The sequence below is a fragment of the Heyndrickxia sporothermodurans genome (assembly GCF_003055045.1).
In the GTDB taxonomy this organism is placed as follows: Bacteria; Bacillota; Bacilli; order Bacillales; family Bacillaceae_C; genus Heyndrickxia; species Heyndrickxia sporothermodurans.
The window spans coordinates 57,672-249,232 of record NZ_NAZB01000011.1 but is presented as its reverse complement, the minus strand read 5'-3'; the positions used below and the strand labels follow the sequence as shown (position 1 = coordinate 249,232).

Annotated in this window: 194 protein-coding genes and 1 other annotated feature (1 of these 195 only partly in view); of the genes, 183 read left to right on the top strand and 11 right to left on the bottom strand. The window is 35.5% G+C overall.

The genetic code is table 11. The features are described 5' to 3' along the window. Positions 1-36: 36 nt before the first annotated feature. Complete coding sequence (locus tag B5V89_RS05080) at positions 37-972, bottom strand: COX15/CtaA family protein (RefSeq protein ID WP_066232099.1); 936 nt, start codon at positions 970-972, stop codon at positions 37-39. A gap of 526 nt (positions 973-1,498) precedes the next feature. On the opposite strand from B5V89_RS05080, the gene cyoE reads away from it, so the two are divergent. The 7 genes from cyoE (at position 1,499) to B5V89_RS05045 (ending at position 8,112) form a co-directional block, all read left to right on the top strand. Further along, a complete protein-coding gene (gene cyoE, locus B5V89_RS05075; protein ID WP_066232096.1) occupies positions 1,499-2,410 on the top strand; it encodes a heme o synthase in 912 nt (303 codons plus the stop codon). A gap of 90 nt (positions 2,411-2,500) precedes the next feature. Next, complete coding sequence (coxB, locus tag B5V89_RS05070; protein WP_066232093.1) at positions 2,501-3,598, top strand: cytochrome c oxidase subunit II; 1,098 nt, start codon at positions 2,501-2,503, stop codon at positions 3,596-3,598. A gap of 32 nt (positions 3,599-3,630) precedes the next feature. After that, positions 3,631-5,508 (top strand): cytochrome c oxidase subunit I, encoded by a 1,878-nt coding sequence (gene ctaD / locus B5V89_RS05065; RefSeq protein WP_108070727.1) that lies wholly within the window; start codon positions 3,631-3,633, stop codon positions 5,506-5,508. Further along, a complete protein-coding gene (locus tag B5V89_RS05060) occupies positions 5,508-6,137 on the top strand; it encodes a cytochrome (ubi)quinol oxidase subunit III (protein ID WP_066232086.1) in 630 nt (209 codons plus the stop codon). Before ctaD ends, B5V89_RS05060 begins: the two co-directional genes overlap by 1 nt. A gap of 4 nt (positions 6,138-6,141) precedes the next feature. Continuing rightward, positions 6,142-6,474, top strand: coding sequence for a cytochrome c oxidase subunit IVB (ctaF, locus tag B5V89_RS05055; RefSeq protein WP_066232083.1), 333 nt, complete (start codon positions 6,142-6,144; stop codon positions 6,472-6,474). A gap of 191 nt (positions 6,475-6,665) precedes the next feature. Then, entirely contained in the window at positions 6,666-7,577 is a 912-nt protein-coding gene (gene ctaG, locus B5V89_RS05050) for a cytochrome c oxidase assembly factor CtaG (protein WP_066232080.1), read from the top strand. 73 nt (positions 7,578-7,650) lie between these two features. Beyond that, entirely contained in the window at positions 7,651-8,112 is a 462-nt protein-coding gene (locus B5V89_RS05045; RefSeq protein ID WP_108070725.1) for a DUF420 domain-containing protein, read from the top strand. A gap of 41 nt (positions 8,113-8,153) precedes the next feature. Here the strand turns inward: B5V89_RS05045 and B5V89_RS05040 are convergent, their stop codons facing one another. Continuing rightward, entirely contained in the window at positions 8,154-8,513 is a 360-nt protein-coding gene (locus B5V89_RS05040) for a YugN family protein (RefSeq protein WP_066232072.1), read from the bottom strand. Between the two features lie 365 nt (positions 8,514-8,878). On the opposite strand from B5V89_RS05040, the gene B5V89_RS05035 reads away from it, so the two are divergent. The 6 genes from B5V89_RS05035 to B5V89_RS05010 all read left to right on the top strand — a co-directional run bounded on the left by B5V89_RS05035 (position 8,879) and on the right by B5V89_RS05010 (position 12,226). After that, positions 8,879-9,949, top strand: a complete 1,071-nt coding sequence (locus tag B5V89_RS05035; RefSeq protein WP_376063508.1) for a CAP domain-containing protein — start codon at positions 8,879-8,881, stop codon at positions 9,947-9,949. Positions 9,950-10,143: 194 nt separating this feature from the next. After that, positions 10,144-10,557 carry a YlbD family protein gene (locus tag B5V89_RS05030; protein WP_066232069.1) on the top strand — a complete coding sequence of 138 codons (414 nt, stop codon included), beginning with the start codon at positions 10,144-10,146 and terminating at the stop codon, positions 10,555-10,557. 15 nt (positions 10,558-10,572) lie between these two features. After that, on the top strand, positions 10,573-10,809 hold the full coding sequence (locus B5V89_RS05025) for a YlbE-like family protein (protein ID WP_066232066.1): 237 nt from the start codon (positions 10,573-10,575) through the stop codon (positions 10,807-10,809). A 93-nt stretch (positions 10,810-10,902) separates the two neighbouring features. Next, the gene (locus tag B5V89_RS05020; RefSeq protein WP_066232064.1) at positions 10,903-11,301 is read left to right on the top strand and encodes a hypothetical protein; all 399 of its coding nucleotides are present in this window, start codon (positions 10,903-10,905) and stop codon (positions 11,299-11,301) included. Positions 11,302-11,359: 58 nt separating this feature from the next. Then, positions 11,360-11,806, top strand: coding sequence for a YlbF/YmcA family competence regulator (locus B5V89_RS05015; RefSeq protein WP_066232062.1), 447 nt, complete (start codon positions 11,360-11,362; stop codon positions 11,804-11,806). 144 nt (positions 11,807-11,950) lie between these two features. Further along, positions 11,951-12,226 carry a YlbG family protein gene (locus tag B5V89_RS05010; RefSeq protein ID WP_108070723.1) on the top strand — a complete coding sequence of 92 codons (276 nt, stop codon included), beginning with the start codon at positions 11,951-11,953 and terminating at the stop codon, positions 12,224-12,226. A 45-nt stretch (positions 12,227-12,271) separates the two neighbouring features. Here the strand turns inward: B5V89_RS05010 and B5V89_RS05005 are convergent, their stop codons facing one another. Beyond that, complete coding sequence (locus B5V89_RS05005) at positions 12,272-12,661, bottom strand: DUF7147 family protein (protein WP_108070721.1); 390 nt, start codon at positions 12,659-12,661, stop codon at positions 12,272-12,274. Positions 12,662-12,787: 126 nt separating this feature from the next. On the opposite strand from B5V89_RS05005, the gene B5V89_RS05000 reads away from it, so the two are divergent. The 3 genes from B5V89_RS05000 (at position 12,788) to coaD (ending at position 15,528) form a co-directional block, all read left to right on the top strand. Beyond that, positions 12,788-14,194, top strand: a complete 1,407-nt coding sequence (locus B5V89_RS05000) for a stalk domain-containing protein (RefSeq protein WP_108070719.1) — start codon at positions 12,788-12,790, stop codon at positions 14,192-14,194. A 278-nt stretch (positions 14,195-14,472) separates the two neighbouring features. After that, positions 14,473-15,027, top strand: a complete 555-nt coding sequence (gene rsmD / locus B5V89_RS04995) for a 16S rRNA (guanine(966)-N(2))-methyltransferase RsmD (protein WP_066230003.1) — start codon at positions 14,473-14,475, stop codon at positions 15,025-15,027. 12 nt (positions 15,028-15,039) lie between these two features. Continuing rightward, a complete protein-coding gene (gene coaD, locus B5V89_RS04990) occupies positions 15,040-15,528 on the top strand; it encodes a pantetheine-phosphate adenylyltransferase (RefSeq protein WP_066230006.1) in 489 nt (162 codons plus the stop codon). Positions 15,529-15,549: 21 nt separating this feature from the next. Here coaD and ylbJ read toward each other — a convergent pair whose 3' ends face one another. Further along, complete coding sequence (gene ylbJ, locus B5V89_RS04985) at positions 15,550-16,767, bottom strand: sporulation integral membrane protein YlbJ (RefSeq protein ID WP_108070717.1); 1,218 nt, start codon at positions 16,765-16,767, stop codon at positions 15,550-15,552. 146 nt (positions 16,768-16,913) lie between these two features. On the opposite strand from ylbJ, the gene B5V89_RS04980 reads away from it, so the two are divergent. Beyond that, on the top strand, positions 16,914-17,711 hold the full coding sequence (locus tag B5V89_RS04980) for a patatin-like phospholipase family protein (RefSeq protein WP_108070715.1): 798 nt from the start codon (positions 16,914-16,916) through the stop codon (positions 17,709-17,711). Continuing rightward, a complete protein-coding gene (locus B5V89_RS04975; protein ID WP_108070713.1) occupies positions 17,701-18,741 on the top strand; it encodes a SepM family pheromone-processing serine protease in 1,041 nt (346 codons plus the stop codon). Before B5V89_RS04980 ends, B5V89_RS04975 begins: the two co-directional genes overlap by 11 nt. Before the next feature lie 53 nt (positions 18,742-18,794). Here the strand turns inward: B5V89_RS04975 and B5V89_RS04970 are convergent, their stop codons facing one another. Next, entirely contained in the window at positions 18,795-20,018 is a 1,224-nt protein-coding gene (locus B5V89_RS04970; protein ID WP_108070711.1) for a nucleotidyltransferase, read from the bottom strand. A 250-nt stretch (positions 20,019-20,268) separates the two neighbouring features. On the opposite strand from B5V89_RS04970, the gene B5V89_RS04965 reads away from it, so the two are divergent. From B5V89_RS04965 to B5V89_RS04955, 3 genes are all read left to right on the top strand, one after another. Next, entirely contained in the window at positions 20,269-20,820 is a 552-nt protein-coding gene (locus tag B5V89_RS04965; RefSeq protein WP_341117925.1) for a YceD family protein, read from the top strand. 65 nt (positions 20,821-20,885) lie between these two features. Next, complete coding sequence (rpmF, locus tag B5V89_RS04960) at positions 20,886-21,059, top strand: 50S ribosomal protein L32 (RefSeq protein ID WP_003348855.1); 174 nt, start codon at positions 20,886-20,888, stop codon at positions 21,057-21,059. A 188-nt stretch (positions 21,060-21,247) separates the two neighbouring features. Then, positions 21,248-21,814, top strand: a complete 567-nt coding sequence (locus tag B5V89_RS04955; RefSeq protein WP_108070707.1) for an RsfA family transcriptional regulator — start codon at positions 21,248-21,250, stop codon at positions 21,812-21,814. 35 nt (positions 21,815-21,849) lie between these two features. Here the strand turns inward: B5V89_RS04955 and B5V89_RS04950 are convergent, their stop codons facing one another. After that, entirely contained in the window at positions 21,850-22,332 is a 483-nt protein-coding gene (locus B5V89_RS04950) for an N-acetyltransferase (protein WP_066230022.1), read from the bottom strand. Positions 22,333-22,652: 320 nt separating this feature from the next. On the opposite strand from B5V89_RS04950, the gene B5V89_RS04945 reads away from it, so the two are divergent. From B5V89_RS04945 to pyrE, 46 genes are all read left to right on the top strand, one after another. After that, a complete protein-coding gene (locus tag B5V89_RS04945) occupies positions 22,653-23,993 on the top strand; it encodes an acetyl-CoA carboxylase biotin carboxylase subunit (RefSeq protein ID WP_108070705.1) in 1,341 nt (446 codons plus the stop codon). A 222-nt stretch (positions 23,994-24,215) separates the two neighbouring features. Further along, a complete protein-coding gene (locus tag B5V89_RS04940; protein WP_066230027.1) occupies positions 24,216-24,428 on the top strand; it encodes an acetyl-CoA carboxylase biotin carboxyl carrier protein subunit in 213 nt (70 codons plus the stop codon). A gap of 28 nt (positions 24,429-24,456) precedes the next feature. Then, complete coding sequence (locus B5V89_RS04935) at positions 24,457-25,995, top strand: acyl-CoA carboxylase subunit beta (protein ID WP_108070704.1); 1,539 nt, start codon at positions 24,457-24,459, stop codon at positions 25,993-25,995. An 89-nt stretch (positions 25,996-26,084) separates the two neighbouring features. Next, the gene (locus B5V89_RS04930; protein ID WP_108070702.1) at positions 26,085-26,978 is read left to right on the top strand and encodes a 2-dehydropantoate 2-reductase; all 894 of its coding nucleotides are present in this window, start codon (positions 26,085-26,087) and stop codon (positions 26,976-26,978) included. Further along, positions 26,975-27,370: a DUF3397 family protein gene (locus tag B5V89_RS04925; protein WP_066230037.1), complete on the top strand. Its 396-nt coding sequence runs from the start codon at positions 26,975-26,977 to the stop codon at positions 27,368-27,370. The genes B5V89_RS04930 and B5V89_RS04925 overlap by 4 nt, the downstream gene beginning before the upstream one ends. A 125-nt stretch (positions 27,371-27,495) precedes the next feature. Next, entirely contained in the window at positions 27,496-29,115 is a 1,620-nt protein-coding gene (bshC, locus tag B5V89_RS04920) for a bacillithiol biosynthesis cysteine-adding enzyme BshC (protein WP_108070700.1), read from the top strand. Positions 29,116-29,262: 147 nt separating this feature from the next. Next, complete coding sequence (gene mraZ, locus B5V89_RS04915) at positions 29,263-29,694, top strand: division/cell wall cluster transcriptional repressor MraZ (RefSeq protein ID WP_066230044.1); 432 nt, start codon at positions 29,263-29,265, stop codon at positions 29,692-29,694. Between the two features lie 57 nt (positions 29,695-29,751). Further along, complete coding sequence (rsmH, locus tag B5V89_RS04910; protein WP_108070698.1) at positions 29,752-30,684, top strand: 16S rRNA (cytosine(1402)-N(4))-methyltransferase RsmH; 933 nt, start codon at positions 29,752-29,754, stop codon at positions 30,682-30,684. A 25-nt stretch (positions 30,685-30,709) separates the two neighbouring features. After that, complete coding sequence (gene ftsL, locus B5V89_RS04905) at positions 30,710-31,072, top strand: cell division protein FtsL (protein ID WP_108070696.1); 363 nt, start codon at positions 30,710-30,712, stop codon at positions 31,070-31,072. Continuing rightward, complete coding sequence (locus tag B5V89_RS04900) at positions 31,069-33,294, top strand: penicillin-binding protein (RefSeq protein WP_066230053.1); 2,226 nt, start codon at positions 31,069-31,071, stop codon at positions 33,292-33,294. Before ftsL ends, B5V89_RS04900 begins: the two co-directional genes overlap by 4 nt. Before the next feature lie 125 nt (positions 33,295-33,419). Continuing rightward, a complete protein-coding gene (locus B5V89_RS04895) occupies positions 33,420-35,339 on the top strand; it encodes a stage V sporulation protein D (RefSeq protein ID WP_066230056.1) in 1,920 nt (639 codons plus the stop codon). A 172-nt stretch (positions 35,340-35,511) separates the two neighbouring features. After that, positions 35,512-36,972: a UDP-N-acetylmuramoyl-L-alanyl-D-glutamate--2,6-diaminopimelate ligase gene (locus tag B5V89_RS04890; protein WP_066230059.1), complete on the top strand. Its 1,461-nt coding sequence runs from the start codon at positions 35,512-35,514 to the stop codon at positions 36,970-36,972. Beyond that, on the top strand, positions 36,973-37,416 hold the full coding sequence (locus B5V89_RS04885) for a hypothetical protein (protein ID WP_066230062.1): 444 nt from the start codon (positions 36,973-36,975) through the stop codon (positions 37,414-37,416). A 1-nt stretch (position 37,417) separates the two neighbouring features. Then, entirely contained in the window at positions 37,418-38,392 is a 975-nt protein-coding gene (mraY, locus tag B5V89_RS04880) for a phospho-N-acetylmuramoyl-pentapeptide-transferase (RefSeq protein WP_108070694.1), read from the top strand. Beyond that, complete coding sequence (gene murD / locus B5V89_RS04875; RefSeq protein WP_108070692.1) at positions 38,393-39,748, top strand: UDP-N-acetylmuramoyl-L-alanine--D-glutamate ligase; 1,356 nt, start codon at positions 38,393-38,395, stop codon at positions 39,746-39,748. Between the two features lie 112 nt (positions 39,749-39,860). Beyond that, entirely contained in the window at positions 39,861-40,931 is a 1,071-nt protein-coding gene (gene spoVE, locus B5V89_RS04870; RefSeq protein WP_373454647.1) for a stage V sporulation protein E, read from the top strand. Positions 40,932-41,111: 180 nt separating this feature from the next. Next, positions 41,112-41,882, top strand: coding sequence for a cell division protein FtsQ/DivIB (locus B5V89_RS04865; protein ID WP_066230071.1), 771 nt, complete (start codon positions 41,112-41,114; stop codon positions 41,880-41,882). After that, positions 41,872-42,582 carry a DUF881 domain-containing protein gene (locus tag B5V89_RS04860; protein ID WP_066230074.1) on the top strand — a complete coding sequence of 237 codons (711 nt, stop codon included), beginning with the start codon at positions 41,872-41,874 and terminating at the stop codon, positions 42,580-42,582. Before B5V89_RS04865 ends, B5V89_RS04860 begins: the two co-directional genes overlap by 11 nt. Positions 42,583-42,603: 21 nt before the next feature. Further along, entirely contained in the window at positions 42,604-43,314 is a 711-nt protein-coding gene (locus tag B5V89_RS04855; RefSeq protein WP_373454646.1) for a DUF881 domain-containing protein, read from the top strand. Between the two features lie 64 nt (positions 43,315-43,378). Next, complete coding sequence (locus B5V89_RS04850; RefSeq protein ID WP_066230077.1) at positions 43,379-43,741, top strand: small basic family protein; 363 nt, start codon at positions 43,379-43,381, stop codon at positions 43,739-43,741. A gap of 138 nt (positions 43,742-43,879) precedes the next feature. Next, positions 43,880-45,163: a cell division protein FtsA gene (gene ftsA, locus B5V89_RS04845; RefSeq protein WP_066230079.1), complete on the top strand. Its 1,284-nt coding sequence runs from the start codon at positions 43,880-43,882 to the stop codon at positions 45,161-45,163. Positions 45,164-45,286: 123 nt separating this feature from the next. Further along, positions 45,287-46,429 carry a cell division protein FtsZ gene (ftsZ, locus tag B5V89_RS04840; protein ID WP_108070690.1) on the top strand — a complete coding sequence of 381 codons (1,143 nt, stop codon included), beginning with the start codon at positions 45,287-45,289 and terminating at the stop codon, positions 46,427-46,429. 288 nt (positions 46,430-46,717) lie between these two features. Continuing rightward, the gene (gene spoIIGA, locus B5V89_RS04835) at positions 46,718-47,644 is read left to right on the top strand and encodes a sigma-E processing peptidase SpoIIGA (RefSeq protein WP_108070688.1); all 927 of its coding nucleotides are present in this window, start codon (positions 46,718-46,720) and stop codon (positions 47,642-47,644) included. A gap of 66 nt (positions 47,645-47,710) precedes the next feature. After that, positions 47,711-48,430 carry an RNA polymerase sporulation sigma factor SigE gene (gene sigE, locus B5V89_RS04830; RefSeq protein WP_066230086.1) on the top strand — a complete coding sequence of 240 codons (720 nt, stop codon included), beginning with the start codon at positions 47,711-47,713 and terminating at the stop codon, positions 48,428-48,430. A 141-nt stretch (positions 48,431-48,571) separates the two neighbouring features. Further along, positions 48,572-49,348 (top strand): RNA polymerase sporulation sigma factor SigG, encoded by a 777-nt coding sequence (gene sigG / locus B5V89_RS04825; protein WP_066230088.1) that lies wholly within the window; start codon positions 48,572-48,574, stop codon positions 49,346-49,348. A gap of 157 nt (positions 49,349-49,505) precedes the next feature. After that, positions 49,506-49,781 carry a YlmC/YmxH family sporulation protein gene (locus B5V89_RS04820; protein ID WP_066230090.1) on the top strand — a complete coding sequence of 92 codons (276 nt, stop codon included), beginning with the start codon at positions 49,506-49,508 and terminating at the stop codon, positions 49,779-49,781. Between the two features lie 159 nt (positions 49,782-49,940). Further along, entirely contained in the window at positions 49,941-50,768 is an 828-nt protein-coding gene (pgeF, locus tag B5V89_RS04815) for a peptidoglycan editing factor PgeF (RefSeq protein WP_107920581.1), read from the top strand. Beyond that, complete coding sequence (locus tag B5V89_RS04810; RefSeq protein ID WP_066230096.1) at positions 50,765-51,433, top strand: YggS family pyridoxal phosphate-dependent enzyme; 669 nt, start codon at positions 50,765-50,767, stop codon at positions 51,431-51,433. Before pgeF ends, B5V89_RS04810 begins: the two co-directional genes overlap by 4 nt. A 15-nt stretch (positions 51,434-51,448) precedes the next feature. Then, a complete protein-coding gene (locus tag B5V89_RS04805; RefSeq protein WP_066230099.1) occupies positions 51,449-51,886 on the top strand; it encodes a cell division protein SepF in 438 nt (145 codons plus the stop codon). Positions 51,887-51,891: 5 nt separating this feature from the next. Further along, a complete protein-coding gene (locus B5V89_RS04800) occupies positions 51,892-52,152 on the top strand; it encodes a YggT family protein (protein WP_066230101.1) in 261 nt (86 codons plus the stop codon). 54 nt (positions 52,153-52,206) lie between these two features. Then, the gene (locus B5V89_RS04795; protein WP_107920582.1) at positions 52,207-52,983 is read left to right on the top strand and encodes a YlmH family RNA-binding protein; all 777 of its coding nucleotides are present in this window, start codon (positions 52,207-52,209) and stop codon (positions 52,981-52,983) included. A gap of 218 nt (positions 52,984-53,201) precedes the next feature. After that, positions 53,202-53,708, top strand: coding sequence for a DivIVA domain-containing protein (locus B5V89_RS04790; protein WP_066230106.1), 507 nt, complete (start codon positions 53,202-53,204; stop codon positions 53,706-53,708). Positions 53,709-53,762: 54 nt separating this feature from the next. After that, positions 53,763-53,998: a binding site (T-box leader), on the top strand. A 110-nt stretch (positions 53,999-54,108) separates the two neighbouring features. Further along, complete coding sequence (gene ileS / locus B5V89_RS04785; protein ID WP_108070686.1) at positions 54,109-56,877, top strand: isoleucine--tRNA ligase; 2,769 nt, start codon at positions 54,109-54,111, stop codon at positions 56,875-56,877. A 126-nt stretch (positions 56,878-57,003) separates the two neighbouring features. Then, positions 57,004-57,291 carry a TraR/DksA family transcriptional regulator gene (locus B5V89_RS04780; RefSeq protein WP_107920584.1) on the top strand — a complete coding sequence of 96 codons (288 nt, stop codon included), beginning with the start codon at positions 57,004-57,006 and terminating at the stop codon, positions 57,289-57,291. Between the two features lie 91 nt (positions 57,292-57,382). Continuing rightward, on the top strand, positions 57,383-57,868 hold the full coding sequence (gene lspA / locus B5V89_RS04775; RefSeq protein ID WP_066230114.1) for a signal peptidase II: 486 nt from the start codon (positions 57,383-57,385) through the stop codon (positions 57,866-57,868). Continuing rightward, a complete protein-coding gene (locus B5V89_RS04770) occupies positions 57,840-58,745 on the top strand; it encodes an RluA family pseudouridine synthase (protein ID WP_107920585.1) in 906 nt (301 codons plus the stop codon). The genes lspA and B5V89_RS04770 overlap by 29 nt, the downstream gene beginning before the upstream one ends. Before the next feature lie 178 nt (positions 58,746-58,923). Then, positions 58,924-59,466 (top strand): bifunctional pyr operon transcriptional regulator/uracil phosphoribosyltransferase PyrR, encoded by a 543-nt coding sequence (gene pyrR / locus B5V89_RS04765; RefSeq protein ID WP_107920586.1) that lies wholly within the window; start codon positions 58,924-58,926, stop codon positions 59,464-59,466. A 168-nt stretch (positions 59,467-59,634) separates the two neighbouring features. After that, entirely contained in the window at positions 59,635-60,960 is a 1,326-nt protein-coding gene (locus tag B5V89_RS04760; RefSeq protein WP_108070684.1) for a solute carrier family 23 protein, read from the top strand. A gap of 129 nt (positions 60,961-61,089) precedes the next feature. Further along, positions 61,090-62,004 carry an aspartate carbamoyltransferase catalytic subunit gene (locus B5V89_RS04755; RefSeq protein WP_066230123.1) on the top strand — a complete coding sequence of 305 codons (915 nt, stop codon included), beginning with the start codon at positions 61,090-61,092 and terminating at the stop codon, positions 62,002-62,004. Next, positions 61,988-63,274, top strand: coding sequence for a dihydroorotase (locus B5V89_RS04750; protein ID WP_107920588.1), 1,287 nt, complete (start codon positions 61,988-61,990; stop codon positions 63,272-63,274). The genes B5V89_RS04755 and B5V89_RS04750 overlap by 17 nt, the downstream gene beginning before the upstream one ends. Continuing rightward, positions 63,271-64,362, top strand: a complete 1,092-nt coding sequence (locus tag B5V89_RS04745) for a carbamoyl phosphate synthase small subunit (RefSeq protein WP_066230127.1) — start codon at positions 63,271-63,273, stop codon at positions 64,360-64,362. The genes B5V89_RS04750 and B5V89_RS04745 overlap by 4 nt, the downstream gene beginning before the upstream one ends. Continuing rightward, positions 64,355-67,567 (top strand): carbamoyl-phosphate synthase large subunit, encoded by a 3,213-nt coding sequence (gene carB, locus B5V89_RS04740; protein ID WP_108070682.1) that lies wholly within the window; start codon positions 64,355-64,357, stop codon positions 67,565-67,567. Before B5V89_RS04745 ends, carB begins: the two co-directional genes overlap by 8 nt. Then, positions 67,564-68,340, top strand: a complete 777-nt coding sequence (locus tag B5V89_RS04735) for a dihydroorotate dehydrogenase electron transfer subunit (RefSeq protein WP_107920589.1) — start codon at positions 67,564-67,566, stop codon at positions 68,338-68,340. Before carB ends, B5V89_RS04735 begins: the two co-directional genes overlap by 4 nt. Beyond that, on the top strand, positions 68,337-69,257 hold the full coding sequence (locus tag B5V89_RS04730; RefSeq protein WP_107920590.1) for a dihydroorotate dehydrogenase: 921 nt from the start codon (positions 68,337-68,339) through the stop codon (positions 69,255-69,257). The genes B5V89_RS04735 and B5V89_RS04730 overlap by 4 nt, the downstream gene beginning before the upstream one ends. Then, positions 69,250-69,969 (top strand): orotidine-5'-phosphate decarboxylase, encoded by a 720-nt coding sequence (pyrF, locus tag B5V89_RS04725; protein ID WP_066230139.1) that lies wholly within the window; start codon positions 69,250-69,252, stop codon positions 69,967-69,969. The genes B5V89_RS04730 and pyrF overlap by 8 nt, the downstream gene beginning before the upstream one ends. Continuing rightward, positions 69,962-70,591 (top strand): orotate phosphoribosyltransferase, encoded by a 630-nt coding sequence (gene pyrE, locus B5V89_RS04720; RefSeq protein WP_244913440.1) that lies wholly within the window; start codon positions 69,962-69,964, stop codon positions 70,589-70,591. The genes pyrF and pyrE overlap by 8 nt, the downstream gene beginning before the upstream one ends. Positions 70,592-70,670: 79 nt before the next feature. Here the strand turns inward: pyrE and B5V89_RS04715 are convergent, their stop codons facing one another. Together B5V89_RS04715 and B5V89_RS04710 are read right to left on the bottom strand one after the other, a co-directional pair. Continuing rightward, a complete protein-coding gene (locus B5V89_RS04715) occupies positions 70,671-71,054 on the bottom strand; it encodes a VOC family protein (protein ID WP_108070679.1) in 384 nt (127 codons plus the stop codon). 90 nt (positions 71,055-71,144) lie between these two features. Then, positions 71,145-71,423, bottom strand: coding sequence for an ArsR/SmtB family transcription factor (locus B5V89_RS04710; RefSeq protein ID WP_108070736.1), 279 nt, complete (start codon positions 71,421-71,423; stop codon positions 71,145-71,147). Positions 71,424-71,687: 264 nt separating this feature from the next. Between B5V89_RS04710 and B5V89_RS04705 the strand changes: the two genes are divergently transcribed. The 5 genes from B5V89_RS04705 (at position 71,688) to B5V89_RS04685 (ending at position 77,694) form a co-directional block, all read left to right on the top strand. Then, complete coding sequence (locus B5V89_RS04705) at positions 71,688-73,058, top strand: amino acid permease (protein WP_108070677.1); 1,371 nt, start codon at positions 71,688-71,690, stop codon at positions 73,056-73,058. Positions 73,059-73,262: 204 nt separating this feature from the next. Continuing rightward, a complete protein-coding gene (locus B5V89_RS04700; RefSeq protein WP_244913439.1) occupies positions 73,263-73,517 on the top strand; it encodes a hypothetical protein in 255 nt (84 codons plus the stop codon). A 98-nt stretch (positions 73,518-73,615) separates the two neighbouring features. Next, positions 73,616-74,893: a bacillibactin exporter BcbE gene (bcbE, locus tag B5V89_RS04695; RefSeq protein WP_066230154.1), complete on the top strand. Its 1,278-nt coding sequence runs from the start codon at positions 73,616-73,618 to the stop codon at positions 74,891-74,893. Between the two features lie 344 nt (positions 74,894-75,237). Next, positions 75,238-76,446 carry a hypothetical protein gene (locus B5V89_RS04690; RefSeq protein ID WP_066230157.1) on the top strand — a complete coding sequence of 403 codons (1,209 nt, stop codon included), beginning with the start codon at positions 75,238-75,240 and terminating at the stop codon, positions 76,444-76,446. Between the two features lie 18 nt (positions 76,447-76,464). Continuing rightward, positions 76,465-77,694 carry a Zn-dependent hydrolase gene (locus tag B5V89_RS04685; RefSeq protein WP_066230159.1) on the top strand — a complete coding sequence of 410 codons (1,230 nt, stop codon included), beginning with the start codon at positions 76,465-76,467 and terminating at the stop codon, positions 77,692-77,694. 143 nt (positions 77,695-77,837) lie between these two features. Here B5V89_RS04685 and B5V89_RS04680 read toward each other — a convergent pair whose 3' ends face one another. Next, complete coding sequence (locus B5V89_RS04680; RefSeq protein ID WP_108070675.1) at positions 77,838-79,544, bottom strand: Rqc2 family fibronectin-binding protein; 1,707 nt, start codon at positions 79,542-79,544, stop codon at positions 77,838-77,840. Between the two features lie 117 nt (positions 79,545-79,661). On the opposite strand from B5V89_RS04680, the gene B5V89_RS04675 reads away from it, so the two are divergent. The 16 genes from B5V89_RS04675 to spoVM all read left to right on the top strand — a co-directional run bounded on the left by B5V89_RS04675 (position 79,662) and on the right by spoVM (position 96,470). After that, the gene (locus tag B5V89_RS04675) at positions 79,662-82,340 is read left to right on the top strand and encodes a calcium-translocating P-type ATPase, SERCA-type (protein ID WP_066230170.1); all 2,679 of its coding nucleotides are present in this window, start codon (positions 79,662-79,664) and stop codon (positions 82,338-82,340) included. A 115-nt stretch (positions 82,341-82,455) separates the two neighbouring features. Further along, entirely contained in the window at positions 82,456-83,334 is an 879-nt protein-coding gene (locus B5V89_RS04670; protein ID WP_066230173.1) for a YicC/YloC family endoribonuclease, read from the top strand. A 60-nt stretch (positions 83,335-83,394) separates the two neighbouring features. After that, the gene (gene remA / locus B5V89_RS04665) at positions 83,395-83,658 is read left to right on the top strand and encodes an extracellular matrix/biofilm regulator RemA (protein ID WP_066230175.1); all 264 of its coding nucleotides are present in this window, start codon (positions 83,395-83,397) and stop codon (positions 83,656-83,658) included. Between the two features lie 9 nt (positions 83,659-83,667). Next, complete coding sequence (gene gmk / locus B5V89_RS04660; protein WP_066230178.1) at positions 83,668-84,282, top strand: guanylate kinase; 615 nt, start codon at positions 83,668-83,670, stop codon at positions 84,280-84,282. Between the two features lies 1 nt (position 84,283). After that, the gene (gene rpoZ / locus B5V89_RS04655) at positions 84,284-84,496 is read left to right on the top strand and encodes a DNA-directed RNA polymerase subunit omega (protein ID WP_066230181.1); all 213 of its coding nucleotides are present in this window, start codon (positions 84,284-84,286) and stop codon (positions 84,494-84,496) included. A gap of 96 nt (positions 84,497-84,592) precedes the next feature. After that, positions 84,593-85,798, top strand: coding sequence for a bifunctional phosphopantothenoylcysteine decarboxylase/phosphopantothenate--cysteine ligase CoaBC (gene coaBC, locus B5V89_RS04650; RefSeq protein ID WP_108070673.1), 1,206 nt, complete (start codon positions 84,593-84,595; stop codon positions 85,796-85,798). Further along, the gene (gene priA, locus B5V89_RS04645) at positions 85,798-88,200 is read left to right on the top strand and encodes a primosomal protein N' (RefSeq protein ID WP_108070671.1); all 2,403 of its coding nucleotides are present in this window, start codon (positions 85,798-85,800) and stop codon (positions 88,198-88,200) included. Before coaBC ends, priA begins: the two co-directional genes overlap by 1 nt. Before the next feature lie 23 nt (positions 88,201-88,223). Beyond that, positions 88,224-88,703, top strand: a complete 480-nt coding sequence (def, locus tag B5V89_RS04640) for a peptide deformylase (protein WP_425319818.1) — start codon at positions 88,224-88,226, stop codon at positions 88,701-88,703. After that, positions 88,700-89,644: a methionyl-tRNA formyltransferase gene (fmt, locus tag B5V89_RS04635; RefSeq protein ID WP_108070667.1), complete on the top strand. Its 945-nt coding sequence runs from the start codon at positions 88,700-88,702 to the stop codon at positions 89,642-89,644. The genes def and fmt overlap by 4 nt, the downstream gene beginning before the upstream one ends. Before the next feature lies 1 nt (position 89,645). Next, positions 89,646-90,989, top strand: a complete 1,344-nt coding sequence (gene rsmB / locus B5V89_RS04630) for a 16S rRNA (cytosine(967)-C(5))-methyltransferase RsmB (RefSeq protein WP_108070665.1) — start codon at positions 89,646-89,648, stop codon at positions 90,987-90,989. A gap of 170 nt (positions 90,990-91,159) precedes the next feature. After that, positions 91,160-91,918 (top strand): Stp1/IreP family PP2C-type Ser/Thr phosphatase, encoded by a 759-nt coding sequence (locus tag B5V89_RS04625; RefSeq protein ID WP_108070663.1) that lies wholly within the window; start codon positions 91,160-91,162, stop codon positions 91,916-91,918. After that, a complete protein-coding gene (pknB, locus tag B5V89_RS04620) occupies positions 91,915-93,942 on the top strand; it encodes a Stk1 family PASTA domain-containing Ser/Thr kinase (protein ID WP_108070661.1) in 2,028 nt (675 codons plus the stop codon). Before B5V89_RS04625 ends, pknB begins: the two co-directional genes overlap by 4 nt. A 19-nt stretch (positions 93,943-93,961) precedes the next feature. Further along, positions 93,962-94,846, top strand: coding sequence for a ribosome small subunit-dependent GTPase A (gene rsgA / locus B5V89_RS04615; protein WP_107920598.1), 885 nt, complete (start codon positions 93,962-93,964; stop codon positions 94,844-94,846). 3 nt (positions 94,847-94,849) lie between these two features. Beyond that, on the top strand, positions 94,850-95,503 hold the full coding sequence (rpe, locus tag B5V89_RS04610) for a ribulose-phosphate 3-epimerase (protein ID WP_107920599.1): 654 nt from the start codon (positions 94,850-94,852) through the stop codon (positions 95,501-95,503). Between the two features lie 67 nt (positions 95,504-95,570). Continuing rightward, positions 95,571-96,218, top strand: coding sequence for a thiamine diphosphokinase (locus B5V89_RS04605; protein WP_107920600.1), 648 nt, complete (start codon positions 95,571-95,573; stop codon positions 96,216-96,218). 171 nt (positions 96,219-96,389) lie between these two features. After that, positions 96,390-96,470, top strand: a complete 81-nt coding sequence (gene spoVM, locus B5V89_RS04600) for a stage V sporulation protein SpoVM (protein ID WP_017551496.1) — start codon at positions 96,390-96,392, stop codon at positions 96,468-96,470. Between the two features lie 79 nt (positions 96,471-96,549). On the opposite strand, the gene rpmB is transcribed toward spoVM, so the two are convergent. Further along, a complete protein-coding gene (gene rpmB / locus B5V89_RS04595; protein WP_066230212.1) occupies positions 96,550-96,738 on the bottom strand; it encodes a 50S ribosomal protein L28 in 189 nt (62 codons plus the stop codon). A 301-nt stretch (positions 96,739-97,039) separates the two neighbouring features. Between rpmB and B5V89_RS04590 the strand changes: the two genes are divergently transcribed. The 27 genes from B5V89_RS04590 to B5V89_RS04460 all read left to right on the top strand — a co-directional run bounded on the left by B5V89_RS04590 (position 97,040) and on the right by B5V89_RS04460 (position 123,176). Further along, positions 97,040-97,402, top strand: a complete 363-nt coding sequence (locus B5V89_RS04590) for an Asp23/Gls24 family envelope stress response protein (RefSeq protein ID WP_066230215.1) — start codon at positions 97,040-97,042, stop codon at positions 97,400-97,402. 17 nt (positions 97,403-97,419) lie between these two features. Next, complete coding sequence (locus tag B5V89_RS04585; RefSeq protein ID WP_108070659.1) at positions 97,420-99,093, top strand: DAK2 domain-containing protein; 1,674 nt, start codon at positions 97,420-97,422, stop codon at positions 99,091-99,093. A gap of 125 nt (positions 99,094-99,218) precedes the next feature. Next, positions 99,219-99,881 (top strand): L-serine ammonia-lyase, iron-sulfur-dependent subunit beta, encoded by a 663-nt coding sequence (sdaAB, locus tag B5V89_RS04580; RefSeq protein ID WP_066230221.1) that lies wholly within the window; start codon positions 99,219-99,221, stop codon positions 99,879-99,881. An 81-nt stretch (positions 99,882-99,962) separates the two neighbouring features. Continuing rightward, positions 99,963-100,850, top strand: coding sequence for an L-serine ammonia-lyase, iron-sulfur-dependent, subunit alpha (gene sdaAA, locus B5V89_RS04575; RefSeq protein WP_066230224.1), 888 nt, complete (start codon positions 99,963-99,965; stop codon positions 100,848-100,850). Then, positions 100,837-102,891: an ATP-dependent DNA helicase RecG gene (gene recG / locus B5V89_RS04570; protein ID WP_181294606.1), complete on the top strand. Its 2,055-nt coding sequence runs from the start codon at positions 100,837-100,839 to the stop codon at positions 102,889-102,891. Before sdaAA ends, recG begins: the two co-directional genes overlap by 14 nt. 103 nt (positions 102,892-102,994) lie before the next feature. Next, positions 102,995-103,558 (top strand): transcription factor FapR, encoded by a 564-nt coding sequence (gene fapR / locus B5V89_RS04565; RefSeq protein ID WP_066230226.1) that lies wholly within the window; start codon positions 102,995-102,997, stop codon positions 103,556-103,558. Positions 103,559-103,604: 46 nt separating this feature from the next. After that, positions 103,605-104,606, top strand: coding sequence for a phosphate acyltransferase PlsX (plsX, locus tag B5V89_RS04560; RefSeq protein ID WP_107921027.1), 1,002 nt, complete (start codon positions 103,605-103,607; stop codon positions 104,604-104,606). Between the two features lie 6 nt (positions 104,607-104,612). Then, positions 104,613-105,551, top strand: a complete 939-nt coding sequence (gene fabD / locus B5V89_RS04555; RefSeq protein WP_107921026.1) for an ACP S-malonyltransferase — start codon at positions 104,613-104,615, stop codon at positions 105,549-105,551. Positions 105,552-105,588: 37 nt separating this feature from the next. Further along, positions 105,589-106,332 (top strand): 3-oxoacyl-[acyl-carrier-protein] reductase, encoded by a 744-nt coding sequence (fabG, locus tag B5V89_RS04550; RefSeq protein ID WP_066230233.1) that lies wholly within the window; start codon positions 105,589-105,591, stop codon positions 106,330-106,332. Positions 106,333-106,391: 59 nt separating this feature from the next. Further along, positions 106,392-106,625, top strand: a complete 234-nt coding sequence (locus tag B5V89_RS04545; protein ID WP_066230236.1) for an acyl carrier protein — start codon at positions 106,392-106,394, stop codon at positions 106,623-106,625. Between the two features lie 185 nt (positions 106,626-106,810). After that, a complete protein-coding gene (gene rnc, locus B5V89_RS04540; RefSeq protein WP_108070657.1) occupies positions 106,811-107,560 on the top strand; it encodes a ribonuclease III in 750 nt (249 codons plus the stop codon). A gap of 62 nt (positions 107,561-107,622) precedes the next feature. After that, positions 107,623-111,189, top strand: a complete 3,567-nt coding sequence (gene smc / locus B5V89_RS04535) for a chromosome segregation protein SMC (RefSeq protein ID WP_108070655.1) — start codon at positions 107,623-107,625, stop codon at positions 111,187-111,189. Between the two features lie 34 nt (positions 111,190-111,223). Then, positions 111,224-112,213: a signal recognition particle-docking protein FtsY gene (gene ftsY, locus B5V89_RS04530; RefSeq protein ID WP_066230247.1), complete on the top strand. Its 990-nt coding sequence runs from the start codon at positions 111,224-111,226 to the stop codon at positions 112,211-112,213. An 81-nt stretch (positions 112,214-112,294) separates the two neighbouring features. After that, positions 112,295-112,621, top strand: coding sequence for a putative DNA-binding protein (locus B5V89_RS04525; RefSeq protein ID WP_066230250.1), 327 nt, complete (start codon positions 112,295-112,297; stop codon positions 112,619-112,621). 12 nt (positions 112,622-112,633) lie between these two features. Next, positions 112,634-113,977, top strand: coding sequence for a signal recognition particle protein (gene ffh / locus B5V89_RS04520; protein ID WP_066230253.1), 1,344 nt, complete (start codon positions 112,634-112,636; stop codon positions 113,975-113,977). Between the two features lie 120 nt (positions 113,978-114,097). Then, positions 114,098-114,370: a 30S ribosomal protein S16 gene (gene rpsP, locus B5V89_RS04515; RefSeq protein WP_066230256.1), complete on the top strand. Its 273-nt coding sequence runs from the start codon at positions 114,098-114,100 to the stop codon at positions 114,368-114,370. Positions 114,371-114,381: 11 nt separating this feature from the next. Then, positions 114,382-114,615, top strand: coding sequence for a KH domain-containing protein (locus B5V89_RS04510; protein WP_066230327.1), 234 nt, complete (start codon positions 114,382-114,384; stop codon positions 114,613-114,615). Positions 114,616-114,827: 212 nt separating this feature from the next. Then, on the top strand, positions 114,828-115,214 hold the full coding sequence (locus B5V89_RS04505; protein ID WP_066230258.1) for a YlqD family protein: 387 nt from the start codon (positions 114,828-114,830) through the stop codon (positions 115,212-115,214). 10 nt (positions 115,215-115,224) lie between these two features. Continuing rightward, on the top strand, positions 115,225-115,740 hold the full coding sequence (rimM, locus tag B5V89_RS04500; protein ID WP_066230261.1) for a ribosome maturation factor RimM: 516 nt from the start codon (positions 115,225-115,227) through the stop codon (positions 115,738-115,740). Continuing rightward, on the top strand, positions 115,737-116,483 hold the full coding sequence (gene trmD, locus B5V89_RS04495) for a tRNA (guanosine(37)-N1)-methyltransferase TrmD (protein WP_066230264.1): 747 nt from the start codon (positions 115,737-115,739) through the stop codon (positions 116,481-116,483). The genes rimM and trmD overlap by 4 nt, the downstream gene beginning before the upstream one ends. A 143-nt stretch (positions 116,484-116,626) precedes the next feature. Continuing rightward, positions 116,627-116,971 (top strand): 50S ribosomal protein L19, encoded by a 345-nt coding sequence (gene rplS, locus B5V89_RS04490; RefSeq protein ID WP_066230267.1) that lies wholly within the window; start codon positions 116,627-116,629, stop codon positions 116,969-116,971. 262 nt (positions 116,972-117,233) lie between these two features. After that, positions 117,234-117,776 (top strand): signal peptidase I, encoded by a 543-nt coding sequence (gene lepB / locus B5V89_RS04485; RefSeq protein WP_066230270.1) that lies wholly within the window; start codon positions 117,234-117,236, stop codon positions 117,774-117,776. 19 nt (positions 117,777-117,795) lie between these two features. Then, the gene (gene ylqF / locus B5V89_RS04480; protein WP_066230274.1) at positions 117,796-118,665 is read left to right on the top strand and encodes a ribosome biogenesis GTPase YlqF; all 870 of its coding nucleotides are present in this window, start codon (positions 117,796-117,798) and stop codon (positions 118,663-118,665) included. Between the two features lie 44 nt (positions 118,666-118,709). Then, on the top strand, positions 118,710-119,477 hold the full coding sequence (locus B5V89_RS04475) for a ribonuclease HII (protein ID WP_066230280.1): 768 nt from the start codon (positions 118,710-118,712) through the stop codon (positions 119,475-119,477). A gap of 160 nt (positions 119,478-119,637) precedes the next feature. After that, positions 119,638-120,393, top strand: a complete 756-nt coding sequence (locus tag B5V89_RS04470; RefSeq protein WP_066230283.1) for a DeoR/GlpR family DNA-binding transcription regulator — start codon at positions 119,638-119,640, stop codon at positions 120,391-120,393. Then, entirely contained in the window at positions 120,390-121,301 is a 912-nt protein-coding gene (gene pfkB / locus B5V89_RS04465) for a 1-phosphofructokinase (RefSeq protein WP_066230286.1), read from the top strand. The genes B5V89_RS04470 and pfkB overlap by 4 nt, the downstream gene beginning before the upstream one ends. Before the next feature lie 15 nt (positions 121,302-121,316). Continuing rightward, positions 121,317-123,176 (top strand): PTS fructose transporter subunit IIABC, encoded by a 1,860-nt coding sequence (locus tag B5V89_RS04460; RefSeq protein ID WP_066230290.1) that lies wholly within the window; start codon positions 121,317-121,319, stop codon positions 123,174-123,176. Positions 123,177-123,212: 36 nt separating this feature from the next. On the opposite strand, the gene B5V89_RS04455 is transcribed toward B5V89_RS04460, so the two are convergent. Beyond that, a complete protein-coding gene (locus B5V89_RS04455; protein WP_066230293.1) occupies positions 123,213-124,376 on the bottom strand; it encodes an iron-containing alcohol dehydrogenase in 1,164 nt (387 codons plus the stop codon). A 167-nt stretch (positions 124,377-124,543) separates the two neighbouring features. On the opposite strand from B5V89_RS04455, the gene B5V89_RS04450 reads away from it, so the two are divergent. From B5V89_RS04450 to dpaA, 68 genes are all read left to right on the top strand, one after another. After that, on the top strand, positions 124,544-126,412 hold the full coding sequence (locus tag B5V89_RS04450; protein ID WP_244913438.1) for a terpene cyclase/mutase family protein: 1,869 nt from the start codon (positions 124,544-124,546) through the stop codon (positions 126,410-126,412). 34 nt (positions 126,413-126,446) lie between these two features. Further along, entirely contained in the window at positions 126,447-127,712 is a 1,266-nt protein-coding gene (locus B5V89_RS04445) for a hypothetical protein (RefSeq protein WP_066230294.1), read from the top strand. Continuing rightward, entirely contained in the window at positions 127,709-127,984 is a 276-nt protein-coding gene (locus B5V89_RS04440) for an EscU/YscU/HrcU family type III secretion system export apparatus switch protein (RefSeq protein ID WP_066230297.1), read from the top strand. Before B5V89_RS04445 ends, B5V89_RS04440 begins: the two co-directional genes overlap by 4 nt. A gap of 204 nt (positions 127,985-128,188) precedes the next feature. Next, positions 128,189-129,358 (top strand): ADP-forming succinate--CoA ligase subunit beta, encoded by a 1,170-nt coding sequence (gene sucC, locus B5V89_RS04435; protein WP_108070653.1) that lies wholly within the window; start codon positions 128,189-128,191, stop codon positions 129,356-129,358. A 21-nt stretch (positions 129,359-129,379) separates the two neighbouring features. Further along, on the top strand, positions 129,380-130,282 hold the full coding sequence (gene sucD / locus B5V89_RS04430; RefSeq protein WP_066230301.1) for a succinate--CoA ligase subunit alpha: 903 nt from the start codon (positions 129,380-129,382) through the stop codon (positions 130,280-130,282). A gap of 68 nt (positions 130,283-130,350) precedes the next feature. Then, positions 130,351-131,223 (top strand): DNA-processing protein DprA, encoded by an 873-nt coding sequence (dprA, locus tag B5V89_RS04425; protein ID WP_066230304.1) that lies wholly within the window; start codon positions 130,351-130,353, stop codon positions 131,221-131,223. A gap of 386 nt (positions 131,224-131,609) precedes the next feature. Next, complete coding sequence (gene topA / locus B5V89_RS04420) at positions 131,610-133,685, top strand: type I DNA topoisomerase (RefSeq protein ID WP_108070651.1); 2,076 nt, start codon at positions 131,610-131,612, stop codon at positions 133,683-133,685. Between the two features lie 271 nt (positions 133,686-133,956). Next, the gene (gene xerC, locus B5V89_RS04415; RefSeq protein ID WP_066230311.1) at positions 133,957-134,856 is read left to right on the top strand and encodes a tyrosine recombinase XerC; all 900 of its coding nucleotides are present in this window, start codon (positions 133,957-133,959) and stop codon (positions 134,854-134,856) included. A gap of 104 nt (positions 134,857-134,960) precedes the next feature. Next, positions 134,961-135,503: an ATP-dependent protease subunit HslV gene (gene hslV / locus B5V89_RS04410; protein ID WP_066230314.1), complete on the top strand. Its 543-nt coding sequence runs from the start codon at positions 134,961-134,963 to the stop codon at positions 135,501-135,503. A gap of 77 nt (positions 135,504-135,580) precedes the next feature. After that, positions 135,581-136,984, top strand: coding sequence for an ATP-dependent protease ATPase subunit HslU (hslU, locus tag B5V89_RS04405; RefSeq protein WP_108070731.1), 1,404 nt, complete (start codon positions 135,581-135,583; stop codon positions 136,982-136,984). A 178-nt stretch (positions 136,985-137,162) separates the two neighbouring features. Next, positions 137,163-137,942, top strand: coding sequence for a GTP-sensing pleiotropic transcriptional regulator CodY (codY, locus tag B5V89_RS04400; RefSeq protein ID WP_107920826.1), 780 nt, complete (start codon positions 137,163-137,165; stop codon positions 137,940-137,942). A 396-nt stretch (positions 137,943-138,338) separates the two neighbouring features. After that, positions 138,339-138,731: a flagellar basal body rod protein FlgB gene (gene flgB / locus B5V89_RS04395; protein WP_066233026.1), complete on the top strand. Its 393-nt coding sequence runs from the start codon at positions 138,339-138,341 to the stop codon at positions 138,729-138,731. Between the two features lie 2 nt (positions 138,732-138,733). Beyond that, on the top strand, positions 138,734-139,183 hold the full coding sequence (gene flgC / locus B5V89_RS04390) for a flagellar basal body rod protein FlgC (protein WP_066233028.1): 450 nt from the start codon (positions 138,734-138,736) through the stop codon (positions 139,181-139,183). Positions 139,184-139,197: 14 nt separating this feature from the next. Then, entirely contained in the window at positions 139,198-139,506 is a 309-nt protein-coding gene (gene fliE / locus B5V89_RS04385; protein ID WP_107921073.1) for a flagellar hook-basal body complex protein FliE, read from the top strand. Between the two features lie 67 nt (positions 139,507-139,573). Next, complete coding sequence (gene fliF, locus B5V89_RS04380) at positions 139,574-141,166, top strand: flagellar basal-body MS-ring/collar protein FliF (protein WP_107921074.1); 1,593 nt, start codon at positions 139,574-139,576, stop codon at positions 141,164-141,166. Between the two features lie 12 nt (positions 141,167-141,178). Further along, complete coding sequence (gene fliG, locus B5V89_RS04375; RefSeq protein WP_066233034.1) at positions 141,179-142,192, top strand: flagellar motor switch protein FliG; 1,014 nt, start codon at positions 141,179-141,181, stop codon at positions 142,190-142,192. Beyond that, positions 142,185-142,952 (top strand): flagellar assembly protein FliH, encoded by a 768-nt coding sequence (gene fliH / locus B5V89_RS04370; RefSeq protein ID WP_066233039.1) that lies wholly within the window; start codon positions 142,185-142,187, stop codon positions 142,950-142,952. Before fliG ends, fliH begins: the two co-directional genes overlap by 8 nt. After that, positions 142,949-144,259, top strand: coding sequence for a flagellar protein export ATPase FliI (gene fliI / locus B5V89_RS04365; protein WP_066233042.1), 1,311 nt, complete (start codon positions 142,949-142,951; stop codon positions 144,257-144,259). The genes fliH and fliI overlap by 4 nt, the downstream gene beginning before the upstream one ends. Before the next feature lie 10 nt (positions 144,260-144,269). Next, positions 144,270-144,716, top strand: a complete 447-nt coding sequence (gene fliJ, locus B5V89_RS04360) for a flagellar export protein FliJ (RefSeq protein ID WP_066233045.1) — start codon at positions 144,270-144,272, stop codon at positions 144,714-144,716. A 9-nt stretch (positions 144,717-144,725) separates the two neighbouring features. Continuing rightward, positions 144,726-145,328, top strand: a complete 603-nt coding sequence (locus B5V89_RS04355) for a MotE family protein (RefSeq protein WP_066233049.1) — start codon at positions 144,726-144,728, stop codon at positions 145,326-145,328. A gap of 31 nt (positions 145,329-145,359) precedes the next feature. Beyond that, entirely contained in the window at positions 145,360-146,622 is a 1,263-nt protein-coding gene (locus B5V89_RS04350; protein WP_108070649.1) for a flagellar hook-length control protein FliK, read from the top strand. Positions 146,623-146,630: 8 nt separating this feature from the next. Next, positions 146,631-147,269, top strand: coding sequence for a flagellar hook assembly protein FlgD (flgD, locus tag B5V89_RS04345; protein ID WP_066233055.1), 639 nt, complete (start codon positions 146,631-146,633; stop codon positions 147,267-147,269). Between the two features lie 12 nt (positions 147,270-147,281). After that, positions 147,282-147,677, top strand: coding sequence for a TIGR02530 family flagellar biosynthesis protein (locus tag B5V89_RS04340; protein WP_066233060.1), 396 nt, complete (start codon positions 147,282-147,284; stop codon positions 147,675-147,677). A gap of 81 nt (positions 147,678-147,758) precedes the next feature. Next, positions 147,759-148,982 (top strand): flagellar basal-body rod protein FlgF, encoded by a 1,224-nt coding sequence (gene flgF / locus B5V89_RS04335; RefSeq protein ID WP_108070647.1) that lies wholly within the window; start codon positions 147,759-147,761, stop codon positions 148,980-148,982. A gap of 20 nt (positions 148,983-149,002) precedes the next feature. Beyond that, positions 149,003-149,251, top strand: coding sequence for a flagellar FlbD family protein (locus B5V89_RS04330; protein ID WP_373454650.1), 249 nt, complete (start codon positions 149,003-149,005; stop codon positions 149,249-149,251). Beyond that, positions 149,238-149,666, top strand: coding sequence for a flagellar basal body-associated protein FliL (gene fliL, locus B5V89_RS04325; protein WP_066233068.1), 429 nt, complete (start codon positions 149,238-149,240; stop codon positions 149,664-149,666). Before B5V89_RS04330 ends, fliL begins: the two co-directional genes overlap by 14 nt. A gap of 34 nt (positions 149,667-149,700) precedes the next feature. Further along, positions 149,701-150,699, top strand: a complete 999-nt coding sequence (fliM, locus tag B5V89_RS04320) for a flagellar motor switch protein FliM (protein WP_107921077.1) — start codon at positions 149,701-149,703, stop codon at positions 150,697-150,699. Continuing rightward, complete coding sequence (gene fliY, locus B5V89_RS04315; RefSeq protein ID WP_108070645.1) at positions 150,689-151,849, top strand: flagellar motor switch phosphatase FliY; 1,161 nt, start codon at positions 150,689-150,691, stop codon at positions 151,847-151,849. Before fliM ends, fliY begins: the two co-directional genes overlap by 11 nt. 23 nt (positions 151,850-151,872) lie before the next feature. Then, positions 151,873-152,235: a chemotaxis protein CheY gene (locus B5V89_RS04310; protein ID WP_066233078.1), complete on the top strand. Its 363-nt coding sequence runs from the start codon at positions 151,873-151,875 to the stop codon at positions 152,233-152,235. Positions 152,236-152,260: 25 nt separating this feature from the next. Then, the gene (locus B5V89_RS04305; protein ID WP_107921079.1) at positions 152,261-152,947 is read left to right on the top strand and encodes a flagellar biosynthetic protein FliO; all 687 of its coding nucleotides are present in this window, start codon (positions 152,261-152,263) and stop codon (positions 152,945-152,947) included. Then, positions 152,940-153,605 carry a flagellar type III secretion system pore protein FliP gene (gene fliP, locus B5V89_RS04300; RefSeq protein ID WP_107921080.1) on the top strand — a complete coding sequence of 222 codons (666 nt, stop codon included), beginning with the start codon at positions 152,940-152,942 and terminating at the stop codon, positions 153,603-153,605. Before B5V89_RS04305 ends, fliP begins: the two co-directional genes overlap by 8 nt. Positions 153,606-153,621: 16 nt before the next feature. Continuing rightward, complete coding sequence (gene fliQ, locus B5V89_RS04295; protein WP_066233090.1) at positions 153,622-153,891, top strand: flagellar biosynthesis protein FliQ; 270 nt, start codon at positions 153,622-153,624, stop codon at positions 153,889-153,891. 4 nt (positions 153,892-153,895) lie between these two features. Continuing rightward, on the top strand, positions 153,896-154,672 hold the full coding sequence (gene fliR, locus B5V89_RS04290; protein ID WP_066233093.1) for a flagellar biosynthetic protein FliR: 777 nt from the start codon (positions 153,896-153,898) through the stop codon (positions 154,670-154,672). Then, complete coding sequence (gene flhB, locus B5V89_RS04285) at positions 154,673-155,755, top strand: flagellar biosynthesis protein FlhB (RefSeq protein ID WP_066233096.1); 1,083 nt, start codon at positions 154,673-154,675, stop codon at positions 155,753-155,755. Positions 155,756-155,782: 27 nt separating this feature from the next. Then, positions 155,783-157,816: a flagellar biosynthesis protein FlhA gene (flhA, locus tag B5V89_RS04280; RefSeq protein ID WP_108070643.1), complete on the top strand. Its 2,034-nt coding sequence runs from the start codon at positions 155,783-155,785 to the stop codon at positions 157,814-157,816. Next, positions 157,816-158,955 (top strand): flagellar biosynthesis GTPase FlhF, encoded by a 1,140-nt coding sequence (gene flhF / locus B5V89_RS04275; protein WP_108070641.1) that lies wholly within the window; start codon positions 157,816-157,818, stop codon positions 158,953-158,955. Before flhA ends, flhF begins: the two co-directional genes overlap by 1 nt. Then, positions 158,952-159,812: a MinD/ParA family protein gene (locus B5V89_RS04270; RefSeq protein WP_108070639.1), complete on the top strand. Its 861-nt coding sequence runs from the start codon at positions 158,952-158,954 to the stop codon at positions 159,810-159,812. Before flhF ends, B5V89_RS04270 begins: the two co-directional genes overlap by 4 nt. Before the next feature lie 8 nt (positions 159,813-159,820). Then, positions 159,821-160,888, top strand: coding sequence for a protein-glutamate methylesterase/protein-glutamine glutaminase (locus B5V89_RS04265; protein ID WP_108070637.1), 1,068 nt, complete (start codon positions 159,821-159,823; stop codon positions 160,886-160,888). Positions 160,889-160,905: 17 nt separating this feature from the next. Further along, on the top strand, positions 160,906-162,957 hold the full coding sequence (locus B5V89_RS04260; protein ID WP_108070635.1) for a chemotaxis protein CheA: 2,052 nt from the start codon (positions 160,906-160,908) through the stop codon (positions 162,955-162,957). Between the two features lie 14 nt (positions 162,958-162,971). Further along, positions 162,972-163,418, top strand: coding sequence for a chemotaxis protein CheW (locus B5V89_RS04255; protein ID WP_066233112.1), 447 nt, complete (start codon positions 162,972-162,974; stop codon positions 163,416-163,418). A gap of 12 nt (positions 163,419-163,430) precedes the next feature. Continuing rightward, positions 163,431-164,051: a chemotaxis protein CheC gene (locus B5V89_RS04250; RefSeq protein ID WP_108070633.1), complete on the top strand. Its 621-nt coding sequence runs from the start codon at positions 163,431-163,433 to the stop codon at positions 164,049-164,051. Beyond that, positions 164,052-164,543 (top strand): chemotaxis protein CheD, encoded by a 492-nt coding sequence (locus B5V89_RS04245; protein WP_108070631.1) that lies wholly within the window; start codon positions 164,052-164,054, stop codon positions 164,541-164,543. A gap of 35 nt (positions 164,544-164,578) precedes the next feature. Then, positions 164,579-165,340: a FliA/WhiG family RNA polymerase sigma factor gene (locus B5V89_RS04240; RefSeq protein ID WP_108070629.1), complete on the top strand. Its 762-nt coding sequence runs from the start codon at positions 164,579-164,581 to the stop codon at positions 165,338-165,340. Between the two features lie 25 nt (positions 165,341-165,365). Continuing rightward, positions 165,366-165,899, top strand: coding sequence for a hypothetical protein (locus B5V89_RS04235; protein WP_108070627.1), 534 nt, complete (start codon positions 165,366-165,368; stop codon positions 165,897-165,899). A 140-nt stretch (positions 165,900-166,039) separates the two neighbouring features. Continuing rightward, a complete protein-coding gene (gene rpsB, locus B5V89_RS04230) occupies positions 166,040-166,759 on the top strand; it encodes a 30S ribosomal protein S2 (RefSeq protein WP_066233125.1) in 720 nt (239 codons plus the stop codon). Between the two features lie 133 nt (positions 166,760-166,892). Continuing rightward, positions 166,893-167,774: a translation elongation factor Ts gene (gene tsf / locus B5V89_RS04225; protein WP_108070625.1), complete on the top strand. Its 882-nt coding sequence runs from the start codon at positions 166,893-166,895 to the stop codon at positions 167,772-167,774. Between the two features lie 87 nt (positions 167,775-167,861). Beyond that, positions 167,862-168,587 carry a UMP kinase gene (pyrH, locus tag B5V89_RS04220; protein ID WP_066233131.1) on the top strand — a complete coding sequence of 242 codons (726 nt, stop codon included), beginning with the start codon at positions 167,862-167,864 and terminating at the stop codon, positions 168,585-168,587. Next, on the top strand, positions 168,587-169,144 hold the full coding sequence (gene frr, locus B5V89_RS04215; RefSeq protein WP_066233134.1) for a ribosome recycling factor: 558 nt from the start codon (positions 168,587-168,589) through the stop codon (positions 169,142-169,144). Before pyrH ends, frr begins: the two co-directional genes overlap by 1 nt. Before the next feature lie 208 nt (positions 169,145-169,352). Next, positions 169,353-170,150 (top strand): undecaprenyl pyrophosphate synthase, encoded by a 798-nt coding sequence (locus B5V89_RS04210; RefSeq protein ID WP_107921302.1) that lies wholly within the window; start codon positions 169,353-169,355, stop codon positions 170,148-170,150. After that, positions 170,147-170,944: a phosphatidate cytidylyltransferase gene (locus tag B5V89_RS04205; protein WP_108070623.1), complete on the top strand. Its 798-nt coding sequence runs from the start codon at positions 170,147-170,149 to the stop codon at positions 170,942-170,944. Before B5V89_RS04210 ends, B5V89_RS04205 begins: the two co-directional genes overlap by 4 nt. Positions 170,945-170,983: 39 nt before the next feature. Further along, positions 170,984-172,129, top strand: coding sequence for a 1-deoxy-D-xylulose-5-phosphate reductoisomerase (locus B5V89_RS04200; RefSeq protein WP_066233142.1), 1,146 nt, complete (start codon positions 170,984-170,986; stop codon positions 172,127-172,129). Between the two features lie 16 nt (positions 172,130-172,145). After that, entirely contained in the window at positions 172,146-173,408 is a 1,263-nt protein-coding gene (gene rseP / locus B5V89_RS04195) for an RIP metalloprotease RseP (RefSeq protein WP_066233145.1), read from the top strand. Between the two features lie 172 nt (positions 173,409-173,580). Further along, positions 173,581-177,900, top strand: coding sequence for a PolC-type DNA polymerase III (locus B5V89_RS04190; protein WP_107958341.1), 4,320 nt, complete (start codon positions 173,581-173,583; stop codon positions 177,898-177,900). A gap of 351 nt (positions 177,901-178,251) precedes the next feature. Next, the gene (gene rimP / locus B5V89_RS04185) at positions 178,252-178,719 is read left to right on the top strand and encodes a ribosome maturation factor RimP (RefSeq protein WP_066233149.1); all 468 of its coding nucleotides are present in this window, start codon (positions 178,252-178,254) and stop codon (positions 178,717-178,719) included. Between the two features lie 176 nt (positions 178,720-178,895). Beyond that, positions 178,896-180,020 (top strand): transcription termination factor NusA, encoded by a 1,125-nt coding sequence (gene nusA, locus B5V89_RS04180; protein ID WP_108070621.1) that lies wholly within the window; start codon positions 178,896-178,898, stop codon positions 180,018-180,020. A gap of 13 nt (positions 180,021-180,033) precedes the next feature. Further along, on the top strand, positions 180,034-180,309 hold the full coding sequence (rnpM, locus tag B5V89_RS04175) for an RNase P modulator RnpM (protein WP_066233155.1): 276 nt from the start codon (positions 180,034-180,036) through the stop codon (positions 180,307-180,309). A gap of 4 nt (positions 180,310-180,313) precedes the next feature. Further along, on the top strand, positions 180,314-180,622 hold the full coding sequence (locus B5V89_RS04170) for a YlxQ family RNA-binding protein (RefSeq protein WP_108070619.1): 309 nt from the start codon (positions 180,314-180,316) through the stop codon (positions 180,620-180,622). A gap of 15 nt (positions 180,623-180,637) precedes the next feature. Then, positions 180,638-182,827 (top strand): translation initiation factor IF-2, encoded by a 2,190-nt coding sequence (infB, locus tag B5V89_RS04165; protein WP_108070617.1) that lies wholly within the window; start codon positions 180,638-180,640, stop codon positions 182,825-182,827. Continuing rightward, entirely contained in the window at positions 182,824-183,102 is a 279-nt protein-coding gene (locus B5V89_RS04160) for a DUF503 domain-containing protein (protein WP_066233164.1), read from the top strand. The genes infB and B5V89_RS04160 overlap by 4 nt, the downstream gene beginning before the upstream one ends. A 15-nt stretch (positions 183,103-183,117) precedes the next feature. Further along, entirely contained in the window at positions 183,118-183,462 is a 345-nt protein-coding gene (gene rbfA / locus B5V89_RS04155) for a 30S ribosome-binding factor RbfA (RefSeq protein ID WP_066233168.1), read from the top strand. Between the two features lie 65 nt (positions 183,463-183,527). Next, positions 183,528-184,436, top strand: a complete 909-nt coding sequence (truB, locus tag B5V89_RS04150) for a tRNA pseudouridine(55) synthase TruB (protein WP_066233170.1) — start codon at positions 183,528-183,530, stop codon at positions 184,434-184,436. Between the two features lie 27 nt (positions 184,437-184,463). Beyond that, on the top strand, positions 184,464-185,426 hold the full coding sequence (ribF, locus tag B5V89_RS04145) for a bifunctional riboflavin kinase/FAD synthetase (protein WP_066233173.1): 963 nt from the start codon (positions 184,464-184,466) through the stop codon (positions 185,424-185,426). A 121-nt stretch (positions 185,427-185,547) separates the two neighbouring features. Then, complete coding sequence (gene rpsO, locus B5V89_RS04140; RefSeq protein WP_066233176.1) at positions 185,548-185,817, top strand: 30S ribosomal protein S15; 270 nt, start codon at positions 185,548-185,550, stop codon at positions 185,815-185,817. Between the two features lie 218 nt (positions 185,818-186,035). Continuing rightward, positions 186,036-188,153 (top strand): polyribonucleotide nucleotidyltransferase, encoded by a 2,118-nt coding sequence (pnp, locus tag B5V89_RS04135; protein WP_066233179.1) that lies wholly within the window; start codon positions 186,036-186,038, stop codon positions 188,151-188,153. Positions 188,154-188,279: 126 nt separating this feature from the next. Beyond that, positions 188,280-189,263, top strand: a complete 984-nt coding sequence (locus tag B5V89_RS04130; RefSeq protein WP_066233181.1) for a polysaccharide deacetylase family protein — start codon at positions 188,280-188,282, stop codon at positions 189,261-189,263. Between the two features lie 13 nt (positions 189,264-189,276). Continuing rightward, positions 189,277-190,554 carry a M16 family metallopeptidase gene (locus B5V89_RS04125; protein WP_181294259.1) on the top strand — a complete coding sequence of 426 codons (1,278 nt, stop codon included), beginning with the start codon at positions 189,277-189,279 and terminating at the stop codon, positions 190,552-190,554. Positions 190,555-190,829: 275 nt separating this feature from the next. Further along, positions 190,830-191,069: a YlmC/YmxH family sporulation protein gene (locus tag B5V89_RS04120; RefSeq protein WP_066233185.1), complete on the top strand. Its 240-nt coding sequence runs from the start codon at positions 190,830-190,832 to the stop codon at positions 191,067-191,069. Between the two features lie 129 nt (positions 191,070-191,198). Continuing rightward, positions 191,199-191,561: the 5' portion of a dipicolinic acid synthetase subunit A gene (gene dpaA / locus B5V89_RS04115; RefSeq protein ID WP_108070615.1), read on the top strand. Its footprint extends 540 nt past the window's final position; only the first 363 of its 903 coding nucleotides appear in the window; it begins with the start codon at positions 191,199-191,201; the stop codon falls past the right edge of the window.

Sequence of the window (191,561 nt, the reverse complement as noted above, 5' to 3'; positions counted from 1 at the left end):
AAAAAATAAAACACGTACAAGTTGCTTGTACGTGTTTTATTTTTTATATTGTTCTTTTTCTAGCAGTTCCATATTTTTATTACTTCTACCGATCAATAATAGGTAATAGCTTAGTAAACCAAAAAGGCAAGAAATAAACAATGCATGTGCAAGTGCAATATATATGTTTAATCTTGTTATGATTATAAGAGCTCCTGCAATGACCTGTAAGCAGACAAGAATAAATGCAATGATCCAACCTTTATAGATAACCGGCTGATTTCTGTAATTTTTAAAGCTTAAGTATGTTATATATGCGATCCAAAGAAAGATAATACCTGCTGCAAGACGGTGTCCCATTTGGACCCATTGGTACATGTTTGTTGGAAGTGAAATCGCATCGTTTAAACAAAATGGCCAATCTCTGCACGCTAAGCTTGAAACTGTATGACGGACAAGGGCCCCAGTATAAACAACAATATAACTATAAATCGTAACTCCAATAATATGAAATTTCATTCGCTTATCAAAAACTACTTTCGAGGCATCAAATTTTTGATCCACTTCAAATATTAATAATGTTAATAAGAACACTGAAGCAAATGAGATAAGAGATATGCCAAAATGTAGTGCTAACACAAAACTGGATTGTCCCCAAACAACTGCGGCTGCCCCAATAAGTGCTTGTAATATTAAAAAGAATAAAGATAAAATCACTAGAAATTTTGTTTCGCGCTTGTGGCCGATAGCCTTCCATGACCAAACCGATAAAATTAGTAACAGAATTCCGACACCACCTGATACAAAGCGATGGGCTAATTCAATTAAAGTCTTCATCGTTATGTGGCTTGGCAAGAGCTGACCATGACAAAGTGGCCAAGATCTCCCGCATCCCATACCGGAATCGGTTTTTGTAACTAATGCTCCACCGATCAAGACGAAAAGCATTCCTAGCGTCGTTAAAATTGCTAACCATTTTAATCCTCGACGCAATTTATTCACCTACTAACCTAATATTTCATATGACCAAAAGATCATAATAAAGTATGATGTCGAACCGATATGAATTAATCTAATACACTTAATGATAGTACCTAAAAGCCTGCAAAAAGACAACCGATAAAATGTTACAATTCTTTCACCAATTTAATCATGTAACAAATTTACCAAATTTTCTTTTTAAAAATTTTATAGAAAATGGGGATGTCTCTTCAATATCTGCATTTCGTGACACAAAATAGACATAAAACCTTTGAAAAATATTCACAAAAAAACATTCAAGATATGTTTTAATATGGAATTGATGCAGAAAAATAATCTCCCACCCATATTAAAAGTCTATTTTTCGGAGATTGTGGTAAACTGAAACTAGATAAATGACATATATAAAAAAAACAAGGTACATAATAAGGTCAAAAGTGAACAATTAACGAAAATTCGCTGGGTTATAGAAAAACGGTAAAATTTGTTTTATAGTAATATTATATATGTTGTTTATTACAAACGAGGGGGGGAGCGAATGTCAAATAGTCGAGTGATCGAGATTGAAAAGGCAAACATTCCGGAAACTACGGCAATTAAGGATTTTTTATCTTTAATTAAAATAGGGATTGTTAATTCAAATCTAATAACTACTTTTACTGGTCTGTGGCTGGCATTAGTATTTACTAATCAACACTTCTTAGAGTCAATACATATTGTCATTCTTACTTTACTTGGATCAGCTTTAATTATCGCAGGTTCATGCAGTATTAATAATTTCATTGACCGTGATATTGATCCTATTATGAGTAGGACAAAATCAAGACCAACGGTAACCGGCAAAATGAGTGGTGCAAAAGTATTAACGATCGGATTTTCTTTTATTATACTTGGAACAATTCTTTTATTTATGACGTCAATCACTGCAGGGATAATAGGTATTATTGGTATTTTCAGTTATGTTGTTTTATATTCTATGTGGTCTAAACGTTTATATGTAAGTAATACGATTGTTGGAAGTATATCGGGTGCAGTTCCGCCTTTAATCGGATGGGCAGCTGTAGATCCAAATTTAGATACGATTGCATGGGTACTCTTTTTGATGATGTTTATTTGGCAGCCGCCTCATTTTTATGCTTTAGCAATGAAGCGTTGTGAGGAATACCGAGCTGCAAATATACCGATGTTACCGGTAGTAAAAGGGTTTGAAGTGACTAAAATTCATATCGTAATATGGGTTGCCTGTTTACTGCCACTGCCATTTTTCCTTCTACCATTAGGCATAGCATTCTTTATTATTGCTACTCTATTTAATATAGGATGGTTAGCTATAGGGTTATATGGTTTTAAAATGAAGGATGATATAAAATGGGCTAGAATGATGTTTGTGTATTCATTAAATTACTTAACGATTTTGTTTGTTGCAATGGTAATCGTTACCCTTATTTAACTTCGGGAATTCTTTCTTTTAAAAGAAATCCATATATATTACAGTCCTTGTAACGAAAGACATAAAATGAAAGTGGGGTTTGATTAAGCTATGAAACAATGGCTGAAAAAATGGCGTCTTGTCTCAGTATTTGCTGTTTTGGCGCTAGCTCTTTCCGGCTGTGGTGGTGAACCATTCTTATCAGCACTAAAACCAGCAGGTGAAGTCGCGCAAAAGCAATATGATCTAATGTTATTGAGTACTGGCATTATGGTTATTGTAATTGCTGTAGTAGTAGTTATTTTCGTTGTTGCGATTATTCGCTTCCGTCGGACAAAAGCAAAAGAAAACATGATACCAAAACAAGTGGAAGGAAATCATGTTCTTGAAATTATTTGGACAGTTATTCCGATTATTCTATTACTTGTTCTTGCAATACCAGTAGTTGCAGCTACCTTTAATCTAGGTGATACGGCTGCAATGGAGAAAAAGGACAAAGATGGTAAGCCAAAAGAGTTGGTTGTCAATGTTCGTTCGAATCTATACTGGTGGGAATTCGAATATCCTGGCTTAGGAATTGTTACAAGTCAAGATTTAGTTGTTCCAACTGATCAAAAAGTATATTTCTCTTTAAAATCATCTGATGTTAAGCATTCATTCTGGATTCCTGCAGTTGGTGGGAAAATCGATACGAATGTGGATAATGTCAATAAATTCTGGTTGAAATTTGATAGTCAAAAAGCAAAAGAAGCCGGAGACGTATTTTACGGAAAATGTGCTGAACTTTGCGGACCGTCACATGCTTTAATGGATTTTAAAGTTAAACCGATGTCACAAGATGACTTTGCGCAATGGGTTAAGAATATGAAAAGTGTTGGAAAAGAAGGCGTACAGCCAACATCTGATCTAGCTAAACAAGGTGAAGATATTTTCAAAAGCAAAATGCCAAACTCTTGTATTGGCTGTCATGCAGTTTCACCGGACAATTCTACACCTGAAACGGCACGTAGAGCACCAAACTTAACTGATTTTGGTGAACGTGAACGTGTAGCAGGTATCTTGGATCATAATAAAGAAAATATAAAAAAATGGATTAAAGATCCACAAGCTTATAAACCAGGAAATAAAATGCCTGCATTTAAAAACTTGTCTGATCAAGATTTAGATGCATTAGCGGAATATTTAATGGGATTAAAAGTACAACAATAATTGGTTATTAAGGCATAAAGGGAGGTTTAACTGTGAGTAGTAAAGCTCAGAAAAAAGGCTTTGGTGCTGTCGTTTGGGACTATTTAACAACAGTAGACCATAAAAAGATCGCAATTCTTTATTTAATTGCAGGGGGATTGTTCTTTTTAATCGGTGGTATTGAAGCAATGATCATTCGTATCCAGCTTGCACTTCCTGATAGTAACTTTGTCAGTGCTGGTCTTTATAACGAAGTTCTCACAATGCATGGTACGACCATGATATTCTTGGCGGCAATGCCTCTTGTATTCGCATTTATGAATGCAGTCATGCCGTTACAAATTGGCGCACGTGATGTTGCGTTCCCGTTTGTTAACTCATTAGGGTTTTGGTTGTTTTTCTTTGGGGGAGTTTTCGTTAACTTATCATGGTTCTTAGGCGGTGCTCCTGATGCAGGTTGGACTTCATATGCATCATTATCATTAGCATCACCAGGACATGGTGTGGATTTCTACGCATTAGGTTTACAGATTACCGGTTTTGGTACATTAATGGGTGGTATTAACTTCTTAGTTACCATTATTAATATGCGTGCACCAGGTATGACATATATGCGTATGCCAATGTTCACTTGGACAACTTTTGTCACATCTGCATTAATTTTATTTGCATTCCCACCGCTAACAGTAGGAATGTTCATGTTAACATTTGACCGTATGTTTGGCGCTCAATTCTTTGAAGTTGCCGGCGGCGGTAATACAATTATTTGGGAACATTTATTCTGGATTTTCGGACACCCGGAAGTATATATCTTAATTTTACCTGCATTCGGTATTTTCTCAGAAATCTTTGCGGTATTCTCAAGAAAAAGATTGTTCGGTTATTCATCAATGGTGTTTGCTACAGTCTTGATCGGATTCCTTGGATTCATGGTTTGGGCTCACCATATGTTTACAGTTGGTCTAGGGAATATTGCAAATGCAATCTTTGCGGTTGCAACAATGACTATCGCCATTCCAACAGGTATGAAAATATTCAACTGGCTATTAACAATGTGGGGCGGTAATATTAAATTTACAACGCCAATGTTATGGGCAGCAGCTTTCATTCCTTCATTCTTAATGGGTGGGGTAACAGGTGTAATGCTTGCAGCTGCGCCAGCGGATTATCAATATCATGATACTTATTTCGTAGTAGCTCACTTCCACTATGTAATTGTTGGTGGTGTAGTATTTGCTCTATTAGCGGGTACACAATTCTATTGGCCAAAAATGTTTGGAACGATGCTTAATGAAACATTAGGAAAGATCACTTTCTGGACATTCTTAATCGGGTTCCATTTAACATTCTTTATCCAACATTTCTTAGGACTAATGGGTATGCCTCGTCGTATTTGGAAGTTCCTTCCGAATCAAGGTTTAGAAACTGGGAACTTAGTTAGCTCCATCGGGGCAGCTTTCATGGCCTTCGGTGTTATCGTAATGTTAATTAATATCGTTGTGACTTCAGTACGTAATAAAAGAGTGGGGAACGACCCTTGGGGAGATGGACGTACACTTGAATGGGCAATTCCATCACCACCACCTTTCTACAATTTTAAGCAACTTCCATTAGTTCGTGGTATCGATACTTGGTGGATTGAAAAAATGGAAGGTAAAAAAGAATTAACACCTGCGGAACCACTTGGTGACATCCATATGCCAAATGGATCAATTTTGCCAGTATTCATTTCTTTAGGATTATTTATTGCAGCATTTGGTGCAATGTATCACGGAGATGAAGGAAATACTTGGGGAATTCCAGTGTTAATTATTGGATTAGCGATCGCATTTGGATCAATGTTAATACGTTCTCTTAAAGATGATCATGGTTTTCATATTCATAAAGAAGAATTAATTGAAGATGATAACGATAAGGGGGTTAAGGCGTAATGCATGTTGAAGAAAAGTTTACTCCAAAAACATGGCCTGAAGCACCTGAAAAAGCAACCCTCGAAGGGAAGAACAAATTTTTAGGTTTCTGGTTATTCCTTGGCGGCGAAACGGTGTTATTCGCCTCCTTATTTGCAACATATATTGCTCTAAAAGATAAAGTGCCTGATCCATCCATGGCGCATGCAAAAGACCTATTTGAATTACCATTATCATTTATTGCTACAATGCTGTTATTGACAAGTTCAATTACCAGTGTATATGCAATGTATCATATGAAAAACTTTGCATTTAAAAAAATGCAAGCATGGTTATTAGTAACTGTACTATTAGGTGCTGCATTCTTAGGTTTAGAGATTTATGAATTTAATCATTATGTAAGTCACTTCCATCATACATTTACAAGCAGTGCATTTGGATCAGCCTTCTATACTTTAGTAGGTTTCCATGGTGCCCACGTTGCTTTTGGATTATGTTGGATCTTGTCACTAATGATTCGCAATGCAGGTCGTGGTTTGGATCTGTACAACGCACCGAAATTTTATGTTGCTAGTCTTTATTGGCATTTCATTGACGTTGTATGGGTATTCATCTTCACAGTCGTATACTTAATGGGAATGGTGGGATAAGAATATGACAAACGAACAAACAAATACCGGCAACCCAAGAGTAGACTATGAGTATCGTCGTCGTAAAAGCGCGGAGGAAATGAAATATCAAGTTGTTTCATTTGTCTTGATGATTTTATTAACTCTCATTGCTTTCGGTGCGGTTGCCGCTGACTTATCAAAATGGTTTACGATTCCGGTCATTCTTTTAATGGCAGTTGTGCAAGTAATATTCCAATTATATTATTTTATGCATATGAGCCATAAAGGACATGAGGCTCCACAGCTCTTTCTTTTCTCAGGAGCTTTTGTCGGATTTCTAACATTGTTAACATTTTTCACTATTATTTGGTGGTAAGAAAAAATCCAGTCGAAAGACTGGATTTTTTTTGAAGGAATAATTCCTTTAGGTAAACTGTCAATAGATTGTCATCATGGAAGATTGAAGATTCATTTTTACAAAAGTATAATGGAATGAGAGGAATCAACATTTACTTGTACAACTTATAGATGGTAGACTTGTACAAAATCTAAAAAGAGGTGAAGGCAATGCCTTTAAGCATATTTGGTTTCCAGGCATTATGGAGTCCGTTTTTTATCATAACGATTCTATTTATGTCGGTTTTATACTTTTTAATTACAACAAAGTGGAGAAAAGATTTTAAAAATAGTGAGCCGTTAAAGCGAAAACAAGCGATTTACTTCATTATTTCAATGCTTTTGCTTTATTTAGTAAAAGGGTCGCCAATCGATCTTTTGGCTCACATTATGTTTACTTATCACATGGTACAAATGTCTATTTTATTAATGATTATGACTCCATTGCTCATGCTAAGTATACCAAATTGGCTTTGGGAAGCATTTATACGGCTTCCGGTAGTAAAAACAATTTTTCGTTTTTTTACAAAACCAGTCTTAGCAGTGATTCTGTTTAATGTTGCTTTTTCGTTTTATCATCTTCCATTTATCTTTGATAAGATAAAAATGAGTGAGACTGCTCACAGTGCATACACTATGTCCTTGTTTTTACTTGCTATGTTTATGTGGTGGCCATTAATTAATACATTACCTGGCCAAAAGCAATTAAATGGATTGAAACGGGTTGGTTATTTATTTTCAAGCGCGATGTTACTTACCCCGGCTTGTGGAATTTTAATTTTTGCTGGAAAACCGTTATATGAAACGTATTCGAATGGAGCTCTTTGGCTTCAAGCGATGGCGTTATGTGTACCAACAGATACATTGGCTGGTCTTAACTTAAGCGGACCAGAGTTATTTTCAAAACTTCCTGTTGTTGAGGATCAACAACTAGGGGCGATTATTATGAAACTTGTTCAGGAAGTCATTTATGGAATTGTACTAGCAAGAATATTCTATAAATGGTTTAAAAAGGATCAACAAGAAGCTGAGGAAATGACAAAAAATCTAATGATGTCACAACATCCACAACCGACGGAATAAAAAGGAAATATGATAGAGGATAAATGCGCCTCTATCGACAATACATACAAAAGGAAAAACGAGAGGAGAAAATATGATGATTCCTATATTACCAACTATTAGTACATCTTGCATAGTGATCAGTGCTATTTTTGTCGCAATTGGTTGGAATTTAATTCGCAAGAAAAAAATCGACCAGCATAAAAAAATGATGACACTTGCCGCGATCTTTGCGGTAGTATTTTTTATCATTTATGCATCAAGAACGATATTTATTGGAAATACATCATTTGGTGGTCCGGATAGTATAAAGATATACTATACAGTTTTTTTAATCTTCCATATTACATTAGCAACAATTGGGGCCGTGTTTGGAATTATTTCTTTGTGGACTGGCTACAAAAACAGATTAGCACTTCACCGCAAGCTAGGTCCGATTACAAGTATTATTTGGTTCTTTACAGGGATAACTGGCGTTGTTGTGTATTTACTTCTATATGTTTTTTATCATGGAGGAGAAACAACTTCTGTCATAAAGGCTATATTAGGGACCTAAATAAAAAAACAGTGCAGAATTCCGCACTGTTTTTTTGTATATTATTCAGCAAAGGCTTCAATTTCTTTTTTCAAGTCAGTAAGAATTTGCTCACATTGTTTTACTAAATGTGTAGGATAAATTTCATCATCACCGTATTCAACTCCGTGTGGATAATAATGTTTACCCAATATAGGTGTCATTAATTGCATCAATGCATCGAAAGTATCTACGTCGCCTTCTACTGCGTAAGCTTGGACACGAAGATAATATGTACCTTCTTTAATAATAAATTTACGGTCATATGATACACGTTCGTAATCCCATTGTTCCGCACGAACCATTCCGTATTTCTTCATTACATCATCTAATCTGTTTAAATCTGCTTTAAATGCTTGAATGCCGATATTTTCAAAATTCATATCTTTATTCCCTCCTCATACTTCCAAGAACAAATTATAAGTACATACACAATTTCCCACATGTCTTATAATAGTCTAAAAAAACAATTCTTGCAATGAATACATTGTGAATAATCAGTGATATAACGACTTGAGTATCTATACTTATATTATGCGCCTATATTTGGAATATCATGAATACCATTACCATTTAATTGATTTTTCGTTCTCAAATCGTAGAGAAGTTTATGAAAAGAACCAATTGTTTTACTTCAAACACATAATGTTTAAATGATATAATATGTATAGTAATATAGAACATATTAAATTTTAAAAAAAATCTTACCTTTACGATAAAACTTAAATTTTTAGAAGGAGGGAAAGATCTGCGTACTGTTTTCAAGGTGATCATCGTATTAGTTATTATATTTATCATTAGTTTATACTTCCATCTAAAACCCGATAACGAGAATAATATTTTAAATGGGACTGGCATCAAAGAAATACCTATGACTGAAAACGATAAAACTCCAAAGAAAAAGATTGATAAGGAGCCGTATAAAAGGCCTAATAAAGGATTATCTACTTTTATTGGAGAACCGGCAAATAAAATAGTAAAAAAATATGGAAAACCGAATAGAATCGACCCCTCAGCATATGACTATGAGTGGTGGATTTATAATAAAAATGAAGAGAAATATTTTCAAGTCGGAGTGTATAAAGGAAAGGTAGTAACAATTTATGCCATTGGAAGTAAAACGAATATCACTCCATTTCAAATTAACGAAGAGATTCAAGATATCTATCAAAAGTTACTTTTAGATACTGATATTACAGTACAGTATGATAAAGGAACATATCGGTTTGAATTATCTGAAGAAGATTTAAATATGAGACCTCTCGTCCAATTAGGTTCGATATATGCACAGCTTTCATTTGATAAATTTAAAGGAACTTTATCAGGTGTACGATTTATGGATAAAGAGACGCTCATCAAGCAGCGCCCATATGAGATAAGTTATCGGGGACGATTAATTGACCCTGCACCGATCGTTGAATCCCGTTGGAGAGCAATTGAAGTAGGTAGTGAAAAACAAATATTTGACTTAACAAATATTTTACGTAGTAGGTTTGAATTAAATAAATTGCTTTGGGACCAAAAAACAGCTGAAGTAGCCTATAATCATAGTAAAGATATGGCAGTTGAAAAATATTTTTCCCATGAATCTCCGAAATTTGGCAACTTAGAAAAACGTCTTCAAGCTGCACATGTTTTTTACCAATTAGCAGGCGAAAATATCGCAGCACAGTATATGGATGCCCCTTCTGCAGTAGAAGGTTGGTTAAATTCAGAAGGGCATAGGAAAGCATTATTGGAACCTAAATTCACACATTTAGGTGTTGGCGTATATCAAAAATATTATACCCAAAATTTTATTGAGAAAACGTGGAAGTAATTAAATTTATTGCAAAGTAAAAAAGCCTTAGTTTATAGGCTTTTTTATTTACTTATAAACAATAAATATCTAAATAAACATTCTCACCTTTTTGTAATCTTTACATAAATTATTATAGGCATTGTAATGACTCCTATCTATAAATTTTTATAAAATATAGATTAAAGTTTTACACTATTATGAGGTGAATGATAATGGGGAATAAAAAACTTCACCCGACAGTTGAAAAGTTTAAAGAATTCGTCAAGGAGCATCCAAAATTAATCTCCGAAGTAAAAAATGGTTCAAATACACTTCAAGAGTTTTATGAAGATTGGTATTTACTAGGTGAAGATGACCCTTTTTGGGAAAAGTACAGAAATAACGATGATGGTACGGTAGAGACTCAGTCAGATAGCAATGAAAAGGCTGAAAGTAACGGAAAATGGATGAAACAAATCGGAAGTATTATCCAAAAAGTGGATGCCAACCAAATGCAGTACCATCTCAATAATTTAAGTCAAGTCATTGCATCTGTGCAAGGAGTACTAGCACAATTTCAAGGTGAGAAGCAATCAACTACACCAACAAATGAACAAAGGAATCCTTTTGCATTTCGAAAAGATTAAGAAGGAGGAATTAGTTTGCGGCAAGATGTAATGGAATACATTTACTCAAAAAAAGAACTGAAACAATTTTTAAGAAGACAACCGATGTGGTATCGAAAATTAAGTCGTCATCCCGAAGAAATTGAAAAATTTGAAATTGCCTCCTTACATTTTTTCGAAAAGACAATCCCGCAAAGAGTTGAGAAAATCAACAATAACATACAGATGGCTTCAATGATGATGAATATGCTTCAAGGTTTATACTCAAAATGATTTGCAATGTAAGGTACATTTAAATGAAAATGTATCTTTTTTTTGTGTAAAAACTTCTTGTTCTGTAGAAGCTAAAGACAAGGAGTGATAGTTATGAGAGGATTAATTTGTTTAACTCTTTTTTTAATAATTATGAGTGGTTGTAAACAAAATATACCAAAGCCGGAATCATTTAATGTTGAAGCATCGGAAAGCGGAAAAGCAGCTCAAAGTGATAAAACGAAAGATGCCTCTATTCGTCATATCGTTCATGGAAAGGATATATTTATCGAGTGTTTTGTACCAAATATATCTTTTTCCGGGGCAAATAAAGCGATAGAACGTGGCAAAATTGTTGTTTACGTTGATGGACAATTGAAAGGGGAGTTTCACACAGCAGCATTTGTAATGAAAAATTTATCCAAAGGTGTTCATCATGTAAAAATTGATGTAGTGAAATTAAATAATAAAAGTCACGGATTATCCAAAGAATTTTATGTAACTATCTTATAATATGTATCATTCGCATGCTAACTGAAAACATGGTAATATAATGTTGGAGGTGAGCTATTTGCTTGCAACTATTGAAAGACTGCAAATAATAACTGAAGCGGAAGATTTGGCAAAAATGATTTTGCAATCAGAAGCTGCTGATGAATATAGAAAATCATATAATAAATTATATAAAGATGCACAAACGCAAGAAAAGATTAAAGAATTTATCAAAATGAAAGACTATTACGAAGATGTCCAACGTTTTGGTAGATATCATCCAGATTACAAATCGATCAATATCCGTACACGTCAAGCAAAACGTGAAATGGACATGGATGAAAATGTTGCAAGATTTCGCAAAGCAGAAAATGCTTTACAAGATATTCTTGATCATGTCAGTATGATCGTTGGTAAATCAGTTTCCCAACATATAAAAGTTCCTACAGGAAATCCTTTTTTTGCTGAAAATAGTTCATGCTCTGGAGGATGCGGTTCCGGTGGAGGATGCAGTTGTTCTGCATAACAGAATAACACTTGACTTAAAAAGGAATACTCGTCTGTATTCCTTTTTTTAAAACCTTTAAATAAAACAATAATTTTCTGACATTGATTATCATCTAGTGAATATGCTAAAATAGTGTGAATGTAGAATTAAGGGGAAAACTATATGTTTAATGAAAGACAAAGCTTAATTATTTGGCTTTATAACTTAAAGTACGCTAAAACCTTAAGACGGTTTGGGAACGTTCATTATGTTTCAAAAAGAATGAAATACGTTGTGTTATACTGTGATCAAACTGAAATTAATGAACTGTTGGAGAAATTTTCTTCCATGCCATTCGTTCGAAAAGTTGAACAATCATGGAAACCTTTTTTGAAAACTGAATATGAAAATTCCAAGCCCGACAAAGCAAAAGAGTATGATTATAAAGTAGGATTATAAAAAAGAGATATTTCTTCAATCAAAAAACCTCCATTCGGAGGTTTTTTATCGTAATGGCGGAATATAGTGATTCAGTCTTAATATTCCAATTAAATATTGGAAATACAGTTCTTTTTCCGTAAATTCTTTTGAATGCTTTACATCAATTTCAATTATTTGTTTTTCTAAACTTTGAGCAACATGATTAAACAAGTCGAATCTTTGGTTTGGTATTGCATGGGGATTTGGTATCCCTTCACGGCAAATATAAATAGCTTGAAAATCACCGGGATCGGTTGGTTGGAGCACAACACATAGTGAGGTCAATTGTTTTTGACCATTTGTCGTATGTAACGCTATTAAATGGTGTAATCGATGTTTATTTGCTTTAGCCAACTCAATTAACTCATATATATCTGAATATCCTTCTCCAAGTTCAATGAAACGTTGCAGCATATCAAGTTCCTCACTTTTCCTAATTTCTTTTAAATTTTTTCATCTAGATAAAGCACTCCTTATTAATGTATCATTGAATTATTCAATTGAGAAGATAGAACGGTTTCGTATTCAAAGGAGAAAAAAATGCTTCGAAAAAAAAACGTAATTTATTTAACCCTTTTACTATTATTGATTATTAGTTTTTTACTGTACTTTCAATGGGACGGTTTTTCTGCAAAGTCGGACCAAAACAAGATTCATTCCATTCAACAAGATATTTTTATTGAACATCATAATAATCAATTTTATATAAAGCAAATTATACCATCGCTTAGCGGAGGTAATTATACGATTGATTGGCCACAAGCAGCCAATAATCGTGAATGTCTGAATGAGAAAAATCAATGTCAATGGACGAATGATGAAAAAACGAATGTGAAAATAAAGTCAGGAAAAATTACTTTAAAATATACAATTAATATGGAGGATGAATCTACTTTATTATTAAAAAATTGGGCAGCAAAATTTAATAATCAACAAGTAGCTGCTAGTAAAGTTCATTTAATTGAAAAACAATTTAAGCACGGAAGATGGATTGCAGCAGCAAAAACGACATCGATAAAGAAAAAAAAGTATATTAATTATTTTGTTTTTGATAACGATGGACAAGCACCCAGTCTTTTCTGGCATAAAAAAAAGTTAACAAAAAAGAACGTGAATAATTGGTTAACGATTTATTATGAAAAATCTATGAATCTCGCAGATTTAAAACTTAACACTCTAGAAAAAATAAAAGTAAATAATAAAATGGTTATTATTTTAACACATGATTATCCGCAAACATTTTCACCTTCATTATTAATTGAAAATAATGTAAAGAAAAAAGGATTTGAAGAGCAAATCATTAAGAATGCGATAAATAATCATTTCATATTTCCTAAAGAAGAAGAGTGGATGAAGGATATTATTGCCTCAATCGTTATTGATAAAGCTATAGGTACGAAAAAAGCAAAATTTATGTATTCGGAACTTAGAAGCAAGTTAAGTAAGGAACAATTTATCTCTTTTTCAAATAGTATCTTCAACATGGATCAACGAAAGTTAACCAGTAATAAACTAGATCAATTGATAATAAAGGCAACGGGATTAGGGACGAGATTTTTTTCGGAGAATAAACACTATTCAGCACCGAATAAATCATTTGTTCTGTTTGATCAGAGGAGGATTTTCGTTCGAGGAAAAGAAATAAAGAAGTTGCATGTGCATAGATCAAACGGGAAAAACTTTCTACCATTCAATGACATAGCTAAATCACTCGGCTATAAAGTTGAATTGGAAAATAGGAATCAATCCGTCCGATTAATAAATAAGAATAACCACTTTACATTTTATTTTGGTGAAAAAATATTCGATTATAATGGAGAAAAATACGGCTTACTTTCCAATCCATTTATCCAAGTAAACGGAGAGTATTATATTGATATGAAATGGCTACAGCAGCTCTTTCATGTAAAAGTGGATGAAAATGAAAAGCAAATATCAATAAGATAAAAATAAACAATAAAAAACCCTGCAAAAAATCTGCAGGGTCCTTCTATATCCTATGTAAAAGGACAGAAGGCAAAGGGAGAGGAGAAACCGGAGGAAGAACTTATGGGGAAACGTAAGTCTTCTCCGCGGTTGGCAACAACATCGTTAAATGATGTTGCTAATAAAAGTATCACCATCATCTCCAGAATTATACATTCAGTTTTTTAAATTTCGCTTTTCCCTATTCGCACAATATGGTAGGATAGTAAGGAAAATTTAAGAACTATGTGGTGAAGTAGATGAGAGTGATATCAGGTAGTAAAAAAGGAAAAATTTTAAAATCTGTACCGGGTAATCAAACTAGACCAACAACAGATAAAGTAAAAGAAGCCATCTTTAACATGATTGGTCCTTATTTTACAACAGGAATTGGTCTAGATTTATTTGCCGGCAGTGGTGGACTAGGAATTGAAGGGCTAAGTAGAGGACTCGAAAAAGTAATCTTTGTCGACCGAGACATGAATGCATTCCAAACAATTAAAGCAAACATAAGCGAATGTGGTTTTGAACAACAGAGCGAGCTTTATCGTAATGATTCTGAACGAGCTTTAAAAGCCATTATTAAACGGGATATTAAATTGGATGTCATATTCCTTGACCCGCCATATAAAAAGCAAAAACTTGTGTCACTTTTGCAATCAATCAATGATAGCAAATTATTAACTGAAAGCGGTTACGTTGTCTGCGAGTGTAGTTCAGATATACAGTTGCCAAGTGTTGTAGGTGATTTAGTGAAAACAAAAGAAGCAGTTTACGGCATGATTGGTATTTCAATTTATAGTATAGGTAAATAGGGGGATTAAAGGATGGGTAGTATTGCGGTTTGTCCGGGGAGTTTTGATCCAATTACATATGGACATTTAGATATTATAAAGAGAGCAGCAAAGGTTTTTGATAAAGTGTTTGTTGTCATATTAAATAACTCGTCAAAGAACCCATTATTTACGGTGGACGAAAGGGTTCAATTGATTGAGGAAGTAACGAAAAGCATTCCAAATGTTGCTGTCGATACGTTTCAAGGATTACTTGTCGATTATGCGAAAAGTGTTAATGCAAATGCGATTATTCGTGGATTAAGGGCCGTATCAGACTTTGAATATGAAATGCAAATTACTTCAATGAATAGAGTTCTTAACGAGGAAATTGAAACGTTTTTTATTATGACAAATAATCAGTATTCCTTTTTAAGTTCAAGTATTGTAAAGGAAGCAGCAAAATATAGCGGGTCCATATCGGAATTAGTTCCACCTCAAGTTGAAAAAGCGTTGACAATTAAATATTCTAATGACAAGTAAAAAAATAGGAGGGGCGTCCTCCTATTTTTTATAAACATATCTTCTTGAATAAATGAAAATGTATAGTAGTAAGGAACAGATAGTAATAATTGGCCCAAATTCGATTCCCCACTGATATAACTTATCAAGGAAACTATGAGAATTTTGCAGAAATACCGGTAAAGAAATTGGAAATTCATTCGATTCATATTGTTTTCCAAAAATAGGATCCCACATGAGTAAAGTGATAATGGCGGCGAACAATCCGTGAAGAATTCTTGCGATAAAGAATGGTTTAAAACGGATATCTGTTTGTGCAAGGATACTGGCTACCTGGGCCTGTATACTAAAACCGCCAAACCCTAGTATAAAACTAGTAAGGATGGATTGTTGCAGTAATGTTGATTCTTTTACTCGGCTAATTAAATCACTGCCAATTGTTATTTCAAATAATCCTGAAATAAAAGGAATTGTTAGTTGATTTGAAAAATGTAAAATAGCAAAAAACTCTTTAATTACACTTGCCAAAAGTGCTGTAATTTGTAAATGAAAAAGTAAACGGTTAATAACTGAAAATAAAATGATAAAGCCACCAATCATGAGTAATGTATGAATCGAAGAAACGACCGCGTCACCTAAAAGCTTTCCGATCGGTCTTTTATCCTCAATACGCGTTCTATGTAAAGCGCGGATAGCTTCCCAAACACGGAATTTACTATTTTTTACTTCTAATTTTTCCTTTTTAGAGTAACCGTAGAAGCGCATAATCAAGCCTACGAGAATATTCCCTAAATAATGTGCAATCGCAAAAAGGATTCCCAAACCTTTATTATGAAAAAAACCAACGGATACAGCAACAAAGATAAATAGGGGGCTTGAATAATTTGTAAATGAGACGAGCCTCTCCGCTTCAATTTTTGATATTTGTTTTTCTTCCCTCAGCCGCGCAGTAATTTTGGCACCTGCGGGATTTCCTGAAGCCATTCCCATTGCCCAGGCAAATCCGCCAACGCCAGGGACGCGAAATAATGGCCTCATCAAAGGCTCTAAAATAACCCCGATAAATTTCACGACGCCAAATCCGATTAATAATTCAGAAATAACAAAAAATGGAAAAAGGGAAGGGAAGACAGTTCCCCACCATATTGTTAAGCCTCGTTTTGATGCATCAAATGTTTCTACAGGAAGGATAATCATGGAAATAGCTATCAATGTTGCGCCTAGGGCTAAAAATATTGTTTTAAGTTTTGATTGAATCAAGTTATGTGCCTCCCTAATTAATCATATGAATCCATTAAAATATACTTGTCCCCATATAAATCAATATACTCATAGAGAAATTTTTTAGACCATATGATGTTTGTAAATATTAAATTTCCATTAAACATTGTATGAGGTGATATGTGTTGAGTAACCCAAAAATCGGAGTTGCTTTAGGATCCGGCGGTGCACGTGGATTTGCCCATTTAGGCGTATTGAAATCATTAGAGGAAAATAATATTTCAATCGATTACCTTGCCGGGTGTAGTATGGGGGCAATAGTTGCAGCATTTTATGGTGTAGAACATAATATGAATCAGCTCATTAAAATAGCGACAGCTTTTAAAAGAAAATTTTTCTTGGACTTTACGATTCCAAAGATGGGGTTTATATCTGGAAAACGTGTCAAAGAATTTTTAACACTTTTTACACATAACAAAAATTTTGAAGATTTAAAGCTTCCTGTTCAAGTGATAGCGACCGATTTAATCAAAGGTGAAAAAGTAATATTCAAAACGGGTTCAGTTGCAGAAGCTGTACGTGCCAGTATCTCAATACCGGGAATTTTTGTTCCGGAAAAAATAAACGACAGACTGCTAGTGGATGGTGGCGTAATTGATCGGGTACCAGTATCGGTTGTTAAAGATATGGGTTCCGATATTATAATTGGAGTAGATGTTTCATTCGTAAAAAGAGATGCAGAAATTACGAATATTTATGATGTCATAATGCAAAGTATTGATATACTACAAATGGAAAACACGACAAATTATGAAACAATATCTGATTTTTTCATCCAACCGGATGTTTCACTTTATAGTTCAAGAGCTTTTACAAATATTGAAGAAATCATTAAGATAGGAGAAGAGGAAACAAAAAAATATATTCCGGCAATTAAACAGTCGATTGAAGATTGGAAGGTGAGAAATCAGAATGAAACGTAAGATTTGGTCCCGTATATTAATTCTATTTTTAGTGATAATGATTGCACTCTTCTTTTATCGATTACCTTATTATGTAGAAAAGCCGGGTATGGCGCATGAATTAGATTCATATGTACATGTCGAAAACGGCTATCCTGATAAAGGGAAATTGATGTTAACAACTGTCCGTATGGGAAGAGCAAATATTTATGATTATGCATTAGCAAAAATAAAGAAATTTGAGGACATTGTCCCGCTAAATGAGGTTAGGGATGAAAAACAAACGGAAGAGGAATATAATGTTTACCAATTATATTTAATGGAATCTTCCAAAAATAATGCCATTCAGGTAGCATATAAGAAAGCGAACAAATCGTATCATTTTAATTATAAAGGTGTATACGTGCTAGATGTGTACCCGAATATGCCGGCAGCAAAAGTATTAAAAGCTGGCGACAGAATAATTAAAGTGGATGGACATACTTTTGAATCGTCTGAGAAATTTATTCAATATGTTCAGAATAAAAAGGTTGCAGATCAAATAAAAATAACATTTGTACGAGACAATAAGGAAAAAACAACCGACATCCAATTAGCAAAATTTGATGATGCTAATGGTAAAATTGGCATGGGGATTGGTTTAGTCGATGATCGTGAACTAATTGCAAATCCTGTAGTAAAAATGAATACAGAAAGTATCGGAGGTCCGTCAGCGGGGTTAATGTTCAGTTTAGAAATATATAATCAGCTGACAAAAGAAGATATAACAAAAGGCTATAGCATTGCAGGTACTGGCACAATTGAGCCCGATGGGGTAGTTGGCCGCATTGGCGGAATTGATAAAAAAGTAGTAGCTGCAGATAAAGAAGGCGCAAAAATATTTTTCGCCCCAGACGATGAAATAACACCGGAAATGAAAAAAGAATATCCAACAATTGAATCTAATTATAAGGAAGCTTTAAAGGCAGCGAAAGAAATTGGAACAAAAATGAAGATAGTGCCTGTTAAAACTTTTGATGATGCGTTAGCATACCTTGAAGCATTAAAATAACGTAAAACAAAAACCGCTTAGAGTATTTGAATAGCGGTTTTTGTAATTTCTATTTAGTTATTTTGAATATAAATAGGTGGTTGAGAATACTCGGCTTTAAATAATTTTTGTCGATATGGCTCCTGCAATCCATGTGAATATATGTTTGATGCGCGAACATCAAGTTCGATTAATTCGCTTGGAATAGAAGAAATCTTTGAAATAAGCGGAACATCCATTTCTTTTTTGATTCCGCTTAAATACGTTCTCCCTCTTTCTGTCATGCCCAATAGACGGATATATTCAATATGATCGTGATGACGTACCATTTCATTTTTCTTTGTATTGGTTAAAATATGTACACACATTCTTTGAATTCTTGTCCATGTATATCTTTTTGTCTTCACCCTCTGCATAAAATCATGAAAGCTAACGGCATCGTTTGCGAGTCTTTTTAATCGGTGTTCGATCCCTTCTTCAATTTCATATATATTTGCTAAATCGGTCTCTTCAATGGATAATAATCGATATTGAAGAAATGGCCAATACATTTCCCAATTGTGGAATGTTTGATAGTCATTATAATATTCTTGAAGAACGTTTGACGTTGTCTCGGGTACGTATTGCATAATGCCATTAATTGATTGGTTTGCATCAAAGGTCGCCTTACGAATTGATGTTGCACTAGCAATCGTTGATGATGAAAATTCTTCGTCATGATAATTTGCATTTTTTCGTTTAATCGTAAAAGCGCGCATTGGGGATTGAAGTGTATTATTTATTTGCAAATAGTGAAAGCCGAGAATATTATTTGGTTTTGCTAAATCTATGTAATTTTTAGGATCGGAATAAATTTTTTTCATGCTTTGTGAGAGAGCAGTTGGATAACTAACTCCGGTTTTCATTAATTCCTTAACAAAGGCTTCATATTCCACACGGTGATTTTCTATTAAATCGATCGCATCAGAAAATTCGTTAATATTCCCTGATTCACTACCGAAACAGAAAGAATTGCATTTTAAAGCATGTAGAATATTTATAGATCCATAAGCAAAAGTTGCAGCATGTTGTACAGCAAAGGCATAAGGAAGTTCAACAACAATATCTACGCCGGCTTGCAAAGCCATTTTTGCTCTTGCCCATTTAGAAATAATTGCCGGTTCTCCTCGCTGCAGAAAATTTCCACTCATGACAGCGATTATTACATCAGCATCTGTACGTTTTCTAGCCTCTTCTACATGAAAAAAATGCCCATTATGAAATGGATTATATTCAACGATAACTCCAGTACTGTTCATTTTATCCTCCAAATTTTTTTATTCCAAAAGTGGAAATGTTGCTGGAATAGTACTTAATTTCTTTTAATATAACATGGATTCATTTTTGGATAAAACTAAATTAAAATTTTGTATATACTAATTAACAAGGTATAGAAATTTGAAAAATTTTTAGAACAGTATACAATAGATTAAAATACGCAAATACGCGTAAAGATAAAATATTGACAAAAGGTATAATGAAAGCTATAATTACCTTTGTTGTCTTGGAGTGATTACATTGAAATGGTCAACAATTCAATTGTTAAAGTACCGTGGTAAGAGTATGGATATTAATGAAACAATCGATATTGCTGAGGACTTAAAAAAAGGAGATCCGCAAATACGTGATGTTTCACCGATTCATGTAACTGGTAATGCTGATATTACATCTGAAAAAATTGCATTTCATTTACATATAACGGGAAAATTAGTACTTCCTTGCTCGAGAACACTTGTAGATGTGGATTATCCTATTGACGTTAAATCTACCGAGATATATCTTTTAAACTCCACTACCTCATACGAAGAGGAAGAGGATGTTGAAATCCATTATCCTAATGGTGATATTGTAGATTTAGACCCCGTCATAATAGAATTACTCTTACTTGAAATTCCAATACAAGTTTTTAGTGAATCAGCTAAAAATGATGCAAATCTTCCTTCAGGTAATGAATGGGAAGTTGTAACGGAGGAACAAGTTAAACAAGATGAGGAAAGCAAAGAAAAAAAGGTTGATCCACGTTTAGCGGGATTGGCAAAATTCTTTGATGAACAATCGTAAATTTTTGAAGAACCAGCAATACTGGATCTTATAACAACAGTGATCTCTATAAGGAGGTGGGAAGAATGGCTGTACCTTTTAGAAGAACTTCCAAAACAGCGAAGAGAAAACGCCGTACACATTTCAAACTACAAGTTCCTGGCATGGTTGAGTGCCCTAACTGTGGAGAAATGAAACTTGCACACCGTGTATGTAAAGCGTGTGGAACATATAAAGGCAAAGAAGTAGTAAACAACTAGAAATTGTGACAAGAAAAACGTGAAGAGACCATGGCTCTTCACGTTTTTTTAGTTTTCAAAGAAATGTACGGCAATAGAAGATAATGAAGTAAATGACAATAGTAATAAACTATAATTCTCGGTCATAATTAGTCTATCTTTTCTACTAGTAGCATATGTATGAATAAAAAGCTATAGGAGGGATAGACATGTCATCAACACGACAAGATGCTTGGACACATGATGAGGATTTATTACTGGCTGAGGTGGTGTTACGTCACATCCGTGATGGTGGAACCCAGTTACAGGCATTTGAAGAAGTTGGAAAACAAATGAATCGAACTGCTGCAGCATGCGGATTCAGATGGAATTCATATGTTCGCAAACAATATAAATCAGGTATTGAACTAGCGAAAAAACAAAGGAAAGAACGTAAAGGAAAATCAAAATTATCAGAATCACAAACCTTTGAAACAGTTTCCGTTAGTGAGCAAAATACTAATTCTCAAAGCTTCACTGAGCAAAACATAGATCAAAGTATAAGCAATGTGATAAAGTACTTACAGCAACTTCAAAGTGAACAAGGTACAAGTGAAACTACGATACGAGAAAATGAAAAATTAAAGCAGCAAATTCAACAATTAACTGAATCATTGGAAAAACAAAAACAAAGTTATGATAGTTTAAAAAGTGAGTATCAGTCTTTAAAGGAAGAGTACTCCGCTATGGCAGCCATCTTGGAAAAAGCGAGAATATTAACATTGCAACATAAATAAAATATTTTAACAGTCTAATAAAAAAACAAACAGCTTTAGTTAGCTGTTTGTTTTTTCTCTTTTACACCTTCGGGATACCAAACAAGAGGATTTTGTCCTAAATCTCTGTCCATATCATATGTTACTGTTTGAAAGCCCATCTTTTCCCAAAACTCTTTTGATTTCATGCGAGAGTTGGTTTTTATAGGTACACCAAAGCTTTTAGCAAATTCGACGAGTTTTTTTCCGTAGCCTTTAAATTGATAGTCAGGTAGCACTTCTAGTTTCCACAATTCTAAATAGTTTTGTGGAGGATCGAAATATAAATCATATTTGGCGGAACGTTCATAAAGACTCATCCGTGCGACTAATTTATCTCCATAGTAAATACCGTAAAAAGGAGAGTCGCAATTATCTTCAATAATATTTTCTTGTAGATCCTCTAACATTGAAAGTTCTTGCACACCATATTCTTTAAACTTTTTAAACTCTTCAAGAGTTTTGTAATTGATTTTTAATCGTTCAACTTGAATAGGCAATGGAATTCCTCCTTTTAATAAAATAACAATAAACGAATATGATTAAAATAAACTTACCAATCAATCAATATTCATTTTAAATTAATGTAATTAATATAATTATATAACAAAATTATAAAAAATTCTGCTATTATGAAGGAAAACGTTTTCAAAATTTGCAGGAAAAAAACAAAATTTGTAGAAATAATAAAATTGGGGGAGAAATTTTTCATTTTTTATAGTTTGAGTGTCCTTTGATAAGATAGCATTTTCTATTAAAGGACACCAATTATTTATTAATTTTATCGTGTTTTATCCATTCTTCTTTAAGGGGGATTTTGATGAAAAAAATATTAATTGCAAATCGCGGGGAGATTGCCTTACGTATTATTCATACATGTAAGCAAATGGGCATCGAAACGGTTGCCGTTTACTCAGATGCAGATTCCTGCATGCCGTTTGTGAAAGAGGCTGATTATTCTTTCCGTATCGGAGAGTCTCCGGTAAACAAATCTTATTTAAATATGGATCAGTTGATTGAAATTGCGATAAGGGAAAAGGTCGATGGAATTCACCCAGGTTATGGTCTGTTGTCGGAAAATAGTGAATTTGCAAGAAAAGTTGTTGATAATGGAATCATTTTTATCGGTCCATCGCCTGATACAATCGAATCGATGGGCGATAAAATAAAGGCAAGAACGACGATGCATGAAGCAGGTGTACCGATCGTTCCAGGCAGTATTAGGGGGATAAAGAGTCTTGAAGAGGCACAGGATCTTGCTAATCAAATTGGGTATCCAATTATGTTAAAGGCAAGTGGTGGCGGTGGTGGAATTGGAATGGTGCGCTGTGAAAATGAACAAGCGCTCAATCAACACTACGAATCTACTAAAGCGCGGTCGAAAGCATATTTCGGTTCTGATGAAGTATTTATTGAAAAATGTATCGATAATGCCCGTCATATTGAAGTTCAAATCTTCGGTGACCAATATGGAAATATTGTTCACCTATATGAAAGAAACTGTTCGGTGCAAAGAAGAAATCAAAAGGTCATTGAAGAAGCCCAATCACCCAACATATCCAGTGAAACACGAAAAAAGATGTATACAGCCGCAATTGATGCCGCGAAAGCCGTAGGATATAAAAATGCCGGTACAGTAGAGTTTATTGTCGATGAAAATGAACATTTTTATTTTCTTGAGATGAACACGAGATTGCAAGTGGAACATCCTGTAACTGAACTGTTGACCACCCTCGATTTGGTGAAATGGCAAATTCTTGTTGCACGCGGGGAAAAGCTTCCTTTATCCCAGAACGAAATCGAAAAGAGTGGTCATGCAATAGAATTAAGAATTTATGCGGAAGATCCGAAAACCTTTTTCCCTTCTCCAGGAATGATCACTCAATTATCGTGGGGAAATATTGAAGGAGTTCGCATTGATGCAGGATATCATTCCGGATTACAAGTCACCCCTTTCTATGATCCAATGATCGCTAAATGCGTCATATTTGCATCAAATAGAACGGATTGTATACAAAAAGCCCAAGAATTTTTAGACCAAACGATAATAGAGGGCATTAAAACGAACATTCCTTTTTTGAAAAATGTATTACAATCTACAAATTTCCAAAAAGGCGATTATACAACAAATTTAGTCAACCAAATGAAAGTAAGCAATTAATTTGGGGGCTTTGTTTAAGTACTAAGTTGATTTTGCCCTTAAGTTGATTGGAGCGGAAGGTGCGAGACTCCTGCGGGAAAAACGGTTTACGTGAGACCCCGCAGAAGCGTTAGCTTCGAGGAGGCTCACGGGCCGCCCGCGGAAAGCGAGCACCTGCAGCGGAAATCAACAGCCAGGTTTAACAATACCAATTTTTCAAGAAACATATAGGAGGAATAATAAATGATTGAAGTTACAGCATCAATGGCAGGAACTGTGTTAAATGTATTAGTAAATAACGGTGAGGAAGTAGCAGCTGGGCAGGCAGTAGTCATGTTGGAATCAATGAAAATGGAAATCCCGATAGAATCACCAACCGCAGGAAAAGTAAATGAAATTCATGTAAACATCGGTGATTTTGTTAATGAAGGGGATGTGCTTCTAACTATTGAGTAATTAGATAGATAAAAAGGAGGAGTGACCAATGGTGTTTTCCAGCACTGAGCAAACATTTGAAACGAGAAAAGAACAAATAAGACGTGGCGGACCGGAAAAATATCATGAGAAGCTAAAAACACAAAATAAATTATTTGTAAGAGATCGTTTGCAGCTTTTATTTGATTTCGGTGAATACGAAGAAGATGGCATGTTTGCCAATTGTACAGCAGATGATTTACCGGCGGACGGGGTTGTTACAGCCATTGGTAAAATCGGTGGAAAAACGGTTTGTGTTATGGCAAACGATTCTACTGTTAAAGCCGGTTCATGGGGAGCGCGGACAGTAGAGAAAATTATTCGAATTCAAGAAACGGCAGAAAAGTTAAAAGTTCCATTGCTTTATTTAGTCGATTCCGCTGGAGCGCGGATTACGGATCAATTGGAAATGTTTCCGAATCGAAGAGGGGCAGGAAGAATATTTTATAATCAAGTAAAGCTTTCCGGCATGATACCGCAAATTTGCCTATTATTTGGCCCATCTGCAGCAGGTGGCGCCTACATTCCCGCTTTTTGTGATATTGTCATTATGGTTGATAAAAATGCTTCGATGTATTTAGGGTCACCAAGAATGGCCGAAAAAGTTATTGGAGAAAAGGTTTCGTTGGAAGAGATGGGTGGCGCTCGCATGCATTGCACTGTAAGCGGATGTGGGGATGTACTTGTAAATTCCGAACAAGAAGCAATTAAAGAAGCGCAAAAATATTTATCTTATTTTCCAACGAATTTTCAAGAAAAACCTAGTGTAATTGAAGGGGTTGCCCCTAAATCCGGGCGTACGTTGGAAGAAATTATCCCTAAACATCAAAATGCGCCATTTGACATGTATGAATGCATAAACCAATTAATAGATGAAGATAGTTTTTTTGAAATTAAAAAGTTATTCGCTACTGAATTAATCACTGGCTTAGCAAGAATAGATGGCAAGGTAGTTGGAATCATCGCTAATCAGCCGAAAGCAAAAGGCGGTGTGTTATTTGTTGATTCCGCTGATAAAGGTGCGAAGTTTATTCAACTTTGCGATGCGTTCCACATTCCATTGCTGTTTTTATCAGATGTACCGGGATTTATGATTGGCACAAAAGTTGAAAGAGCGGGGATTATCCGCCATGGGGCTAAATTAATTGCCGCGATGAGCTCGGCAACAGTCCCTAAGATTTCTGTCATTGTCCGAAAAGCATACGGAGCGGGATTGTATGCAATGGCAGGACCGGCATTTGAACCTGATTGCTGCATCGCATTGCCGACTGCACAAATCGCGGTTATGGGACCGGAAGCGGCGGTCAATGCAGTGTACTCGAATAAAATACAAGCGATTGAGGATCCGAAGGAAAGAATTGCTTTTATTCAAGAAAAACAAAAAGAATATCAAGAAACAATCGATATTTATAAGCTAGCATCGGAATTAATTGTTGACGAAATTGTAGAACCTAATCGGTTAAGAGCTGTATTAATTAATCGATTCAGTTTATATGAAACAAAGGAATTGCAATTTAGTACGAGAAAACATCCAGTCTATCCAGTATAATTTTTTAAGGGACAGATACTACTTCTAGTGTCTGTCCCTTAATATTTTGTTAAAATGGTAGTAGAAGTATATATAGAACGGAGGATATTATGAGGATTGGAATACTCGGAGCCGGATCAATAGGATTACTTTTTGCATCCTACCTAGGCAAGCAATTTGATGTTACGCTCTTTCCCCGTAGACATGAACAGATGGATCTAATTAACGAAAAAGGGGTAACAATTGAAACACTAGATTCAACTTTTACAACTAGAGTGAGAGCAACGCTTGATAAAAATGAGTTTAATAAGCAAGAATTAATTATTATTGCCGTTAAACAATATCATCTTGAAAACATACAAGCAGATATTACTAACATACATAATGAGATCCCGTTGTTATTTTTGCAAAATGGAAAGTCACATTTAAAACTAATCAATCATTTAGAACATGAATCAATTATTGTGGGATCGATTGAACATGGTGCATTAAAAATAAACGAAACAACAGTAGTGCATAATGGAATTGGATTAACGAAACTAGCTCCTTATCGAGGGGAGATAAATCGTATTAGCCCGCTTCTCAATTGGCATAGTGAATATTTTCAATTCAAAATTTATTTAGATTATAAAGAGATCCTTTTAAAAAAATTATTAGTAAACGCTATAATTAATCCATTAACGGCTATATTGAAGGTGAAAAATGGGGAACTAATTAAAAATACTTTCTTTATGCGAATTTTTCATGATTTATATAATGAGATTATTCCATTATTTCCGGAATTAGATTCCAAGATGGTTTTGAATGAAATCATTAGGATTTGCAGAAATACGGAAAATAACGAATCCTCAATGTTAAAGGATATTACTTTACAAAGGAAGACAGAAATTGATGCAATTGTCGGATATATATTAGAGCTAGCTAAGGAAAAAAATGTCCAATTGCCCTTAACAAATATGGTTTATGGCATGATTAAAGGGATGGAAAAGAGTGGAATTGAATGAGTACTTTTATATCTTGGATGATCGCAATATTAATAATCATTCCTTTTATTGGATATTTTCTATCGTTTGTATTGGTCAAACAAACAACGAAAAATCATCGAAAAGCGGTAACCATCTCGATTGATATTACAACCCTAATTTTAATTATTTCTGTACATTTTTTTATTAAAACAATTTGGGGACAATCTTTTCTATGGCTAATTGTTCTAGTTATGTTACTATTAGCGTTATTGTTTGCGATTGTTTATCGATATTTTCGTGATGAAATTGATTATGTAAGGATTTTTCGCGGGTATTGGCGTTTGAATTTTTTGTTATTTTTCTGCATTTATATTATTTTACTTCTATATGGATTAACCTCTAGTGTAATGGAATCTGTAATTGGTAGCTAAATTGCGCCTTCACTAAAGCAAGATTTTTTATTTTCCTTTCTAATGATGGTATACTCTTTGAAGAAAATAGTGTAGCGTGGAAAATTAGACGACAAATTGTGCTATGAGAAAGGAAGAATTACAAAATGGAACTGGAAACCATCTCGATTCCAGCAACAAATCGCTTTGCCTCGCTGTATATAGACCAAAAGCAGCCTGTTAAAAGTTTTTTTCATTATGATATAACAAATTCTCATGTTTTTGAAAAAAGGTTGGCAGATTTACATAAAAGAAACTTTGCAAGAGATGAGCTTGCTAATTGTATTGAAACATATATGGAACGTTTTCCGAAATCCGGAGAAATAAAAGAATCATTACTCAAGTTAAAACTTGAAGATTCATCTGTAGTCATTGGCGGTCAACAAGCGGGTTTATTAACGGGTCCTTTATATACAATACATAAAATTATTTCGATCATTCATCTTGCTAAACAACAAGAAGAAAAACTAGGGAAACCGGTTGTGCCAATTTTTTGGATAGCCGGAGAGGACCATGATTATTTAGAAATCAATCATGTATTTGTTGAAAGCGAAAGGTCGTTAAAAAAAATCAGCTATTCAGAAGGACCAATCGATAAAAGAATGGTTTCTGATATTGTTTATGATAAGAATCAATTAAGTAAATGGATAAAAAAGGTATTTGAGCATTTTGGCGAGACCGTTCACACTAAAAATATCATGGCCCTAATTGATGAAGCGTTAAATCAATCCAAGTCATTAGTAGATTTTTTTACGTATATCGTTGTCGATTTATTTAAAGGCTATGGACTGCTTGTCATCGACTCTGCCGATAAAAATTTACGTCAATTAGAAGTCCCATTTTTTCAAAAACTCATCGAAAACCAACAACGAATTACTGATTCTGTTATCTGTCAACAAACGTTGATTAAAGAAAATGATTTTCCAAATGCAATTGACATAAGTGAGAATGCTTTAAATTTATTTTATTATAATGGTATGGAAAGAATTTTATTAGAATATCAACAAGAAAAAGATGGATTTGTGGGGAAGAATGGGGAAGTCTTTTTTACAAAAAACGAACTTCTCGATATTTTGGAGGAAAATCCGAGTGCATTTAGTAATAATGTGGTGACTCGTCCCATTATGCAAGAATGGCTATTTCCTACATTAGCATTCATAGCAGGTCCGGGAGAAATTGCTTACTGGGGTGAGCTGAAATTAGCATTTGAAGGACTGCAATTTCAAATGCCTCCGATCATTCCAAGATTGAACATAAGCCTATTGGAACGTTCGATTGAGTCTGATATGAATGAATTGAATTTGGATGTTGAAAAAGTTATTCGTCATGGATTGCAGGATGAAAAACAAGTGTATTGGGATTCAATTAAAAATCATGATTTGGAAAGGCTGATCAGTGAATCAAAAGCTTTCTTAGAGACTCAATATAAACAAATGGAAGCGAAAGCTGATAAAGGTTTATTACCGATTGTAGAGAAAAACCTTCAATTTCATCAAAATCAATTGGACTTTCTTCAAAGAAAAGCGGATATAATGATATCCGAAAAAAACGATGTCATGCTTGAACGATATAATCGCATAGAACGACTTCTGAAACCAAACGGAGCACCACAGGAACGAATATGGAACATCTATTACTTCTTAAACAAATACGGCGAAACATTTATTGACCAAATCATGACACTTCAATATCAGTTCGATGGCAAACATAAATTAATTCGAATTTAGACTAGCATTGTAGCTAGTCTCTTTTTTTTTTTTATGAAATTTAAATAAATTAGCAGGAATTTTCCATTCTGATAGAAAATATTAAAAAGAGGTGGTGAAAGGTGGGGGAATGTGGTACATTATTTATAGAAAGTGGGGGCTTGTACTATGTTCATGGGGGAATACCAACATAACATTGACGCAAAAGGGCGTTTAATCGTTCCGGCAAAGTTTAGAGAACTCCTCGGTGATACCTTTGTGATTACGAGAGGATTGGATCGATGCTTATTTGGTTACCCACTTGAAGAATGGAAACAAGTTGAAGAGAAATTAAAAGCCCTCCCATTAACGAAAAAAGACGCTCGTGCATTTACCCGTTTTTTCTTTTCAGGTGCCTCCGAAAGTGAATTTGATAAACAAGGAAGGATTAATATTCCTTCTCCACTCGTCAGTTACGCACAATTACAAAAAGAATGTATTGTTCTAGGAGTTTCTAATCGAATTGAGATTTGGAGTAAAGAATTATGGGGAGACTACTTTGAAGAGTCTGAAGAATCATTTGCTGAAATCGCTGAAAATATGATTGGCTTTGACATATAATTCTTAACCACGATAGAGTACTCTAAAATATTAATTCGTTTAGAAAGGTGATACAACATGTTCAAACATACTACAGTGTTATTGAAAGAAACAGTCGATGGACTAAATATCAAACCGGATGGAGTGTATGTCGATTGTACACTTGGCGGAGCGGGACATAGTGAGTATTTATTATCCCAGCTATCCGCTAAAGGAAAATTATATGCCTTTGATCAGGACGAAACAGCAATCGAACATGCGAAAGAAAAGCTAAAAAAATACGAAAATCAAGTAATATTTATTAAAAGTAATTTCCGTTATATTAAACAAGAACTAAACAAGATTGGTGTTGAGAAAGTAGACGGTATTCTTTATGATCTCGGTGTTTCCTCGCCGCAATTAGATACACCGGAACGTGGTTTTAGTTACCACAATGATGCACCTCTCGACATGCGTATGGATTTACAAGGTGATGTTTCAGCATATGATGTTGTAAATGAATGGCCGTATGAAGATTTAGTTCGAATTTTTTTCAAATATGGTGAAGAGAAATTTTCAAAGCAAATTGCCAGGAAAATAGAAGCAGCAAGAGAAAATGGTCCAATTAAAACAACTGGTGAATTAGTAGAATTAATTAAAGAAGGTATACCTGCACCGGCAAGACGTAAAGGTGGTCACCCTGCGAAAAGGGTTTTCCAAGCTATAAGAATTGCTGTAAACGATGAATTAGGTGTATTCGAAGATTCATTAAAACAAGCTATTGACCTATTAAATCCAGGTGGGAGAATTAGTGTCATTACGTTTCACTCTTTAGAGGATCGAATATGTAAATCAATTTATAAAGAAGCAAGTAGTGGGCCAGAATTGCCGCCAGGATTGCCAATAATACCTGACGAATATAAGCCTAAATTAAAGATCATTACTAGAAAACCGATTGTTCCGGATGTTTCAGAACTCGAGGAGAATAATCGTGCTCGATCTGCTAAACTGCGAATTGCTGAGAAAAATTAAGAAATGATGAATGGGGGTCCATAAATTGAGTAATTTAGCAAGAAAACAACAACAACCATATATACAACCGAAGATTCATACAGAACCGAAAATTCAACCAATACATAGGCGCAGTCAAATCACATTAGGTGAAAAGCTATTAGCTGCGCTCGTTATCGCATTTGTTTGCATTATGGCTATTAAGGTTATTGCTACGCAAGCAGCAATATATAAAGTGAATAAAGAAATTCATCAGATGGAAGCCTCTGTTCAAACAAAGAAAAAGGTAAATGAAGATTTAAAAATGCAAGTTAGTGACTTAAGCAAATATGAACGTATTCGGGAAATTGCTAAAAAGCAAGGATTAAAAATGAATGACAAAAATATTAAGGTTGTTGAGGGACAATGAGAAAAAGTAAAATTAGCATGAACATCGGAGCAGCGATATTATTTCTAATATTCGGCCTGCTCTTTTTTATACTAATCGTTCGGATGTTAACGATTCAGGTATCGGGCCAGGTTCAAGGCAAACCGTTAGCTGCAATGGCAATGAAGCAACATTTAAAAAATACAGAAATTGAGTCAAAACGCGGGAATATTTATGACGTTAATGGGAAAGTCATTGCAGAGGATACAACTTCTTTTCGCCTGCAAGCGATTCTCGATAAGAAAATGACCATTGATCCAAAACATCCAAACCATGTGACGGACCCGCAAAAAACGGCGGAACAGCTTGCAAAATATATCGATATGCCGGAAAACGAAATATATAAACGTTTAACGAAAAAAGGTGCAAAGCAAGTTGAATTCGGCAAAGCAGGGGAAGATGTACCGTATAAAACGAAGGAAAAAATTGAAAAATTAAAACTTCCTGGAATAATATTCGCCCGGGAATCTAAACGATACTATCCAAATGGTGTGTTTGCATCACATGTCATTGGTTTTGCTCAAAAACCGGAGGAACTAAATAAAAAAACAGGTAAAATAGAAATAGGGGAAAAAACAAAAGGGAAAATGGGAATTGAACAATTTTATGATAAAGATCTCCAAGGGACAGACGGGAAAATCCAGTTTGAAGGAGATGCATGGAGTTATTTAATTCCCGGTTCTAAGGAAAAGGTGAAAAAGCCCAAAAACGGAAAAGATATTTATTTGACTATCGATAAAAAAATCCAAAGCTTCTTAGAAGATGCGATGACCGAGGTTGACAAAAAGTATAATCCGAAAGAAATGGTAGCTATTGTCGCAGATCCGAAAACAGGGAAAATTTTAGGAATGTCACAAAGGCCTACCTTTGACTCGATGACTCGTGAAGGCATCGAAAAGAAATGGCAAAATCTAGCGATAGAAGAACCGATTGAACCGGGATCAACGATGAAAATATTTACATTAGCAACAGCTGTCCAACAAGGTGTGTTTAATCCGAATGAAAAATATATGTCTGGAACTTTCAAAGTTAAAAATGATCCAAGACCTATTAATGATTGGAATTATGGACAAGGTTGGGGACCGATCACATATTTGGAAGGTGTTCAACGATCATCAAATGTAGCATTCGCTAAATTGCTTGATAAGATTGGAAAAGACACGTTTCGTACGTATCTAGATCGTTTTCATTTTGGTGTTCCAACAAACATCGGCTTACCGAATGAAGCGTCGGGAAAAATACTATACAACTGGCCAAAAGAAAAATATACGACGACCTATGGCCAAGGAACAACTGTTACACCTATCCAAATGGTCCAAGCGGCAACTGCGATTGCGAATGATGGCATTATGATGAAGCCATATATTGTTGATAAAGTAGTAGATCCGAATAATAATAAGGAAGAAAAAACAAAACCGGAATCAATTGGCAAGCCTATTAGTGCAGATACAGCTAAAGAAGTTAGGGATATTTTACGTACAGTTGTAACAAGTAAACACGGAACTGGTAAAGGATATGAAATTGAAGGATACTCTGTCACTGGAAAAACAGGTACTGCGCAAATTCCCAATCCTAATGGTGCCGGATATTTAAGAGGAGGAAGTGACTATATTTTTTCATTTTTAGGTATGGCACCGAAGAAAGATCCGAAATTAATTGTTTATGTAACAGTAAAACAGCCACAGACGACTTATGAAAATGGCTCCAAAGTTGTACAATCAATATTTAATCCGGTTATGAAAAATAGTTTACAATACTTAAATATTAAACCTGCAAAAATGGAAAAATCAGAAATTAAAAACATTCCAAATGTAGATAAGAAATCAGTTAGTGATGCGATAACTACATTAAAAGATTTAGGATATGAGGCGATTGCAATCGGGGATGGCAACCAAGTTATTGATCAATTGCCGAAAGCTGGTTCTACTCTGCTTCAAGGAGAAAAAGTCATTCTAAAAACGAACGGAAAACCATCCGTTCCCGATATGTTACATTGGTCAAAAAGAGATGTATTAAAAGTTGTGGAGTTACTAGATTTAAAACTTAATATGATTGGAACTGGTTATGTAACGAAGCAAAATATTAGTCCATCCTCACCGATTAAGACAGGTGACCATCTAGTAGTAAATTTTCAATCTGCAGAAAATATGGAAACACCGAAAAAAGATAAAAAGAAAAATGAAGACGATTCTCCACTTGATTAACACAAGGCTGACCTATTGAAAAGGTCAGCCTTGTTCTGTTCTATTGCTACATGTACAAGCATATATTCTAGTTGAGAAATGTGAAATGTACGAGTCATTACTAGAATAAGAGGAGGATCGTTTACGTGAAACGTGTATCCAATGTAACAGTTAGAAAACGATTAGTAATTGTTCTTTTTGTTGGGATATTAATATTTGGTATCATTGATGTCAGGCTAGGTTATGTCCAATTAGCTTTAGGAAACTGGTTAACAAGTGGTGCGAAGGAATTGTGGAGCAGGGAAATTCCGTTTGAACCTGAGAGAGGTAAGATCATTGATCGAAATGATATACCAATTGCGGAAAATAAAAGTGCGCCAACCGTATTTGTTGTCCCAAGACAAGTAGTAAACCCGGGTGAGACTGCAGAAAAGCTAGCTTCTGTATTAAATGCTTCCAAAGAGAAAATTTACAAGCAAATTACAACAAATTCACGGATGGAAAGAATTAAAGAAGGGAGAAAAATTTCTACTGATAAAGCAAATGAAGTAAGAAATTTAAAATTGAAAGGTGTTTATATTGGAGAGGATTCACAAAGATACTACCCGTACGGCAGCTATTTGTCGCATGTTTTAGGGTTTACAGGAGTAGACAATCAGGGGCTGATGGGACTAGAACTTTTTTACGATGAAGAGTTAAAAGGTGAAAAAGGTTCTGTTCAATTTTATTCCGATGCAAAAGGGAGAAGGATGCCTGATATGTCAGACGATTATAAACCGCCGAAAGATGGCCTTGATTTAAAGCTGACAATCGATACGAAGGTACAGACGATCATCGAAAGAGAGTTGGATATTGCTGAAACGAAATATACACCGGATGGTCTTATCGCAATCGCTATGAACCCGAAAACAGGTGAAATTTTAGGGATGTCGAGTCGACCGACGTTTAATCCCGCTAAATTTCAAGACGTAAAACAAGAAGTTTATAATCGGAATTTGCCTATCTGGAGTACGTATGAACCAGGTTCAACTTTTAAGGTTATTACGTTGGCCGCTGCGCTAGAAGAGGGGAAAGTTGATCTCGATAAGGACTCTTACTATGATAAAGGGAGTATTAAAGTAGCGAATGCCAATTTGAAATGCTGGAAACGAGGGGGACATGGGCAAGAGACTTTCTTAGAGGTAGTGGAAAACTCTTGTAACCCAGGTTTTGTAGAATTAGGACAACGACTTGGGAAAGAGAAATTATTTAAATATATTCGCAATTTTGGATTTGGTGACAAAACAGGGATTGATTTGGCTGGAGAATCGAAAGGAATCTTATTTAATATGAATAGAGTGGGGCCGGTAGAACAAGCTACGACCGCATTTGGACAAGGAGTGTCTGTCACACCAATTCAACAGGTAGCTGCTGTTTCTGCTGCTGTAAATGGCGGAACATTATTTGAACCATTTGTTGCAAAAGAACTCGTTGATCCGAAAACAAAGAAAACGGTTATGGAAAAAAAGCCTGTTGCAAAGCGAAAGGTCATTTCTAAGGAAACTTCAAAGGAAGTACGAAGAGCTTTGGAAAGCGTTGTCGCAAAAGGAACGGGAAAAAAAGCATTTGTAGAGGGCTACCGTGTAGGTGGAAAAACGGGTACAGCTCAAAAGCCGAAGCCGGGTGGAGGATATTTAGAAAATAACTATGTTCTTTCATTCATAGGTTTTGCACCAGCTGATGATCCGCAAATCGTTGTTTATTTAGCCGTTGATAATCCCAAAAACACTGTTCTTTTTGGAGGACAGGTGGCAGCTCCTATAGCTGGGACAATCATTGGGGATAGTCTTCGTGCAATGGGCGTTAAACCAAGAAAAAAACAAATGGAAAAAGAAATTACTCCTTATTTGGATACTCCTATGATAAAAGTGCCGGATCTAAAAGGATTAACGAAAAAAGGCCTATTAGAACAATTAGATAATCTAAAATTAGACGTATCAGGAAAAGGAGAGACAGTTATTAGACAAGACCCTCAGCCAGGAACAAAAGTGGAAGAAGGGGCTACAATACGTGTTTATATGAATTAAAATCGGACAATTACATTATTGTTGAAAGAAGCGGCATTTGTTTGCTGCTTCTTTTTGCTAAAGAAATAGCATCAATCAGTTTTTTTTAGTAAAATAGATAAGGACTGCTTTTTATCTGCCTATTTGGAAATCGTCTACTTTTCCATAGGTTGAACTATTGGAGGATTAAAAAATGAAATTACATACGTTACTTAAAGTATTGCCACTAATAAAACAACCAAATGAAAATCCGGAAGTTATCGAAATTGTTCAAGACAATCGGAAAGTAACAAAGGGATCATTATTTATTTGCATTAAAGGTCTTACAGTTGACGGACATACGTTTGCAAAAGAAGCCGAGGAAAAAGGTGCAGTAGCAATTGTCGCAGAGCATCCTGTTGATGTCACAATCCCTGTGATTATTGTGAAAAATACGAAAAGAGCTATGGCTATACTCGCAGATGCCTTTTATGAACAACCTACGAAAAAGCTACATTTAATTGGTATTACAGGAACAAATGGAAAAACAACAACAAGTCATTTAATTGACCAAATTTTTCGCGATGCGGGCAAAGTAACAGGACTGATCGGAACGATGTATATAAAAATGGCGGAGCAAATTCTGGATACAAAAAATACAACTCCTGATAGTATGACACTTCAAAAAACGTTTAAACAAATGGTTGATTTGAATGTGGATTCTGCTATTATGGAAGTTTCCTCTCATGCATTAGATCAAGGGCGAGTAATGGGGTGTGATTACGATATCGCTGTGTTCACGAATTTGACGCAAGATCATTTAGATTATCACCATACGATGGAAGAGTACCGAAGAGCAAAAAGCTTATTGTTTTCCCAACTAGGAAATACATATGATCACAATCGTCCGAAATTCGCTGTCCTAAATACGGATGACCCGGCTTCGGAAAAAATTCAAAAAGAAACGGCTGCACATATTATTAGCTATGGAATTGATCATGAAGCAGATTTTTATGCAAAAAACATTGAAATAAGTGCAAAAGGAACGACTTTTACACTGAAATCTCCAGAAGGAGAACATGTGCTGCATATTCAACTAATAGGAAAGTTTAGCATATATAATGTGTTGGCAGCTATTGCAGCTGCATATGTTTCTAATATTCCAATGGAACAAATTATCCATTCAATCGAATCAATTAAAGGGGTTGCCGGCAGATTTGAGTTAGTTCATGGTGGGCAGGATTTTCCAATTATTGTTGATTATTCACATACCCCGGACAGTCTTGAAAATGTCTTGAAAACAATTCAACATTTTGCCAAAAAACGTGTTTTTGTCATTGTTGGATGTGGTGGCGACAGGGATAAAACAAAGCGCCCTATTATGGCGCAAATCGCTTGTCAGTATGCTTCTGATCCAATCTTTACTTCCGATAATCCCCGAAGTGAAGATCCTGTCCAAATTTTAAAAGATATGGAGGCAGGTGTGACGGGAAAGAATTATCAAACGATTGTTGATCGTCGCGAAGCAATTTTTTATGGCATAAAACAAGCTAAAAGTGGGGACGTCGTTTTAATTGCTGGGAAAGGACACGAAACTTATCAACAAATTGGAGATCAAATTCTTGAGTTTGATGATCGTGTTGTAGCTTTAGAAGCGGTAAAGGAGAATGGATGAATGCTATCAATCAAAGATATTAATCATCTTTCAAATAGTATGAGGGGGATTAATCAGTCGAATATTACATTTGAACTAGTATCAATATTCTCAGACTTCCCTCAACCAAAAGGATTATTTATACCGATACATGATGCTAATTTGGATAAAGCAATTGAAAATGGAGCGATTGCGGCAATATGGAAGGAGAATGAACCACTTCCATCTTATACGCCAAACCATTTTCCAGTTTTTTTTGTCAAACAGCCTATTGCAACATTACTTACTTTATGTGAGGATTACAAGGGGAAATTAAATCAAAAAGAGTGTGAAACAATGACTAAATTTGCATTTTATTCACCTTCACTTCTGAACGGCTCGAAATACACATATGATATAGCTGTAGAAGATGAACGGTTAAAAGAAACGATAAAAAAATATATAGAAAAGAGTAGGAAGGGATAGAATGATGGAGCAAGCATTATTTTTTACAATTTTAATGGGATTCCTAATTACTGCACTACTTTCTCCTATTTTTATTCCTTTTTTAAGAAGATTAAAATTTGGGCAAAGTATTCGCGAGGAAGGGCCAAAATCGCACCAAAAGAAAACGGGAACACCTACTATGGGTGGAATAGTTATTCTTTTATCAATTATTATTACAACACTTATTATGACAGGGAAATTATCCGAACCGACGGTAAAAACTTATCTGCTTTTATTAGTTACTGTTGGCTTTGGCTTACTAGGGTTTTTAGATGATTTTATTAAAGTTGTCTTAAAAAGAAATTTAGGGCTAACTTCTAAGCAGAAGTTACTTGGACAAATTATCATATCAGTTATTTTTTATATTGTATTTCGTCAATTCAATTTTTCAACTGTGATTACAATACCTGGTATTGATTATTCATTCGATTTAGGATGGTTTTATTTAATTTTTATCATTTTTTGGCTAGTAGGATTTTCGAATGCAGTTAATTTAACAGATGGACTTGATGGTCTTGTTTCAGGTACTTGTGCGATTGCATTTGGAGCATTAGCAGTATTAGCATGGAATCAATCACAATTTGAAGTTGCTGTGTTTGCTGTTGCGGTTGTTGGTGCAGTATTAGGTTTCTTAGTGTTTAATGCACATCCAGCAAAAGTGTTTATGGGAGATACCGGATCATTGGCACTTGGAGGCGCCATTGCAACTATTGCAATTTTAACAAAGCTAGAAATTTTACTTATCATTATTGGTGGGGTTTTCGTTATTGAAACTTTATCTGTTATTTTACAAGTCATTTCTTTTAAAACAACGGGAAAAAGGATCTTTCGAATGAGTCCGTTACACCATCATTATGAATTAGGTGGTTGGTCAGAATGGAGAGTTGTTGTAACTTTTTGGACAGTAGGGTTATTATGCGCTATATTAGCGATTTATATTGAGGTGTGGTTGTAAGTGAAAAAGACGAATCAATATCAACATAAGAAAATATTAGTATTGGGACTCGCAAAGAGTGGGGTTAGTGCTGCCTCGCTTTTACATAGTTTAGGTGCTTTTGTTACCGTAAATGATTTTAAACCTCTTGATGAAAATCCGGAAGCTCAAGGGTTATTAGAGCAGGGGATAAAAGTTATTTGTGGAAGTCACCCGATCGAATTATTGGATGAGGGCTTTGAATTAATCGTAAAGAACCCGGGGATTCCCTATACGAATCCTTTAGTTGCTGGTGCAATTGATCGAGGGATTCCCGTCATAACCGAAGTGGAACTTGCTTACCAAGTTTCCGATGCACCGATCGTAGGCATTACAGGGACAAATGGGAAAACAACGACGACAACGTTAATTTTTAATATGCTACAGGCCGATAAAGAATTTCACCCGTTAATTGCAGGAAATATTGGAACGGTGGCATCAGAGGTAGCACAAAAGGCGACAGAAGATAATCAAATGGTCGTGGAATTGTCATCCTTTCAATTAATGGGAATACAATCATTTAAACCGCATATTGCAGTGATTACCAATATTTATGAAGCGCATCTAGATTATCATGGAACAAAACAAGAATATGCAAAGGCAAAAGCAAATATTACAAAAAATCAATCTGAAGAGGACTACTTAATCGTAAATGCTGATCAAGATGAATTAATTGAGCTAATTTCCTTTTCAAAAGCTAAATTAATTCCATTCTCAACAACTACAAATATTGCAAATGGTAGTTCAATTATAAACGGAATGGTTTCCTTTTTAGGCGAGGAAATCATGCCAAAGAGTGATATTACTTTACCAGGAGATCATAATTTGGAAAATATATTAGCAGCTGTAGCAGCAGCGAAGCTATTAGGTGTAAGTAATCAAGCGATTAGAAAAGTGTTAACTACCTTCAAAGGTGTGAAACATCGTACTCAATTTGTTGATGAAATTTTGGGAAGAAGATTTTTTAACGACTCTAAAGCAACAAATATTTTGGCAGCTCAAAGTGCATTAAATGCATTTAATGAACCTGTTATTTTGTTAGCGGGAGGACTTGATCGCGGGAATGGTTTTGATGAATTAATCCCAGCAATGAAAAATGTTAAAGCGATGATTACTTTTGGTCAAACTGCTAGTAAACTTGAGGAAGTTGCTCAAAAAGCGGGAATAGAAATCATTAAACGTGTCGATAATGTTGAGAAGGCAGTACCAGTAGCATTTGATTTGTCAAATCCCGGAGATGTTATTTTACTGTCACCTGCTTGTGCAAGTTGGGATCAATATAAAACTTTTGAAGTTCGCGGTGATATTTTTATTGATGCAGTGCATAAGCTAAAATAAGGGCTTGTCAAACTGCTTAAGGATGAACATCTTGAGATTGAACAAAAACGAGCTCTAATCTTTCACTCTCGAGGTGTTGACTTTGCCGGTTAAAAAATCGAATCCCGATTTTATGTTAATTATTGTTACACTCACATTGTTGACTGTTGGACTTATTATGGTTTATAGTGCTAGTGCGATTTGGGCCAATTTTAAATTTGATGACTCCTTCTTTTTTGCAAAACGACAGCTTTTATTTGCCGGGGTTGGTGTAATCGCTATGTTTTTTATTATGAATGTCGATTACTGGACATGGAGATCATGGGCAAAAGTCATTTTAATTGGCTGTTTCCTCTTATTGGTACTGGTGCTAATACCGGGGATTGGTATGGAGCGAAATGGTTCAAGGAGCTGGATTGGTGTTGGTGCCTTTTCTATTCAGCCTTCTGAATTCATAAAATTGGCAATGATTGCTTTTTTAGCCAAGTTTTTATCTGAACAACAAAAATATATAACGACAATTAAGAAAGGCTTACTTCCATCCTTATCTCTTGTATTCCTTGCATTTGGCATGATTATGTTACAACCGGATTTAGGAACGGGCACAGTAATGTTAGGAACATGTATTGTAATGATTTTTATTGCTGGTGCAAGAATATTCCATTTTGTCATTTTAGGTTTAATAGGTGTTGGTGGTTTCGTTGCCTTAATATTATCAGCTCCGTATCGTATGGCGAGAATTACCTCATTTTTAGATCCATGGCAAGACCCGCAAGGAACAGGATTTCAGATCATTCAGTCGCTTTTTGCCATTGGACCAGGTGGATTATTTGGACTAGGGTTAGGTGAAAGCAGGCAAAAATTCTTCTACTTACCTGAACCACAAACGGATTTTATTTTTGCTATATTGTCAGAAGAATTAGGGTTTATTGGCGGCACCTTTGTCCTTCTGCTGTTTTCCCTATTATTATGGAGAGGGATTCGAATCGCTCTAGGTGCACCAGATCTCTATGGCAGTTTCTTAGCAGTTGGGATCATATCGATGGTAGCCATCCAGGTTATGATAAACATTGGAGTTGTAACAGGCTTGATGCCTGTCACTGGGATTACTTTACCATTTTTAAGTTATGGTGGATCGTCCTTAACATTGATGCTAATGGCGATAGGGGTATTGCTAAATATTAGCAGATACGCACGATTATAAATAGCATAAGTCACAGTAAATACAAAACCCTTTTTTAAGGGTTTTGTTTACGTTTAGGACTTTTTATCTACAGTTATATTACAATCATATAATTATTCTTTTACTAGAGTTTAAACTGGTTTAGAATATAGTATGATAGAAACGAAAAAGATAAGAGAAATGAAAAAAGGGGGGTAAAATGTGCCAGATGGAAAAGTTGTCTCTTTAGAAGATCGAATTCCAAAACTTAAAGAACAGCGGAAAAGAAAAACAAATCGTCGTCTGATCCTTTTAATTTCTGTTTTCTTTTTGCTAATACTGTTAATTATCTACTTTCAATCCCCTCTTAGCCACGTGAATAAAATTAAAGTAGAAGGTAATAAAACAATTAGCGACGAGTCAATCATACAGAAATCGGGATTATCAAGAAGGACGAATGTATGGAAAGTGAATAAAGAGGAAACCGCTGCAAAGGTCGAATCAATTCCGGAAGTAAAGAAAGCTTCAGTTAAAATTGTTTTTCCGAATAGTATTGTTGTCAATATTACGGAACATGCTAAAATTGCCTACATATCTAACGGTAAAAAGCTTTTACCGGTTCTTGGAAATGGAAGTGTTCTAAACAAACAACAAGATGATATATTGACTAACATACCGATACTAACTAGTTTTAAAAAGGGAAAATTTTTAAACGAAATGGTAGACCAGCTTAAGCAATTACCTGATGAAATACTAAATTCAATTTCGGAAATTCACTATGATCCAAAAAAGACGGATAATTATCATATTACAATGTATATGAATGACGGCTTTGAAGTTTCAGCAACGATGAGAACATTAGCTAGCAAAATCATTTATTACCCTTCAATTGTTTCTCAACTGGATCCGAAAGAAAAAGGTATTATCGATTTGGAAGTGGGATCGGTTTTTAAATCTTTTAAAGCTAAGGGAAAAGACAAAAATGGCGAGTAGAAAATCAAAAGGAAAAAGTGTTATACTCGCTCTCGTCTGTATTGTGTTAGGTTTCATGCTTGCATTTTCCTATAAACTAGCAAACAAAGAACAATCAAGTAGTGAAAAACTAACAGATCCACAATTTGCAAGAGAAACAGAATTGAGAAAACAATTGATTAGACTAAAGCAAGATAATCGTTCATTGCAAAAGGAATTAGAAAAAAAACAAAGTACTGTTCGGACAATGGAAAAAGACTTGTCTAAGGAAGAACAAGTTTTTTTTAATCTTGCAGAAGATGCTGAGAAGTACAGAATGTATTTGGGTAAAGTCAAGGTTGCAGGAAAAGGTATAGATGTGACACTTGAAGATGGTGCATATGACCCGAAAAAGGAGAATGTCAATAGCTATATCGTGCATGATCATCATGTATTTAAAGTAATTAATGAGTTATATGTTTCCGGTGCCCAAGCAATAGCAATTAATGGCCAGAGAATTAACCATAATTCATATATCATTTGTAATGGCCCGGTAATTACCGTTGATGGTGTCCCTTTTCCGGAACCGTTTAAGATTTCGGCAATTGGCGATCCGGATGTACTGGCATCGGCATTGTCAATTACTGGTGGTATAAAGGACCAACTTGTAAACGATAATATTATCTTTACGGTAGAAAAAAAGGATCAAATACAAATCGGACCGATTTTTGGTGAATCTTAAAAGATGCAAAGGAGAAAAGGAGTGGGGTCAAAATTTACAATAAGTATGACATTGATTACTGTGATAATTGGATTCATGCTGGCCATCCAATTTCAAACAGTTAAAGAGCCGAAGGTGCGGGATACTAGAGATGTTTGGGCGTTAAGAGATGACTTAATTAAAGAACAGGAATTACAATCGAAATTACTTGAAGAGATTCGATCAAATGAAGAACGGATATCTAAGTATAAAACGAAAATAAAAGACAGCAAAGAAATGGCGTTAAAAGAGACACTCGAAGGATTAAAAAAAGAAGCGGGACAAACAGACATAAAAGGTCCAGGTCTTGTCATTACCGTTTCCATTTTAAAAGAAGCATTGTTGCTTGGGCAACCTGTCGCAGATGTTTCCCCAATGCTATTAAAACGTCTAGTAAACGATTTAAATATGTATGGTGCCGATCAAATTTCGATTGATGGAGAAAGATTGATTAATACAACAGTTATTCGTGATATAAATGGAAAAACAAAAATTAACGGTCATTCGATAAAAAAATATCCCTTTCAAATAAAAATTATTACTAAAAATATGGATGAGGCAAATAAATTGTATAACCGTATACAAGTGTCCCCGGTAATCGATGAATTTATTGTTGAAAACTTAAAAATCACGATTTCCAAGCCGAAAAAGTCACTTGTTATACCTGCTTTTGAAGATAGTATAGTAATAAAAGGGATGAAATCAATTGAATAACTTTGAAAAATGAGAAAACGATTCAACATGATCGAAAAATATTATCAAAAAGGAGAGATAAAATATGTGGCTGCCAATTTTTGGACTGATCTTGGGAGTAGTTTTAGGATTATTAACTGATATACGAATCCCTGATGAGTATGCCAATTATCTTTCCATTGCCGTTTTGGCGGCACTTGATACATTGTTTGGCGGCATCCGTGCTTACCTGCAAAATATATATGAAACCCTTGTTTTCGTTTCAGGTTTCTTTTTTAATATAATTCTTGCTGCAAGTTTAGCTTTTCTAGGAGTACATCTTGGTGTAGACTTATACTTAGCTGCAATTTTTGCATTTGGTGTAAGACTTTTTCAAAATATTGCAGTGATAAGACGAATTTTATTAGCGAAATGGACGACTAAACGTGAAAATGTGAAAAAAGTTTAAACTTTTTAAAGGGAAATCTTTTCTTATGACGAATTCTTTTATAAAATATATATCTTATAGATAGTAATTTCTGATATCCTATTAAAAAATTTAAATAATTTATTTTTTTATAATTTAGGCAAAGGGAGGTGCCAAAGTATGAACAACAATGACATATATGTAAGTCTTGACATCGGTACATCCACCGTTAAGGTAATAATTGGTGAAATGGTAGATGAATCTTTAAACATCATCGGTGTTGGGAATGTGAAATCTGAGGGAATTCGAAAAGGATCAATTGTTGACATAGATGAAACAGTTCATTCAATTAGAAAGGCTGTTGAACAGGCGGAAAGAATGATTGGCATGAATATAAATCATGTGATCGTTGGAATTGCAGGCAATCATGTAATGTTACAAAACTGTCATGGGGTTGTAGCTGTTTCAAGTGAAAATAGAGAAATATCTGATGAAGACGTGGCAAGGGTCATGGATGCCGCACAAGTCATTTCCATTCCTCCAGAACGTGAAATTATTAATGTGATCCCAAGACAATTTATCGTAGATGGTTTAGATGAAATCAATGATCCCCGTGGGATGATTGGTGTTCGTCTCGAAATGGAAGGCACCATTGTAACGGGTTCCAAAACAATTTTACATAATACATTAAGATGTGTTGAAAGAGCAGGTTTAGAAATTACCGAAATCGTCCTTCAACCACTAGCAGCCGGTGCTGTTGCACTATCGAAGGATGAAAAAAATCTTGGCACCGTTCTAGTAGATATTGGCGGTGGTTCAACTACCCTCGCTGTTTTTGAAAATGGCTATATTAAAGAAACAAGCGTTATGCCAATCGGTGGAGAACATATTACTAAAGATTTATCCATCGTGTTAAGAACCTCAACAGAAGATGCAGAACGAATTAAAGTGAAAAATGGACATGCATACAGTGTTGATGCTATGTCAGATGAGGTTTTTAGTGTGCCTATTATCGGTAGTGATCAACATCAACAATACAACCAATTAGAAATTTCTGATATTATAGAAGCTAGATTAGAAGAAATTTTTGATTTTGTTCTTCAAGAATTAAAACGTATGGGAATTATGGATTTACCTGGTGGTATCGTTTTAACTGGTGGTACCGTTAATCTTCCTGGGGTAATGGATCTTGCTACATCTGTATTCCAAAATCGCGTAAGAGTAGCGATTCCGGATTATATAGGTGTAAGGGAACCGCAATATACAACTGCAGTAGGATTAATTCAATACGCATATAAGAATGCTAGATTGCAAGGACGTAATGTCAGTGCATCATCTGTTCAACAAGAACATATTGAAAAAAAATCAGTTAAAAAACCGCAACCTAAACAAAAAAGTGAAAAACAACAAGACGAGAAAATTTCCACAAGAATGAAGAAATTCTTTGGCTACTTCTTTGAGTAATTAAAGAGGTAAGTAGAATATGTTTGATGAAAGAATAATTATTCGTTAAAAATTCTTCACAGACTTGCCGAGCCGTAGATATTAAGGTCTTGATGGAATATCGACGAATTAGGAGGATTTGTCATGCTGGAATTCGATACAAATTTAGATTCATTAGCGACGATAAAAGTAATTGGCGTAGGCGGTGGCGGTAATAATGCTGTGAACCGTATGATTGAACATGATGTTCAAGGTGTTGAATTTATAGCTGTTAATACTGATGCCCAAGCTCTAAACCTATCAAAAGCCGAAATAAAAATGCAAATTGGTGCAAAGCTTACTAGAGGTTTAGGTGCTGGTGCTAATCCGGAAGTTGGGAAAAAAGCAGCTGAAGAGAGTAAGGAACAAATTGAGGAAGCTCTTAGAGGAGCAGATATGGTATTTGTAACCGCCGGAATGGGTGGTGGAACTGGTACTGGAGCTGCACCTGTAATAGCGCAAATAGCAAAAGACTTAGGAGCATTAACTGTTGGTGTTGTTACTAGACCATTTACTTTCGAAGGTCGAAAACGTGCAACACAAGCAGCCGGTGGTATTGCTGCAATGAAAGAAGCGGTTGATACACTCATCGTAATCCCTAATGATCGCTTGTTGGAAATTGTTGACAAAAGCACACCGATGTTAGAGGCTTTCCGTGAAGCCGATAATGTATTACGTCAAGGTGTTCAAGGTATATCAGATTTAATTGCTACACCGGGACTAATCAACCTCGATTTTGCCGATGTTAAAACAATTATGACAAATAAGGGATCAGCCCTCATGGGAATTGGGATCGCTACTGGGGAAAACCGTGCGACTGAAGCAGCGAAAAAGGCAATTTCTTCTCCACTATTAGAAAAATCAATTGAAGGTGCCCAAGGCGTCTTGATGAACATTACAGGTGGGGTGAATTTAAGCTTGTATGAGGTTCAAGAGGCAGCTGATATTGTAGCATCTGCATCGGATCAGGAAGTAAATATGATATTTGGATCTGTCATTAACGATAGTTTAAAAGATGAAATTATCGTAACAGTTATTGCAACAGGCTTTAATGAGACGGCACCACAGCCTCAACAAACACGCCCTTCATTTGGAACAGGACAACCAAAACAAAATGTTGCTCAAACTGTGAAGCGCGAACCGAAACGTGAAGAAATTCAAGAGTCAGTTCGCAGCAATAATCAACATGCTGAAGATACGTTAGATATCCCAACATTTTTAAGAAATAGAAATCGCAGAAACCAATAATAATTACTAACCGGATAAGGAAACTTATCCGGTTTTATTTATTTTTGGCCACGACCCACTAAAAGCGAGTACAGGGCAGAAGAAATCAACAATCTGGTATAACCTTTTATTTTAAATAAAATTCCTCAATTTAAAAGTACAAACATTCCTTTGGTAAATCATATCTTTCATTTGACAAAATTCGTAATAAACATTGAAAACTTCTCTAATTTCACGCACAAAAAATGACACACTTTTAACGAGTATGTACGATACAATCAAACTACCACATCAAATGGGGGGATATAATTGGTTGTCTATATGGACGTTATATGGCTACTAAACTTACTTGTTGACTCGATGCTTCTGTGGTTGACAGCCATTATATTAAAACGTCGGATCTCTATATGGAGGATATTTATTGGAGGGTTTATTGGCTCATTACTCATTATTATGAGTCTTACACCATTTTCTTCTTATGCAGGTCATCCAATAGTGAAATTAGCATTTTCCATTTTAATAGTATACTCCACATTTGGGTTTAAACGTTTGAAGTATTTTTTTTCAAACCTCTTAACATTTTATTTTGTTACATTTTTGATTGGGGGATTGTTAATTGGAACCCATTATTTCATTCATTTTGACTTTCAATTAAAGAATTCGGTATTGCTTGCGAGTGTAAAAGGGTTTGGTGATCCTATTAGCTGGCTATTCGTCCTCTTTGGTTTGCCGATCGCATGGTACTTTTCAAAACAAAGAATTGAAGATTTTGAAATGGCGAATATTCAATATGATCAATTAGTTGACGTGAAAATAACAATAAACGGAATTTCTTTGCAATTAAAGGGGCTAATCGATAGTGGAAACCAATTATACGATCCGTTATCAAAACAGCCGGTAATGATTGTTTCGATACAGCATGCATTAGATCAGTTTCCGATAGAAATTAAGGAAATTACTGATCATTCAGATCGATTTCTTCAAGGAAAGACAACATTGCCTTCTGAATGGAGTGAAAAAATCCGCTTCATCCCAGCTAAAGTCGTCGGGAAAAGCAACCAATTATTATTAGCTTATAAACCAGACAATCTGATTATTGAGAAGGAATACGAAAGTTGGATCGTAAAGAAGGCGCTTATTTCTTTTACAAATCAACGTTTATCAAGTGATGACATGTTTCAATGTATTGTTCATCCAAAAATGTTAACTGGGATACCAATCCAATCCGCATCGTAACGAAAAGATTAAATAAGGTATTATTACTATACTCCTAACATCAATCATTTAGAAGGGGGACTAAACGTGAAAAATTTTCGAATAAAATTATCCTATTTTTGGTACAAAATTTTAATTAAACTGGGGATTAAAACAGATGAGATTTATTATATAGGCGGAAGTGAGGCGCTTCCTCCGCCGTTAACGAAAGAAGAAGAAGAAGTATTAATCGAGAAGCTTCCCAAAGGTGATATGGCAGCAAGATCGTTATTAATTGAGCGAAATTTACGATTAGTTGTCTATATTGCCCGAAAGTTTGAAAATACAGGCATAAATATTGAGGACCTGATCAGCATTGGAACAATTGGTCTTATCAAAGCGGTAAATACATTTAATCCTGAGAAAAAAATAAAACTGGCAACCTATGCATCCCGCTGTATTGAAAATGAAATATTAATGTATTTGCGCCGAAATAATAAAATTCGTTCGGAAGTATCTTTCGATGAACCGCTTAATATTGATTGGGACGGAAATGAATTATTACTATCCGATGTACTTGGAACAGAGGAGGATATTATCACGAAGGATCTTGAAGCAAATGTCGATAAAAAACTATTATTCAGTGCATTACATCAGTTAACACCTAGAGAGAAGCAAATAATGGAACTTCGCTTTGGCTTGCAAGGTGGAGAAGAGAAAACACAAAAGGACGTAGCTGATATGCTAGGGATTTCACAATCGTATATTTCACGACTTGAGAAAAGAATTATAAAAAGGTTAAAAAAGGAGTTTAATAAAATGGTTTAAAAAATTTTTTTTAAATAAAACCTTTTCGCATCAATAATTTTGCAAAGAAGAGGCCTTACTCAAATTTCTACCCATGCATAATTTTCCCACCCGCGGAGATACTTAATTTTGAACAGCAGCTCCTATGAGGAGGGAAATGACTTGAAGAGGAATAAAGTAGAAATTTGTGGGGTAGATACATCTAAACTTCCTGTGCTAAAAAACGAAGAGATGCGAGAATTATTGAAAAAAATGCATGAAGGTGATTTACATGCAAGAGAAAAACTTGTAAACGGCAATTTACGACTCGTATTAAGTGTAATCCAACGCTTTAATAATCGTGGTGAATATGTCGATGACCTCTTTCAGGTCGGTTGTATTGGACTTATGAAATCTATTGATAATTTTGATTTAAGTCAGAATGTAAGATTTTCAACTTATGCTGTACCGATGATTATAGGAGAAATAAGAAGATATTTGCGTGATAATAATCCAATTCGTGTCTCAAGGTCACTTCGTGATATAGCTTATAAAGCTCTCCAAGTACGTGAGAAACTAATGAGCAAAACTTCACGGGAACCTACAGCCGAAGAAATTGCTAAAGTATTGGAAGTACCCCATGAAGAAATTGTTTTTGCATTAGATGCCATCCAAGACCCTGTATCATTGTTTGAACCTATTTATAATGATGGAGGGGACCCTATTTATGTGATGGACCAACTTGGGGATGAAAAGAACCGCGATACACAATGGGTAGAAGAAATTGCTTTACAAGAGGGGTTGCGAAGATTAAATGATCGCGAAAAAATGATTATTCGTAAGCGTTTCTTTCAAGGAAAAACACAAATGGAAGTGGCGGAGGAAATTGGTATTTCCCAAGCGCAAGTATCTCGATTAGAAAAAGCGGCAATTAAACAAATGAATAAGAATATACAATAGGTGGACAAGTATCCTGGGAATTCACAGGATACTTGTCCATAATTTATTTCTATAACGAATCCAATAGTTTTCTTCTTAAAATGTCCTTCCAATGCATATACATGTATTATAATTTGTGCACTTGTTAATAAGCCATGACTTGATGGAGGGGTTATCAATGGTTCGTATTTCAGAATTTCAAGTAAAAGATGTAGTCAGTATATCGGACGGGCGGAAATTAGGAAACATCGGAGATATAGATATAAATTTGGATACCGGGAAAATTGATAGTATTATTGTAGGTGGGTCGGGAAAGGTTTTTGGCTTTTTCGGAAAAGATGAAGAATTTATTATACCTTGGAGCAATATTGTCAAAATCGGAGCGGATGTAATATTAGTTCGTTTCCGTGATCAAAACTATATGCAACAACAATTACAGGAACCTAAACAATAATAATATCTTTATTTATCAAGCTTATCTAATTGAAGGAGGGATAAGCTTCTTTTTTTTTAGTTTTTTAATTTAAGATGTAACTGAATTATAAAATGAACATAAGCTGAATTTATGATACACTATTAAAAAGAATCTTTCGGAAAATATAGGAGTAAATATATGTTTGAGCCATTTCAAAAAAAGGAAAAAGAATATTTTATTATAGAGAGCTGGAATCGACTAAATTCAAACTTAATTGCCGGATTTACAACGAAAAATGGCGGGAAGAGTAAAAATGAATTTCAAACGTTAAATTGTGGATTTCATGTTGGTGATGCATTAACTGATGTTCAGCAAAATCGTCAGTTATTATCTACAAAGCTTGATTTCGATATTAATAGCTGGGTTGGAGCGGAGCAAACGCACGGTTGTCGAATCGCGAAAGTAGGCGAATCTGAAGCAGGAAAAGGTGCTCTTGATTATGAAAGTAGTCTCCAAAATACAGATGGTCTTTATACTGAAGAAAAAAATACATTGCTAACACTGTGTTTTGCGGATTGTGTTCCTCTTTATTTTTTTGCTCCGGACTATAATATGATTGGTATTGCCCATGCAGGATGGAAAGGTACGGTTGATGGGATCGGTAAGAAAATGGTGGAAAAATGGACGAGTGAAGGAATAGCTGTACAACATATCCAAGCAGTCATTGGTCCTTCTATTTGCAAAGATTGTTATGTTGTTGATAACCGGGTAATTGCTAAAGTAAACAACTGGATGAAACCGAATATTGAAATGCCATATGAAGAAATAACTCCAGGGCAGTTTAAACTAGATTTAAAAAAATTGAATCAGTTTATCCTTGAATTATCGGGTATTCCCCCTGAAAATATTTATTTAACGAACTATTGTACAAGATGTGATCAAGATGAATTTTTTTCACATCGACGTGATTATGGAAAAACAGGAAGAATGTTAAGTTTTATTGGTTTGAAAGGAGCTTCTTCATGAAAGTGTCTGAAAATCTTTCAATTATTAAAGAAAATATTGATATCGCATGTAAAAAGTCTGGGAGAAATCCTGATGAAGTAACTATTATTGCAGTAACTAAATATGTAACGACTGAACGTGCGGAAGAAGCGGTAGAAACAGGTATTGTTAATTTAGGTGAAAATCGTGACACAGGTTTAATTGAAAAGTGGGATGCGCTTAAAGAACGTGCAATATGGCATTTTATTGGAACTCTCCAAACACGCAAAGTGAAAAATATTATTGATAAAGTAGCGTACATTCATTCTCTTGATCGACTGTCTTTAGCGGAAGAAATTAATAAAAGGGCTGAAAAGCAAATCTCCTGTTTCATTCAAGTAAATGTTTCTGGAGAAGATTCTAAACATGGTATTAATCCTGAAGATGTGATAAGTTTTATTCATAATTTAAAAAATTTAAATAAAATAAAAGTCGTTGGATTAATGACGATGGCACCTTTAACAGAGGATGAAGCAAGCATTCGTCGGTGCTTTCGTGGATTAAAAGAATTGCAAAATAAAGTCCAAGCCTTACAACTTGAGTATGCTCCATGTAATGAATTATCTATGGGAATGTCAAATGACTACACAATTGCTATTGAAGAAGGGGCGACTTTTGTAAGAATAGGTACATCATTAGTTGGATAAAATGGAGGTGTTCGTATGGGATTGAAAACGAAGTTGAAATCATTTTTTTTATTGGATGATGAATATGAATATACTGAAGACGAAAAGCTGGATAATGAAATGGAACCTGAGCAGTATCCAAAGACGCAACAACAAAAGCAAAATGTTGTCAGCTTACAAAGTGTTCAAAAATCTTCAAAAGTTATATTGGTTGAACCACGAGTTTATGCCGAGGCACAAGAAATTGCTGATCATTTAAAAAATAGACGGGCAGTAGTTGTGAATTTACAAAGGATTGATCGTGATCAAGCAAAACGAATTATCGATTTTTTAAGTGGAACTGTTTATGCTATTGGTGGAGATATTCAAAGAATTGGAACAGATATATTTTTGAGTACGCCAGATAATGTAGAAGTTTCGGGAAATATTACTGACTTAATTCAGCAAAATGATTTTGATTCGAGGTGGTCTTAAGTAGAATGGATATTTTGTTTGGAATTTTAATTAAAGCTATTGAGATTTATACATACATAATTATTATTTATATATTTATGTCATGGTTTAATGCGCAACAATCTTCAATTGGTCAAATGTTCGCACGCATATGTGAACCGTATTTAGAACAATTTCGTCGCATTATTCCACCATTTGGAATGATTGATTTTTCACCAATTATCGCTATTATTGTGTTAAATCTTGCTGGAAGAGGGGTAAGGGCACTATATTTTTGGATTATTTAGGTAGTGCCTACGAACCTTTATCTATTTTTGACTATTAACGTTTTAGGGGATTTTATGGATAATATTTATCAACATTTTAGACCGGAAGAGAAAGAATTTATTGATCAAGTTGTCAATTGGAAACAATATGTTGAAGACTGTTATGCACCAAAGCTAACCGATTTTTTAGATCCGAGACAAATTCATATTGTTCAATCGATTATTGGTATAGGACAACAGGTGAGGGTACATGTATTCGGAGGCCATGAGTTTTGTGAAAGAAAAAGGGTTCTACTCTATCCCGATTATTATACTCCCGCCGACGAAGACTTCCAAATTGCTTTATTTGAAATAAAATATCCTAGTAAATTTGTTACGATTACACACCGTCAAGTACTTGGCACCCTTATGTCTTTAGGAGTTAAAAGGGAAAAATTCGGGGACATCCTTATCGGTGGTCATCGGATCCAATTTTTCATTGTTAAAGAATTAAAAGATTATATAAAACTAGAATTTTGCCAGGTCGGGAAAATTTCGATCGAATTATTGGAAATGAATATGAATGAAATGATTTCAATAGGTGAAACATGGCATGAACAACAAACAACTGTTAGCTCTTTAAGATTAGATGCTGTTATATCATCAATTTATAACATTTCCAGACAGAAAGCCCAAACACTTATTCAACATGGACAAGTAAAAGTAAATTGGAGGATGACTGAGCAAACTTCGTTTATTTGTGATGAAGGTGATATGATCTCGGCAAGAGGTTATGGTAGAAGCAAAATTATTGTCATTGATGGCCAAACAAGAAAAGAAAAATGGCGAATACTGGTGGGCGTAATGAAATAATTTGATAAATTTGCAGGAAAATCCCCACAAACTGTCGAAAAAAAGTATAATAAGTTAAAAGCGGAAGTGCCTCTGTCAGCCCCGACAAGCAAATGTTCTAAACCAAAGGAAGTCCGCAATTTGTCTTCATTTGGTTTAGGTTATTTGACCTCGAGGGGCTAGGCACTGAAGCTGGATAAGAGAAAAGCGGAAGATTAAAACTTACTGGAGGTGGCAAGATGCCTTTAACACCATTGGATATACATAATAAGGAATTTAGTAAAGGCTTTCGCGGGTATGACGAAGATGAAGTGAACGAATTCCTTGATCAAGTCATCAAAGACTACGAGCTGATTATACGTGAAAAGAAAGAACTAGAAGAAAAGCTTTCTTCGCTAAATGAACGTCTAGGACATTTTACGAATATTGAAGAAACATTAAATAAATCTATCGTCGTTGCCCAGGAAGCAGCGGAGGAAGTCCGCGGTAATGCACAAAAAGAAGCAAAGCTGATTATTAGAGAATCTGAAAAAAATGCGGATCGTATAGTGAATGAAGCATTATCAAAAGCTCGGAAAATTGCCTTAGAAATTGAAGAGCTTAAAAAGCAATCAAAAGTATTTCGAACTCGTTTCAAAATGCTCATAGAAGCTCAATTAGATTTACTTAAGAATGATGATTGGGATAATTTAATGGAATTTGATATCGATGCTACAGAATTAAATATTGAAGAAGAAATTAAATAATCTTGAATCTTGACGAAATGAAATTGTATCACATATAATTTATATCAAATATATACACAAACGATGACAGGGACAGTACAATTGTTCAACGTCTTATTATAATAAGCGAACCAAGGATAGTGGAAGCTTGGTATAAGCGAATAATTGGAAAATCACCCTAGAGTTCTTGTATTGAACATCAAGTTGGTAAGTAGATACAAGCGATTCATTCACGATACGAATGTGTAAGTGGATATCCATTAATGATATCTATTAGGGTGGTACCGCGGGAAAGTCTTCTCGTCCCTTCCAGGGATGAGAAGGCTTTTTCTATTTATTTGTATGGCACCTTAGTTAATTGTCAATAAATAGAGGAAATCATTAAACTTGTAACGGAGTCAAATAATTAGGAGGAAAAGACATGGATTATAAAGATACGCTATTAATGCCAAAAACAGAATTTCCGATGCGTGGAAATCTCCCAAAAAGAGAACCAGAAATCCAAGCAAAATGGGAAGAAATGAATATTTATCAAAAAGTTCAAGACAAAACTAAAGGCAGACCGCTTTTTGTTCTTCACGATGGACCACCATATGCCAATGGAGATCTTCATATGGGTCATGCATTAAATAAAACATTAAAAGACTTTATCGTCCGCTACAAATCAATGACCGGCTATCAAGCTCCATATGTTCCTGGCTGGGACACACATGGTCTTCCAATTGAACAGGCGTTAACGAATAAAGGTGTAAAAAGAAAAGAAATGACAATCGCAGAATTCCGGCAATTATGTGCTGAATATGCATATCAGCAAGTAGATAATCAACGGACAGCATTTAAACGTTTAGGTGTTCGTGGTGATTGGGAAAATCCATATTTAACATTAAAACCTGAATATGAGGCACAACAAATTAAAGTTTTCGGAGAAATGGCGAAGAAAGGCTATATTTATAAAGGACTGAAACCAGTTTACTGGTCTCCGTCAAGCGAATCGGCTTTAGCGGAAGCGGAAATAGAATACCAAGATAAACGTTCAGCTTCTATTTATGTAGCATTTGAAGTAAAAGATGGAAAAGGTGTATTAGATAATGAAACAAAAATTATCATTTGGACAACAACACCTTGGACAATTCCCGCTAACCTTGGAATTACCGTTCATCCGGAACTAAAATATGTAGTTGTAAATGTAGCAAATGAAAAATATTTAGTTGCTGAAGCGCTTCTTGAAGAAGTATCCGAAGTTTTAGAATGGAATTCACCACAAATTGTTAAAACGGTTCTCGGTAAAGAATTAGAATATATTTTAGCGAAACATCCATTCTATGATCGTGATTCATTAGTTATGTTAGGCGAACATGTTACGACAGATTCCGGTACGGGTTGTGTTCATACTGCGCCCGGACATGGGGAAGATGACTTTCTTGTAGGGAAAAAATATGGTTTGGACGTTTTATGTCCTGTTGATGATAAAGGTGTCATGACGGCAGAGGCACCTGGATTTGAAGGGCTATTTTACGATAAAGCAAATAAACCAATCTCCGAAAAGTTAGAAGAAGTCGGTGCGCTATTAAAATTAAGCTTTATTACCCATTCTTATCCACATGACTGGAGAACGAAAAAACCGGTAATTTTCCGGGCAACGGCACAATGGTTTGCTTCAATTGATAAATTCCGTCCTGCATTATTGGAAGCTATCAAAGAAGTAAAATGGGTTCCATCATGGGGAGAAACCCGACTGTTTAATATGGTTCGTGATCGTGGTGATTGGTGTATTTCTAGACAGCGTGCATGGGGTGTACCAATTCCTGTATTCTATGCGGAAAATGGTGAACCAATTATTACAGACGAAACAATTGAACATGTTTCAGAACTTTTCCGTGAACATGGTTCAAATGTTTGGTTTGAAAAAGAAGTAAATGAATTATTACCTGATGGCTTCACTCACCCGGGAAGTCCAAATGGTAAATTTACGAAAGAAAATGACATTATGGATGTATGGTTTGATTCGGGATCTTCTCATCAGGCAGTATTATATGAGCGTGATGACTTACAACGCCCTGCAGATTTATATTTAGAAGGTTCCGACCAATATCGTGGCTGGTTCAACTCTTCATTAACAACTGCTGTAGCTGTGACGGGGAAAGCACCGTATAAAGGGGTGTTAAGCCACGGGTTCGCACTTGATGGTGAAGGACGTAAAATGAGTAAGTCTTTAGGAAATGTAATTTTACCAGGAAAAGTAATCAATCAATTAGGGGCAGATATTATCCGTTTATGGGTTGCTTCTGTTGATTATCAGGCGGATGTTCGTGTCTCTGATGCCATTTTGAAACAAGTATCAGAAGTTTATCGCAAAATTCGTAACACATTCCGTTTCTTATTAGGGAATTTATCCGATTTTGATCCTTCTTCAGATAAAATTGCTTACGAAGATTTACGTGAAGTTGATCAATATATGCTAGTGAAATTGAATGATTTAATTAAACATGCACATGATGCATACGAAAACTATGAATTTTCAAGTATTTATCATGCGGTCAATAACTTCTGTACATTAGATTTAAGTTCATTCTATTTAGATTTTGCAAAAGATGTTTTATATATCGAAGCAAAAGACAATTTTGAACGACGTGCAATGCAAACTGTATTATATGATTGTTTAACAGCGTTAACGAAACTCTTATCACCAATCTTGCCTCACACAGCTGATGAAGTATGGGCATATATTCCTGGTACGGCAGAAGAAAGCGTCCAATTAACAGATATGCCGGAATTCAGTGACTTACCAAATGCAAATGAGCTGAAAAGCAAATGGGGAGAATTTTTAAAACTTCGTAATGACGTTTTAAAAGCTTTAGAAGAGGCACGTAATGAAAAAGTAATTGGAAAATCATTAACTGCAAAAATTACTTTATTTGTAAATGAAAAAACAAAACAATTATTAGATTCCATTTCAGAAAACATGAACCAATTATTTATTGTTTCTGGATTTGAAATTGCCGGTTCTGTTGAAGATGCGCCAGAACAAGCACTGAAGCTTGAACATGCCGCTATTTTGGTTGAAAAAGCGGATGGTGAAACTTGCGAGCGCTGCTGGGTTGTTACCCCTGATGTTGGGAAAGTTGAAGAACATCCAACATTGTGTCCTAGATGTGCTGCTGTTGTTAAAGAATCTTATTATAACGCATAAAGATAAAACCCTCGGAGGTAATTCTTCGAGGGTTTTCTATTTTCTGTAACTTTATGAAAGAGTTACTCGATAAATAATTAAAAAATAAGGGTAAGCTAACATCAACCTATGAAGGAGGGAATATCAATGTACCTTAATGATGAACATCAACATTTATTTCATTTACTTCATGATCTAAAAGTAGAATTAAATTCTTACGAAACGAATGATGACTTAATTAAAGAGTTGATTAATGATGAATTAAAGGACATTAATACCGCCCTATCAAAATGGAATGAAGGTAATTATGGAAAATGTGAACGAAATGGCGAACCGATTCCGAAAGAATGGCTTGAAACAATACCTACATTAAAAACCTCTGACGAATGGAAACAATTATGGTCCTTTGGAAAAATTACAATCCCTTTTAGCTAATGACAAATAAGCTTTTCTAAGTCCCCCGTTTTATGCTACAATGCAAAGGAAGCAAAGCTTTTTTAACGAAAAAGATACGGGGGTTTCCTTTGTGATATATTACATAATTTCTTTATTTGTTATAGCTTTAGACCAATTAACAAAAATTCTAGTTGAGAAAAACATGGAAATTGGAGAAAGAATTCCTGTAATCGAAAATGTTTTTTCAATTACATCCCATCGGAATCAAGGTGCCGCATGGGGAATTTTACAAGGCCAGATGTGGTTATTTTATTTAATCACGATTATTGTGGTTGGGGGAATTATTTATTACATTCAAAAACATGCAAAAGGAAAACCTTTATTAGGGATTAGTTTGGCTTTTATGCTGGGCGGTGCAATTGGAAACTTTATTGATCGACTTTTCCGAAAAGAAGTTATTGACTTTCTTTATGCGGAAATTATCGATTTTCCTATTTTTAATATCGCGGATGCAGCATTAACGATCGGGGTTGTTCTGCTTCTCATACAAATGTTGAGAGAAGAACGACAATCAAAGGAGAAAACTTATGGAAAAAATGGAACACATCATTCTTGAGAGTGAAAATAATGAAAGGATCGACAAAGTTATTTCTGCTCTAAATGAAGAATGGTCCCGTTCGCAAGTACAGCAATGGCTTAAAGAAGGTCATGTAACTGTAAACGGAAAAAACGTTAAAGCAAATTATAAATGTATGATTAATGATCAACTAGTAATAGAAATCCCTGAGCCAGAAGAATTAGATGTAGAGGCTGAAGACATGAATCTTGATATTTATTATGAAGATGGAGATGTTTTAGTTGTTAATAAACCAAAAGGAATGGTAGTACATCCTGCCCCAGGTCATACATCAGGTACGTTAGTAAATGGTTTAATGGCACATTGTACTGATCTTTCCGGCATTAATGGTGTAATGAGACCTGGGATTGTCCATCGGATTGATAAAGATACTTCCGGATTATTAATGGTTGCCAAAAATGATTTCTCCCACGAGCGTCTAGTAAACCAATTGGTTGATAAATCCGTAACAAGAAAATATTTTGCAATCGTCCATGGAAATATTCCACATGATTATGGAACGATAGATGCTCCAATTGGCAGGGATCCAGTTGATCGTCAAAGAATGACAGTTGTAGATAGTGGTAAACATGCAGTAACGCATTTTCGCGTACTCGATCGTTTTAACGATTTTACATTTGTAGAATGTCAATTAGAAACAGGACGCACCCACCAAATTCGCGTCCATATGAAATATATTGGATTTCCACTTGCGGGTGATCCTAAGTACGGTCCAAGGAAAACATTGTCAATTAATGGTCAAGCACTGCATGCAGGTGTGTTGGGATTTGTCCATCCACGTACCGAAAAATACATGGAATTCGAAGCACCATTGCCTGAAGATTTTCTTCAATTGATCCAGTCCCTTAAAAAATAGTTGACAGACAGGCAAACTAATAGTATTCTAAATATAATTTAATAAGCCCCTTTAATACAGTCCTGTGAGGCTGAGAAGGAAACGGATATAGCGAATTTAAGCTATTAATAGTTAGACATGCATTCGTCAACCCTCTCTCCTCTAGGTGAGAGGGTTTTTTATCTGAGAGGTGAAAAAAATGTCTCAAAAAGCAGTTGTTCTAGATCAACAAGCTATTCGAAGAGCTCTTACCCGTATTGCTCATGAAATAATCGAGAGAAATAAAGGTATTGAAAATTGCATTCTCGTAGGAATTAAAACCCGTGGGATTCATATAGCTAAGCGATTAGCCGAAAGGATTGGGCAAATTGAAGGGGAATCGATACAAGTTGGGGTTTTGGATATTACTTTGTATCGTGATGATTTAACGGAAAAGACCGAGAATGCGGTACCAGAAGTAAAAGGTTCACATATTCCAACTGATATAAATAATAAGAAGGTTATATTAGTGGATGATGTATTATACACAGGTCGAACGGTTCGCGCAGGAATGGATGCGTTGATGGATATTGGAAGACCTTCGCAAATTCAATTAGCCGTACTAGTAGACCGGGGACATCGAGAACTGCCTATCCGTGCAGATTTTATCGGAAAAAATATTCCTACATCCAGTTCAGAGCGAATTGTTGTTGCACTTAATGAAGTGGATGAATTGGATCAAGTAAGTATTTATGAAAATTAAATACATCCTTTTAAAAGCAGTCCAGAGAGGCTGACAAAGGTGGATATCTATTATTGGATTTTGTGATATTCAATGATGGACTAACCTCTTTGTGGCTTCTTGCTATAAAGAGGTTTTTTTGTATGAGAACCGTTGTTAGGTACATCTTAAGAAAAAGGAGATTAAATAATGGGAAAAAATGCAGAAATCATACTAGACATCAATGAAAAACCAAATACATCCCAATGGATTAGCCTAAGCATCCAACATTTGTTTGCGATGTTTGGATCAACGGTTTTAGTTCCGCTACTCGTGCATTTAAGTCCTGCAGTAGCACTTGCTTCGAGTGGATTAGGAACACTTGCCTATATACTTATCACAAGAGGAAAGGTTCCTGCTTACCTAGGTTCATCTTTTGCTTTCATTGCTCCACTAATAAGTGCAAAGGCATTAGGTGGTCCGGGAGCTGCCATGCTGGGAACCTTTTTTGCCGGAATCATTTACGGACTTGTTGCTTTACTAATAAATAAACTAGGATATAGATGGTTAATGAGACTTTTGCCACCGATCGTTGTAGCACCAGTAATAATCGTTATCGGTCTAGGACTTGCTGGAACGGCAGTAGGAATGGCAATGTACGAAAATCCAGGTGCACCTCAAGCAGATCTAATTTATAGTACAAAACATATCGTTGTCGCCCTCTGCACAATTGCAATCATCATTATTAGTTCAACATTTTTTAAAGGGTTTTTTCAACTAATCCCAGTACTCATAGGAATAATTGGAGGCTATATTATCTCTGTATTTGCCGGATTAGTAGATTTTTCAGGTGTCATTGAAGCGAAGTGGTTTGCATTACCAGATTTTGTTTTCCCTTTCATATCATATGAACCGACATTCTCTTGGCAAGTTGTGATGCTAATGGTACCTGTTGCCATTGTAACTTTATCTGAACATATTGGACACCAAATCGTATTGAGTAAAGTTGTAAACCGTGACTTAGTTGCGGATCCTGGTCTAGATAGTTCCCTGTTAGGTGATGGAGTTTCAATCGTTATCGCATCGCTAATTGGTGGCCCGCCAACAACTACTTACGGAGAAAATATCGGAGTCCTGGCAATCACTCGAGCATATAGCGTATACGTAATTGGCGGTGCCGGTGTTCTTGCGTTAGCTTTCAGTTTCATTGGAAAAATTAGTGCCCTATTGAGTTCCATCCCAACAGCTGTAATGGGTGGCGTATCTATCGTATTATTTGGAATTATTGCTGCAAGCGGTCTAAGAATGCTTGTTGAGCATAAAATCGATTTTGCAGATAATCGTAATCTACTCATTTCTTCCGTCATCCTAGTTGTAGGAATAGGGGGAGCATTCATTAGATTTACTGAAGGATTTGAGCTATCAGGAATGGCATTAGCTGCAATATTAGGTGTGATTCTAAACCTTGTCTTGCCTGGCAGACCGACAGAGGATTCAGAATTGGATCTGTTTAGTGAAATTGAAAATGAGTATTAACATATCACCTTTTAAGTGAAGTCCAGAGAGACTTACAAGGGTGTTTCATTCAATGTGTACATGAAGTTACACATTAAAAAAACGCCCTAATTTAAGATAGGGCGTTTTTTTTAAAAGGAGGAATTTACTTTGTGTCATTTATTAACAATGGCGGATTTAACAAATGCAGATATTAATGAAATTTTGCTAGAAGCTCAAATGTTTAAGGACGGCAGTACATGGTCATCGCCTAAAAAAATGTATGCAGCAAATTTATTTTTTGAACCAAGCACAAGAACGAAATGCAGTTTTGAAATGGCGGAAAGAAAGTTAGGGTTAGAAGTCATTCCGTTTGAAACTAGTACGTCTAGCTTGCAAAAAGGTGAGACATTGTACGATACAGTAAAAACACTAGAATCGATTGGTGTAAACCTAGCAGTTATACGGCATAATCAGGATCATTATTATAAGGAATTAGTACCAAAAATAAATATTCCGATTATTAATGGAGGGGATGGTTGTGGTCAGCACCCAACCCAATCATTACTAGATTTATTCACCATTAAACAAGAATTCGGTGGTTTCAGTGGCTTAAATATTACGATAATAGGCGATATCTCACATAGTCGAGTAGCCCGTTCAAATATGGAAGCTTTAACAAAACTAGGGGCAAATGTAGTGTTTTCGGGCCCACCTGAATGGTTTGACCACACATTTTCACTAGGAAACTATGTACCTATTAATCAAGCGATCGAACAGGCAGATGTTGTCATGCTTCTCAGAATTCAACATGAAAGACATCAAGGACAATCTACTTATACAGCAAAACAATACCATGAACAATATGGCTTAACGGTGGAACGCGAAAGCAGAATGAAAAACGGAAGTATTATCATGCATCCTGCACCAATCAATAGAAATGTTGAGATTGCTGATGAACTAGTTGAGAGCAAAAAATCGAGAATTTTTAAGCAAATGGCAAATGGCGTTTATATTCGTATGGCTGTCATTAAACGAGCATTAGAAAATTCAGTTAGGGGTTGTTTACATGAATTACATTATTAAAAACGGAAAAATTTTAGCAGGAAATGGAAAACAAATGCAGGCTGATATTCGTATTCATAACGGTGTAATCAAAGAAATTGGAGAACAGTTAGAAATATATGATGAAACGATTTTTGATGCAAATGGCAGTTTACTAACACCAGGATTTATCGATTTACATATTCACTTAAGGGAGCCGGGTGGTGAGCATAAAGAAACGATAGAAACAGGAACAATGGCTGCGGCTAAAGGTGGGTTTACTACCGTTGCATGCATGCCTAATACGAAGCCGGTTCCGGATACACCTGAACAAATGCAATGGTTGATGAACCGGATTGAAGAAACAGCCCATGTAAAGGTATTACCATATGCAGCAATTACAAAAGGTCAGTTAGGGGAAGAACTGACAAATTTTGCAGGATTAAAGGAAAATGGTGCATTCGCTTTTACTGATGATGGCGTAGGAGTACAAACAGCAAGTACGATGTTTGAGGCAATGAAACGAGCGGCTGCACTTAATATGGCAGTTGTTGCACACTGTGAAGATAATTCACTAATTTATGGCGGAGCAGTACATGAGGGAGATTTTTCTAAAAAGCATGACATTCCAGGAATTCCTTCTGTTTGTGAGTCCGTTCATATTGCAAGAGATATTCTCCTTGCAGAAGCTGCCGGGTGTCACTATCATGTTTGCCACATAAGCACAAAAGAATCCGTTCGCCTCGTCCGCGATGCTAAAAGAGCGGGAATTCATGTCACGGCGGAAGTCACGCCACATCACTTACTCTTATGTGACGAAGATATTCCAAGTCTTGATACAAATTATAAAATGAATCCGCCATTAAGAGGAAAGGAAGACCGCGAAGCACTTCTTGAAGGGCTATTAGACGGAACAATCGATTTCATTGCGACCGACCATGCGCCACACACAAGTGAAGAAAAAAGTAAAGGAATGAGCAGCGCTCCATTTGGAATTGTCGGTTTAGAAACGGCATTTCCACTACTATACACTCATTTCGTTGAAACAGGGATATTTACTTTAAATCAATTAGTTGATTGGCTAACGATTGCTCCAGCTAAGGCTTTTCAATTGTCATCCGGACGATTGGAAGTAGGAGCAGCCGCAGACATTGCGTTAATCAATTTAGAAAAAGAGATGGCCATCAATCCTTTAGAGTTTGAATCGAAAGGAAAAAATACACCTTTTACAGGATGGCATTGTAAAGGTTGGCCTGTTGCAACATTTGTAGACGGCGAATTGAAATGGAATGAAGGAGGTGCTGGAAAATGAAACGACAATTAATTTTAGAAGATGGAACAGTCATGATTGGAAAGGCATTTGGTAGTGAGATTGAAATGGTGGGTGAAATTGTTTTTACAACAGGGATGACTGGCTATCAAGAAACAATAACAGATCCATCATTTTGCGGCCAAATCGTTACACTAACTTATCCGCTTATCGGTAACTACGGAATTAATCGTGATGATTATGAGTCCATTCAACCATCAATTAAAGGGTTAATCGTGAAGGAAGCAGCTGAGTTTCCATCAAACTGGCGGAATGATATGAGTTTATCCGAATTTTTAAAACTTAAAAATATTCCAGGTATCTCTGGAATTGACACGAGAAAATTAACCCGGATCATACGTCAATATGGAACATTAAAAGGTGCCATTTGTCATATTTCTGCTAATCCAGCTGAAGTGATAAACCAATTAAAAAATCAAGAATTCCCTACTAATCAAGTTGAACAAGTATCGACCCAAAAAGCTTATCCTAGTCCTGGGCGTGGGCATCATGTCGTGTTAGTTGACTTCGGATCAAAACATGGGATATTAAGAGAACTTAATAAACGAGATTGTGATGTAACGGTCGTACCATATAATACAAGTTCAGCTGAAATTTTAGCATTAAAGCCGGATGGTGTTATGTTGTCTAATGGACCTGGTGATCCGAAAGATGTTCCTCAGGCAATCAAGATGATAAAAGAGTTAATAGGGAAGCTACCAATCTTCGGCATTTGTTTAGGACATCAATTATTTGCATTAGCATGTGGAGCTGATACGTATAAATTAAAATTCGGTCATCGCGGGGCAAATCATCCAGTAAAAGATTTACACACTGGAAAAGTATTTTTCACATCACAAAACCATGGATATGCGGTGAACGAAGAATCAATCCAAACAACACAATTACGTGTCACTCAAATAAATTTAAATGATCAAACAATTGAAGGACTTGAGCACCAAGTTCATCCGGTGTTTACTGTACAGTATCATCCAGAAGCATCACCTGGACCTGAAGATACGAATTTCTTATTTGATCAATTTTTATCACGAATCGAAGAATGGAAAGGAACGGTGAAACAACATGCCTAAACGTAAAGACATTAAAAGTATCTTAGTAATCGGTTCAGGACCGATTATTATCGGCCAAGCGGCTGAATTTGACTATGCAGGTACACAAGCATGCTTAGCACTTAAGGAAGAAGGTTACCGTGTTATTCTTGTAAACTCTAACCCTGCAACGATTATGACAGATACTGAAATTGCAGATGTTGTATACATCGAGCCTTTAACATTAGAATTCATCAGTAGAATTATTCGTAAGGAAAAGCCTGATGCCATTTTGCCTACATTAGGTGGACAGACAGGGTTAAACATGGCAATGGAATTAGCACAAGCGGGCATACTCGAGGAATGCAATGTGGAAGTGTTAGGAACAAAATTATCTGCCATTAAGCAAGCAGAGGATCGTGATGAGTTTCGCAGCTTGATGAAAGACTTAAATGAACCTGTACCTGAAAGTGATATTATTCATTCTCTAGATGAAGCATTCGAATTTGTGAAACATATTGGCTACCCAGTAATCGTCCGACCTGCATACACATTAGGTGGTACAGGCGGAGGCATTTGTGAAAACGATGAGGAATTAAAAGAAATCGTCACAAGCGGGTTAAATAACAGTCCAGTTCACCAATGTCTCTTAGAAAAAAGCATTGCAGGTTATAAAGAAATTGAATATGAAGTGATGCGTGATACGAATGATAATGCAATTGTTGTATGTAATATGGAAAATATCGATCCAGTAGGAATCCATACAGGTGACTCAATAGTTGTCGCTCCAAGCCAAACATTAAGTGATCGAGAATACCATTTACTTAGAAATGTTTCATTAAAAATCATTCGTGCACTAGGAATCGAAGGTGGCTGCAATGTGCAGTTAGCGCTTGATCCATATAGCTTTAATTACTATATCATTGAAGTAAACCCACGAGTTAGTCGCTCATCTGCTCTCGCTTCGAAAGCAACTGGCTACCCAATTGCAAAGCTAGCCGCAAAAATTGCAGTGGGATTAACTTTAGACGAGATGATAAACCCTGTAACAGGAAAAACATATGCATGTTTTGAACCGGCATTAGATTATATTGTTACGAAAATCCCTCGCTGGCCGTTTGATAAATTCGAATCAGCTAATCGTAGACTAGGAACACAAATGAAAGCAACAGGGGAAGTAATGGCAATAGGAAGAAGCTTCGAGGAATCATTATTAAAAGCAGTTCGTTCTCTAGAAAGCAATACGTATCATCTTGAACTGGCTGATGCAGATCAAATTAGTGATGAACTGATTGAAAAGAGAATTCGAAAAGCTGGCGATGAACGAATCTTTTACTTAAGTGAAGCACTTCGCAGAGGTGTGACAATCGAAACGATTCACGAATGGAGTCAAATAGACCTATTCTTCCTATATAAAATACAAAAAATTATCCACTTTGAAAAAGAATTAATCAATAAACCATTTGACAAAGAAACAGCTAAACAAGCAAAGGAATATGGATTTTCCGATCATAAGCTTGCGAGACTTTGGAATTCAGATGAGAAAACTGTTTACGAATGGAGAAAGCAACATCATTTAATCCCTGTTTATAAAAGGGTTGATACATGTGCGGCAGAATTCGAATCGGAAACACCGTATTTTTATGGTACGTATGAAGAAGAAAATGAATCGATCGTAACAGATAAAAAAAGTGTCGTTGTCTTAGGTTCTGGTCCGATCCGCATCGGGCAAGGTGTCGAGTTTGATTATGCAACTGTCCATTCCGTTTGGGCGATTCAAGAGGCAGGGTATGAGGCAATCATTATTAATAGTAATCCAGAAACGGTTTCAACCGATTTTAGTATCTCAGATAAACTATATTTTGAACCGCTAACAATTGAAGATGTAATGCATATAATCGACCTTGAAAAGCCTGAAGGGGTAGTCGTCCAGTTTGGTGGCCAAACAGCCATTAACCTTGCATCACAACTTGTGGAAAGAGGTGTCAAAATTCTCGGAACATCGTTAGAAAGCCTTGATCGTGCCGAAAATCGCGATAAATTTGAGCAAGCGTTGGAACAATTGAATATCCGTCAACCACTTGGAAAAACAGCCTTTTCAGTTGAACAAGCGGTAACAATAGCTAATGATATCGGTTATCCTGTGCTAGTTCGCCCTTCCTATGTATTAGGAGGCAGAGCTATGGAAATCGTTTATCACGAGCAAGAATTATATCAATATATGGAAAATGCTGTTCAAGTAAATCCGAACCATCCAGTATTAATTGATCGCTATTTAATTGGAAAAGAAATCGAAGTAGATGCCATTTCTGATGGAGAAGACATATTAATTCCGGGAATTATGGAACATATTGAACGTGCGGGTGTTCACTCTGGAGATTCAATCGCCGTGTATCCAACACAAAGTATTTCAGAGAGCATGAAGGAAAAAATCGTAGAATACACAACGAAACTAGCAAAAGGACTTGATATAATTGGGTTATTAAATATCCAATACGTCATATCAAATGATCAACTATACGTGATTGAGGTAAACCCACGTTCAAGTCGAACAGTACCGTTTTTAAGTAAAATTACGAATGTTCCAATGGCGAATCTAGCAACGAAAGTGATATTAGGGCAAAGCTTAAAAGAATTAGGCTACGGAACAGGACTAGTTAAGGAGAAGAAAGGTGTGTATGTGAAAGTACCAGTTTTCTCTTTTGCTAAGCTTCGAAGAGTCGATATTACATTAGGACCAGAAATGAAATCTACTGGCGAAGTAATGGGGAAAGATATGACATTGGAAAAGGCATTGTATAAAGGCCTAGTAGCTTCAGGTATGAAAATTCAAAACTATGGAACGGTACTGTTTACTGTTGCTGATAAGGATAAAGAGGAGGCAACCCAACTTGCTAAGCGATTCGACGCAATCGGCTTTACGCTTATGGCAACAAGTGGTACTGCCGGTAGCCTTCAAGCGACAGGATTAAAAGTGGATGTTGTTGATAAAATCGGCTCAGATGGCGTTACACTGCTGGATGTTATTAAAAACGGAAAAGTTCAAATTGTCATAAATACATTGACAAAAGGAAAGCAGCCTGAGCGTGATGGATTTAGAATTCGCCGTGAAGCAGTAGAAAATAATATTCCATGTTTAACATCATTAGATACGGCTGAGGCCATCTTAAGGGTGCTTGAATCAATGACGTTCTCGTCAGAAGCGATGCCAGCAAATCAGATCAAAAAAGATGTGGTAACGATATGATTAAGCAAGAGAAGATGAAAATAAGCTCTCAGAGGGAAATTGCTTCGCAAATATTTGAATTAAGCCTTGAAGGTGAGCTTGTTAATGAAATGAAGCAGCCGGGTCAATTTGTTCACCTACGAATTTCGAAATCTATCGAACCATTATTAAGAAGACCTATCAGTATAGCTGAAATTGATCACACCAACAAAAGATTTACTATGATTTATCGGGCTGATGGGAAAGGAACACGTATACTTTCACATAAAAAAGCCGGAGAAACGATTGATGTTCTTGGACCTTTAGGAAACGGCTTTCCGATCGAAAGAAAAAAAGGTGAGAAAGCGTTGTTAGTTGGCGGGGGAATTGGCGTTCCTCCACTCTATGAATTATCCAAGCAACTTGTCAAACAAGGTGTTGAGGTTTTCCATGTATTAGGTCATGAAACGGCTAGTAAAGTATTCTATATGGACGAATTTAGTAGATTAGGAAAAACATATGTGGCAACGGTAGATGGTTCATTAGGGACAAAAGGCTTTGTTACGGATGTATTGGAGCAAGAAGATCTCTCCTTTGACTGTCTTTATTCATGTGGACCAATGCCGATGTTAAAAGCGTTGGAAAATAAGTACCCAGCAATTGAAGGATATATTTCATTAGAAAAAAGAATGGGTTGTGGAATTGGCGCATGTTTTGCATGTGTCTGTCATCTAGCAGATGATCCGTCTGGTACGAAATATCGCAAGGTTTGCAGTGATGGTCCGGTATTCAAAATTGGAGAGGTGATTATATGAGTCGCTTGAATATAGAATTACCAGGATTGTCGTTAAAAAACCCAATCATGCCCGCATCTGGATGCTTTGGCTTCGGGAAGGAATATAGTCAGTTCTACGATTTAAGTATCCTCGGTTCTATTATGATAAAGGCAACAACTTATGAGGCGAGATTTGGGAATCCTACACCACGTGTTGCCGAAACTCCTGCAGGAATGTTAAATGCGATTGGATTACAAAATCCAGGACTCCAATCAGTATTAGAAAATGAACTTCCATGGTTAGAACAATTTGATGTACCGATTATTGCGAATGTTGCTGGCTCTCAGACTGAGGATTATGTAGAAGTGGCGAAACAAATATCAAAAGCCCCAAATGTGAAAGCACTTGAGCTTAATATTTCATGTCCTAATGTGAAAACGGGTGGAATTGCTTTTGGAACAATTCCTGAAGTTGCTCATGATTTAACGAAACAAGTAAAGCAAGTTTCAGAAGTTCCTGTGTATGTGAAACTCTCCCCTAATGTTGCCAATATTGTTGATATGGCAAAAGCGGTAGAAGAAGCGGGGGCCGATGGACTAACAATGATTAATACGCTTCTCGGGATGAATATTGATATTCGCACAGGAAAGCCAATATTAGCAAACCGGACAGGTGGTCTATCTGGTCCGGCAATTAAACCGGTCGCAATCCGAATGATATATGAAGTTAGCCAACAAGTGTCAATACCAATTATCGGTATGGGCGGTATTCAATCTGTTGATGATATTATCGAATTCTTTTACGCAGGTGCTAGTGCAGTAGCAATAGGAACAGCAAACTTTATTGATCCATTTATTTGCCAAAAATTAATAAATGAATTACCAAATAAACTGGATGAATTAGGATTTTCACATATTTCGGAATTGATCGGAAGGAGCTGGGAAGATCATGATTAATACACCTATCATCGCATTAGATTTTTCTAATTATGATTCAACGATAGATTTTTTACGTGCGTTCGATTCAGAATCCCTTTATGTAAAGGTAGGAATGGAATTATTTTACCAAACAGGTCCAGAATTAATTGGAAAATTAAAGGAGTACGGTCATAAAATTTTTCTTGATCTGAAACTTCATGATATACCAAATACGGTTCATCATGCGATGAAGGGATTGGCACGTCTTGATATTGACATGGTAAATGTGCATGCAGCTGGTGGATCAAATATGATGAAAGCAGCTCTTACAGGACTCGAAGCAGGAACAGAAATTGGTAAAAAGCGTCCATTATTAATTGCTGTCACACAATTAACAAGCACTTCTGAAGAACAAATGAAAAATGAGCAGCTAATTGAACATTCAATTTTACATTCTGTTCTGCATTATGCCAAACTTACCTATCAATCAGGTTTAGATGGTGTTGTCTGTTCGGCAATTGAGGCAAGAGAAATTGAAAAGGTGACGAATAAAGAGTTTCTCCGCGTTACTCCTGGTATTCGCCTTGAGGAAGATTCTATCGATGATCAAAAACGAGTAGTTACCCCACAATCTGCTAGAAACATTGGTTCATCTGCGATTGTTGTTGGAAGAACTATCACAAAGTCGGCTGACCCACTGCAAACATATTTAAAGGTTAAACAATTATGGGAGGGAAATGGAAATGACTAATTCGAATTTAATTGCGGAACAACTTTTATCAATAGAAGCTGTATTTTTGAAACCTAACGATCCATTTACTTGGTCATCCGGAATTCTTTCACCAATTTACTGTGATAATCGACTTACCTTATCCTATCCTTCCCTTCGAAAAGAAATAGCCAAAGGATTAAGTGAATTGATTACTACTCATTTTCCAGATGTTGAAATCATCGCAGGTACGGCAACAGCAGGAATTCCTCATGCAGCATGGGTCAGTGACCAACTACAGCTTCCGATGTGTTATGTACGTTCAAAAGCGAAAGCACATGGAAAAGGAAATCAAATAGAGGGGAAAGTCTCTGAAGGTAAAAAAGTCGTCGTCGTGGAAGATTTAATCTCGACAGGTGGTAGTGTTATTACAGCTGTGGAAGCACTAAGAAGTGTCGGCTGTGAGGTATTAGGAGTCGTTTCTATTTTCACTTACGAACTTGCTAAGGGAAAAGAACAATTGAAGGAAGCGAAGATACCGGCATATTCATTAGCAACATATACAGAATTAATTGCTGTCGCACTTCAAAAAGGTGTGATAGTAGAGGAAGACCTTGAAACACTTAAAGAATGGCGGGAAAATCCAACAGATTGGAAAAAATAATCGGAAAAGACTGTCTCAACAATAAATGTACCCTTTATAGTAGGGTACATTTTCATTATGAGGACTCTTCGTCATAAAGTCACTGCTGGGCAATCTGAATAAGGTTGCCACATGTATCATCGAAGACAGCCAATGTGACGTCGCCCATTTCTGTCGGTTCAATAGTAAACTTCACTCCGTGTTTTATTAATCGGTTGTATTCTTCGCGAACATCTTCAACGCCAAACATTGTTGCTGGGATGCCTTGGGAAAATATCTTCTCTTGATATTCTTTGGCGGCCGGATTGTCATTCGGTTCGAGCAAAAGCTCGGTTCCGTCTTGACCATCGGGAGAAACAAGAGCTATCCATCTAAATTCTCCGACAGGAACGTCATGCTTTTTTATAAAGCCTAACGTTTCTGTATAAAACTTCAATGCCTTATCTTGATCTTGAACGAAGATACTGGTAACAATGATTTTCATAATGTTTGCCTCCTTTGATATTTGGTACTGTGATAATAATCTGGTTCCAAGCGGAAAAAACCATCCATTTGTCCGCACCTTTTTATAAAATTACTTTATCCATCCTTTCAGTAAATTTTTAAGTGGTTCGTTGTTGAAGATAAGTACTCGAAATTTTCCTTTTCGTTTTGATTTTACTAGACCTGCATTTTCCAATACAGAAAGATGTTTAGCAATCGCTTGTCGCGAAATAGAAAGGTCATGCTTCATAATGAGACGCGCAGTAAGTTCATACAACGTCATCTCGTTGCGTTCGGCAAGTTCGTCTAATATAATTCGCCGAGTTGAATCGCCAAGTGCTTTGAATATAGCGTCTTTGTCCCAATTCATATATTGAGTATAAGCAACTATACGGTTGCTTGTCAAGTATACGCAACTATAGAGTTGCCTGATAATAGATCCTATTATGCCAAATCAAAACGGGGAAAATCTACCCGTTATTATTTATGCACATGGTAGTGGATGGAGAGGTGGGGATAAAAAAGCGTTTCAGAGCCCCCGTTTGTTCAGCTTTTTAAGTTAATAAGGTAGGCAAGTACATAATAGAAATTTAGTCTGTTCATACTAATGTAGATTCTAAGGAGGGAATTATTAATGGAGATTCCTGAAAGTGTAGGGGGAAAAGGCGGTAAGGAGAAGGAAAAGAAATTAGCTTGGTGGCAGCTTTCCCTTATTGGGGTAGGATGTATTATTGGGACGGGATATTTCCTCGGTTCTGGAATTGGGATTAAGCTGACGGGAACCTCAATTCTTATTACCTTTTTGTTAGCTGGAGTTGGTACATATATTGTAATGGATGCCTTAACAAAAATGTCTGCTAAGGATCCTCAAAAAGGGTCGTTTCGTTCGTACGCTAAGAAAGCATTTGGTCCATGGGCGGGTTTCAGTAGCGGGTGGGTGTATTGGTTTTCGGAAATGTTAATAACCGGGAGTCAGCTAACTGCACTTTCAATTCTAACTCGTTTCTGGTTTCCTAACACTCCATTATGGTTATTTGCAACTGGATATGCGATTCTTGGAATCGTAGTGGTGATTATAGGAACAAAAGGCTTTGAACGGGCTCAAAATGTTTTTGCTATAATTAAAGTTGCTGCTATTTTTATGTTTATTATTTTAGCAATTGCTGTTCTCTTTGGATTATTTGGAGGACACCATCACGACTTTACGCTGCCGAAAACTCGAAAGGAATTCTTGCCGAATGGAATGAAGGGGTTATGGTCATCGTTGATTTTTGGATTTTATGCATTCGGTGGGATTGAAATTATGGGGATTATGGCGACAAGATTAAAGAAGAAAGAAGATGCGAAAAAGTCAGGGACCATTATGTTAATGATATTAACCCTCATATATTTCATCTCACTTATTTTAGCAACAGGTCTAGTAACCGCCAGTAAATTTAATTCAAAGGAGAGTCCCTTTGTTATTGCTCTTGATCAATACAATATTTCCTTTTTTCCACATTTATTTAATGGGGGAATTATTATCGCCGGTTTTTCAACGATGGCCGCTTCGTTATTTGCTGTGACAAGTATGGTTGTAACATTAGCAGAAGATGGTGATGCACCTAAAGTATTTGCTAAAAAGGGGAAATTAAAGGTCCCTCCATTTGCATTATGTCTCACCATTTGTGGTTTGATTGTTTCAATCATTCTTTCTCGTGTTATGCCGGATCGTGTATATGAATACATTACAACGGCTGCAGGATTAATGCTCTTATATAACTGGTTTTTTATTCTTATTTCTTTTCCAAGGCTTATTAAGGCTTCTGGTTTTGATCATGTAAAAAGATTTACAGGTATGGCTTTGATTTTGTTTGCAGTGAGCGGAACATTATTTCATAAGACAAGCAGGCTTGGATTTTTTGTCAGTCTCTTATTTGTTGCTCTTATTGTTGTAGTTGTGCTTATCATGCATTTTGTTAAGAGAAGGAAAAAAAGTGATAATTTATATCCACAAGGTATATAAAATAAGCTCCGCCTATTAATAAGGTGGAGCTCTACTTATGTACATGATATCCAAAATGAAGACCAAACCCTATTAAGGACTTATTCAACCACTTAAATAGTTCTATTCGTGAAATGAGATACCTACTTCTATTTTTTGTAAGAATAAATGAAGGTTTTAAGCGGATATTATACATACAAAAGTTCATTTTTAGGAGTGACATCAATGCCAATATATGTTTATCAAACATTTGAAATAAAGCAAGATAAATTTAAAGAAGGAATTGAAAATCTTAAAGCAATAAAAAAATTTAGGAATGAAAATTATAATCATCAGGTGGAATTATTAACTCCAATAACAGGAAATGATCATACATATGCACTTGTTTCTATTTATGATGGACTTGCCGAAATGGAATTACAAGATAAAAAGATGTTCGAGGATGAGAGCTATTTGGAGTTAATAGGTGAATTTTTTTAGAAAATATTATACAAGGGAGTATGAACACTAAGATTTACCGATCCGCACGGGAAATGAAAGAGAATAATAAATAACTATGATAAAAAGGCGTGTATCTGATGGATTATGTTGAAAATATTCAATCGATAAAATCAAAAAAAGGCTCAAAAAGTCGTTCGAAAAATAAATCGAATAATCAAAGATGGGCGGTATTATCAATATCCTCAATACCGCTTGTCATGACGCTTGGAAATTCGATGCTAATTCCGGTTCTTACGGTTATGGAGAACAAATTAGACATTTCTTCTTTTCAAAGCAGTTTTATTATTACGATTTACTCCATTGTTGCCATCATTCTTATCCCTATTGCGGGATTTTTATCAGATCATATAGGGAGAAAAAAGGTGATTATCCCAAGCTTGATCATTACAGGGATTGGAGGACTCATTGCTGCATGGGCGGGGTGGAAAATGGAGCATCCCTATTGGATGATTTTAATCGGACGTGCTTTACAAGGGGCAGGGGCTGCGGGAGCTTTCCCAATTGTGATGCCGCTTATTGGCGACATGTTTAAGACAGACGAAGAAGTAAGCAGCTCATTAGGACTAATTGAAACGTCTAATACACTTGGAAAAGTTTTGAGCCCGATTTTAGGGGCATTTTTAGCGGGATTTTATTGGTTTATTCCCTTTTTTTCAATCCCTGTTTTTTGTTTAATTTCAATTTTACTTATGTTATTTCTAGTGAAAACTCCAAATAAAAGACAAGAACCGATTCCTTTTAAGAAATTTATTGCTAGCGTAAAAGAAACATTTAAAAATAATTCAAGATGGCTGTATTCTATATTTATGATAGGGATTATCTTAATGTTTGTATTATTTTCCGTTTTATTTTACTTATCTGATACTTTGGAGAAAGTTTATCATATTAAAAATATAAAAAAGGGGCTTCTGCTTGCCATCCCATTAGCAGCTCTTTGCTTAGCTTCTTATACTACTGGGAAATTAATAAAAGAAAACAAAGTTTTAATGAAATGGGTCACGTTTATAGGGATAATTTTATTGGTTATATCGATAGCAGTGCTAGGTTTTTCGAAGACAATGTGGTTTATGTTGATGCTATTTACAATAGGCGGAATTGGTATAGGAGTAAGTTTACCGTGCCTTGATGCCTTTATAACTTCAGGAATTAAAAAACAAGAATGTGGGACGGTTTCCTCGATATATAGCTCGATGCGTTTTATCGGTGTAGCTGCAGGCCCGCCAGTTATGGCTATTTTAATGAAAAGTGCTGAAAATTCATGGTTTTACATGCTTAGTGGTTTGAGCTTAATTGCCGCGATTGCGACTTTTTTTGCGATTAAACCTGAAGCTGAACAAGGGGCTGATGGTCATTAGTCCAACAGAAAAAGAAAAGGTAATAAATTGTTATCCAACTTAAGAAGTTTTCAAAGAGAGATTATTGCTATTCCGCCCGTAAGTAGTAACAGTTAAAACCTCTATTCATTTTGAGTTTGACTAGTTTCCAGTTCTACTGAAAAACGATAAAAGGCACCTTTCCTCGGAGGAAGGTGCTTTTTACGTTAAATGAATATTTGCTGCATCTATTATTTTGAAAGCGGTTGCACGAAAATTATTAATAATTAGAATTGACGGAAAAGTATAATTATATTATTGTATTAATATTATTTATTCCTTCGTTATGCGAATAAATACAACATCATAGAAAGAAGGTAAACTTTATGCCGCAAATGCTAGCTTTAGTCATTGTCGTTTTTATTCTTTTAATTGGAGACTGGGTGGCGGTACGAACCAAAGCCTGGGTGCCATCAATCTTTATTTCAGCAATTCTATTTCTTATCGGATATTGGACATTCTTTCCAAAGGAAATCGTTTCAATTGCTGGTATACCGTCGGTAGTTGCAACGATGCTGATGTACCTCCTAATTACAAATATGGGAACATTGCTGTCCCTAGAAGAATTGAAACAACAATGGAAGACTATTATTATTGCCCTTTCAGGGATATTAGGGATTATCGTCCTGTTGTTGGGGATTGGAACCTTTATTTATGGATTTAAAACAGTTGTTGTCGGTATTCCGCCACTGGTAGGTGGTATCGTGTCCGCTTTGATCATGTCAGAAGGGGCAAAGGAAGCAGGTCTCGCTTCTCTATCGGTATTTGCTATCGTCATTTACGTTATGCAGGGATTTGCCGGATACCCTCTTACTTCAATCATGTTAAAAAAAGAAGGGAAAAAACTACTTGACCAGTATCGCAAGGGTGAAATAGCCGTGAAGGCGCAAGCTCATTCGGCGGCTGAAACTGCAGCTTCCCTAGAATCTGCAATGTCGACAGAGCTTAAACTTTTTAAAAAACTTCCGGAAAAATATAACACAGAGTACTTTAAGTTTTTTAGACTTGCTTTGGTTGCTTTACTTGCCTATATTGTTTCCACTCTATTGGCACCTGTTATATCAATTAGCCCGTTTGTTCTGTGCTTACTGTTTGGGATAATTGGAAAAAGCATTGGTTTTCTCGAGAAGCAGACGTTACAAAAAGCAAATGCGTTCGGTTTTGCCATTATGGGACTTATGTTATTTATATTCGATGGGTTAAAACAGGCGACACCAAGCATGATGTTGGAAATTATTTATCCACTCGTAGGTACAATTGTGATTGGAGTAATCGGGATGTACATTTTCTCATTTGTCGCAGGTAAGATCTTTAACGTAAGCAAGGAAATGGCATTTGCGATATCCTTAACTGCCCTATATGGGTTTCCAGCTGACTACATTATCACGAATGAAGTAATTAAATCATTAACAAAAGATGAGAAAGAAAAAGAGGTGCTGACAAGTCACATGCTACCGCCAATGCTGGTCGGCGGGTTTATCACCGTTACTATTGTATCAGTTATACTTGCAGGCATCTTTGTCAAATTCTTATAAATAAAAGAGGCGATTTAAATGAAGAATCTTCAAGCACGAATTGAAGAACATATTAACACATTAGGTCAATTTACAGCTACACCTGGAAATGGGACAACACGGCTTACTTATAGTAAAGAGGACAGGCAGGCACGGGACTATCTGATTGAAAAAATGAAGGAATACGGATTAACGGTTCATGAAGATGGATTGGGTAATATTTTCGGAAAGCTCGATGGTACACTAAAGAATGCGCCAAGTGTTCTCATTGGCTCCCATTTTGATTCTGTTCCAAATGGAGGTTCTTATGACGGACCTGCAGGTGTAGTGGCAGGTCTTGAAGTAGCTGCACTTTTTGCTGAAAATCAAATTAAACCTAAATACCCGCTAGAGGTGATTGCATTAATTGAGGAAGAAGGAGCACGATTTGGCGGAGGTTTAATGGGTTCAAGAGGGATTACCGGTTTGCTGAGTGAAGAAGATTTCAAGAAGTTAAAAGATAAAGATGGGATTACTACAATAGAAGCAATGGAAAAAATCGGATTGGATCCATTACTTCCTAAAAAAAGAGATCCTAAAACAATCAAGGCCTTCCTAGAGTTGCACATCGAACAGGGACCGATTCTTGAGGAAAAAAATATTCCGATTGGTGTAGTGGAGACAATTGTCGGTCTGACTCAATTTGAAGTCACTGTTGAAGGACAGGCCGGACATGCGGGCACCACACCGATGGATCGACGATCGGATGCACTTGTAACTGCTGCTAAAATGATTGCTCAATTTCCTGACCTCGCCATCGAAGAAGGGGAAGGAACCGTCATTACAACGGGGCAATTGAATGTTTTTCCAAACGGTGCCAACGTCATCCCGAAAAAGTGCGTTTTTACAGTTGATATACGGTCTGGTAAGGAAGAACATATCCAAAATGTCATTCGGAAACTGAACGAATTAATAGAGTCATATAACACAAATGATATTCGAGTTTTGGCAGAGCAGCAATTATATATGCGGCCGAAAGCCATGAATCAAGAGATTGTCGCTCAATTAAAAGAAATCAGCAGTAAGTTAGAGTTGCCTTACTGTTCAATTAACAGCGGTGCAGGCCATGATGCCATGGTTTTTTCTGACTTTACGGATGTCGGGATGCTATTCATTCCAAGTAAACATGGTCTGAGCCATTGTCCGGAGGAGTGGTCGGACTCCCGACATATCGCAAATGCCGTTCAAATATTTTTTGAAACAGCAAAGAAATTAACGGGAACAGAATAACCATGATTAAATGAAAAACTAACACGGTTTAACAAAATAGCGATGAATGAATAAAGATGATCTCTGTTCAAATTTAGAGATCATCTTTTAAAAATGTTTTATAAATGGTACACATTAAATAATGGTTAGAGTTTAACCATAAATTATTTTTTCATTTCTAACACTTTGTCCGCATCAGGTGTTACATATATAGTTTGCTGTTGTTCGTAAATGACAAAACCAGGTTTTGCCCCGTTCGGTTTTTTTACATATCTTACCTTCGTATAATCAACAGGAACAGAGGAGGAATCTTTTGCTTTACTATAATAGGCAGCTAGATTTGCAGCTTCTACAATCGTTTCAGTACTTGGATTTTTACTGCGAATGACTACATGTGAACCGGGAATATCTTTTGTATGCAACCAAACGTCGTCCTTACCTGCCACTTTATTTGTTAAATAATCGTTTTGTTTATTGTTTTTCCCCACTAAAATTTCTGTTCCATCTGAAGCAGTATAGGTCTCAAGGGTTATTTTTTGTACCTTTGCTTTATTTCCACGTATTTGTTTAAGACGAATATACCCTTCTTCCGCTAGCTCCATTCGTATTTCTTCAATATCCTTTGGTGATGCGGATTCCATTTGCTGCAATAAGCTATCGAAATATTTCATTTCTTCCCGAGCTTTTTCGATTTGTTCTTGTACGATAACAAGAGCAGTTTTTGCCTTTTGATACTTTGAAAAATAACTTTGTGCATTTCCTGACGGAGTTTTTCTAGGATCCAAAAGTATTTTTACCATTCTAGCATTTTCATCATAGTAATTTATCACTTCTATTTCAGACATGCCTCTTTTAACTAAATGTAGATTTGCTGTTAATAATTCACCAAATAATTGATAACGATCTGCATTTTCTGCTTCCAATAATGTCGCTTTTAATTTTTCTATTTTCGTCTCATTTTTTTCTCTTTCATTTTTAATAAATCTTTCTAAATCATGACCTTGTTGTTTAACACGATCCCTTTCTGCCTTACCAAAATAAAATCGATCAAGCATTTCACTGATTGTACGATAGGATTTAGTTTCACCATTTAAATAAGTAATTGGTATGAAATAGAAGGCCTCTTTGTTGGCTGTTTGAATGATTGTTGGACAATTATTGTAAGTAGATATGTCTTTCATGACGTCCATCATTGCTTTTGGAATCGTTGTACGATTGACTAACCCTGCACGGTGAACAATTTCTTTTGCTAGAAGTGGTGAAAGTCCTGAAAAATTTTCAACCAATTGCTTATCCATTTTACCGCTATTAAAATCAAGTTTTCGTACGATCTCATCCTCTGTCAAATGAAGAGGATTTGTTTTATCCTGTTTCGGCGGGAAAACATATTCTTGACCTGGAAGAATAGTACGGTAACTATTGATGAATGATGGCACATGTTTAATGCTATCTATGATCATGTTTTTTTCTTTATCTACCAAGATGACATTACTATGACGGCCCATGATTTCCACGAATAACTGCTTATAAGAGATGTCACCGATTTCATTACGACCTTTAATTTCAAAGATCATCACGCGATCAAGACCCGCTTGATAAATATTTTCGATAAAATATCCTTCAAGATGTTTACGTAAGAGCATACAAAACATGGAAGGATCTTGTGGATTTTCATGTTGTTCGTTCGTTAATTGGATCCTTGCATAGCTTGGATGTGCAGAGATGAGTAGTTTATGATTTTTTCCGTTTGCACGAATAACGATAATTATTTCATTTTGGTATGGCTGGTGGATTTTATTTATCCTTCCTCCAACAAGTATTTCGGCAAGTTCTTTTGTCATTGCCCTAGTTAATAAGCCGTCAAAAGACATAATTCACATTCCCTTACTACAATATTTCTAATCATTATATCATTTTTTGGGACAGGGCTGAATAACTTGATATTAGGTGGACAACTACGGTTTCGGTAAGGGGAGAGTGTATTGTGAATGATGTTCCATGAAATGAAGGAAAAAGATGTTGAAAAGGTATTAAATTCAAACATCGATCAAGGATTATCAGATAGTGAAGTCGAAAAAAAGCGAAAACAGTTTGGGTGGAACGAGTTGCAAGAAGGGGAAAAGCAATCTGCACTCATGCTTTTTATTAGTCAATTTAAAGATTTTATGGTATTGGTTCTCCTTGCAGCTACGTTAATTTCCGGTTTACTAGGAGAATATATCGATGCAATTGCGATTATTATGATTGTGTTGATTAATGGTTGTTTAGGATTCTTTCAAGAAAGAAAAGCAGAAAAATCATTAAATGCATTAAGAGAGTTATCTGCGCCACAAGTGGTGGTACTACGTAATGGTGAGTGGAGTAAAATTCCATCAAAAGAAGTAGTCGTTGGAGATATTCTGAAATTTTCAAGCGGGGATCGAATTGGAGCGGATGTTCGATTAGTTCATACGGCTAATTTAGAAATTGAAGAGTCTGCATTAACAGGTGAATCAGTGCCAGCTGTAAAAACAATTGACCCGATCACGGAGAAAAATGCCAGTTTAGGGGACTTAACTAATATGGCATTTATGGGGACGATGGTAACGAGAGGCAATGGAGTTGGAATTGTCACCGGCATTGGGATGAATACTGCGATGGGGAAAATTGCTGATATGATTCAAAATGCCGAAACAATGATGACACCGTTGCAACGAAGGTTAGAGCAACTTGGAAAAATACTAATTACTGTAGCACTTCTATTAACATTGCTAGTTGTTATAGCAGGTGTTGTTCATGGACATGATCTGTATACGATGTTTTTAGCAGGTGTTTCACTAGCTGTTGCTGCCATTCCTGAAGGTCTGCCGGCAATTGTTACCGTTGCTTTGTCACTTGGAGTACAACGGATGATTCGTAACAACGCGATTGTCCGAAAACTTCCGGCTGTTGAGACATTAGGATGTGCATCGGTTATCTGTTCCGATAAAACAGGGACGATGACCCAAAATAAGATGACGGTTACCCATTTGTGGAGTGGTGGAAATACGTGGACTGTATCAGGTACAGGCTATCATCCTAAAGGGAATTTTTATAAGGATAAGGAAGAAATTGTTCCGCATAAAGAAAAAAGTCTATATCAACTTCTAACTTTCGGTTTACTTTGTAATCATGCCGAAATCCAAATGAAGGATGATGAATTTATCATCGATGGGGATCCTACTGAAGGAGCATTGCTTGTTTCTGCTATGAAAGCGGGAATGACGAGGGAATCAATTCTTAAACAATTTACAATCGAGAAGGAATTTCCGTTCGATTCAACGAGAAAAATGATGAGTGTCGTCGTGAAAGATAAAAATGGAAAAAGGTTTGTTATTACTAAAGGTGCGCCGGATGTTTTAATTGGTTTAAGTGAATCAGTATTGTGGGACGGGAAAATGCAATCCTTATCACTAGAATTACAAAGAGGAATACAATCTTCTATTGAAAATTTAGCTTCGAAGGCATTAAGGACAATTGCGGTTGCATTTAAGCCATTACAAGAATATACAAACATAATGCATGAATCAGAAGCTGAAAAAGGGTTAACTTTTGTTGGGGTACAGGGGATGATCGATCCACCGCGCCCAGAGGTGAAACAAGCGATTAAAGAATGTCATGAGGCCGGTATTAAAACGGTAATGATTACTGGAGACCACGCTATTACAGCTAAAGCAATTGCGAAACAGCTAGGTATTTTAAAGGGAAAGTCGAAAGTAATCGAGGGTTCAGCATTAAATGAAATGTCCGTTGATGAATTAGAAAATGTTGTAGAGGAAGTATCTGTTTTTGCAAGGGTTTCTCCAGAGCATAAATTAAAAATTGTTAAAGCTTTTCAAAATCATGGTCATATTGTTGCAATGACAGGTGATGGCGTTAATGATGCACCGGCAATTAAATCCGCTGATATTGGCATTGCCATGGGGATTACGGGTACAGATGTTGCAAAAGAAGCTTCATCCTTAATATTATTAGACGATAATTTCGCCACGATAAAAGCGGCGATTAAAGAAGGTCGTAATATTTACGAAAATATTCGAAAATTTGTTCGGTATTTACTAGCATCCAACGTTGGTGAAATTTTGGTTATGTTATTTGCGATGTTAATGTCACTTCCTTTGCCACTCGTACCAATCCAAATTTTATGGGTGAATCTTGTCACAGATGGGTTACCTGCTATGGCACTTGGATTAGACAAACCTGAAGATGATGTGATGAAACGAAAACCACGTCATCCGAAAGAGGGAATATTTGCAAGGAAACTTGGCTGGAAAGTTGTATCCAGAGGTTTTCTCATAGGATTGGTCACTTTGCTTGCCTTTTTAACGATTTATCGTAAAAATCCGGATCAACTAGAATATGCTCAAACCGTTGCATTTGCGACTTTAGTATTAACTCAACTTATCCACGTTTTTGATTGTAGAAGTGAAAAATCAGTATTTAATCGAAATCCATTTGGCAATATGTACTTAGTTTGGGCGGTTATTTCTTCGATCCTACTCATGTTAATCGTCATTTATGTACCATCGTTACAACAAATTTTCCATACGCTACCGATTATACCGAAAGACTGGTTACTAATCGTTGGATTAAGCTCAGTTCCAACTTTTTTACTAGCAGGTTCACTTTTTGTAAGAAAAAAAGAGTAAATTATGATATAATGCCAAAGGTAATAGAGAAACTCTCTATTACCTTTCTATTTTTTGAAATCCGCTATACTATATACATAAATGATAAATACCAGTTAGTATAAGGGATGTGAGAATGTTAATGTTTAGCATGACTGGATATGGCAGCAGCAAAAAGGATTCTACGCGATTTGGTGTATTTGTTGAAATTAAATCAGTAAATCACCGCTTTAGTGAAATAAATATACGGATGCCGAGACAATTAATGAAAATTGATGATAAAATTAAAAAAGTAATAAATAAATTCATTAATCGCGGACGAGTAGAAGTGTTTGTTACGTTAGATGGTGATGGACTTACCCATAAAAGTTTACATATTGACTGGAATCTACTTGATGATTATTATCAGTTTATAAACACGTTAAAACAGAAATATAATTTCCCCGACGATATTCAACTGCGGGATATATTAATGAATGAAGATTTTCTAGAAATTGTTGAAAAAGAAGATGAGAATGAAGAAATATATCAGCTTGTCCTTGAGGCTGTTGAAGAAGCAGTTCAAAATCTTAAAGCGATGAGGGAAGTTGAAGGGAAAGAACTGTTTCAAGATTTATCTGATCAAATAAAACACTTTAGTCAACGCATTTTGTATATAAAAGAACTAGCACCATTAGTCGTCGAGCAATATCAAACTAAATTACAAAAACGTATGAATGACCTTTCGGATGGTATAATTGATGAAGCAAGATTGATGACCGAAATAGGCATATTTGCCGAAAAAGCAGATATTAACGAAGAAATTACAAGGTTAGAAAGTCATGTAGCCCAATTTAAAGATACAATATTACTTCAAGAACCAATTGGAAGAAAGCTTGACTTTATGATTCAAGAGATGAACCGGGAAGTAAACACGATTGGTTCAAAAGCAAATCATTCGAAAATTTCATCTTATGTTGTTGATATGAAAACGATACTAGAAAAAATAAGGGAGCAAGTACAAAATATTGAATAATCATGATTATTTACATGATTTAAGGTGTAAAATAGACTATTAGTTGTTTGGGGGATAATGATGTCTATAAAGCTAATAAACATCGGATTTGGGAATATTGTTTCGGCAAATAGGATTATTTCAATTGTAAGTCCGGAATCTGCTCCAATTAAGCGACTAGTTCAAGATGCAAGAGATCGCGGAAGCTTAATTGATGCAACTTACGGAAGGCGTACAAGGGCTGTCATTATAATGGATAATAATCATGTTATTTTATCTGCTGTTCAGCCTGAGACAGTTGCACATCGTCTAGGAAATAAGGACGATAATGGTGAAGAAGGGTAGGATTCTTGAATGAAGGAAAAAGGGTTATTAATTGTTCTTTCGGGACCATCTGGTGTTGGAAAAGGAACTGTTAGGAAAGCGATTTTCTCTAAAGGTGGAACGAAGTTTGAATATTCTATCTCTATGACGACACGGAAACCAAGAGAAGGTGAAGTCGATGGGGTTGATTATTTTTTTAAGTCAAAGGAAGAGTTTGAAGCTTTAATTAAACAAGATAAGCTTTTGGAGTATGCAGAATATGTTGGCAATTATTACGGTACTCCAATTGATTATGTAAAAGAAACATTGGATTCGGGTAAAGATGTATTTTTAGAAATTGAAGTTCAAGGTGCTAAACAAGTAAGGGAGAAATTTCCTGATGGACTGTTTATTTTTCTTGCCCCACCAAGCCTTTCAGAATTACAAACACGGATTACGACAAGAGGAACCGAATCCGATGATTTAATTAATAATCGCATGAAAGAAGCGAGAAAAGAAATCGAGCTTATGCGATTATATGATTATGTCGTCGAAAATGATCAAGTTGAGGCTGCATGTGAACGTATAAACGCCATTGTTCAAGCAGAACACTGCCGTACAGAGCGAGTTGCCCCAAGATATATAAAAATGCTGGAGGTTGAATAAAATGTTATACCCATCTATTGATAAATTGTTGAAAATAATTGATTCGAAATATTCTCTTGTTTCGGTAGCGGCAAAGCGTGCTCGTCACCTTCAGGAAGATGGTAAAGAGACATTAGATCATTTTGAATCGCAAAAGTATGTCGGCAAGGCATTAGAAGAAATTTATGCGAAAACATTAGTCGTAAAAACAGATAATAATAAAGATTTTTCATAAAAGTGGAAAAACAACCTGTTTGGGTTGTTTTTTCTTTTAACCTAGTTCAAAATCATTCATAATAAAAATAAACACTCATAAAATGGGGGATTTTTCATGATCGGAAAAAATATTTTATTATGTGTAACAGGCGGAATTGCGGTATATAAAGCAGCGGCATTAACAAGTAAATTAACCCAGGCAGGTGCAAATGTGAAGGTTATTATGAGTACATCTGCCTGTGAATTCGTGACACCCCTGACATTTCAAGTATTATCTCGGAATGATGTATATACTAATACATTTGATGAGAAAAATTCGGCAGTTATAGCACATATCGATTTAGCAGATTGGGCGGACCTTGTTTTAGTTGCACCGGCAACTGCTAATATAATTGGAAAATTAGCGAACGGTATTGCTGACGATATGATTTCGACGACTTTACTTGCTACTACATCACCAGTTTGGATTGCTCCTGCAATGAATGTACATATGTATGATCACCCGGCCGTAAAGCGAAATATACAAATATTGGCAGGTTTCGGCTATGAATTTGTTGAACCGAGTGAAGGCCATTTAGCGTGCGGTTACGTAGGCAAAGGAAGGTTAGAAGAGCCGGAAAAAATAGTATCGTTAATCTCGGAGCATTTTAATTCACACTCTACTGAGTTGACAGGGAAAACGATTTTAGTAACGGCAGGTCCTACTAAAGAAAAAATTGACCCTGTCCGCTATTTTACCAATCGCTCATCTGGGAAAATGGGATTTGCCATTGCCGAAGAGGCGGTAAAATTAGGGGCTAACGTCATACTTGTTTCCGGAGTTGAAGGTCTAAACGTTCCACACGGGGTTAAACATATTCAAATTACCAGTGCCGAGGATATGTATGAAGCAGTAATGAGCCATTATAATGAAGCGGACGTAGTCATTAAAAGTGCGGCAGTGGCTGATTACAAACCGAAACAAGTATTCGAGCAAAAAATGAAGAAAAAAGATGGGAACTTAGTTTTTGAATTAGAGAGAACGAAGGATATATTAAAAGAATTGGGCCAAAAAAAGGACAAGCCATTTTTAGTAGGATTTGCGGCTGAAACCGAAAATGTTGACGAAAATGCTTGGGGGAAGCTAGAAAGAAAAAATGCGGATATCATTGTCGCCAATGATGTAAGTAAACAAGGTGCAGGATTCGGCGGTGACACAAATATTGTAACGATTTATAAAAAGGATAGAACGAAAAAAGAGTTACCGCTTTTAAGTAAAAATGAAACAGCGCAAGAAATTCTTCGAGAAATTTCCCGTGAACTAAAAAGAGGAGAAGAATAATGCAAATAGTTAGTGTAATTGTAGATGTTCCTACAATGAATACTGATAAATTATTTGATTATCTAGTACCGGAAAAATGGATAAATTTTATTCGGCCGGGAATGAGGGTGTCTGTTCCATTTGGTCCTCGAATGATTCAAGGCTTTGTACTTGAACAAAAGGACCATAGTGATGTGGAAAAATTAAAATATATTCATGAACCTTTAGATATATCACCGGTATTAAATGAAGAATTATTAAACTTGGGTAAATGGCTATCTGAAAAAGTTTTATGTTTAAAAATATCAGCCTACCAAGCTATGCTTCCTGCCGCAATGAAGGCAAAGTATGAAAAAGTGTTTCATCGATTAGATGGAGGAACGAATCCATTTTTGGATGAATTGTTTGGAAATAAAGATGAGCTAAGATGGGATGTTGCGAAGAATAATAATAGTTTACCTGTACTGCAAGAGCAAATTAAAAATGGAACGGTCGAAATTAAGTATTTAGTAAAGAATAAAGCGAATAAAAAAACTGTCCGAATGATTACAAGTTTATTATCGAATGATGAATTGCTTACTGCCTTAAAGAATTTATCTCCGAATGCTTTAAAACAAAAATTGGTACTAGAATATTTTCTAACTACGACCAAATCTATTCCAGTTAAAAAGGTATTAGAAGATACAAATTCAACCACAGCGACGATTCGATCATTAATAAACAAAGGTTATTTAAAGGAAGAAAATAAAGAAGAATATCGTGATCCTTATGAACATCGACAATTCCAAAAAACAACTCCTTTTCAATTAACAATGGAACAACAGAAAGTAATTACCCCAATCATCAAATCGATTGAAGAAAATTATCATGAAACTTTTCTCTTAAATGGGGTTACCGGAAGTGGAAAAACAGAAATTTACTTACAATCTATTCAAAAAGTAATCAATAAAGGAAAAGAAGCCATTGTTTTAGTTCCGGAAATTGCTTTGACTCCCCAAATGGTTGAACGATTTAAAAGCCGTTTTGGAAATGATGTAGCAGTACTTCATAGTGGATTATCTATCGGAGAAAAATATGATGAATGGCGAAAAATACAAAGAAAAGAAGCAAAAGTAGTTGTTGGAGCAAGATCGGCAATATTTGCCCCATTTGAAAATATAGGGATTATTATTATTGATGAAGAACATGAAAATAGTTATAAACAAGAGGAAAATCCACGATACCACGCAAGGGATGTGGCGATTTATCGGGGAGAATTACATCAATGTCCAGTCATTTTGGGAAGTGCGACACCATCGCTAGAGTCTTTTGCACGATCACAAAAAGGGATTTATACACTGCTTTCCATGAAAAAAAGAATGAATAATCAGGCTCTACCTTCCGTTTCCATTGTTGATATGAGGGAAGAATTACGGGAAGGAAATCGGTCAATGTTTTCCCGGGAACTTTTTGAAAAACTTCAGGATCGAATAAATAAGAACCAACAGACGGTCCTTTTTTTAAATCGTAGGGGGCATTCTTCCTTTGTTATGTGTCGAGACTGCGGCTATGTTCTTCAATGTCCACATTGTGATATTTCCCTAACTTTTCATCGTTATTCCAATCAAATGAAGTGCCATTATTGTGGGTATGAATCCATTGTTCCTACTCAATGTCCTGAATGTTTAAGTGAACATATTCGATATTTTGGAACAGGGACACAGAAGGTTGAAGAAGAACTCAATAAATTACTTCCCGAAGCTAGAGTGATTCGAATGGATGTGGATACTACTAGTAGAAAAGGCTCGCACGAAAGGTTACTTCAACAGTTTCAAGATGGTAAAGCTGACATATTATTAGGAACTCAAATGATTGCAAAAGGATTGGATTTTCCTAATATTACGCTTGTAGGGGTATTAAGTGCTGATACGATGTTGCACTTACCAGATTTCCGTTCCTCTGAAAAAACATTTCAGTTATTAACACAGGTAAGTGGAAGAGCGGGAAGGCACCAGTTGGCGGGGGAAGTTGTCATTCAAACGTATACACCGGAACATTATAGCATTGAATTGGCGGGAGCCCAGGACTATGACCAATTTTATAATAGGGAAATGATGATGAGAAAACTAGGTTCCTATCCACCTTTTTACTTTATAACATTAATTACAGTTATTCATGAGGATTTAATGAAAGTCGTATCCATTACTGAAAAAATAACAAAATACTTACAAGCAAAATTATCAAACGATACGATCATTCTAGGACCTACCACTTCACCTATTCCTAGGATTAAAAATAGATATCGCTATCAATGTTTGCTAAAATACAAACGAGAACCAGAATTAAATAAACATCTCCGCTATTTACTAGAGCATTACCAACAACAAATCACATCTGAAGGACTAACAATCAGCATAGATGTCAATCCTTATATAATGATGTAAAGAAAAGAGGAAAGATCTTGGCAATTCTCACAATCGTAAAACATCCGGCCGACATATTAGAAAAAGAATGTGAGCCGGTTACACAATTTGATAAAAAATTAAAAGTACTGCTAAATGACATGTATGAAACAATGCTATCTGCTGATGGAGTTGGTTTAGCAGCTCCACAAATTGGTATTGATCAACAAATTGCAGTGGTTGATATCGGTGATGATACTGGCAGACTTAATTTAATAAATCCAGTAATTATCGAAAAAAGCGGTGAACAAACAGATGTCGAAGGATGTTTAAGTTTCCCGGGATTATATGGTACAGTTTCACGTCCCTTTTATGTTAAAGTCCAAGCCCAGGATGTAAAAGGGCGTACATTTTATATAGAGGCTGAAGATTATCTAGCTCGTGCTATTCAACATGAAATTGATCATCTTCACGGCGTATTATTTACGACGAAAGTACTCAAATATATTGATGAAGAAGAATTAGAAGGGTATGAGGAAGAATGAATAAAGTTGTATTCATGGGAACTCCGGATTTTTCGGTTCCTGTTTTAAAAAGATTAATAAATGATGGGTATGAAGTAATAGCAGTAGTTACACAACCCGATCGCCCGGTAGGCAGGAAAAAAACTTTAACTCCTCCTCCTGTTAAAGTGGAAGCGGAAAAACATCAAATTCCTGTTTTGCAGCCGGAGAAAATTCGCAATTCTACAGAATTACAAAACATTATCGAAATGAAACCAGATTTAATAGTAACAGCGGCATTTGGACAAATTTTACCAAAGGAATTACTGGATGCTCCAAAATACGGATGTATTAATGTGCATGCATCACTACTTCCGGAACTTCGCGGGGGAGCCCCTGTTCATTATGCAATTATTCAGGGAAAAAAGAAAACCGGAATAACTATTATGTATATGGTAGAAAAACTAGATGCGGGTGATATTATTAGTCAGGTAGAGGTGCCAATCTCTGATTCTGATAATGTGGGAACACTCTTTAATAAGTTAAGTGAAGCGGGAGCGGAACTATTATCTGAAACAATTCCTAAATTAATTAATGGGGAAATTAAACCTATTCCTCAAAATAATGAATTAGCTACCTTTGCGTCAAATATAAAAAGAGAACAGGAAAAGATCGATTGGACTAAATCCGGTGAAGAAATATACAATCATATCCGCGGATTAAATCCATGGCCTGTAGCTTATACAACGCTTGATGGCAATGTAATAAAGGTGTGGGAGAGTGAAAAGATTCCTTTAACAGAACAAAAAGCACCGGGAATGATTGTTCAACGAATGAAAGATGGTTTCATCGTTGCAACAGGAAACTCAACAGGAATTAAAATTAAAGAATTACAACCATCCGGTAAGAAAAAAATGACTGCAGCACAATTTTTAAATGGCGCTGGTTCGCAACTATCAATCGGCACCATATTAGGAGAATAATATGGGAAATAAAAAACTGAATGTCCGAGAATCGGCATTAGAAATACTTGAGGCAGTCGAGAAAAATCAAGCATATAGTAATTTACTTCTAAATCACGTAATTGAAAGAAATCATATTAAAGGACCGGACATAGGGTTATTAACCGAAATTACATATGGTACATTACAGAGAAAATTCACCCTAGATTATTATTTAAAACCATTTATAAATAAAAAAATAGAAAAATGGGTTCAAATATTATTAAGACTATCTTTATATCAAATGGTATATTTAGATAAAATTCCGGATCGAGCGATTATATTTGAAGCAGTCGAAATCGCCAAAAAAAGAGGTCATCGTGGAATAGCCGGTATGGTTAATGGGGTTTTGCGGGCGATTCAAAGAAATGGTGTCCCTTCATTAGACGAAATTAATGACCCAATCGAAAGAATTGCAATTGAAACTAGTCATCCAGAATGGATGGTTCGTAGATGGTCAGAACAGTTCGGTATAAAGAAAACAAAGGAAATGTGTGAGGCGAATCTAAATGCACCAACACAAACTGCACGTGTAAATACAATGGTAACGACTAGGGAAATGGTAATCGATATGTTGGAAAATGAAGGATATGAAGTTACGCCAAGTCCCATCATACACGAAGGTATCCGCTCGTTAAAAGGAAATCTAGCACACTCTAAAGCCTTTGCAGAAGGATTAATTACCGTTCAGGATGAAAGCTCTATGTTAGTAGCTAATGCGATGAATATTAAAAATGATCAATTCATTTTAGATTGTTGTGCTGCGCCGGGTGGAAAAACAACACATATAGCTGAAAAGTTAAATGGAACCGGGAAAGTGGTTGCTCTAGATTTACATCAACATAAAATTAAACTAATTGATGAAAATGCTAAAAGACTTGGATTAAATAATATAGAAACAAAAGTATTGGATAGTCGTAAAGTGACCGAACATTTTCCAAAAAATAGTTTTGACCGTGTATTAGTAGATGCACCTTGCTCGGGATTAGGTGTTTTACGGAAAAAACCTGATATTAAATATAGCAAATCATTAGAAGATATAACTTCTTTACAATCAATACAACAAGCAATACTCCGGCAGGCTGCACAATTAGTAAAACCCGGGGGACTACTTATCTATAGTACTTGTACTGTCGATAAGATAGAAAATGAAGGTACTGTCAATCAGTTCTTGCTCACATCATCGGAATTTGAGGCATATCATTTGCAGTTGACGGAAGCAATTACTCCATTTGTAGAAGAAAATAAAGTACAAATATTTCCCCAAGATTTTGGGGGCGACGGTTTTTTTATCGCATGTTTTAAAAAGAGAGACACGGACAAATAAACATCATTAAGTAGCAGTAAAAAAGAACTATACTTATGGCAAAATAAAAAGCAGGAAAATTGATGAATAAAGTCGTAAAAGTAACCAAGTAATCCTTTTTAAAATCGATAAATATTGCTAGATAGGACCAATGTATAGGTTTTTTATAAAGAAACGAGGTGACCTTCTATATGAGGGCTGTTTTTCGAACAGACAAGGGGAAAATTCGTCAACGCAATGAAGATAATGGGGGATTTTTTGTTAATTCAACAGGTGATCGCCTTGCAATTGTAGCGGATGGAATGGGCGGCCATAATGCCGGTGATGTCGCAAGTAAGATGACGGTAGACTTTTTTTATAACGAATGGGAAAAGTCCTCAGGAATCAATACTGCTGAATCTGCTGAAAAATGGTTTTCTGATAGAGTGGACATAATTAATCAAGAAATTTTGGTTCACTCAAGAGGAAATAGCGCATGTGAAGGAATGGGAACCACACTAGTAGCTGCAATTTGTACAAATGATTTTGCGACAATTGTAAATATTGGTGATAGCCGTTGTTATATATTCAATGAAAATGGTTTCAAACAAATAACAGAAGATCATTCGTTAGTGAATGAATTAGTTAAAACGGGGATAATCACAAAAGAAGATGCCGAACATCATCCTAGAAAGAATGTGGTCTTAAAGGCTTTAGGTACTGAAGAGAAAATAGAAGCCGATATTAAAACAATCATCATTGAGGAAGGTGATTATTTGCTTCTTTGCTCAGATGGTCTTTCGGACAAAATGAGCGAATTGCAAATGAAAGAAATTTTGGAGAATGAGAATTCAATTGAAGAGAAAGCTCAAGCATTTATTGATTTAGCCAATGATAATGGCGGTGAAGATAACATTACACTTATCCTTATTAATGTTGCTACTGATGTTGAAAGCGGGTGTAATGAATGATAATTGGAAAAAGAATAAGTGACCGCTATAAAATTATCAGCATGATTGGCGGAGGCGGTATGGCTAATGTGTATTTAGCCAGAGACATTATTCTAGATCGGGATGTTGCTATAAAAATATTACGATTAGATTTTGCAAATGAACAAGAATTTATACATCGCTTTCAACGAGAAGCACAATCAGCAACAAGCTTAAATCATCCTAATATCGTAAATATTTATGATGTAGGTGAGGAGGATGATATTTATTATATAGTAATGGAATATGTTGATGGCATGACATTAAAGCAATATATACAACAATATCATCCGATATCGGTAGAAAAAGCGTTAGATATTATGCAGCAATTAGTTTCAGCTATTTCACATGCGCATGAACATCAAATTATTCATCGGGATATTAAACCGCAAAATATATTAATTGATCACGATGGTATTGTAAAAATAACCGATTTTGGGATTGCAATGGCATTAAGTGCAACTTCCATTACTCAGACAAACTCAGTCCTTGGTTCAGTGCATTACTTATCACCGGAGCAAGCGCGCGGTGGCATGGCTACAAGAAAATCGGATATATATTCATTAGGGATCGTTATGTTCGAACTGTTAACCGGCAGACTTCCTTTTTCCGGTGAATCAGCTGTATCAATTGCACTTAAACATTTACAAACAGAAACACCGTCTTTAAAAAGATGGAATCCTGATATACCACAAAGTGTTGAAAACATTGTATTAAAAGCAACCTCAAAAGACCCTTTTCAGCGATTTGAAACGGTAGATGAAATGGGTGAAAGTATTCGAACTGCATTGGATCCTAATCGAATTAATGAACCAAAGTTTGTTATTCCGGAGGATCATGAAGCAACAAAAGCAATCCCAATTATTACAAATATCCATGCGATGACAAATAATGAAAATCAAGATCAAACGATGGTTCATACTAAAAGTGATCCTCAAGACAATCATGCAGATAATGATTCGAAAAGTAATGGGAAAAAGAAAAAAAATAAAAAGCAAAAAAAGAAAAGAAAAAAATGGCCATGGGTTGTTGGAACGATTCTTTTTTTAATCGTCTTATTGACTGCAATAAGTATTATTCTTTTACCGACAATTACTGGGCCGAAAGAGGTTAAAGTTCCCGATGTTTCGGAAGAAAATGTAAATGATGCGATACAAAAAATCATGGAATTGAAATTAAAAATCGGCAAAAAATATGAAACACCAAGTGAGGATGTACCTGAAGGGAAAGTTATAAAAACAAATCCTAAAGCGGGAAAAGCGGTAAAAGAAGGAGCAGAGATTGATCTTTATATTAGTAACGGGAAGAAAAAATTCACCATGTCCGATTATACCGGACGACAATATGAAGATGTAATAGATATGCTGAAGGAGCAAGGATTTAAGGATTATATTAGGAATGATGTATACGATGATAGCGCTGCTGGCACAATAATCGATCAAGATCCACCGTCCAACGAAGAAATCATTCCGAGTGATACGATTCTCACATTTACAGTGAGCAAAGGACCGGAAAAAATTAAAGTAAAAGACTTAACAGAGTATAATGAAAAAGGTTTAAGAGATTACGAGGAATATACTGGACTAATTATTGATATGTCCAAAGAGGAATATTCAGATACTGTTAAGGAGGGCTTAGTCATTTCACAATCGCCCGAACCTGGAACCGAGCTAGTAAAAGGGGATAAAGTGAAAGTGGTTATATCGAAAGGTCCAAAGGAACAGCCGCCGAAAATGGTAGAAAGAGAAATTGAGATACCATATGAGCAAACAAATGAAGAAGATGATGATGGGGAAAATAAAGAGGAACCGAAGCCTCAACATGTCCAAATCTTTATTGAAGATATGAATCATAATATAAACGAACCGATTGAAACGTTTACAATCACCGAAACTGTGAAAAGAAATCTTGAATTTACCATTGAAGAAGGAAAAAAAGCGAAGTATAAAGTTATGCGAGATAATAAAGTTATACTTGAGGATACCGTTTCATACCCAAAAGAATAGTATTAAAGGAGTCGATGCTATGCCTGAAGGGAAAATAATTAAGGCATTAAGTGGTTTTTACTATGTATTAGATCAGGATCAAATAATTCAATGTAGAGGTCGAGGAGTTTTTCGCAAAAATAAAATTACTCCTCTAGTAGGGGATACGGTTGTTTACCAGGCAGAAAATAATCGAGAGGGTTATATAATGGAAGTTAAAGAAAGAATAAATGAACTAATCCGCCCACCAATTGCTAATGTAGACCAAGCTATTCTCATATTTTCTGCGAAAGAACCGGATTTCAGTTCAACTTTATTAGATCGATTTTTAGTAATAATAGAATCAAATGACATTAATCCAATTATTTGTTTGACGAAATTAGATCTTTTAACAGATGAAGAAAAAACACATCTTATGAATTTTGTAAATGATTATGAAAAAATAGGCTATCAAATTATTCTTTCGTCTTCTAAAACAAAAGAGGGGATTAATGAACTGCTTCCATATTTGGATGGGAAAATAAGTGTGTTTGCAGGACAATCAGGCGTAGGAAAATCATCACTACTAAATGCGATTAATCCCGAGTTAGCATTAAAAACAAGTCATATTTCCTCTCATCTTGGCCGGGGTAAACATACAACAAGACATGTGGAATTAATTGAAATTAATAATTCTGGTCTAGTCGCAGATACACCGGGATTTAGTGCTTTAGAATTTGATGAATTAGAAGCGGAAAATCTATCGAATTGTTTTCCTGAAATGGCTCAAAGAAGTAGTGAATGCAAATTTAGAGGGTGTCTCCACGTAAACGAACCGAAATGTGCAATTAAAAATGCACTCGAAAATAATGAAATTGCTGATTATCGCTATCATCATTATTTACAGTTTTTACAGGAAATTAGAGAGAGAAAGCCGAGGTATTAAATTATGGTAAAAATTGCACCATCCATTTTAGCTGCAAATTTTTCGAAATTGGCCGAAGAAATACAAGATGTTGAAAGGGGAGGGGCTGACTACATCCATATTGATGTGATGGATGGCCATTTTGTTCCCAATATAACGATGGGTCCGTTAGTTGTGGAAGCGATAAGACCGGTAACAAAATTGCCTTTAGACGTGCATTTGATGATTGAAAATCCGGATCAATATATTGAAGCATTTGCCAAAGCAGGTGCGGACATTATCACGGTTCATGTTGAAGCATGCAAACATTTGCACCGAACACTCCAGTTAATCCACTCATTTGGTGTCAAAGCAGGAGTAGTTATAAACCCTGCAACACCAGTGGAGACCATTCAACATGTTTTAGAGGACATTGAAATGGTGTTACTAATGACCGTTAACCCTGGTTTTGGTGGGCAAAGCTTCATTCATTCTGTTATTCCAAAAATTAAGCAAGTGAAGGAAATGGTTAATACAAAAGGACTCGCGATTGAAATTGAAGTTGATGGTGGGGTTAATCGTGATACCGCCAAACTTTGTTATGATGCCGGCGCTAACGTACTTGTTGCCGGATCAGCCATCTTTCAACAAAAAGATCGTACAGCAGCTATTAATGAAATAAAAGATCAATTAGGATAAACTTTGAGTCAGCTACCACTAGCTGACTTTATTCATTTTTATATGCTAGGAAAGGAGATTCTTAAACATGCAAAAAATAATACATATTATGGCGGGAGGACCAGAAGAGCTAGTTCCTCCATTATCATCGTTTAATTTACCGGATATTGAATGGGTTGGGGTAGATTATGGAGTTATTCATTTATTTAATCAAAAAATAATACCTTCGATTGCTTTTGGTGATTTTGATTCAGTAACGGAATCCCAATTGAGAAAAATAGATCAAGTGACAAATGAAATAAAAAGGTTTAAACCTGAAAAAAATGAGACGGATTTAGAACTTGCGTTACTTTGGGCTATAAAACAAAAGCCGTTAAAGATTAGGATTTTTGGTGCAACTGGGGGGAGAGCGGATCACTTTTTTGCAAATACAATGCTTTTAGCTCGTCCGGAATGTATTCGATGGAATATAGAAATTATTGATAAACAAAATAGCGTGTCCGTCTTTTCACCCGGAGAGTATACGATTGAAAATAGAAGCGATAAAAAATATATTTCATTTGTCCCTCTTAGTGAGAAAGTGAATGATATTACATTACGTGGTTTTAAATATCCACTAACGAATAAGCAAACTTTCATGGGCTCGTCATTATGTATTAGTAATGAACTTATTCAAGAAACAGGTCATTTTTCTTTTACTTCAGGCATATTAATGATGATAAGAAGTCATGATTAAATCACGTAATCATAAATTATCAGGTGATTCATTTTTATTTGTATTGAATACTATAGTGTGAACCCGTGTAGTCGGGTAATTACTTAAACTGATTTTTAGGTTGGAATAAAAATTGGTGATTAGTAATTTGTAAGTGACATTCGGTTGTCAGATAGATGGGGAGGGACATTTATGAAGTTTTATACAATTAAATTGCCTAAATTTTTAGGTGGTATTGTCCGAGCAATGCTAGGAACGTTTAAAAAAGGATAGTTTATGATAAACACTTAAAACAAAAAAAATGCCGAAAAGGCATTTTTTTTTTTGGGCTATATCAGGTAACGTTTATTAATTAAACGCGTTCAACTTTTCCTGATTTTAATGCTCTTGTAGAAACCCAAACACGCTTAGGTTTACCATCTACAAGGATACGAACTTTTTGAAGATTTGCACCCCATGTACGTTTGTTAGCGTTCATTGCGTGAGAACGAGAATTGCCGGAACGAGTTTTGCGTCCAGTAATAACACATTTTTTTGGCATATTAATTCCCTCCTTACCCTGAAGTAGAAATATCATATGTTTCATCACTTCAATATTCATCATAAAAAGATACTTTAATAATTTATCATACAACCTATAATAATGCAATACTTCAGCACAACACTTTCAAGAAAAAATACTTGACGCTTAGAAAAGCGGAGGCTAGAAAGCCGTAGCTGGACAAATAAAAGCGAAAGGCGACTGTACATCCATTTTTCATTGTACTTTTCTATAATTATATATTATAGTAAAATGACTATAGCTTGATTGTATTTACTTATACGGTAAGGGGGAAAGACAAATGTCCATTGAAATGAGAACGAATTTCGGTCAAATAGATATTTCAAATGACGTTGTTGCAACGATCGCAGGAGGCGCAGCTATTGATTGCTATGGCATAGTAGGGATGGCATCAAAAAATCAAATAAAAGATGGAATCACTGACATCTTGCGTAAAGAAAACTTCTCTCGTGGTGTCATTGTACGTCAAGAAAATGATGAAGTACATATTGATATGTATATAATAGTTAGCTATGGAACAAAAATTTCAGAAATTGCACATAATGTACAATCAAAAGTAAAATACACACTAGATAAGACAGTTGGTTTATCAGCAGACTCTATTAATATTTATGTTCAAGGAGTCAGGGTGACAAACCCGTAATAAGGAGGAAAAGATTCGTGGCAATTACATCCTTGGATGGAAAACGTTTCGCAGAGATGGTAATCATGGGAGCGAATCATTTATCAAATAATGCAAATGTTGTTGATGCGCTTAACGTTTTTCCGGTGCCGGACGGTGATACTGGGACTAACATGAACCTATCAATGACTTCAGGGGCAAAAGAAGTTCAAAAAAATGTTCAAGAGCATATTGGTATGGTGGCTTCAGCCCTTTCGAAAGGATTGTTGATGGGAGCTAGAGGGAATTCTGGAGTTATTCTTTCCCAATTGTTTCGTGGTCTCGGAAAAGCAATTGAAAATAAGAAAGAAATTTCGGCAAAAGAATTTGCTTCGGCACTTGAAGCAGGAGTAGAAACTGCGTATAAAGCAGTAATGAAACCTGTTGAAGGGACAATCTTAACAGTTGCTAAAGATGCCGCAAAAAAAGGCGTTGAAATAGCAAAAAATGAAACAGATCTCGTTAAGGTAATGGAAGCAGTGGTTCAGGAAGCAAAAAAATCTTTGAAACGCACACCGGAGCTACTCCCTGTTCTAAAAGAAGTTGGTGTTGTAGATAGTGGAGGACAAGGACTCGTATTTGTCTATGAAGGTTTTCTTGCTGAATTAAAAGGTGAAACATTATCAACTACATCAAATCCACCTATATCAATGAACGAAATGGTTAATGCAGAACACCATAAAAGTGTCCAAAGCTTTATGAATACAGAAGATATAAAATTTGGCTATTGCACAGAATTTAGGGTTAAGTTTGCAAAAGACAAGCTTGCTGCCCATCCATTCTCTGAACATGAATTTAGAAATGATCTAAGTCATTATGGTGATTCATTATTAGTCATTTCTGACGATGAAATTGTAAAAGTTCATATTCATTCGGAGCAACCTGGTGAAGTATTAACTTATGCTCAACAATATGGTCAGTTGATCAATATGAAAATTGAAAATATGCGCCAGCAGCATAGTACAATCATCGATGAGATGCATAATACTTTATCTTCTGAACAACAGGTTGAAAAACAAGAATATGGAATTATTGCTGTTTCGATGGGAAGTGGAATTGGTAACCTCTTTAAAAGTATTGGTGCAAATGCAATTATTGAGGGTGGGCAAACAATGAACCCAAGTACAGAGGATATTTTAAAAGCGATCGATGATGTAAATGCGGAGAAAATCATTATTCTTCCGAATAACAAAAATATTATTATGGCTGCTGAACAAGCTGCACAGGTGGCTTCCCAAGAAATTATTGTCATCCCTTCGAAAACGGTTCCACAAGGTATGGCAGCATTATTGGCGTTTAATCCATCACTTACATTAGATGAGAATAAAAACGGTATGAATGAGGCCTTGCAACATGTGAAAACGGGTCAAATTACGTATGCAGTGCGAGATACAACAATTGATGGGATTACAATTTCCAAAGACGACTATATGGGAATAGCTGACGGGAAGATTGTTGGGACGAATAAAAACTTGGTGACAGCGACAACCTCACTGCTTTCCAATATGTTAGAGGAAGATGATGAAATCGTCACTTTAATATATGGGAAAGATGTTTCAACGAATGATGTAGATGAAGTGGTATCATATATTAATCAAAATTATGAGGATATTGAAGTCGAAATTCATAATGGGGAACAGCCACTTTATTCCTTTATTTTTTCAATTGAATAGTGCTAGTAAAAAGAAATTTACCAAACGTTCATTTGACTATATAATAAATAGAAGGGGCAACCCTTCTATTTCCTTTTATAAAATAAACATATACTATATAACGTTACCCGAGGGGAGTGACAATAATGAAATATAAAAGTGTTTTTGATATTATTGGCCCGGTTATGATAGGTCCATCGAGCTCACATACAGCGGGAGCTGCTAGGATTGGTAGAGTTGCACGCACGCTTTTTGGGAGACCCCCGCAATGGGCTAAAATTCATTTTTACGGTTCCTTTGCTGAAACTTATAAAGGTCATGGCACCGACGTAGCGATAATTGGTGGTTTATTAGATTTTGATACTTTTGATGAACGAATCATTCACTCCATTGATCTAGCGAAAGAACAAGGCATGGAAATTGATTTTATTGCTGAAACTGCGATTCCGGAACATCCAAATACCGCGAAAATGGTTATTGGCGATGCAAACGGAGAAATGGAATTAGTCGGAATATCTATTGGTGGGGGCAAAATTGAAATAACAGAGCTTAACGGTTTTAAACTGAAATTAACCGGACATCATCCCGCGATTCTTGTTGTTCATAACGATCGTTATGGAGTAATAGCAGCCGTTTCAAATATTTTATCAAAATATGAAATTAATATCGGTCATATGGAAGTGTCACGTAAGGATGTTGGACAGATGGCGTTAATGGTCATTGAAGTTGACCATAATATCGAAGAATTTATTTTAAAAGAAATTCAAGAACTGCCAAATATTACACAAGTTGCGAGAGTTGTAGATTAATTGTATAAAATGGTGGATAATACTTATAAATAGTGAAATTTTGGTAGCGCTTACGAATGCTTAATGCAAGGAGGTTTTTACATGTTTCGAAATGTTGCAGAATTGGTTGAGTTAGCTGAAGCTCAGAATAAAAAAATCTCCGACATAATGATTGAACAAGAGATGGAAGTAACCGGTAGATCAAAAGAAGAGATTTTTAATCAAATGGATAGAAGTTTAAAAGTGATGGAAGATGCAGTAGAACGTGGACTTAATGGCGTTACTTCTCACTCTGGTTTAACAGGTGGAGACGCCGTTTTAATGAAGAAATATATCGAAAAAGGAAATTTTTTATCTGGGGAAACGATATTAGATGCAGTAAGCAAGGCTGTCGCTACAAATGAAGTAAACGCGGCAATGGGGACTATTTGTGCTACTCCTACGGCTGGTTCTGCCGGAGTTGTGCCAGGAACATTGTTTGCGGTGAAAAATAAACTTCATCCAACAAGAGAGCAAATGGTTCACTTTTTGTTTACATCAGGTGCATTTGGTTTTGTCGTAGCTAATAATGCGTCCATTTCCGGAGCTGCTGGTGGATGCCAAGCGGAAGTTGGATCTGCAGCTGGGATGGCGGCGGCAGCAATTGTTGAAATGGCTGGCGGTTCACCGTCGCAATGTGCAGAGGCAATGGCAATTACTTTGAAAAATATGCTTGGTCTCGTTTGTGATCCAGTTGCAGGATTAGTTGAAGTGCCATGTGTAAAAAGAAATGCAATGGGCGCTGCGAATGCAATGGTGGCAGCAGATATGGCATTAGCGGGAATTACTAGCCGTATACCTTGTGATGAGGTTATTGATGCGATGTTCAAAATTGGTCAGAGTATGCCGACTTCACTAAAAGAAACTGCACAGGGCGGTCTTGCGGCTACACCTACTGGTCGCAGACTAGAAGCTAAAATATTTGGGATGCCGTTAAATGAACGTGAATAATGCGCTAGAAAATTCAGTATCAATTATTAAAGGTATTGGTGAAGAGACGGAAAGCCAGTTAGCATCGATGGGTATTTTTACTGTTCTTGATTTATTGGAACATTTCCCTTATCGTTTTGACGATTACCGTTTGCGGGATTTGCAAGAAGTTGAACACGATGAGAAAGTAACGGTTGAAGGGAAGGTTCAAAGTGAACCTTCTCTTGTCTTTTATAATCGTAAACGTTCTCGATTAACTATTCACTTATTAGTAGGTAAAAATCTCATAAAAGTGTTCTTTTTTAATCAACCGTATTTAAAAAAGAAAATTTCTATTTCAGATACGATTACGATTTCGGGTAAATGGGATCGTCATCGTGGAACCATTACAGCTCAGGAACTAAAAATAGGACCATACCAAAAAAACGCAGATTTTGAACCGGTTTATACGGTGAGAGGTTCGCTTACAGTCAAATCTTTACGGAAGTTTATTAGATTGGCATTTCAATCATACGGCAATCAAATTAATGAAAATCTTCCTGAAGATTTAATTAAAAAATACAAATTACTCCCTAGAAGAGATGCAATGAAAATGATGCATTTTCCTATTACTCAAGAGGATGTCAAGCAGGCAAGACGTCGTTTTGTTTATGAAGAATTTTTATTTTTTCAATTAAAAATGCAAGCTCTTAGAAAATTTGAAAGGGAACATTCAGGGGGAATCAGCCAACATTATGACTTAAATAAACTTCGTGCTTTTTTTGATTTATTACCTTTCCCATTAACAAATGCGCAAAAACGAGTAATTAATGAAATTTGTGCTGATCTCAAATCTCCCTATCGTATGAACCGTTTGCTTCAAGGAGATGTAGGTTCGGGTAAAACAGTCGTTGCCGCAGTTGCCCTTTTTGCCAGTTGGACAGCAGGATTCCAAGGTGCCCTTATGGTTCCAACGGAAATTTTAGCAGAACAACATGCAGTATCGCTTCAGAATATGTTAGGTCAAGCAGGCTTAAATATAGAACTTCTAACTAGTTCGATAAAGGGGAAAAAACGTGAAGGTTTGCTGGAACGACTCCGAAAAGGTGAAATTCATGTTTTAGTTGGAACACACGCACTTATTCAGGATGATGTTCATTTCAATAAATTAGGTTTAGTTATAACAGATGAGCAACATCGATTTGGTGTAGAACAGCGACGAGTGTTAAGAGAAAAAGGTGTAACTCCCGATGTACTATTCATGACAGCAACCCCTATACCGAGAACACTTGCTATCACAGCCTTTGGTGAAATGGATGTGTCGGTTATTGATGAAATGCCTGCGGGAAGAAAAAGGATTGAAACTTACTGGGCGAAAAATGAAATGCTTGAAAAGGTTTTACGTTTTGTTGAAAAAGAATTGATAAAAGGGAGACAAGCCTATATCATTTGTCCTATAATCGAGGAATCGGAAAAATTAGATTTACAAAATGCGATTGATGTATATCAAATGCTTACAGATTATTATTACGATAAATTTAAAGTCGGTCTTATGCATGGACGCCTGCACCCCGCAGAAAAAGAAAATGTGATGAAAGGATTTAGTGACAATGACATACAAATTTTAGTTTCCACTACTGTTGTCGAAGTTGGAGTGAATGTTCCTAATGCAACGATTATGGTCATTTATGATGCTGAAAGATTTGGACTATCCCAATTGCACCAACTCCGGGGCCGCGTTGGAAGAGGACAGGATCAATCGTACTGTTTTTTACTTGCCAATCCGAAAACAGATGTTGGGAAAGAAAGAATGAAAATTATGACTGAAACAAATGATGGATTTGTTTTGAGCGAAAAAGATTTGGAATTGCGTGGACCAGGTGATTTTTTTGGAAAAAAGCAAAGTGGATTGCCTGAATTTAAAGTAGCTGATATGGTACATGATTATCGAGCTTTAGAAGTAGCTAGAAACGATGCGGCACAACTTATTAACCAAAAAGATTTTTGGCACGATCAAAAGTATCATTATTTGCGAAAGTATTTAGAGGAATCCGGTGTTATGGATGGTGAAAAACTTGATTAAAAAGGTGAAAGCAGAATAGAAGTCCATTCTTGCATTCTGCTTTTTCTTTTTATATACTACTATTAGTACCAAGTCCTAATATCGTGAATGGTGATGAATTTTTATGAAAATGATTAAAAAAGAGCGGCAACAACGATTACAGGATACGATAAATAACAATCCATTTATTACTGATGAAGAGCTTGCAGAACAATTTAAAGTCAGCGTGCAAACCATTCGTTTAGATCGATTAGAATTATCGATTCCGGAATTAAGGGAAAGAATAAAAAATGTCGCTGAGAAAAGATTTGATGATGAAGTAAAATCACTGCCAATTGATGAGGTAATTGGTGAAATTATTGATATTGACCTTGATAAAAGCGCAATTTCGATTTTTGAAGTAAAAAAGGAACATGTCTTTAAACGGAATTCAATTGCTAGAGGACATCATCTTTTTGCGCAAGCAAATTCATTAGCGGTTGCTGTAATTAATGATGAGCTAGCATTAACGGCAAAAGCTAATATTCATTTTACTCGTTCAGTAAAGCAAGGTGAACGTGTGGTTGCAAAAGCGAAGGTTTGTGATATACATAATGAAAAGGATCGTACAATCGTTAATGTTGATAGTTTTGTTGGAAATGAGTTAGTGTTTAAGGGTGAATTTGAAATGTTTCGTAATAGTAAGTAAGCCTTTAATTATGAAACGATAACAGTAAGAGTAAGGGATGAAAATAATGAAAATTGCCATCGATGCAATGGGGGGAGACAATGCCCCTAAAGAAATCGTATTGGGTATAAATAAAGCGATAAAAGAATTTACTGATATTGAAATCATACTTTTTGGGAAAGAACAAGAAATTCAACAGTATTTAGAACCTAATGCGCGTGTGGAAATAGTCCATACGGATGAAAAGATTGAAGGAACTGACGAACCAGTAAGGGCGGTTCGTAGAAAAAAGAATGCGTCAATGGTTTTAATGGCACAGGCAGTTGCAGCTGGAAAAGCAGATGCATGTATATCAGCAGGAAATACAGGTGCCTTAATGGCAGCTGGCCTATTTATAGTAGGGCGAATCGATGGAATCGAACGGCCGGCATTGGCACCTACTTTACCAACAGTGGATGGTAAAGGCTTTGTGATGTTAGATCTTGGTGCAAATGCTGAAGCTAAACCGGAACATCTTCTTCAATATGCAATTATGGGTTCAATATATGCTCAAAAAGTACGTGGAATAGAAAAGCCAAAAGTTGGGTTGTTAAATATTGGAACAGAAGAGAAGAAGGGAAATGAGTTAACGAAGAAGGCCTTTGAATTACTTAAAGATTCTAATCTTCATTTTGTTGGTAATATTGAGTCAAGGGATCTATTGCAAGGACCAGCCGATGTAGTCGTTACCGATGGTTTTACCGGCAATATGGTATTAAAAACGATTGAGGGAACGGCAGGATCTTTATTCTCTTTATTGAAAAAAACGTTTATGACAAACTTCAAAAGCAAAATAGCAGCAGGATTAGTTAAAAACGAATTAAAAGATCTAAAAAACATGATGGATTACACTGAATACGGTGGAGCAGGGTTGTTCGGTCTTAATTCACCGGTTATTAAAGCACATGGGTCATCCAATGCAAATGCACTTTATAATGCAATTAGACAGGCTAATGATATGGCAAGTCATAAAGTAACGAGAATTATAAAAGAAACAATTCAAAAAGAAAATGAAATAACTAAGGAGTAGATGATAGTGGGGAAAATAGCATTTGTATTTCCAGGCCAAGGTTCTCAAACGGTTGGTATGGGGAAATCCGTTGTAGAAAAAAGCGATCAAGCGAAATCTATTTTTGAAAGTGCAGATCAACGATTGGGCTATTCATTATCGGATATTATTTTTAATGGACCAGATGAAAAATTAACCTTAACAACAAATGCGCAACCAGCATTATTAACGACTAGTATAGCAATTTTAACATGTTTAGAGGAAGCAGGAATTCGGCCGGATTACACTGCTGGACATAGTTTAGGGGAATATTCTGCACTTGTCGCAGCAGGAGCAATGGATTTTGAAGACGCAGTATTTGCGGTCCACAAGCGTGGTGAATATATGGAGGAAGCTGTGCCAAATGGGGAAGGTACGATGGCAGCTATTTTGGGTATGGATCGCAACGATTTGCAAAAAGTGACAGATGAAGTGACAGCAAATGGCGATTCCGTACAATTGGCTAATTTAAATTGTCCTGGTCAAATTGTAATTTCCGGAACAGTAAAAGGGGTAGAAAAGGCAAGCGTTTTAGCGAAAGAAAAAGGTGCTAAACGAGCATTACCATTACAGGTTAGCGGTCCATTTCATTCCGAATTAATGAAGCCGGCAGCACAAAAATTTGTCGAGGTTCTCGATGAAGTGAAAGTTCAAGATTCAAAAATTCCGGTTATTGCTAATGTGACAGCTGCTCCAATAAGTAAAGCATCAGATATTAAAGAGAAATTAATCGAGCAACTGTATTCTCCTGTTTTATGGGAAGATTCCGTACTTACGATGCTTGAACTAGGTGTAGATACATTTATTGAAATCGGACCTGGTAAAGTGCTATCTGGTTTAATTAAAAAAATAAATCGAAATGTAAAAACATACTCGGTCCAAGATTTTGAAAGCTGTCAGCAAGTCGTAAATGAATTGAAATTATAATCGTAACTAGGTCCGTAAAATGAATGGGGGAGAAACGATGTTACTTGAAGGGAAAGTTGCTTTAGTTACAGGAGCATCACGTGGAATTGGTCGTGAAATAGCATTAGAACTTGCAAGAGAAGGAGCTAATGTAATTGTAAATTACGCCGGCAGTGAGGCGCGTGCGAATGAAGTGGTTGAGGAAATTAAAGCATTAGGAAGAGAAGCGAAGGCTATTCAATGCAATGTCGCAAATAATGATGAAGTACAAGGAATGATAAAAGAAACTATTGGTCTGTTTGGGAAAATTGATATCCTTGTAAATAACGCAGGCATCACTCGTGATAATTTGATCATGAGAATGAAGGAAGATGAGTGGGATGATGTTATTAACACGAATTTAAAAGGTGTATTTCTTTGTACTAAAGGTGTTACTCGACAAATGATGAAACAACGCTCAGGAAAAATTATTAACATCTCATCAATTGTGGGCGTAAGTGGAAATCCTGGACAAGCCAATTATGTTGCAGCTAAATCAGGTGTCATTGGACTTACAAAATCAACGGCGAAAGAATTGGCATCTCGAGGAATTAATGTGAATGCGGTAGCACCTGGGTTTATTACAACTGAAATGACTGATAAACTTCCGGAGGATGTTCAAAGTGAAATGCTAAAGCAAATTCCGTTGGCACGTTTTGGAGAACCAAAAAATGTTGCGAATGTCGTTGTCTTTCTTGCATCTTCTTCATCAGACTATATGACTGGGCAAACCCTTCACGTCGATGGCGGGATGGTAATGTAAAGTTTCGCTTTATTATTTCGATAATATCCTCTATAATGTCTTGAGGGGAGGTGAACCGAATGGCAGAAGTATTAGAACGTGTAACGAAAATTATCGTGGATCGTCTAGGTGTTGAGGAATCTAAAGTTACTTTAGATGCTTCTTTTAAAGATGATCTAGGTGCAGATTCCCTTGATGTTGTTGAATTAGTAATGGAATTAGAGGATGAATTTGACATGGAAATTTCCGACGATGATGCTGAAAAAATTGCTACAGTGGGTGACGCTGTTAATTACATACAAGCTAAAGCATAATCGTTCGTTCCGATTCACTAAAACGAGGTTGACCCAAAGGTGTTTTACACTTTTTGTAAAAGGGTCAACCTCTTTTTCTATGATCTATTAAAAAATATTAAATGAGGACTTTGCACTTCGGCTGTTTTTTTAATAAAATTTATATGGAGTATTAAATAAAGAAAGATAAACAAGGTGGATGACCGATGCGAAAAAAAAATCGTGATAGAGAAAAACAAATAACTTTGAGGATAGATGAGAAATTCAATCAATTTCAAGAGAGAATTGGTATTCAATTTAATCGATTAGATTTATTAAAACAAGCATTTACACATTCATCATATGTGAATGAGCATCGCAAGAAGTTACATGCAGATAATGAACGACTTGAATTTTTAGGGGATGCTGTACTTGAATTAACTGTTTCACAATTCCTATATAATAAGTATCCAACTATGAGTGAAGGAAAGTTAACTAAATTAAGGGCTGCCATCGTATGTGAGCCGTCATTAGTGACTTTTGCCAATGAATTACAATTTGGAGAGCTTGTTTTATTAGGAAAAGGTGAGGAATTGACTGGTGGCCGGACACGTCCTGCACTACTCGCAGACGTATTTGAGGCGTTTATCGGTGCTCTTTTTTTAGACCAAGGTCTGGAAACGGTCATCTCAATTTTAGAAAAAATTGTTTACCCTAAAATTAATGCTGGTGCTTTTTCTCATGTGATGGATTTTAAAAGTCAACTACAGGAATTCATCCAAAAAGATGCTGCTGGTGTACTTGAATATGTAGTTCTTCAAGAAAGAGGTCCGGCACATAATAGAGAGTTCGTCTCACGAGTACTTTTAAATAAAGAAGAATTAGGAACTGGTACTGGAAGGTCTAAAAAAGAAGCTGAACAACATGCGGCACAAATTGCTTTAAGCAAACTAAAATCGCCACTCCAGGAAAAATAATATGTTGTACTTCTCCTAAGAGAAAAACAGCAAGGAAGAAAAGGATATAGGAGGAGAGTTTCTTGTTTCTTAAACGCTTAGATGTTGTTGGATTTAAATCCTTTGCGGAAAGAATCACGATCGATTTTGTTTCTGGAGTAACTGCTGTTGTAGGCCCAAATGGAAGCGGAAAAAGTAATATAATCGATGCAGTCAGATGGGTTCTCGGTGAGCAATCAGCAAAATCGCTTCGTGGTGGGAAAATGGAAGATGTCATTTTCGCCGGAAGTGATTCCAGAAAACAATTAAATTTCGCAGAAGTGACATTAACATTAGATAACGAAGACCATCAGTTACCAATTGACTACAATGAAGTTAGTGTAACGAGAAGGGTATATCGTTCAGGTGATAGTGAGTTTTCTATTAATAAACAGTCATGCCGCTTGAAAGATATTATTGATTTATTTATGGATTCAGGACTTGGCAGAGAAGCTTTTTCAATCATTAGCCAAGGGAAAGTTGAAGAAATATTAAACAGTAAAGCCGAGGAAAGAAGAACGATTTTCGAAGAAGCTGCGGGAGTACTTAAATATAAAACCCGAAAAAAGAAAGCCGAATCGAAATTAAATGAAACGGGTGAAAATCTAAATCGGGTAAACGATATTCTTCATGAATTGGAGAATCAAGTAGAACCTTTGAAAATCCAAGCATCACTTGCTAAAGAATATTTAGATAAAAAAGCAGAACTTGAGAATTTCGAAGTCGCTTTAACGGTTTATGAAATAGAAGAGCTAAGTCAAAAATGGGAAACATTGAAGCAGGAGCTAGGAATTCATCAGGATAAGGAAATGGCTTTGTCAGCTAACATCCAAAAAGAAGAAGCCACTCTTGAGAAAATACGCGATACTCTTGCCGCATTAGATGAATCAATAAATGATTTACAAAATGTGTTACTTTCAGCGACAGAAGAGCTCGAAAAGCTTGAAGGACGTAAAGAAGTTTTAAAAGAACGAAAAAAGAATGCAAGCAGTAATAAAGAGCAATACGAAAAAAACATTGAAGAGCTTACAAGCAAGCTTAAGAAGCTTGAGGAACAAAAAACTACATTGGTAACAGAATACGATCATCACACTAAATCGGCTGCTGCGCTGAAAAAGAAATTAAAAGAAAAAACCGAACTAATGAATCAATATAATATTAATATTGAAGAAATGATTGAATCATTAAAAAGCGATTATATTGAGCTTTTAAATGAAAAGGCAACTTATAAAAACGAGTTGGCCTTACTTGAGCAGCAATTAGGACAACAGGAAGCTAAAAAAATAAAGCTTGATGGTGAAAATAAAAAATACCTAGAACAAAGACAAACGATTTTAGAAGAGAAGCAGAAAACGAATGAGGAACTAGAAAAAGTCGATAAGCAAATTGAAGACCAAGTTCTTGCATTCCGCGAACATCAAAAAAAGCTGGAAGCATTGAAAAATCAATATCAAAAGCAAGAAACGACACTTTATCAAGCTTTTCAGTATTTGCAAAAAGCAAAGTCTCGAAAAGAAACTTTAGAGGAAATGGAAGAGGATTATACCGGTTTCTTCCATGGTGTTCGGGAAGTATTAAAAGCTAGAAATTCTAAGCTTTCTGGGATTGAAGGTGCCGTTGCGGAGCTTATACAAGTTCCTAAACAATATGAGCTCTCAATTGAAACAGCATTAGGCGGAGCAATGCAAAATGTCGTCGTTGCGACAGAAGCCGATGGTAGAAAGGCGATTGAATATTTAAAAACTAATCGATATGGACGTGCTACCTTTTTGCCGTTAAATATTATTAAAGGCAAAGGGTTGTCGGGAAGCCAATTGGAATTGATTAGTAAGCATGAAGCATTTATAGGTATTGCAGCTGATATTGTAAAAATCGATCAAAAGTATCAAACAATCATTTCTAATCTTTTAGGAAATGTAATTATTACAAAAGATCTTCGAGGGGCAAATGAAATTGCCAAGCTATTGCAATACCGATATCGATTAGTGACATTAGATGGAGACGTTGTTAACCCGGGTGGTTCGATGACGGGCGGGACTGTGAAGCAATCCTCTACATCGTTAATCAGCCGAAAAGGAGAACTCGAAGATCTTAAAGAAAAAACGAAATTGATGGAAGAAAAAACAGATCAGCTTGAGCAGCAAGTTAAAACACTTAAACAAGACGTAAACAGCAATGAAAAGATACTTGAAGAAATGAGAAGCGCTGGAGAGCTCCTTCGCTTAAAGCAACAAGAATTGAAATCGGAAATGAGGCAAATTGAATTAGCCGAAAAAAATCTAAATGAAAAACTCCAAATTTACGATATGGAGCGTAATGAATCGAATACTACTGTTCATAATGTAGATCGCCGCATAAATGAACTAACTGCCACTTTAACGCAAATAACGAAAAACATTGAACAACTTGATAAAGAAATTGAAGATTTAACAAAGAAAAAAAATAATCAAAACACTTCAAAGGATGAATTACTAGCTGAAATTAGTGATTTAAAAGCAGAACTGGCAGTGAAAAATGAGCAACTTGTAACTAGTCGTGAAATACTTGCAACTGTAAAAGTAGAATACGAAGAAGTAAGTGCGAAAAAAACTAGTTATGAAGAAGAGCTCAACTGGTTAGTAAGTCAAATGTCCAATAATCATTCAGGGGAAGCAGAATTATCTGTAGCGGCGGAGAAAAAATTAACCGATAAGATCGAAACAACTAAGCTAATTTCAATCCGTAGAGAAGAACGGATGCAATTACAAACAAAACTCGAAGATGCTGAATTAGCAATTAAAGAACTAAAGAGGCAACATAAAGGTTTAGTAGAAGTAGTTAAAGATGAAGAAGTGAAAATTAATCGAATCGATGTTGATTTAGAAAATCGACTTAACCGTTTAAATGAAGAATATATGTTAACCTTTGAGGCGGCTAAAGAGAAATATCCACTGCAAATCCCAATTGAAGATGCGCGAAAACGCGTAAAACTAATTAAACTTGCCATTGAAGAATTAGGGACTGTTAATATCGGTGCGATTGATGAATACGAACGCGTATCAGAACGATATCAGTTTTTAATGGAACAACAATCAGACTTAGTGTCCGCGAAAGAGACATTACTGCAAATTATTGATGAAATGGATGAAGAAATGAAAAAGCGTTTCCAGCAAACATTTGAATCGGTAAAGTTTCATTTTGAACCGATTTTTAAAGCGTTATTCGGTGGAGGACGTGCTGAATTAAAATTAACGGACCCGACTGATTTATTGAATACGGGAGTAGATATTGTCGCTCAGCCGCCCGGAAAGAAGTTGCAAAACTTAGGGTTATTATCCGGAGGAGAACGTGCACTAACTGCAATTGCGCTATTATTTGCTATTTTAAAAGTTCGACCTGTTCCTTTCTGTATTTTAGATGAAGTGGAAGCAGCACTGGATGAAGCAAACGTATACCGTTTTAGTAAATATTTAAAAAAATTTAGCGAAGAAACGCAATTCATTGTAATCACGCATCGAAAAGGTACGATGGAGGAAGCGGACGTCCTTTATGGCGTCACAATGCAAGAATCCGGCGTATCTAAACTTGTATCCGTTAGACTTGAATCATCTAAAGAACTAGTTGAAACATAAAATTAATGAGAAGAAACGAGGAAGTGATTGAAAGATGAGTTTTTTTAAAAAGCTAAAAGATAAATTCACAAAATCTACTGATTCTGTAACGGAAAAATTCAAACAAGGTTTATCAAAAACGCGAGATAATTTTGCTTCTAAAGTGAATGACCTTGTAGCAAGATATCGGAAAGTAGATGAGGATTTCTTTGAAGAGCTTGAAGAAATACTTATTGGAGCAGATGTGGGCTTCAATACAGTTATGGAGCTTGTTGAAGAATTAAAAATGGAAGTAAAGAAAAAGAATATTCAAGATCCAGCCGAAGTTCAATCCGTCATTTCCGAAAAGCTTGTTGAAATCTATCAAGGGGATACCAAAACACCTAATACTATTAATATTCAATCGGAAGGTTTAACGGTTATTTTATTCGTTGGTGTAAATGGAGTGGGGAAAACAACGACAATTGGCAAACTTGCTCATAAATATAAAACCGATGGGAAGAAAGTTATTTTAGCCGCAGGGGACACATTTAGGGCAGGGGCTATCGATCAATTAGAGGTTTGGGGGCAACGGGTCGGTGTTGATGTAATCAAGCAAGGTGAAGGCTCTGATCCTGCCGCTGTTATGTATGATGCGATTCAGGCAGCGAAGGCGCGTAAAGCTGATATTCTTCTTTGTGATACGGCAGGTCGACTGCAAAACAAAGTTAATTTGATGAATGAATTAGAAAAGGTAAAAAGGGTCATTGAAAGAGAAATACCAAATGCACCCCATGAAGTGCTTCTAGTCTTAGATGCAACAACAGGGCAAAATGCGATGGTACAAGCAAAAACGTTTAAAGAAGTAACAGATGTATCCGGGATTGTCTTGACTAAATTAGACGGTACCGCTAAAGGTGGAATTGTTCTAGCGATCCGCAATGAACTTGAAATTCCAGTTAAGTTTGTTGGTTTAGGTGAAAAAATGGACGATTTACAAGAATTTGATCCGGAAAAATATGTGTATGGACTTTTTTCAACGATCATTGAGCAAAACGAGGAATAAAGGACATTTACTTGACAAATCGATAAATACTGTGTAATCTTCATATGTAAAGGTCTTTCACTTAACAAGGGAGTGAGAAGAATGCTAGAGAAAACAACGAGAATGAATTACTTATATGATTTTTATCAATCGTTGTTAACTCCAAAGCAACGTAGCTATATGTCCCTTTATTATTTAGACGATTTTTCGCTTGGTGAAATTGCTGAAGAATATGAAGTAAGCAGGCAGGCGGTGTTTGATAATATCAAGCGTACAGAAGCCATGCTTGAGGAATATGAAAAGAAATTATTATTATTCCGAAAGTTTCAGGATCGAAAAGTAATTCTTGAAAATATGAAAAAAGCATTGGAAACTAATTCAGTGGAAGAACTGGCAAAGCTCATTGAAGCGCTTGAAATATTAGAATAGGAGGCGGTATGAATGGCATTTGAAGGACTATCCGACCGACTTCAGAACACAATACAGAAAATACGCGGCAAAGGAAAAGTATCTGAAAGCGATGTAAAAGAAATGATGCGTGAAGTACGTCTCGCTCTATTAGAAGCGGACGTTAACTTCAAAGTAGTAAAGGATTTTGTTAAAAAGGTAAGCGAGCGCTCCGTTGGACAGGAAGTGATGAAAAGTCTGACACCTGGACAACAGGTCATTAAAGTAGTTAAAGAAGAATTAACGAATTTAATGGGTGGGGAACAAAGTCAAATCGCAGTATCGAAGCGCCCTCCAACGGTTATTATGATGGTTGGTTTACAGGGTGCCGGTAAAACGACGACGACTGGAAAGCTTGCAAATCTATTGCGAAAAAAATATAATCGAAATCCTTTATTAGTTGCCGCTGATATTTATCGTCCGGCTGCTATTAAACAACTAGAGACGTTAGGAAAACAGCTTAATATGCCTGTATTTTCTTTAGGGGATCAAGTCAGCCCGGTTGAAATTGCCAAACAGGCTCTTGAAAAGGCAAAAGAAGACCATAATGATTATGTATTAATCGATACAGCAGGTCGGTTGCATATTGATGGGGAATTAATGAATGAGCTTAAGGAAATTAAAGAGCTTTCTAATCCCGATGAGATCTTCCTCGTTGTTGATGCGATGACTGGACAAGATGCTGTTAATGTTGCTGATAGCTTTAATGAGCAATTAGGCATTACCGGTGTCGTATTAACGAAGCTTGATGGGGACACTCGCGGTGGTGCAGCCCTTTCAATTCGTGCCGTAACAGAAAAGCCGATTAAATTTGTCGGTATGGGTGAAAAATTAGATGCATTAGAAGCATTCCATCCCGAACGTATGGCATCCCGTATTTTAGGTATGGGAGATATGCTTTCCTTAATTGAAAAAGCGCAGGCAAATGTCGATGAGGAAAAAGCAAAAGAACTTGAACAGAAATTGAGAACAATGAATTTTACATTTGATGATTTTCTCGATCAATTAGGTCAAGTTCGAAAAATGGGTCCACTTGATGAACTATTAAAAATGATGCCTGGTGCAAATAAAATTAAAGGCATGGGTAATCTGCAGATTGATGAAAAACAAATTAGTCATGTTGAAGCAATTATTCAATCAATGACGAAAAAGGAAAAAGTCAATCCGGAGATTATTAACGCTGGTAGAAAAAAGAGAATTGCGAAAGGAAGCGGCACTTCCGTTCAAGAAGTGAATCGACTTTTAAAGCAGTTTGAAGAAATGAAAAAAATGATGAAACAGATGACAGGAATGCAGCAAAAAGGAAAACGTAAAGGCTTTAAATTTCCATTTATGTAATTTGTCCTTTCTCATCGTTTTTGATATAATACTAAGTGTTAAGAAAAAACACTTTACAAACTAAACACATATTTGATAATATACTATCTTGTGTAAAACTATTCGGAGGTGCTATTTAAAATGGCAGTAAAAATTCGTTTAAAACGTATGGGAGCAAAAAAATCTCCTTTCTATCGTATTGTTGTAGCTGATTCTCGTTCACCACGTGATGGACGCTTTATTGAAACAGTAGGAACTTATAATCCTGTTTCACAACCAGCTGAAGTTAAAATTGATGAAGAACTAGCAATGAAATGGTTACAAAATGGTGCAAAGCCATCTGACACAGTTCGCAATCTATTTTCTAAACAAGGCATCATGGAAAAATTCCACAACGCAAAATATAGCAAATAATCGTGAACTCAATGCAAGATTTGATCGAAACGATTGTTAAGCCCCTTGTCGATTCACCAGAAGATGTTCAAGTTTTCGTAGCTGAAGAAGATAGTCATATCACTTACAAACTATCAGTTAATAAACAGGATATCGGTAAGGTAATAGGAAAAAAGGGGCGGGTTGCAAAAGCCATTCGAACTGTTGTCTATGCTGCAGCAGGATCCAAACATCATAAGAAAATTTATTTGGAAATTATCGAATGAAACCAAAGGATAATTTCCTTTGGTTTATCAAGCAGAAATAAGAATTCTCACACTGAATTTATTACACTGCATGAGAAAAGGGAGGGTTCAATTCCTCCCTTTTTCTATATACAAAATTCGTATACATACCTCTTTTTAACTCCTTATCAAAATAAAGTATCACAAATGCAAAGTGAAAATAATTAGTAAAAGAACATATAAGGAGGGTGGAAATGCAGTTACTTCAAACTGTAACAATAAAGCAGGTTTTAACAGAAAAAAGTAAAAAAGAACTGCAGCAATCCTATATTCAAAAAAAAATCACCATGCAAAAAGAATGTGATCAATTACGATTTGAATTAAAAAAATTGGAGCGAACAAACAAGTTTTCACCAACAAGTTTAAAAACACATTTTGAAAAAGAAATTAATAGCAGAAAAGAGAAAATTAAATTAATTGATTTTCAAATTGAGCAGCTTTCTCTACTGCCGCTAGGAAGCGAAATTAAAGAACAGGACATACAAGCCATTGTGGATGTAAAAGTCGGCGATAATTGGGAAAAACTAATGAAAGAACAAATGATTATAGTAAAAGATGGAATTGTCATAGAAATACGTTAGAGGTGAGTGAATGACTAATTGGTTTAATGTAGGAAAAATAGTAAATACGCATGGACTTAATGGGGAGGTTCGTGTCATCTCCAAAACAGATTTTCCCGAAGAACGATATCAAAAAGGGAATACCCTTTATTTATTTTTAAATGATCAAGAACCAGTTCAATTAACGATTAAAAATCATCGTACACATAAAAATTTCGACTTATTACAATTTGAGGGGTACGAAAATATTAATATAGTTGAAAAATGGAAGAATGGTTTATTAAAAATTTCTGAAGAACAATTAACAAACCTTGATGAAGGAGAATATTATTTCCATGAAATCATTGGGTGCAAAGTTATTACACTAGACGGAGAAGAAATTGGGATTGTAAAAGAAATATTAACCCCTGGAGCAAATGATGTATGGGTAGTTAAAGGAAAGGATAAAAAAGAACACTTAATCCCATATATTGATGACATAATAAAAAATGTAAACATCGAGGAAAAGGTTATAACGATTGATCCAATGGAAGGATTATTATCATGAAAATAGACGTCCTAACCCTTTTTCCCGAAATGTTTTCCGGAGTCTTTGGTTCCTCTATATTAAAAAAAGCGGCTGAAAAAAAAGTTGTACAATACAATGTCGTAAATTTTCGCGAGTTTGCTGATAACAAGCACCAAACAGTTGATGATTATCCTTACGGCGGCGGTGCAGGAATGGTTTTAAAGCCACAGCCAATATTCGATGCAGTTGATTCTCTGACTAAAAACGAAGAAAATAGTAAACCGCCGAGAGTAATTCTTTTATGTCCTCAAGGTAAAGTTTTAACTCAAAAAGTATCTGAGGAATTAGCAAAAGAAAATCATCTTATATTTGTTTGCGGTCATTATGAAGGATATGATGAACGAATTCGTGAGCATGTCGTAACAGATGAAATATCCATCGGTGATTATGTGTTAACAGGTGGAGAGCTAGGAGCAATGGTTGTCATTGATAGTGTTGTTCGTCTACTGCCTGGAGTGTTAGGAAATGAAGATTCTCCGCTGCTAGATTCTTTTTCATCAGGCTTGTTGGAACATCCCCACTATACACGCCCTGCTGACTTTAGAGGGATGAGGGTACCGGATGTACTATTATCAGGAAATCATAAGCATATAGATGAATGGCGGGAGAAACAATCGCTAAAGCGAACATATGAAAGACGACCTGATTTGTTAGAAAACTATCCATTAACAGAGAAACATAAGGAATGGATAGCAGAATGGAAAAAGTGTGAGAAAGATTAAGGTCATTGGTAAATAGGTGATTGCAATACAGTTATTGATATGATAAGATATTCCTTGTGATTTATTTTAATAAATCGCATGAAAACGATGTTCCGCTGCATGGATAGATTTGTATGAGCATCTGTTGGAAGGAGTTGAATTCGATGCACAAAATTATTGATGAAATTACAAAAGATCAACTTCGCTCTGATCTTCCAGCGTTCCGTCCTGGTGATACTGTACGTGTACACGTTAAAGTTATCGAGGGTACTCGCGAACGTATCCAGCTATTTGAAGGTGTTGTAATTAAACGCCGTGGTGGTGGAATCAGCGAAACTTTCACAGTTCGCAAAATTTCTTATGGTGTTGGTGTTGAACGTACATTCCCTGTTCACACTCCTAAGATTGCGAAACTTGAAGTAGTGCGTCGCGGTAAAGTTCGCCGTGCGAAACTTTACTACCTACGTAATTTACGTGGTAAAGCCGCTCGTATTAAAGAAATTCGATAATAATAAGAAAAGTGTAAGCGCCTTGGTCAGCCCCGACAAGTCATTTGACCTTGTGGGGGAGCTAGGTGCTGATGCTGGACAAGAAGAGAAGGAGCTTGATATCAAGCTCCTTTTCGACTTTAATAAATTTTTTAATCCGGATTATGGATATGGTAAATTGGATATAAAATAATGATAGGCATAAAAAATATTTTACATTTATTGTTGATTAGCTGATATATTAATATATATAGCTTGGCAATTTTACATAGGCGGTGGAAACATGTCAAAACAAAAGAACGAATTATGGGAATGGACTAAAGCTCTGCTAATTGCGGTGGCACTTGCGGTAATTATTCGCTATTTTTTATTTGCGCCAATTGTTGTAGATGGTTCTTCCATGATGCCTACTCTTCAAAATGGAGATCGGATGATCGTTAATAAACTAGGAAATCCGGATCGGTTTGATATCGTTGTTTTCCATGCACCTGAAAAGAAAGACTACATAAAAAGAGTTATTGGTTTACCGGGTGATAAGGTAGAATATAAAAATGATACACTTTACATAAATGGCAAAGCGTATAAGGAACCATACCTAGATCAATATAAAAAAGACTTACCGGAAGGTCCTTTGACAGAAGATTTCACTTTGAAAGATACTCCGGTCGGACAAGAAACCGTTCCTGAAGGAGAAATCTTCGTCATGGGTGATAATCGCAGATTTAGTAAGGACAGCCGACATATTGGTGCGGTTCCATTAAAGAAAGTAATTGGTGATACGAAATTAATTTATTGGCCAATTTCAGACATTCGCCTTGTAAAATAAGAAATATGGAGTTGAAAGCATGACGATTCAATGGTTCCCAGGGCATATGGCAAAAGCTCGCAGGGAAGTTACGGAGAAACTAAAATTGGTGGATATCGTCTTTGAGCTGGTGGATGCGAGAATTCCTGTTTCCTCTGCAAACCCAATGCTCGATGAGATCATTCAGCAAAAACCGAGATTAACTTTATTAAATAAAGCTGATTTAGCAGACCGTGAAACGACGAAAAAATGGTTGCAATACTATGCCGAGCAAGATAAAAAAGCTTTATCAATCAATTCACAAGCCGGAAGTGGCTTACATGAAATTGTAAATGCAGCCAAAGAAATATTGAAGCCTAAATTTGATCGTATGAAGGCAAAAGGGATGAAACCTAGAGCTATCCGTGCGATGATTATCGGTATTCCTAATGTAGGGAAATCTACATTAATTAATCGTCTTGCTAAGAAGAATATAGCAAAGACAGGAAATATGCCTGGTATTACGAAGTCGCAGCAATGGATTAAAGTCGGGAAAGAACTGGAATTACTTGATACTCCAGGGATCTTATGGCCGAAATTTGAAGATCAAGAAGTAGGTTATAAATTAGCTTTAACTGGTGCTATTAAAGATACGATATTAAACTTGCAGGATATTTCAATTTACGCATTACGTTTTCTTGAGGAAAATTATCCTAATCGACTAAAGGAAAGATATAATTTTTCCGAAATTCCTTCTGAGGTCCTTGATTTATTTAATCATATAGGTGAATTACGTGGATGTTTAATGTCGAAAGGGGAAGTCGATTACGATAAAACAGCGGAAACGATTATTCGTGATATCCGTTCGGATAAGTTAGGAGCTTTATCATTCGATATACCTGGTGAACAAAAAGAAACTGCATCCCCCTAATTTGAGGGGATTTTTTATTCTACCAATAAAATGAGGGACTGAATATGAACACAAGGACAATTAAAGATATTGCCGAAATGCTAAATAAAATAGTAAGCAAGGAAGACCCACTAATCAAAATACTAGAAGTTGATGAACGAAAAGGTGTTCAAAATCTCTTAAAGCAATGGTATAGACAGCAAGAATTAAAGGAAAATTACCGTAAAAAATTTAATCAGATGATGAAATATGAAATCGACATTAAGCAACAAGGCTTCAAGTACATAGCCGGAATTGATGAAGTGGGCAGAGGTCCGCTTGCAGGTCCCGTTATTGCAGCAGCAGTTATTTTGCCTGATGATTTCTACTTAGAAGGCCTAAATGATTCAAAACAATTATCTGAAAAAAAACGTGATGAATTTTATACCATCATTATGAAAGAAGCAGTGGCAGTTGGAACGGGAGTTATTTCCGCACAAGAAATAGACGAGGTTAATATATATGAAGCGACGAAAAAAGCGATGATAGCAGCAATCAATGACCTCCAAACAATGCCGGATTATTGTTTAATAGATGCGATGAAATTAACGATACCCTTCCCTCAGACATCCATCATTAAGGGGGATGCATCCAGTGTATCGATTGCCGCTGCCTCCATTGTCGCTAAAGTAACAAGAGATCGATTAATGAAGAGATATGCACAAGAATACCCGAATTACTTATTTGATAAAAATATGGGCTATGGTACAAATGAACATCTCCAAGCTATACAAAAATATGGTCCCTGTCCAATTCATCGAAAAACCTTTGCTCCCATTAAAAACTATATGTAAAATTTTCAACTATGAGATACTACTCTCATAGTTTTTTTATTGTTATGATTGTTTGTGAATGTTTTTGACTGAAAATAGTTGATTTTGAACGAAAGTGGATGTAAACTATAAAGAGTAAAGAAGATGTATGCGTTATCAATAGAAGCTAAGGTGATAAAACATGTTAACAGTAGAAAGACATCGAATGATTGTTGAGCTTTTAAAGAAAAAAGATATTGTAAGTATCCAAGAACTAGTTGATGCAACAAACACCTCAGAATCAACAATCAGACGGGATTTAATACATTTAGAAGAAAAAAAGGCATTGAAAAGGGTGCATGGCGGTGCATCACGAATTCAAAGAAAATTAGATGAGCCTAATATATTGGAAAAGTCCGCTAAAAATCTCTCAGCTAAAAATGCAATTGCAAAATACTCTGCAAGTTTGATTGAAAACGGTGATTGTATTTATTTAGACGCTGGCACAACAACCCTCCAATTAATTCAATACTTGGATAGTGAAATGGAGATTGTCGTTGTAACAAATGGTGTAACCAATTTAGAGCCGCTTTTAAGTAAAGGCATTAGAACATATGTGGTTGGCGGATTTCTTAAGGCGAGTACAAGTGCCATGATTGGGAAAGTTGCACTAGATAGTATTCAATCTTTCCGTTTCGATAAATGTTTTTTAGGAGTGAATGGTATCCACCCATCACTAGGGTTTACAACACCGGATCCAGAGGAAGCCGCTATGAAGAAAAAAGCATTAGAGCTCTCAAAAGAATGCTATGTTCTTGCAGATCGTTCAAAGATTGGTGAAATCGCCTTTTCAGAAATAGCTGATATTTCTAAAGCCTCTATAATTACAAATGATATAGATGAAGAAACGAAAGAATTATATAACGAAAAAACAATTATTAAGGTAGTGACACCATGATATACACAATAACATTAAATCCTTCATTGGATTACACCGTAAAAGTAGATAATTTTCAAATAGGTGAATTAAATCGATCGAACGAAGATTATAAAGTTCCCGGCGGGAAAGGTATTAACGTATCGCGCGTGTTAAAACGACTTGGAGTAGACTCGAAGGCACTCGGATTTGTTGGTGGATTCACAGGAAAGTATATTGAAGACTATTTAAAAGACGAACAAATTGAAGTAGATTTTGTAAAAGTAGCCGGTGATTCCCGAATTAACATTAAGCTGAAAACAGATGTTGAAACTGAAATTAATGGGTCAGGTCCCAATATTGGGCCAGCCGAATTTGAAAAATTTATAGAAAAACTAGATGCGGCTAATTCAAAAGATATAATCGTTTTTTCAGGAAGTATTCCAAGCACACTCCCCGCAACAATATATAAGGACTTAATTGAAAAGGGGAAACAGAAAGGAACACTTTTTGTTGCAGATGTTTCGGGTGTGGCATTAAAAAATGTAATAGAAGCTAAACCATTTTTAATTAAGCCCAATCACCATGAACTTGGGGAACTTTTTGATAAAGAAATTACTACTATTCAAGATGCTTATTTATATGGAAAAAAATTAGTAGACAGTGGAATTGAAAATGTTATTGTTTCAATGGCTGACAAAGGCGCCGTATTAATTACTAAAACAGGTGCGTATCATGCAAATGTACCAAAAGGAACACTTGTAAACTCGGTTGGTGCCGGAGATTCTTTAGTAGGTGGATTTTTAGCTGCTTTTGTAACAGGTGCTCCAGTTGAACAAGCATTTCGAAATGGAGTTTCTTCAGGAAGTGCCACCGCGTTTTCTATGGGTCTTTGCACGAAAGAAATGGTTTCAAATCTACTAAACCAAGTAAAAGTTACAACTCTTTAAAAGGAGATAAACAACATGAAAATTACCGAACTGCTTACATTAGAAACCATTAAATTGGGGATTGAATCAACAGCAAAAAAAGAAGTAGTTAATGAACTGGTAAATGTCCTTGATCAAGCTGGAAAATTAAATGATAAAGATAAATATGAAAAAGCTGTTTTAGCAAGAGAAGAGCAAAGTACCACCGGTATTGGAGACGGAATTGCCATCCCACATGCTAAGACAGATGCAGTAAAAGCACCGGCTATCGCTTTTGGGAGATCGACTGCAGGTGTGGATTATGAATCTTTTGATGGACAGCCCAGTCATTTATTCTTTATGATTGCTGCCAGTGAAGGGGCAAATAATACACATTTAGAGGCGTTATCAAGACTTTCTTCGTTATTAATGAAAGATGTTGTCAGAAATAAATTAATGGCAGCTTCATCTCCTGAAGAGGTAATAGCTGTATTTAATGAATTTGATGTAGATGAAGAAACGGTACAAACATCCGTAGAGAAGAATATGGTCCTTGCAGTTACAGCTTGCCCTACTGGTATTGCTCACACATATATGGCTGCTGATTCGCTAAAGGAAAAGGCAAAAGAATTAGGGATTCCATTTAAGGTTGAAACAAATGGTTCCGGCGGTGCAAAAAATGTATTAACACAAGAAGAAATTGATCAAGCGGCCGCTATCATTATTGCTGCAGATAAGCAAGTAGAAATGGAACGTTTTAAAGGTAAGTGTATTATTGAAGTGCCAGTTGCCGATGGAATCCGTAAACCGAAAGAGCTGCTTGAGAAAGCGGTTAAACAGGACGGTACGATTTACAACGGTTCAGGTGAAAAGAAAAAAGATAGTAGTGATCATAAAGGCAGAAGCGGCTTTTATAAACATCTCATGAATGGTGTATCAAATATGCTGCCCTTCGTTGTTGGCGGAGGAATTTTAATTGCGATTTCCTTTATGTTTGGGATTCATTCGGCTGATCCTAAAGACGAGACATATAATCGATTTGCGGAAGCTTTAAATACAATTGGTGGCGGTAACGCGTTTGGTTTAATGATCCCTGTCTTAGCTGGTTTTATCGCGATGAGTATTGCTGATCGTCCCGGATTAGCACCTGGTATGGTTGGCGGTTTTATGGCTGCCCAAGGTGGAGCTGGATTTTTAGGAGGTCTCATTGCAGGTTTTCTAGCAGGGTATGTTGTTGTATTACTGAAAAAATTATTCTCGAAATTACCGGATGCACTTGAAGGAATTAAGCCGGTATTGCTTTATCCACTATTTGGGATATTTATTACTGGTATCATCATGTTCTTTGTTATAAATAAACCTTGTAGTCTATTTAATGAATATTTAACCAATTTATTAAATAATCTTGGTACCGGAAATTTAGTATTACTTGGTATTATTCTTGGTGGTATGATGTCCGTCGATATGGGTGGTCCAATTAATAAAGCGGCCTTTACGTTTGGGATTGCGATGATTGACGCAGGAAATTATGCGCCACATGCTGCTGTCATGGCCGGTGGGATGGTTCCACCACTTAGTATGGCAATTGCAACGACTTTATTTCGTAATAAATTTACAAAAAAAGAGCGGGAAGCGGGGATTACTTGCTATATTATGGGTGCGTCATTTATTACTGAAGGTGCCATCCCATTTGCTGCATCTGATCCAGCACGTGTGATTCCTTCAGCTGTAGTAGGTTCGGCAGTTGCGGGGGCATTAACGATGCTATTTGGGATTGGACTTCGCGCGCCGCACGGTGGAATATTTGTTATTCCTTTAGTGGATGGAAATCCTCTTTTATATATCCTAGCCATCTTAATCGGTTCTGTCGTCACAGCATTATTAGTAGGCTTACTTAAGAAAAGAGTAATTGAATAAAAATAATAGGCTGACAAAATGTCAGCCTATTTCCTTTTATAAGGATTTGCGATATATTTCTAATACATCTTCACGGTTTAATTTTTTAAAATTGCCAAATTCACCATTTGCCATTGCTTTATCGGCCATCACTTCTAATTTACTTGCATCGATATTATAATCACTTAATCGGGATGGTGCACCGATACTATTCCAAAATTCCCTCAGTTTTTCGATCCCTTCTAAACCAGCCTCTTCGTCGGTTTTACCTTCAGGGTCTACGCCAAATACCCGTACTGCGAGCTGTTTAAAACGTGAAGGCTTCACCTTTAAATTATGCTTCATCCAATTTGGAAAGAGGATGGCTAATCCACCACCATGGGGAATATCGTAAACAGCCGAAACGGCATGTTCAATATTATGGGAAGCCCAATCGCCTCGATAGCCCATTGAAAGCATACCGTTTAATGCCATCGTTCCTGTATATAAAATCGTTGATCTATATTCATAATTTTCCAGATCATTAATTAGCTTTGGAGCAGTTTCCATAACAGTAAGTAATAATGATTCACACATCCGATCCTGCATAAGTGTGTTTTCTGTTAGATGAAAATAATGCTCGAACACATGTGACATCATATCGACCATTCCATATACGGTTTGATCTTTCGGAACAGTCATAGTGTTAACTGGGTCAAGTATTGAAAATTTAGGAAATGTAACCGAACTACCCCAGCCATACTTTTCATTCGTTTCCCAATTGGTAATAACCGATCCTGCATTCATTTCTGAACCAGTTGCTGCAATGGTTAGTATTGTACCAAAGGGAAGGGCTTCTTTTGCGAAAGCTTTCTTCGTAACAAGATCCCACGCATCCCCATCATACTTCGCTCCCGCTGCAATTGCTTTTGTACAGTCAATGACACTTCCACCACCAACAGCAAGGAGAAAATCAATTTGCTCTTTTTTACATAAATCGACGCCTTTCCTTACCGTTGAGATACGCGGATTTGGCTCAACTCCAGATAATTCGAATACTTGTGAGCCGATCTCTTCTAAATTTTTTACCACTTGATCATACAAGCCGTTTTTCTTAATACTGCCTCCACCATAAACAAGCAGCACCTTTTTTCCGTATTGTGGAACTTCTACTTTCAACTGTTCAAGTTGACCCTTACCAAATATTAATTTAGTTGGGTTCCAATATGTAAAATTATCCATTAACAATCACTCCTCACCTACATTATGAAATAGAGAAATAAGAAATGCAAAAATGCAGCATTATTAATATGCTACAATCTTTTCATTTTACAATAATTGTTTTGGAAATTAGACAAGTCTGTAAGAATAAAAATATAGATAATGAGTTCCCAGAGAGGATGATAAGGATGAGGAAAGATGTAATAAGACAAAGGGATAAAATAATAGAGCGCTTGCTTTCTGATCAATCCCGTAATGGTTCTTGGGAATATCCTTTTGAAACAGGGATATTAACAGATTGCTATATGATTATCTTATTAAGAGTTTTGGAAAAAAATGATGAAAGTTTAATTCAAAGCCTAGTTAATCGTATTTTAAAGGAACAATACAATGATGGGACATGGAAGCTATATGTTGATGAAGGGAAAGGGAATTTATCATTAACCATTACAGCTTACTATGCCTTGCTGTTTTCGGGTTACGTAGAGAAGAATTCTCCTAATTTCATAAGAGCAAAAGAATTTATCATGATAAATGGTGGGCTCCATAAAGCAAACATGTTCACACTTGCCTTATTATCGTTAACAGGTCAAATCGAGTGGGATTCACCATTTCCAATTCCAGTAGAAGCAGTCCTCCTTCCTGAAAAATTTCCAATTAATTTTTTTGACATATCTGTCTTTGGCAGAGCAAACTTAGCTCCCTTACTTATAGTGGCGGATTATAAGTTAGTAGTAAAACCGGCAAATTCTCCGAATCTAGCAGATCTTATAATTAGGAAAACTGATGGAAAGAACAAGTTTACCGATGAAACGAGATCAATTTTCGATTTCATTGAACAGGGAATTGAACAAATTGTAGAATTAAAGGAAGATGTTCATGAAAAAGCATTGGAATATTTGGAGCAATATTTATATGATCATATCGAACTAGATGGCACACTTTATAGCTACTTCAGTGCAACTTTCTATATGATTTTTGCATTCATTGCCCGGGGAAAGGATAAAAATGATTCAAAAATTATTAAAGCCATTGACGGATTGAAATCTATGATTTGCACGATTAATGGGGATAAGCATTGTCAGTATACGACGGCGCATGTTTGGAATACTGCATTAATTTCGTCAGCACTCCAATTTGCTGGAATTCCCCATACAGAAGTAAACATTCGTCAAGCAAATCAATATTTATTAGAAAGACAACATGTAAAACTAGGGGATTGGACGGTTCATAATCCGCATACATATCCTGGCGGTTGGGGATTTTCAAATGTTAACACAATCAATCCGGATATAGACGATACAATTGCATCTTTGCGTGCGTTGCATCAACTAATAATTGAACAGCCACATTATTATAATGTGTGGGATCGAGGGATTCGCTGGGTTTTATCCATGCAAAATGACGATGGCGGATGGGCAGCTTTTGAAAAAAATGTTGATAATCCATTATTGAATTTATTGCCTTATGGGGAAGGGTTGTTGCTAGATGCCTCATCAGTAGATTTAACAGGTAGAACGTTAGATTTTTTGGGGAATTATACAAGCATTGATAAAGATGATCAACAAATTAAAAAAGCAATTAAATGGCTTGTAAATCACCAGGAAGATGATGGCAGTTGGAATTGTCGCTGGGGAATTTATTATATATATGGTACTTGGACAGCAATCATAGGATTAATGGCAGTTGGTATAAGACCCAATCATCCATCAATCACTCGTGCAAAAAAGTGGATTGAGCACACACAAAATGTCGATGGAGGTTGGGGGGAGTCATGTAATAGTGATAAAATAAAAAAATATATCCCATTGGGTGTAAGCACACTAATCCACACTGCATGGGCCCTTGACTCCTTAATAACGATAGCGGATGAAGTTACTCCTTCGATACAAAAAGGAATAAACTTTTTAATCAATCATGCCGATATTAAAGATTGGAGGAGTTCTTATCCAAAAGGTCAAGGGATGGGTGGGGAATTTTATATTCATTATCATAGCTATGATTATATTTGGCCCCTGTTCACACTTGTAAAATATTTAAAAAAATTTAACAAGTAGTTTATGATAATAGCCCAAAAAAGGAGGGGATTGAATGCTCTTATCAAATATCCAGTCAATTTTAAGAGGAGATGTGAAGCCCCTTCAAAATCAATTTGAATTCAAATCGGGTGACGTTTTTGCAGGAAATATTAGTAAAATATACCCAAATCAAACAGCTGTTGTTAAAGTAGGGAATCAAAATATTTTGGCAAAGCTTGAGGCTCCTATCATAAATGGCGGAAAGTATTGGTTTCAAGCATCAACAAAAGAGGGAGAAATTCATTTAAAAATCCTTTCCCCTTTATCAATGGAAAATCAAACTCAAGATTCTATTTTAAAACAATTATCTCTTCCCAATAGTAAAATTTTTAAAGAATTAACAGTATTCTTAGCAAAAGAACAAATTCCCTTACCGAAGGAATCAATCTTGAAAGCCGGTCAATGGATTGAACATCAGAATAATACAAAGGAAGGGTTCGAAGCCCTAAAATATATGGTGGAAAAAGACTTTCCTTTTTCTGAGTCCATTTATAAATCACTAAAGGAAGTATTAAGTCCCAAAGCTCCAATACAAACTTTGCTCCAAAATTTAGAATCTCAATTAATTGCTGAACCTAAAACAAAAACAGTCCAAGCATTGTTATCAACACTTGAATCTATACAACTTAAAGACTTAGATGCAAACAATAAAGAATCCGTCCCACAAATTCTATTATCATTATTAAAGAAAACAACAAGTAAAATGGGATTGTTTTACGAAGCAGATATTTTAGCAAATATAGAAGACAACAAAAGTTTAGAAAATAGCATGAAGCCGTTGTTAGTAAAGTATTTACAGGAAACCGGCCATACATTGGAGACAAAAGAACTTGCAGAACAGATCATTAATAAAATGAATGGACAACAATTATTATCACACTCAAATACACCATACCAGCATATTGTTTATCAATTACCATTACAATTATTTGGATTTCAAACAGAACTAACAATGCAATGGTCCGGGAAACGAAAAGAAGATGGGAAAATAGACCCTGATTATTGCCATGTATTATTTTATTTAGAATTGGAACATCTGAAGGAAACCATTGTTGATATGAAGGTGCAAAACCGAATTATTTCAATAAAAATTATTAATAATAACGAGCAACTGCAAAATATGGCAAAGCTCATCCTTCCAAAATTAAAACAAGGATTGAAAGATTTAAATTACACCCTATCCGCAATCCAATTCGAACATTCTTCAAATAATGAAGTTCAAAAGTCTCTTTCAAATTCGGTGATAAACCAATACTCGGGGGTGGATATACGAATATGAGTGAAACGAATAAAAGACAACAGGCAATCGCTTTAAAATATCAATCCGAAATCCAGGATGCACCTAAAGTTATCGCAAAAGGGAAAGGCTTAACAGCTGAAAATATCATTGAAGTAGCAAAAGAAAAAAATATTCCAATTCAAGAAGATCATAATTTAGTAGAATTGCTTAGTCAACTAGAAATAAATGAAACGATTCCTGAAGAATTATATGAAGCAGTTGCTGAAGTTTTTGCATTTATTTATCGTTTGGATCGCAATATTGCTAACTAGTAAAATGAATCGCAATATTCATATGAATGAGTATTAATCTTCCGAAAATGGAATAATTCGGAAGTATGTAAATAATTAGTAAAAAATAGATAAAATAACGTTATAAACAATTCTAATTTCGTCAGAAAGCTAGACATATTTTAATCCATTTTATACAATGGAATCGCAGTTTATTTTTTGTAGAGTTTGATAGGAGGATGGAAAATGAATATCCATGAGTATCAAGGTAAAGAAATCCTCAGAAAATACGGGGTAGCGGTACCAAATGGTAAAGTTGCATTCACAGTTGAAGAAGCAGTGGAAGCAGCAAAGGAATTAGGTACTACTGTATGTGTCGTTAAAGCACAAATTCATGCTGGTGGTCGTGGTAAAGCCGGTGGTGTTAAAGTTGCTAAGAATTTGGATGAAGTACGTACATATGCAAACGAAATCTTAGGAAAAACATTGGTAACACACCAAACTGGTCCAGAAGGAAAAGAAGTAAAGCGCCTTCTTATTGAAGAAGGTTGTGATATTCAAAAAGAATATTATGTAGGTCTTGTTTTAGATCGCGCTACTTCACGTGTTGTATTAATGGCATCTGAAGAAGGCGGTACAGAAATTGAAGAGGTTGCTGAAAAGACACCTGAAAAAATCTTCAGAGAAACAATTGATCCGGTTGTTGGTTTGACTGCATTCCAAGCACGTCGAATTGCATTCAATATTAACATTCCAGCTAATCTTGTAAATAAAGCAGTTAAATTCATGATGGGATTATATACTGCTTTTGTTGAAAAAGATTGTTCAATTGCCGAAATTAACCCACTTGTAGTAACAGGTGATGGTAATGTAATGGCATTAGATGCTAAATTAAACTTTGATTCTAATGCACTATATCGTCAAAAAGACGTGTTAGAATATCGCGACCTTGAAGAAGAAGATCCAAAAGAAATTGAAGCTTCTAAATATGATTTAAGCTACATTGCATTGGACGGAAAAATCGGTTGTATGGTAAACGGCGCAGGTCTTGCAATGGCTACAATGGACATTATTAAACATTATGGCGGCGATCCGGCTAACTTCTTGGATGTTGGGGGCGGTGCAACTGCTGAGAAAGTTACTGAAGCATTTAAAATCATCTTATCTGATGAAAATGTTAAAGGTATCTTCGTAAATATCTTTGGTGGAATTATGAAGTGCGACATTATTGCTGAAGGTGTCGTAGAAGCAACGAAACAAGTTGGTTTAGAATTGCCTTTAGTTGTTCGTTTAGAAGGAACGAATGTTGATTTAGGTAAGAAAATTCTAAACGAATCCGGATTAAATATTGTAGCAGCTGAATCTATGGCAGACGGTGCACAAAAAATTGTTGAATTAGTAGGCACAACAAGATAATAAGAAAGGCAGGGGAATATAATGAGCGTTTTTGTTAATAAAGATACAAAAGTAATCGTTCAAGGTATTACTGGGAAAACAGCTCTTTTCCATACAAAACAAATGCTAGAATACGGTACAAAAATCGTTGGTGGTACATCTCCAGGTAAAGGCGGAACAGAAGTTGAAGGTGTACCGGTATTTAATACCGTCTCAGAAGCGGTTAAAGCTACTGGTGCAAATGCTTCCGTTATTTATGTTCCAGCTCCTTTTGCTGCGGATGCAATTATGGAAGCTGTTGATGCAGAATTAGACTTAGCAATTTGTATCACTGAACATATTCCTGTATTGGATATGGTAAAAGTTAAACGCTATATGGAAGGTAAAAAGACTCGTTTAGTTGGTCCTAACTGTCCTGGGGTTATCACTCCGGAAGAATGTAAAATCGGTATTATGCCTGGATACATTCATACAAAAGGGCATGTTGGTGTCGTATCACGTTCTGGTACATTAACTTATGAAGCAGTTCATCAATTATCACAAGCAGGTATTGGACAAACTACTGCTGTAGGTATCGGTGGAGATCCTGTTAATGGAACTGACTTTATTGACGTGCTAAAAGCATTCAATGAAGATCCAGAAACTGAAGCTGTTATTATGATTGGTGAAATCGGTGGTACTGCAGAAGAAGAAGCTGCTAACTGGGTGAAAGCCAATATGACGAAACCGGTTGTAGGATTCATCGGCGGTGTAACAGCACCTCCAGGAAAACGCATGGGACATGCCGGTGCGATTATTTCCGGTGGAAAAGGTACAGCTGAAGAAAAAATCCGTGTCATGAATGAGTGCGGAATTAAAGTGGCAGCAACACCATCAGTAATGGGTGAAACATTAATTGAAGTACTTAAAGAAAGAGGACTTTACGAAAAGTGTAAAACACATTAAGATAAAGTCATAATTAATAGTCCCTCTATTAAGAGGGACTATTTTACTAACATTTAAAGGAGGATTATATGGAAGAGTATAAGAAAAGATTGATACATCTTCATTATTGCAGGGGAATAGGATCAAAAGGAATGATATCTATACTAAAATCGGACCCTAGTTTAAAAAATATATATCGCTTTTCAGATTCCACATTAAAAAATCTCACGCAACTTCCACCCGAACTTTTCTCCAAGTTTTATTATGATCTTCAACATTTAAATCCCGACAAAATTATAGCGACCCTCACGAATCATAATATCCATCCAATAACTATATTTGATAAAACATACCCATTTAGATTAAAACAAATTTACAATCCACCTATCGTTCTATACACAATGGGTAATGCCACTCTTCTTAACGAGCCCTCACTTGCCATTGTCGGTTCGCGAAAAGGAAATGGATATGCCAGAAAAGTGATAGAAGAGTTGCTGCCAAGTTTATTAAATAAACGGATGATCATAACAAGTGGTTTAGCAAAAGGGGTAGATACAATAGCACATCAAGTAACTATTCAATTTGGTGGAAAAACAATTGGTGTTTTAGGAAATGGTTTTTTTCATGTATATCCGCAGGAAAATAAACAATTAGCAGAGAATATGAAAAAAGAGCACCTTCTTATTTCGGAGTATCCTCCACAAGTGAAGCCGCAAAAATGGCATTTTCCAATGAGAAATCGAATAATTAATGGATTATCGGTTGGAACATTGATTATTCAAGCGGAGGAAAGAAGTGGGTCATTAATTACTGCGGAATATGCGTTACAGGAAGGTAGAGAGGTATTTGCTATTCCGGGTAATATGTTTGATCCACTTTCAAAAGGAACAAATATGTTAATACAACAGGGTGCAAAGTTGGTATTAAATAGTGAAGATATTATTAATGAACTCAATCTTTAGGCAGAGTTAACTATTTATGTATACTGTTCAATAAATAATATTAATTTAGGCAATAATTTTATGCTGTAATTTTCTCAGATTTTTTTCATATATCTAGATTTATCTAACGTTTCTAAAGGAAAACAACTAAGCAATTTGGAACGAAATGATAAAAAAATCATCTATTTAAGTGAAAAAGGTTGCAATTTTGGAATATCTGTTATACTGTTTCCAACAGATACTAGCAATAAAAAACTTATAATGAAAACGATTTCTAGTTTTGAACTTCCACTCTTTATTGACAAATAAAAAAATCAAGGTTAATATGAACACTTGATTTTATGTATCAGAAATATCGAAAAAGTATATAACTAGAAAAATAATGAAAACCTCTGGGAGGCTTCTTAATGTCAGAGTACTTAGTAATAGTGGAATCACCTGCAAAGGCAAAGACTATTGAACGATATTTAGGAAAAAAATATAAAGTTAAGGCATCTATGGGACATATTAGGGATCTACCAAGAAGTCAAATGGGTGTCGACACTGAACATAACTTTGAACCGAAATATATAACAATTCGAGGAAAAGGACCGATTTTAAAGGAATTGAAGACAGCCGCAAAAAAAGCTAAAAAAGTATACTTGGCAGCTGACCCTGATCGTGAAGGGGAAGCAATTGCGTGGCATTTGGCACATAGCCTAGATGTAGATATCCATTCTAATTGTCGGGTTGTTTTTAACGAAATTACAAAAGATGCCATTAAAGAATCGTTTAAACATCCTCGCCCGATAAATACCGACCTCGTTGATGCTCAACAAGCAAGACGGATTTTGGATCGATTAGTCGGATATAACATAAGTCCTTTATTGTGGAAGAAAGTAAAAAAGGGATTGAGTGCAGGCCGTGTACAATCCGTAGCTGTCCGCTTGATCATTGACCGTGAAAATGAAATTAAGAATTTCACACCTGAAGAATATTGGACGATCGTTGCAGATTTTAAAAAAGGAAAGGAAACATTCCAAGGTTCCTTTTACGGTAAAAATGGAAAAAAAGTAGAACTAAAATCGGAGGAGGAAGTTAAGTCCATTCTTTCGCAAATTAAGGGGAAGGATTTCGAAATTACTTCCGTATCCAAAAAAGAGAGAAAACGCAATCCAGCTCCTCCATTTACCACTTCTTCACTTCAACAAGAAGCGGCTAGAAAGTTAAACTTCAGAGCGAAAAAGACAATGATGTTAGCACAGCAGCTTTATGAAGGAATCGATTTAGGAAAAGAAGGAACGGTCGGTCTCATTACTTATATGCGAACAGACTCAACTCGTATATCAGAGGTTGCACAAGAAGAAGCGGCAAATTTTATTCAACAGCAATATGGAAAAGAATATATCCGCGGAGAGCAAAGGAAGGAAAAGAAATCCTCCAATACTCAAGATGCCCATGAAGCTATTCGTCCGACAAGTACGATGAGAGAACCGAGCACGCTTAAAGCGTTTTTAAGCCGAGATCAGTTAAGGTTATATAAATTAATTTGGGAGCGTTTTGTTGCTAGTCAAATGGCACAAGCGGTTATGGATACGATGAGTGTCGATCTAAATAATGGAGAGATTGTTTTTAGAGCAAATGGATCGAAATTGAAATTTCCAGGTTTTATGAAAGTGTATGTTGAAGGAACAGACGATCAATCTGAAGAAAAGGATAAATTTCTTCCTCAAATGGAAACAGGAGATATCGTTAAATCAGACGTGGTTGATCCGAAACAGCACTTCACACAGCCACCTCCTAGATATACGGAGGCACGTTTAGTAAAAACACTTGAGGAACTCGGAATTGGCCGACCGTCTACATATGCTCCTACATTGGATACAATTCAAAAAAGAGGATATGTCGCTCTAGAGAATAAAAGATTCATTCCGACTGAACTTGGCGAAATTGTTTTAGAACTTATAATGGAATTTTTCCCAGAAATATTAGATGTTGAATTTACAGCAAAAATGGAACATAATCTTGATGAAATTGAAGAAGGGAAAATCGAGTGGATAAAAATCATTGATGATTTTTATAAAGGTTTTTATGAAAATCTAGTAAAGGCCGAATCAGAAATGGAAAAAGTTGAAATAAAGGATGAGGAAGCCGGAGAAGATTGTGAATTATGTGGAAATCCAATGGTTTTCAAAATGGGCCGCTATGGAAAATTCATGGCATGCAGTAATTTTCCCGATTGTAGAAATACAAAACCGATCGTCAAGGAAATTGGTGTCAAATGTCCTAAATGTAATGAAGGAAATATAATTGAAAGAAAAAGTAAAAAGAAAAGAATCTTTTATGGATGTGATCGTTATCCTGAATGTGATTTCTTATCTTGGGATAAGCCGATCGAAAGAAAATGTCCGAAATGCGAGCAACTTCTAGTTGAAAAGAAATTAAAAAAAGGCGTTCAAGTACAATGTACAAATTGTGATTACAAAGAAAAGACAGTGGAGTAAAAAAGAAACAACAATGTGGGTGAGTTAACGAAACTCACTCTTTTTGTTCTAATAAGAAAAAATTTAAGATAATAGATTAACTAAAAAAATTGCAAATACTTTATTTCTTCGAACGAGTGTTGTAAAATGCTTTAGGGGATAAACAAAAAATTTGTCGAATTTAAATAATCTGGTTTAGTGAATAATTCGAAACTTTGTGAAAAGTTTGTAACATTGATTGCAAGGGCTACTAAAGTGTGATAATATTTAGTAGCCCTTATGAGGTGTTAGTATGGATGAGAATTTAAAAACGAATCTATATGCTTTTATTGAGTATATTCAGGTAGAACGAAACTACTCTGAATACACTGTGAAATTTTATCGACAAGACATTGAAAACTTTTTTATGTTCATGGCTGAACAAGGTATATCAAAACTTGAAGATGTTGAATATTTTGACGCCAGGTTGTATTTAACAAAACTTTATGAAAAGGAATATAGCAGAACAAGTTTAGCTCGGAAAATCTCTAGCTTACGAAGCTTTTTTAAATTTTTGATGAGAGAAAAGACGGTAAAGGAAAATCCGTTTACGTTAATATCCCAATCAAAAAAGCATCTAAAGATTCCGAAATTCTTTTATGAAGAGGAAATGGAAAAGCTTTTTGAAGTTTGCCAAGGAAATTCAACCTTAGATTTTCGAAATTTGTCACTTCTTGAAGTATTATATTCCACGGGTATTCGTGTAAGTGAATGTGCAAATATTAAACTAAGTGATATTGATTTTGACTTTGAGACGATTCATGTTAAAGGTAAAGGGAGAAAAGAACGAATTGTATTATTTGGGACATTTGCTAGTGAGGCATTAAACAATTACATAAAGAATGCTAGACCTTTACTTATGAATAAGACCGATCACGAATATCTTTTTGTCAATTTTCGAGGAACTCCGTTAACAACTAGAGGAATTCGTCATATATTGAATAATTTGATCAGCAAAGCTGCACTTACTGGAAAAATGCATCCACATATGCTAAGACATACATTTGCTACACATCTACTAAATAATGGTGCAGATTTAAGGACGGTACAAGAACTTCTTGGACATGAAAATTTATCATCAACTCAAATATATACACATGTGACGAAAGAACAATTACGTAAAACGTATTTATCTCATCATCCAAGAGCTTAAATCAGTTTTAATGAATAGTTTCTTTTTAATATGTCAATGGAATATGTGAAGTCCAATCATAATAACTAATAATTAATTTGCATTAATTATTCGGAGGTGTTCATATGGGAGATTTCCATGCAACAACTATTTTTGCTATTCAGCATAAAGGTAAAGCAGCAATGGCAGGTGATGGTCAAGTTACCTTTGGAAATGCGGTAGTAATGAAACATACTGCAAAGAAAGTAAGAAGGCTTTTTAACGGGAAAGTGTTAGCGGGTTTTGCAGGTTCCGTAGCAGATGCGTTTACCTTATCTGAAATGTTCGAGGGAAAACTACAAGAGTTTAACGGTAATTTAACAAGAGCAGCAGTAGAACTTGCGAAGCAATGGCGAAGCGATAAAATTTTACGCAAACTTGAAGCAATGTTAATCGTAATGGATGAAAGTCAGATGCTGTTAATTTCTGGCACAGGTGAAGTAATTGAACCAGATGACGGAATTCTTGCTATAGGCTCCGGAGGAAATTATGCTTTATCGGCTGGGAGGGCGCTTAAACAACATGCAGGAGAAATGCTAAGTGCAAAAGAAATTGCGAAGGCATCACTGGATATTGCGGCGGACATATGTGTGTATACGAACACTAATATTATTGTGGAAGAACTCTAATAAGTTATGTCATTTCTCGAATCACTAAGAAATTTATTTAAACTGAATTTAAGGAGTGAATTGATATGGCAAACAATATGAATAAAGCAATGAGTTTAACCCCTAGACAAATTGTCGATCGATTAGATCAATATATTGTCGGGCAAAAAGATGCCAAAAGAGCAGTAGCAGTAGCATTGCGTAATAGGTATCGCCGGAGCCTGTTAGATGAAAGATTTCGCGATGAAATCATTCCGAAAAACATATTGATGATTGGTCCTACAGGAGTAGGAAAAACAGAGATAGCCAGAAGAATGGCGCGGTTGGTAGGTGCCCCTTTTATAAAAATAGAAGCTACCAAGTTTACGGAAGTCGGCTACGTTGGCCGTGATGTTGAATCAATGGTAAGAGATTTGGTTGAAACAGCAGTCCGTTTAGTAAAAGAAGAAAAAGTAATTCAAGTAAAAGAGAGAGCAGAAGAGTATGCGAATCGTCGATTAGTTGAATTGCTTATGCCATCAAAAAAGAAATCATCAAATTATAAAAATCCTTTTGAAATGATTTTTGGTGGAAATGATCAATCGAATGATGTAGAAGAGGATTCTTCTGAAGATGTTCCAATGAAAGAATACCGAAAAAACATAGAGGAAAGACTAGCCAACGGTGAACTTGAAAATGAATTGGTTACGGTAGAAATCGAAGAGCAGCAACCTTCTATGTTTGATATGCTCCAAGGATCTGGAATGGAACAAATGGGAATGAATATGCAAGATGCGTTTAGCAATTTAATTCCTAAGAAAAAGAAGAAAAGAAAAGTGATTGTTAAAGAAGCTCGAAAAATCTTAACAAACGATGAAGCACAAAAATTAATCGATATGGATGAAGTAACACAAGAAGCTGTTTTTCGTGCAGAACAAATGGGTATTATTTTTATAGATGAGATTGATAAAATTGTCGGTAAAAATAGTAATTCTTCAGCTGATGTATCACGTGAAGGAGTACAAAGAGATATTTTGCCGATTGTCGAAGGCTCTACCGTTGTTACAAAATACGGTTCTGTAAAAACAGATCATATTTTATTTATTGCTGCGGGTGCTTTTCATATGGCGAAACCATCTGAATTGATTCCTGAATTGCAAGGGCGATTTCCTATCCGTGTAGAACTTGGAAAACTCACTGTTGACGACTTTGTGAAAATCTTAGTTGAGCCGGATAATGCATTAATAAAACAATATTGTGCATTATTGGAAACAGAAGGTATACAAATTGAATTTTCTGACGATGCTATTGTTAGAATTGCCGAAATTGCATATGAAGTTAACCAAAATACAGATAACATTGGGGCAAGACGATTACACACAATTTTAGAAAAACTTCTTGAAGATTTATCATTTGAAGCACCAGATATAACATTAGAAAAAATTAACATCACACCCCAATATGTAAATGAAAAACTCGGAGTAATTTCGCAAAACAAAGATTTAAGTCAGTTTATTCTTTAATGAAATAGCTATGTTAAAGGACAATATTGATTTTGCCGCTGAGTTGATTGGAGAGAAAAAGCCGGCACCTGAAGCGAAAAATCAACAGCTGGGATTAACATAGCAAGGAAAGAATCCTTATTAGTTCAAAAAAATGAAATAAAAAAATGAAGTAATGAATCCACTAGGAGGAAGAAAAATGAATTTATTAGACAAAACAAGAAAAATTAATGCAATGTTACAAAAAGCTGCTGGGAAGCCAGTTAATTTTAATGAAATGTCACAAACATTAAGTGAAGTAATCGAGGCAAATGTTTATGTTGTTAGCCGTCGCGGAAAGCTATTAGGATTTGCGATTAATCAACAAGTTGAAAACGAACGTATGACAAAAATGTTAGAAGATCGTCAATTCCCTGAAGAATATACAAATAGTCTTTTCAGCATAAATGAAACATCACCAAACTTAGATGTAAATAGTGAATATACAGCATTTCCGGTAGAAAATAAAGAAATTTTCCAAAATGGATTAACAACAGTAGTTCCAATTATCGGTGGAGGAGAAAGATTAGGTACTTTAATTCTTGCTCGTCTTCAAGAGAAATTCCAGGATGATGATTTAATTCTAGCTGAATATGGTGCAACGGTAGTTGGAATGGAAATTCTACGTGAAAAATCTGAAGAAATTGAAGTTGAAGCTAGAAGCAAAGCGGTTGTTCAAATGGCAATTAGTTCGTTATCATATAGTGAATTAGAAGCAATTGAACATATTTTTGAAGAGTTAAATGGCAAAGAAGGTTTATTAGTAGCTTCAAAAATTGCTGACAGAGTAGGTATTACACGATCAGTAATCGTCAATGCGCTTCGTAAATTAGAAAGTGCCGGAGTAATTGAATCAAGATCTCTTGGTATGAAAGGTACGTATATTAAAGTTTTAAATGATAAATTCCTTGTTGAACTTGAAAAATTAAAATCAAATTAAGTTTTCGTCGAGTTTCGACAATCAAAAACCACCAATGAGTTAATCATTGGTGGTTTTATTATGTTTATATAATATTCTAAACGGTTAATTTCAGATATTTGTGAAAATGGACTAGTAATAAAGACCTAAAAAATAAATTTAATAAAAATCCCAATAAATCACAGTAGTTAATAGAATTAAAAGTTGCTAAAATTAGAAAAGTAAATAATGACATGACATGTAGAGAAATGGGCATATGCCAAAAGTCCTATTTTTAATAAAACAAAAGAAAATTTAATGTAATTTTTATTCATAGCATGGACAGGCTGAATATTTAACTTTAAAATAATATTAGTTTGTAAAAAGAATGTCATATAAAATCAAAAAATGTCAAAGAAAAGTAAGAGGTGTCACAAATTGGATTTATTTTCCAATACATTCAATACATTAGAACGTGCATTAGATTATTCCTCATTAAAGCAAAAAGTTATTGCTAATAATATTGCAAATGTTGATACTCCAAATTATAAACCGAAAGACGTTAGTTTTAAACAGATGCTAGCGAAACAGTTGAATCAACCATTTGAAGCAATACGAACGGATTCAAGGCATTTTGAATTTCAAAATACGACAAATGATTCGGTTATATCTACACAACAAAATATTGAGTATAACGAAAATGGAAATGGTGTGGACATTGATAAAGAGATGTCAGATCTTGCAACAAACCAAATATACTATGATGCGTTATCTAATCGTATTAGTGGAAAATTTTCAACATTACAGACAGTAATTAGAGGTGGGAAATAATTATGTCTATGTTTAATGGTATGGGGATTACTTCCTCCGCTCTAACTGCACAACGATTAAGGATGGATGTTATTTCCTCTAATATGGCGAACGTCGATACAACAAGAGGAAAATTAGTAAATGGAGTATGGGAACCATATAAACGTAAAATGGTCGTACTTGAGCCGAAATCTAATTCTTTTACAAGTTATTTTCAAACAGCTCTAAATAATCAAAATGGCATTGGTGGGGTTAAAGTAAATAAAATAGTCGAAGATAATACACCTTCAAAAATGGTTTATGATCCAGAAAACCCTGATGCCAATCAAGATGGTTACGTTAGCTTACCAAATGTTGATCCACTGAGGGAAATGGTGGATTTAATGAGTGCTACCCGATCATATGAGGCAAACGTAACTGTTCTAAATGCGTCCAAATCGATGATGATGAAAGCTTTGGAAATAGGTAAATAACAGGAGGAGTACTAATGGCTATACAAAATATTAATTCGGTTGCTACTAATATTTTACGACCGTTGGAACAAAAAAATATCCAATCGCCGAATACACAATCACAAGTCAAATTTTCCGATTTTCTAAAAAAATCAATTGAAGATGTGAACCAATCACAAATTGATTCAGATATTTTAACAAAAAAAATGGCTAATGGTGAAAATGTTGATTTACATCAAGTAATGATTACTGCTCAAAAAGCTAGTATTACTTTACAAGCGGCATTAGAAATTAGAAATAAAGTAGTTGAAGCTTATCAAGAAACAATGAGAATGCAAGTTTAATAGCTTGCTAGTACTAATAATATATTTTATATTTATTCTTTTTTTGTTTGATATTGGAGGATAGTTAATGAATGAGAAATTAAAAAACTATTCAGTCAAGATGAAAGACTTTTGGAATAATTTATCGAAAAAACAAAAGATCGTAGGTATCTCCTCCATTTTGCTAGTTATATTTTTAATTGCAATTATTACATTTTTTACTACTAGAACGACTATGGTACCCCTATATAGCAATCTAACCCCATCGGAAGCAGGTTCAATCAAAGAAAGCCTTGATTCAAAAGGGATTCAATCCGAGGTTGCTGATGGCGGAAAAACGATTAAAGTACCTGAAGAAAATGTTGATTCGTTAAAAATTGAATTAGCTTCAGAGGGAATCCCGAAATCTGGAAGTATTGATTATTCTTTCTTTAGTCAAAATGCCGGTTTTGGCATGACTGATAATGAATTCGATGTAGTTAAATTGGAAGCTATGCAAACAGAATTATCTAACTTAATTAAGGAAATTGATGGTGTTGAAGATGCCAAGGTAATGATTAATATGCCTAAGAAAGAAATATTTGTAAATGATAAAAATGCCGAAGCATCCGCATCAATTGTATTAACGACGAAACCTGGTTATGAATTTAATCAATCACAAATAAAGTCCCTATATAACTTGGTATCGAAAAGTGTCCCTAACCTATCTAATGATAATATCGTCATTATGAATCAAAATTTTGAGTATTTTGATTTAAATAATGATAATAGTACGGGAAATACATTTACTCAACAAATGGATATAAAACATCAAATTGAGCGTGATATTCAAAGGCAAGTTCAAACGATGCTAGGAACAATGATCGGTTATGACAAAGTTGTAGCATCCGTAACTGCCGACATCGACTTTACTCAAGAAAATCGTGAGGAAAACTTAGTCGCGCCAGTTGATAAAGATAATATGAAGGGTCTTGAAATTAGCGCCCAGAAAATTACTGAAACGTATTCAGGAAAAGGTGCATCGGCAGGTGGAGTTCCTCAAGGTTCAGACCCGGCTGATTCCCTAGGAAGTAGTTATGTATCTGGTAGTGACTCTAATGGAGATTATGAAAAAGTACAGGACTCCGTCAATTATGAAGTGAATAAAATTCATAAACAAGTCGCAGAAAGTCCTTATAAAATAAGAGATCTTGGAATTCAAGTAATGCTTGAACCACCTGATCCGAAAAATCCGAACTCATTGCCTCAAAGTACAAAGGATGACGTATCGAAAATATTATCCACGATCATTAGAACATCGATTGATAAAAAGGAAGCTGCAAATATTAGTGACCAGGATCTTGAAAATAAAATTGCTGTTTCGGTCCAACCTTTTGATGGAAAAATGAAAGAAACTGCTAGTAATAAGTCGAAAATTCCGTGGTGGGTGTATCTCATTGGTGGATTACTTTTATTAGTAATAATCGTGTTAATTATTTTCATGCTGCGATCTAAAAAGAAGGCAGCTACTGAAGAAGATGATGAAGATTTACTTGAGCAACCTGAACCTGTTCGAATCGCAGATGTTAATGAGGAACATGAAACAGAAAGCTCATTAAGAAAGAAACAATTGGAAAAAATGGCGAAAGAAAAACCAGATGAGTTTGCAAAATTATTAAGAACTTGGATTTCAGAGGATTAAAGGGGGATAAAAATGGCGAGTAGAGAAAAAGGTTTAACTGGAAAACAAAAAGCCGCTATCCTTCTCATATCACTTGGTCCAGATGTCTCTGCATCAGTATATAAGCATTTATCTGAAGAAGAGATTGAAAAATTAACTCTGGAAATTTCGGGAGTAAAGAAGGTTGAATCTCACACAAAGGAAGACATCTTTGATGAATTCCATCATCTAGCTTTAGCGCAAGATTATATTTCACAGGGTGGAATTGGATATGCAAAAACAGTGCTTGAAAAAGCATTGGGAGCAGAACAAGCGGAAACAATTATTAATCGGTTAACTTCATCCTTACAGGTACGACCATTTGATTTTGCAAGGCGAGCGGATGCTGGACAAGTACTAAATTTTATTCAGAACGAACATCCGCAAACTATTGCTCTTATTCTATCCTATTTGGAACCTGAAAAATCCGGGCAAATTCTATCTGAATTACCACAGGATGTTCAGGCGGATATTGCGAGACGGATTGCATTAATGGATCGAACTTCTCCGGAAATTATTAGTGAGGTTGAAACCATCTTGGAGCAGAAATTATCAGCAACTGTTACACAAGATTACACGCAAACTGGTGGAATCGAATCAGTCGTTGAAGTGTTGAATGGTGTAGACCGAGCAACAGAAAAAACCATTTTGGATGCGCTCGAAATCCAAGACCCGGAGCTAGCTGAAGAAATTAAAAAGAGAATGTTCGTATTTGAAGATATCGTTACATTGGATAATCGATCTATACAACGTGTTATTAGAGAATGTGAGAATGAGGACTTGTTATTGGCCTTAAAAGTTTCAAGTGATGAAGTGAAAGATGTTGTTTATAGGAATATGTCAACGAGAATGGTAGAAACATTTAAAGAAGAAATGGAATATATGGGACCAATCCGCTTAAAAGATGTAGAAGAAGCACAATCGAGAATCGTTTCAATCATTAGAAGATTAGAAGATGCTGGTGAAATAATCATTGCTCGTGGTGGAGGGGACGACATTATTGTCTAGAATCATTAAGTCACGTACATCAGTCAATGAAAATAGAGTAGGAAAAGTAATTGGTATTAAAGACATATCACAATTTGATTCACTAGGAGAAATAGAAGCAGAAGGACACTTGGAAATTGAAAAGAAGAAAATTTTAAACCATTTCCAAAAACAAGCAAAAGAAGTCTTACTAGCGGCTGAACAAGATGCCGAAGAAATGAGAAAAAAAGTCGAGTTGGAACGAAATGAATGGATAGAGGAAAGAGCGAGATTAGTTGAAGAAGCTAAATCAGAAGGGTTCCAACAAGGTTTTCAAGAAGGCCAAAAGCAGGGGTTTGATCAATATAATCATTTAATTGAAACAGCAAATCGCATTACCGATGAGATGCGACAAGAATTTGCGAGACATATTGAATCCTCTGAGAAAGTCATTTTAGACCTTGGCATGAAAGCAGCAGAAAAAATATTGCAAGAAACTTTAAAGGAACATCCTTCATCATTTGTTTCTCTTGTGAAACAAGTAATAAAGGAAGCAAGGGAAAATAAGGATATACAAATTTATATTCATCCGAATCAATTTAGTTTAGTCATTCAAAGTAAAGAAGAATTAGACGCATTATTACCAAATAATCAGCAATGTTATCTCTATTCCGATGATCAATTGAATGAATATCAATGCCTGATAGAAACGAGCCACGGAAAAATTGATGCAAGTATTGACAGTCAACTTTCTGAGTTAAAGCTGAAACTTATGGAAATTATTGAGGGTGTTCACTCATGAAAGCAATCGATCTAGTTTCGTTAATACCAGATATCGAAACATATAAGCGTTACGGAAAAGTAAAACGTGTTGTCGGATTAATGATTGAATCATTAGGTCCGGAAAGCTCTATCGGCGATGTATGTTGGATTCATTTGAATGGAAAAAAACAAACTCGGAAAATCCAAGCGGAAGTTGTTGGATTTAAAGATGAATTTGTTATTTTAATGCCTTATTCAGATATACAAGAAATTGCCCCGGGCAGTCTAGTAGAAACGACTTCAAAGCCGTTAGAAATAAAAGTCGGTTCAGCTTTAAAGGGTAGAGTAATCGACTCTTTAGGGAATCCAATGGATGGTTCAGTATTACCGAAGGGAATGAAGTCTGTTCCAACTGAACAAAGCCCGCCAAATCCTTTAAAAAGGCCGCCAATATCTGAGGGGATTGAAGTAGGTGTACGAGCTATCGATAGCCTATTAACGGTTGGAAAAGGACAAAGAATCGGTATTTTTGCCGGTAGTGGGGTAGGAAAGAGCACACTGCTCGGCATGATTGCTCGCAATACGAAAGCAGATATTAATGTTATTGCATTGATAGGAGAACGTGGTCGTGAAGTCAGGGAGTTTATTGAGAGAGATCTAGGACCTGAAGGACTCAGCAGATCAGTCGTTATTGCAGCCACATCAGATCAACCCGCACTTATGCGTATAAAAGGTGCATTTACAGCTACTGCGATTGCAGAGTATTTTCGTGATAAAGGGTTAAACGTCATGTTTATGATGGATTCTGTTACACGTGTGGCAATGGCACAAAGGGAAGTCGGGCTTGCAGTAGGTGAACCACCGGCGACAAAAGGATATACCCCATCTGTTTTTGCAATCTTACCGAAATTATTGGAGCGTACGGGGACTAACGAAAAAGGAACGATAACAGGTTTTTATACGGTATTAGTTGATGGTGATGATATGAATGAGCCGATTGCCGATACCGTTCGAGGAATTTTAGATGGCCATTTTGTACTTGATCGAAATTTAGCAAATAAAGGACAATTTCCTGCGATTAATATTTTAAAAAGTATTAGCCGTTTAATGAATCATTTAGCTACAGATTCGCATAAAAATGCCGCTGAAAAAGTTAGGGAATATTTAAGCACCTATATTAATTCGGAAGACTTAATTAATATAGGTGCTTATAAACGAGGTGCATCTAAAGAAATTGATGAAGCAATTGAAAGATATCCGGAAATTATTTCATTTTTAAAGCAAAAAACGAATGAAAAAATTACGATGGAAGAAAGCATCGAAGCAATTATCAACCTTGCGGAATAGAGGATAACCAATGAAATATCAATATAAATTCGAAAAAATATTATCCCTAAAAGAAAGGGAAAAGGATGAAGCCCTTTCAACTTATCAAAAATCTGTCAAACGGTTTGAAAATGTAGCGGAAGAGTTATATCAATTATTAAAGAAAAAAGAAGATTTACTAGACTTTCAAACATCAAAATTAGAAACCGGACTATCTATTCAAGAAATTAGACATCATCAACGTTTTATTACGAACTTAGAAAAATCTATCAAACACTATCAGGATCTTGTCATTAATGCAAGAAATCAAATGAATTGGTATGAACAAAAATTACAAGAAAAAAACATTGAAGTGAAGAAATATGAAAAATTGAAGGAAAAAGATTTTGAGAAATATCTATTTTTACTACAGGAAATAGAGAACAAGCAAATAGATGAAATATCAACTCAAATTTATTTTCATCGCATTGGAAACTAGGTGATTCAAATGAGCAAAGTGATGAATGAACAAAATGAAAAGAAATCAAAGAATAAGTTTCAGTGGTTTGTATATGTTATCTTTATTCCTTTATTATTTGCTATTTTTATCGGCTTAGTTGTAGCTCAAGTAGCTGGTGTAAATGTTTTTGAAAAGGCGAAAGATATCGGTGCAAAGTTTTCGCTTGCTTCATCATCAAATAAAGATACAAGCAGCGGTAAAAGTATTAAGAAATATGAAGATAAAATTGTCGATTTGCAAGCAGAAATTGAGAATAAAAATGCTGAATTAACACAATTACAATCCAAAATTGACAGTCAGGATTCCGAAAAGAAGCAACTTTTGCTAGAACAGAAAAGACTTCAAGATGAAATTATAGAATTGAAGCAAATTCAAGATAAAAACAAAAAAGCTTTTTCGGAAATAGTCCGTACGTATGAAACAATGTCTGCTAAAAATGCTGCACCGATCATTATGAATATGAACGATAAAGAAGCATTAAAAATTCTATCCAATATGAAATCAGATGTATTGGCAAAAGTAATGGAAAAAATGCCTGCTGACCGTGCGGCAAAATACACTGAATTGCTTAGTGCAAATACAACTAAGTAATTATTTTAGTCGATTGAAAGGAGGTGAACAAGTGAATATTGGAGTTTTACAAATGCCAGTTCAAGTTCCGGTTCAACAAAAATTAGGTCAAATAGGTCAAGCACAACAGTCTAAAGGATTCAAAAGTGCATTTGATATGATGGTGAGTCCACAAAATGGAATGAATTCCGATGGTGAACAGAATCTACTTGAAGCATTAAATGAGGTACTAACGTTATTAAAAAACGGATTCATGAAAGATGATAATAGTACGGGACTATTACTTAATGAAACAAAACCAACTGAGGATCAAATTAGTGAAGTATTAGGCTTACCAAAGGAAAAATGGCAAGAACAATTATCTACCTTAATAGATGAACTTCTTTCGCTAATTGGAAATAATCCAATACAGTCGACTCAATTGTTATCGATAAAAAAATCAATGCAAGACGGTGAGTACATAAAAGGTGCAGCCGATTTATTAACCGTTCTTTCAAACTTGCCGAAAGAGACTTTTAAACATTTGAATCCGGATTTTTTGCATATCGCTGCCAAAACAGGTGTAGTAATTGAAAGTTTGGCGAAACAAATGGATCTTTCTAAAAATGATTTAAAAAATGTATCAGTTCTCAAAGAATCAATGCAAACAGTCATTTCAAAATTAGAAACGATTCTTGCGAAAGACAGTAATGAGAATAAAAATACCATTTTACAAAATACCTTTCAAAGGGTATTTGTTGATAAGCAAGAAGCAATTAAAAATAGCACGAATAGCAATTCAAAAACAGAGATAAGTGAGCAGTCTTTATCTAGTCATGTTCCAATGCAGCAAATCTCGAAAATAGAGCAATTTGCAATTCATGTAAATAGGGATTCTAAACCAGTTGATTACCAACAATTTGTAAAAGACTTTTCTAATATTATTGGAAAATCACAATTACTTAAAGGTGATGGTACAAATAAGCTGTTGATTAAACTATATCCTGAGAATCTCGGATCATTAAGAATTGAAATCTTACAGGATAAAGGAATGATAACGGCTAAATTGTTTGCATCTACAGGTTCCGCAAAGGAATTACTTGATTCCCAACTACATCAATTAAAAAATGCTTTTACACTACAAAATATCCAAGTAGATAAAATTGATGTTCTATATGGTGAGGCTGAGGCGCAGAGATTTGAACGTGGTGGCAATGAATCCGGGAAACATCCATTTGAGCAAGAGCAGCAAACACAAACGAGTGAACATGAAGATGAAAATAACGTCCAATTTTCAGATTTTTTACAAGAGAGTTTACTAGAAGAGAAAATATAGGTGATGATATGGCAAATACAATCGATCCAAATCTAATGTACTCTAGTACGCAAAATGCAAAAAGAAAAACGGGTTCGGATATTTTAGGTAAAGATGATTTCTTAAAAATATTAATGGTGCAATTGCAAAATCAAGATCCATTAAATCCGATGCAAGATAAAGATTTTATTGCACAAATGGCCACTTTTTCATCATTAGAACAAATGACGAATATGAGTAAATCAATGGAAACATTTGTAGATATGCAACAGCAGAACCAATTAGTTACATATTCGCAATTCGTCGGTAAAGAAATTACATGGCACAAAATAGTGGAAGATAAAAATTCCGAAGATGGAACCAAAGTTTTACAAGGGAAAGGGACTATAAAAGGAGTTCGATTCATTGAAAATTCAGTCAAGTTTATTTTAGATGATGGAACTGAATTAGATCCCGCTAATATTTCCCAAGTAAATACACAAAGTAAAGAAAATGCTTTAATACAAGCAAGTTATTTAATTGGAAAATCTGTAACTTGGCTCGACGATGATGGAAAGGAACAAAAATCAATTGTAAAGTCTGTTTCTGCAAAAGACGGAAATACTTGGCTCGTATTAGATAATGACAAGAAAATAAAAGCAGACCAATTAACACAAATTGAAAATTAAGGATGTGGTTTAATGGATAGACCAATATTTAGTCAAGTTCCATTACATCCAATTACGTCGAAACAACCTATTCAGGTTTCAAACAGTAAAACGAATGCAGGAAAAGCACCTTTTTCTGAGCATTTAAACAAGGCAATATCGAAGCAATCGACAAAATTGACAATAAGTAAGCATGCTAGTGAAAGGCTAAGACAAAGAGGTATTCAAATAGATTCAAGTCAATGGAATAAAATTGGTCAAAGAGTTTCTGAAGCTAAAAATAAAGGAATAAATGAATCGCTTGTCATTGTGAAAAATGCTGCCTTAATTGTCAGTGCAAAAAACGAAACGGTAATTACAGCGATGAATTTACAAGAAGCAAGTGAACAAATATTCACTAATATAAACGGTGCAATCATCGTTAATTAATTTATTCGACTGGACCGAGAAGGAAGTCGAAAGCTGTTGACCGATAGATACAGCTAAACCATTTCGAGAGGGGAAAACAAAATGTTACGTTCCATGTATTCAGGAATAAGTGGTATGAAAAATTTCCAAACAAAATTAGACGTAATTGGAAATAATATTGCAAACGTAAATACGTACGGTTTTAAAAAAGGTCGTGTGACTTTCAAAGACACAATGAATCAAACAATTTCAGGTGCTAGCGGAGCAACCGATAGTAAAGGTGGTAAAAATCCGATGCAAGTCGGCTTAGGATCAACCCTTGCATCTATTGATATTGTTGATACACAATCAAGCCTACAAACAACTGGTAGATCACTTGATTTAGCAATCGACGGAGACGGATACTTTATCGTAAAAAATGGCAATTCAAATCTTTATACACGTGCAGGGAATTTTTATCTAGATAATACTGGAACTTTGGTAAACAGTGACGGAATGAAAGTTCAACAATACGACAGAACTGGTAATTTGAAAGATATTGTAGTTGACGTGAATTCTATTTTGCCTTCTCAATTGACTGATGCTATTAAAATAGTTGGTAATTTGCCTAAAAGTGTTAGTGGAATAACTGAACAAACTCAACAGATTGAAGTAGTCGATGCAAAAGGCGTGAAACATGTACTAGAATTAAAAACTAGTTCAAACAATGGAAAGACATGGAAATTGACATTTGAGGATAAATCATTAGATGCACCACCAGCAAATAAACCGGATGATAATAAAGTTTCTATCAATCTTGTTTATGATGCAGCTAATAATAAATGGACCCAAAACGGAACAAAAATAAAATTAAAATTAAATGATGGAACTGGAAAGGCAGTGCTGTCAAATGATATTAATTTGGATCTAACTAAATTAACCTTCGGCGGTGAAAATTTAAATGCTGTTTTTACGCCAAATGGACAAATACAAGGATCTCTTGAAAGTTTTAATATCGGTTCAATGGGTGAAGTAAATGGCGTCTATTCCAACGGAAAGGTTATCCAATTAGGGGTTCTAGCGTTAGCTAAATTTAGTAATCCGGCTGGTTTACAGAAAGCTGGTAATAACTTATTTCAAGCAACGGTTAACTCAGGTACAGCAAATTACGGTAATCCAGGTGATGGTCTTGGAACACTTGCTTCCGGTTCACTTGAAATGTCAAACGTCGATCTTTCGGAGGAATTTACTGAAATGATTGTTGCACAACGTGGTTTTCAAGCAAATACCCGAATTATTACAACATCTGATGAAATTTTGCAGGAATTAATTAATCTAAAACGATAATTAGGAGGAACAGGACTAAGTTGTCATGCCTTAGTCCTGAAATATTTATGATAACTGTAACAAAATTAAAAGGGCAAAGTTTTATATTAAATGCCCTTTATATTGAAACAATTGAAGCATTTCCTGATACGACCATTACATTATTGAATGGACATAAATATGTCGTTTTAGAAACGGTGGAACAAGTTCAAGAACAAATTTATCAGTTCTACCGTTCTATTAATCTTATCGGTACGTTAAATCAGGAGGTGATAAATGATGAAGAATAAAATGATTGCTACAAGTATTACGATTATTTTAGGAATAGTATTGGTCGGTGCAATTGCAATTATTATTATTAATAAAATGGATACGAAAAAGGAAACTACCGAGCCTTCCATTGAGGAAGTTGTAGAAAATTCTTTAGATGTACCTGAAATTACGACAAATTTAAAAGATAATCATTTTATAAAAATTGCCTTAAAAATAGAGACAAATAATAAAAAAGCAAAAGAAGAATTAGAAAAACGTGATTTTCAAGTGAAGGATTCCGTTATCGAAGAACTTTCTGAAGTAACATCTAATGATTTAAAAGGAAGAAAAGGAAAAGAGAAATTAACAAATACGTTAAAAACAAAAATTGATCATTATTTACAGAATGGTAATGTTGTAAAAATATATATAACCTCCTATGTAATACAATAAATAACTAAAAACCAAATAAGGGAGGTGTAGACTATTGTCAGGTGAAGTACTATCACAAAGCGAAATTGATGCCCTATTAAGTGCCTTGTCAACGGGAGAAATGAATGCTGAGGATATTAAAAAAGAGGAAGAAACGAAGAAAGTAAAGGTATATGACTTTAAAAGAGCTCTACGCTTTTCTAAAGATCAAATTAGAAGCTTAACAAGAATTCATGAAAATTTTGCGAGATTGTTAACAACCTATTTTTCAGCACAGCTACGGACATTTGTTCAAATAACGGTAGCTTCAACAGATCAGATTCCATTTGAAGAATTTGTTCGTTCAGTACCAAAAATGACAATATTAACTTCCTTTGATGTTCCGCCATTAGATGGAAGAATCATAATGGAAATTAACCCTAATATCGCATACTCCATGCTAGACCTTGTAATGGGTGGAAAAGGGACCAGTGTCAATAAAGTTGATAATTTGACTGAAATTGAAAAGAAAATTATGTCGAACTTATTTGAACGCGGATTTGAATATCTAACGGAAGCGTGGGTAAATATAACAGAAATTGAGCCAATGTTAGTTGATTTTGAAGTAAACCCACAATTTTTACAAATGGTATCTCCGAATGAAACAGTTGTTGTAATTTCTATGAATACTGTAATTGGGGAAACGAGTGGAATGATTAATCTTTGTATTCCACACGTAGTGTTGGAACCAATTATCCCCAATCTATCGGTTCACTATTGGATGCAAAATAATAGTTTGAAAGAAAAAGAACCTAAAGAAACAGAGAAGATTGAAAAAAACATTAAGCAAGCTATTATTCCACTTGTTGCTGAATTAGGTACTAGTGAAATTACAATTGAAGATTTTCTGAATTTGAATATAGGAGATGTTATTCAATTGGATCAAAATATTAATGACCCTGTAATTGTAAAAATAGAGGGAATCCCAAAATACATTGCACAAACGGGAAAAAGAGGTAAAAAAATGGCCGTTCAAATATTACAAGATGTGAAAGGGGGAGAAGATGATGAATAACATGCTCTCACAAGATGAAATTGATGCTCTTTTACGTGGTACTGCTGATGATGAAGAAGAAAATGCAACATTGAATGTCGACGATTACTTAACATCAATGGAAAGAGATGCACTAGGAGAGATTGGAAACATCTCGTTTGGAAGCTCAGCTACAGCATTATCTACTCTATTATCACAAAAGGTGGAAATTACTACTCCTACAGTTACAATTGTAGAAAAATCTAAATTAAAAGATGAATTTCCACATCCGTATATTTCTATTCAAGTTAAATATACAGAAGGCTTTTCCGGGATAAATATGATGATCATTAAACAATCCGATGCTTCTGTAATTGCTGATTTAATGCTTGGTGGAACTGGACAATCATCTGAAACGATGGATGAAATACATCTAAGTGCTGTACAAGAAGCAATGAATCAAATGATGGGTTCGGCTGCTACATCGATGTCTACAGTATTTAATAAGCGTGTTGACATTTCTCCACCAACAGTCGATATTTTAAATTTAAATGCAGGTGAAGGAACTGAAAATATACCTGATCAGGATTTAATTATTAAAATTTCTTTTCGATTAAAAGTAGGAGATCTAATTGATTCCTCAATCATGCAAGTTTTACCGCTAGATTTTGGGAAAAGATTAGTAGATGACCTATTTAACACCAATGAAACGAAAGAAACAAAAAATCCACAAAATAGTTATGACGCGATAAACGAACAAGTAGTTAGTCATACAAACGTAGATTCATTTAGTGGGAAACAAACGGTACAACCTCAGGCAACACAACCAATAAGACAGCAACCCTCTAATACGAATACTGAGAATAATATACAACAAAATGTTCAACCGGCTGTTTTTTCTAGTTTCGATGAACAACAGCTTGCTGCACCTGAAACAAGAAATTTAAATATGTTATTGGATATTCCACTTCAAGTATCGGTAGAACTGGGCAAAACAAAAAGATCAGTTAAAGAGATTCTTGAATTGGGCTCGGGGTCTATTATTGAATTGGACAAACTCGCTGGTGAGCCAGTCGATATATTAGTGAACAGGCAATTGATTGCACAAGGGGAAGTAGTTGTAATTGATGAAAACTTTGGTGTGAGAATTACAGATATTGTTAGTCAGAGAGAAAGAATAAAACAAATATAAGCTTTATAACGGAGGATATAAAAATGGGAAACAGAATATTAGTTGTAGATGATGCTGCATTTATGAGAATGATGATTAAAGATATATTAACAAAAAATGGCTTTGAAGTAGTGGCTGAGGCAGCTGATGGTGCGCAAGCAGTTGAAAAATATAAAGAATTAAAACCAGATTTAGTAACAATGGATATTACGATGCCGGAAATGGATGGAATTACTGCATTGAAAGAAATTAAAGGCATAGATCCAAGTGCGAAAATAATTATGTGCTCAGCAATGGGACAACAAGCAATGGTTATTGATGCTATTCAAGCTGGCGCGAAAGATTTTATCGTGAAACCTTTCCAGGCTGATCGTGTAATAGAAGCAATTCAAAAAACACTGGCTTAATTGATAATAAGAGGGTGTACGAAACGTGCGAAAAGCGGTATTTAAACTATTGACACTCATTTTACTCATTACACCTCTGTATGGGCAACATATTGTCGCCCATGCGGAGGCAAATAATGGGAATGTTCAAGACTGGTTTAAACAACATTCAAATGAATCTCAGAAGGATTCAAAAAAGGAATCCGAAAAAAACACAAAAAGTGCGGATAGTATTGCAAAATCTAATCATTCCATCATCACAGTATGGGATGGAGTCAAAATGGTTTTTGCGTTAATATTTGTTATTGCCTTATTATATTTTTTACTTAAATTTATTAATAAAAAAAGTCGTTCGTATCAGCAGAACCGATTAATACAAAATTTCGGAGGCACTCCATTAGGAGGTAACCGATCATTACAAATCGTTAAAGCAGGAAATAGAATACTGATTTTGGGTGTCGGCGAAGATATCCATTTACTTAAAGAAATTGAAAATCAAAAAGAAGTTGAAGAGTTTATCCAATACTACGAAGATCAAGTCGATCAGTCGCTTGAACCGAGAGATATGATTACAAAATTAACAAATAAATACAAACAGAAAAAGTCGGATAATAATTCTTCCAAATCACCTTCTTTTCAACATATATTGAAAAATCAACTGGAAAATATGAATAAAGAAAGAAGAAAAACGATGAACAAGATAGACGCGAAGGAGCAAGAAACAGATGAATGATTTTATGCAGTTTTTTAATAATAGTTCACCTGATAATGTTTCGACAGCAGTAAAGCTCCTTCTTTTGTTAACAGTATTATCTTTAGCTCCTAGTATATTAATCTTAATGACTTCTTTTACAAGAATTGTGATTGTTTTATCCTTTGTTCGTACATCATTAGCGACACAACAAATGCCACCAAATCAAGTGATTGTTGGCTTGTCATTATTTCTTACATTTTTTATTATGGCACCGACATTTAGTGAGGTAAATCAACAAGCTTTAACACCTTTATTTAATGATAAGATCACTTTAGAACAGGCTTATGATAAAGCAAGCGTTCCATTTAAGGAATTTATGAGTAAATACACGCGACAAAAAGATTTAGAGCTTTTCCTTGATTATTCACATGCAAAACAGCCAGAAAAAGTAGAAAACATTCCAATTACAGCTTTAGTTCCAGCGTTTGCATTAAGTGAGATTAAGACTGCATTCCAAATTGGTTTTATGATTTTTATTCCTTTTCTAGTAATCGATATGGTTGTTGCAAGTATTTTAATGTCTATGGGGATGATGATGCTACCCCCTGTTATGATTTCTCTACCGTTTAAAATATTATTATTTGTTTTAGTCGATGGATGGTATCTCGTAGTTAAATCATTATTACAAAGCTTTTAAAGATAGGTGATTGAAAATGAATTCGGATATGGTCATATCCATTGCTGAGAAGGGGATCTATGTTACTTTAATTGTTGCCGGGCCACTTTTATTAGTTGCGTTAATCATTGGCTTAATTGTCAGCATATTTCAAGCAACAACACAAATACAAGAACAAACACTCGCGTTTATCCCGAAAATTGTGGCAGTTTTGATCGGGCTTGTACTTTTTGGGCCATGGATGTTAAGTCATTTACTATCCTATGCAACAGATATTTTCGCAAATCTAACAAGATATGTAGGTTAAGATAATGGAGCAACTTATTCCATCTTTTACGGTCTTCTTACTGATTTTTGTCCGTATATCAGCTTTTTTTGTTACTATGCCCTTTTTTTCCTATCGAACAATTCCGGCTGTCTATCGGATTGGCTTTGCCTTTTTTTTAGCATGGTTAATGTATTATACGATGGATGTTCATGGATTTGAAATTAATGGAAAATATATTTTGCTAATTATTAAAGAAGCAATGGTCGGGCTTTTTATTGGATTTATCGCATACTTGATTTTATCAGCGATTCAAATTGCCGGAGGGTTTATTGACTTTCAAATGGGATTTGCAATTGCCAATGTGATTGATCCACAAACAGGAACGCAAAGTCCATTAATGGGTCAATATTTATATAGTTTTGCTTTATTATTGTTACTTGCGGTAAATGGTCATCATATTATTTTAGACGGAATATTTTACAGTTATCAATTTATCCCTATTGATAAAGCATTATTCTCATTTGGAGATGCCAGTGTTGTCGATTTTATTATGAAAACATTTAGTAAGATGTTTGTTATTGCTTTCCAAATGTCGATTCCTGTCGTAGCGACTATCTTTTTAGTGGATATTGCATTAGGAATAATTGCTAGAACGGTGCCACAACTCAATATTTTTGTGGTCGGATTCCCGGTAAAAATAGCGGTCAGTTTTATCGTCTTAATTATCGTGATGGGCGTCATTTTTTCTGTATGCCAGCAATTATTTGCATCTATGTTTTACACGATGAGAGATGTCATGAAATTAGTAGGTGGTTCATAAATGAAGTTGCTATCGCTTGACTTACAATTTTTTTCCGGAGAAAAAACAGAAAAAGCAACCCCTAAAAAGCGGCAGGATGCTAAAAAAAAGGGACAAACGGCTAAAAGTCAAGACATCAATACAGCAGTAGGACTTTTAGCAGTATTTTTATTTTTATTATTTGGTTCGTCATTTATTGGAAATCATATTTTTAATTTTTTCCGTTCTTCTTTTCAACATTTATTATTAGTAGATTTAACTGAAAATAATTTTCATGTACTTGTAGTAGAGGTTTTAAAGGAAATAGCCATAGTATTAGGTCCGATTCTACTTGTAGCATTTATAGCGGCAATCGTTTCTAATTTCGCTCAAATAGGATTACTATTTTCCCCGGAAAGTATCGCACCTAAACTAGAAAAGCTTGATCCAATTAAAGGTTTTAAACGAATCTTTTCAATGAGGGCTATTGTTGAATTGCTTAAGTCTATATTGAAAATATTATTTGTCGGCGTTGTTACATTTATCGTTCTCTGGACTAGAATTGACGAAGTATTGGGATTATCCTATAAGTCAGTTGGGGATGCAGTCAAGGTTATTATTAATCTAGCATTACAAATGGGTGTAGCTGCATCCATTGCACTTTTATTTTTGGCTGTTTTTGATTTTTTATATCAAAAATTTGACTTTGAAAAAAATATTCGAATGTCAAAACAGGATATTAAAGACGAGTACAAAAATAGTGAAGGTGACCCATTAATTAAATCGAAAATAAAGCAAAGGCAGAGGGAGATGGCGATGCGAAGGATGATGCAAGAAGTTCCAAAAGCCGATGTCATTATCACAAACCCGACCCACTTTGCCATTTGTTTAAAATATGATGAGAACAAGCAAGATGCTCCATACGTGATTGCCAAAGGCGTTGATTTTGTAGCAGAAAAAATTAAAAAGATCGCAAAAGAACATGAAATCATTATGGTTGAAAATCGTCCATTGGCAAGGGCCTTATATGATCAGACCGAAATTGGTGATGCAATTCCAGAAGAATTTTTTAAAGTTGTAGCTGAAATTCTTGCATATGTTTATCGAATCAAAAATAAAATTTAGTTTTTTCATTAGTTAGGAGAGAATAGTGTGTCAACAAGAGATTTGTCTGTTATATTAAGTGTCATTTTAATAGTGGCGATGTTGATCATACCATTTCCACCAGGACTACTGAGCTTTCTTATCATCATCAATATTTCTTTAGCATTATTAGTTTTATTAACATCAATGAATATGACAGAGCCTTTACAGTTTTCCGTTTTTCCATCACTTCTATTGCTATTAACCTTATTTCGTCTTGGCTTAAACGTATCCACGACAAGATCGATTCTTTCAAAAGGTGAAGCTGGTGGTGTAGTAGAAACATTTGGAACGTTTGTTGTTGGAGGAAATGTCGTTGTTGGACTTGTTGTCTTTCTCATCTTAATTATCATCCAATTTGTTGTAATAACAAAAGGATCTGAAAGGGTATCGGAAGTAGCAGCCCGTTTCACTCTTGATGCAATGCCAGGGAAACAGATGAGTATTGATGCCGATTTAAATGCCGGTATGATATCGGAACAAGAAGCTCGGGAACGTCGAGAGAAAGTAAGTAGGGAATCAGATTTTTACGGTGCTATGGATGGTGCGAGTAAATTCGTAAAAGGAGATGCCATTGCGGGAATTATCATTGTACTTATCAACTTAATTTTTGGAATTATTATCGGAATGACCCAGCAAGGTTTACCGATTGCGGAAGCAGCTACTAGATATTCACTACTCACTGTTGGGGATGGTATTGTAAGTCAAATACCAGCACTATTAATTTCGACGGCAACAGGAATAGTCGTTACAAGGGCCGCATCAGATGGGAACTTGGGACAAGATATCATATCTCAGCTCCTTGCTTTTCCGAAAATGTTATATGTTGCCGCTGGCACAATTTTTTTATTAGGTATTGCCACTCCGATTAATGATTTGGTGACAATTCCAATCTCAGCGGCTATTGCACTCGGTGGATATAGACTTTCGAAAGTAACGAAGACTACCGATAATAATATTCAGGATATGGAAGAAGAAATACAGTCGGAAGAACTGAAAAGTCCCGAAAGTGTTATTAATCTATTAAATATCGACCCGATAGAATTTGAATTTGGCTACGGTCTCATTCCTCTTGCAGATGCAAATCAAGGTGGAGATTTACTTGACCGAGTCGTTATGATTAGACGTCAATTAGCATTAGAATTGGGTATTGTCATTCCGGTTGTGCGAATTCGTGATAATATTCAACTGCAACCCAATGAGTATGTGCTAAAAATAAAGGGAAGTGAAATGGGACGAGGTGAACTGCTCCTCGATCATTACTTGGCGATGAGCCCTGGTATTGGGGAAGATTCAATTGAAGGAATTGACACGATAGAACCGTCTTTCGGTTTACCTGCTAAGTGGATTACTGAAGATACGAAAGAACAAGCGGAGATTTTAGGTTTTACGGTTGTTGATCCGCCATCCGTTGTATCTACTCATATTACAGAGCTTTTACGTGCAAATGCTTATGAATTATTAGGTAGACAGGAAACGAAGCAACTAATTGATCATATAAAAGAGACTTATCCGATTTTAGTAGAGGAAGTTACACCAAACCCACTTTCTGTCGGTGATATACAAAAAGTTTTAGTTAAACTACTTAAAGAAAATGTATCAATTCGTAATTTAACGGTTATCTTTGAAACTTTAGCTGATTTTGGAAAAATGACATCTGATACTGATTTGTTAACTGAATATGTAAGACAAAGCTTAGCAAGGCAAATTACGAATCAATATATTGAGGACGGAAATAATTTAAAAGTTATTACTGTTTCGGGAAAAATTGAAAAAATAATAGCTGATGGTGTTCAACAAACAGAACATGGAAATTATTTATCAATCGATCCGAATGATTCACAAAGCATATTAGAAGCAATAGCCGAGCAGGTCGAACAGTTGTCAGTGATTGGTCAATCACCAATTATTTTATGTTCTCCTGCAGTAAGGATGTACGTGCGACAATTGACAGAAAGATATTTTCCGAGGGTTCCTATTCTTTCTTATAATGAATTGGAGGCAAATGTTGAGGTACAAAGCGTTGGGGTGGTGAATCTATAATGAAAGTAAAAAAGTTCGTAGCATCAAATATGTCAGAAGCAATGAAGCAAATTCGTCGTGAATTGGGTGATGAGGCAGTCATTCTTAATTCTAAAGTCGTCTATTCGGGTGGCTGGTTTGGATTATTTAAGAAAAAAAACCTAGAAGTCATTGCTGCCTTAGATATGGATTCGAGACAAAATCATGCAGTTTTGAAAGAAAAACAGCAAAAGCCAACGATTATTCCTGTACAGCAACAAGTAAACATTGAGAAAAATAATAAAAATGAATTTCATAATGAACTAGCAGAAATTAAAAAAATGGTTCAGGAAATGACATTAAATCAATCACTTGTACTAAAACATTTACCTGAGGCTATCCAAATCATTTGTGAAAAATTACACGAACAAGAAATAAATGCTGATATTATTTCAGAGTTAAGTAATAAACTACTTATTCGTTATCGAAATAGCGACAATGAGCCAACAATGAACCAAGTAGTGGAATGGGCAAAAGAATTTATAATTTCGAGTTTGTCTACGATTAACCATGGCGGCATTTCTCCTCAGAAAAAGTTCATTAATTTAGTTGGCCCTACAGGAGTTGGGAAAACAACTACGCTAGCAAAAATTGCTGCAGGTGAAGTGCTTGAAAAAAGAAAGAAAATTGCCTTTATTACAACAGACACTTATAGAATAGCAGCTATAGAACAGTTGAAAACATATGCTAATCTTTTAAATGTACCAGTGGAAGTAGTATATAAATTAGAAGATTTCCAAAAAGCGATTACAAAATATGCTGAATATGATCACATATTTATTGATACTGCAGGTCGAAATTACCGGGAAATGAAGTATATTACTGAACTTGAAAACCTCATCGATTTCAAACAAAGCATGGAAACATTTTTGACACTGTCACTGACGATGAAAGAAAAAGACATTCAAATGATTATTAAAAACTTTGAGTCACTAAAAATTAACAAATTCATTTTTACTAAATTGGATGAAACCTCAACTTATGGAACCATTTTTAATTTAGTATTAAAAAATGGGAAAGGCGTTGCTTACTTAACGAATGGTCAAGACGTACCAGACGATTTGGAAGAATGTTCAAGGGACAGATTGGTTAATCATTTATTTGAAGGTATGAAATTATGAGTGATCAAGCAGAAAAATTACGAAAGAAGCTAAAAGCTATTGAATCTACTCCTGCTAAAACGATTGCTGTTGTTAGCGGAAAAGGCGGTGTTGGTAAATCCAATATTACGGTAAATACTGCGTTTTCTTTAGCACAAAAAGGAAATAAGGTGCTGATTTTTGATTTTGATATAGGGATGGGGAATATCAACGTCTTATTAGGTGTAGATACAAAATATACCATTTCTGATTATATTGAAAAAGACATACCAATCAATGAAATTATTTTTTCAGGACCTAATAATATTTCCTATATTTCAGCAGGAAATGGATTTTCTGAAGTACTGGAATTAGATCATATTTTTGTTCAAAGATTATTGGAAGAATTAGAAAAGTTACAATATCAATATGATTTTATTCTATTCGATATGGGGGCAGGAGCAACAACTGTGAATCTACAAATATTATTATCGGTTGATGATATTTTTGTTGTAACAACACCTGAACCTACTTCGGTAACAGATGCATATTCAATGATGAAATACATTGTTTTACAAAGTTTAGAAAATAACCTCTTTTTAATTTGCAATCGAAGTGAAAAAGAAAAGGAAGGAATTATTACTGTAAACCGTTTACAAACCGTGATGAAAAAATTTTTGAATAAAGATATTCACATACTTGGAATATTACCTGAAGATTCGCATGTAAGAAAAGCGGTCATTCGTCAAATTCCTTTTTATACAGAGTTTCCTCACTCATCCATTTCGGAAAAACTTGAAAAAATGGTGCAAAATTATTTAGGTGAAACAAAATATGAGAAACAATCATCCCAATCGAATCCGTTTATCCGGAAACTACGGAGCTTCTTTGAAAGGTAGGGCTGATCATGAAACCTATTAAAGTATTAGTCGTTGATGATTCTGCATTCATGAGAAAATTAATCGTGAATTTTTTAGAAGAGGACCCCTACTTAGAGGTAGTGGGAATTGCTAGAAATGGAAAGGATGCGATTGAAAAAACAAAACAATTAAACCCGGATGTTATTACGATGGACATTGAAATGCCAATTATGAACGGACTAGAAGCGTTAGCAATTTTAATGGATGAGTTTCCTAAACCTGTCATTATGCTATCGAGCACAACGAAATCAGGCGCGGAAAATACAATTATAGCGATGCAAAATGGTGCTATTGATTTTATTGCTAAACCTTCAGGAACGATATCTCTTGATTTAGAAAAAATAAAAATACAATTAATTAATAAAGTGAAAAATGCTGGACAGGTAAATATGACGAACGTGAAAAGAGCGTTAATTACGAACCGGGACAATGTTCCGGAAAAAATAAAACCGATACTAAAGGATAATTGGAAGAACGCCCAAAGAAAAAAAATCATATGTATTGGTTCTTCAACCGGCGGACCAAAAGCATTGCAGGAAGTGCTAACAGTCTTGCCAAAATCAATTAAGGCGCCTATTTTAATCGTTCAACATATGCCACCCGGATTTACAAAATCGTTAGCTAGCCGTCTGGATGCATTAAGTGAAATTACCGTAAAAGAAGCTGAGGATGGCGAATATATCAAAGATGGTGTCGCCTATATTGCACCCGGAAATCATCACTTAGTTTTAAAACAAGTAGGTAATGAACTAGCGATTAGTTTGAATCACTCACCCCCTATTAAAGGACATCGACCATCCGTTGATATGATGTTTGAATCTCTTAGTCACTTCAGTGAGTATGACAAGATTGCTGTCATATTAACGGGGATGGGGGCGGATGGATCAAAAGGATTGATCGAATTAAAAACAAAAGGGAATGTCAAGGCGATTGCAGAATCAGAAAACAGCTGTATCGTTTTTGGAATGCCGAAATCCGCAATTGCTACGAATCTTGTAGATGAAATTACAGATCTTAATCACGTTGCGAAAACAATAATGAAATATATGGGATAGAAGGGTGTGGGGTTAATATGGAAATGGGGCAATATTTAGAGATTTTTATTGAGGAAAGTAAAGAGCATTTGCAATCTTGTAATGAACAATTATTACTTTTAGAAAAGAATCCGGAAGACCTTTCAATTGTAAATGAAATTTTCAGGTCCGCACATACATTGAAAGGTATGTCAGCAACAATGGGGTATGAAGATTTAGCAAATCTTACCCACAAGATGGAAAATGTTTTAGATGCAATTCGGAATGAAAAGATTAGGGTGACCCCTGAGATTTTAGATGTAGTATTTTTAGCAGTTGATGATCTTGAATTTATGGTTGAGTCCATTGCCACTGGTGGCGATGGAAAAAAAGATGTATCCTTAGTCATTGAGAAATTACATATGATAGAAACCGGAGAACCGGCAACTATCCAAATGGCACAAGATGAAGTTGCAGCAACTACCGTAGAAGATAGTAAACTTGAATTAAAAAATAATTATGACCAATATGAGCAAACGATTATACAGCAATCATTAGATCAAGGTTTTCATTGCTATGAACTTTCCATTTCATTAAGAAGTGACTGTTTATTAAAAGCTGCCCGTGTCTTTATGACCTTTGAAGTGTTAGAAAAATGCGGCGAAGTAATAAAGTCAAATCCAACCGTGGAACAATTGGAAGCTGAACAATTTGACCATGAATTTTTTATTACATTAATAACAAATGATTTATCTGAAGAGATCAAAAAGAAAGTAATGAAAGTTTCTGAGATTGAAAAAGTCGAGATTGTGGAAATTACCCGTTTGAATCAATGCCAGGAAGAAGAATTGGGAGATAAAGAAATAACAAATCAAGTACATGCAGCACCTCAAAAGAGGGAAAAACAAATTGAAAAATCAAAAGAAAAGAAAAGTACGCAAACGAAAGGAAATTCCACAAGTCAAAATAAAACGATTCGAGTGAATATCGAAAGACTTGATATATTAATGAATTTATTCGAAGAACTAGTGATTGACCGCGGGAGATTAGAACAAATTTCAAAAGAACTTCATCACTCGGAACTAGATGAAACGGTTGAAAGAATGACAAGAATCTCTAGTGATCTACAAAATATTATTTTAAATATGCGGATGGTTCCTGTTGAGACTGTATTTAATCGATTCCCAAGAATGGTAAGACAACTTGCTAGAGACTTACATAAAAGTATTAACCTTGAGGTAATTGGAGCAGAAACTGAACTTGATCGTACAGTAATTGATGAGATTGGTGATCCACTCGTCCATTTACTTCGAAACGCAATTGACCATGGAATTGAAACTCCTGAGAAAAGAAGAAGTCAAGGCAAGCCTGAGGAAGGAACGATCAAGTTAAAAGCGTATCATAGTGGAAACCATGTCTTTATCGAAATCGAAGATGATGGTGCAGGAATTAATCGGGAGAAAGTATTAAATAAAGCATTATCAAAAGGGATCATTAGTGAAGATGAGGCTAGCAGTTTAACCGATAAGCAGGTATTTGAATTAATTTTAGCATCTGGATTCTCAACGGCAGATACGATTTCCGACATTTCCGGCAGAGGGGTTGGCTTGGATGTTGTTAAAGCAACTATTGAATCTCTAGGTGGTGTCATTAATATTGAATCAACAGAAGGTCAAGGTTCAGTCTTTATTATCCAGCTCCCACTAACATTATCTATTATTTCAGCAATGTTAGTAGAATTAGGTAATGAAAAATACGCTGTTCCACTTTCATCTATTATCGAAACAGCAATCATTAAGAAAAGTGATATTTTAAATGCTCATAATCAAAAAGTAATCGATTTTAGAGGAAATATCGTACCACTTGTATTTTTAAATGAGGTATTTAGTGTACCGGTGGAAATTGAAGAGAATGATTATTTATCCGTTGTTATAGTAAGAAAAGGAAGTAAAATGGCTGCATTGGTCGTTGATTCATTTATTGGGCAGCAAGAAATTGTTTTAAAATCACTAGGGAATTATTTAACAAATGTTTTTGCAATATCTGGTGCAACGATTCTTGGCGATGGACAAGTTGCATTAATCATCGATTGTAACGCATTGATAAAGTGATGGGAGTGGGGAAATTGACAGAATCATTAGCTTCAGAAAATGTAAAATTAATTGTATTTCAATTATTGGATAAAGAATATGCTATTCCTGTTGAACAAGTTCGTGCAATTGAAAAAGTACAACATATAACGAGAGTCCCTCGTACCGAAAGTTTTGTTAAAGGTGTCATAAATTTACGCGGCGTTGTTTTACCAATTATCGATTTACAAAAACGGTTAGGGATTGGAAAGATTTTATCCAATGAAAGCACGAGAATAATTATTGTTGTAGTTGATAATATGGAAGTTGGTTTATTAGTAGATGCAGCCAATGATGTTCTGGATATTACAAAAGACATCATCGAACCCCATCCTGAAGTTGTCGACACGATCAAAGCGGAATATATTTCCGGAGTAGCGAAAATTGATAAACGATTATTATTATTAATTAACTTAGAAAAAGTACTAAGTCCACTCAAATAGGAGTTTTCATTTATGGAAAAGGATCAATTTACAAATATACATTTGGATATATTAAAAGAAATTGGGAATATTGGTGCCGGTCATGCAGCGACAGCATTATCTACCCTTTTAAACAAAAAAATTGATATGAAAATTCCAAATGTAAGAATAGTCCCTTTCAATGATATCATGGAACTAGCAGGCGGGTCGGAAAATGTCGTTGTTAGTGTGTTCTTAAGAATTGAAGGGGATGCTAATGGGAATATGTTTTTTATTCTCCCAATTGAACAAGGTGAACGTTTTATTAAACAAATGATCGGTGACCCAACATTTACATTTGCTAGTCCCATCTCAGAAATAGGAGTATCAGCTGCTCAAGAGTTAGGGAATATTTTGGCAGGTTCATATTTAACAGCTTTATCAGATTTCACACAATTAGATTTATTACCTTCAGTTCCGGCGCTTAGTGTTGATATGTTTGGAGCGATCATAAGTTATGGTTTATTAGAGGTTTCTCAAATAAGTGATCATGCAATCGTTGTTGATACGGCACTTTATGAAGCGGATTCTTTATCAGCTGTAAATGGACATTTTTTTCTACTCCCAAATCCAGAATCATTTCAAATTATTTTTAAATCGTTGGGAGTGGAATGAATGGATACTGTTGTTAAAGTTGGGATTGCAGATATGAATATTGTTACAGCACCAAATACAATCCGTACGACTGGTTTAGGCTCATGTGTAGGGGTTATTGTATATGATTCATCTCAACCTTTAGCTGGATTAGCTCATATTATGTTACCGGATTCAAGTATTGCGAAAAATTCTCAATCAATTAATAAAAGTAAATTTGCAGATACTGCTATTATAGAATTAAAATCTAGGATCATTCATGCTGGGGGTAATCCACTAAAATTAAAAGCAAAAATTGCCGGTGGAGCCGAAATGTTTTCCTTTTCAGCGGTTAATGAAGTGATGCGAATAGGACCAAGAAATGTGGAAGCAGTTAAGTCAGCCTTACAAAACGAAAATATCCAACTAGTGGCAGAAGATACCGGTGGAAATAGCGGTAGAACAATCGAATTTAATCCAGAAACATTAATTTTGCAAGTACGGACAGTTAATAAAGGAATAATAGAACTGTAGCGTCTAGTTTATGAAACTAACGAGGAGGGGCAACCATGGCATATCCGGAAACGAAAGAAGAAAAAAAATACTGGGATTTATGGCTAAGTTCTCGTGATACACAGGCGGGTGATATTTTAGTGAAAAAATATTTACCGCTTGTACATTATCATGTACAAAGGATTGCGGTAGGGCTTCCTCGCAATGTTTCAAAGGATGATCTGAAAAGTCTAGGTATGTTAGGGCTACTGGACGCATTAAATAAATTTGACCTATCGCGAGACTTGAAATTTGATACATATGCATCATTTAGGATTCGGGGCGCTATTCTTGACGGTCTAAGGAAAGAGGATTGGTTGCCTAGGGGAACGCGAGAAAAGGCAAAAAAAATTGAAATGACGATCGAACAATTAGAACAACAATATATGAGAACCGTATCTCCAGAAGAAATTGGGAATCATTTAGGAATAAGTGAAGAAGAAGTTTATCAAACTGTGAACGAGCATTTTTTTGCAAATATTCTCTCCATCGATGAACACATTAGCGAAATGGATGACGGGGAGACTGGCAGTTATATTATTAAGGATGATAATTCTCCGAGCCCTGAAGAACAGTTAGTGAAAAATGAACAAATCAAAGAACTAACTGCCACCATCACGCAACTAACCGAGAAGGAACAATTAGTTCTAAGTTTATTTTATCGTGAAGAGCTAACTTTAACTGAAATAGGAGAAATTATGAACCTTTCAACATCGCGAATCTCACAAATCCATTCCAAAGCGATATTTAAACTAAAGAAAATTTTGGAAAAAAATTAGTGTACATTATGGGTAGGGAATCATTATGACAATCTTTATTTTATTTCTATCAATTATATTAAATATTATTACGATATTTGCCATTATCATCTTATATTTACGACAAAATCGTTTATTAACTATGGATCATTCTCAAAAGCAAACAATGAAAGAGATGGAAGATATCTTTACAGCATATATTGAAGAATTGAAAGAAGAAAATGAGCAATTTATAAATAAATTCAAAAGTATTCAAAATGAGCAGAATAGCGACGAAGCCATTGAGAAAACGTCTCACCATCATCCAGCTATTGAGAAGCGAACGAATGAAGTTAATGAAGTAAACTCTGATAATTATAATCGTATGTATGCAGCGAAATCATATCAAAACTCAGTTGGGATGAATAAAGATTTAAAAAAAGAAGTGCAAGATGAAACAGGATCATTAATTGATAAAGTCATATTTTTGCAAAAAAAAGGATTAACAAATGATGAAATAGCGAAAAAACTAAATAAAGGCAAAACTGAAATCGAGTTGATGGTGAAATTTCAACAAAAATCGTTAGATAAACTTGATTGAAACTATTTTTTATGCTATATTATTTCATGGTGTTAATACACACGCTTTTGGATTTAAATAAAGGGTGCTATTCTAAATGGATAGTCTTTATTTAAAGATGAATGAAGCGGAGGAAATCAAAACCATTAGGAGGAAATAACATGTCAGTAATTTCTATGAAGCAATTGCTTGAAGCTGGTGTACACTTCGGTCACCAAACACGCCGTTGGAACCCTAAAATGAAAAAATATATTTTCACAGAGCGTAACGGCATCTACATTATCGATCTTCAAAAAACAGTTAAAAAAGTTGAAGAAGCATACAACTTTGTAAGAGAACTTGCAGCAAACGGCGGAAACATTCTTTTCGTTGGTACGAAAAAGCAAGCTCAAGAATCTGTTAAAGAAGAAGCAGAACGCGTAGGTATGTACTATGTGAATCACCGTTGGTTAGGTGGTACATTAACAAACTTTGAAACAATTCAAAAGCGTATTGAACGTTTAAAATCTATCGAAAAAATGGAAGAAGACGGTACTTTTGAAGTTCTTCCTAAAAAAGAAGTTGTTCAACTTAAAAAAGAACATGAACGCTTAGTTAAATTCCTTGGTGGAATTAAAGATATGAAAAAATTACCGGACGCATTATTCATCATCGATCCTCGTAAAGAGCGTATTGCTGTTGCCGAAGCTCGTAAATTGAATATTCCTATCGTTGGTATCGTTGATACAAACTGTGATCCGGATGAAATCGACTATGTAATTCCAGCAAATGATGATGCAATCCGTGCTGTTAAACTATTAACTGGTAAAATTGCTGATGCAATCATCGAAGTTAAACAAGGTGAAGAAGAAGAAGTTACTGCAACAGTTGCAGCTGAATAATTATAAATTTTGTTCGTATTGTTAAAAATGTATGTGAAAAGGTGATAAGAAGGCTTCATCCTTATCACCTTTTTTTAGGAGATAATCCGTATACACTAATAATGAATCTACATATAATAAGGAGGAACATCCCATGGCAGTTACTGCACAAATGGTTAAAGAACTTCGCGAAAAAACAGGTGCCGGAATGATGGATTGCAAAAAGGCATTGACAGAAACAGACGGAAATATGGAAAAAGCAATTGATTACCTTCGTGAAAAAGGAATTGCAAAAGCAGCTAAAAAAGCTGATCGTATTGCTGCAGAAGGTACAACTTATATTTTCGTTCAAGGCAACGACGGAGTTATTTTAGAAGTTAACTCTGAAACTGACTTTGTTGCTAAAAATGAAGGTTTCCAAAATCTTGTTAAAGAATTAGCTGCACATTTATTGAACAAAAAACCAGCTACTGTTGAAGAAGCTTTGGGACAACAAATGGATAATGGTACAACTGTTGAAGATACAATTAATGCAGCTATTGCTAAAATTGGTGAAAAAATCACTTTACGTCGTTTTGAAGTATTAACAAAACCTGAAAATGCAGCATTTGGTGAGTACCTACACATGGGTGGCCGTATTGGTGTACTAGCTGTGCTAGAGGGAACAACTGATCAATCAGTTGCTAAAGATGTTGCAATGCATGCTGCAGCTTTAAATCCAAAATATATTTCACGCGATCAAGTATCTGCCCAAGAAGTTGAACATGAACGTGAAGTTTTAACACAACAAGCATTAAACGAAGGCAAACCAGAAAATATTGTGGCGAAAATGGTAGAAGGACGTCTAAGCAAATACTTTGAAGAAATTTGTATTGTTGACCAAGCTTTCGTTAAAAATCCTGATCAAAAAGTCGGCCAATTTGTTAAATCACATGGTGCGACAATTACGAACTTAGTTCGTTATGAAGTTGGTGAAGGAATCGAAAAACGTCAAGATAACTTTGCTGAAGAAGTAATGAGCCAAGTTAAGAAGTAATATTATCAATGGATAGGGGACACGTTGTGTTCCCTATTTTTAAAGATAATAATATAGAATACATACTTAAAATATTGGAGGTTCACAATGAGCACCCCAAAATATAAACGTGTCGTTTTAAAACTTAGTGGTGAAGCATTAGCAGGTGAACAAGGTTTTGGAATTAATCCTACTGTAATTAAATCAGTAGCAGAACAAGTAAAAGAGCTCGCTGAATTAGGTGTTGAAGTCGCTGTTGTTGTTGGCGGTGGAAACATCTGGCGCGGGAAAATCGGAAGTGAAATGGGGATGGACAGAGCAACTGCCGATTATATGGGTATGCTAGCGACTGTTATGAACTCTTTAGCACTTCAAGATAGTTTAGAACAAAATGGAATAGAAACAAGAGTTCAAACGTCAATTGATATGCGTCAAGTTGCAGAACCATATATTCGTCGGCGTGCAATTAGACATCTTGAAAAAAAACGTGTCGTCATTTTTGCTGCGGGCACAGGAAATCCTTATTTTTCAACAGATACTACTGCCGCATTAAGAGCCGCTGAAATTGAAGCTGAAGTTATCTTAATGGCGAAAAATAACGTAGATGGAGTATATTCTGCGGATCCAAAACTGGATGAAAGTGCTGTTAAATATGAAGAATTAACTTATCTTGATGTAATTAAAAACGGTTTAGCCGTAATGGATTCAACCGCATCATCTTTATGTATGGATAATGACATTCCACTAATTGTTTTTTCAATAATGGAAAAAGGAAATATTAAACGTGTTATAATGGGAGAAAATATTGGTACAATTGTTAGGGGGAAAGCTTAATGCCAAAACAAATCATAGCAAATGCGAAGGACAAAATGTCAAAGGCAATATCAGCATATACTCGTGAACTAAGTTCGATTAGAGCAGGAAGAGCTAGTGCTTCTTTATTGGACAGAATCGTTGTTGATTATTACGGAGCACCAACACCAGTGAACCAACTTGCATCCGTATCTGTTCCTGAAGCTAGATTATTAGTCATTCAACCGTATGATAAATCAATTGTATCAGATATCGAAAAAGCCATCTTGAAATCAGACTTGGGACTAACTCCAAATAATGATGGGACACTAATTCGTCTTGCTATTCCAGCATTGACTGAAGAACGTCGTAAAGAATTAGTGAAGCAAGTTAAAAAAGAAGCTGAAGTAGCAAAGGTTGGAATTCGGAATATTCGTCGTGATGCGAATGATGAATTGAAAAAGTTAGAAAAGAACGGCGAGATTTCGGAAGATGATCTTCGTGGATATTCAGACGATGTTCAAAAAATTACCGATGAACATATTAATAAAATCGATCAAATCACTAAAACTAAAGAACAAGATATATTAGAAGTGTAAAATTAACGAACTCTCGTATTTCGAGAGTTTTTTTTTGCATAAAACTAAATAATTACCGTGAAAAACTTCTCAAATATAATTATATTATCTATAATAGAAATCACATTCAATACATAATTTATAGTAAATAAAGATATTCCTGCGATTTTTTGATATTATATAATATGGTACAGATTATTTGGTGCAGTATTCCAGTGGAGGGCAAGTTATGTTAAATAAGTTGAAGTTAAAAAAAACTTCCAAAGGAACTCAAAGTATTGAAGAAAGAATTGAAAACATAAAAAAACATGGTCTACCAAAACATATCGCAATCATAATGGATGGGAATGGAAGGTGGGCAAGTAAACGTGCATTGCCGCGAATCGCTGGACATCATGAAGGGATGAAAAAGGTTAAACCGATCACACGCTTTGCAAACAATCTTGGAATTGAAGTATTGACGCTTTATGCTTTTTCTACGGAAAATTGGATTAGACCTAAAAACGAAGTTGACTATTTAATGAAGCTTCCAGAGGAATTCCTCGGTACTTTTTTACCTGAGTTGGTGGAAGAAAATGTAAAAGTGCAAATGATGGGTCATAAAGAACAATTACCCGAACATACAATGAAGGCTGTGCAAAAAGCGATTGATGATACACTCGATAATACGGGGCTTATTTTAAACTTTGCCCTTAATTATGGTGGCAGGGATGAAATAATAAATGCGGTTCAAAATATTATTAGTGATGTGGAAAATGGCACAATTGACAAAAAAAATGTTTCTGAAGATTTGTTTTCAAATTATTTAATGTCAAAAAAATTTCAAGACCCCGATTTACTTATTCGTACGAGTGGTGAAATCAGGTTAAGTAATTTTATGCTTTGGCAAATGGCATATACTGAATTTGTTTTTACTGATGTTTTATGGCCTGACTTTTGTGAAGAAGATTTACTGCAGGCAATTGAAGAATATCAACAAAGATCAAGACGATACGGTGGCTTAAAAAGTGAGGGTAATGAGAAGTGAAGCAACGAATAATTACAGCAGTGATTGCAGCAGCAATATTCATACCAATTGTAATATATGGGAATATCCCTTTTGTAATATTATCCTATTTAATGGGAACGGTAGCTCTTTATGAGCTTTTAAAGATGAGGAAACTATCTATTTTTTCTATTCAAGGTATCATTTCATTATTATTATTATGGATTATACTAGTTCCAAGACAATTTACTCATGTAATTGAGCATTTTGGCTATACGAAACTGCATTATATTTTTATAGCCGTTTTACTATTTTTAGTCATTACTGTTATCACTAAAAATAAAACAACTTTCGACCATGTATCCTTTTTGTTACTTACGGTAGTTTATATAGGTATGGGTTTCTATTATTTTGTCGAAACACGTGACGCAGATAATGGTCTTACATATATTTTATATTCTTTATTTGCCATTTGGGCGACAGATTCCGGTGCTTACTTCATTGGACGTGCTTTAGGTAAAAGAAAACTTTGGCCAGAAATAAGCCCTAATAAAACCGTAGAAGGTGCAATAGGGGGAGTTGTTTGTGCGATCATCGTTGGTATCCTTTTCGCACTATTTTCTAATTTAGATGCCTCCTTCATTCAGCTTATTGTTGTTTCAGCAGTCGTTGCTATTTTTGGACAAATAGGGGATTTAGTGGAGTCAGCCTATAAACGACAATACGGTGTAAAAGATTCTGGTAACATCTTACCTGGTCATGGTGGGATTTTAGATCGATTCGATAGTTTATTATTCGTTTGGCCACTACTTCATTTACTCCATTTTGTCCAATGAAAATGAAGGGTTTTAGTGTTATAATTAGGAGTTGAAAAGATGAAATATATAAGTTTATTAGGAGCGACCGGATCAATTGGTACGCAAACATTGGATGTAATTCGAAATCATTCAGATAAATTTCGCTTAGTAGCTTTTTCTATTGGGAAAAATATTGAGCTTGCTAGAAAAATTATCGCGGAGTTTAGTCCTGAACTTGTTTCTGTTAAAGAACGAACAGATTATGAAAGTTTAAAAGCTGAATTTAGCAGCAATATCCGTTTTTCCTATGGAGACGATGGGTTAGTAGAAGTTGCTGCCTATGAAAAGACCGATGTCGTTGTTAATGCTGTTATGGGAAGTGTTGGTTTATTCCCGACTTTACAGGCAATTAAAGCAAAGAAAACAATTGCCCTAGCAAATAAAGAAACACTTGTAACAGCAGGCCACATCGTTATGGAAGCAGCTAAGGCAAATGAGGTAAGCATTTTGCCAGTTGATAGTGAGCATTCAGCGATATTTCAATGTTTACAAGGCGAAAAAGAAAAAAATATTGAGCGTCTCATCATTACTGCTTCGGGCGGTAGTTTCCGAGATAAAAGTCGCGAAGAACTTAAAGATGTTACTGTTGATCAAGCGTTAAATCATCCGAATTGGTCGATGGGCGCAAAAATTACGATTGACTCAGCCACGATGATGAATAAAGGATTAGAAGTCATCGAAGCACATTGGCTTTTTAATGTACCTTATGAAAAAATAGATGTATTATTGCATCGGGAAAGTATCATTCATTCGCTGGTTGAATTCCGGGATACTAGTGTAAAAGCCCAGCTAGGTACACCGGATATGAGAGTCGCTATTCAGTATGCACTATCATATCCCGATCGTCTCTCATTAACATCGGGACATAAATTGAATTTGGCTGAAATCGGTAAATTACATTTCGAAGAGATGGATTTAAATCGCTTCGTTTGTTTAAAACTTGCCTACGAAGCCGGGAGAGTTGGAGGCACAATGCCAACCGTTTTAAATGCAGCAAATGAAATGGCAGTTGATGCGTTTTTAAATAGAAAAATTTCTTTTTTAACGATTGATGAATTCGTTTCAAAAGCACTTGAAAAGCATCATATGATTAATCATCCAGATCTTGATACAATCAAAATGGTAGATCAGGAAACAAGAGCGTATATAAACTCACTCTTATAAAAGGTGGTTTTGAATTTTGACGACTGTAATCGCATTTATTATTATTTTCGGGGCATTAGTATTTTTCCATGAAGCAGGTCATTTTTATTTTGCGAAACGAGCTGGTATTTTGGTTCGTGAATTTGCTATTGGATTTGGTCCGAAAGTATTATCTTTTAGAAAAAATGAAACTCTTTATACAATAAGGTTATTACCGATTGGCGGATATGTTCGTATGGCTGGTGAAGATCAAGAAATGAGTGATTTAAAAGCCGGTCAAAGGGTCGGACTTCTTTTTAACGAGAAAGAAGAAGTTAATAAAATCGTCGTGAATGGAAAAAGTCGCTTTGCGGATATTCGTACCATCGAGGTGGAAGAATCTGATTTGGATCACAAGTTAATTATTAAAGGATATGAAGAGGGAGATGAAGATGAAACTTTAAAAACCTTTTCTATTACAAAAGACGCTGTGATCGTCGAAGATCGTGTTGAAACGCAAATTGCCCCATGGGATAGACAATTTGGATCGAAATCATTAGGTCATCGTGCAATGACTATTTTTGCTGGGCCAATGATGAACTTTGTTCTTGCGATTGTTATTTTCACTATTTTAGCCATTATTCAAGGTGTACCTGTCAATGACCCGGTACTGGGGAAGTTAACTCCTGATGGTGCTGCAAAGCAAGCAGGTTTACATGAAGGGGATACGATTATAAGCATTGATGGCTCGGAAATTTCTAGTTGGGAAGACATAGTTGAAGTCATCCAAAAGCATCCGGGCGAAGAATTAATGTTTACTATTGAAAGAAATAATCAAACGAAAGATATTGCCGTAACACCTAAGGCGGAAAAAGAAGGTAATCAGGAAATTGGAAGAATTGGGGTAAATAACCCGGTTCAAAAGTCACCATTAAAAGTTGCGACATACGGTGTCGAGCAAACATACCAGTGGACGATTGAAATCTTTAGAATGCTTGGAAAACTTGTAACAGGCCAATTTTCAATCGATATGCTCTCAGGACCTGTCGGTATTTATAAATCAACAGAAGTAGTCGCTAAATCGGGTATTATCTTTTTAATGAAATGGGCTGCATTATTAAGCATAAACTTAGGTATCATGAACTTATTACCTATTCCAGCACTAGATGGCGGTCGTTTACTATTTTTTGGAGTAGAAGCGCTAAGAGGAAAACCGATCGATCGTCAAAAAGAAGGAATGGTCCATTTTATAGGTTTTATGTTATTAATGCTGTTGATGATAATCGTTACATGGAATGATATACAAAGATTCTTTTTATAAAATAGTGAAGCAGTCGGAACATACCGATTGCTTCTTCTCTCTTTTTAGAAAAACATCTGTCAATGTTTGTGGATTGAAATTGTCGTGATGTTTTTTTATTATGTATATGGAATGATTTATAATTGAACGTTGATTTAAGATATAGATATAGAGAAGGATGGGAGAGGAAAATATGACAAGCAATCCCGCCGAAAAAAAAGAGCGATTTCGTGTTTTATTGCAACAACTTAATATGACAGAAGATCGAATCGTCCAATTCTTTCAAAACGCGGAAATAGAAAAACTCGTAGTAGAAAGAAAATCAAAACGTTGGCATTTTTACTTTTTGTTTCAGCAGATATTACCCTATGAAATTTTTAACCGTTTTACCCTGCAACTGCAACACGCATTTAACCATGTGGCAAAGGTTGACTTTACGATTCGTGTTATGGAGTCGAGCTTTCCCGAAGAAGCTGTCGTTGATTATTGGAGACATTGTATAAAAGAACTAGATGGGATATCCCCCATGCTCTTATCCTTATTAAATGAGCAAGTACCAACATTAAAAGGGAATAAATTAATTGTACAAACGAGAAATGACACGGAAGCAAGAACACTAAAACAAAAATACGGAGAATGGATATCAAATATTTACCAAAACTTTGGTTTTCCACTTTATGTATTAGATGCTGAAATCGGACAAAATGAAGCAAATGAAGAATATAAAAAATTTATTGAAGAAAAACAAAAAGAAGACGAGGAACGGGCGAAATTAGCCGTAATAGAAATGCAGAAGAAAGAATCAGAGACTAGTGATTCACCTGTAAATGAAGGTCCAATCATGATTGGGTTAACAATTAAAGAGGATGATACGTTCCGTCGCATGGAGGAAATTATTGATGAAGAGAGACGAATTACAGTAGAAGGATATGTCTTTTTTGCTGAAACAAAAGAACTCCGCAGTGGAAGAACATTATTAACATTTAAAATTACGGACTATACAAGCTCAATTTTGGTGAAAATGTTTTCGCGTGATAAAGAAGATGCTGCAATTCTTAGCCAAGTGAAAAAAGGAATGTGGATTCGGGCAAGAGGAAGCATCCAAAATGATACTTTCGTTCGGGATCTTGTCATGATTGCAAATGATTTAAATGAAATTAAACCGAAACTTAGACAAGATCACTCACCTGAAGGCGAAAAACGAGTCGAGCTTCATCTTCATACACCGATGAGCCAAATGGATGCTGTAACACCGATAAGTGATTTAGTCAGCCAGGCGAAAAAATGGGGTCATAAAGCTATTGCGGTTACCGATCATGGAATCGCTCAATCGTTCCCGGAGGCATTTAGTGCCGGGAAAAAGAACGACATAAAGATTCTATATGGAGTAGAAGCAAATCTGGTTGATGACGGAGTTCCGATTACGTATAATGATGCACATCGATTATTAAGTGAAGATACATTTGTCGTCTTTGATGTGGAAACGACAGGTTTGTCAGCTGTTTATGATACAATCATTGAACTCGCTGCCGTGAAAATTCACAATGGAGAAATTATCGACCGTTTTGAATCGTTCGCTAACCCTCATCATCGACTATCTAATACAACGATCGAGCTAACCGGAATAACCGATGAAATGGTTGAAAGTGCTCCTGATGTAGATATTGTTTTACGAAAATTTTCAGAGTGGGCCAAAGATGATATTTTAGTAGCACATAATGCCTCATTTGATATGGGGTTTCTAAATGTTGGTTACCAGAAGATCGGTTTACCAAAAGCAACAAACCCTGTTATTGATACGCTAGAGGTAGCAAGACTACTTTATCCGGAATTTAAAAATCATCGTTTAAATACACTTGCGAAAAAATTCGATATTGAATTAACCCAACACCATCGTGCAATATATGATGCTGAAGCAACCGGATATATTCTATTAAAATTATTAAAAGATGCAAGTAAACAAGGAATTGAATATCATGATCAATTTAATGATTATATGGGTAAAGGTGGAGCGTATAAACGGGCACGTCCATCACATTGCACATTATTAGCTCAGACGGAAAAAGGACTTAAAAATTTATTTAAGCTCATTTCACTCGCTCATATTGATTATTTTTACCGTGTTCCAAGAATACCCCGGTCACAATTACAAAAGTTCCGTGAAGGCATCCTTGTCGGTTCTGCCTGTGATAAGGGAGAGGTTTTTGAAGGGATGATGCAAAAAGCCCCTGATGAGGTAGAGGAAACAGCGAAATTCTATGATTATCTAGAAGTGCATCCGAAAGAGGTATATGCACATTTAATAGAATTAGAATTAGTTCGAGACGAGAAATCATTAGAAGAAATTATTTCGAATATCGTTAAATTGGGTGAAAAACTAGACCTTCCAGTAGTAGCAACAGGCAATGTACATTATCTTAATCCAGAGGATAAGATCTATCGAAAAATTTTAATAGCCTCTCAAGCGGGTGCTAATCCTTTAAATCGTCATAAATTACCGGATGTTCATTTTCGAACGACTGATGAAATGTTACAAGCTTTTTCATTTTTAGGGAAAGAAAAGGCAAAGGAAATTGTAATTACGAATACGAATAAAATTGCAGATATGATTGATACGATTAAGCCAATCAAGGATGATCTATATACACCAAAAATTGAAGGGGCCGAAGACGAAATAAGAAATATGAGTTATGAAATGGCACGGAGTATTTATGGTGAAGATCTCCCGGAAATTGTTGAAGCAAGACTCGAAAAAGAACTGAAAAGTATTATTGGTCACGGGTTTGCAGTTATTTATCTTATTTCACATAAACTAGTAAAAAAATCTTTAGATGATGGTTACCTAGTTGGTTCACGTGGTTCAGTTGGTTCATCTTTTGTAGCAACAATGACTGAAATTACCGAAGTCAATCCTTTGCCACCACATTATGTATGTGCAAATTGTAAGCATTCGGAGTTTTTCAATGACGGATCCGTTGGTTCAGGTTTTGACTTACCCGATAAGGACTGTCCAAATTGTGGATCAAAATATAAAAAAGATGGACATGATATCCCATTTGAAACCTTCTTAGGCTTTAAGGGGGATAAAGTTCCCGATATTGATCTTAACTTTTCCGGAGAATATCAACCACGAGCTCATAACTACACAAAGGTTCTGTTTGGTGAAGAATATGTTTATCGAGCAGGTACAATTGGTACGGTTGCGGATAAAACTGCTTATGGATATGTTAGAGGGTACGCTCAAGATAATAACCTTAATTTACGTGGAGCGGAAATTGATCGTTTAGTACAAGGTTGTACAGGTGTTAAACGGACAACGGGACAGCATCCGGGGGGAATTATCGTTATCCCTGATTATATGGATGTATATGATTTTACACCGATTCAATACCCGGCAGATGATCGGGAATCTGAGTGGAAAACGACTCATTTTGATTTCCATTCGATTCATGACAATGTTTTAAAATTAGATATACTAGGTCACGATGATCCAACAATGATCCGGATGCTTCAGGATTTAAGCGGGATTGATCCGAAAACAATCCCAACTGATGATCCAGTCGTTATGCAAATCTTTAGCGGGACTGAATCTTTAGGGGTTACTGAAGATCAGATTATGTGTAAAACTGGAACGTTAGGGATACCAGAGTTTGGAACAAGATTTGTTAGGCAAATGCTTGAAGATACAAAACCAACAACATTTTCCGAACTAGTCCAAATTTCCGGCCTTTCTCATGGGACAGATGTATGGCTAGGAAATGCACAAGAATTGATTCATAACGGAACTTGTACTTTACCAGAAGTAATTGGATGTCGTGATGATATTATGGTGTATTTGATCTATCAAAACCTAGAACCATCATTAGCTTTTAAAATTATGGAGTCTGTTCGTAAGGGGAAAGGATTACAGCCGGAAATGGAAGAGGAAATGCGAAAACAAAATGTTCCGGAATGGTATATCGATTCATGTAAAAAGATAAAATACATGTTTCCTAAAGCCCATGCCGCAGCATATGTTTTGATGGCCGTGCGTATTGCCTATTTTAAAGTACATTTACCACTGCTTTATTATGCAGCATATTTTACAGTTAGGGCGGAAGATTTTGATCTAGAAGCAATGGTTCGCGGTTCAAGTTCCATTCGAGCCAAGATTGAAGAAATAAATGCTAAAGGATTAGATGCATCTACAAAGGAAAAAAGTTTATTGACGGTATTAGAGCTTTGCTTAGAAATGTGTGAACGTGGCTTCCAATTTCAACGGGTCGATCTATATCGCTCGAAAGCATCTGAGTTTGTAATTGATGGTAACTCATTAATACCTCCTTTTAATGCAATACCAGGTTTAGGAACAAACGCGGCATTAAATATTGTAAAAGCGCGTGAAGAGGGAGAATTCTTATCAAAAGAAGACCTCCAACAACGTGGAAGAGTTTCTAAAACAATTATAGAGTACCTTAACAATCATGGCTGTCTAGAATCTCTTCCGGAGCAGAATCAATTATCATTGTTTTAAATAAAAATAATGGTACTTGTCGGGGCTAAGCAGTCGCCTCCGCTTTTCGAATTGTCCAGCTGCGGCTTCTAGCCCCTCGAGGTCATAAGTCATCTTACTGCGTGGCTAAAGGGCAAGCCACTACGTAAGCTGCCTTATGCTTGTCGGGGCTAAATAGTCGCTTCCGCTTTTCGAATTATTTGCATATAAATTTTGGTTATGGTATATTTTTATTGGAAATACTACTGATAACTCTTGGAAAGAGTGGGGCATACCCACTCTTTCGTCTTTTTGGTTAAGTCCATTTTGCTTCTATGATGATTAATTTTTATTAATTCTTAAGCTATTACCATTGTTAATCAGGAGGTTTTTATGAGCAAAGTAACGGACATTGTCGAAGAACTCGTTACTCCTATCATTCAAGATATGAAACTTGATCTCGTCGATATTGAATATGTTAAAGAAGGGAAAAATTGGTTTCTTCGCGTATTTATAGATAAAGAAAATGGGATTGATATCGAAGAATGCGGGATTGTAAGTGAGCGTTTAGGGGAAAAATTGGATGAACTCGACCCAATCCCTAATAACTATTTTCTTGAAGTATCTTCTCCGGGTGCAGAACGTCCTTTAAAAAAAGAAAAGGATTTCAAACAAGCAGTTGGGAAAAACGTCAATATCAGTACTTACGAGCAAATCGATGGCGAAAAACAATTCGAAGGAAAACTACTCGATTTTGATGGTCAAACATTAAAACTTGAAATGAAAATTAAAACAAGGACAAAAGAAGTAGAAATTCCGTACGAAAAAGTGGCAAAAGCTCGTTTAGCTATTTTATTTTAATTTTAGGCTTTTTTAAAGCTCAGTGTTGATAATTTATTGACGCCATATTAATTGGAGCAAAAATTACAAAATGGAGTAGTCATTGACTGCCCGCTGTTCTAACCAGTACTTACAAGGCAGAACAGATAACTATAACTCGTGAAGTTTCTATTATTTTTGAGGGGGATGACATTTCCATGAGCACAGAATTATTAGATGCTCTTATTATTTTAGAAAAAGAGAAAGGGATTTCTCGTGATGTAATCATAGAAGCAATTGAAGCAGCATTAGTATCTGCATATCGAAGAAATTTTAATCAAGCGCAAAATGTGCGGACAGACTTGAATTTAGAAAATGGAACAATGAGAGTTTTTGCTAGAAAAGATGTTGTCGATGAGGTTTTTGATTCCCGACTTGAAATATCACTAGAGGATGCTGTGAAAATTAATCCTGCTTATGAAGTGGGAGATGTTGTTGAAATTGAAGTAACACCAAAAGATTTTGGACGTATCGCCGCTCAAACTGCAAAGCAAGTCGTCACACAACGTGTTCGTGAAGCAGAAAGAGGAATCATCTATTCAGAATTTATCGATCGTGAAGATGACATTATGACGGGAATTGTCCAAAGACAAGATCCTCGCTTCATCTATGTCAATCTAGGGAAAATTGAGGCATTACTCGCACAAAGTGAACAAATGCCAAATGAATCCTATCGTCCACATGATCGGATAAAAGTTTATATAACCAAGGTGGAAAAAACAACAAAAGGACCACAAATTTTTGTTTCCCGTACACATCCTGGTTTATTAAAACGATTATTTGAAATAGAAGTACCTGAAATATACGATGGTACAGTTGAAATTCGCTCTGTAGCACGAGAAGCTGGAGATCGTTCTAAAATTTCAGTTTATACTGATCGCCCAGAAGTTGACCCAGTTGGTGCATGTGTTGGTCCTAAAGGTACAAGAGTTCAAGCAATTGTAAATGAACTAAAAGGTGAAAAAATTGATATCGTTGAATGGTCAGATAACCCTGTAACCTTTGTGGCTAACGCATTAAGTCCTTCAAAAGTTTTAGATGTTATCGTTGATGAAGAAGAAAAATCGACTACGGTGATTGTACCTGATTATCAATTATCTCTTGCTATCGGGAAACGTGGACAAAACGCTAGACTAGCTGCAAAACTTACCGGATGGAAAATTGACATAAAAAGTGAATCAGAAGCACGTGAGTTAGGAATTTATCCTCGTGAGGATTCTGCTTTAATTACAAGTGATGATCAAGAAGATCATTTCGAAATGCTTGAAGACGATTTCGAATAGGGGTGACATGAAAATGGCTACTCAAAAGAAAATTCCATTAAGGAAATGTGTTGCTACGGGTGAAATGAAACCTAAAAAAGAAATGATTAGGATCGTTCGATCAAAGGATGGAGAAGTATCTATTGACCCAAAAGGAAAAAAATCCGGGCGAGGTGCCTATCTGTCCAAGGATAAAGATGCAATTCTACAAGCTAAGAAAAAAAACATATTAGCAAATCATTTAGAAACTTCTATTGATGAATCCATTTATGATGAACTTTTAAGGTTCATTGAAAGGGAGAATCTATAGATATATGACCGAATCAAAGGCATTATCATTACTTGGCTTAGCGAATCGCGCACGTAAAGTTATTTCTGGAGAAGAATTAGTAATTAAAGAAGTAAAAAATGGTCGTGCGAAACTCGTGTTACTTTCCATGGATGCATCAGAAAATACAACGAAAAAAGTGCAGGATAAATGTCGTTTTTACCGCATACCAATTTATTGGATCAGTAATAGAGAAATCCTCGGGACTGCAATTGGAAAAGAATCAAGAGTTGTCTTAGCAATAACGGATCTGGGCTTTGCGAAGAAATTAGAAATCTTGCTCGGTGAATCATAAGGTGGGGGTGAACATATGAGTAAAATTCGAATTTATGAGTACGCAAAAAAACAAAATGTTTCTAGTAAAGACATTATTTCGAAACTTAAAGAATTAAACATTGAAGTAAATAATCATATGTCTACGATAGATGGGGATACTATTAGTAAATTAGATAAGATGTTTAATCATCATGATAAACAGGTGAAATCTAATTCTATAAACAATCAATCACAGAACAAGCAACAAACAAATAAAAAAAATAGTCAAAAAGAAATGGAAGTTGAAGAGAGCCTCGTGAAAGATACTACACAACAAAAACATAAAACGAATGAATCTAAGCCAAACAATAAAAATAACGCACCTAGGGACAATAAAGGTTCTAATAATAATAAAAAGCATAAAAACAATAATAAAAATAAAAATAAACAACGGCCACAACAACAACAAGTACCGCCGAAGAAAAAAGAACTTCCAAGTAAAATCACATTTAGCGGTTCATTAACAGTTGCCGAACTTGCGAAAAAATTACACAGAGAACCATCAGAATTAATTAAAAAGCTTTTCATGCTTGGTGTTGTTGCAACGATTAATAATGAACTTGACAAGGATTCTATTGAACTTATCGCCACAGATTATGGCGTAGAAGTTGAAGAAGAAATACAAATTGATACAACCGATCTTGAAGTATATTTTACTGAAGATACAGAAGAGAATCTTAAAGAACGTCCATCAGTCGTTACGATAATGGGACATGTTGACCACGGAAAAACAACAACATTGGATTCTATTCGTAATACGAAAGTAACTGCTGGCGAAGCCGGTGGTATTACACAACATATTGGTGCTTATCAAGTAGAAGTAAATGGCAAAAAAATTACATTCCTAGATACGCCAGGGCATGCTGCTTTTACAACGATGAGAGCTCGTGGAGCACAAATTACAGATATTACAATTTTAGTTGTGGCTGCCGATGATGGTGTAATGCCACAAACGATTGAAGCAATAAATCATGCTAAGGCTGCGAATGTTCCAATCATTGTTGCAGTTAACAAAATGGATAAACCTTCTGCAAATCCTGATCGTGTCATGCAAGAATTAACTGAGCATGGGCTTGTTCCTGAAGATTGGGGCGGCGATACAATTTTTGTTCCAATTTCTGCGAAAAATGGAGAAGGTATTGATAATTTGCTTGAAATGATTCTATTAGTAAGTGAAGTGGAAGAATATAAAGCTAACCCGAACCGAAATGCAATTGGTACAGTAATTGAAGCACAATTAGACAAAGGACGCGGCTCAGTTGCTACGTTGTTAGTTCAAAATGGTACATTACGTGTCGGTGACCCAATCGTTGTCGGACATACTTTTGGCCGAGTTCGTGCAATGGTAAACGATTTAGGTCGTCGCGTGAAAGAAGCTGGCCCATCAACTCCAGTAGAAATTACAGGATTAAATGATGTACCACAAGCGGGAGATCGCTTCGTCGTATTTGATGATGAAAAAACAGCACGTCAAGTTGGAGAATTACGCGCACAGCAAGCCGTATTAGCACAACGAAATGAAACTGCCCGCGTAAGTCTAGATACATTATTCGAACAAATGAAACAAGGCGAAATGAAAGACATTAATATTATTATTAAAGCAGATGTACAAGGATCTGTTGAGGCGCTCGCAGCATCATTACAAAAAATTGATGTAGAAGGAGTAAATGTTAGAATCATTCATACTGCTGTTGGTGGTATTAATGAATCAGATATCTCCCTTGCTGCAGCTTCAAACGCAATTGTTATCGGTTTTAATGTACGCCCTGATGTTAATGCAAAGCGTGCTGCAGAAGCAGAAAATGTTGATATACGATTACATCGGATTATTTATAAAGTAATTGAAGAAATTGAGTCTGCAATGAAAGGTATGCTTGATCCGGAATTCTATGAAAAAATTATCGGTCAAGCAGAAGTTCGTCAAACATTCAAAGTATCGAAGGTTGGTACGATTGCCGGAAGTTATGTTACTGATGGAAAAATTACTCGTGACAGCGGTATCCGAATTATCCGAAATAATGTAGTCGTTTTTGAAGGAGAAATTGATACATTAAAACGTTTTAAGGATGATGCAAAAGAAGTAAGTCAAGGTTATGAATGCGGGATTACTATTAAAAACTACAATGATTTAAAAGAAGGAGACATCATTGAAGCGTTTGTGATGGAAGAAGTCGAGCGTTCATGATTGGATATGTGGAATGTGAGTTCCGCATTTATGAAGCAGGTTCTTTGAAGGAAAAAAGAGCAGTCCTTCAAAGAGTCATCACCAGACTAAAACAGAAATTTAATGTTTCAGTTTCTGAAATTGGACATCAAGATTTGTGGCAACGAACCAAAATTGCCATTGTCACTGTTGCATCGATCCAGTCAGCTGCTGAAAGAGAAATTGAAAATGCAATAAAATTTTTAGATTCCTTTCCTGAGTGGGAAAGACTAGAAACCATTTATGAATGGTTGTAATGTGAGGTGTTATGTATGAGCCTACGTGCAAATCGTGTCGGAGAGCAAATGAAAAAAGAACTTAGCGACATTATCGGCCGAAAAATAAAGGATCCACGTATTGGCTTTGTTACCGTAACAGATGTTCAGGTAACAGGTGATCTCCAACAAGCTACAGTATATATTACTGTTCTCGGAGGGGATAAACAAAAAGAAGGAACACTCCTTGCTCTTGAAAAAGCAAAAGGATTCATTCGTTCTGAAGTTGGACATCGAATTCGCTTAAGAAAAACTCCGGAACTTTCATTTGCATTTGATGAATCGATTGAGTATGGAAATCGAATTGAAACCATTATTAAAGAAATAAACACAGATAAATAGACAAAAAAGGATAGACAATTTTGTCTATCCTTTTTTCAAGACTTTATTTAAAAAGGAGTATTCATATGGATGGAATCCTTCCTTTATGGAAACCAAAAGGAATGACGTCACATGATTGTGTATTTAAAATAAGAAAAATGTTGAAAATGAAAAAGGTTGGACATACAGGAACTCTAGATCCTGATGTAACGGGTGTTCTCCCTATTTGTTTAGGAAAGGCAACAAAAGTTGCTGAATACATAACGAATGCTGGAAAAGAATACGAAGGCGAAGTTACGCTTGGATATTCAACGACAACCGAGGATGCCAGTGGTGAAAAAGTTGACGAAGTTCCAATTTGTAAAACGATCAATCGGAATCAAATTTTAGACGTGCTTCAATCATTTCGTGGTGAAATTTCGCAAACCCCACCGATGTATTCTGCAGTTAAAGTGAACGGGAAAAGATTGTATGAATACGCAAGAAAAGGGATAGAGGTTGAACGTCCAACAAGAGTCGTAACTATATATGAAATAGAATTACTAGATGATCGAAAAGTTTTTTCGGGAAATACGATTTCTTTTCGGTTTCGGGTAAAATGCAGCAAGGGAACATATATAAGAACATTAGCAGTGTCAATAGGAGAAAAATTAGGATTCCCGGCGCATATGTCTGATCTTACAAGAACATCGTCAGGTTCGTTTACAAAAGAAAATTGTTTAACCTTTTCAGATATTGAAACCCGCCTAAGTGAAAATACATTAAAAGATGTAATCTTTCCTTTAGACAGAGGAGTTTCTCATTTGCCGAAATACGTGATAAATGATACATTAGCAGAGAAAGTGAATAATGGTGCGGTTTTGGAAAAAGAAGAATGGTGGACATTTGGAGAAGAGGAAGTTGTTTTTATTCATCAAAATCAAGTGAAAGCGATCTACAAAATTCATCCTGAAAAGCCGCATTTAATAAAGCCTGTTAAAGTTCTTAATAATTGATCTAATAGAAAGAAATAGGTGAGAAAATTGAAAGTAATCACAATACATCATCCACATTCATTCAACAAGCAGGATTTTCCTCCCCTAGTTATGGCACTTGGGTATTTTGATGGCATTCACTTAGGACATCAAAAAGTCATTAATTTGGCGAAGGAAATTGCTGAACAAAATCAATGGAAAAGTGCGGTAATGACATTTGATCCGCATCCTTCTGTTGTGTTAAGTCAAAATAATAAACAAGTTGAGCTAATCACTCCTATTGAAGATAAGAAGAAACTCATTGAAAGAATGGGAATTGATTATTTATTTATTGTTCAGTTTACATCTAATTTTGCTAATCTTTCTCCTGAAGAATATGTAAAACAATATATTATCGGATTAAATGTCCATCATGTAGTCGCCGGTTTTGATTTTTCATACGGGAAATTTGGTAAAGGAACAATGGAAACTTTGCCAATTCATTCAGAAGGAAAATTCACCTATACGACAGTAGAAAAACTTGCGATTAACCGACAATCGGGAGATGAGAAAGTGAGTTCCAGTTTAACTAGGGAATTATTAGCAGAAGGAGATATGACGGAAGTTCGTCGCATTTTAGGAAGATTTTACACGACAAATGGGATCGTAATTCATGGAGAAAAGCGCGGCAGACAGATCGGTTTTCCAACTGCCAACATCAAACTATCCAATGAATATATTATCCCGAAAACAGGCGTTTATGCTGTTAAAATTAAAATTGATGGAAATTGGTATCACGGGGTCTGTAATGTAGGATTTAAGCCCACTTTCAAAAGTATCGATGAATATTCCCTATCAATTGAAGTACATATTATTGACTTTGATCAATCCATTTACGGTGAAGAAGTTTCAATCGAATGGCATTTAAGAATTAGAGATGAACAGAAATTTGCTGGAATCGATCAATTAAAACTTCAGATTGCAAAAGATAAACAAAATACCATTAATTACTTTGAAAAAAATAGAAATTAGACTTGTTTTTTTAGACAAAAAGTAGTATTATATTACAGTGTAATGAACCGTTGCTTGGCAAGTCGAGTCACCGACGCTTGCTCAGTAATTGGGGATTATTTATTTTTAGGAGGTGAAAAGGATGGCAATTGCTCAAGAACGCAAAAACGAAATCATCAATCAATTCAAAGTTCATGAAACTGATACTGGATCACCAGAAGTTCAAATTGCAATCCTAACAGAGGATATTAATAATTTGAATGAACATTTACGTGTACACAAAAAAGATCACCATTCACGTCGCGGTCTTTTGAAAATGGTTGGTAAACGTCGTAACTTACTAACTTACTTACGTAATAAAGATGTTCAACGTTACCGTGAGCTAATTAACAAATTAGGCTTACGTCGTTAATTTATATCGAATTAACAAAAGAAGCGGGATTTATCCCGCTTTTTTATTATCATGATAACTCCCAAAAAGTTACGATAAACTTTTAAGTTATTTTGATTACAATACATATTAAGCGATGACATAAAAAGATTCAATAATGTTTTGTTCAAATGACTAAGAAATTAATCATGCTTTTAAAGTCCCTAAACGGTGATTTAAAAGTAGAAAGGAGTTTTTATATGGAACATGAGAAACAAGTATTTACTTTAGATTGGGCCGGCCGTGAACTTACGGTAGAAATTGGTCAATTAGCTAAACAAGCAAACGGAGCAGTTTTAGTACGCTATGGAGATACAGCCGTTTTAAGTACTGCAACGGCTTCGAAAGAACCTAAATCAGTTGATTTTTTTCCGTTAACTGTAAATTATGAAGAGCGTCTTTATGCAGTAGGAAAGATACCTGGAGGATTTATTAAAAGGGAAGGGAGACCAAGCGAAAAGGCAATTTTAGCAAGCCGCTTAATTGACCGCCCAATTCGTCCGTTATTTGCTGATGGATTCAGAAATGAAGTTCAAGTAGTAAGCATTGTTATGAGTGTGGATCAAGACTGCCCTTCTGAAATGGCCGCAATGTTCGGATCATCACTTTCATTATCCGTCTCAGATATTCCATTTGAAGGACCAATTGCTGGAGTAATAGTCGGTCGAATTGATAATAAATTTATCATTAATCCTACAGTATCACAAATGGAAAAAAGCGATATGCACTTAACTGTAGCCGGAACTAAAGATGCAATCAATATGGTTGAAGCAGGAGCGAATGAAGTTCCTGAAGAAATAATGTTAGAAGCAATTATGTTTGGTCATGAAGAAATCAAAAGATTAATTCAATTCCAAGAAGAGATTGTTTCAAAAATTGGAAAAGAAAAAATGGAAGTCACATTATACGAAATTGACGAAGAATTAGAATCAGAAGTTCGTACGATGTGTGAAGAAGATTTAATTAAAGCCATTCAAGTACAAGAAAAGCATGCGAGAGAAGAAGCTATTCAAGAGGTAAAAGATCAAGTAATTGCTAAATTTGAAGAACGTGAAGAATTAGCAGAAGATACAATTAAGCAAGTAAAACAAATTTTAAATAAATTAGTAAAAGGTGAAGTACGCCGTTTAATTACCGAGGAAAAAGTTCGTCCAGATGGAAGAAAAATCGATGAAATTCGTCCTTTATCTTCAGAGGTTGGCTTATTATCAAGAACACATGGATCTGGTTTATTCACACGTGGACAAACGCAAGCATTAAGCATTTGTACTCTTGGCGCATTAGGTGATGTTCAAATACTGGATGGGCTCGGAATCGAAGAGTCAAAACGCTTCATGCATCATTATAATTTTCCGCAATTTAGCGTAGGTGAAACAGGACCTATGAGAGGACCTGGTCGCCGTGAAATTGGACATGGTGCACTTGGCGAACGGGCGCTTGAACCGGTTATTCCGAATGAACAACAATTTCCTTATACGATTCGACTAGTTTCGGAAGTTTTAGAATCCAACGGTTCCACTTCTCAAGCAAGTATTTGTGCCAGTACACTAGCAATGATGGATGCAGGGGTACCAATTAAAGCACCGGTTGCGGGAATTGCAATGGGCTTAGTTAAATCTGGTGAACATTATACAATTTTAACGGATATCCAAGGCATGGAAGATCATTTAGGCGATATGGATTTTAAAGTTGCCGGTACTTCTAAAGGTGTAACAGCACTGCAAATGGATATTAAAATTGAAGGTCTTTCCAGACAAATTTTAGAAGAAGCATTACAACAAGCTAAACAAGGCCGGATGCAAATATTAAATCATATGATGTCGACAATTTCTAATCCACGTGAATCGTTGTCTGCATTTGCACCAAAAATTTTAACAATGACGATTAATCCTGATAAGATAAGAGACGTTATCGGACCAAGTGGAAAACAAATAAACAAAATCATTGAAGAAACTGGCGTTAAAATTGATATTGAGCAAGATGGTACAGTGTTCATTTCTTCAACGGATGAAGAAATGAATAAAAAAGCGAAGAAAATTATAGAAGATATTGTCCGAGAAGTTGAAGTAGGACAAATTTACTTAGGAAAAGTAAAACGGATTGAAAAATTCGGCGCTTTTGTCGAAATTTTTAGTGGTAAAGATGGACTTGTTCATATATCAGAAATTGCTGAAGAAAGAGTCCGTAAAGTAGAGGATGTATTAAAAATTGGCGATGAAGTCCTAGTCAAAGTTCTCGAAATTGATAACCAAGGGCGAGTAAATCTTTCAAGAAAATCGGTTTTAAAAGAGCAAAAGGAAAAAAATGAAAATAACTAGTAAAGTCAGGAAACCCTGGCTTTTTTTTATGGTTCATTAATCTTTAGAGTAAATAAAATACTAATAAGTATTGTGTTCTACCTTGTCCTTCTTTTTCATATTTTTAAAAAGAAGGGGGATATTAAGGTGAAGAATAAATTAAAACACTTGATAGGTTTTGCTCTGATTGCTATTCTTACTTTGTCGATCATTAATAATCCATTATCAAAAAGCTATCTTACCCAATTAACAGATGCAGAAAACATTCCAACTAAACAAAATGATTTATATGATTATATTGTTCGGGTAGCTAAAAACTATTCGATTAAACCACAAGATGCTGTGAATGATAGAGTATGGAAAGCAACTCCCGGTTATAATGGTGTTGAAGTGGATATTAAAGCTTCCTACGATAATATGAAAAAAGATGGTAAATTCGATGAAAATAAATTAGTCTATAAACAAATTTCACCTAAAGTACATATAAAGGATTTACCTCCCTCTCCAATATATCGAGGAAATCCTGATAAACCAATGGTGAGTTTTCTCATTAATGTTGCGTGGGGAAATGAATTTCTGCAACCTATGTTAAAAACATTAAAAGATAATAATATTCATGCCACTTTTTTTCTAGAAGGAAGATGGGTGAAAGAAAATCCGGAATTAGCGAAAATGATTGTTGATTCGGGTCATGAAGTGGGAAATCACTCGTACACACATCCGGATATGAAGGTTCTTTCTGCAGATCGGATTCGTGAACAATTAATCAGCACAAATCAGGTTATTAAAGCAACCACTGGTAAACAAGTTAGATTATTTGCTCCGCCTAGCGGAAGTTATCGTGATGAAGTAGTGAAAATTGCTCATTCAATGAATTTACAAACAATCATGTGGAGTGTAGATACAGTTGATTGGCAAAAACCTTCTCCTGATACAATCGTCACCCGTGTAATGTCCAAAATTCATCCCGGTGCACTTATTCTTATGCACCCAACGGATTCAACAGAAAAATCATTGCAACGTTTGATAACTGAAATAAAAAAGAAGCAACTGAGAATTGGAACTGTATCAAAATTATTGGATGAAGAACGGATTATTAAAATGAATGATGGAAAACTAAAAAAAGATTAATGAAAAAAGCCTAATGGTGAACATACACCCACCAAGTTTAGGAGGATTCAAATTGATTAAGAAATATACATGTCAAAACGGACTAAGAATTGTGCACGAAGAGATCCCAACTGTTCGGTCAGTTGCAATAGGCATTTGGATAGGAACAGGCTCAAGAAATGAGGATCGTAAAAATAACGGTATCTCCCACTTCTTGGAGCATATGTTCTTTAAAGGCACGAAAACAAAAACAGCTAAGGAAATTGCGGAAGCATTCGATTCAATAGGTGGACAAGTAAATGCATTTACTTCAAAAGAGTACACGTGCTATTATGCTAAGGTTTTAGATAACCATGCACAATTTGCTCTTGACACACTTTCAGATATGTTTTTCAATTCCACTTTTGTTGAGGAAGAACTTAAAAAAGAAAAAAATGTTGTGTATGAAGAAATAAAAATGTATGAAGATACTCCTGATGATATTGTTCATGATCTTCTTAGCAAAGCAGTCTATGAAAATCACCCTTTAGGATATCCGATTCTTGGTACAGAGGATACGTTAGAAACATTTTCTGGTCAGACTTTAAATGAATATATGCATGATATGTATACACCTGATCGAGTGGTTATCTCTATCGCTGGAAATGTTAAAGATTCTTTTATTAAGCAAGTGGAATCGCTATTTGGATCATACAATGGTGGAAACCACACGAGTGAAGAGAATGTTCCAACTTTTCATTTGAATAATATAGTAAGAAAAAAAGATACAGAACAGGCACATCTTTGCTTAGGTTTTGAAGGTTTGCCAATAGGTCATAAGGAAATTTACGATTTAATTGTATTAAATAATATATTAGGCGGAAGCATGTCTTCAAGACTATTTCAAGAAGTAAGAGAACAACGAGGATTAGCATACTCTGTATTTTCCTATCACTCCTCATTTAAAGATTCCGGAATAGTCACGATCTATGCCGGTACCGGTGCGAAACAATTAGATCACTTGTATGAAACGATTCAATCGACATTAGACCATTTAAAGGATACCGGAGTAACATCTAAAGAGGTTCAAAATTGTAAAGAACAGTTGAAAGGAAATTTAATGCTTAGTCTCGAAAGCACAAACAGCAGAATGAGTAGAAACGGGAAAAACGAATTACTATTAGGAAAGCACCGCACACTCGATGAAATAGTTGAAATGATCGATGAAGTCTCAATTGATCATGTAAACAATCTATCGAAAAAAGTTTTTACCCCTCATTTCTCTGTTTCTTTAGTAAGCCCGGACGGAAAATTACCAAAAGGTATACAATAATAAGTGAAAGTCCTCGTCATTTGATGACGGGGACTTTTGTCTTTGCTGTCCAGCTCCAGCGCCTATCGACTAGAAAACTTCAGGACTTTTCCCTACGATAAGTCAACATCGATTCGCCTTGCATCACCCGCGTTTCCTTTATCTCAGTCAAAGTCCCGTAAGTCTTTTACGTCGATGGGCAAGGCGCTTTTCGCTTTTCTTAATTGCTCGTTCTAAAAAAGACTGACAAGCGATACATTGTTAATAACAGTTGTTTTAAGGAGGAATTATGAAATATGCGATTAAGTGAGCTAAGTGGGAAAGAAATCGTTGATTTTAAAAGAGCAGAAAGATTAGGCGTTTTAGGACACACGGATTTAGAATTCAATGAAAAATCTGGACAAATCCAATCATTGATCATACCTACTGGAAAATGGATGAGAAAACAGTCAAATGAAATCAGGGTTCCGTGGCAACAAATTCGAACGATTGGTTCAGACATGATTATTTTGGAAGTACCAGAAAATAATTACTAAAATATTGATCATTTAAGAATTGGCGATTAGCCAATCTTTTTTATTTTATCAACAAATCACAGATTTCTAGGTTAATACATAAGATGTGTAAGTGATAAGCGTAATCATCATAAAGAAGGTGACGATATGATGTTGACAGGATTGCAAATAGCTGTAATTGGCGGTGATGCGCGTCAACTTGAAGTAATTCGCAAATTAGCAGAATTAGATGCAAGACTATCATTAATTGGTTTTGAACAATTAGATCATGTGTATTCAGGTGTATACAAAGAAAAATTAAGCGAAGTAAATTTTCATGAAATTGATGCGATAATTTTACCTGTAACTGGAACAAACCTTGAAGGACAGGTAGATACCATTTTTTCAAATGAAGAAGTGAGATTAACGGAAGAAATTATCTTAAAAACACCCTCTTATTGCACGATTTATTCAGGAATCAGCAATCCATATTTAGATAGTATTACACAAAAAGCCAATCGAAAATTAGTCAAA

Coding starts and splice junctions, on each gene's coding strand:
- B5V89_RS04470 (WP_066230283.1), top strand. CDS start 119,638: ATGTTAACAGTAGAAAGACATCGAATGATTGTTGAGCTTTTAAAGAAA.
- bcbE (WP_066230154.1), top strand. CDS start 73,616: ATGGATTATGTTGAAAATATTCAATCGATAAAATCAAAAAAAGGCTCA.
- hslV (WP_066230314.1), top strand. CDS start 134,961: ATGGGAGATTTCCATGCAACAACTATTTTTGCTATTCAGCATAAAGGT.
- rsmB (WP_108070665.1), top strand. CDS start 89,646: ATGGGAAATAAAAAACTGAATGTCCGAGAATCGGCATTAGAAATACTT.
- B5V89_RS04265 (WP_108070637.1), top strand. CDS start 159,821: ATGAAACCTATTAAAGTATTAGTCGTTGATGATTCTGCATTCATGAGA.
- B5V89_RS05045 (WP_108070725.1), top strand. CDS start 7,651: ATGATGATTCCTATATTACCAACTATTAGTACATCTTGCATAGTGATC.
- B5V89_RS05030 (WP_066232069.1), top strand. CDS start 10,144: ATGGGGAATAAAAAACTTCACCCGACAGTTGAAAAGTTTAAAGAATTC.
- B5V89_RS04240 (WP_108070629.1), top strand. CDS start 164,579: ATGGCATATCCGGAAACGAAAGAAGAAAAAAAATACTGGGATTTATGG.
- fliF (WP_107921074.1), top strand. CDS start 139,574: ATGAATGAGAAATTAAAAAACTATTCAGTCAAGATGAAAGACTTTTGG.
- B5V89_RS04525 (WP_066230250.1), top strand. CDS start 112,295: ATGCTAGAGAAAACAACGAGAATGAATTACTTATATGATTTTTATCAA.
- B5V89_RS04820 (WP_066230090.1), top strand. CDS start 49,506: ATGGTTCGTATTTCAGAATTTCAAGTAAAAGATGTAGTCAGTATATCG.
- B5V89_RS04705 (WP_108070677.1), top strand. CDS start 71,688: ATGGAGATTCCTGAAAGTGTAGGGGGAAAAGGCGGTAAGGAGAAGGAA.
- B5V89_RS04850 (WP_066230077.1), top strand. CDS start 43,379: ATGTGGCTGCCAATTTTTGGACTGATCTTGGGAGTAGTTTTAGGATTA.
- pyrF (WP_066230139.1), top strand. CDS start 69,250: ATGATTAATACACCTATCATCGCATTAGATTTTTCTAATTATGATTCA.
- B5V89_RS04780 (WP_107920584.1), top strand. CDS start 57,004: ATGTACCTTAATGATGAACATCAACATTTATTTCATTTACTTCATGAT.
- hslU (WP_108070731.1), top strand. CDS start 135,581: ATGAATAAAGCAATGAGTTTAACCCCTAGACAAATTGTCGATCGATTA.
- B5V89_RS04235 (WP_108070627.1), top strand. CDS start 165,366: ATGACAATCTTTATTTTATTTCTATCAATTATATTAAATATTATTACG.
- B5V89_RS04735 (WP_107920589.1), top strand. CDS start 67,564: ATGATTAAGCAAGAGAAGATGAAAATAAGCTCTCAGAGGGAAATTGCT.
- B5V89_RS04670 (WP_066230173.1), top strand. CDS start 82,456: ATGTTAATGTTTAGCATGACTGGATATGGCAGCAGCAAAAAGGATTCT.
- plsX (WP_107921027.1), top strand. CDS start 103,605: ATGAAAATTGCCATCGATGCAATGGGGGGAGACAATGCCCCTAAAGAA.
- B5V89_RS04770 (WP_107920585.1), top strand. CDS start 57,840: ATGGAAAAAATGGAACACATCATTCTTGAGAGTGAAAATAATGAAAGG.
- B5V89_RS04760 (WP_108070684.1), top strand. CDS start 59,635: ATGGGAAAAAATGCAGAAATCATACTAGACATCAATGAAAAACCAAAT.
- B5V89_RS04355 (WP_066233049.1), top strand. CDS start 144,726: ATGAGCAAAGTGATGAATGAACAAAATGAAAAGAAATCAAAGAATAAG.
- B5V89_RS04455 (WP_066230293.1), bottom strand. CDS start 124,376: ATGGATAATTTTACATATTGGAACCCAACTAAATTAATATTTGGTAAG.
- B5V89_RS05000 (WP_108070719.1), top strand. CDS start 12,788: ATGCTTCGAAAAAAAAACGTAATTTATTTAACCCTTTTACTATTATTG.
- B5V89_RS04675 (WP_066230170.1), top strand. CDS start 79,662: ATGATGTTCCATGAAATGAAGGAAAAAGATGTTGAAAAGGTATTAAAT.
- coxB (WP_066232093.1), top strand. CDS start 2,501: ATGAAACAATGGCTGAAAAAATGGCGTCTTGTCTCAGTATTTGCTGTT.
- rimP (WP_066233149.1), top strand. CDS start 178,252: ATGAGCAAAGTAACGGACATTGTCGAAGAACTCGTTACTCCTATCATT.
- B5V89_RS04925 (WP_066230037.1), top strand. CDS start 26,975: ATGAGTACTTTTATATCTTGGATGATCGCAATATTAATAATCATTCCT.
- rpmF (WP_003348855.1), top strand. CDS start 20,886: ATGGCTGTACCTTTTAGAAGAACTTCCAAAACAGCGAAGAGAAAACGC.
- B5V89_RS04260 (WP_108070635.1), top strand. CDS start 160,906: ATGGAAATGGGGCAATATTTAGAGATTTTTATTGAGGAAAGTAAAGAG.
- fliG (WP_066233034.1), top strand. CDS start 141,179: ATGGCGAGTAGAGAAAAAGGTTTAACTGGAAAACAAAAAGCCGCTATC.
- B5V89_RS04940 (WP_066230027.1), top strand. CDS start 24,216: ATGATTGAAGTTACAGCATCAATGGCAGGAACTGTGTTAAATGTATTA.
- B5V89_RS04340 (WP_066233060.1), top strand. CDS start 147,282: ATGGATAGACCAATATTTAGTCAAGTTCCATTACATCCAATTACGTCG.
- B5V89_RS04460 (WP_066230290.1), top strand. CDS start 121,317: ATGAAAATTACCGAACTGCTTACATTAGAAACCATTAAATTGGGGATT.
- ftsZ (WP_108070690.1), top strand. CDS start 45,287: ATGCTGGAATTCGATACAAATTTAGATTCATTAGCGACGATAAAAGTA.
- rsmH (WP_108070698.1), top strand. CDS start 29,752: ATGTTCAAACATACTACAGTGTTATTGAAAGAAACAGTCGATGGACTA.
- ftsA (WP_066230079.1), top strand. CDS start 43,880: ATGAACAACAATGACATATATGTAAGTCTTGACATCGGTACATCCACC.
- B5V89_RS04270 (WP_108070639.1), top strand. CDS start 158,952: ATGAGTGATCAAGCAGAAAAATTACGAAAGAAGCTAAAAGCTATTGAA.
- B5V89_RS04700 (WP_244913439.1), top strand. CDS start 73,263: ATGCCAATATATGTTTATCAAACATTTGAAATAAAGCAAGATAAATTT.
- B5V89_RS04605 (WP_107920600.1), top strand. CDS start 95,571: ATGCAAAAAATAATACATATTATGGCGGGAGGACCAGAAGAGCTAGTT.
- B5V89_RS04890 (WP_066230059.1), top strand. CDS start 35,512: ATGAAATTACATACGTTACTTAAAGTATTGCCACTAATAAAACAACCA.
- ylqF (WP_066230274.1), top strand. CDS start 117,796: ATGACGATTCAATGGTTCCCAGGGCATATGGCAAAAGCTCGCAGGGAA.
- sdaAB (WP_066230221.1), top strand. CDS start 99,219: ATGAAATATAAAAGTGTTTTTGATATTATTGGCCCGGTTATGATAGGT.
- codY (WP_107920826.1), top strand. CDS start 137,163: ATGAATTTATTAGACAAAACAAGAAAAATTAATGCAATGTTACAAAAA.
- fapR (WP_066230226.1), top strand. CDS start 102,995: ATGAAAATGATTAAAAAAGAGCGGCAACAACGATTACAGGATACGATA.
- B5V89_RS04170 (WP_108070619.1), top strand. CDS start 180,314: ATGACCGAATCAAAGGCATTATCATTACTTGGCTTAGCGAATCGCGCA.
- flgF (WP_108070647.1), top strand. CDS start 147,759: ATGTTACGTTCCATGTATTCAGGAATAAGTGGTATGAAAAATTTCCAA.
- pnp (WP_066233179.1), top strand. CDS start 186,036: ATGGAACATGAGAAACAAGTATTTACTTTAGATTGGGCCGGCCGTGAA.
- B5V89_RS04440 (WP_066230297.1), top strand. CDS start 127,709: ATGAGTGAAACGAATAAAAGACAACAGGCAATCGCTTTAAAATATCAA.
- B5V89_RS04730 (WP_107920590.1), top strand. CDS start 68,337: ATGAGTCGCTTGAATATAGAATTACCAGGATTGTCGTTAAAAAACCCA.
- flgD (WP_066233055.1), top strand. CDS start 146,631: ATGGCAAATACAATCGATCCAAATCTAATGTACTCTAGTACGCAAAAT.
- B5V89_RS04120 (WP_066233185.1), top strand. CDS start 190,830: ATGCGATTAAGTGAGCTAAGTGGGAAAGAAATCGTTGATTTTAAAAGA.
- bshC (WP_108070700.1), top strand. CDS start 27,496: ATGGAACTGGAAACCATCTCGATTCCAGCAACAAATCGCTTTGCCTCG.
- B5V89_RS04590 (WP_066230215.1), top strand. CDS start 97,040: ATGTCCATTGAAATGAGAACGAATTTCGGTCAAATAGATATTTCAAAT.
- B5V89_RS04795 (WP_107920582.1), top strand. CDS start 52,207: ATGGATAATATTTATCAACATTTTAGACCGGAAGAGAAAGAATTTATT.
- sucC (WP_108070653.1), top strand. CDS start 128,189: ATGAATATCCATGAGTATCAAGGTAAAGAAATCCTCAGAAAATACGGG.
- rpoZ (WP_066230181.1), top strand. CDS start 84,284: ATGTTATACCCATCTATTGATAAATTGTTGAAAATAATTGATTCGAAA.
- B5V89_RS04970 (WP_108070711.1), bottom strand. CDS start 20,018: ATGAACAGTACTGGAGTTATCGTTGAATATAATCCATTTCATAATGGG.
- flgC (WP_066233028.1), top strand. CDS start 138,734: ATGTCTATGTTTAATGGTATGGGGATTACTTCCTCCGCTCTAACTGCA.
- B5V89_RS04860 (WP_066230074.1), top strand. CDS start 41,872: ATGGCGAGTAGAAAATCAAAAGGAAAAAGTGTTATACTCGCTCTCGTC.
- coaBC (WP_108070673.1), top strand. CDS start 84,593: ATGATCGGAAAAAATATTTTATTATGTGTAACAGGCGGAATTGCGGTA.
- fliY (WP_108070645.1), top strand. CDS start 150,689: ATGATGAATAACATGCTCTCACAAGATGAAATTGATGCTCTTTTACGT.
- frr (WP_066233134.1), top strand. CDS start 168,587: ATGCCAAAACAAATCATAGCAAATGCGAAGGACAAAATGTCAAAGGCA.
- nusA (WP_108070621.1), top strand. CDS start 178,896: ATGAGCACAGAATTATTAGATGCTCTTATTATTTTAGAAAAAGAGAAA.
- B5V89_RS04810 (WP_066230096.1), top strand. CDS start 50,765: ATGAAAGTGTCTGAAAATCTTTCAATTATTAAAGAAAATATTGATATC.
- pyrE (WP_244913440.1), top strand. CDS start 69,962: ATGACTAATTCGAATTTAATTGCGGAACAACTTTTATCAATAGAAGCT.
- sdaAA (WP_066230224.1), top strand. CDS start 99,963: ATGTTTCGAAATGTTGCAGAATTGGTTGAGTTAGCTGAAGCTCAGAAT.
- pfkB (WP_066230286.1), top strand. CDS start 120,390: ATGATATACACAATAACATTAAATCCTTCATTGGATTACACCGTAAAA.
- B5V89_RS04900 (WP_066230053.1), top strand. CDS start 31,069: ATGAGAAAAAGTAAAATTAGCATGAACATCGGAGCAGCGATATTATTT.
- trmD (WP_066230264.1), top strand. CDS start 115,737: ATGAAAATAGACGTCCTAACCCTTTTTCCCGAAATGTTTTCCGGAGTC.
- fliR (WP_066233093.1), top strand. CDS start 153,896: ATGGAGCAACTTATTCCATCTTTTACGGTCTTCTTACTGATTTTTGTC.
- rpsP (WP_066230256.1), top strand. CDS start 114,098: ATGGCAGTAAAAATTCGTTTAAAACGTATGGGAGCAAAAAAATCTCCT.
- pgeF (WP_107920581.1), top strand. CDS start 49,941: ATGTTTGAGCCATTTCAAAAAAAGGAAAAAGAATATTTTATTATAGAG.
- B5V89_RS04200 (WP_066233142.1), top strand. CDS start 170,984: ATGAAATATATAAGTTTATTAGGAGCGACCGGATCAATTGGTACGCAA.
- sucD (WP_066230301.1), top strand. CDS start 129,380: ATGAGCGTTTTTGTTAATAAAGATACAAAAGTAATCGTTCAAGGTATT.
- lepB (WP_066230270.1), top strand. CDS start 117,234: ATGTCAAAACAAAAGAACGAATTATGGGAATGGACTAAAGCTCTGCTA.
- B5V89_RS04245 (WP_108070631.1), top strand. CDS start 164,052: ATGGATACTGTTGTTAAAGTTGGGATTGCAGATATGAATATTGTTACA.
- B5V89_RS04685 (WP_066230159.1), top strand. CDS start 76,465: ATGAAGAATCTTCAAGCACGAATTGAAGAACATATTAACACATTAGGT.
- B5V89_RS05060 (WP_066232086.1), top strand. CDS start 5,508: ATGCATGTTGAAGAAAAGTTTACTCCAAAAACATGGCCTGAAGCACCT.
- rnpM (WP_066233155.1), top strand. CDS start 180,034: ATGGCTACTCAAAAGAAAATTCCATTAAGGAAATGTGTTGCTACGGGT.
- B5V89_RS04445 (WP_066230294.1), top strand. CDS start 126,447: ATGCTCTTATCAAATATCCAGTCAATTTTAAGAGGAGATGTGAAGCCC.
- B5V89_RS04625 (WP_108070663.1), top strand. CDS start 91,160: ATGAGGGCTGTTTTTCGAACAGACAAGGGGAAAATTCGTCAACGCAAT.
- B5V89_RS05020 (WP_066232064.1), top strand. CDS start 10,903: ATGAGAGGATTAATTTGTTTAACTCTTTTTTTAATAATTATGAGTGGT.
- rbfA (WP_066233168.1), top strand. CDS start 183,118: ATGAGCCTACGTGCAAATCGTGTCGGAGAGCAAATGAAAAAAGAACTT.
- B5V89_RS04690 (WP_066230157.1), top strand. CDS start 75,238: ATGCCGCAAATGCTAGCTTTAGTCATTGTCGTTTTTATTCTTTTAATT.
- fliL (WP_066233068.1), top strand. CDS start 149,238: ATGATGAAGAATAAAATGATTGCTACAAGTATTACGATTATTTTAGGA.
- B5V89_RS04945 (WP_108070705.1), top strand. CDS start 22,653: ATGAAAAAAATATTAATTGCAAATCGCGGGGAGATTGCCTTACGTATT.
- fmt (WP_108070667.1), top strand. CDS start 88,700: ATGAATAAAGTTGTATTCATGGGAACTCCGGATTTTTCGGTTCCTGTT.
- fliQ (WP_066233090.1), top strand. CDS start 153,622: ATGAATTCGGATATGGTCATATCCATTGCTGAGAAGGGGATCTATGTT.
- fliI (WP_066233042.1), top strand. CDS start 142,949: ATGAAAGCAATCGATCTAGTTTCGTTAATACCAGATATCGAAACATAT.
- ftsY (WP_066230247.1), top strand. CDS start 111,224: ATGAGTTTTTTTAAAAAGCTAAAAGATAAATTCACAAAATCTACTGAT.
- B5V89_RS04790 (WP_066230106.1), top strand. CDS start 53,202: ATGCCTTTAACACCATTGGATATACATAATAAGGAATTTAGTAAAGGC.
- ileS (WP_108070686.1), top strand. CDS start 54,109: ATGGATTATAAAGATACGCTATTAATGCCAAAAACAGAATTTCCGATG.
- xerC (WP_066230311.1), top strand. CDS start 133,957: ATGGATGAGAATTTAAAAACGAATCTATATGCTTTTATTGAGTATATT.
- priA (WP_108070671.1), top strand. CDS start 85,798: ATGCAAATAGTTAGTGTAATTGTAGATGTTCCTACAATGAATACTGAT.
- fliP (WP_107921080.1), top strand. CDS start 152,940: ATGAATGATTTTATGCAGTTTTTTAATAATAGTTCACCTGATAATGTT.
- mraY (WP_108070694.1), top strand. CDS start 37,418: ATGATGGAGCAAGCATTATTTTTTACAATTTTAATGGGATTCCTAATT.
- B5V89_RS04710 (WP_108070736.1), bottom strand. CDS start 71,423: ATGAATTGGGACAAAGACGCTATATTCAAAGCACTTGGCGATTCAACT.
- flhF (WP_108070641.1), top strand. CDS start 157,816: ATGAAAGTAAAAAAGTTCGTAGCATCAAATATGTCAGAAGCAATGAAG.
- B5V89_RS04745 (WP_066230127.1), top strand. CDS start 63,271: ATGAAACGACAATTAATTTTAGAAGATGGAACAGTCATGATTGGAAAG.
- rplS (WP_066230267.1), top strand. CDS start 116,627: ATGCACAAAATTATTGATGAAATTACAAAAGATCAACTTCGCTCTGAT.
- recG (WP_181294606.1), top strand. CDS start 100,837: ATGAACGTGAATAATGCGCTAGAAAATTCAGTATCAATTATTAAAGGT.
- pyrH (WP_066233131.1), top strand. CDS start 167,862: ATGAGCACCCCAAAATATAAACGTGTCGTTTTAAAACTTAGTGGTGAA.
- spoVE (WP_373454647.1), top strand. CDS start 39,861: ATGTTAATTATTGTTACACTCACATTGTTGACTGTTGGACTTATTATG.
- flhB (WP_066233096.1), top strand. CDS start 154,673: ATGAAGTTGCTATCGCTTGACTTACAATTTTTTTCCGGAGAAAAAACA.
- B5V89_RS04190 (WP_107958341.1), top strand. CDS start 173,581: ATGACAAGCAATCCCGCCGAAAAAAAAGAGCGATTTCGTGTTTTATTG.
- dprA (WP_066230304.1), top strand. CDS start 130,351: ATGGAAGAGTATAAGAAAAGATTGATACATCTTCATTATTGCAGGGGA.
- rpmB (WP_066230212.1), bottom strand. CDS start 96,738: ATGCCAAAAAAATGTGTTATTACTGGACGCAAAACTCGTTCCGGCAAT.
- B5V89_RS04930 (WP_108070702.1), top strand. CDS start 26,085: ATGAGGATTGGAATACTCGGAGCCGGATCAATAGGATTACTTTTTGCA.
- B5V89_RS04250 (WP_108070633.1), top strand. CDS start 163,431: ATGGAAAAGGATCAATTTACAAATATACATTTGGATATATTAAAAGAA.
- coaD (WP_066230006.1), top strand. CDS start 15,040: ATGGGTAGTATTGCGGTTTGTCCGGGGAGTTTTGATCCAATTACATAT.
- mraZ (WP_066230044.1), top strand. CDS start 29,263: ATGTTCATGGGGGAATACCAACATAACATTGACGCAAAAGGGCGTTTA.
- carB (WP_108070682.1), top strand. CDS start 64,355: ATGCCTAAACGTAAAGACATTAAAAGTATCTTAGTAATCGGTTCAGGA.
- B5V89_RS04955 (WP_108070707.1), top strand. CDS start 21,248: ATGTCATCAACACGACAAGATGCTTGGACACATGATGAGGATTTATTA.
- rpsO (WP_066233176.1), top strand. CDS start 185,548: ATGGCAATTGCTCAAGAACGCAAAAACGAAATCATCAATCAATTCAAA.
- ctaG (WP_066232080.1), top strand. CDS start 6,666: ATGCCTTTAAGCATATTTGGTTTCCAGGCATTATGGAGTCCGTTTTTT.
- fliJ (WP_066233045.1), top strand. CDS start 144,270: ATGAAATATCAATATAAATTCGAAAAAATATTATCCCTAAAAGAAAGG.
- rnc (WP_108070657.1), top strand. CDS start 106,811: ATGCGAAAAAAAAATCGTGATAGAGAAAAACAAATAACTTTGAGGATA.
- remA (WP_066230175.1), top strand. CDS start 83,395: ATGTCTATAAAGCTAATAAACATCGGATTTGGGAATATTGTTTCGGCA.
- ffh (WP_066230253.1), top strand. CDS start 112,634: ATGGCATTTGAAGGACTATCCGACCGACTTCAGAACACAATACAGAAA.
- topA (WP_108070651.1), top strand. CDS start 131,610: ATGTCAGAGTACTTAGTAATAGTGGAATCACCTGCAAAGGCAAAGACT.
- cyoE (WP_066232096.1), top strand. CDS start 1,499: ATGTCAAATAGTCGAGTGATCGAGATTGAAAAGGCAAACATTCCGGAA.
- B5V89_RS05040 (WP_066232072.1), bottom strand. CDS start 8,513: ATGAATTTTGAAAATATCGGCATTCAAGCATTTAAAGCAGATTTAAAC.
- B5V89_RS05005 (WP_108070721.1), bottom strand. CDS start 12,661: ATGCTGCAACGTTTCATTGAACTTGGAGAAGGATATTCAGATATATAT.
- B5V89_RS04800 (WP_066230101.1), top strand. CDS start 51,892: ATGGATATTTTGTTTGGAATTTTAATTAAAGCTATTGAGATTTATACA.
- tsf (WP_108070625.1), top strand. CDS start 166,893: ATGGCAGTTACTGCACAAATGGTTAAAGAACTTCGCGAAAAAACAGGT.
- rpsB (WP_066233125.1), top strand. CDS start 166,040: ATGTCAGTAATTTCTATGAAGCAATTGCTTGAAGCTGGTGTACACTTC.
- fliE (WP_107921073.1), top strand. CDS start 139,198: ATGGCTATACAAAATATTAATTCGGTTGCTACTAATATTTTACGACCG.
- B5V89_RS04475 (WP_066230280.1), top strand. CDS start 118,710: ATGAACACAAGGACAATTAAAGATATTGCCGAAATGCTAAATAAAATA.
- truB (WP_066233170.1), top strand. CDS start 183,528: ATGGATGGAATCCTTCCTTTATGGAAACCAAAAGGAATGACGTCACAT.
- B5V89_RS04680 (WP_108070675.1), bottom strand. CDS start 79,544: ATGTCTTTTGACGGCTTATTAACTAGGGCAATGACAAAAGAACTTGCC.
- rsmD (WP_066230003.1), top strand. CDS start 14,473: ATGAGAGTGATATCAGGTAGTAAAAAAGGAAAAATTTTAAAATCTGTA.
- B5V89_RS04885 (WP_066230062.1), top strand. CDS start 36,973: ATGCTATCAATCAAAGATATTAATCATCTTTCAAATAGTATGAGGGGG.
- pknB (WP_108070661.1), top strand. CDS start 91,915: ATGATAATTGGAAAAAGAATAAGTGACCGCTATAAAATTATCAGCATG.
- B5V89_RS04125 (WP_181294259.1), top strand. CDS start 189,277: ATGGTGAACATACACCCACCAAGTTTAGGAGGATTCAAATTGATTAAG.
- B5V89_RS04505 (WP_066230258.1), top strand. CDS start 114,828: ATGCAGTTACTTCAAACTGTAACAATAAAGCAGGTTTTAACAGAAAAA.
- B5V89_RS04160 (WP_066233164.1), top strand. CDS start 182,824: ATGATTGGATATGTGGAATGTGAGTTCCGCATTTATGAAGCAGGTTCT.
- B5V89_RS04510 (WP_066230327.1), top strand. CDS start 114,382: ATGCAAGATTTGATCGAAACGATTGTTAAGCCCCTTGTCGATTCACCA.
- B5V89_RS04210 (WP_107921302.1), top strand. CDS start 169,353: ATGTTAAATAAGTTGAAGTTAAAAAAAACTTCCAAAGGAACTCAAAGT.
- B5V89_RS04805 (WP_066230099.1), top strand. CDS start 51,449: ATGGGATTGAAAACGAAGTTGAAATCATTTTTTTTATTGGATGATGAA.
- spoVM (WP_017551496.1), top strand. CDS start 96,390: ATGAAGTTTTATACAATTAAATTGCCTAAATTTTTAGGTGGTATTGTC.
- B5V89_RS05010 (WP_108070723.1), top strand. CDS start 11,951: ATGTTTAATGAAAGACAAAGCTTAATTATTTGGCTTTATAACTTAAAG.
- ctaF (WP_066232083.1), top strand. CDS start 6,142: ATGACAAACGAACAAACAAATACCGGCAACCCAAGAGTAGACTATGAG.
- rpe (WP_107920599.1), top strand. CDS start 94,850: ATGGTAAAAATTGCACCATCCATTTTAGCTGCAAATTTTTCGAAATTG.
- rsgA (WP_107920598.1), top strand. CDS start 93,962: ATGCCTGAAGGGAAAATAATTAAGGCATTAAGTGGTTTTTACTATGTA.
- B5V89_RS04545 (WP_066230236.1), top strand. CDS start 106,392: ATGGCAGAAGTATTAGAACGTGTAACGAAAATTATCGTGGATCGTCTA.
- B5V89_RS04935 (WP_108070704.1), top strand. CDS start 24,457: ATGGTGTTTTCCAGCACTGAGCAAACATTTGAAACGAGAAAAGAACAA.
- pyrR (WP_107920586.1), top strand. CDS start 58,924: ATGTCTCAAAAAGCAGTTGTTCTAGATCAACAAGCTATTCGAAGAGCT.
- rimM (WP_066230261.1), top strand. CDS start 115,225: ATGACTAATTGGTTTAATGTAGGAAAAATAGTAAATACGCATGGACTT.
- B5V89_RS04310 (WP_066233078.1), top strand. CDS start 151,873: ATGGGAAACAGAATATTAGTTGTAGATGATGCTGCATTTATGAGAATG.
- B5V89_RS04750 (WP_107920588.1), top strand. CDS start 61,988: ATGAATTACATTATTAAAAACGGAAAAATTTTAGCAGGAAATGGAAAA.
- B5V89_RS04975 (WP_108070713.1), top strand. CDS start 17,701: ATGAAACGTAAGATTTGGTCCCGTATATTAATTCTATTTTTAGTGATA.
- B5V89_RS04450 (WP_244913438.1), top strand. CDS start 124,544: ATGAGGAAAGATGTAATAAGACAAAGGGATAAAATAATAGAGCGCTTG.
- gmk (WP_066230178.1), top strand. CDS start 83,668: ATGAAGGAAAAAGGGTTATTAATTGTTCTTTCGGGACCATCTGGTGTT.
- B5V89_RS04715 (WP_108070679.1), bottom strand. CDS start 71,054: ATGAAAATCATTGTTACCAGTATCTTCGTTCAAGATCAAGATAAGGCA.
- infB (WP_108070617.1), top strand. CDS start 180,638: ATGAGTAAAATTCGAATTTATGAGTACGCAAAAAAACAAAATGTTTCT.
- fabG (WP_066230233.1), top strand. CDS start 105,589: ATGTTACTTGAAGGGAAAGTTGCTTTAGTTACAGGAGCATCACGTGGA.